The organism is Microbispora sp. NBC_01389, from assembly GCF_045040095.1.
Taxonomy (GTDB): Bacteria; Actinomycetota; Actinomycetes; order Streptosporangiales; family Streptosporangiaceae; genus Microbispora.
The window spans coordinates 6,540,172-6,770,857 of record NZ_CP109552.1 but is presented as its reverse complement, the minus strand read 5'-3'; the positions used below and the strand labels follow the sequence as shown (position 1 = coordinate 6,770,857).

At 72.1% G+C, this 230,686-nt stretch carries 203 protein-coding genes, 8 tRNA genes, 2 pseudogenes and 1 riboswitch (2 of these 214 running past the window's edge); of the genes and pseudogenes, 130 read left to right on the top strand and 83 right to left on the bottom strand.

The genetic code is table 11. The annotated features are described in order from the left end of the window. Positions 1-135, bottom strand: the start of a protein-coding gene (locus OG344_RS29910) for a glycoside hydrolase family 9 protein (protein WP_405085943.1). It extends 2,259 nt beyond the left edge of the window; the window shows 135 of its 2,394 coding nt (coding positions 1-135); its start codon is at positions 133-135; the stop codon falls past the left edge of the window. A 126-nt stretch (positions 136-261) separates the two neighbouring features. Beyond that, positions 262-2,757, bottom strand: coding sequence for a glycoside hydrolase family 48 protein (locus OG344_RS29905; protein WP_405085942.1), 2,496 nt, complete (start codon positions 2,755-2,757; stop codon positions 262-264). Positions 2,758-3,122: 365 nt separating this feature from the next. Between OG344_RS29905 and OG344_RS29900 the strand changes: the two genes are divergently transcribed. The 15 genes from OG344_RS29900 to OG344_RS29830 all read left to right on the top strand — a co-directional run bounded on the left by OG344_RS29900 (position 3,123) and on the right by OG344_RS29830 (position 15,745). Beyond that, positions 3,123-3,521, top strand: coding sequence for a phage holin family protein (locus tag OG344_RS29900; protein WP_117409578.1), 399 nt, complete (start codon positions 3,123-3,125; stop codon positions 3,519-3,521). After that, positions 3,518-4,552, top strand: a complete 1,035-nt coding sequence (locus OG344_RS29895; protein WP_405085941.1) for a DUF3618 domain-containing protein — start codon at positions 3,518-3,520, stop codon at positions 4,550-4,552. Before OG344_RS29900 ends, OG344_RS29895 begins: the two co-directional genes overlap by 4 nt. 651 nt (positions 4,553-5,203) lie before the next feature. Beyond that, a complete protein-coding gene (locus OG344_RS29890) occupies positions 5,204-5,725 on the top strand; it encodes a phospholipase (protein ID WP_405085940.1) in 522 nt (173 codons plus the stop codon). Positions 5,726-5,830: 105 nt separating this feature from the next. Beyond that, the gene (locus tag OG344_RS29885; RefSeq protein WP_405085939.1) at positions 5,831-6,253 is read left to right on the top strand and encodes an HIT family protein; all 423 of its coding nucleotides are present in this window, start codon (positions 5,831-5,833) and stop codon (positions 6,251-6,253) included. Then, positions 6,246-6,851, top strand: coding sequence for a hypothetical protein (locus OG344_RS29880; RefSeq protein ID WP_405085938.1), 606 nt, complete (start codon positions 6,246-6,248; stop codon positions 6,849-6,851). The genes OG344_RS29885 and OG344_RS29880 overlap by 8 nt, the downstream gene beginning before the upstream one ends. 45 nt (positions 6,852-6,896) lie before the next feature. Next, positions 6,897-8,078 carry a sensor histidine kinase gene (locus OG344_RS29875; RefSeq protein ID WP_405085937.1) on the top strand — a complete coding sequence of 394 codons (1,182 nt, stop codon included), beginning with the start codon at positions 6,897-6,899 and terminating at the stop codon, positions 8,076-8,078. 92 nt (positions 8,079-8,170) lie between these two features. Beyond that, on the top strand, positions 8,171-8,524 hold the full coding sequence (locus OG344_RS29870; protein ID WP_405085936.1) for a hypothetical protein: 354 nt from the start codon (positions 8,171-8,173) through the stop codon (positions 8,522-8,524). A gap of 52 nt (positions 8,525-8,576) precedes the next feature. Further along, positions 8,577-9,812 (top strand): RNA-guided endonuclease InsQ/TnpB family protein, encoded by a 1,236-nt coding sequence (locus OG344_RS29865; protein ID WP_405085935.1) that lies wholly within the window; start codon positions 8,577-8,579, stop codon positions 9,810-9,812. A gap of 53 nt (positions 9,813-9,865) precedes the next feature. Then, positions 9,866-10,030: a hypothetical protein gene (locus tag OG344_RS29860; RefSeq protein ID WP_405085934.1), complete on the top strand. Its 165-nt coding sequence runs from the start codon at positions 9,866-9,868 to the stop codon at positions 10,028-10,030. A gap of 110 nt (positions 10,031-10,140) precedes the next feature. Further along, positions 10,141-10,890 carry a LytR/AlgR family response regulator transcription factor gene (locus OG344_RS29855; RefSeq protein ID WP_405089198.1) on the top strand — a complete coding sequence of 250 codons (750 nt, stop codon included), beginning with the start codon at positions 10,141-10,143 and terminating at the stop codon, positions 10,888-10,890. A gap of 17 nt (positions 10,891-10,907) precedes the next feature. Beyond that, a complete protein-coding gene (locus OG344_RS29850; protein WP_405085933.1) occupies positions 10,908-11,258 on the top strand; it encodes a hypothetical protein in 351 nt (116 codons plus the stop codon). Positions 11,259-11,340: 82 nt separating this feature from the next. Beyond that, on the top strand, positions 11,341-12,816 hold the full coding sequence (locus OG344_RS29845) for a cation acetate symporter (RefSeq protein WP_405085932.1): 1,476 nt from the start codon (positions 11,341-11,343) through the stop codon (positions 12,814-12,816). A gap of 178 nt (positions 12,817-12,994) precedes the next feature. Further along, positions 12,995-13,339 (top strand): DUF485 domain-containing protein, encoded by a 345-nt coding sequence (locus OG344_RS29840; protein ID WP_327046551.1) that lies wholly within the window; start codon positions 12,995-12,997, stop codon positions 13,337-13,339. Continuing rightward, on the top strand, positions 13,336-14,934 hold the full coding sequence (locus tag OG344_RS29835) for a cation acetate symporter (protein ID WP_405085931.1): 1,599 nt from the start codon (positions 13,336-13,338) through the stop codon (positions 14,932-14,934). Before OG344_RS29840 ends, OG344_RS29835 begins: the two co-directional genes overlap by 4 nt. A gap of 211 nt (positions 14,935-15,145) precedes the next feature. Next, on the top strand, positions 15,146-15,745 hold the full coding sequence (locus OG344_RS29830; RefSeq protein ID WP_327046549.1) for a helix-turn-helix domain-containing protein: 600 nt from the start codon (positions 15,146-15,148) through the stop codon (positions 15,743-15,745). A 65-nt stretch (positions 15,746-15,810) separates the two neighbouring features. Here OG344_RS29830 and OG344_RS29825 read toward each other — a convergent pair whose 3' ends face one another. Beyond that, a complete protein-coding gene (locus OG344_RS29825; RefSeq protein WP_405085930.1) occupies positions 15,811-17,358 on the bottom strand; it encodes a WS/DGAT/MGAT family O-acyltransferase in 1,548 nt (515 codons plus the stop codon). A 286-nt stretch (positions 17,359-17,644) separates the two neighbouring features. Between OG344_RS29825 and OG344_RS29820 the strand changes: the two genes are divergently transcribed. Further along, entirely contained in the window at positions 17,645-18,550 is a 906-nt protein-coding gene (locus OG344_RS29820) for a helix-turn-helix domain-containing protein (protein ID WP_405085929.1), read from the top strand. A gap of 76 nt (positions 18,551-18,626) precedes the next feature. Here OG344_RS29820 and polX read toward each other — a convergent pair whose 3' ends face one another. The 9 genes from polX to OG344_RS29775 all read right to left on the bottom strand — a co-directional run bounded on the left by polX (position 18,627) and on the right by OG344_RS29775 (position 27,229). Beyond that, the gene (gene polX / locus OG344_RS29815; protein WP_405085928.1) at positions 18,627-20,312 is read right to left on the bottom strand and encodes a DNA polymerase/3'-5' exonuclease PolX; all 1,686 of its coding nucleotides are present in this window, start codon (positions 20,310-20,312) and stop codon (positions 18,627-18,629) included. 5 nt (positions 20,313-20,317) lie between these two features. After that, complete coding sequence (locus tag OG344_RS29810; RefSeq protein WP_405085927.1) at positions 20,318-21,244, bottom strand: alpha/beta hydrolase; 927 nt, start codon at positions 21,242-21,244, stop codon at positions 20,318-20,320. A gap of 10 nt (positions 21,245-21,254) precedes the next feature. Beyond that, complete coding sequence (locus tag OG344_RS29805; RefSeq protein ID WP_405085926.1) at positions 21,255-21,797, bottom strand: GNAT family N-acetyltransferase; 543 nt, start codon at positions 21,795-21,797, stop codon at positions 21,255-21,257. A gap of 82 nt (positions 21,798-21,879) precedes the next feature. Next, positions 21,880-22,854: an aldo/keto reductase gene (locus OG344_RS29800; RefSeq protein WP_405085925.1), complete on the bottom strand. Its 975-nt coding sequence runs from the start codon at positions 22,852-22,854 to the stop codon at positions 21,880-21,882. Positions 22,855-22,863: 9 nt separating this feature from the next. Then, on the bottom strand, positions 22,864-24,201 hold the full coding sequence (locus tag OG344_RS29795; RefSeq protein WP_405085924.1) for a cytochrome P450: 1,338 nt from the start codon (positions 24,199-24,201) through the stop codon (positions 22,864-22,866). Further along, a complete protein-coding gene (locus OG344_RS29790) occupies positions 24,198-24,797 on the bottom strand; it encodes a GTP-binding protein (RefSeq protein WP_405085923.1) in 600 nt (199 codons plus the stop codon). The genes OG344_RS29795 and OG344_RS29790 overlap by 4 nt, the downstream gene beginning before the upstream one ends. Positions 24,798-24,801: 4 nt before the next feature. Then, positions 24,802-25,158, bottom strand: a complete 357-nt coding sequence (locus OG344_RS29785) for a DUF742 domain-containing protein (protein ID WP_405085922.1) — start codon at positions 25,156-25,158, stop codon at positions 24,802-24,804. Continuing rightward, positions 25,155-25,589, bottom strand: a complete 435-nt coding sequence (locus OG344_RS29780; protein WP_405085921.1) for a roadblock/LC7 domain-containing protein — start codon at positions 25,587-25,589, stop codon at positions 25,155-25,157. The genes OG344_RS29785 and OG344_RS29780 overlap by 4 nt, the downstream gene beginning before the upstream one ends. 92 nt (positions 25,590-25,681) lie before the next feature. Continuing rightward, on the bottom strand, positions 25,682-27,229 hold the full coding sequence (locus OG344_RS29775) for a sensor histidine kinase (RefSeq protein ID WP_405085920.1): 1,548 nt from the start codon (positions 27,227-27,229) through the stop codon (positions 25,682-25,684). Positions 27,230-27,712: 483 nt separating this feature from the next. Between OG344_RS29775 and OG344_RS29770 the strand changes: the two genes are divergently transcribed. Next, the gene (locus tag OG344_RS29770) at positions 27,713-29,578 is read left to right on the top strand and encodes a hypothetical protein (RefSeq protein WP_405085919.1); all 1,866 of its coding nucleotides are present in this window, start codon (positions 27,713-27,715) and stop codon (positions 29,576-29,578) included. Here OG344_RS29770 and OG344_RS29765 read toward each other — a convergent pair. Together OG344_RS29765 and OG344_RS29760 are read right to left on the bottom strand one after the other, a co-directional pair. Beyond that, positions 29,566-31,068: a DUF2079 domain-containing protein gene (locus OG344_RS29765; RefSeq protein WP_405085918.1), complete on the bottom strand. Its 1,503-nt coding sequence runs from the start codon at positions 31,066-31,068 to the stop codon at positions 29,566-29,568. The genes OG344_RS29770 and OG344_RS29765 overlap by 13 nt on opposite strands. A 164-nt stretch (positions 31,069-31,232) precedes the next feature. Beyond that, on the bottom strand, positions 31,233-32,807 hold the full coding sequence (locus tag OG344_RS29760) for a PQQ-dependent sugar dehydrogenase (protein WP_405085917.1): 1,575 nt from the start codon (positions 32,805-32,807) through the stop codon (positions 31,233-31,235). A 268-nt stretch (positions 32,808-33,075) separates the two neighbouring features. Between OG344_RS29760 and OG344_RS29755 the strand changes: the two genes are divergently transcribed. The 4 genes and pseudogenes from OG344_RS29755 to OG344_RS29740 all read left to right on the top strand — a co-directional run bounded on the left by OG344_RS29755 (position 33,076) and on the right by OG344_RS29740 (position 36,010). Then, entirely contained in the window at positions 33,076-34,017 is a 942-nt protein-coding gene (locus OG344_RS29755; RefSeq protein ID WP_405085916.1) for a GNAT family N-acetyltransferase, read from the top strand. A gap of 73 nt (positions 34,018-34,090) precedes the next feature. Next, positions 34,091-35,434, top strand: a complete 1,344-nt coding sequence (gene gdhA, locus OG344_RS29750) for an NADP-specific glutamate dehydrogenase (RefSeq protein WP_405085915.1) — start codon at positions 34,091-34,093, stop codon at positions 35,432-35,434. Positions 35,435-35,453: 19 nt separating this feature from the next. Beyond that, positions 35,454-35,613 (top strand): annotated as a pseudogene (locus tag OG344_RS29745) (VOC family protein); the annotation flags it as partial. Between the two features lie 34 nt (positions 35,614-35,647). Then, positions 35,648-36,010, top strand: a complete 363-nt coding sequence (locus OG344_RS29740) for a DUF2203 domain-containing protein (protein ID WP_327046533.1) — start codon at positions 35,648-35,650, stop codon at positions 36,008-36,010. A 52-nt stretch (positions 36,011-36,062) separates the two neighbouring features. On the opposite strand, the gene OG344_RS29735 is transcribed toward OG344_RS29740, so the two are convergent. Then, complete coding sequence (locus OG344_RS29735) at positions 36,063-36,938, bottom strand: hypothetical protein (RefSeq protein ID WP_327046532.1); 876 nt, start codon at positions 36,936-36,938, stop codon at positions 36,063-36,065. A 211-nt stretch (positions 36,939-37,149) separates the two neighbouring features. On the opposite strand from OG344_RS29735, the gene OG344_RS29730 reads away from it, so the two are divergent. The 6 genes from OG344_RS29730 (at position 37,150) to OG344_RS29705 (ending at position 43,940) form a co-directional block, all read left to right on the top strand. Further along, on the top strand, positions 37,150-38,235 hold the full coding sequence (locus tag OG344_RS29730; RefSeq protein ID WP_405085914.1) for a LacI family DNA-binding transcriptional regulator: 1,086 nt from the start codon (positions 37,150-37,152) through the stop codon (positions 38,233-38,235). After that, on the top strand, positions 38,232-39,128 hold the full coding sequence (locus tag OG344_RS29725) for a ribokinase (RefSeq protein ID WP_405085913.1): 897 nt from the start codon (positions 38,232-38,234) through the stop codon (positions 39,126-39,128). Before OG344_RS29730 ends, OG344_RS29725 begins: the two co-directional genes overlap by 4 nt. A 78-nt stretch (positions 39,129-39,206) precedes the next feature. Beyond that, a complete protein-coding gene (locus OG344_RS29720) occupies positions 39,207-39,461 on the top strand; it encodes a hypothetical protein (protein ID WP_327046529.1) in 255 nt (84 codons plus the stop codon). A 171-nt stretch (positions 39,462-39,632) separates the two neighbouring features. Further along, positions 39,633-40,730: a phosphotransferase enzyme family protein gene (locus tag OG344_RS29715; protein ID WP_405085912.1), complete on the top strand. Its 1,098-nt coding sequence runs from the start codon at positions 39,633-39,635 to the stop codon at positions 40,728-40,730. Between the two features lie 109 nt (positions 40,731-40,839). Further along, on the top strand, positions 40,840-43,254 hold the full coding sequence (locus tag OG344_RS29710) for a molybdopterin oxidoreductase family protein (RefSeq protein ID WP_405085911.1): 2,415 nt from the start codon (positions 40,840-40,842) through the stop codon (positions 43,252-43,254). 77 nt (positions 43,255-43,331) lie between these two features. Then, positions 43,332-43,940 (top strand): hypothetical protein, encoded by a 609-nt coding sequence (locus OG344_RS29705; protein ID WP_405085910.1) that lies wholly within the window; start codon positions 43,332-43,334, stop codon positions 43,938-43,940. A 615-nt stretch (positions 43,941-44,555) separates the two neighbouring features. Here the strand turns inward: OG344_RS29705 and OG344_RS29700 are convergent. Next, positions 44,556-44,630: transfer RNA gene (locus tag OG344_RS29700), tRNA-Val, on the bottom strand. A 25-nt stretch (positions 44,631-44,655) separates the two neighbouring features. Next, positions 44,656-44,727 (bottom strand) — tRNA-Gly (locus OG344_RS29695). 273 nt (positions 44,728-45,000) lie between these two features. Here OG344_RS29695 and OG344_RS29690 point away from each other — a divergent pair. After that, positions 45,001-45,564, top strand: coding sequence for a DJ-1/PfpI family protein (locus OG344_RS29690; protein ID WP_405085909.1), 564 nt, complete (start codon positions 45,001-45,003; stop codon positions 45,562-45,564). A gap of 492 nt (positions 45,565-46,056) precedes the next feature. Here the strand turns inward: OG344_RS29690 and OG344_RS29685 are convergent, their stop codons facing one another. Further along, a complete protein-coding gene (locus tag OG344_RS29685; RefSeq protein ID WP_405085908.1) occupies positions 46,057-46,740 on the bottom strand; it encodes a hypothetical protein in 684 nt (227 codons plus the stop codon). A 460-nt stretch (positions 46,741-47,200) separates the two neighbouring features. Further along, the gene (locus tag OG344_RS29680) at positions 47,201-48,382 is read right to left on the bottom strand and encodes an IS701 family transposase (protein ID WP_405085907.1); all 1,182 of its coding nucleotides are present in this window, start codon (positions 48,380-48,382) and stop codon (positions 47,201-47,203) included. Between the two features lie 448 nt (positions 48,383-48,830). Between OG344_RS29680 and OG344_RS29675 the strand changes: the two genes are divergently transcribed. The 6 genes from OG344_RS29675 (at position 48,831) to OG344_RS29650 (ending at position 56,891) form a co-directional block, all read left to right on the top strand. After that, complete coding sequence (locus tag OG344_RS29675) at positions 48,831-49,106, top strand: hypothetical protein (protein ID WP_327046525.1); 276 nt, start codon at positions 48,831-48,833, stop codon at positions 49,104-49,106. A gap of 8 nt (positions 49,107-49,114) precedes the next feature. Further along, positions 49,115-50,932 carry a glutamine--fructose-6-phosphate transaminase (isomerizing) gene (glmS, locus tag OG344_RS29670; RefSeq protein WP_405085906.1) on the top strand — a complete coding sequence of 606 codons (1,818 nt, stop codon included), beginning with the start codon at positions 49,115-49,117 and terminating at the stop codon, positions 50,930-50,932. 409 nt (positions 50,933-51,341) lie between these two features. Then, positions 51,342-52,316 carry a Bug family tripartite tricarboxylate transporter substrate binding protein gene (locus OG344_RS29665; RefSeq protein WP_405085905.1) on the top strand — a complete coding sequence of 325 codons (975 nt, stop codon included), beginning with the start codon at positions 51,342-51,344 and terminating at the stop codon, positions 52,314-52,316. A 45-nt stretch (positions 52,317-52,361) separates the two neighbouring features. Beyond that, a riboswitch (cobalamin riboswitch) is annotated at positions 52,362-52,573 on the top strand. Positions 52,574-52,704: 131 nt separating this feature from the next. Then, positions 52,705-54,948, top strand: a complete 2,244-nt coding sequence (locus tag OG344_RS29660) for a ribonucleoside-diphosphate reductase subunit alpha (protein ID WP_405085904.1) — start codon at positions 52,705-52,707, stop codon at positions 54,946-54,948. Continuing rightward, positions 54,945-55,949, top strand: a complete 1,005-nt coding sequence (locus tag OG344_RS29655) for a ribonucleotide-diphosphate reductase subunit beta (protein WP_225311167.1) — start codon at positions 54,945-54,947, stop codon at positions 55,947-55,949. The genes OG344_RS29660 and OG344_RS29655 overlap by 4 nt, the downstream gene beginning before the upstream one ends. Positions 55,950-55,991: 42 nt before the next feature. Further along, positions 55,992-56,891 carry a mechanosensitive ion channel family protein gene (locus OG344_RS29650; protein ID WP_405085903.1) on the top strand — a complete coding sequence of 300 codons (900 nt, stop codon included), beginning with the start codon at positions 55,992-55,994 and terminating at the stop codon, positions 56,889-56,891. Between the two features lie 6 nt (positions 56,892-56,897). On the opposite strand, the gene OG344_RS29645 is transcribed toward OG344_RS29650, so the two are convergent. Beyond that, a complete protein-coding gene (locus OG344_RS29645) occupies positions 56,898-58,073 on the bottom strand; it encodes a DUF5685 family protein (protein WP_405085902.1) in 1,176 nt (391 codons plus the stop codon). 110 nt (positions 58,074-58,183) lie between these two features. Here OG344_RS29645 and OG344_RS29640 point away from each other — a divergent pair, with 110 nt between their 5' ends. Together OG344_RS29640 and OG344_RS29635 are read left to right on the top strand one after the other, a co-directional pair. Next, complete coding sequence (locus tag OG344_RS29640; RefSeq protein WP_405085901.1) at positions 58,184-58,948, top strand: enoyl-CoA hydratase/isomerase family protein; 765 nt, start codon at positions 58,184-58,186, stop codon at positions 58,946-58,948. Positions 58,949-58,992: 44 nt separating this feature from the next. Further along, positions 58,993-59,583 carry a hypothetical protein gene (locus OG344_RS29635; RefSeq protein ID WP_405085900.1) on the top strand — a complete coding sequence of 197 codons (591 nt, stop codon included), beginning with the start codon at positions 58,993-58,995 and terminating at the stop codon, positions 59,581-59,583. Between the two features lie 69 nt (positions 59,584-59,652). Here OG344_RS29635 and glgC read toward each other — a convergent pair whose 3' ends face one another. Further along, positions 59,653-60,942, bottom strand: a complete 1,290-nt coding sequence (gene glgC / locus OG344_RS29630; protein WP_405085899.1) for a glucose-1-phosphate adenylyltransferase — start codon at positions 60,940-60,942, stop codon at positions 59,653-59,655. Positions 60,943-61,013: 71 nt separating this feature from the next. On the opposite strand from glgC, the gene glgA reads away from it, so the two are divergent. Then, positions 61,014-62,195, top strand: a complete 1,182-nt coding sequence (glgA, locus tag OG344_RS29625) for a glycogen synthase (protein ID WP_405085898.1) — start codon at positions 61,014-61,016, stop codon at positions 62,193-62,195. Here glgA and OG344_RS29620 read toward each other — a convergent pair. Further along, complete coding sequence (locus OG344_RS29620) at positions 62,192-63,244, bottom strand: zinc-dependent alcohol dehydrogenase family protein (RefSeq protein WP_405085897.1); 1,053 nt, start codon at positions 63,242-63,244, stop codon at positions 62,192-62,194. The genes glgA and OG344_RS29620 overlap by 4 nt on opposite strands. Positions 63,245-63,357: 113 nt before the next feature. Here OG344_RS29620 and pgeF point away from each other — a divergent pair, with 113 nt between their 5' ends. The 5 genes from pgeF (at position 63,358) to OG344_RS29595 (ending at position 67,619) form a co-directional block, all read left to right on the top strand. Next, the gene (pgeF, locus tag OG344_RS29615) at positions 63,358-64,056 is read left to right on the top strand and encodes a peptidoglycan editing factor PgeF (RefSeq protein WP_405089197.1); all 699 of its coding nucleotides are present in this window, start codon (positions 63,358-63,360) and stop codon (positions 64,054-64,056) included. Positions 64,057-64,261: 205 nt separating this feature from the next. Next, on the top strand, positions 64,262-64,984 hold the full coding sequence (locus OG344_RS29610) for a hypothetical protein (RefSeq protein ID WP_327046513.1): 723 nt from the start codon (positions 64,262-64,264) through the stop codon (positions 64,982-64,984). A 133-nt stretch (positions 64,985-65,117) separates the two neighbouring features. Then, entirely contained in the window at positions 65,118-66,119 is a 1,002-nt protein-coding gene (locus tag OG344_RS29605) for a YihY/virulence factor BrkB family protein (protein WP_405085896.1), read from the top strand. Continuing rightward, entirely contained in the window at positions 66,116-66,886 is a 771-nt protein-coding gene (locus OG344_RS29600; RefSeq protein ID WP_405085895.1) for a phosphatase PAP2 family protein, read from the top strand. Before OG344_RS29605 ends, OG344_RS29600 begins: the two co-directional genes overlap by 4 nt. Next, complete coding sequence (locus tag OG344_RS29595) at positions 66,870-67,619, top strand: phosphatase PAP2 family protein (RefSeq protein ID WP_405085894.1); 750 nt, start codon at positions 66,870-66,872, stop codon at positions 67,617-67,619. Before OG344_RS29600 ends, OG344_RS29595 begins: the two co-directional genes overlap by 17 nt. A 53-nt stretch (positions 67,620-67,672) precedes the next feature. On the opposite strand, the gene OG344_RS29590 is transcribed toward OG344_RS29595, so the two are convergent. From OG344_RS29590 to OG344_RS29575, 4 genes are all read right to left on the bottom strand, one after another. Next, entirely contained in the window at positions 67,673-68,362 is a 690-nt protein-coding gene (locus OG344_RS29590; RefSeq protein WP_405085893.1) for a hypothetical protein, read from the bottom strand. A gap of 149 nt (positions 68,363-68,511) precedes the next feature. Continuing rightward, positions 68,512-68,582 (bottom strand) — tRNA-Cys (locus OG344_RS29585). A gap of 30 nt (positions 68,583-68,612) precedes the next feature. Next, positions 68,613-68,684: transfer RNA gene (locus tag OG344_RS29580), tRNA-Gly, on the bottom strand. A gap of 54 nt (positions 68,685-68,738) precedes the next feature. Next, the gene (locus OG344_RS29575; RefSeq protein ID WP_405085892.1) at positions 68,739-69,401 is read right to left on the bottom strand and encodes an ACT domain-containing protein; all 663 of its coding nucleotides are present in this window, start codon (positions 69,399-69,401) and stop codon (positions 68,739-68,741) included. Between the two features lie 101 nt (positions 69,402-69,502). Here OG344_RS29575 and dusB point away from each other — a divergent pair, with 101 nt between their 5' ends. Continuing rightward, complete coding sequence (gene dusB / locus OG344_RS29570) at positions 69,503-70,615, top strand: tRNA dihydrouridine synthase DusB (protein WP_405085891.1); 1,113 nt, start codon at positions 69,503-69,505, stop codon at positions 70,613-70,615. A gap of 11 nt (positions 70,616-70,626) precedes the next feature. Here the strand turns inward: dusB and OG344_RS29565 are convergent, their stop codons facing one another. Together OG344_RS29565 and OG344_RS29560 are read right to left on the bottom strand one after the other, a co-directional pair. Continuing rightward, complete coding sequence (locus tag OG344_RS29565) at positions 70,627-71,514, bottom strand: hypothetical protein (protein WP_405085890.1); 888 nt, start codon at positions 71,512-71,514, stop codon at positions 70,627-70,629. A gap of 2 nt (positions 71,515-71,516) precedes the next feature. After that, positions 71,517-74,087, bottom strand: a complete 2,571-nt coding sequence (locus tag OG344_RS29560; RefSeq protein WP_405085889.1) for a DUF6493 family protein — start codon at positions 74,085-74,087, stop codon at positions 71,517-71,519. Between the two features lie 135 nt (positions 74,088-74,222). On the opposite strand from OG344_RS29560, the gene OG344_RS29555 reads away from it, so the two are divergent. After that, entirely contained in the window at positions 74,223-74,405 is a 183-nt protein-coding gene (locus OG344_RS29555; RefSeq protein ID WP_405085888.1) for a hypothetical protein, read from the top strand. Positions 74,406-74,553: 148 nt separating this feature from the next. Here OG344_RS29555 and OG344_RS29550 read toward each other — a convergent pair whose 3' ends face one another. Beyond that, on the bottom strand, positions 74,554-77,046 hold the full coding sequence (locus OG344_RS29550; RefSeq protein ID WP_405089196.1) for a DEAD/DEAH box helicase: 2,493 nt from the start codon (positions 77,044-77,046) through the stop codon (positions 74,554-74,556). 138 nt (positions 77,047-77,184) lie between these two features. Between OG344_RS29550 and OG344_RS29545 the strand changes: the two genes are divergently transcribed. Then, positions 77,185-78,342 carry a sensor histidine kinase gene (locus tag OG344_RS29545; protein WP_405085887.1) on the top strand — a complete coding sequence of 386 codons (1,158 nt, stop codon included), beginning with the start codon at positions 77,185-77,187 and terminating at the stop codon, positions 78,340-78,342. 10 nt (positions 78,343-78,352) lie between these two features. Here the strand turns inward: OG344_RS29545 and OG344_RS29540 are convergent, their stop codons facing one another. After that, a complete protein-coding gene (locus OG344_RS29540) occupies positions 78,353-79,018 on the bottom strand; it encodes a rhomboid family intramembrane serine protease (protein WP_327046501.1) in 666 nt (221 codons plus the stop codon). A 322-nt stretch (positions 79,019-79,340) separates the two neighbouring features. Here OG344_RS29540 and OG344_RS29535 point away from each other — a divergent pair, with 322 nt between their 5' ends. Continuing rightward, the gene (locus tag OG344_RS29535) at positions 79,341-79,517 is read left to right on the top strand and encodes a hypothetical protein (protein ID WP_405085886.1); all 177 of its coding nucleotides are present in this window, start codon (positions 79,341-79,343) and stop codon (positions 79,515-79,517) included. A gap of 28 nt (positions 79,518-79,545) precedes the next feature. Here OG344_RS29535 and OG344_RS29530 read toward each other — a convergent pair whose 3' ends face one another. Beyond that, entirely contained in the window at positions 79,546-80,106 is a 561-nt protein-coding gene (locus OG344_RS29530; protein ID WP_327046499.1) for a helix-turn-helix domain-containing protein, read from the bottom strand. 117 nt (positions 80,107-80,223) lie between these two features. Here OG344_RS29530 and OG344_RS29525 point away from each other — a divergent pair, with 117 nt between their 5' ends. Next, complete coding sequence (locus OG344_RS29525; RefSeq protein WP_405085885.1) at positions 80,224-81,822, top strand: MDR family MFS transporter; 1,599 nt, start codon at positions 80,224-80,226, stop codon at positions 81,820-81,822. Between the two features lie 153 nt (positions 81,823-81,975). Here OG344_RS29525 and gndA read toward each other — a convergent pair whose 3' ends face one another. Next, positions 81,976-83,397: an NADP-dependent phosphogluconate dehydrogenase gene (gndA, locus tag OG344_RS29520; RefSeq protein WP_327046497.1), complete on the bottom strand. Its 1,422-nt coding sequence runs from the start codon at positions 83,395-83,397 to the stop codon at positions 81,976-81,978. 389 nt (positions 83,398-83,786) lie between these two features. On the opposite strand from gndA, the gene OG344_RS29515 reads away from it, so the two are divergent. Continuing rightward, positions 83,787-84,659 (top strand): hypothetical protein, encoded by an 873-nt coding sequence (locus tag OG344_RS29515; protein WP_405085884.1) that lies wholly within the window; start codon positions 83,787-83,789, stop codon positions 84,657-84,659. Here the strand turns inward: OG344_RS29515 and OG344_RS29510 are convergent, their stop codons facing one another. From OG344_RS29510 to OG344_RS29490, 5 genes are all read right to left on the bottom strand, one after another. After that, positions 84,660-85,649, bottom strand: coding sequence for a sulfotransferase family protein (locus OG344_RS29510; RefSeq protein ID WP_405085883.1), 990 nt, complete (start codon positions 85,647-85,649; stop codon positions 84,660-84,662). Positions 85,650-85,733: 84 nt separating this feature from the next. Beyond that, the gene (locus OG344_RS29505) at positions 85,734-86,207 is read right to left on the bottom strand and encodes an ATP-binding protein (protein ID WP_405085882.1); all 474 of its coding nucleotides are present in this window, start codon (positions 86,205-86,207) and stop codon (positions 85,734-85,736) included. A gap of 245 nt (positions 86,208-86,452) precedes the next feature. Further along, positions 86,453-87,703 carry a hypothetical protein gene (locus OG344_RS29500; RefSeq protein ID WP_405085881.1) on the bottom strand — a complete coding sequence of 417 codons (1,251 nt, stop codon included), beginning with the start codon at positions 87,701-87,703 and terminating at the stop codon, positions 86,453-86,455. Between the two features lie 156 nt (positions 87,704-87,859). Further along, positions 87,860-88,849: an adenosine deaminase gene (add, locus tag OG344_RS29495; RefSeq protein ID WP_405085880.1), complete on the bottom strand. Its 990-nt coding sequence runs from the start codon at positions 88,847-88,849 to the stop codon at positions 87,860-87,862. A 49-nt stretch (positions 88,850-88,898) separates the two neighbouring features. Then, positions 88,899-90,434, bottom strand: a complete 1,536-nt coding sequence (locus OG344_RS29490) for an LLM class flavin-dependent oxidoreductase (RefSeq protein ID WP_405085879.1) — start codon at positions 90,432-90,434, stop codon at positions 88,899-88,901. Positions 90,435-90,495: 61 nt separating this feature from the next. Here OG344_RS29490 and OG344_RS29485 point away from each other — a divergent pair, with 61 nt between their 5' ends. The 3 genes from OG344_RS29485 to OG344_RS29475 all read left to right on the top strand — a co-directional run bounded on the left by OG344_RS29485 (position 90,496) and on the right by OG344_RS29475 (position 92,394). Continuing rightward, positions 90,496-91,182, top strand: a complete 687-nt coding sequence (locus OG344_RS29485) for a DNA polymerase beta superfamily protein (protein WP_327046490.1) — start codon at positions 90,496-90,498, stop codon at positions 91,180-91,182. An 82-nt stretch (positions 91,183-91,264) separates the two neighbouring features. After that, on the top strand, positions 91,265-92,020 hold the full coding sequence (locus OG344_RS29480) for a DNA polymerase beta superfamily protein (RefSeq protein ID WP_405085878.1): 756 nt from the start codon (positions 91,265-91,267) through the stop codon (positions 92,018-92,020). A 140-nt stretch (positions 92,021-92,160) separates the two neighbouring features. Then, entirely contained in the window at positions 92,161-92,394 is a 234-nt protein-coding gene (locus OG344_RS29475) for a hypothetical protein (RefSeq protein ID WP_138460151.1), read from the top strand. A gap of 213 nt (positions 92,395-92,607) precedes the next feature. Here the strand turns inward: OG344_RS29475 and OG344_RS29470 are convergent, their stop codons facing one another. Both OG344_RS29470 and OG344_RS29465 read right to left on the bottom strand, forming a co-directional pair. After that, the gene (locus OG344_RS29470; RefSeq protein ID WP_405085877.1) at positions 92,608-93,513 is read right to left on the bottom strand and encodes a phosphotransferase enzyme family protein; all 906 of its coding nucleotides are present in this window, start codon (positions 93,511-93,513) and stop codon (positions 92,608-92,610) included. Continuing rightward, on the bottom strand, positions 93,510-94,727 hold the full coding sequence (locus OG344_RS29465; RefSeq protein ID WP_327046487.1) for a transcriptional regulator: 1,218 nt from the start codon (positions 94,725-94,727) through the stop codon (positions 93,510-93,512). The genes OG344_RS29470 and OG344_RS29465 overlap by 4 nt, the downstream gene beginning before the upstream one ends. A 271-nt stretch (positions 94,728-94,998) precedes the next feature. On the opposite strand from OG344_RS29465, the pseudogene OG344_RS29460 reads away from it, so the two are divergent. Together OG344_RS29460 and OG344_RS29455 are read left to right on the top strand one after the other, a co-directional pair. Next, positions 94,999-96,300: pseudogene (locus OG344_RS29460) on the top strand (RNA-guided endonuclease InsQ/TnpB family protein). Positions 96,301-96,431: 131 nt separating this feature from the next. After that, the gene (locus tag OG344_RS29455; protein ID WP_405085876.1) at positions 96,432-97,148 is read left to right on the top strand and encodes an ATP-binding protein; all 717 of its coding nucleotides are present in this window, start codon (positions 96,432-96,434) and stop codon (positions 97,146-97,148) included. Here the strand turns inward: OG344_RS29455 and OG344_RS29450 are convergent. From OG344_RS29450 to OG344_RS29440, 3 genes are all read right to left on the bottom strand, one after another. Beyond that, positions 97,149-97,223 (bottom strand) — tRNA-Val (locus tag OG344_RS29450). Between the two features lie 14 nt (positions 97,224-97,237). After that, a tRNA-Cys gene (locus OG344_RS29445) sits at positions 97,238-97,308 on the bottom strand. 13 nt (positions 97,309-97,321) lie between these two features. Further along, a tRNA-Gly gene (locus OG344_RS29440) sits at positions 97,322-97,393 on the bottom strand. Positions 97,394-97,624: 231 nt separating this feature from the next. Here OG344_RS29440 and hutH point away from each other — a divergent pair. From hutH to OG344_RS29420, 4 genes are all read left to right on the top strand, one after another. After that, entirely contained in the window at positions 97,625-99,172 is a 1,548-nt protein-coding gene (hutH, locus tag OG344_RS29435; RefSeq protein ID WP_405085875.1) for a histidine ammonia-lyase, read from the top strand. A gap of 173 nt (positions 99,173-99,345) precedes the next feature. Further along, entirely contained in the window at positions 99,346-100,254 is a 909-nt protein-coding gene (locus OG344_RS29430) for a LysR family transcriptional regulator (RefSeq protein WP_405085874.1), read from the top strand. A gap of 44 nt (positions 100,255-100,298) precedes the next feature. Further along, entirely contained in the window at positions 100,299-101,309 is a 1,011-nt protein-coding gene (locus tag OG344_RS29425; protein ID WP_405085873.1) for a chorismate-binding protein, read from the top strand. A gap of 19 nt (positions 101,310-101,328) precedes the next feature. After that, positions 101,329-102,159 (top strand): aminotransferase class IV, encoded by an 831-nt coding sequence (locus OG344_RS29420; RefSeq protein WP_405085872.1) that lies wholly within the window; start codon positions 101,329-101,331, stop codon positions 102,157-102,159. Between the two features lie 11 nt (positions 102,160-102,170). Here OG344_RS29420 and OG344_RS29415 read toward each other — a convergent pair whose 3' ends face one another. Both OG344_RS29415 and OG344_RS29410 read right to left on the bottom strand, forming a co-directional pair. Next, positions 102,171-103,379 (bottom strand): LVIVD repeat-containing protein, encoded by a 1,209-nt coding sequence (locus OG344_RS29415; protein ID WP_405085871.1) that lies wholly within the window; start codon positions 103,377-103,379, stop codon positions 102,171-102,173. Between the two features lie 91 nt (positions 103,380-103,470). Continuing rightward, positions 103,471-103,887 carry an SsgA family sporulation/cell division regulator gene (locus OG344_RS29410; RefSeq protein ID WP_036329836.1) on the bottom strand — a complete coding sequence of 139 codons (417 nt, stop codon included), beginning with the start codon at positions 103,885-103,887 and terminating at the stop codon, positions 103,471-103,473. A gap of 479 nt (positions 103,888-104,366) precedes the next feature. On the opposite strand from OG344_RS29410, the gene OG344_RS29405 reads away from it, so the two are divergent. After that, a tRNA-Val gene (locus OG344_RS29405) sits at positions 104,367-104,441 on the top strand. A gap of 244 nt (positions 104,442-104,685) precedes the next feature. Further along, entirely contained in the window at positions 104,686-104,976 is a 291-nt protein-coding gene (locus OG344_RS29400; protein ID WP_405085870.1) for a DUF6247 family protein, read from the top strand. Here the strand turns inward: OG344_RS29400 and OG344_RS29395 are convergent. Then, on the bottom strand, positions 104,889-105,566 hold the full coding sequence (locus tag OG344_RS29395; protein WP_405085869.1) for a hypothetical protein: 678 nt from the start codon (positions 105,564-105,566) through the stop codon (positions 104,889-104,891). The genes OG344_RS29400 and OG344_RS29395 overlap by 88 nt on opposite strands. Before the next feature lie 21 nt (positions 105,567-105,587). Between OG344_RS29395 and OG344_RS29390 the strand changes: the two genes are divergently transcribed. Then, on the top strand, positions 105,588-105,785 hold the full coding sequence (locus OG344_RS29390; protein ID WP_405085868.1) for a UTRA domain-containing protein: 198 nt from the start codon (positions 105,588-105,590) through the stop codon (positions 105,783-105,785). Positions 105,786-105,795: 10 nt separating this feature from the next. Here OG344_RS29390 and OG344_RS29385 read toward each other — a convergent pair whose 3' ends face one another. The 7 genes from OG344_RS29385 to OG344_RS29355 form a co-directional block, all read right to left on the bottom strand. Continuing rightward, entirely contained in the window at positions 105,796-105,948 is a 153-nt protein-coding gene (locus OG344_RS29385; protein ID WP_405085867.1) for a hypothetical protein, read from the bottom strand. 78 nt (positions 105,949-106,026) lie between these two features. Continuing rightward, positions 106,027-106,773: an AAA family ATPase gene (locus OG344_RS29380; RefSeq protein WP_405085866.1), complete on the bottom strand. Its 747-nt coding sequence runs from the start codon at positions 106,771-106,773 to the stop codon at positions 106,027-106,029. After that, the gene (locus tag OG344_RS29375) at positions 106,767-107,621 is read right to left on the bottom strand and encodes an aminoglycoside phosphotransferase (RefSeq protein ID WP_405085865.1); all 855 of its coding nucleotides are present in this window, start codon (positions 107,619-107,621) and stop codon (positions 106,767-106,769) included. The genes OG344_RS29380 and OG344_RS29375 overlap by 7 nt, the downstream gene beginning before the upstream one ends. 15 nt (positions 107,622-107,636) lie before the next feature. After that, complete coding sequence (locus tag OG344_RS29370) at positions 107,637-108,641, bottom strand: radical SAM protein (RefSeq protein WP_405085864.1); 1,005 nt, start codon at positions 108,639-108,641, stop codon at positions 107,637-107,639. Positions 108,642-108,721: 80 nt separating this feature from the next. Continuing rightward, positions 108,722-109,042, bottom strand: a complete 321-nt coding sequence (locus OG344_RS29365) for a hypothetical protein (RefSeq protein WP_405085863.1) — start codon at positions 109,040-109,042, stop codon at positions 108,722-108,724. Then, positions 109,042-109,323, bottom strand: coding sequence for a hypothetical protein (locus OG344_RS29360; protein WP_405085862.1), 282 nt, complete (start codon positions 109,321-109,323; stop codon positions 109,042-109,044). The genes OG344_RS29365 and OG344_RS29360 overlap by 1 nt, the downstream gene beginning before the upstream one ends. Positions 109,324-109,450: 127 nt before the next feature. Next, positions 109,451-110,647 (bottom strand): multiprotein-bridging factor 1 family protein, encoded by a 1,197-nt coding sequence (locus tag OG344_RS29355; RefSeq protein ID WP_405089195.1) that lies wholly within the window; start codon positions 110,645-110,647, stop codon positions 109,451-109,453. Between the two features lie 476 nt (positions 110,648-111,123). On the opposite strand from OG344_RS29355, the gene OG344_RS29350 reads away from it, so the two are divergent. The 3 genes from OG344_RS29350 to OG344_RS29340 all read left to right on the top strand — a co-directional run bounded on the left by OG344_RS29350 (position 111,124) and on the right by OG344_RS29340 (position 113,646). Then, complete coding sequence (locus OG344_RS29350; RefSeq protein WP_405085861.1) at positions 111,124-111,345, top strand: type II toxin-antitoxin system HicB family antitoxin; 222 nt, start codon at positions 111,124-111,126, stop codon at positions 111,343-111,345. Positions 111,346-111,676: 331 nt separating this feature from the next. Beyond that, positions 111,677-112,315 (top strand): LysE family translocator, encoded by a 639-nt coding sequence (locus tag OG344_RS29345; protein ID WP_405085860.1) that lies wholly within the window; start codon positions 111,677-111,679, stop codon positions 112,313-112,315. A 254-nt stretch (positions 112,316-112,569) separates the two neighbouring features. Then, positions 112,570-113,646, top strand: a complete 1,077-nt coding sequence (locus tag OG344_RS29340; protein WP_405085859.1) for a hypothetical protein — start codon at positions 112,570-112,572, stop codon at positions 113,644-113,646. Positions 113,647-113,832: 186 nt separating this feature from the next. Here the strand turns inward: OG344_RS29340 and OG344_RS29335 are convergent, their stop codons facing one another. Both OG344_RS29335 and OG344_RS29330 read right to left on the bottom strand, forming a co-directional pair. Next, positions 113,833-115,209, bottom strand: a complete 1,377-nt coding sequence (locus OG344_RS29335; RefSeq protein ID WP_405085858.1) for a lectin — start codon at positions 115,207-115,209, stop codon at positions 113,833-113,835. 342 nt (positions 115,210-115,551) lie between these two features. Then, the gene (locus OG344_RS29330) at positions 115,552-117,111 is read right to left on the bottom strand and encodes an arabinofuranosidase catalytic domain-containing protein (protein WP_327046474.1); all 1,560 of its coding nucleotides are present in this window, start codon (positions 117,109-117,111) and stop codon (positions 115,552-115,554) included. 80 nt (positions 117,112-117,191) lie between these two features. On the opposite strand from OG344_RS29330, the gene OG344_RS29325 reads away from it, so the two are divergent. After that, entirely contained in the window at positions 117,192-117,623 is a 432-nt protein-coding gene (locus OG344_RS29325) for a histone H1-like repetitive region-containing protein (protein WP_405085857.1), read from the top strand. Here OG344_RS29325 and OG344_RS29320 read toward each other — a convergent pair. Continuing rightward, the gene (locus OG344_RS29320) at positions 117,581-118,318 is read right to left on the bottom strand and encodes an FCD domain-containing protein (protein ID WP_327046473.1); all 738 of its coding nucleotides are present in this window, start codon (positions 118,316-118,318) and stop codon (positions 117,581-117,583) included. The two genes, OG344_RS29325 and OG344_RS29320, sit on opposite strands and share 43 nt — an antisense overlap. A gap of 383 nt (positions 118,319-118,701) precedes the next feature. Between OG344_RS29320 and OG344_RS29315 the strand changes: the two genes are divergently transcribed. The 10 genes from OG344_RS29315 to OG344_RS29270 all read left to right on the top strand — a co-directional run bounded on the left by OG344_RS29315 (position 118,702) and on the right by OG344_RS29270 (position 136,061). Next, a complete protein-coding gene (locus OG344_RS29315; RefSeq protein WP_405085856.1) occupies positions 118,702-121,140 on the top strand; it encodes a lectin in 2,439 nt (812 codons plus the stop codon). A gap of 106 nt (positions 121,141-121,246) precedes the next feature. After that, on the top strand, positions 121,247-121,366 hold the full coding sequence (locus tag OG344_RS29310) for an RICIN domain-containing protein (protein WP_405089194.1): 120 nt from the start codon (positions 121,247-121,249) through the stop codon (positions 121,364-121,366). 115 nt (positions 121,367-121,481) lie between these two features. Then, positions 121,482-124,358, top strand: a complete 2,877-nt coding sequence (locus OG344_RS29305) for a lectin (RefSeq protein WP_405085855.1) — start codon at positions 121,482-121,484, stop codon at positions 124,356-124,358. Between the two features lie 138 nt (positions 124,359-124,496). Next, the gene (locus OG344_RS29300) at positions 124,497-126,377 is read left to right on the top strand and encodes a lectin (RefSeq protein ID WP_405085854.1); all 1,881 of its coding nucleotides are present in this window, start codon (positions 124,497-124,499) and stop codon (positions 126,375-126,377) included. A 627-nt stretch (positions 126,378-127,004) separates the two neighbouring features. Then, positions 127,005-128,435 (top strand): sugar ABC transporter ATP-binding protein, encoded by a 1,431-nt coding sequence (locus OG344_RS29295; protein WP_405089193.1) that lies wholly within the window; start codon positions 127,005-127,007, stop codon positions 128,433-128,435. Then, positions 128,432-129,433 carry an ABC transporter permease gene (locus tag OG344_RS29290; protein WP_405085853.1) on the top strand — a complete coding sequence of 334 codons (1,002 nt, stop codon included), beginning with the start codon at positions 128,432-128,434 and terminating at the stop codon, positions 129,431-129,433. The genes OG344_RS29295 and OG344_RS29290 overlap by 4 nt, the downstream gene beginning before the upstream one ends. After that, positions 129,430-130,362 carry an ABC transporter permease gene (locus OG344_RS29285; protein ID WP_327046468.1) on the top strand — a complete coding sequence of 311 codons (933 nt, stop codon included), beginning with the start codon at positions 129,430-129,432 and terminating at the stop codon, positions 130,360-130,362. The genes OG344_RS29290 and OG344_RS29285 overlap by 4 nt, the downstream gene beginning before the upstream one ends. A 13-nt stretch (positions 130,363-130,375) precedes the next feature. Continuing rightward, entirely contained in the window at positions 130,376-131,587 is a 1,212-nt protein-coding gene (locus OG344_RS29280; RefSeq protein ID WP_405085852.1) for a substrate-binding domain-containing protein, read from the top strand. Beyond that, positions 131,584-132,417 (top strand): sugar phosphate isomerase/epimerase family protein, encoded by an 834-nt coding sequence (locus tag OG344_RS29275; protein ID WP_405085851.1) that lies wholly within the window; start codon positions 131,584-131,586, stop codon positions 132,415-132,417. The genes OG344_RS29280 and OG344_RS29275 overlap by 4 nt, the downstream gene beginning before the upstream one ends. Positions 132,418-132,497: 80 nt before the next feature. Continuing rightward, positions 132,498-136,061 (top strand): lectin, encoded by a 3,564-nt coding sequence (locus tag OG344_RS29270; RefSeq protein WP_405085850.1) that lies wholly within the window; start codon positions 132,498-132,500, stop codon positions 136,059-136,061. Positions 136,062-136,155: 94 nt separating this feature from the next. On the opposite strand, the gene OG344_RS29265 is transcribed toward OG344_RS29270, so the two are convergent. Both OG344_RS29265 and OG344_RS29260 read right to left on the bottom strand, forming a co-directional pair. Then, complete coding sequence (locus tag OG344_RS29265) at positions 136,156-138,735, bottom strand: LVIVD repeat-containing protein (RefSeq protein WP_405085849.1); 2,580 nt, start codon at positions 138,733-138,735, stop codon at positions 136,156-136,158. A 420-nt stretch (positions 138,736-139,155) separates the two neighbouring features. Further along, positions 139,156-140,154, bottom strand: a complete 999-nt coding sequence (locus OG344_RS29260; RefSeq protein ID WP_405085848.1) for a cellulose binding domain-containing protein — start codon at positions 140,152-140,154, stop codon at positions 139,156-139,158. 336 nt (positions 140,155-140,490) lie between these two features. Between OG344_RS29260 and OG344_RS29255 the strand changes: the two genes are divergently transcribed. The 7 genes from OG344_RS29255 to OG344_RS29225 all read left to right on the top strand — a co-directional run bounded on the left by OG344_RS29255 (position 140,491) and on the right by OG344_RS29225 (position 148,649). After that, positions 140,491-142,746, top strand: coding sequence for a catalase (locus tag OG344_RS29255; RefSeq protein ID WP_405085847.1), 2,256 nt, complete (start codon positions 140,491-140,493; stop codon positions 142,744-142,746). 131 nt (positions 142,747-142,877) lie between these two features. Then, positions 142,878-143,318, top strand: a complete 441-nt coding sequence (locus OG344_RS29250; RefSeq protein WP_327046461.1) for a hypothetical protein — start codon at positions 142,878-142,880, stop codon at positions 143,316-143,318. 213 nt (positions 143,319-143,531) lie between these two features. Further along, on the top strand, positions 143,532-144,038 hold the full coding sequence (locus tag OG344_RS29245) for a flavin reductase family protein (RefSeq protein ID WP_327046460.1): 507 nt from the start codon (positions 143,532-143,534) through the stop codon (positions 144,036-144,038). Between the two features lie 88 nt (positions 144,039-144,126). Continuing rightward, positions 144,127-144,672 (top strand): NADPH-dependent FMN reductase, encoded by a 546-nt coding sequence (locus OG344_RS29240; protein ID WP_405085846.1) that lies wholly within the window; start codon positions 144,127-144,129, stop codon positions 144,670-144,672. A gap of 75 nt (positions 144,673-144,747) precedes the next feature. Beyond that, entirely contained in the window at positions 144,748-146,064 is a 1,317-nt protein-coding gene (locus OG344_RS29235; protein ID WP_405085845.1) for a lanthionine synthetase LanC family protein, read from the top strand. Between the two features lie 37 nt (positions 146,065-146,101). Beyond that, a complete protein-coding gene (locus OG344_RS29230; RefSeq protein ID WP_405085844.1) occupies positions 146,102-147,289 on the top strand; it encodes a molybdopterin-dependent oxidoreductase in 1,188 nt (395 codons plus the stop codon). 124 nt (positions 147,290-147,413) lie between these two features. Next, the gene (locus OG344_RS29225) at positions 147,414-148,649 is read left to right on the top strand and encodes a sensor histidine kinase (protein WP_405085843.1); all 1,236 of its coding nucleotides are present in this window, start codon (positions 147,414-147,416) and stop codon (positions 148,647-148,649) included. A 116-nt stretch (positions 148,650-148,765) separates the two neighbouring features. On the opposite strand, the gene OG344_RS29220 is transcribed toward OG344_RS29225, so the two are convergent. Next, positions 148,766-149,389: a DedA family protein gene (locus OG344_RS29220; protein ID WP_405085842.1), complete on the bottom strand. Its 624-nt coding sequence runs from the start codon at positions 149,387-149,389 to the stop codon at positions 148,766-148,768. Between the two features lie 98 nt (positions 149,390-149,487). After that, a complete protein-coding gene (locus OG344_RS29215; protein WP_405085841.1) occupies positions 149,488-150,192 on the bottom strand; it encodes a GNAT family N-acetyltransferase in 705 nt (234 codons plus the stop codon). 310 nt (positions 150,193-150,502) lie between these two features. Between OG344_RS29215 and OG344_RS29210 the strand changes: the two genes are divergently transcribed. The 13 genes from OG344_RS29210 to OG344_RS29150 all read left to right on the top strand — a co-directional run bounded on the left by OG344_RS29210 (position 150,503) and on the right by OG344_RS29150 (position 165,564). Then, on the top strand, positions 150,503-151,747 hold the full coding sequence (locus OG344_RS29210) for a serine hydrolase domain-containing protein (RefSeq protein WP_405085840.1): 1,245 nt from the start codon (positions 150,503-150,505) through the stop codon (positions 151,745-151,747). A gap of 89 nt (positions 151,748-151,836) precedes the next feature. Beyond that, positions 151,837-152,559 (top strand): VanZ family protein, encoded by a 723-nt coding sequence (locus tag OG344_RS29205; protein WP_405085839.1) that lies wholly within the window; start codon positions 151,837-151,839, stop codon positions 152,557-152,559. 5 nt (positions 152,560-152,564) lie between these two features. Continuing rightward, on the top strand, positions 152,565-153,275 hold the full coding sequence (locus tag OG344_RS29200; protein WP_405085838.1) for a response regulator transcription factor: 711 nt from the start codon (positions 152,565-152,567) through the stop codon (positions 153,273-153,275). Further along, positions 153,268-154,380 carry a sensor histidine kinase gene (locus OG344_RS29195; protein WP_405085837.1) on the top strand — a complete coding sequence of 371 codons (1,113 nt, stop codon included), beginning with the start codon at positions 153,268-153,270 and terminating at the stop codon, positions 154,378-154,380. The genes OG344_RS29200 and OG344_RS29195 overlap by 8 nt, the downstream gene beginning before the upstream one ends. A gap of 201 nt (positions 154,381-154,581) precedes the next feature. Further along, positions 154,582-156,231, top strand: a complete 1,650-nt coding sequence (locus OG344_RS29190; RefSeq protein WP_405085836.1) for an ABC transporter substrate-binding protein — start codon at positions 154,582-154,584, stop codon at positions 156,229-156,231. Next, positions 156,228-157,187 (top strand): ABC transporter permease, encoded by a 960-nt coding sequence (locus tag OG344_RS29185; protein WP_405085835.1) that lies wholly within the window; start codon positions 156,228-156,230, stop codon positions 157,185-157,187. The genes OG344_RS29190 and OG344_RS29185 overlap by 4 nt, the downstream gene beginning before the upstream one ends. After that, positions 157,188-158,051: an ABC transporter permease gene (locus OG344_RS29180; protein WP_405085834.1), complete on the top strand. Its 864-nt coding sequence runs from the start codon at positions 157,188-157,190 to the stop codon at positions 158,049-158,051. It abuts the gene before it with no gap. After that, positions 158,048-159,790, top strand: a complete 1,743-nt coding sequence (locus OG344_RS29175) for a dipeptide ABC transporter ATP-binding protein (protein ID WP_405085833.1) — start codon at positions 158,048-158,050, stop codon at positions 159,788-159,790. The genes OG344_RS29180 and OG344_RS29175 overlap by 4 nt, the downstream gene beginning before the upstream one ends. Then, positions 159,787-160,944: an NAD(P)/FAD-dependent oxidoreductase gene (locus tag OG344_RS29170; protein ID WP_405085832.1), complete on the top strand. Its 1,158-nt coding sequence runs from the start codon at positions 159,787-159,789 to the stop codon at positions 160,942-160,944. Before OG344_RS29175 ends, OG344_RS29170 begins: the two co-directional genes overlap by 4 nt. 54 nt (positions 160,945-160,998) lie before the next feature. Then, positions 160,999-161,991: a glutathione S-transferase C-terminal domain-containing protein gene (locus tag OG344_RS29165; protein WP_405085831.1), complete on the top strand. Its 993-nt coding sequence runs from the start codon at positions 160,999-161,001 to the stop codon at positions 161,989-161,991. Beyond that, on the top strand, positions 161,988-163,067 hold the full coding sequence (locus OG344_RS29160) for an LLM class F420-dependent oxidoreductase (protein WP_405085830.1): 1,080 nt from the start codon (positions 161,988-161,990) through the stop codon (positions 163,065-163,067). Before OG344_RS29165 ends, OG344_RS29160 begins: the two co-directional genes overlap by 4 nt. 178 nt (positions 163,068-163,245) lie before the next feature. Continuing rightward, complete coding sequence (locus OG344_RS29155) at positions 163,246-163,980, top strand: hypothetical protein (RefSeq protein WP_405085829.1); 735 nt, start codon at positions 163,246-163,248, stop codon at positions 163,978-163,980. 153 nt (positions 163,981-164,133) lie between these two features. After that, the gene (locus tag OG344_RS29150) at positions 164,134-165,564 is read left to right on the top strand and encodes a serine hydrolase domain-containing protein (RefSeq protein ID WP_405085828.1); all 1,431 of its coding nucleotides are present in this window, start codon (positions 164,134-164,136) and stop codon (positions 165,562-165,564) included. A 48-nt stretch (positions 165,565-165,612) separates the two neighbouring features. Here OG344_RS29150 and OG344_RS29145 read toward each other — a convergent pair whose 3' ends face one another. The 4 genes from OG344_RS29145 to OG344_RS29130 form a co-directional block, all read right to left on the bottom strand. Continuing rightward, positions 165,613-166,788 carry an LLM class flavin-dependent oxidoreductase gene (locus OG344_RS29145; RefSeq protein ID WP_405085827.1) on the bottom strand — a complete coding sequence of 392 codons (1,176 nt, stop codon included), beginning with the start codon at positions 166,786-166,788 and terminating at the stop codon, positions 165,613-165,615. Beyond that, complete coding sequence (locus OG344_RS29140; protein WP_405085826.1) at positions 166,785-167,825, bottom strand: LLM class flavin-dependent oxidoreductase; 1,041 nt, start codon at positions 167,823-167,825, stop codon at positions 166,785-166,787. The genes OG344_RS29145 and OG344_RS29140 overlap by 4 nt, the downstream gene beginning before the upstream one ends. Before the next feature lie 127 nt (positions 167,826-167,952). Then, entirely contained in the window at positions 167,953-169,140 is a 1,188-nt protein-coding gene (locus tag OG344_RS29135) for an LLM class flavin-dependent oxidoreductase (protein ID WP_405085825.1), read from the bottom strand. Further along, positions 169,137-170,597, bottom strand: a complete 1,461-nt coding sequence (locus tag OG344_RS29130; RefSeq protein ID WP_405085824.1) for an NtaA/DmoA family FMN-dependent monooxygenase — start codon at positions 170,595-170,597, stop codon at positions 169,137-169,139. The genes OG344_RS29135 and OG344_RS29130 overlap by 4 nt, the downstream gene beginning before the upstream one ends. Positions 170,598-170,979: 382 nt before the next feature. Here OG344_RS29130 and OG344_RS29125 point away from each other — a divergent pair, with 382 nt between their 5' ends. From OG344_RS29125 to OG344_RS29110, 4 genes are all read left to right on the top strand, one after another. Next, positions 170,980-175,146 carry a SpoIIE family protein phosphatase gene (locus tag OG344_RS29125; RefSeq protein WP_405085823.1) on the top strand — a complete coding sequence of 1,389 codons (4,167 nt, stop codon included), beginning with the start codon at positions 170,980-170,982 and terminating at the stop codon, positions 175,144-175,146. Next, positions 175,146-175,457, top strand: a complete 312-nt coding sequence (locus OG344_RS29120) for an STAS domain-containing protein (protein WP_405085822.1) — start codon at positions 175,146-175,148, stop codon at positions 175,455-175,457. The genes OG344_RS29125 and OG344_RS29120 overlap by 1 nt, the downstream gene beginning before the upstream one ends. 102 nt (positions 175,458-175,559) lie before the next feature. Further along, entirely contained in the window at positions 175,560-176,558 is a 999-nt protein-coding gene (locus tag OG344_RS29115; RefSeq protein ID WP_405085821.1) for an NAD-dependent epimerase/dehydratase family protein, read from the top strand. Between the two features lie 90 nt (positions 176,559-176,648). Beyond that, positions 176,649-177,017 (top strand): GNAT family N-acetyltransferase, encoded by a 369-nt coding sequence (locus tag OG344_RS29110; protein WP_405089192.1) that lies wholly within the window; start codon positions 176,649-176,651, stop codon positions 177,015-177,017. Positions 177,018-177,039: 22 nt separating this feature from the next. On the opposite strand, the gene OG344_RS29105 is transcribed toward OG344_RS29110, so the two are convergent. From OG344_RS29105 to OG344_RS29085, 5 genes are all read right to left on the bottom strand, one after another. Continuing rightward, the gene (locus tag OG344_RS29105) at positions 177,040-177,852 is read right to left on the bottom strand and encodes an SAM-dependent methyltransferase (protein ID WP_405085820.1); all 813 of its coding nucleotides are present in this window, start codon (positions 177,850-177,852) and stop codon (positions 177,040-177,042) included. Positions 177,853-177,953: 101 nt separating this feature from the next. Then, a complete protein-coding gene (locus OG344_RS29100) occupies positions 177,954-179,054 on the bottom strand; it encodes a methyltransferase domain-containing protein (RefSeq protein WP_405085819.1) in 1,101 nt (366 codons plus the stop codon). Next, entirely contained in the window at positions 179,051-179,185 is a 135-nt protein-coding gene (locus OG344_RS29095) for a hypothetical protein (protein WP_405085818.1), read from the bottom strand. Before OG344_RS29095 ends, OG344_RS29100 begins: the two co-directional genes overlap by 4 nt. A 28-nt stretch (positions 179,186-179,213) precedes the next feature. Beyond that, positions 179,214-179,705 carry a hypothetical protein gene (locus OG344_RS29090; protein ID WP_405085817.1) on the bottom strand — a complete coding sequence of 164 codons (492 nt, stop codon included), beginning with the start codon at positions 179,703-179,705 and terminating at the stop codon, positions 179,214-179,216. Between the two features lie 19 nt (positions 179,706-179,724). Next, complete coding sequence (locus OG344_RS29085) at positions 179,725-181,236, bottom strand: glycoside hydrolase family 43 protein (protein ID WP_405085816.1); 1,512 nt, start codon at positions 181,234-181,236, stop codon at positions 179,725-179,727. Positions 181,237-181,344: 108 nt separating this feature from the next. On the opposite strand from OG344_RS29085, the gene OG344_RS29080 reads away from it, so the two are divergent. Together OG344_RS29080 and OG344_RS29075 are read left to right on the top strand one after the other, a co-directional pair. Continuing rightward, a complete protein-coding gene (locus OG344_RS29080; protein ID WP_405085815.1) occupies positions 181,345-182,619 on the top strand; it encodes an SGNH/GDSL hydrolase family protein in 1,275 nt (424 codons plus the stop codon). A gap of 132 nt (positions 182,620-182,751) precedes the next feature. Continuing rightward, entirely contained in the window at positions 182,752-184,038 is a 1,287-nt protein-coding gene (locus OG344_RS29075) for an MFS transporter (protein WP_405085814.1), read from the top strand. 45 nt (positions 184,039-184,083) lie between these two features. On the opposite strand, the gene OG344_RS29070 is transcribed toward OG344_RS29075, so the two are convergent. Next, a complete protein-coding gene (locus OG344_RS29070; RefSeq protein WP_405085813.1) occupies positions 184,084-184,752 on the bottom strand; it encodes a methyltransferase domain-containing protein in 669 nt (222 codons plus the stop codon). Between the two features lie 147 nt (positions 184,753-184,899). Between OG344_RS29070 and OG344_RS29065 the strand changes: the two genes are divergently transcribed. The 4 genes from OG344_RS29065 (at position 184,900) to OG344_RS29050 (ending at position 189,430) form a co-directional block, all read left to right on the top strand. Next, positions 184,900-185,562: a peroxiredoxin gene (locus OG344_RS29065; protein WP_405085812.1), complete on the top strand. Its 663-nt coding sequence runs from the start codon at positions 184,900-184,902 to the stop codon at positions 185,560-185,562. A 70-nt stretch (positions 185,563-185,632) separates the two neighbouring features. Then, positions 185,633-186,964, top strand: coding sequence for a D-arabinono-1,4-lactone oxidase (locus tag OG344_RS29060; RefSeq protein WP_405085811.1), 1,332 nt, complete (start codon positions 185,633-185,635; stop codon positions 186,962-186,964). A gap of 102 nt (positions 186,965-187,066) precedes the next feature. After that, on the top strand, positions 187,067-188,842 hold the full coding sequence (locus tag OG344_RS29055; protein WP_405085810.1) for a glycoside hydrolase family 15 protein: 1,776 nt from the start codon (positions 187,067-187,069) through the stop codon (positions 188,840-188,842). 120 nt (positions 188,843-188,962) lie between these two features. Continuing rightward, entirely contained in the window at positions 188,963-189,430 is a 468-nt protein-coding gene (locus OG344_RS29050; protein WP_405085809.1) for an SPW repeat protein, read from the top strand. Positions 189,431-189,522: 92 nt separating this feature from the next. Here the strand turns inward: OG344_RS29050 and OG344_RS29045 are convergent, their stop codons facing one another. Next, positions 189,523-190,080 carry a DUF421 domain-containing protein gene (locus OG344_RS29045; protein WP_405085808.1) on the bottom strand — a complete coding sequence of 186 codons (558 nt, stop codon included), beginning with the start codon at positions 190,078-190,080 and terminating at the stop codon, positions 189,523-189,525. 117 nt (positions 190,081-190,197) lie between these two features. Between OG344_RS29045 and OG344_RS29040 the strand changes: the two genes are divergently transcribed. Together OG344_RS29040 and OG344_RS29035 are read left to right on the top strand one after the other, a co-directional pair. Continuing rightward, positions 190,198-190,761, top strand: coding sequence for a hypothetical protein (locus OG344_RS29040; protein ID WP_405085807.1), 564 nt, complete (start codon positions 190,198-190,200; stop codon positions 190,759-190,761). A 224-nt stretch (positions 190,762-190,985) separates the two neighbouring features. Then, a complete protein-coding gene (locus OG344_RS29035) occupies positions 190,986-191,561 on the top strand; it encodes a hypothetical protein (RefSeq protein ID WP_405085806.1) in 576 nt (191 codons plus the stop codon). Positions 191,562-191,577: 16 nt separating this feature from the next. Here OG344_RS29035 and OG344_RS29030 read toward each other — a convergent pair whose 3' ends face one another. Continuing rightward, positions 191,578-192,081, bottom strand: a complete 504-nt coding sequence (locus OG344_RS29030) for a MarR family winged helix-turn-helix transcriptional regulator (protein ID WP_405085805.1) — start codon at positions 192,079-192,081, stop codon at positions 191,578-191,580. Between the two features lie 188 nt (positions 192,082-192,269). Between OG344_RS29030 and OG344_RS29025 the strand changes: the two genes are divergently transcribed. Next, positions 192,270-192,449 carry a DUF4236 domain-containing protein gene (locus tag OG344_RS29025; RefSeq protein WP_327046419.1) on the top strand — a complete coding sequence of 60 codons (180 nt, stop codon included), beginning with the start codon at positions 192,270-192,272 and terminating at the stop codon, positions 192,447-192,449. A gap of 159 nt (positions 192,450-192,608) precedes the next feature. Here the strand turns inward: OG344_RS29025 and OG344_RS29020 are convergent, their stop codons facing one another. Then, positions 192,609-192,836 carry a DUF2945 domain-containing protein gene (locus tag OG344_RS29020; protein WP_150938517.1) on the bottom strand — a complete coding sequence of 76 codons (228 nt, stop codon included), beginning with the start codon at positions 192,834-192,836 and terminating at the stop codon, positions 192,609-192,611. A gap of 298 nt (positions 192,837-193,134) precedes the next feature. Here OG344_RS29020 and OG344_RS29015 point away from each other — a divergent pair, with 298 nt between their 5' ends. The 3 genes from OG344_RS29015 to OG344_RS29005 all read left to right on the top strand — a co-directional run bounded on the left by OG344_RS29015 (position 193,135) and on the right by OG344_RS29005 (position 195,464). Then, positions 193,135-193,722 (top strand): hypothetical protein, encoded by a 588-nt coding sequence (locus tag OG344_RS29015; RefSeq protein WP_405085804.1) that lies wholly within the window; start codon positions 193,135-193,137, stop codon positions 193,720-193,722. A gap of 89 nt (positions 193,723-193,811) precedes the next feature. Then, positions 193,812-194,474: a fasciclin domain-containing protein gene (locus OG344_RS29010; RefSeq protein WP_327046416.1), complete on the top strand. Its 663-nt coding sequence runs from the start codon at positions 193,812-193,814 to the stop codon at positions 194,472-194,474. Positions 194,475-194,675: 201 nt separating this feature from the next. Continuing rightward, on the top strand, positions 194,676-195,464 hold the full coding sequence (locus OG344_RS29005) for a hypothetical protein (RefSeq protein WP_405085803.1): 789 nt from the start codon (positions 194,676-194,678) through the stop codon (positions 195,462-195,464). A 97-nt stretch (positions 195,465-195,561) separates the two neighbouring features. Here the strand turns inward: OG344_RS29005 and OG344_RS29000 are convergent, their stop codons facing one another. Further along, positions 195,562-195,762 (bottom strand): transposase, encoded by a 201-nt coding sequence (locus OG344_RS29000; RefSeq protein ID WP_405085802.1) that lies wholly within the window; start codon positions 195,760-195,762, stop codon positions 195,562-195,564. Positions 195,763-195,985: 223 nt separating this feature from the next. On the opposite strand from OG344_RS29000, the gene OG344_RS28995 reads away from it, so the two are divergent. From OG344_RS28995 to OG344_RS28975, 5 genes are all read left to right on the top strand, one after another. After that, a complete protein-coding gene (locus tag OG344_RS28995) occupies positions 195,986-196,654 on the top strand; it encodes a dienelactone hydrolase family protein (RefSeq protein ID WP_405085801.1) in 669 nt (222 codons plus the stop codon). 24 nt (positions 196,655-196,678) lie between these two features. Continuing rightward, positions 196,679-197,656, top strand: a complete 978-nt coding sequence (locus OG344_RS28990; protein WP_405085800.1) for an aldo/keto reductase — start codon at positions 196,679-196,681, stop codon at positions 197,654-197,656. A 161-nt stretch (positions 197,657-197,817) separates the two neighbouring features. Beyond that, positions 197,818-198,795: a carotenoid biosynthesis protein gene (locus tag OG344_RS28985; RefSeq protein ID WP_405085799.1), complete on the top strand. Its 978-nt coding sequence runs from the start codon at positions 197,818-197,820 to the stop codon at positions 198,793-198,795. Further along, the gene (locus OG344_RS28980; protein ID WP_405085798.1) at positions 198,783-200,351 is read left to right on the top strand and encodes a phytoene desaturase family protein; all 1,569 of its coding nucleotides are present in this window, start codon (positions 198,783-198,785) and stop codon (positions 200,349-200,351) included. Before OG344_RS28985 ends, OG344_RS28980 begins: the two co-directional genes overlap by 13 nt. A 34-nt stretch (positions 200,352-200,385) precedes the next feature. Further along, positions 200,386-201,636 (top strand): glycosyltransferase, encoded by a 1,251-nt coding sequence (locus OG344_RS28975; protein WP_405085797.1) that lies wholly within the window; start codon positions 200,386-200,388, stop codon positions 201,634-201,636. On the opposite strand, the gene OG344_RS28970 is transcribed toward OG344_RS28975, so the two are convergent. Then, a complete protein-coding gene (locus OG344_RS28970) occupies positions 201,587-202,261 on the bottom strand; it encodes a glycerol-3-phosphate acyltransferase (RefSeq protein ID WP_405085796.1) in 675 nt (224 codons plus the stop codon). The two genes, OG344_RS28975 and OG344_RS28970, sit on opposite strands and share 50 nt — an antisense overlap. 43 nt (positions 202,262-202,304) lie before the next feature. Here OG344_RS28970 and OG344_RS28965 point away from each other — a divergent pair, with 43 nt between their 5' ends. Next, positions 202,305-202,970 carry a spheroidene monooxygenase gene (locus OG344_RS28965; protein ID WP_405085795.1) on the top strand — a complete coding sequence of 222 codons (666 nt, stop codon included), beginning with the start codon at positions 202,305-202,307 and terminating at the stop codon, positions 202,968-202,970. A gap of 1 nt (position 202,971) precedes the next feature. Here the strand turns inward: OG344_RS28965 and plsX are convergent, their stop codons facing one another. The 3 genes from plsX to crtI are packed head-to-tail and all read right to left on the bottom strand — an operon-like array spanning position 202,972 to position 206,508. Then, the gene (gene plsX / locus OG344_RS28960) at positions 202,972-203,997 is read right to left on the bottom strand and encodes a phosphate acyltransferase PlsX (protein ID WP_405085794.1); all 1,026 of its coding nucleotides are present in this window, start codon (positions 203,995-203,997) and stop codon (positions 202,972-202,974) included. A gap of 1 nt (position 203,998) precedes the next feature. Beyond that, a complete protein-coding gene (locus OG344_RS28955; RefSeq protein WP_405085793.1) occupies positions 203,999-204,943 on the bottom strand; it encodes a phytoene/squalene synthase family protein in 945 nt (314 codons plus the stop codon). Beyond that, complete coding sequence (crtI, locus tag OG344_RS28950; RefSeq protein WP_405085792.1) at positions 204,940-206,508, bottom strand: phytoene desaturase family protein; 1,569 nt, start codon at positions 206,506-206,508, stop codon at positions 204,940-204,942. Before crtI ends, OG344_RS28955 begins: the two co-directional genes overlap by 4 nt. Before the next feature lie 270 nt (positions 206,509-206,778). On the opposite strand from crtI, the gene OG344_RS28945 reads away from it, so the two are divergent. The 4 genes from OG344_RS28945 to OG344_RS28930 all read left to right on the top strand — a co-directional run bounded on the left by OG344_RS28945 (position 206,779) and on the right by OG344_RS28930 (position 209,775). Continuing rightward, positions 206,779-207,780: a MerR family transcriptional regulator gene (locus tag OG344_RS28945; RefSeq protein ID WP_405085791.1), complete on the top strand. Its 1,002-nt coding sequence runs from the start codon at positions 206,779-206,781 to the stop codon at positions 207,778-207,780. A 111-nt stretch (positions 207,781-207,891) separates the two neighbouring features. Continuing rightward, positions 207,892-208,410 carry an RNA polymerase sigma factor gene (locus tag OG344_RS28940; protein ID WP_405085790.1) on the top strand — a complete coding sequence of 173 codons (519 nt, stop codon included), beginning with the start codon at positions 207,892-207,894 and terminating at the stop codon, positions 208,408-208,410. Further along, positions 208,407-209,411 (top strand): DUF523 and DUF1722 domain-containing protein, encoded by a 1,005-nt coding sequence (locus OG344_RS28935; RefSeq protein WP_405085789.1) that lies wholly within the window; start codon positions 208,407-208,409, stop codon positions 209,409-209,411. Before OG344_RS28940 ends, OG344_RS28935 begins: the two co-directional genes overlap by 4 nt. A 55-nt stretch (positions 209,412-209,466) precedes the next feature. Continuing rightward, positions 209,467-209,775, top strand: coding sequence for a TspO/MBR family protein (locus OG344_RS28930; RefSeq protein ID WP_405085788.1), 309 nt, complete (start codon positions 209,467-209,469; stop codon positions 209,773-209,775). Between the two features lie 50 nt (positions 209,776-209,825). On the opposite strand, the gene OG344_RS28925 is transcribed toward OG344_RS28930, so the two are convergent. Beyond that, entirely contained in the window at positions 209,826-210,335 is a 510-nt protein-coding gene (locus tag OG344_RS28925) for a MarR family winged helix-turn-helix transcriptional regulator (RefSeq protein ID WP_405085787.1), read from the bottom strand. Between the two features lie 86 nt (positions 210,336-210,421). Here OG344_RS28925 and OG344_RS28920 point away from each other — a divergent pair, with 86 nt between their 5' ends. Next, positions 210,422-212,725, top strand: a complete 2,304-nt coding sequence (locus OG344_RS28920; protein WP_405085786.1) for a phosphoketolase — start codon at positions 210,422-210,424, stop codon at positions 212,723-212,725. 74 nt (positions 212,726-212,799) lie between these two features. Here the strand turns inward: OG344_RS28920 and OG344_RS28915 are convergent, their stop codons facing one another. Both OG344_RS28915 and OG344_RS28910 read right to left on the bottom strand, forming a co-directional pair. Then, positions 212,800-213,465 carry a response regulator gene (locus OG344_RS28915; RefSeq protein WP_405085785.1) on the bottom strand — a complete coding sequence of 222 codons (666 nt, stop codon included), beginning with the start codon at positions 213,463-213,465 and terminating at the stop codon, positions 212,800-212,802. After that, positions 213,462-214,607 (bottom strand): sensor histidine kinase, encoded by a 1,146-nt coding sequence (locus tag OG344_RS28910; protein ID WP_405085784.1) that lies wholly within the window; start codon positions 214,605-214,607, stop codon positions 213,462-213,464. The genes OG344_RS28915 and OG344_RS28910 overlap by 4 nt, the downstream gene beginning before the upstream one ends. Positions 214,608-215,102: 495 nt before the next feature. Between OG344_RS28910 and OG344_RS28905 the strand changes: the two genes are divergently transcribed. From OG344_RS28905 to OG344_RS28895, 3 genes are all read left to right on the top strand, one after another. After that, positions 215,103-216,299, top strand: a complete 1,197-nt coding sequence (locus tag OG344_RS28905) for a hypothetical protein (protein ID WP_405085783.1) — start codon at positions 215,103-215,105, stop codon at positions 216,297-216,299. A 127-nt stretch (positions 216,300-216,426) separates the two neighbouring features. Then, complete coding sequence (gene thrS, locus OG344_RS28900) at positions 216,427-218,403, top strand: threonine--tRNA ligase (protein ID WP_405085782.1); 1,977 nt, start codon at positions 216,427-216,429, stop codon at positions 218,401-218,403. A 50-nt stretch (positions 218,404-218,453) separates the two neighbouring features. Then, entirely contained in the window at positions 218,454-219,005 is a 552-nt protein-coding gene (locus OG344_RS28895) for an HIT family protein (protein ID WP_405085781.1), read from the top strand. A gap of 77 nt (positions 219,006-219,082) precedes the next feature. On the opposite strand, the gene OG344_RS28890 is transcribed toward OG344_RS28895, so the two are convergent. From OG344_RS28890 to OG344_RS28880, 3 genes are all read right to left on the bottom strand, one after another. Then, positions 219,083-221,365 (bottom strand): hypothetical protein, encoded by a 2,283-nt coding sequence (locus OG344_RS28890; protein ID WP_405085780.1) that lies wholly within the window; start codon positions 221,363-221,365, stop codon positions 219,083-219,085. A gap of 118 nt (positions 221,366-221,483) precedes the next feature. Beyond that, complete coding sequence (locus OG344_RS28885; RefSeq protein WP_405085779.1) at positions 221,484-223,079, bottom strand: glycoside hydrolase family 10 protein; 1,596 nt, start codon at positions 223,077-223,079, stop codon at positions 221,484-221,486. 389 nt (positions 223,080-223,468) lie between these two features. Continuing rightward, positions 223,469-225,604: an elongation factor G-like protein EF-G2 gene (locus OG344_RS28880; RefSeq protein ID WP_405085778.1), complete on the bottom strand. Its 2,136-nt coding sequence runs from the start codon at positions 225,602-225,604 to the stop codon at positions 223,469-223,471. 268 nt (positions 225,605-225,872) lie between these two features. On the opposite strand from OG344_RS28880, the gene pgsA reads away from it, so the two are divergent. The 6 genes from pgsA to pdxS form a co-directional block, all read left to right on the top strand. Further along, on the top strand, positions 225,873-226,478 hold the full coding sequence (gene pgsA / locus OG344_RS28875) for a phosphatidylinositol phosphate synthase (RefSeq protein WP_405085777.1): 606 nt from the start codon (positions 225,873-225,875) through the stop codon (positions 226,476-226,478). Beyond that, a complete protein-coding gene (locus OG344_RS28870; protein WP_405085776.1) occupies positions 226,475-227,500 on the top strand; it encodes a phosphatidylinositol mannoside acyltransferase in 1,026 nt (341 codons plus the stop codon). The genes pgsA and OG344_RS28870 overlap by 4 nt, the downstream gene beginning before the upstream one ends. Next, positions 227,497-228,630 carry a glycosyltransferase family 4 protein gene (locus OG344_RS28865; RefSeq protein ID WP_405085775.1) on the top strand — a complete coding sequence of 378 codons (1,134 nt, stop codon included), beginning with the start codon at positions 227,497-227,499 and terminating at the stop codon, positions 228,628-228,630. Before OG344_RS28870 ends, OG344_RS28865 begins: the two co-directional genes overlap by 4 nt. Continuing rightward, positions 228,627-229,175: a hypothetical protein gene (locus OG344_RS28860; protein ID WP_405085774.1), complete on the top strand. Its 549-nt coding sequence runs from the start codon at positions 228,627-228,629 to the stop codon at positions 229,173-229,175. Before OG344_RS28865 ends, OG344_RS28860 begins: the two co-directional genes overlap by 4 nt. Positions 229,176-229,306: 131 nt before the next feature. Next, positions 229,307-230,308 carry a DUF3048 domain-containing protein gene (locus tag OG344_RS28855; protein ID WP_405085773.1) on the top strand — a complete coding sequence of 334 codons (1,002 nt, stop codon included), beginning with the start codon at positions 229,307-229,309 and terminating at the stop codon, positions 230,306-230,308. A 177-nt stretch (positions 230,309-230,485) separates the two neighbouring features. Beyond that, positions 230,486-230,686, top strand: partial view of a pyridoxal 5'-phosphate synthase lyase subunit PdxS gene (pdxS, locus tag OG344_RS28850; RefSeq protein WP_405085772.1) — the 5' end (the start) only. It continues 714 nt past the right edge of the window; only the first 201 of its 915 coding nucleotides appear in the window; its start codon is at positions 230,486-230,488; its stop codon lies beyond the right edge, outside the window.

The window sequence follows — 230,686 nt, the reverse complement described above, 5'->3', positions numbered from 1 at the left end:
GTAGAAGAACATCGACTTCTGCAGGGCCTCCGCGTAGTTGTACGCCGGGGCCGCCGCGGCGGTGGAGGGGACGGCGGCTGGGACGACCGCCGAGGAGATGATCAGCGCCGCCAGAGCCGGGAACGTACGCCGCATGGAGATGTGCCTCGCATAGGTGGGGGGATCGGTGGCGCGGCGGCGGGTCAGGCGCCGCCGCGCCCCGGCTTACTGGGGGTGCGGTGAAGGGTCAGGCGACACCGCACCCCGGTCTACACGGCGTGCTCAGCCATTCGGGAAGAGCAGGCCGTACTGTCCGAGCGCGGTGGCCACGTCGGTCTGCGCCCAGAAGCGGTGGTAGCGGAAGACCGGCGCGGAGCCGCCGTTCAGGAACGACTGGACCTTCGACCAGTCCGGGTCGTTCTTGTACCAGGACCGGATGGAGATGAAGGTCGAGCTGCTGTTGATCGGGTCGCCGTTCGGCATCTTGCCGGTCCAGCCGGACGGGACGTAGATCGGGTCGGCGAGGCGGCTGTAGTCGTTCCGGGTCTCCGGAATCGACACGCCCTTGGCGTCCTGGTTGTTCTTCCAGATGCCGTCAAGGATGGCCTTGGCCGCGGCCTTCGCCTGTGCATGGTTCGCCTTGGCCGCGTAGAACATCAGGACCTTGGCATACGAACCGGCCACGCCGATGTCGTCGGTGTAGTCCTGGATGGTCACGTGCAGGCCGGTGTTGGCCGCCGGCATCCCTGTGCCGCTGAAGCTGGAGTCCGGCTGGCCGGTCCACCGCAGCGTCGAGGGGATCCGGTAGGTGCCGTCGGAGTTCACCGTGGTGCCGGACAGCGCCCAGGTGACCCACTTGTCGAGCACCGACTTGGCGTCGGCGTTGCCGGTGGCGTAGTAGAGCTCCGCCACACGCTCCATGCTCCAGGCCTGGAAGCCGAACCACTGGTTGGACGGCGGGTCGTGGTAGACCGGCTCCCAGTCGTAGGCCATGCCGAAGAACTTCGGCAGGCCCGACGGCGGGGCCGCGTAGTGGCCCTCCCAGCTGTTGGTCGCGCCACCGCCGATGGCGCCCTCGGCCGACTGCAGCCACTTGTAGAACTGGAGCTGCCGGGTGAGGCTGGTCGACCAGTCGGTGACCGCGGTCGAGCCCTTGGGCTTCAGCGCGTTAACGCTCGACAGCGCCCAGGCCGCCATCGGGTTCTGGTAGCCGCCGTGGTTGTGGCTGGAGCCGATGCGCCACGCCCAGCCGGCCGACGTGTCGGTCGCGCCGCCCCAGGCGTAGTACCAGGACAGCAGGTAGTTCGACGCGTTCTTGCCGGTGCCCGCCGGGCAGGAAGTGCTGGTGCAGTTCGGCTGCTTGAAGTACTTGTCGTACATCGCGTAGCGCAGGTAGTCGCCCATCTTCGCCGCGTTCGAGACGGAGGTGGAGATCTGCGACTGCTTGCCCTGCTCGGTCGCCCAGGTCAGCGCCCAGTAGGCGGCCTGGACGGCGCGGGCGTCGGCGTCCGGCGCGTTGGTGTACTTCCACTGCTTCGCGTACGACGCGTCACCCGTGAACAGGTCGAGGAACCCGTTCTTGCCGCCGAAGGCGAAGGTGTCGCACGACGGCTGCGGAATGGTCTCGAAGACCGACTCCTCGGGGCCACGCTGGTAGGTGTTGATGTACGCTGGCTTGGTGGTGCCGTCGCCGCAGCGGCCGAAGCCGTAGACGTTGTCGACGTCCAGCAGCCAGTGCATGCCGTAGATGTCGGAGGTGCCGTACGCGCTCTTGAGCTCGTTCGCGATCGGGTCGGAGCCGACGCTGACGCCGCTGTCGAGCTTGGACGGGTACTGGTTGATGTTGTTCCACTCACCCGCGTACGTCGCCGGCTTGCTGGGGTCGTACTTGTCGTTGGTCGGCTGGTCGGTGCGCGCCGGGATGATGTACTTCTCCATCGACTGCCACGCGGTGTTGAACTTCGTCCAGTCGCCGGTGACCTTGCCGTACATCGCCTCCAGCCACAGGTAGTAGCTGTAGGCCTCGGACGTCGTCTCGTGGCCCTGGTCCGGCGCCTCCACGAGCAGCGTCTCGACCGAGTGGTACGGCACGCCCTGCGGCGAGAAGTACCCGTTGGCCGGGTCGTGGATCTTGTTGTACATCGTGAGGAAGTTCTTGACGTACTGGTTGTCCGGCCCGGTGCTGGGGCTCGCCGACGGCGACGCCGACGGGCTCGCGGAGGGGCTCGCGGACGGGCTCGCGGAGGGGCTCGGCGAGGGCGACCGCGAGGGGCTCGCGGACGGACTCGGCGAGGGGGACCGGGACGGCGACGCCGACGGGCTCGGGCTCTGGACCGCCCCGCAGGTCACGCCGTTGATGGAGAACGAGGCGGGCTTGTTGTTGCTGCCGCTCCACGTTCCCTGGAAGCCGACGTTGGTCGTCGCGCCGGTCCCGAGGCTGCCGTTCCAGGACATGCTCGTGCCCGTGACGGTGGTGCCGCTCTGGCTCCAGTTGGCCGACCAGCCGTTGTCGAGCTTCTGCCCGTTGGGGAAGGTGAACTTCAGCGTCCAGCTGCTGATCGGGTCGCCCAGGTTCTTGATGTCGAGGCTGGCGGTGAAACCGCCGGAGCCCGAACCCCAGGAGTTGAGCGCGTATTGGACATCGCAGGCCACGGCGGCGGACGCAGGCGTCTGCGCCAGCCCGACGAGGAGGCCACCGGATACGGTGGCGGCCGCCAGCAGGGCGATCCGTCTCCGCGATCGTGGGAGCGCTCCCGTGCTAAGAGCTCTCGTTCGCATTTGCGGGGGGTCTCCAAAAGGAATAGGGGTGGGAAGCATCGGATGAAGAAACGCCAGGTAGCGGATTCGACAGCCGACGCGGGCAGGGGTGGATCTGAACCGGTACGATGGGAGCGCTCCCACCTCAGGATTGTGGATTAGGCCCCCCGTATGTCAATGACGCGTTGCGGGCGCCTCACGCTGTAACCGTGCGGTGCGGTGAGCCGAGGCCCCTTGCTGGCCTTTTGCCCGCCTGTGACAAAAAACGTGTGCGTGTGGAACTGAAACTTTCATCTGTTCCGGCCTCTCCGTTCACCCCGGGGACGGCGGTGGTTAGGGCTCTTGGCTGCGGGTAGGCGCTTCCCAACCTGGAAGGGAGGCAGGCCATGACCATCCAGAAGGAGTCGCCGTCCACAGGCGATCTCGTCCGCCGGTTGTCCGAGGACGTCTCCCGGCTGATCCGCGACGAACTGCGACTGGCGCGGCTGGAGATGACTCGCAAGGGCAAGCGCGCCGGAATGGGCGCCGGCCTGCTCGGCGCCGCCGGCGTCGTCGCGTTGCTCGGCGGGGGTGCCCTTGTGGCCACGGCGATCCTGGCGCTCGCGTTGATCCTGCCGGCCTGGGCCGCCGCGCTGATCGTGGGCGCCGCGCTGCTGGCGATCGCCGGGCTGCTCGCCCTGGTGGGCAAGGAGCAGATGTCCCGGGCGGCGCCGCCCACTCCCGACGAGGCGATGCGCAGCCTCAAGGCAGACATCGACGTCATGAAGGAGAGTGCGCGCAGATGACCGAGACCGACCCGGGTGCGGCCCGGCCCAACGCCGGGACCATGGGAGTGCACAGACAGGACGTGTCAGAGCCGGTCACCGAGAGCGAGTCGCTCAACGCCGTACGGCAGGCCAGGCCCGGCCCGGAGCCCGTCGCCGCGGCGCGGGACACGGCGTGGGGGGTGTCGGGGCACACGGAGACCGAGACGGGGAAGAGAGGCGGCGAGCACGAGAGGGGCCACGACGAGATCTCGGAGGTGCGCCGGGACATCGAGCGCACCCGTGACGACCTCGGTGACACGATCGAGGCCTTGGCCGCGAAAGCCGACATCAAGGGGCGGGCCCAGGAGCACGTGCACGCGACCATGACCGCGGTGCGGGCCAGGGCCACCGGCGCGGCCGGGCGGGTGCGCGAGGCCGCGCCGCCGCACGTACGCGAGGCGGCCGGCCGGGCCGGGGAGCAGGTCAGGAACCGTCCGGGTCTGCTGGCCGGGGCAGCCGGCGCCGTCGTCGCCGCCGGGGGTGCGGTGCTGCTGCTGCGGCGGGTCACCCGGGGCGGGGGCCGCACGGCGAAGACCACCGGGCTCGGCCTGCCGATCTCCCTGAGCCGGGCGGGCGGGCCGGGCAGGCGGGGTGGGATGGCCAAGCGGAGCCTCTCCGCGAAGGCCGGCCTGCCGGCGCGGATCCGCGTGTACGGCAAGACCCGCATGCGCGGCCGCCCGGCGATGTTCCGCCTGGGGACGCCCGGCATGGGCGTGTTCGGGAAGGGCATGTTCGGCGGCAAGGGCATGTTCGGCCGCAGCGGTGTCTTCGGCGGAAAGGCCATGTTCGGCAAGGGCGCGTCTGGTAAGGGCATGTTCGGTAAGGGCGCGTCCGGTAAGGGCATGTTCGGTAAGGGCGCGTCCGGTAAGGGCATGTTCGGCAAGGGCGCGTCCGGTAAGGGCATGTTCGGTAAGGGCGTGTTCGGCGGGAGCCGTACGACGCGCGGCGTCGGGATGTTCCCGGCCGCGAAGCACAACGGCACGTTCACCCGGAGGTTCGCCCACCGATGACCGGCCCCGAAAACGAGCAGGGGCCGCTGGAGAGGCTGTCGCGACGCGACTGGATCGGGGTCGCCAAGCGCACGGCCAGGGAGTCCAAGGAGGGCTAGAGCCGGACCGCCGTCACGAACACCAACATGGGTGTGGACGCCATGGCGTCCGGTGCGCACGTTGTGGTGCTCCAGCGCGGGCGCGGGATCGCCGACGGGGGTCCCCCGCGGAGCCGTACGTCGATCCCCGGGATCCCCCAAGGAGCCCGCCCCGGGAAGAGGGTTTGAGCGAGTCCCGCACGGGCTGACGACGCGCGTCCGTACAAAGGCCGCCGTCGCCGGGGTGCGACAGGCCGGGATACGGTCGCTCGGCCGGCAGTGGGCGCCGCCGCTCCGCGCGGTGGCGCCCACTGCCGGGCCTGTCCGGCCTGACGTCGGGGAGACGTCCCCCGCTGAGGAGCGCCTTCCCTCGCGCCCCGGCGACGAGGGAAAGGCTCCAATGAAGGCAGGATTCACTTACAAGAACGCGTTATTGCTGTAAAGAGCGATTGTTCACGAACGTGCGCCGTGATCTCGATCTGGTCTGGCGCGAGAATTTCCGAATACATGGGCTCATTGTTGGGCGGTGGCAGATCCCTGCCGTGAGAGCACCCCCCACCCAAAGGCAGAGCCCATGGTCAAACGCGCCCTCACCGCCGCCGCCCTGTCCTTCGCCGCGTTGCTCGCGTCGCCTCTCCCCGCACACGCCGTGAGCCTCGAACAGAAGCTCGCGGCACTGTCCACCTTCACCCAGGCCACGGCCTCAAGCGCCGCCAGTTGGCGCTCGGCCTGGCAGAATCAGCCGGCCTGGGCCGACTACGCCTTCGACTGGTCGACGGACCTGTGCTCCAGCAGCCCCGACCAGCCGCTCGGGTTCGACTTCAGGATGCCCTGCCGCAGGCACGACTTCGGCTACCGCAACTACAAGGCCGTGAACCAGTTCTCCGGCAACAAGTCGCATGTGGACGACGCGTTCTACTTCGACATGAAGCAGGTCTGCGCGGGATACTCCGGCGTCAGCAAGAGCACCTGCGACGGCCTCGCCTGGACCTACTACCAGGCGGTCAAGCAGTTCGGCGCGCTGAACGTCACGCAGGCGCAGATCGAGCGGGTCCGGAAGGACGCCCAGCAGGCCGCGAAGAACGCCCAGGAGTGATTTTCTCGCGGTGCCGGGCATCCGCCGTACGCCGGCCGCGTCGAGACGGCGGCGGATGCCCGGCCTTCGCGCGGCATCCCCCGGAGGTTGATCCAGAATGGTGCCGTGGACGGCTGCGTGTTCTGTGAGATCGTGGCGGGGGAGCGGCCCGCGCGGGTGGTGCTGGACGACGAGGTCGCCGCCGCCTTCCTCGACGCCCGCCCGGTGTTCAAGGGGCACGTGCTCGTCGTCCCGCGCGGCCACGTCGAGACCCTCCCGGACCTGCCGCCGGAGGAGGTCGGGCCGTTCTTCGCCCGGGTCCGGGCCGTCACGCGGGCGGTCGAAGTGGGCACCGGCGCGGCCGGCACGTTCGTCGCGATGAACAACCGGATCAGCCAGAGCGTCCCCCACCTGCACGTTCACGTCGTGCCGCGCAACCGCAAGGACGGCCTGCGCGGCTTCTTCTGGCCCCGGGTGAAGTACGACGGCGACACCGAGATCGCGGACTACGCCGCCCGCATCCGCGCCGCACTGGACGCCGGTGAGTGAGATGTCAGACGGGATGGTGTCCATGCGCGGCCTCGTCCGCCTGATCCTGGCGGCCGTCGTGGTCGTGGTCACGACGACCGGAAGCGTGGCCGACGGCCCACGTCTATATCTGAGCAACTCCCCCTACACCGATGACGAGGTCGCGATCGGCGTCGTGCTTCCCGACGTCGTCGCCCACCGGCCCTATTCGCTGGGCGGCTGGGTCATGTGCGTGGACGGGCCCGGTGCGGCCGTCATCGACAGGATCGACCTGATCAACCCGGCCGGCGGCATCGTTCTGCAGGCGTTCTCGTTCCGGCGGCGAGGTGACCACCCCATGCTCGGCAACTCCGAGCGGCCGCTGACCGAGCTCGGCTTCCCGGCCCGCGGTTCCGCCGTCACCACGATCTGCGCGAAGAACGGGCAGTCCCTCGGCACGGAGCTCGGCCTGCAGTACGGGAAGACCGGTGACGGCACCGCGCACGCCGAAGGCGTTCGCGTCCTCTACACGTCGGCGGGCCGCCGGCGCACCGTCGACTTGGCCCTGGACGTACGGTTGTGCGCCCCCGGTGACATGAGTACGGAGCAGTGCCGGGAGATGTACGAGAGCGCCGAGTAGCCGCGCGAGCGGGCGCCCGGCGGACTGGGGGTAGGCTGCGGCGGCGTGGAACCGGTCGTCACGGCGCTCGTCGTCGCCGTCCTCGTCAGCGTGCCGGCCGTCGTGCTCTGGCGGGTCCTGCGCGGCCGGCGCGACCTCGGCAGCAGCCCCGCGGAGCGGGCGACGTTCGAGACGCTGCACACCGCGTCGCTGGCCGCCCCGCCGCTGCGGGCCGGGCTCACCCAGGCCGGCGCGCTCAAGGCGTCGCGGCACCTGCGCGAGCTGCTCGGCTCCCCGGCCATCGCCATCACCAACGGCGAGGAACTGCTCGTGTACGACGGCGTGGGAGACCACCACGCCGCCGACGCGTTCGAGCACGCCGCGGAGACGCTGAAGGACGGCCGCACCCAGGTGCGGGCGCTCGCCTGCGCGCTGCCCGAGTGTCCCGTCCGGCACGCCGTGGTCGTCCCGCTCACCACCGACGACCGGGTGGTCGGCTCGCTCGCGGCGTACGGCGACCACGCCTCGGCCGGTCTGGTGCGGGCGGCGCAGGAGGTCGCGCGCTGGGTCGACTCCCAGCTTGAGCTGGCCGAGCTCGACCGGTCCCGGACGATGCTGATGGAGGCCGAGGTGCGGGCGCTGCGGGCGCAGATATCCCCGCACTTCATCTACAACTCGCTGACCACGATCGCGTCGTTCGTCCGCAGCGACCCCGAGCAGGCCAGGGAGCTGCTGCTGGAGTTCGCCGACTTCACCCGATACTCCTTCCGGCGGCACGGCGACTTCACGACGCTGGCCGAGGAGCTGCGGTCCATCGACCGCTACCTCACCCTGGAGCGGGCCCGGTTCGGCGACCAGCTCCGGGTGACCTTGCGCATCGCCCCGGAGGTGCTGCCGGTGGCGGTGCCGTTCCTGTGCCTGCAGCCGCTGGTGGAGAACGCCGTACGGCACGGCCTTGAGGCGAAGCCCGGCGCCGGCCGGATCACGATCGTCGCCGAGGACGCCGGCGCCGAGTGCGGCATCACCGTCGAGGACGACGGCGTCGGCATGGACCCCGAGCGGCTGCGGCGCGTGCTGGCCGGGGAGGACCGCTCGGGGGCGGGCGGCATCGGTGTGGCCAACGTCGACGAGCGGCTGCGCCAGGTCTACGGCGACGAGTACGGCCTGGTCGTGGAGACCGGCCCCGGCGCGGGCACCAAGGTCACCGTACGCATCCCCAAATACCACCCCGGCGTCTCCGTCCACTGACACGGCAACTGCGGCGGAGACCGGCGATGACGCCCGCGCCAAGGTCACCGTACGGATCCCGGAACACCACGCCGGGGTCCGCGGGACTGGATTTGATCACCATCGGGCCGGTCGACGTCGACGTCCCGGGCCCGCTGCCGGGCTACCGCAGCCCCGATCTCGTCACCGTGCCGGGCAAGCTGGCCGAGGGTGGCTACGACCTGCTCAAGGGGCACGACATCCTGATCGCCACCGAGATCACGGGTAAGGACGCGATCACGCGCGACGTGATCACCAAGCGCCAGGTCTACCGACCTGTGGGCCAGTGCTCCGGTGTTCACGCCGGGGGTGAAGGCCCACGCGGGAGTGCCCGCCAGGGCGCGAGCGTGCCCTGGCCCTCCGCCCGTGAACAGGTCAGCTCATGGATTGGGGTCACTCAGGGTGTGGATTCCGTCACGGTGGCGTAAACCCGGGGGATGCGATCCGGGTGTGGAGGTGGCCAGGCAGGCGCGTGCGCATGTGGCGCGACTCGATCTCAGCACGGCCCAGGTGGCGGTGCTGGACGATCAGGCGCACACGGCCCGCGCGCTGTGGAACCTACTGCACGAGTACTGCACCTTCCGGCAGGGCCGGTTTCCGACGGTGAAGGAGTGCGACACTGCGATCCGGCAGGCCCGCCGGGAGATCGACTGGATGGGGCGGCTGCCCGCCCAGGCGGCCCAGGCGGTGCTGAGAACCTACCGGCAGGCGTGGGCGAACTTCTTCAACCCCGCCCATCCCGCCGGGCGGCCCACGTTCAAGAGCCGGTCGCGGACCCGGCCGGCGGTGGATGTGCCGCAGGCCCGCGACCTGAACATCACGCGGGTGAACCGGCGGTGGGGTGCGGTCAGCCTGCCCAAGGTCGGGCGGGTGCGGTTCCGCTGGACGATGGATCTTCCCGGCGTCACTAGGGGCGGCCCGGCCGGGCGGATCACCGGAGCCCGGCTGGTCAAAGAAGCCGACGGCTGGCAGATCGTGTTCCGGACCGAACGCCAGGTGCCTGCCCCGGCCGCCCACCCCGGCGGGCGGGTCGGGGTCGACCGGGGGGTCACCGTCGCCCTGGCGTTGTCGGACGGCACGATGCGCGAGCACGGGCCCTGGTTGCGCGACGGCGAGAAGGAACGCCTGCGCCGGCTGGAGAAGACGTCCGCCCGCCAGCGCCGCGCTCGCTCTCCCGGCCGGCCCGCGTCCAGACGGCTGGCCCGCACCTATGACCGGATCGCCCGGCTCCGCGCGACAGCCAAGCGCCGGGCCGTCGACTGGCAGCACCAGACCACCACCGAACTCGCGCGCGCCTTCGGCGTGGTCGTGGTGGAAGACCTGACGATCACGAACATGGTCCGCTCCGCGACCGGCACGATCGAACACCCCGGCCGGAACGTGCGGCAGAAGGCCGGGCTGAACCGCGCCATCACCGGGCAGGCGTGGGGCCGTACGATCACCCTGCTGGAGTACAAGACCCGTGATCGCGGTGGGCTGGTGGTGAAGGTTCCCGCCCCGGGCACGTCACAGACCTGCCACCGGTGCGGGCACCGTGACCCAGCTTCCAGGGACGGCACCCGGTTCTCGTGCGTGAATCCCGCGTGCGGGTGGGCCGGGCACGCCGACACCAACGCCGCGATCAACATACGCAACGCCGCAGGAACCGCGGTGTCAGGACGTGGAGACCTCGGGGCTGCCCGGTCCGCGAAGCGTCAACCCCCGCACGCCGCCTGACCGCGACGTGACGGGAGAATCTCCGGCCTTCAGGCCGGGGAGGAGTTCAATGGGTGGTCCGTCTCGATCAGCCGGAGCCGCGCCTCATCGTCTTCGAGCTCGCCGCGGGCGAATATCGCCAGCGTCACGACGTCCGGATGGGGGAGCCGGTGACGCTCGACGAGCCGTTCCGGGTGACGATCGACCCTGGGGCGCTGCTCCGCCGCCGTCCGGGCTGAGCTCGGACCGCCGCGATTCCAGCCGTGATGCGGTCGTGATGGCGAGAGACGTTGACTACCGACGTGGTGGTCATCAGTCTCTAGGGGATCGGCCGGTGAAAGGGGTGATCGTGAGCGGCCTGCGGGTCCTTGCGGTGGACGACGAGCAGCCCGCGCTGGAGGACGTCGCCTACCTGCTCAGAGCGGACCCCCGCATCGGCGAGGTGCTGACCGCCCGCGACGGCGCCGCGGCGCTCAAGCTGCTCGACCGCGCCATCGCGGACGGCAGGCCGGTGGACGCGGTGTTCCTCGACATCCGCATGCGCGGGCTGGACGGCGTGGTGCTGGGCCGGCTGCTGACCCAGTTCACCCGCCCGCCGAAGATCGTGTTCGTCACGGCGTACGACGACCACGCCGTGGACGCCTTCGAGCTCAAGGCCGAGGACTACCTGCTCAAACCCGTACGGCCGGAGCGGCTCGCGGAGGCGATCCGCCGGGTCTGCGGCAGCCGCGCCGAGCCGGGGGAGGGGCCGCAGGCCGACACCATCCCGGTCGAGCTGGGCGGAGTGACCCGGTTCGTGGCCAGCACCGAGGTGCGGTACGTCGAGGCGCAGGGCGACTACGCGCGGCTGCACACCGCGACCGGCAGCCACCTGGTCCGCATCCCGCTGGCGACGCTGGAGGAGCGCTGGGCGCAGGCCGGGTTCCTGCGGGTGCACCGCAGCCATCTCGTCGCGGTCAGGCACATCGACGAACTGCACATCGACTCGGGCAAGTGCGTGGTGCGCGTGGGGGACACCGAGATCCCGGTGAGCCGGCGGCACACGCGGGAGTTACGCGACCTGCTCGTCCGCCGGGCGCGCAAGGGCCAGGGCCGGTGACGGGCAGGCCTCGCCGGGTGACGGTGACCAGCCCGCGCACGGCGGCGGCCCGGCGCCCCCGCCATCCGCTCACCCGGGAGATCGACGAGCAGACCCACCTGGGTGAGGTCTACATGCGCTCCCTGGTGCGCACGCAGTTCCGGCTGGCGCTGTTCGTGTGCACGGTGCTGGCGTGCGTCGTGGGCGGGCTGCCGCTGCTGTTCCTGCTGGCCCCCGAGCTGCGCGCGGCCGACCTGTTCGGGCTGCCGCTGCCGTGGGTGGTCCTGTCCGGGCTGATCTATCCGGCGCTTGTCGTCGGGGCCTGGCTGTACGTCCGGCAGGCCGAGCGCAACGAACGCGACTTCGCCGACCTCGTGGAGCGCCGGTGAGGACCGTGCGCCGGTGAGGACGGTGCGCGGGTGACGAGCGGTGCGCGGGTGAGGACGGTGCGCGGGTGAGGACGGAGCACGGGTGAGCCAGATCGCCGCCGTCGGCGTGGTGCTGCTGGCGACCGTTCTCATCGGCGCGTTCGGCATCCGGATGTCCCGCACCACCTCGGACTTCTACGTCGCGTCCCGCACCGTCTCACCGCTGTGGAACGCCTCGGCGATCGGCGGGGAGTATCTGTCGGCGGCCTCGTTCCTCGGTGTCGCGGGGCTCATCCTCACGTTCGGCGCGGACATGCTGTGGCTGCCGGTCGGCTGGACCGGCGGTTATCTCGTGCTGCTGGTCCTGGTGTCGGCGCCGCTCCGCCGTTCGGGGGCCTACACGCTGCCCGACTTCGCCGAGGCGCGGCTGGAGTCGATGGCCGTGCGGCGGCTGTCGAGCGTCCTCGTCGTGCTCATCGGCTGGCTCTACCTCATGCCGCAGTTCCAGAGCGCCGGGCTGGTCTTCCGTACGATCACCGGGGCGCCGCCGTGGGCGGGCAGCCTGCTGGTGGCGGCGGTGGTCGCGGCGAACGTGCTGTCGGGCGGCATGCGGTCGATCACCTTCGTGCAGGCGTTCCAGTACTGGCTGAAGCTCACCGCGCTGGCGCTGCCACTGGTGTTCATGCTGATGGCCTGGTGGTCCGGCGGCGCGCCGGGGCTCGCCGCCGGAGACGAGTGGGCGCTGCCGCTGCACGGCCGCGACCACCCGGTGTACGAGACGTACTCGATGATCCTGGCGACCTTCCTCGGGACCATGGGACTGCCCCACGTGCTCGTCCGCTTCTACACCAACCCCGACGGCCGGGCCGCGCGCCGCACCACGCTCGTCGTGCTCACGCTGCTCGGCGCCTTCTACGTGATGCCCGCCGTGTACGGCTACCTCGGCCACGTCTACGGCGTGCCGGCGGGTGACACGGTCGTCCTCACGCTGCCCGGGCGGCTGGTGGGCGGCCCGGTGGGGGAGTTCCTCACGGCGCTGGTGACGGCGGGGGCGTTCGCGGCGTTCCTGTCCACCTCGTCGGGGCTGACGGTGTCGGTCGCCGGGGTGATCGCGCAGGACATCCTGCGCGGCGGGGTGCGCTCGTTCCGCTACGCGACCGTGCTCGCGGTGGTCGTGCCGTTCGCGCTGGCGGGCGCGGCCCGGTCGCTGCCGGTGGCGACCGTGGTGGGGCTGGCGTTCGCCGTGGCCGCCTCGTCGTTCTGCCCGCTGCTCGTGCTCGGCATCTGGTGGCGCAGGCTGACCACGACGGGGGCGTTCGCCGGGCTGCTGGCCGGGGGAGGGCTCGCCTGCACCGCCGTGGTCGCGACGATCAGCGGCGGCCCGCACGCCGGCTGGGCGGGGTCGCTGCTGGCCGAGCCGGCCGCGTGGACGGTGCCCGTGTCGTTCACCGTCATGGTGACGGTGTCGCTGCTGACGCCCTCGCGGGTGCCGCGCGGCGTGGCCCGCACGATGGTCCGCCTGCACACGCCGGAGACGCTGAACGTCGACCGCGGCGACTGGCGTCCCCGGCACATGTGACCGTTTTCCCCGCGCCGTCCGGCCGTTCGGCGCGCGCAACCGACCTTTCGTCGCATCGTCGCGCCATGTGAACGATCCGGCGCTACGGCTGGGCGACGCGGCGCTCCCCGGGGCTCGTCGGCGGGCGCACCACGCTCCTACGTTGTGGTGATTCAGATCACTTGCCCAAGGAGATCTTGTGACCGTCCAGCACGATCCATCGGTCTATGAGCGTATACAGGCGGGTGAGCAGTTCCAGGAGCTGCGCCGCCGCTACCGGTCCTGGGCCTTCCCCATGACCATCGCCTTCCTGGTGTGGTACCTCCTCTATGTGCTTCTGTCCGGCTTCGCCCGGGACTTCATGGGCACCAAGCTCTTCGGCAACATCAACGTCGCCCTCGTCTTCGGCGTGCTGCAGTTCGTCTCGACGTTCCTGATCGCCTGGGCGTACTCGCGGCACGCGGCGGCGAAGCTCGACCCGCTCGCCGGCGAGCTGCGCGCCGAGGCCGGCAACCGCGACGAGGTCGGAGAGGGCGCCAAGTGAGCCACGAGACCCTGTCCACGATCCTCTTCGTGGTCTTCGTAGCCGGCACGCTCGGCATCACGTTCTGGGCGAGCCGCAACACCAAGAGCGCGTCCGACTTCTACGCGGGCGGCCGTTCGTTCACCGGCCTGCAGAACGGCCTGGCGATCGGCGGCGACTACATGTCGGCCGCGTCGTTCCTCGGCATCGCCGGAATCATCGCGCTGTCGGGCTACGACGGCTTCCTCTACTCGATCGGCTTCCTCGTCGCGTGGCTGGTCGCGCTGCTGCTCGTCGCGGAGCTCATGCGCAACTCCGGCAAGTACACGATGGCCGACGTGCTGGCGTTCCGGATGTCCCCCCGCCCGGTCCGTACGGCGGCCGGCGTGTCGACGATCGTCGTCAGCATCTTCTACCTGCTCGCGCAGATGGTCGGCGCGGGCGCCCTGGTCGGGCTGCTGCTGGGCGTCACCTCGCAGGCCGGCAAGATCTGGACGATCATCGCGGTCGGCCTGCTGATGATCGTCTACGTCGTCTTCGGCGGCATGAAGGGCACCACCTGGGTGCAGATCGTCAAGGCCGTCATGCTGATGGTCGGCGCCGCGCTCATCACCCTGCTCGTGCTGGGCAAGTTCGGCTTCAACCTGTCGGGCCTGCTCGGCGACGCCGCGACGGCGAGCGGCAAGGGTGAGGCGTTCCTCACGCCCGGCCTCAAGTACGGCACCGAGGCCCAGGGCATCTGGGGCAAGATCGACCTGATCAGCCTCGGCCTGGCCCTGGTGCTCGGCACCGCCGGTCTGCCGCACGTCCTCATCCGCTTCTACACCGTGCCGACCGCCAGGGACGCCCGCAAGTCGGTCCTGTGGGGCATCGGCATCATCGGCGTGTTCTACCTGCTGACGCTGGTCCTCGGCTTCGGCGCGGCGGCCCTGGTCCACGGCAAGATCGACAAGTCGGGCAACACGGCGGCGCCGCTGCTCGCCCAGGAGATCGGCACACAGGTCTTCGGCGACGTCGGCGGCACGGTGCTGCTCGCGGTCATCGCGGCGGTCGCGTTCGCCACGATCCTCGCCGTGGTCGCCGGGCTCACGCTGGCCTCCTCCTCCAGCTTCGCCCACGACCTCTACGCCCACGTGTTCAAGCGCGGGAACGTCACCGAGCGGCAGGAACTGGTCGTCGCCCGGGTCGCCGCCTTCGTGATCGGCGCGGTCGCGATCGCGCTGAGCATCTTCGCCCAGTCGCTCAACGTGGCCTTCCTCGTCTCACTGGCCTTCGCGGTCGCCGCGTCGGGCAACCTGCCCGCGATCCTCTACAGCCTGTTCTGGAAGAGGTTCAACACGGCGGGCGCGGTCTCGGCCATCTACGGCGGCCTGATCTCCGCCGTGGTGATGGTGATCTTCTCGCCGGTCGTCTCCGGCGCCAAGACGGCGATGTTCCCCGACGTGGACTTCCACCTGATCGCGCTGTCGAACCCCGGCATCTTCTCGATCCCGATCGGCTTCCTGTGCGGCTACCTCGGCACGATCCTGAGCAAGGAGTACAACGCGTCGAAGTACGCCGAGATCGAGGTCCGCTCGCTCACCGGCATCGGCGCCGAGCAGGCCACCGGTCACTGAGGCGAACCACCGAGGCCGGCCACCGAGGCGAGCCGTTGAGGCGAGCCACCGAGAGAACCACCGAGGCCGGCCACTGACCCGGGACGCCGGCCGCACCCCGCCGGCGCCCCCGTACGCCCGGCCGCGGGCCATCCGCCCGCGGCCGGGCGTATGACTGCCCTGTCCCTCGCGTCATGGTGCTGGAGCACCCGCTCTGGTTAGGGTTCGGTCCGTGGACCACCCCCTCCAGACCGCCAGGGCCTGGTCGCGTACCCGGAGAAGGGCGCGCCCGCAGGACGGCGACGCCCGCACCCGCATCCTCGACGCCGCCGAGGAACTGTTCGCGGGCGGCGGCTACGAGGCGACGCCGACGGCGCGGATCGCCGAGCTCGCCGGGGTGCCCAAGGGGCTGGTCTTCCACTACTTCCCGCGCAAGATCGACGTGCTGGTCTCGCTGGTGGACGAGCGCACAGTCGTCACGGAGGAGGAGGTCGAGGCCCTGCCCGGCGACGCGGCGGGCACGCTGTCGCGGCTCGCCCGCCGGCTGCCGCTGCGGGCGTCGCCCGCGATGCGGCGCATCCTGTTCCGGGAGGCCGACACCCACCTGTCCGTACGGGAGCGGCTGGGCCGCCTCAACAGCGAGATCATCCGCAGGGCCGGGTTCGCCCTGGAGCTCGCCCTGCCGGGCGGGCGCGGCGACGCCGCCCGGGTGGAGGCCGCCGCCGCCACCTTCGCCGCGGTCCTGCTCTACCAGGAGAGCATCTGCCTGCTCACCGGCCACCACATCGATCCCGACGCGGTGGCGGAGCTGATCGCCAACGCGCTGCACTGATCAGCCGCTGACCAGCCACTGACCAGCCACTGATCAGCGGCACCGGCCGATCGCACCGGACGCCCTCAGGCGGGCACCTTCTCCTCGCGCCCCGCCATCTGTTCGCGCCCCTCCGGCGACTCCCGCTCACGGTCTCCATGCGGCGGCGCCTCGTCGAGCAGCGCGACGAGCTCGTCCATCGCCTCGCGCAGGTGGCCGGTCACGCTCCACACGTCCGGCACCCGGGTGGGGCACACGACGACGCCGAAGTCCAGCCGGTCGTCGTACGACGCGCAGGTGACACTGATCCCGCCGGTGGCGTCGGTGACCACCGACAGCGGGTGATAGGAGAGCATCCGCGCCCCGCACAGGTAGAGAGGCAGGCGCGAGCCGGGCACGTTCGACACGATGAGGTTCACGCCAGCCCCCGCCACTCCCGCGAGCCGGAACACGAGCGGCGTGGCCAGCGCGGCGAACGCGTTCGGCACCAGCGCGCACACGTCGTCCAGCCAGCTGCGGTGGGAGACGGCGAAGCGCCGCTTGGCGGCGGCCAGCGCGGAGCGTACGGCCATCAGGCGCTCTCCGGGACGGGCGACGTCGGTGGCGAGCGGCGTGATCATCGCCGAGATCCGGTTGCCGACCCGCCCGTCCGCCGGGCCGGGCGACGATCCCGTGGTGCGCAGCGCGACCGGCACGGCGGCGACCAGCGGGCGGTCGGGCAGCGCGTCGTGCGCGAGCAGCCAGCGTCGCAGCGCCGAGGCGCACAGCGTCATGACCACGTCGTTCGGACCCATGCCGAAGGCCCTGGCCACTCTCCTGACCTCCGCGAGCGGCACCGACCCGAAGGCGACCGCACGCGCCCCCGAGATCGGGCCGTTGAACGGTGTGCGCGGCGCGGCCAGCGGCGGCGTCTCCGGCAGCCTGCGCGAGTCTCCCGCGAGCGCGCGGGCGGCCCGGGCCACCAGCCGCGCGTCGGGCAGCGCCGACACCACCGGGATCGTGTCCAGGTCGGCGGCGGCGCGGGCGAGCGAGCACAGCGCCTCCACCGGCTGCACGATCGTGCGGGTGACCGCCCCGGCGAGCATCGCGAGCAGCCCGGGCGGCCGCGACGGCGCGGGGCGCGGTCTCGCGGGCGCCTCCACGAGGCGAGGCTGCGGCGAGGGGTCGAGCAGCGCCGTGAGGATCTCCGACCCGGTCACGCCGTCGATCGCGCAGTGGTGCACCTTGATGTAGAGGGCGACCCGCCCGCCCGCCAGGCCGTGGATGAGGTGCGCCTCCCACAGCGGGCGCGTCCGGTCGAGCCGCCGCGCGTGGACGTCCGCCACGTACGCCGCGAGCTCCCGTTCGCCGCCCGGCGCGGGCAGGGTGGTCTCGCGCACGTGCGCGCAGAGGTCCACGTCCGGGTCGTCGATCCAGTACGGCCGGTCCAGGCCGAAGGGCACGTCGGCCAGTCGCATCCGCAGTGGCGCGGCGAGGTGCAGCCGCTCCCGCAGCAGGGTGAGCAGGGCCTCGCGCGTCAGGCCGCCGGAGGGCGAGGCCGACGGATCGAAGACGGCCACGCCCGCCACATGCGCCGCGGTCGTCGCCGACTCCACGGCCAGGAACTGCGCGTCGAGTGCCGTCAGCTGGCGCATCTCGTCATCCTCCTGGCACCCCTCCCCGGCGCTCGGCGATCGTCCGCCTGCGCACCGTGACCATCATGGCAGCGGCGCGTTACCGCCGCATTTCTCCCCCGTGCCGCCGGGGGATGTCGAGGTGCGGCCGTGACCCGGGCCAGAAGATCGCGGTTGCCCCCGTTCCGTTGCAACCGGTTGCAGCCGCCACCCCACGAACAGTGATCCGATATGGCATGGTGTTCGAAAGCGTGTACAAGCGCACCACTTGGCCACGAACCACGTACGAAGAGAGGAGAGGACAGGAATGATCTCGGCCGGATCGGAGGCTGCGACCTACCCGGGCGGACGGCCGGCGCAGCCGCGGGGCGGACCGACGGTCCTGCGCATGATGCTCGGCGGGCGGTTACGCCGGCTGCGCGAGAGCAGGAACATCAGCCGGGACGAGGCCGGGCGGGCGATCCGCGCCTCCAACTCCAAGATCTGCAGACTGGAACTCGGCCGCATTCCCTTCAAGCAGCAGGACCTGGCCGAACTGCTCACCCTCTACGGCGTCACCGACAGCACCGAGCGGGAGACGATGCAGGCGCTGGCGCGGCAGGCCGGCGTGCCCGGCTGGTGGCACCAGTACAACGACCTGCTGCCCAGCTGGTTCGGGCCCTACGTCGGGCTGGAGGAGGCCGCCTCCACCATCCGCACCTTCGAGGCGCAGTTCGTCCACGACCTGCTGCAGACCGAGGAGTACGCCCGCGCGGTCTTCCGGGTACGCCACAGGAGGGCGTCGATGTACGACATCGACCGCCGGGTCAGCCTCCGCCTGCGGCGCCAGCGGCTGCTCGACCACCCCGACGGACCCCGGCTGTGGTCCGTGGTGGACGAGGCGGCGCTCCGCCGCCCCGTCGGCGGCCGCGCCGTGCAGCGCGGCCAGATCGAGCGTCTGATCGAGGTCGCCGCGCGCCCGGACGTCACCCTGCAGGTCCTGCCGTTCCAGGCCGGTGGTCACGCCGCCGCCGGGGGCTCCTTCTCGATCCTGCGCTTCGCCGAGCCCGACCTCTCCGACGTCGTCTACCTGGAGCAGTTGAGCGGCGCTCTCTATCTCGACAAGCAGGAGGACGTCGACGACTACACCGTCGTGATGAGCGAGCTCAGCGTGCAGGCCGAGCCCGCGGGGAACACCGAGTCCCTGCTCCACGCGATCCTCCGGGAACTGTGAGAGCGTGTTTCGACCCGGCGCGGGGAAGGGCCGGGAAGCCATGCGGCCGAGGAGGTCCTTCAGGGCGTCCACGTGGTCACCGGCCGCCGAGACGGGCCAGCAGCCGGTCGAGCGGCCAGGTGTTGACGACGTCGTCCGGCGTGAGCCAGGCCCGCTGGGCGATCCCCACGCCGAACCTCTGGTGGGCCAGATGCGGGATCGCATGGGAGTCGCTGTCGATGGAGAACGTCACACCGTGGTGGCGCGCGAGCCGCACGAGGTCGGAGGGCAGATCGGCCCGGTCGGGATAGGAGTCGATCTCCATGATCGTGCCGGTCCGGGCGGCGGCGCGGAAGACGGCGTCCCAGTCGGCGTCCACCGGGGGCCGCTTGCCGATCTTGCGGGTCGTGGGGTGGCCGATGACGTGGACGTGCGGGTTCTCGCACGCCGTGACGAAACGGCGGGTCATCTCCTCCCGCGACTGGGTGAAGTGCGAGTGCACCGAGGCCACGCAGACGTCGAACCCGGCCAGCACCTCGGCCGGCCAGTCCACCGAGCCGTCGGGGGCGATGTTCAGCTCGCTGCCGTGCAGCAACCGCATGTCCGGATATTTCGCCTGAATGTCGGCGATGCGGGCCCGCTGGGCGAGGGCCTTGTCGAGCGTCATCCGCTGCATGACCAGGTCGGGCGCGTGGTCGGTGACCGCGTAGTAGGAGTAGCCCCGGGCGGCCGCGGCGGCGACCATGTCCTCCAGCGAGGCGATCCCGTCGGTGAGGTCGGTGTGGGTGTGCAGGTCGCCCCGCAGGTCGCCCAGCTCCACCAGGCGCGGCAGCTCGCCGCGCAGCGCGGCCTCCACCTCGCCGCCGTCCTCACGCAGCGCCGGAGGCACCCACCGCATGCCGAGCGCCTGGTAGATCTCCGCCTCGGTCTCCGACGCGATCAGCCGCTCGCCGTCGAACAGGCCGTACTCCGACAGCTTCCAGCCCTTCCTGACCGCCATCTCCCGGATGCGGACGTTGTGCTCCTTGCTGCCGGTGAAGTAGATCATCGCGGCGCCCCACGACTCGGCGGGGACCAGCCGCAGATCGACCTGCGGGCCGCGGTCGGTCCGCACCGAGGTCTTCCGCTCGCCCTTGGCGACGACCTCGGTGACGTACGGCTGCCGCACGAACAGGTCCATCAGGCCGGGGTCTCCGACGGCGAGGACGTCGACGTCGCCGATCGTCTCGCGCATCCGCCGCAGCGACCCCGCGACGGCGATCCTCTCGGCGGGCAGAGAGGCGACGACCCGCTCGGCGAGGTCCGTCGCGATCCCGAGGTGGACCCGGTCGCCCGACCGCTCCATGTGCTCGATGCCCTTGAGCAGGTTCTCCTCGGTCCTGGCGCCGAAGCCGCGCACGCCGGCGAGGCGGCCGCCCCGGATGGCCTCGGCCAGGGCGGCGGGGGAGTCGATGCCCAGCTCCTGGAACAGGAACAGCGCCTTCTTCGGGCCGAGCGAGGGGATCCGGGTCAGCCCGCGCACCCCTTCCGGCACCCGCGAACGCAGGTCGTCGAGCTGCCGGAAGCTGCCCCGCGCGAGGAACTCCTCGACCTTCCTGGCGATGGCCTCGCCCACCCCGGGGATCGACCGGACGTCGGTCTCGCCGAGGTCTCCGGGGAACCCCGCGATCGACTTGGCCGCCTTCTGATAGCTGCGCACCCGGAACGCGTCCCCGCCGTTCAGCGCGAAAAGCTCGGCGTACTCCTGCAGCGCCGCGGCCGCCTCGTCATTGGCCCGTCCCATGTGTCTCAGGGTAGGAGAAGCGGCAGCGCGCGTTCGAACGAACGTATCCAGTACGGCCAGGTGTGGGTGCCCTTTCCGTAGAAATCCGTCGTCACCTTCACCCCGGCCTTCTCCGCGGCCCTGGCGAAGTTCCGGTTCTGCCGCATGATCGCGGCCTCGGTGCGATCGATCGCCCCGTCGCCCCGGTCCAGCGGACCGGGCTCCCCGTCGCCTGAGGACGCGTAGAGGCGCACACCCTTCAACCGCCCGACCAGGTCGGCGGGATTGTGCTCCGGCCAGGCGCCCGGGTCGCCCCACAGGTCCTCGGTGTCCACGCCGTTGTCCGCCATGAACGCCCGATATCCGGGGACGTCCTCGCGGGTGTCGAGCACCCCGGAGAACGACGCCGCGGCCTCGAACACACCCGGATGCCGGGCCGCGTAGCCGAACGCGCCGAGGCCGCCCATGGAGAAACCGGCGACCGCACGGCGCTTCCCGACGCCGTACCGCGGCTCGACCAGGCGGGGCACCTCGGTCATGTGGAACGTCTCCCAGGCGAGGCCGTCGCGCCAGTCGGCGTACCAGCCCATCGAACCGCCCTCGGGGACGATGACGACGGCGTTGAGCCGGGCGGTCAGCCGAGCCACCTCTCCCGTCCTGAGCCAGTCCCAGCCGCCGCCGGCGCAGCAGCCGTGCAGCAGGTACAACGCGCGCCAGCCGGTGGAACCCGGTTTCCAGGCCGCGGGTTTCAGCACCCACACCGATCGCCGCCCGCCCGTGGCTGGGGAGTCGATCACGAGTTTGTCCGTGCGCCCGTCCACGGCCTCCTGCTCGACGACCTTGGCCGGGTAGCCGGCGGGCGCCGGTGTCGCGGACTCGGCGGTGCTCTGGCAGCCGGTCACCGTGACGACGAGGACGAGCCACGTCAGGATCTTCTTCACGAGGAGCTGCATGTCATACCGATCACCCGCCGTCAACCCTGGAAAAGGGCTCCGCGTAGGTGAAAGGCCCGCGCGGCGCGGACCGCTCGAAGACGCGCACCTGGAAGAAGTCGCCCCAGGAAGGGTCCGGCGCCGCGACGCCGTGGGCCGAGGCGGGCTCGAAGCCGAACCGCCTGTAGTAGGCGGGATCGCCGAGCAGCCCCACCAGCGGCTCGCCGAGCGCCTCCGCCGCCCCGAGCGCGGCGTGCACCAGCGCCGATCCCACTCCCCGCCGCTGGTGGGCGGGATGCACGGACAGCGGGCCGAGGCCGGCCACGGGCACGGTCCCCACGTGGGCCCTGGTGCACAGGACGTGACCCGCGATCCCGCCGTCCGGCGCCGGTGCGACGAGCGACAGCTCCGGCAGCCAGCCCGGGTCCGTACGCAGGTCGTCGAGCAGGACGACCTCGACCGGCGGGACCTGCGGCCGGCCCGGGTGGCGGGCCTCCTGGTGGGGAGCGAAGGCGGCGGCGACCACCGCCCGCACGGCCTCGACGTCGCCGGGGTTCTCACGTCGGATCAGCACCCGTACAGCCTGCCGCCCGCCCCCGGCTCCGGCAACGGATTAAGGTCATGACCCGCGCGGCGGCGGGCTCCGGGGCGACCCGCTAATACTGCGGCGACCTGGCCTGGTACGGCTCCTCCAGGAAGGCGATCTCCTCCTCGGTCAGCGTGAGGTCCACCGCGGCGAGCGCGTCGTCCACATGGTGTTCCCTGGTCGCGCCGATGATGGGGGCGGTCACGCCCGGACGGCTGAGCAGCCACGCGAGGGCGACGGTCGCGGGGGAGACGCCCCTGTCGGCGGCGGTCCGCGCCACCCGGTCCAGGATCGTCTCGACGGCCGGTCCGCCGTACAGCTGCCGCTGCCGGGCGCCGTCGCCGGTCTGCCGCGCGGTGTCGGCCGGCTGTCCGGCGCGGGCGAGCAGGCCGCGGGCGAGCGGGCTCCACGGGATGAGCCCCACGCCCTGGTCGAGGCACTGCGGGATCATCTCCCGCTCCTCCTCGCGGTCCAGGAGGTTATAATGATCTTGCATCGAGACGAAGCGGGTCCAGCCGCGCCTGTCGGCGGTGTGCTGGGCCTTGGCGAACTGCCAGGCCCGCATGCTGGAGGCGCCGATGTAGCGGGCCTTGCCGGCCTTGACTACGTCGTGCAGCGCCTCCATCGTCTCCTCGATCGGCGTCTCGTCGTCCCACCGGTGGATCTGGTAGAGGTCGACGTGGTCGGTGCCCAGGCGGGCGAGGGAGGCGTCGATCGCCGACATGATGTGCTTGCGGGACAGGCCGCGGTCGTTGCCGCCTTCGCCCATCGGGAAGTAGACCTTGGTGGCGAGCACGTAGTCGTCGCGCCGGGTGAAGATCTTGCGCAGCAGCCGCCCGGTGACCTCCTCGCTGACACCGGCGGAGTACATGTCGGCGGTGTCGAAGAACGTCACCCCGCCTTCGGCGGCCCTGCGGACGATGGGCTCGGCGAGATCCTCCTCCAGGGCCCATCCGCCCCACTTGGAGGCCTCCCCGTAGCTCATCATGCCGAGGCAGAGCCTGCTGACCTTCAGACCAGTGGTGCCAAGTCGTCCGTAATCCATGCCAGCACCCTATTCACCCCAACTCCGGAGCGACGGGCCCCGGCCGATCGGCACGGCCGGGCTGAACCGTACGGGCAGGGCCTCCAGGCTGCGAACCCACAGCGAAGGGCGCCACCGCAGCGCGTCCGGTTTCACGGTGAGATAGACGTCGGGCAGCCGGTCGAGGAGGACCTCCACGGCCGTCTTGGCGATGATCCCGCCGAGTTCGGGCGCGGGGAAGGGACAACCGTACTCGCCGTGGCCGAAGGCCAGGTGCGCCCGGTTGGCGCCGGAGCCGGCATGGGCGGCCGGTTGCACCTGCGGATCGGCGTTGGCCGCGGCGACGCCGAGCACCAGCATGTCGCCCCGGCGGATGCGCCGCCCGGCCAGCTCGCAGTCCTGCACGGCCCAGCGTGAGGGCATGTTCGGCGTGGGCGGGTCCTTCCACAGCACATCGTTCAGCGCCTCGCCGACGCTGCTGCGGCCGCCCTGCAGGCTCATCGAGAAGTGGTCGTCCATCAGCATCAGCCGCAGGGTGCTGCCGATCCAGTTGGAGCAGTTGTCATGGGAGGCGATCATCACCATGATCAGGTCTTGGACGATCTCCTCGTCGGTGAGTCCCGAGTGGTGCGCCAGCATGTGTGAGGTGAGGTCCTGGCCCGGCAGGGCGCGCTTGTCGGCGATGAGCCGGCTTACCTTCTCCAGAATCCGGAAGATCGCCGAGGGGGCCTCCTCACCCCCACCCAGCACGTGGTTGACGTCCTCGACCAGCTCCGGCAGGTCGGACTCCGCCAGCCCGAACAGCCGGGTGATGACCTGAGCCGGAATCCGGTCGGCGTACTGGGGGATCAGGTCGGTCTGGCCGTCCCCGGAGAACTCGTCGATCGCGCGGTCGGCGATCCGCTCGCAGATCAGGGCGAGCTCGGTGCGGTCGACGCTGTCCAGCGCGTCGCTGATGGCGCCGATCCGCCGCTGGTGCTCGGCTCCCTCGGAGTACATCACGGACGGTTGCCATGTCACGTACGGGCGCGCCGGCCAGTCAGGGGGGAGGAGGTCCTGCAGGTTCCAGCGCCTGGGGTCGCGTCCGAACAACTGCGGCTGGCTGGTGACATGGTGCAGCTCGCGATAACCGATCACGTACCAGACGGGCATGCCGTCGAGGAGAACCGGGACGACGGGGCCGTGCTCGCGGCGCATCTCCTGGAACAGCGCGGTCGGGTCGTCGCCGATCAGTGACGCGTGCAATCGTACGGCATCGGCGTGGCCGGCGTATCCCTCCAGCGGCTCCCGTCTCCGCTCGGGATGCTGCGATGCGGGCGAGGCGGCGGACGGGTCTGTGGAGTCGGGCAGGGGAGGGGAGTTCGTCACGGCATGCTCTCTCGGGCGGGCAACTGGTCGTAGGTGCGGGTGAGGTGCTCGATGAGCGTGATCAGCACGTGCTTGGACGAGGACCGCTCTCTCGCGTCGCAGTCGATGAGCGGGACCTCGGGCGACAGTGCCAGCGCCTCGCGCACCGAATCCAGGGTGGGCCCGTCGGTGAAGCGGTTGACCGCGACGACGAACGGGGTCCGGTGGTGCTCCAGCCGGTCGATGGAGTACCAGGAATCCTCCAGGCGGCGGGCGTCCACCAGGACGACCGCGCCCAGGCTGCCGGCGAACAACTGGTCCCACACGAACCAGAACCGCTGCTGACCGGGCGCGCCGAAAAGGTAAAGCACCTTGCTCGCGTTCAGCGTGATCCGGCCGAAGTCGAAGGCCACCGTGGTGGTCGACTTGGTCCGTACCCGGCTGGCGTCGTCGATGCCCACGCTCGCCTGGGTCATGACCTCCTCGGTGCTCAGCGGGCGGATCTCGCTCACCGAGCCGACCATGGTCGTCTTGCCCGCCCCGAACCCGCCGACGATCACGATTTTCAGGGCGTCCGCAGCGGTCGTGCGTAGCGGCGTTCGCGTGGGGGCCGCCATCTGGTCAGAGGTTGTGGAGCGCAACGAGCACCTGCCTCAGGATTTCGGGATCCGGTCGTCCGGCCTGTGCGGCGATCGACGGATGACGGACGGTGATGCGACCGGTGTCCAGCAGGTCGCACAGCAGGATCTTCACCACGCTGACCGGCAGTCGCAGTTCCGCTGAGATCTCCACCACCGCCGTCGGCCGCCGGGCCATCCGCAGGATCTTGATGTGCTCGGACTGCATACCGGGGGTGGGGGCGCACTCGCTGACGATGAGGGAGACGGAGTCGAAGGTCTTCTCATCGGCGCTGGTACGCCCACCGGTGACCGTGTAGAGCCGGTCAGGGTCTTCTTGGTCGATGGCTCGCCGTGTCATCCGCGGTCGTCGCTGTTCTCCGTCTGCCGCGGTGCCGCAGTGAGGTACACCCCGATCTGCTCCACCAGTTCGTTCATGTTGTGCGCGATGAGCCCCACGTCGCCGTCATCCTCGGCCACCACGGCCAGGTGGGCGCCGTCCCCGGCCGGCACGATGAGCAGCAGTCCGCCGGCGAACTCCACCATCGCCTGCCCCGCTCCGATGCCGTCCCCGAACTCGGCGGAGGCGCTCAGCGAGAGGCTCTGGATCCCGGCGGCCAGGGCGGAGAGCTGGTCGGCCCCGTCCCGGCCGAGGCCGGAGGTGAAGCTCATCTTCAGGCCGTCCCTGGTCAGCACCAGCACATGCCTGATCCCCGGGGTTTTCTCCTTGAGGTTCTCCAGCAGCCAGTCGAAGTCACGATCGGTGGTGTGCGAAGCGTCGGTTGTGCTCATAGAAACGACGGGGTGCCCCTTCGGCGCGGGAGGGACGGCCCCTGCCTCCTCGTCTGTGAATCCAAAGATGTCCGGTGGTCGGCGGACGCGTGTCAAGAGTCGCCCGGGGCCGGGGGAGGGGCTGAAGAGGAAGTGCGCCCACGGCCGCCGGCCTGGCGGAACGCGGCGAACCTCGCAGCCGAGTCGGGCCCCTCGCGCGCGGGCTTGGCCGGCGGTGCCTGCCGCGCCCTGGTCGCCTCGGCCAGCGTCTGCCCCCGGCGCCGCCTGGGCAGCAGATCTTCGGACTCGTCGGCCGGCCCCTCCTGCGCGGGTACGGCCGGTGCCCGCACGGCGGCCCGCTCGGCGGCCTGCACGGGGTGGCGGACCGACGACTCGGCGTCGGGCGGCACGGTGGCCGGCAGGGGCTGCGTGATCAGCAGGCGCGGGATCAGCATCACGACCCCCACGCCACCGCGGGCGGACGACCGGAAGCTGACCGTCAGGCCGTACTTGTCGACCAGACGGCCCACGACCGCCAGGCCCAGGCGGGTACCGGACAGCGTCCGCAGGTCGAGCGGCTCGGACACGAGCCTGGTGGCGTGCTGCCGCTCGCGCGGGCGCATCCCCAGGCCACTGTCCTCGATCGTGATCACGACGCCGGCGTCCTCCTCGTCCACGTACACGTGGACCTCGGTGCCGTGCGCCGAGAACGTGGCGGCGTTGTCCATCACCTCGGCCAGCGCGTGCATCACGCCCTCGGCCGCGTACCCCGCGACGGCGACGGTGCTGGTGGAGTGCAGCCGGATGCGCCGGTAGGCGCTGATGCGGCCCATCGCGCCGCGCAGGATGCTCTCCATGACGATCGGCCGGGTCCATCGCCGCCCGGAACGGCCGCCGCTCAGCAGCGCGATGTTGTCCGCCAGCCGGCTCATCTGGGAGACGCGGTGGTCCAGGTCCAGCAGGTCGGCGAACACCTCCTCATGCTCGCCGTACTGCTCCTCCAGTTCGCGCAGCCGGGCGAGCAGGCTCGTGGCCTGTGCCTGCACCCGGGCCGCGGCCCCGGCGCACGCCGCCATCACGGCGGTGCCCCTGCGCTCGCTCTCGGAGAGCTGCCGCGCCGTCTCGCGCAGCAGGTCGCGTAGCGGGTCCTGCCCCGGCTGGCGTATCTCGGCCAGTGCGGCGCTCATCGACATCCGGTCCGTCTGGATCCGCCGGAACAGCTCCGGCAGCGTTTCGTCGATCAGCCGGGAGATCTCGCCCTCGGTCGCATCGCGGGACACCTGGGCGACGGCGCGCTCGCGTTCGAGCAGTTCGAGCTCGTGCCCGGCCGCTGAGAGCAGGTGCCGCAGCGGGCCGTCCGGAGGCTGCGGTATCCGGGAGAGCGCGTCGGCGACCGAGGCACCGTCCCGCACCTGACGTCCCAGCGAGGGCAGCGACTCCTCGGCCATTCGCAGCGTTTCCCGCTCCAGCCAGGTGAACCGCGCGCCGGCCCACTCGGCCTGCTCACGCAGCCGGCGACCGGTGCCGGAGTAGTGGACGGCGGCCGCGACGGCGCCGGACAGGAGCACGGCCGAGATCCCGCCGACGAGCGCCATCAGCTCTCTGGCCTCATAAGGGGCGGCGGACATCGCCCACAACCACGCGCAGGCCGTGATGATCATGGTACCGAGAGCGGCGAGGACCACCAGTTCCCTCGGTGAAAACCTTCTCCGTGGCCGGTGGGGTGCATCTACTGACATCGGCGTCCTCGGGGTGGCGGCAGAGTATGACAAGGCCGCGTCGAACCTGCTGTTCTCCCTGTTAGACGGGACGGCCATGCGGTGCCTTTTCACAGCAGAGCGCGAACAGGCGCATACCGTAGCACCACGGCTACGACTAAGAACAGACAGTCACTCTCGAACCATGTGTTTCAGTTTTAACCAACCACGAGTCAACGCATCCGTTGACGAATACTCACTTTTGGGACATTTATGGACTTATGGTGATGATCTTCCTCGGTGGATCGGGGCCGGAGTGCGCGCGCAGGCCGCAGGGGAAGCCCTTCGTGTGACGGAGTTCGGGTGCGCTGACTGGATCTTGTCGTCGGCGGGCGGGGATGGCATCGTGGGAGGCATGAACGAGAGAATCGAGTTCGTCTCCGGCCGGTGAGCCTGGCCCCCGAGCGCAGGGCGCTCGACAACCGGCCGTCCCTTTTCGATCATGCGTCCCGCCTGCACGCGCTGACACCCGGCGCACCCCTTCCCGACGGCGGACGCCCCTATCCCGACGACGCCGGCCACCGGCGTCCCCGGCCCGACAGCGGCTTCTTCTCCGTCGAGCAGGCCAGAGCCGCGGTGGCCGCGGTGCTCCGCGCCCACTTCGACGGCCCCGGTCGCTCCCTCGACGAGCTGCACGAGGACCTCCGCTCCCTGGACGTCCCCTCGTGGGCGATCAGGCCCGACGTCCTGGAGGGCCTGCCGTGGCCCACCACCGAACCCGCCCGCGAGGCGGGCGTCTGGCTGGCCCGGCAGGCGAAGGACCGCCGTCCCGCGCTGGTCGGCCTGTGCCTGCTGGCGGGCAGGGCACGCCCCGAGGACGTCCCCCTGGTCCGTACGCTCGGTCTGCTGCCCTGTCTCGGGCCCGTGGCCGTGGCCGTGCTGGAGTCGATCCCCGGCTCGGCCGGGGCGCTGGTGTGGCTGGCGGAGCGGTCGTCACAGCTCACCCGCAGCCGTGCCATCGAGGCGATGTGCCGGGCGGATGATCCCGTCGCCGTCGCCTGGCTGCTCCGGCACGCCACGGACCAGGACCCCACGGCCGGCGGGCACGCGCAGCGGGTGGCCCAGTCCGTACGCCTCGCGGACGTCCTCGAAGACGGCGAGACCGACGACCAGGCGGTCCTCGTGGCGGGCCGGCTCCTCCAGGCGATGGCCTGGGAGGACTTCTCCGCGCTGCGTGACTATGACGACGCCTGCCGGGCCCTCGCGGCCTTCGCCGTACGAGCGGCGGCCGTGCCCCCGGTGCTGGACTCGCTGGCCCCGGCCGTCGCTCTCGCGGAGGACCTGACCAGCGGTCACGCCGCGTGCCTGCCGTGGCGGCCCGGCGTCCGGGAGACGACGCTGGAGCGGCTGCGCCGCCTGCTCACCTCGGCGCGCGCGGTGGAGACGCTCGCCGGGGCGGCGCGATCGCCCGACCCGATGACCCGCCGCCGGGCGGCTTGGGCACGCCGGGCGATCGCCGCCCTGCCGGTCGTGCCGGGGTTCCCCTCGCGGCCTCCCGAGGATGGGCGGGACCGGCTGGCGGTGCATGTCGTCGTCCCCGATCCGGCGCTGCCGGGCCGGGTGGAGACGAGGCCGCTGGTCAACGGCCTCCCGGTCGTCGCGCGGGCGTTCCGCAAGGGCCGGCCGTACGATCCGGAGCACCTGCTGGGCGGCCTTGCAGCGGCCGAGGAGGCCCGGGAGGCGCGGCTGGCCGAGGCGTACTGCACCGAGGGGTGTTGCGGGGCCCTCTATGTCACGATCGTCCGTGACGGTGACACGGTCGTCTGGCGCGGCTGGCGCGACCCCGATTCGCCGGCGGTCGACCTGGAGCCGTTCCGTTTCGCCGCCGGCTCCTACGACGAGGTCGTCGCCCGGGCCGTGGACGATCACGACTGGGAGTGGCCCGCCCGTACGGTCGCCCGTGGGGTGCGCCGCTCGCTGCGCGAGGATCCCGGCATCCTGGCGGCGTGGGAGTGCGAGGCGGGCGGCACGTACGCGGAGGCCGACCGGCAGCACGAGATCCAGGTCGACTTCTGGCATCCACGGGAGCCGTCGTTCGACGGGGAGGATTGGCCGGAAGACGAGCCCTGGGTGCAGCTCCAATGGACCGTCCCCGTCGACGACGCGGACGCGGGCGGCCAGGCGGCGCGTCTGGTGGACTGGCTGCGCGGCAACGACCCCAAGCCCCACGCCAAGGTCGTCGGCGGCAGCCGGAAGTTCGCGGAGAGGCTCGGTCTCCCCTGGCCGGACTGGGACGACGACTACGAGGAGTGAGTGGCGTCAGGGGCGCACCGGTGGGGGGTCAGGTCGGGTGCGGCGGAGCCCGGCGAGGCGGCATGGAGCACCAGATAGCCGTCACGGTCGTACACCTGCTCGTAGCCGCAGTCGCGGAGCAGCCGTACGTCGGCCAGTTGGGCCATCCGTGACGAGAACATCGGCTGCGGGCCGCCGGTGTCCGCGACCACCCACGGTGCGCGTAACGGCATGTCGCGCCAGATCACGACCTTGGCGCGGGAGGTGAGAGCCGGGCCGAGCTGGTTGGCGGCCTCGACGAGCGCGCCGTCCGGGATCAGGGCGGCCGCCGCGGCGGCCGCCTCCTGGCGAGGGGCCCCGGAGTAGAACGACGGGTCGAACAGGGTGCGGAAGGCGAACTGCGGTATGGACGCGACGGCCGCGATCGCCAGCCACCCGGCCCACGCCCTGGCGACGACGCGATGGTCGAGGCCCGGCCACCGCTTCTCGATCACCAGGGCGATCCGCCTCGCGCCGTCGGCGCCGGCGAGAAGGAGCGGGACGACGATGGCCGAGTTGTAGTGGTAGTGCGTCCCCCACCAGCTCGGCAGATCCGTGGCGAGCAGCCGCGTGAGCAGCATGGGGAGCGCGGCCAGGACGAACGGGGACGCGAGCGAGGTGAAGGCGAAGGGGGCGAGGAGCCACAGCGTGGTCCCCACCTTGGCCGCCGGGATGACCAGCACGGCGAGGGACCCAAGGGGGTCCGCGGCGACGTGCCCGAGCGCGGCGCCGAGGTCCGGCCCCAGACCGCCGTACGCCCAGTAACGGTAGGGGCTCCCGCCGAACGCCGGGATGACCACACGGGTCGCGATCACGGTGCAGGCGAGGCCGCCGGTGACCAGCAGAGCGGCGACGGGTCGCCAGTGCCGTCGGCGCCGCCCCAAGAGCAGGGCGGCCCCGAACCCCGCGACCAGGAGGCCGACGTCCTCCTTCACCGCGAGCAGAAGCACGGCGACCAGGACGACGTGGGAGCGCCGCCCGGCCTGCCACCGCTCGAAGAGCAGCGCGGTGAGCGGCGGCATGAAGGCGAACTCGTGGAACTGGAACGCGGCCGCCTCGGCGATCGGCCAGCTGAGGGCGTAGGCGCACACCATCGCGTAGGCGCAGGTGGTGCCCAGCAGGCGCCGCCCGGCGACCCACAGGACGGGGATCGCGGCGGCGAACAGCACGGCCTGGGCGATGAGCAGCGTCGCGGGCCCGTCGTGTATCCAGTACAGCGGCCCCAGCAGGGCGAGAATCGGCGAGACGTGATCACTGAAAATCGGCAGGGGAATGCCGATGTGGTTCCACTGGCCCTTGACCAGCGAGCCGGGCAGCGTGAATTCCGCGTAGCCGCGCACCACCTGGTCGAAGATCACGAGGTCGTAGACGCCACTCCGGAAGGTGTGCAGCTCGACGAGTCCGAGAGTGGCGTAGACGACCCCTGCGATACCAGAAAGCAGTGCAAGTGCGGCGATGTGACCTTTTGTCACGTTTGAGTTGTCCTCGGTGCCCGGGAACTGGGGAACGCGCCCTTGATCGTTCAGGGCCAGCCCACAGTAGCGGGGTGAGGGACCGTTCACATCGCCGAACAAGGCGAACCATATACGGGTCAGGCTTTTATTCGATTATTAGTAGGACCGATAAGCGTGCCGGGTCACGCGGCGGTGCAGCTGACCGGGGTCGGGACCCGGTTGGCCCCGGACCAGCTCGCGTTGAAGCCGGCCGTCGTCGAGGCGTTCGGGGCCAGCGCGCCGTTGTACGTCTCGTTCGCGACGGTCACCGTGGCGCCCGACTGGGTGAAGCGGCCGCTCCAGGACTGCGTGACGCGCTGGCCGTCGGGGAAGGCGAAGGTGACGGTCCACGAGGTGATGGCCGCCGTCCCGGAGTTGCGCACCGCGAGCTCGCCCTGGAAGCCGCCCTGCCACTGGTTCACGATCCGGTACGCCGCGGAGCACGCGCGGGGGCCGGCCGACGGCGACGGGCTCGCGGAGGGGCTCACAGAAGGGCTCGGCGACGCCGAGGGGCTGCGCGAGGGCGTGGCCGACGGGCTGGGCGAGGCACTGGGCGAGGGGCTGGGCGACGAGCCGCCGGCCGGCGGGACGCGGAGGATCCGGTCGTCGTTGGCGGCGGGGGTCCCCCTGCCGTCACGGTTGCTCGTGCCGACCCAGAGCCAGCCGTCCGGCCCGACGGCCACGGCGCGCAGCCGGCCGTACGTGCCCTGGAACTCGGCCACCGGGGTGCCGGTCCTGCTGCCGCCGCTGACCGGCACCGTCCACAGCCGCTTCCCGGCCAGCGCCCCGGCGAAGAGCGTGCCGTTCGCGTACGCCAGGCCGCTGGGCGAGGACTCGGACGTGCTCCAGGTGACGATGGGGTTGCGGAAGCGCGAGTCGGTGCACACGCCCTCGCAGGTCGGCCAGCCGTAGTTGCCGCCGGGGACGATGTAGTTGAGCTCGTCCCAGGTGTTCTGGCCGAACTCGCTGGCGTACATCCGGCCGCCCTCGTCCCAGGCGAGCCCCTGGACGTTGCGGTGGCCGTAGCTGTACACGCGCGAGCCGTACGGGTTGTCCGGCGGCACGGTGCCGTCGGGCCGCATCCGCAGGATCTTGCCACCCAGGCTGTTCAGGTCCTGCGCGTTGGCGGAGGTGCCGGCGTCGCCTGTGGAGAGGTACAGCATGCCGTCGGGGCCGAACGCGATCCGCCCGCCGTCGTGGAACTGCGCCTTGGGCACGCCGGAGAGGATCACCTGCTGGGTCTGCGGAGCGCTCAGCCTGAACCTGACCAGCCGGTTGTCGGACGCGCTGGTGAAGTAGGCGTAGACCCACTGGTCCTGGGCGTAGGTGGGGGAGACCGCGATGCCGAGCAGGCCGGCCTCTCCGCCGGGCGACACGTTCGGGACGGTCGCCACCCGTACGGGCGACGAACCGGGACTCACCTGCATGATGTTCGCCGTGTCGCGTTCGGAGACGAGAGCGCTGCCGTCCGGGAGGAAGGTCAGCCCCCAGGGCGTCTGCAGGCCCGTGGCGGCGACCTGGGCCCGCGCGAAGTCGAACCCGCCGGTCGCGGCCACCGCCGCCGTCGGGCGGGCCATGGCGAACGCGGCCCCGGCGGCGGCCGCGGCGACGGCGGTCGCGAGCGCCACGGCGGGACGGGCTCTGAGACGCGCCGCGAGACGCGCCGCGAGACTCGGGGTGAGACTCGCGGTGAGACTCGCGGTGAGGTGCTTGGACATCGATGCTCCCGGGACGGCGGGCCGCCGTGCGGCTTGTGAACCCCGCGGCCGCGTGCGACTGCCCGCGACCGCCTGTCACTGCGGGACCATGGAATCCAGACCCTCGCGTCCGGATCAACCGTGACGCGGACGCCTTTCGGTATCGCCCTCTCTGATCAGCGCCTACGATGGGCGCCTCGCCCGCGTGACGCCCGGGGCGCGGGAAACTTTCATGACGACACAAGGCTCCGGCAAGTCCCCCACAAGTCACGACACGTACAAATGCGATGTGAACGACTACGAAATCCGGCGGCCGGTGGTCGCCGACGCGGCGACCGTGCACGAACTGGTCGCCGAGCACGACATCGAGGTGACCGGCGGGCCCGACTGGACGTTCGATGACATCGCCGACACCCTGAAGGAGCTCGACCTGGACCACGACAGCTGGCTGGTCCGCTTGGACGGGCGGCTCGTCGGCTGGGGCTACGCCAGGCGCAACGGCGCCAGCGAGAACGTCGACATCGACGTGCAGGCGCGGGAGCCCGGCGCGGCCGCCCTGCTGTGGGACATGGTGCTCGGCCGGGCCGCCGATCTCGCCCGCGAGGCGGGGCACGACCACGCGGTGGTGGACATCAGCCTCTACGCGCAGGACAAGCCCATGCGCGAGGCCGCCGAGCGGCGCGGCTTCGCCCCTGCCACCAGCTTCCACCGCATGCGGACCGACCACTCCGGCGTACGGCCGGTCTTCGTGCCCGGGGTCGAGGTCGAGGCCGGCTCTCCCGGGCACGACGGCCACGAGCGGGTGCTCCGGGCGGCCCACCGGGTTCAGCAGGAGGGCTTCGCCGAGCACTTCGGGTTCGTGCCGAAGACGTTCGAGGAGTGGACCGCCGAGATGGAGTCGTCCAGCGCGAACGACTGGGGGCAGCTTCTGCTGGCCCGCGTCCACGGCGAACCGGCGGCGATGCTGCTCGGGACCGACCACTTCGTGTCCGACGAGAACTGCGGCTATGTCCGCACGCTCGCGGTGCGGCCCGGCTTCCGTGGCCGCGGCCTCGGGAAGCTGCTGCTCACCAGGGCCTTCGCGGCCGACGAGCGGCGGGGACGGGTGGGGACGATCCTGCACGTCGACTCCAACAACGTCACCCCGGCGCTCGGTCTGTACGAGTCGGTCGGCATGCGGCCGGTCCTGGTCATCGACGTCTGGCGGGCCGTCGTCCGTCCCGGCAGTTGAGACGGTCTTTCTCACAACTTTGACATCGCTAAAGTGAGGCGGGAGGAATCAGGCAGAAGCGAGGAGCGATCGAGTGCTGCACGAGAGGCTTGAGAGCGTTTACGACAACATCTTGCGCCGGAACCCGGGAGAGGCCGAGTTCCACCAGGCCGCGCGCGAGGTGCTGGAGAGCATCGGTCCCGCGCTGGGCAAGCATCCGGAGTACGCGGAGCAGAAGATCATCGAGCGCATCTTCGAGCCCGAGCGGCAGATCATCTTCCGTGTGCCCTGGGAGGACGACCGGGGCGAGGTGCACATCAACCGCGGCTTCCGAGTCGAGTTCAACAGCGCGCTCGGGCCGTACAAGGGCGGGCTGCGTTTCCACCCCTCGGTCTACCTCGGCATCATCAAGTTCCTCGCCGTGGAGCAGATCTTCAAGAACAGCCTGACCGGCCTGCCGATCGGAGCGGGCAAGGGAGGCGCGGACTTCGACCCGAAGGGCCGCTCCGACCGGGAGATCATGCGCTTCTGCCAGAGCTTCATGACCGAGCTGTACCGGCACCTGGGCGAGTACACCGATGTGCCCGCGGGGGACATCGGCGTCGGGCAGCGGGAGGTCGGCTACCTGTTCGGCCAGTACAAGCGCATCACCAACCGGTACGAGTCCGGCGTCATCACCGGCAAGGGGCTGAGCTACGGCGGGGTGCAGGTGCGCACCGAGGCCACGGGCTACGGCTGCGCCTTCTTCGTCGAGGAGATGCTCAAGGCGAAGGGCACGTCGTTCGACGGCAGGCGCGTGGTCGTCTCGGGCTCGGGCAACGTCGCCGTCTACGCGATCGAGAAGGTGGGCGAGATGGGCGGCGTCGTCGTGGCCTGCTCCGACTCCTCCGGCTACGTGGTGGACGAGAAGGGCATCGACCTCGACCTCCTCAAGCAGGTCAAGCAGGTCGAGCGGCACCGCCTCAGCGTCTATGCCGAGCGCCGCGGCGCCGCGGCGACGTACGTGGCCGGGCGCAGCGTCTGGGAGGTGCCCTGCGAGGTGGCACTGCCGTCGGCCACGCAGAACGAGATAACCGGCAAGGACGCCGAGGCGTTGGTGCGGGCCGGATGCATCGCGGTCGGGGAGGGCGCCAACATGCCCACCACGCCCGAGGGCATCCGGGTGTTCCAGGAGGCGCAAGTGGCCTTTGGTCCCGGCAAGGCCGCCAACGCGGGCGGCGTGGCCACCAGCGCCCTGGAGATGCAGCAGAACGCCAGCCGCGACTCGTGGACGTTCGAGTTCTCCGAGCGGCGGCTCCAGGAGATCATGAGCGACATCCACGCCCGCTGCCTGGAGACGGCCGACGCGTACGGCATGCCGGGCGACTACGTGGCCGGCGCCAACATCGACGGCTTCAGGAGGGTGGCGGACGCGATGCTCGCCCTCGGCCTCATCTGAGTTCTCTCCAGAGGCCGACGACGTCGACCCCGCCGACCGCGACCAGGAGGGACGAGCTCGACCGCCCGCTGAAGCCCGGCGCCGCACGGGCCGATGTGGGCCAGACCGGTGAGGAGGGGTGGCACGTGCTCGCCGGCCCGGAGGGCGACGAGTTCTGCCTGCCGCGCCGCCGCCTGTGACCTTCCGGCGGGCCGATGCGGTAGCGTCCGGAGCGTGGCGAGGATCTTCACCCTGGACGAGGCCGGGTCGCTGATGCCGGAGGTGCTGGAGCATGCCCGCGCGTTCGTCGCCGTCCGCGCCGACCTCGCGGAGCTCACCCTCGACCTGCGGCAGGCGGGGGCCTCCGCCCTGGGCGGCCTCGCCGAGGCCAAGGGCCTGGAGGCGCGGATGGACGAGATCCTGAGCTGGTTCGACGCCGAGGAGATCGAGATCAAGGGCGTCGCCCCGTTGCTCGTCGACTTCCCCGCCGTGCTCGGCGGCGTGTCCGTGCGGCTGTGCTGGCTGGAGGGGGAGCCGGCCCTCGGCTGGTATCACCGCAGCGACCTCGGCTTCCCCGGCCGCCGCCCGATCCCCTGACCTGGCCCTGCCCCGCCCCGCCCCGCCCTGATCCGCCGGACGAACCAGGAGGTCAGTCCGACAGGTCGTCGAAGCCGTCGAAACCGCCGAAGGCGGCGCCGTACCGGACGCAGACCATGCGGGCCACCGACTCGTGGGCGCCGAGGGGCTCGGCGCAGCCGGCGCCGATCTCCTCGGCCACCGTCGTGATCCGCTCGCGGTCCGCCTCGGGACCGATGACGTACGGCACCATGGCGAGGCGGTTGGCCCCGATCTTGCGGAGCCGCTCGGCGGCGTCGCGCACCGTCGGCACGCCGTCCAGCGCGGCGGGGACGACGGGAAGCGTCAGACGGGCGGCCAGCAGGACGGCCGTCGCGTCGGCCCCGCGGGCGGCCTCGTCGCCCCCGGCGGTCGCGACGATGATCCCGTCGACGGGCGAGGAGACGTTGAACAGCCGCATGCGGTCGGCGCGGGCCAGGCCCGCCTCGGACAGCCGCACGTGCAGGGCCTCGGCCAGCAGCGGATGCGGGCCGAGCGGCTCGGTGATCCGCACCGCCGCCCCGCTCTGCGTCACGGCGTCCCGTACGGCGCGCCGGACGCGGGGATGGGGTCCGGTGACGAGCGGCACCACCACCGCCGCCGGCCCGCCGGCCGGCCTCTTGGCCGCGATGTCGGCGAACTCCTTGGTCAGGTCGGTGCCGCCGTCGGCCAGCGAGACGATGCGAAGGTCGAGTTGCGGGTTGTCGATCCGGACGATGGAGGCGACCTCGGCGGCCACGTCCGCGCCCTGGCCCGCCGGATCTCCGGCCCTGCCCGGCACGGCCAGGACCAGGGCGGGCGCGTCGGCCGGCAGGTCGGCCGGCAGCGGCCGTCGGTGGCGACCGGTCCCGGGCCGGGAGGATCGCTCCCGGGTGGGGAGCTTGGGCGGGTCCTCGTGACCTTCGTTCACATCGGCGGATTCTAGGGCGAAACCGGTCTAAGAGCAGAACCAACGCGCGGCTTGTTGCGGCTTGGTGATCTAGACGTTTTCCGTCTCGCTTACTTGACGCTGCTGGTGGCCGTCGCTTTGATAAGGGCCGTCCATGCTGAAAACGTTTACAGCTCCCGCGTGCTGCCACGCGTGGACGAGTACACGAGAGTCTCCCCAGAGTGAGGTGGCCGTGACCGAGGGTCCCACGATCACCACGATCGCGCAACGCGCCGGCCTGTCGATCGCCTCGGTGTCCCGGGTGCTCAACGGGCTGCCGACGCGCGAGGACACGGTGCGCCGGGTCATGCGCGCGGCCGACGAACTCGGCTACGTGCCCAACTCGGTGGCCCGTTCGCTGCGCAACCGCCGCACCCACCAGATCGCCTTCGCGCTGTCCGACATCGGCAACCCCGTCTACGTGGCGATGGTGCGGGAGATCCAGGCCGTGCTGAAGGCGGCCGGATACCGCCTGCTGCTCCACTCGACCGCGGGCGACCGGGAGGACGAGCTGGGCGTGCTGCGCGGGCTGCGGGAGCGCTACGTGGACGGCCTCATCATCAGCCCGCTGCGCGGCGTCGGGGCGGAGCACATCGAGGCCGTCACCACGGCGCGGGTCCCCGTGGTCGTCGTCGGCCCGGTGCCGGAGGGCACGCCGGTGGACAACGTGCGGGGCGACTCGCGGACGGGCGTCCTGCTCGCGATGGACCACCTGCACGGCCTCGGCAGGCGGCGGATCGGCCTGCTCAACGGCCCGCTCGGCACGGCGCCCGGCGCGGCCCGCGCCGCCGCCTACCGGGAGGCGCTGGAACTGCTCGGCCTGCCGTACGACGAGGGCCTGGTCGAGGTGGGCGACTTCACGCGCGACCGCGGCGCGCGAGCCGCGCGGGCGCTGCTGGCGCGCGCTCCCGGTCTCGACGCGCTGATGTGCGCCAGCGACCTGATCGCGCTCGGCGCCCTCGACGTGCTGCGGGAGCAGGGCAGGGACGTCCCCGGCGACGTCGCCGTGGTCGGCATGGACGACACCGAGCTCGCGTCGGTCGCCTGGCCGTCGCTGACCAGCGTCTCGCTCGGCTGGGCCGAGCGCGGCAGGGCCGCCGCGAGGCTGCTGCTCGACCGCCTGCGGGACGGTTCGCTGCCGCCGCGCGTGGTGACCGTGGAGCCGGGCCTGATGGTCCGGTGCTCGACCGGAGGCGGGCCGGTGACCGCGTTCGCCACCCGTGCCCGCGCCCGCGCCAGTGCCCGCGCGCTCGCGCTCGCCGGGGGAGACCGGCCGTGATCTCGGTGTTCGGCAGCGCCAACATGGACCTGGTCGCGTACGTGGCGCAGGCCCCCAAGCCGGGGGAGACCATCACGGGCCGGGCCTTCCGCACGATCCCCGGAGGCAAGGGGGCCAACCAGGCGATCGCCGCCGCACGGGCGGGCGGGCGCGTCGCGTTCCTCGGGGCGGTCGGCGACGACGCGTTCGGACCGGGGCTGCGCGCGGCGCTCACCGGGGCGGGCGTCGACACGAGCGGGGTGCGGACGGTCCCCGGCCCGTCCGGTGTCGCCCACATCGTCGTGCAGGACGGCGGCGACAACTCGATCATCGTCGTGCCGGGGGCCAACGGCGCGCTCACCGGCCCCTCGGCGGAGGACGCGGAGACGATCGGGCGGTCCCGCGCCCTGCTCCTGCAACTGGAGCTCCCGATGGAGGCCGTGGTCGCCGCCGCCCGTCTGGCCGGCGCCGTGACTGGCGTGGAGGTGCTCCTCACCCCCGCCCCTGCCGTGCCGCTGCCCGCCGAACTGCTGGACGCGGTCGGCGTCGTCGTGCCGAACGAGCACGAGGCGGCGGTCCTCACCGGACGCGACGACCCCCGCGACGCGCTGGAGGCGCTGCTCGAACGCGTTCCCGAGGCCGTCGTGACGCTCGGCGCCCGGGGCGCGTTGTACGGCTCCCGCGACGGCGTCCGCCTCCACGAGCCCGCGGTCCCGGTGCGGGCGGTGGACACCACGGCGGCGGGGGACACCTTCGCCGGCGCGCTCGCCGTGGCCAGGACCGAGGTGCTCGGCCCCGGGGAGGCGCTGCGCTTCGCCTCGGCGGCGGCGGCGCTGTCGGTCCGGCGGGAGGGCGCCAGCACCTCGATGCCGCACCGGCCCGAGATCGACCGGCTCGTACGGGACCGAACGTAAAATCTCTGAATACAGAGAGTGATTGGGGGGTAGCTCTGCGTTGTTCCACGTCATCGCTTCGCAGAGAAGAGGTATCCGTTGATCAGATCACTGGAGCGCGCCGGGATCGCGGCGCTCGTGACCGCCGCCCTGTTCGCGGCCCCGGCGGTTCTCGCGGCGCCGGCCGCCCACGCCGCCGCCGGACGCCCGGCCGGAGACGACGTGTACCGCACCTGGTTCACGAGCCACGCGCGCTGTGTGGCGGAGGGCCAGGGCGGGATCGACCGCGGCCACTGGGAGCACTACACCTGCTCCGAGGGCGACTGGTTCTGGCATCTGTGGACCAACCGCTGAGCTGAGACGCGATCCGGCGCCGGCGCTCACCCCGCCGGGGCCGGGCCGCGAGACGGCCGGGCCGGATCACGCGGCGAGATCCGGGGCCGGAGCCCGGGGCCGGATCAAGAGAGCGGAGATCGCAGGGGAGGATGAGGGGCGACCGGCCGACATGATTCGTTAGGAGCGCGCATGCAGGTCCACGACCTGTCCGGCGGCGGAGACGTCCTCACCCGCGTCGAGGGGGTCGCCCGCCGTGCCCTTGAGCGGTACGGGCTGCCCCCGGACGCCGCCGTGACGTTGCTCAACGTGTCGGAGAACGCGACCTTCACCGTGCACACCGGCGGACCGGATGGTGTGCCGGACGGCGGGGCAGAGGGCGGGACGGACGGCGTGCCGGGCGGCGGCATGCGCGGCGCGACGCGCGCGATCCTGCGGGTCCACCGGCTCGGCTACCAGTCGCCGGCCGCCATCGCCAGCGAGCTGGCCTGGCTGGAGGCGTTGCGCGAGGAGGCGGGCGTCGTCACGCCCCGCGTGTTGCCGGCCCGCGACGGGTCCCGTGTCGTCACGGTCGAGGACCCGGGCGCCGAGCCCCGCCACTGCGTGATGTTCGAGTTCCTTCCCGGCGCCGAACCGGCCGAGGACCGACTGGTGGAGGAGTTCGAGCGGCTGGGCGCGCTGACCGCCCGCATGCACCGGCACGCCCGGGGCTGGGCGAGGCCGGCCTCCTTCACCCGCTTCCACTGGGACCTCGACGCCGCCTTCGGGCCCTCGCCCCGCTGGGGCAGATGGCAGGACGGCGTGGGGGTCGACCGTGCGGCGCGCGCCGTGCTCGCCCGCCTGGAGGCCGAGCTGCGCCGCAGGCTGGGGCGTTACGGCACGGGCCCGGACCGGTACGGGCTCATCCACGCCGACCTCCGCCTGGCCAACCTGCTGGTGGACGGCGAGGCGGAGGTCGGCGTCATCGACTTCGACGACTGCGGCCTCGGCTGGTACCTGTACGACCTCGCCGCCGCCGTCAGCTTCATCGAGCACCGGCCCGAGGTGCCGCACATGGCGGAGTCGTGGGTGCGCGGCTACCGGACCGTGCTCGACCTCCCGAAGGAGGACGAGGCCGAGATCTGGACGTTCATCCTGTTCCGCCGCCTCCTCCTCGTCGCCTGGATCGGCTCCCACCCGGCCGCCGCCGGGGCCGCCCGGCTCGGCGCCGGCTACACGCGCGACAGCTGCGAGCTGGCCGAGCGCTATCTGAACGGATCGCTCAACGGATCACTGAGCGGATCACGCTGAGGAAAGCATTCGAAAAGGAACCGGTCAGTTCGGGTGAATCCGGGATCAGAAGGACATTACGCCGGGTACGGGGAGCGTCGTTCACACATCGTCACCGCGGAGGTGCCAGGTGCTGGACCGGATCGCCGATCCCAGGGGGCGGCGCACGCCGTACGGACCTCCCGACGCGGTGGAACGGCTGGCCGCGGCCCTGCCGGGGCGCATGCGCGACGCGCTTCCCCCGGTCATCCGCCTGGGCAGCCCGTGGCCGGTGCGGGTCGACGTGTTCCTGGAGGACGGCGTCACCGAGGACGACGTCGAGTGCTGGGTCCCCGCCGCTTCGGCGGCCGGTTCCCACGGGGACGCCGTCGACCTGGCGGTGCGCGGCGGGCGGGTGGTGGGCGTACGCGGCCGGGCCGGTGACCGGGTCAACCACGGCAGGCTGGATCCGCGCGAGTGGCCCGCCTGGCAGCCACGCCCGGGACGGCTGACCCGGCCCCTCGTACGCGAGGGCCGGCGCCTGGTCGAGTCGACGTGGGACATCGCGATGGACCGCGTCGTCACCCGGTCGAGGCGGCTGCTCGCGGCGCCCGGCGGCTGGGGCCGGATCGCCTTCCACACGGGCCCCCGGCTGTTCCTGGAGGAGCACTACACGCTCGCCGTGATCGGCAAGGCGGGCATCGGCACCCCGCACATGGACGGCGACACCCGCGGGTGCGCGGCGGCGGCGGCGACCGCCCTCGCGGCGAGCTTCGGCACCGACGGCCAGCCCGGTTCGTACACCGACGTGGACCACTGCGACGCGCTCGCGCTGTGGGGCCACGACTGCGCGGCCTGCCACCCCGTGCTGTGGGAGCGGATGCTCGACCGGAGGCTCGGCCCCGGGCCACCCGCGATGATCGTGGCCGATCCCGACCGAACGCCCGCCGCGAGGGAGGCCGACGTCCACCTCGCCGTGCGCCGCGGCACCAACGTGGCCCTGCTCAACGGCCTGCTGCACGAGCTCCTCGCGAACGGCTGGCACGACGCGGCCTACGTCGCCGCGCACACCGTGGGCGTCGAACGGCTGTGGCGGACCGTCGAGGCGTACCCGGCCAAGCGGGCGGCGGAGATCTGCGGGGTGCCGGTCGCGCGGATCGAGCAGGCCGCCGAGATCCTGGGCGCCGCCGAACGGCTGGTGTCGACCGTCGGCCCGGCCCTCCTCGGCTCCAACCAGGCGACGGCCGCGGCCTGCCAGGTCGACAACCTCCACCTGCTGCTCGGCATGCTGGGCAGGCCCGGGGCCGGGCTGTTCCAGCTCGGCGGGCCGGGCTGCGACGCCCTGGAGACGGGCTCGGCCGGGGACCTGCCCGGCCTGCGCAACTGGGCCGACCCGGGACACGTGCGCGAACTGGCCGCGCTCTGGAACGTCGACCCCGCCGTCATCCCGCACTGGGGGCCGGCCACCCACGCGGCCCAGATCTTCAGGTACGCGGAGGAGGGCTCCGTCGGGCTGCTGTGGATCACCGCGTCCGACCCCGTGAGCACGACTCCCGGGCTGGAACAGGTCCTCGCCCGCGAGGACCTGTTCGTCGTCGTCCAGGATCCGTACCTCACCGAGACCGCGCTGCTCGCCGACGTCGTGCTCCCCGCGGCCGCCTGGGGCGAGAAGACCGGGACGGTGACCGGCGCCGACCGGACGGTGCACCTGTGCGAGAAGGCGATGGAACCCCCGGGGGAGGCGAGGGCGGACCTCGCCGTCCTGCTCGACTACGCGCGGCGGATGGACCTGCGCGACCGCGACGGCCTGCCGCTCGTCGGCTGGACCGACGCCGAGTCGGCGTTCGAGGCGTGGAAGGCCTGCTCCGGAGGCCGCCCCTGCGACCACACCGGCATCGCCTACGACCGGCTGCGGGCCGGCGGCGTGCAGTGGCCCTGCACGCCGGCCGGCTCCTACGGCGCGGAACGCCTGTACGCCGGGGGGAGGTTCGCCACCGAGCCGGGGCGCTGCCAGACGTTCGGGGCCGACCTGGCCACGGGCGCGGAGTACGGCGAGGAGCGGTACCGCGCCGACGACCCCGGAGGGCGGGCGTTCCTCCACGCCGCCGACTACGAGCCGTCTCCCGAGGTGGCCGACGACGAGCATCCGCTGGTTCTCCTCGTCTGCCGGGCGCCGCGCCTGTCTCCCGCCCCGCCGTACCTGGAGGTCCATCCGGGTGACGCCGCGGCGTACGGCGTGGAGGAGGGCGACCTCGTGCGGGCCGAGTCGCCCCGGGGCGCGCTGGAGGCCGTCGCCCGGCTGTCGGGCGTCCGCCCCGGAGCCGTGGTCCTGCGGCTCGGCGGCCGGTCCGAGGCCGAGGCCCGGGCGGCGGCGGAGCTCACGCTCACCTCGTGGGACCCGGTGTCGCGGCAGCCGCTGCGCACCGCGGCGGCGGTGCGCCTGGTGCGGGCCGCCCCCGGGCCGGATGAGCCCGGGGAGGAGCTCACGCCCGCGGAGGGCGTCTGCCCTGTCGTCACGCCCCTCGGGCACGGCGTCGCCGTACGCGAGCGGTACGAGGAGGTCTGACGTCCGCGATCACCGGAGAGGGGTGGGGTCATGGACACCGACACCGCGCGTACGGCCGGCGGGGAGGCCGCCCCCGGGTGGGCCGATCGGTGACCGTCCACCTGGCGGACTACCTGGCGCTCCTGGTGCGGACGGAGCAGGAGCTGTCCGGCGGGTTCCACGCGCTGTGGCGCGGTCATCCCCGGGAGCCCGACCTGTGCGGCGTGTGCGAGCGCCTGGCCGCGCAGTGCCGGGCGCACGCGGAGCGGCTTGAGCCGTACCAGCGGCGGTACCGGGCACCTCAACAGGGCGAGCGACAGACGGAGCATCGGATGGAGCCGTGGGTGCCGGATCCGGTCATCCTCGACGCGACGCGGGCGGAGCTCCAGCGGGCGGGCCCCGAGGGGGTGGGTCTCGTGATGCCGGCGCGCCCGAGGCCGACGCCCGCACGCGCCACCGGGAACGGTGGTGACGGCGGGGCCGGCGGCGGCCTGGTGCTGCTGCGCGAGCTGCACAGGTTGTACCTTCTCGCGACCGAATGCGATCTTTCCTGGAGCCTGGTCGCACTGGTCGCCCGCGGGCTGAAGGACGACGAGCTCATCGACCTGGCCGGCCGGTGCGCCCCCGAGACGGCCATGCAGTTGCTCTGGCTGCGGACCCGGATGCGGCGGGCCGCGCCGCAGGCCCTCGTCGTCACGTCCTGGTGAGGTTCGCATATCGCGCGGATTCATACAAACGCGGAGAAGAATCGTCCAGAGGACGCGGCCTCGTTCTCGTCTGTCGTCATTGTCGCAATTCACGGCAGGACTGAGACAGGGCTGATTCGCCGACAAATGTCGCCATGTAGACAATATTGAGATCATGTCGCGGGATCGTTGCAGAAATTAGATTGTGCTCGGATGGCGATAATTGATAGAAAATGATTACGACGAGGGATGGGTGCGCCCATCGACGACGCCGGTGCTCATGGCGGGGGCCGTACCGGCGGTGCGGAACGCCGGGAAAACGGGTCCGGCACCGTGGGTCGTTTCATATATATCGGTGCCGACGCCTGCCGCGGCCGGCGTCGGCACCACCGATTTCCGCACCGTGAGCACAGTTTCCGCACCGTGAGCGGCGTCAGCACGGCACCCCTGCCGTCTGCCCGGCGCAGCCACCCGTGCCACTGCGCGCGCCTGCGGCTGTGTACGGGCGTCGCCGCGTGGATGTCACGGTTGGGAAGGCGCTGTGCGGATGCCGCTGCCCGAGATTGGGCTACCTGTGAGGAGGAACGACAGCACGCGCGGCCGATGAGGCACCACTGCATGGGTGCCGGGATGGGGTGGTGGGCGATACTGGGATTGAACCAGTGACCTCTTCCGTGTCAGGGAAGCGCTCTCCCGCTGAGCTAATCGCCCGTGCCCGGATGTCGTCCGGGCTCCGAGCGGAAGACGGGATTCGAACCCGCGACCCTCACCTTGGCAAGGTGATGCTCTACCACTGAGCCACTTCCGCAGCCATCGCTCGGGATTCCCCGGCGACGCGTGCTCAACTCTAGCGGATCCCCGGGGGTGCCGGTGCCATCTGTTCCCACCCGGAGAGCGATCGGAGAGCGCGGGCCGCCGCGCCCGGCCGTGCTGGGGGCCGCCGCCGGGCGGGCCGGCCTCCCGCCGGGCCCGCGGCGCCGTACGGGCGACCCCGGGCGTGACCGCACACCGGGAGGCGTTGACCTGCGGGGGAGGCCGTGCGCACGACGAGGCGCAACCGTACGCAGAGGGGATTACCGCCATGGCGAAAGTGCTCATCATCACGGGCGACGCGGCCGAGGACCTGGAGGTGATGTACCCGTACCAGCGGCTCCTGGAGGAGGGCTACGAGGCGTGCATCGCGGCGCCGTCCGCTAAGCGGCTGCAGTTCGTCGTGCACGACTTCGTCGAGGGCTTCGACACCTACACCGAGAAGCCGGGCCACACCTGGGCGGCCGACGTCGCCTTCGCCGACGTGGACCCCGGAGAGTACGCCGCGCTGGTGATCCCCGGCGGGCGCGCGCCCGAGTATCTCCGGGGCGACCGCCACGTCCAGGAGATCGTGCGGCACTTCGCCGGTGCGGGCAAGCCGATCGCCGCGCTGTGCCACGGTCCGCTGGTGCTGGCGGCCGCCGGGGTCCTGAAGGGCCGAGAGTGCAGCGCGTACCCCGCCTGCGCTCCGGACGTGGAGAACGGCGGCGGCACATGGGTCGACAGCGAGGCGCACGTCGACCAGAACCTCGTGACCGGGCGGGCCTGGCCGGACCACCCCGCGTGGATGCGCGAGTTCATGAGGGTCCTGCGGGCCGCCGCCCCCGCGACCTGATCCCCGCGTGCCCGGCGGGTGTCCAGAAGGGTCTCGGGCCGGCACGGCCCGCGCGGCGTTCTCGGCATCCACCGCGTCGCTCTTGCCGCGCCGGCGCTGCCGGCGCGGCCGGCTCGGTTCCCTTCGATCACGTGCAGTCCGGGAGGCGGGGCCTGGACAGACCCTCGTCGCGCGGGGCCTTGGTAGCAACGAGCACACGCTGCACAACTGGGTGCAGATGGACCGGCACGCCGGCGGCAGCGGCTGAGGCGGGACGCTGGAGGAGTCCGAGCGCGAGTAGCTGGAGCGGCTGCGGCGGGAGAAGGCCGAGCTGGTCAAGCAGCACGCCCGCGAGAAGGGCTGTATGAGAGAAGGAACGCGCTGAGCTGGAGGTTTCCCGCTGCAGCGGCCACGGCAACGCTGAGACACCGCAGGTTGGAGATCTCGGGCCGGGCATCCGGGCCGGCACCAGTCTGATGTGGCGGGGCGGGAAGACGCATTCAGCGCCAACCTTCATGGGATCGGCCTGCGGAGCTGAACTCCCACCAAGTACGCGGCCCGGACATCGGAACTCCCGATCAACTTCAGGGCACCCTCTGGAAGCGTCAGATCATACATCAGACCGGCCACTTTCCCTTCCCGGAGCACACTCTCGAGATGGCCTGCGTCGATACCCTTCTTAAGGAGCAAATCGCGGTCGGCGGGGGTCAGTTTCGCCAGCCAGGAACGAAACTGCTTGACAGGCCCTCCATGGTCACATTCAGGCAAGGAAAGCTGGTCGCAGTTCGAACTTGCCCACGTCGCGGGAAGCCCACTGTCCAGGATCGCGGGAAAGAGAGCCTTCTGCGCATCGCTGAGGTTTTTCCTCTCCAATTCCTCGTCGGACATCTCATGCCTCAGCTCGACGATGACGCTGACCGCGAAATGGTCGTCATCCAGACCCTTCAGCACCCGTGCTACCTGCCGCTTCGCCTGTTCGCTCCGTCCTGCACCCGCCATGTACTCCTTCAACGCGTCGGTGGCATCGTCCTTTTCCAGGCGGGGGAATATGAGAGTTCCTTCGGTATCCGTTCGGACGATGAAAGGGGTTCTGGCGATAGCCCCAGAAGTGTCATAGCCGGCCTGAGGGACACGCTCTATTGCGATCGCAACACCATTCTCCCCCGTCGGCACGTTGTGGACGGATTCGGCGTCCAAGTCGACCGCATAGTCTGGCCTGATTATAGACAGTGCTACTCCATATAATTCTCGCAGATGCTGTGCCGGCCGGGCTTCCAATTTTGCAGAGGTTTCTTCCGCTGTGCATGCAGCCGCTAATGACAGAAGCGCTACCGCCGCTACAGCGGCCTTAGTTGAAACACGCATGCGTTGACCCATCTTCGGATAAGAACATGGACGTTGCCCGGCGACTTCATCATCAAAAGGCGCCGGGCAACTCTGGACTCCACTAGCGACTGCTACCAGTACTACATTCGTAGATCTTGAGGTGGTGGGTCTCCTCGCCGTCGGTAATGACTGATCAACGCCCGTGTCTGGTGGATGAGCCGGAACCTGGACCAGGCGAGAACATGCTCGACGAGCCGGGTCGCGGGGAGGAAGAGCCGGGCCAGGACGCGGCGGATCTCGGCTACTGATGGGCGGATCAGCCGCGGTGGGATCAGTGTGGTCGCTCCGGGAGTCGTCTGGCTTTTCCCTGGTCGGTGTCGGTTTCACTGTCGGGGAGGTTGGCGCGGGTGACGGCGAGAAAGGCCAGCGCGAGCATCGCGGTGGTGACGTGCCGGTGCCACGGCGTCCACTTGCGGACCTGGTACTGAGTCAACCCGAGCAGGTCTTTTCCCTGCTCGTTGTTCTCCTCGATCTTCCAGCGCGTCCCGGCGATGCGGATGAGTTCGCTGATCGGGGTGCCCATCCGGGCGTGTGCCAGGAAGAATTCGATGTCATCGGGGTCGGCGACACTGCGCCGGATCAGCAGCGTGTGCCCGTACCCCGGGGCGGGGGCCTGGTCTTTGACATGCACCGCGACGGCGGCCCAGTCATACAGGCGCACCCCCTTGGTGCCCTGCCCGCATGAGCGGCGCTCCCACAACCCGACATCGCCCAGCGCGAGCAGCCGATCCAGCACGTGCCCGGCCGGCTCGCCGTCCCCGGTCACGGTGACCAGGGGCAGGTCGACCGGGACAGCCATCACGTAGGCGATCGGACGCTCAGGGCGGTGACACAACGCCCGCAGCTCGGGGTCACGCCCGTAGCCGGCATCGGCTGCCAGGTACGCAAACGGGGTCCCCGCATCCACCTCCTGCGCAAGCATGTCCATCACCAAGCGCGGCTTGGTGGCGAAGGTGACCTCCTCGGGCACCCCAGCAGCCGCCCGCCGCCGCCCGTCATGTGCCCAGGACTCCGGCAGGTACAACCGGCGGTTGATGAACGCGTGCCCGGCCGCCGAGGCGTAGGTGAGCATCGGCATGACCTGGCAGTTCTCCACCTGCCCGGTGGCGCCGCAGTACTGGCGGGCTACCCCGACCGACCGGTCGCCCTTCTTGATCGCCTGAGTGTCGTCGGCGATCAGGACCGCGTCCGCGCTGCCCAGATGCTCCACCACATAGTCACGCACCTGCTCCCGCAGCGCCTCGACATCCCACTTCGCACGGTCCAGCAGGTGCTCAAACCGGTTGGCGGTGGAGTGCCCGACATGGTCGGACAGTTGCCAGGAGTTCTTGCGCGGCACGTCGGCCAGAAGACCACGCACCAGATCGGCGAAGTTCGCCCGCGGCTCAGGCCGCACGAACAGCGTGCGCCCGATTCGTTCGGTCAGGGCCGTCAGTTCGGCGTCCCAGGACATGACCAGATCGTAGGAGAGAGGTAACGACAAGACCATGCCGTATCCGGCACCTCGGCGCTCTCCAAACACTCAAACCGATCTACGGATGTAGTACGGGTCAGGCCCAGGCCGGTCTTCAGTACGCGGTAGCCGTGCTCGATCCGTCGGCGATCTTCGCCGGGTGGACCAGGTCCGCGGCCCCGTGTCGGTGGGCAGGACGGACGACGGCCTCGGTGGGCTCGCTCTCGCCGGGCGGGCTCAGGCCAGAGTGGAACCGGGCAGGCCGGAACCGTCGGCGTGGACGCGCGAGTCTGGCAGGTGGAGGTAACTGCGCGCCGTGGTCCGGCGGCTTGAGCCGGGAGGGAGGCCCTTCGTATTCCCTCTTCTCAGCGATCCTCAGTCTGATCCTGCCCGAAAACGGGCAAGAAACTTGTTAGTCGGCATCCGCGCTGCGTTAGGGTCCTGCTCTGTGTCCACGGCACGGCATCCCTTCGAGGATCTGATCGGCCATCTCACCCGGACCACCTCGCTGGGCCCGGGTGAGGCGGCCCGCGTGGTCGCCGACGTCCTGGCGTACTTCGGCGAGCCCGCGGAAGAGTACGTGCGGCGCCGCCACGGCGAACTCAAGTCGAGGGGGCTGACCAACGACCAGATCTTCCCCAGGATCTCCACCGAGCTCGCGGGAAGGCGTGTCGCGGCACCGGAGCTGACCCTGCGCCAGCTCCGGAGGATCGTTTACGGATAGGAGCGGTTATGTGCGGAATCGTCGCTTACGTCGGGCCTCAGGATGCGGCGCCCATCCTGCTCGAAGGTCTCCAGCGGCTGGAGTACCGGGGCTACGACTCGGCCGGCCTCGCCGTCGTGAACTCCAGGAGCCTCAAGACGCGCAAGGTCAAGGGCCGGGTCGCCGACCTGGCGGCGGTGGTGCCCGCGAAGTTCAGGGGCACGATCGGGATCGGGCACACCCGGTGGGCCACGCACGGCGCGCCCAGTGACGTGAACGCGCACCCGCACCTCGACCAGGAGCAGCGGATCGCCGTCGTGCACAACGGCATCATCGAGAACGCCGACGAGCTGCGCCGCCGCCTGGAGGGCGAGGGCGTGACGTTCGAGAGCGAGACCGACAGCGAGGTGCTCTCCCACCTCGTCGGGCGGATGGTCAAGGAGACCGACTCGCTGCGGGAGGCCGTGCAGCGGGCGCTGAAGAGCGTGGTCGGCACGTACGGCATCGCCGTCGTCGACGCGCAGCGTCCCGGCGAGATCGTGGTCGCCCGCAACGGCAGCCCGATCGTCCTCGGCCTCGGCGAGAAGGAGATGTTCGCCGCCTCCGACGTCGCCGCGCTCATCCGCTACACCCGGCAGGTCGTCCACCTGGAGGACGGCGAGCTGGCGGTCATCAAGGCCGACGGGTTCAACACCTTCACCGGCGACGCCCGGGAGACCGCCAAGGAGCCGTTCACGGTCGACTGGGACGCCGGTCACTACGACAACGGCGGCTACGAGCACTACCTGCTCAAGGAGATCTCCGAGCAGCCCGACACGGTCGCCCGCACCCTGCGCGGGCGCATCGACGACCGGTTCCACATCGCCCACCTCGGCGGCCTCAACATGGACGCCCGCGAGACCCGGTCCTTCCGCCGCGTGAAGATCATCGGCTGCGGGTCCGCGTACTACTCCGGGCAGATCGGCGCGCAGCTCATCGAGGAGCTGGCCCGCATCCCCGCCGACGCCGAGCCGGCCTCGGAGTTCCGCTACCGCAGCCCGGTCGTCGAGCCCGACACGCTGTACGTCGCCATCAGCCAGTCGGGCGAGACGTACGACACGCTCGCCGCCGTGCAGGAGCTCAAGCGCAAGGGCGGCCGGGTGCTCGGCATCGTCAACACCGTCGGCAGCGCCATCGCCCGGGAGACCGACGGCGGCATCTACCTGCACGCCGGGCCCGAGGTCTCGGTGGCCTCCACCAAGGCGTTCACCTCCACCGCCGTGGCGTTCGCGCTGCTCGCCCTGCACCTCGGCCGCGTACGGGACCTGTCGCCGGCCGACGGCCGCAGGATCTGCGACGGCCTGCGGCGGCTGCCCGAGCAGATCAAGGAGATCCTCACCCTGGAGGACCGGATCAGGGAGCTGGCCAAGAAGTACGCCGACGCTCCGGGCATGATGTTCGTCGGGCGGGTCCGGGGCTACCCGGTGGCCCGCGAGGGCGCCCAGAAGCTCAAGGAGATCTCCTACGTCCACGCGGAGGCGTACCCGGCGAGCGAGCTCAAGCACGGCCCGCTGGCGCTGATCAGCCCCGAGCTGCCGACCGTCGCGGTCGTGCCGGACGACGAACTGCTGGACAAGAACCTCACCACGCTCGGCGAGATCCGGGCCAGGCACGGCCGCATCCTCATGGTCGGCCACCGCACCTCGGAGGCGGCCGACGACTGCATCGTGGTGCCCAGGAACGAGGTGGAGCTGGACCCCATCCTGCTCACGATCCCGCTCCAGCTGTTCGCCTACCACGCCGCCGTCGCCCTCGGCCGCGACGTCGACCGCCCCCGCAACCTCGCCAAGAGCGTGACGGTCGAGTAAGCCCATCGGCACCCACGGCTCGCGTCCCAGCGACGCGAGCCGTGCTCGTGCTAGGCGTCGAGGAGGGCGTGCACCTCCCCCAGTAGCCCGCCTCGGCCTGCCCCTCCGGCAGGTCCATGTCGCGCAGCCCCACCTGCCATCGCTGGATCTCGGCATCACGGAACGCGTCGAGCACCGGTCCCGCGTCCCCGGGGGACCAGGGGCGCAGGAGCAGGTCGCCGGCGGGCAGGGACGGCTGCGGCAGCCGCCGCATGGCGCCGGGGGCGACCACGGGAGAGATCGTCGAACCCATGGCGATCACGATAACGCCGGCATCGATTGCCGCATCCGTAACGTCCGTTATGTCATGACATGGGGTCGTTTCTCATAGTGTGTCCGCATAAGGGGCCTTCGGGGGGAGGGTGCCGGCATGCGACGCCGTACGGTTCTCGCACTGGGGGTCCTGGCCCTGGCGGGCGGGTGCGGCGCTCCGGCGCCTTCGTACCGCGGGGAGATCTCCCTCCTCGTCCCCGGCCCGCCGGAGTGCTGGGGGGACGGCGTCGCCCGGAGCCTGAAGTCCCTCATCGAGGCCCGCCGCTGGGCCCGGAGGGTGCTGATCACGCGGGACGCCCAGGGCGGCGGCGCGTCGGCCCTCGGCCGCTTCGCAGCGGGACGGGCGGACCGGCTGATGGTCGCCGACCCCCTCCTGCTCGCCGACTGCGCACTCGGTGACGCGCCCGGTGACGCGCCCGGTGACGTGGGGTCGTTCGCCGCCCGGACCGTGCCGCTGGCCAGGCTGGCGGGGGAGTGGCAGGTGCTGGTGGCCTCCCCCGGCTCGGGCTACCGCACGTTCGAGCAGGTCGCGGCGGCCCTGCTGCACACCCCGGAGCGGGTGAAGGTGGCGGGCGGGCCCGACCGCGGGCCCGGCCACCTGCTGCTCGGCCTGACCGCCCGGGGCCTCGGGGCCGACCCGCGCCTGGCGGCGTACGAGGCCTTCGACAGCTCCGCCCGGGCCGTCGCGGCGGTGGCCGAGGGGACGACCGCGCTCGCCTTCGGCGGGCGCGGCGACGTCGCCGCCCAGGTCAGGGCCGGGCGGCTGCGGCCACTCGCCGTCTCGTCGCCCGAGCGCCTGCCCGGCCTGGACGCGCCCACGCTGGCCGAGTCGGGGGTGCGCGTGGCGTACGCGAACTGGACTGGCCTGCTCGCCCCTCTCGGGGTGACCGCCCGCGAGCGCGACGCGCTGACCGATCTGTGCCGGGCCGTCGTGGACTCGCCCGCCTGGCTCCGCTTGTGCGAGCGCAACGGCTGGACGCCGATGTGGCTCGCCGGTGCGGAGTTCCGGCAGTGGCTGACGGGCGAGGCGCGTCGTACGGCCCTGCTCCTCGACGATCTCGGAATCCGGTGAGCAACACAACTTGTAGGGCTGCTTGCGTGATCGCCCACTAGATGTAGGATCCATCGCGTCGCTGGTTCACCTCGGTGAGGCAAGAGGGAACCCGGTGTGAATCCGGGGCTGCCCCGCAGCGGTGAGCGGGAACGACCGCCGTCATTGGAGCACTGGTGCGCGAGCGCGCCGGGAAGCGACGGCCAGTAGGTCCGGCGGGCGTGTGTCCCGTCGGTCGCCCGCGAGCCCGAAGACCTGCCCGCGACCGCGCGCGGATCCACCGTGCGCGCCCGCGCCGTGCCCCGAGGGAGGGCCCGCCGCCCGTACGCCGTGCCGTCGCAGGCGTACGCCGCGGTGTGCCCTCCCCTCCGGCCGGCCGGGTCAGGAGACGAGGAGGAGAGGGCGACCGATGACGATCACCGACCCGGTCTCCGCGCCCGCGCGCCCCGGCGCCGGGGCGCGCGGCGCGGAGACGGCCGCGGATGTCTGGCGGGCCATCGAGGAGGCGGCGGCGGGGGTCGTCGCCGACCCGGAGAACTCCCGGCGGGCGGCGCGGCTGCTCGCGCGGGTCATCGAGGAGGAGACGGCGGGCCAGGGGGTGCGCGCCTTCTCCGAGTCGGTCGCGGCGGCCCACGCCGCCGGACTGCTGGGCGACGCCGTCGCCGCGTTCGTGGCCGACGAGGCCGCGGCGCTGGACGCGCTCATCGACCCGGCGGCCGACGACCGGTTCGAGTACTTCGGGCTGCGCACGGTCTACGACCGCTACCTGCTGCGGCACCCGGTCACGCGGCGGGTGCTCGAACGCCCGCAGCACTTCCTGCTGCGGGTGGCCTGCGGCCTGTCGGCGAGCGTCGGCGAGGCGGCCGAGCTGTACCGGCTGATGTCCGCGCTCGCCTACCTGCCCAGCTCGCCGACGCTGTTCAACTCCGGGGCGCTCCGCCCGCAGCTGTCGTCGTGCTTCCTGCTCGACTCGCCGCGCGACGAGCTGGAGAGCATCTACGAGCGGTACGGCCAGGTGGCCCGGCTGTCGAAGTACTCCGGCGGGATCGGCGTCGCCTGGACCCGGGTGCGCTCGCGCGGGTCGCTGATCCGGGGCACCAACGGCCTGTCCAACGGCATCGTGCCCTGGCTGCGCACGCTCGACGCGTCGGTGGCGGCGGTCAACCAGGGCGGCAGGCGGAAGGGAGCCGCCTGCGTCTACCTGGAGACCTGGCACGCCGACATCGAGGAGTTCCTGGAGCTCCGCGACAACACGGGCGAGGAGTCGCGCCGCACCCACAACCTGAACCTGGCCAACTGGGTGCCCGACGAGTTCATGCGCCGGGTCGAGGCGGACGGCGTGTGGTCGCTGTTCGACCCCAAGGACACTCCCGAGCTGACCGACCTGTGGGGCGAGGCGTTCGACGCCCGCTACCGGGAGCTGGAGGCGGCCGGGCGGTACGTCCGGCAGGTGCCCGCGCGCACCCTCTACGCCCGCATGATGCGCACCCTCGCCCAGACCGGCAACGGCTGGATGACCTTCAAGGACGCCGCCAACCGCGCCTCCAACCAGACCGCGCTGCCGCGCAACGTCATCCACCTGTCGAACCTGTGCACCGAGATCCTGGAGGTCACCAGCGACGGCGAGACCGCCGTGTGCAACCTCGGCTCGGTCAACCTCGCCGCCCACCTCACCCCCGAGGGGGACGCCGTCGACTTCGGCCGGCTGCGCGCCACGGTCCGCACCGCCGTACGGTTCCTCGACCGCACGATCGACCTCGGCTTCTACCCGACGCCCGAGGCGGAGGCGGCCAACCAGCGGTGGCGGCCGGTGGGCCTCGGCGTCATGGGCCTCGCCGACGTCTTCTTCGCGCTGCGCCTGCCGTTCGACTCGCCGGAGGCGCTGGCTCTCTCCACCCGGATCGCCGAGGAGATCGCGCTCGCGGCGTACGGCACCTCGGCCGACCTGGCGGCCGAACGCGGGCGCCACCCGGCGTACGAGGAGACGCGGGCGGCGGGCGGCGTCCTGCACCCCGACCACTACCCGTGCGCCCCGGCGCACCCGGAGGAGTGGGCGGCGCTGCGCGCGAGGATCGCGGAGACCGGGCTGCGCAACTCCCTGCTGGTCGCGATCGCGCCGACGGCCACGATCGCCTCGATCGCGGGCTGCTACGAGTGCGTCGAGCCGCAGGTGTCCAACGTCTTCAAGCGCGAGACGCTGTCGGGGGAGTTCCTCCAGGTCAACCGGTATCTCGTCCGCGATCTTCAGGCCCTCGGGCTGTGGACGCGGGCGACCCGCGACGCGATCAAGCTCCACGACGGCTCGATCCAGGACATCCCCACGATCCCCGGCGAGCTCAAGACGCTCTACCGCACCGCCTGGGAGCTGCCGCAGAAGGCGCTCGTCGACCTCGCCGCCGCGCGGCAGCCGTACGTCGACCAGTCGCAGTCGCTCAACCTCTTCATGGCCGCGCCCACCATCGGCAAGCTCTCGTCGATGTACGCCTACGCCTGGCGGTCGGGCCTGAAGACCACCTACTACCTGCGCTCCCGCCCGGCGACCAGGATCGCCCAGACGACCGTGCCGGCCGTCACTCCCGACACGGCGGTCACCCCCGACACCGCGGTCGCCTGCTCCCTTGAGAACCCCGAGATCTGCGAGGCGTGCCAATGAGAACGATGCTGCTCGACCCGGGCATGGACCTGACCCTCCGCCCGATGCGCTACCCCGGGTTCTACGAGAGGTACCGCGCGGCGATCCGGAACACCTGGACGGTCGAGGAGGTCGACCTCGCCTCCGACCTCGCCGACCTGGCGACGCTGGAGCCGGGGGAGCGGCATCTGATCAACCGCCTGGTGGCGTTCTTCGCGACCGGCGACTCCATCGTGGCCAACAACCTCGTGCTGAACCTCTACCAGCACGTCAACGCGCCCGAGGCGCGCCTCTATCTGAGCCGCCAGCTGTTCGAGGAGGCCGTGCACGTCCAGTTCTACCTGACCTTGCTGGACACCTACCTGCCCGACCACGACGAGCGGGTGAAGGCGTTCGCCGCCGTGGAGCACATCCCCTCGATCCGCGACAAGGCCGAGTTCTGCTTCCGCTGGATCGACTCGATCAGCGAGCTGTCGCGGCTGGAGACGCGGGCGGACCGGCGGGCCTTCCTGCTCAACCTCGTCTGCTTCGCCGCCTGCATCGAGGGATTGTTCTTCTACGGCGCCTTCGCCTACGTCTACTGGTTCCGTTCCCGAGGGCTGCTGGGCGGCCTCGCCACCGGCACCAACTGGGTGTTCCGCGATGAGTCCATGCACATGGAGTTCGCCTTCGAGGTGGTGGACACCGTACGCCGGGAGGAGCCGGACCTGTTCGACGACGAGCTGGCCGGCCAGGTCGTGCGGATGATGGAGGAGGCCGTCGCCGCCGAGCTGGCCTTCGCCCGCGACCTGTGCGGCGACGGCGCCGGCGGGATGACCGCGGAGAACATGCGGCGCTACCTGGAGTACGTCGCCGACCGCCGGCTCGCCCGGCTCGGCCTGCCCGCGCGGTACGGCACGGCCAACCCCTTCCCGTTCATGGAGTTCCAGGACGTGCAGGAGCTGGCGAACTTCTTCGAACGCCGGGTCTCGGCCTACCAGGTGGCGGTCGAGGGAGAGGTCGCCTTCGACGAAGCCTTCTGATCCTTGTTTAAGAGGGTTCCACTACCGGGCAAAGGGAACCCCATGACGACGAACGGGGGCGCCGTCACAGCGGCAGCGTGGAACTGGGCGACATTGGCGATCGCGGTGGCGGCGGCGATCGTGGCGGTGGAACTGGTCCGGCGGGTGCTGTCGCTGCTGCTGATCGCCTGCGTGACCTGGCTGCTGATCCAGGCGGCGTACGCGGTGACGGACGTGGTGCTCGACCGGCTCACCCGGATCGAGGGCGAGCGCAACCGCCGCGCCCGGCGCATCCGCACCCAGATCGCGCTGGTGCGCCGGGTGTCGGCGGCGGTCGTCGTCGTGATCGCGCTGGGCGCGATGCTGTTCACCTTCCCGCAGGTGCGGGCGCTGGGCGCGGGGCTGCTGGCCTCCGCCGGGATCGCCGGCGTGGTGGGCGGTATCGCGGCCCAGTCCACGCTCGGCAACATGCTGGCCGGGCTGCAACTCGCCTTCAGCGACGCACTGCGGCTCGACGACGTGGTCGTGGTGGAGGACGAGTGGGGCCGCATCGAGGAGCTGACCCTCACCTACGTGGCGCTGCGCCTGTGGGACGAGCGGAGGCTGATCCTGCCGGTGTCCCACTTCACCAGCAATCCCTTCCAGAACTGGACCCGGCACGAGAGCCGCATCCTCGGCAGCGTGTACCTCCGGGTGGACTGGTCGGTGCCGGTGGAGGAGGTGCGGGCCGAGCTGTACCGGGCGCTGCGCGACAACCCGCTGTGGGACCAGAAGGACTGGACGCTCCAGGTCACCGACGTCACCGCGAACGGGCTGGTCGAGCTGCGCGCGCTGATGAGCGCGGCCGACTCGGCCAGTGCCTGGGACCTGCGGTGCGACATCCGCGAGCACCTCGTGACGTTCATCCGCGAGAAGCACCCCGAGAGCCTGCCGCGCCTGCGCGTCGACGCCCCGGCTCCCTGACCGGCGTCAGGAGCCGCAGTCGCAGGAGCATCCGTCGCAGCAGCAGCCGTCACCGCAGCAGCACCCGTCCCCGCTACAGCACCCGTCCCCGCCGCAGCAGTCGCCCGAGCAGCAGTCGCAGCATCCCGAGCAGTCGGGGCAGTCGCAGCCGTCGCAGAAGCAGCGGTCGGTCCACGGCGCCTGCCGGTAGGGGCTCCACGGCGGCCGGTAGAGCCCGCACGTGACGAAGGTCGCCACCCCGGCCACCGCCGTGAAGGCGACGCACGGCGGCTCGCCGTGCTCCCCGGCGGGCCCCGCGAGGTGGTGCGGGCGGGTGGCCGACGGGGGAGTTCCGAAGGCGCGGGCGACGGCGCGGCGGGTCTCGCCGCACAGCAGCGCCTCGACGAGGTGGCGCTCCTCCAGGTCGAGGTCGGCCACGGCGAGGCGCAGCCCGTGCAGCGCCTCCTCGCACACCCGCCGCGCCTCGGCCGGGGAGGTGCCGGTCGCGTCGAGCGGGTTGAACGCCCCGCGGGCCCGGTCCTCGGCGAGGTCCTCCACCGCGTCGAGCACGTGCGCGAGGCGGCCGAAGAGACGACCGGCCTCACGCAGGCTCTCGGCGTTGCCCGGCCGCCCCGCGAGGACGGCCGTGTGCGCGAAGGCCGCCGCGGCGGCGGTCTCGGTGGGCTCGGTGAGGCCGAGCAGCGTACGGCCGGCGGACGCCTCCAGCAGCGCCTGGCGGCCGGAGACCTCGGTCAGGACGGCGGTGTCGAAGCCGATCGCCTCCCCGCCGCGGCGCGCGGCCGAGGTCCACGATGCGGCGGCCGCGCGCAGCGGGGCGCCGCGCACGCGCCGACCGGCGATCCCGTCCCCGTCGGCCGCGTGGTCGCGGATCTTCTCCGCGGCGAGGGCCAGGGAGACCACCGCGGCCAGGCGGGCGCCCCGGTCGGCCGAGGGCACCACCTCCGCCGGCCGGAAGCCGCGCAGGGCGCAGGGCCCGGCGGTCCGCCGGCTCGCCCCGGGGCGCACGCCTGCCTGCGCCTCGGTCAGGACGGACAGGACGAGACCGTCGTAGTTGGTGGCCGTCCGGGCGAGCTGCCCATGGTGGTCCCGCAGCGTCAGGCACAGCCCGCACAGGTGCGCGCGCCACGCCTCGTGGACCGACGGGCAGGAGTGCCGGGCACATGGCCGCAGGATCCCGAACACCCACACTCCCTGAGATCGCGCGTACGGGATCATCCCGTCGCGCCGTGATTATGCCATCAGGGGGCAGGCCCCGATGGCGGGCGGAAGGGGGTGAGCCGCACAATCGAGGAGTGGACGGTACCGACGGGTACGAACTGGGTCTCGACGCGCACGTGGCCACCCTGACGATCAACCGGCCGGAGAAGCGCAACGCCCTGAGCGCCGCGATGTGGCGGGCGCTTCCGGCCATCCTGGCGGACCTGGCGGCCGATCCGAAAGTGCGGGTCCTCATCCTTACCGGCGCGGGTAAAACTTTCTGCTCCGGTGCCGACATCTCGGAAATAAATGAGCTCGGAGATAAAGGAGATGACACAGGTCTGACCATCCTCGCGGAAGGCGCGCTATGCGCCTTTCCGAAACCCGCGATCGCGATGATCGAGGGCTACTGCGTCGGCGGCGGATGCCAGCTCGCGCTCGCCTGCGATCTGCGCATCGCCTCGGCCGGGGCCCGCTTCGGCGTCACCCCCGCCCGGCTCGGGGTCGTCTATCCGTTCAGCTCCACCCGGCGGCTGGCGGAGATCGCCGGACCGTCCACCGCGAAGCTGCTGCTCTTCTCCGCCGAGCTCATCGGCGCGGACCAGGCGCTGCGTACGGGCCTCGTGGACGAGGTCTGCCCGCCCGGCGGGCTGCGCGAGCGCGTGTACGGCCTGGCGGCCACCATTGCGGCCCGGTCCCGGTTGACGCTGACGGCGGCCAAGCGGGTCGTCGACGGCCGGGCGGACGAGGCGGAGGTGCTCGCCTGGCAGCGGGAGGCTCGCGAGAGCGGCGAATTGGCCGAAGGTCTCCGGGCATATCGGGAGGGGCGTTCCCCTGGATTCTCTTGGGATGCAAAATAGGCATAAACGGGACTCACAGTGGTAATGACCCTGTGAGGTGTGAGATGTCGCAGAATCCATTCGCCAAGTTCGCCCGTTGGCTGGGCCTCGACAGGAATCCGCTCCGACGCCGGTGCGACCGGGTCGAAGCGGTGGTCCGGCTCGCCGCGGTGCTGGGCGTCGTGGCCGCGGTCGTGTTCGGCGTGCTGCTGGGCGTCCGCGAGTACGGCGACGGGCTGAAGACCGAGGCCCGGCAGGCGCACGACCGGTATCAGGTGGTGGCCACGCTGAGCGGTGACGTGGCGACGCCCCGGCTGTCGGTGGCCGGAGCGGCGGTGGGCCACGCCCAGGCGGTGTGGCGGGCGCCCGACGGCACGCCCAGGTCCGGAGTGATCGAGGTCTCGCCGAGCGGCCGGGCGGGCGAGCCCGTGCGCATCTGGACCGACGCCAAGGGGGTGATCACCCCCCGGCCGCAGGACAGGGAGACCACGGTGGTCGCCGCGATGACCGTCGGCACGGGGGTGCCGCTGGCCGCCGCGGCGTTCCTCGCGTTGCTGGTGACCTGCACCCGCGTGGTCAACCAGAGGCGGGCCCGCCGGGTGTGGGAGGCCCAGTGGACCGTCGTCGAGCCCATGTGGCGCATCAACGGCCGCTGACCGGCCCCGCCCGGCCGGGCGCGTGACCGGGCAGCCGGACCGGGCAGCCGAGCGCGTGACCAGGCGCGGTCAGCGGTCGACGATCTCGTTCTTGCCGATCACCACCACGCCCTCGCCGGTCACCGCGAAGCGCTGGCGGTCGTACTCGGGGTCGAACCCGATGCGCGCGCCGTCGGGGATGACGACGTTCTTGTCGATGATGGCCTTGCGGACGATCGCGCCCCTGCCGACCTTGACGCAGCCCATCAGCACCGAGTCCTCGACGTGCGAGTGGGAGTGCAGGACCACGCCGGGCGAGAGGATCGAGCGCAGCGCCGTGCCGCCCGAGACGATGACCCCGGGCGACACCAGCGAGTCCAGCGCGTGCCCCACCCGGTCGCCCTCGTTGTGCACGAACTTCGCCGGCGGCAGCGGGTCGTGGCCCGAGTAGATCGGCCACCGGTCGTTGTAGAGGTTGAAGACCGGCTGGACCGAGACGAGGTCCATGCTGGCCTCGTAGTAGGCGTCGAGCGTCCCGACGTCACGCCAGTAGCCGCGGTCGCGCTCGGTGGACCCGGGCACCACGTTGTGCGCGAAGTCGTACACCTCGGCGCCGCCGCTCTTGACGAACATCGGGATGATGTTGCCGCCGAGGTCGTGCTTGCTGCCGGCGTCGAGCGCGTCCTCGCGCAGCGCCTCGATCAGCGACTGGGTTCTGAAGACGTAGTTGCCCATCGAGGCGAAGATCTGGTCGGGCGCGTCGGGCAGGCCCACCGCGTCCTTCGGCTTCTCGCGGAACGCCACGATCCGGCGGCCCGAGGGGTCGGCCTCGACGACCCCGAACTGGTCGGCCAGTTCGAGAGGCTGGCGGATCGCGGCCACGGTCACGTCCGCGCCCGAGTCGATGTGCTGCTCGACCATCTGGCGCGGGTCCATCCGGTAGATGTGGTCCGCGCCGAAGACGATCACATGGTCCGGCAGCTCGTCGTAGATCAGGTTGAGGTTCTGGAACAGCGCGTCGGCCGACCCGGAGAACCAGTGCGGCCCGAGCCGCTGCTGCGCGGGGACCGGCGTGACGTAGTTGCCGAGCATCGACGAGAGCCGCCAGGTGCGGGAGACGTGCCGGTCGAGACTGTGGTTCTTGTACTGGGTGAGCACCACGATCTGCAGATAGTTGGCGTTCGCCAGGTTCGACAGCACGAAGTCAACGAGGCGGTACATCCCGGCGAAGGGTACCGCGGGCTTGGCCCTGTCCGCGGTAAGCGGCATCAGCCGCTTCCCCTCACCACCCGCAAGTACGATCGCCAGGACCTTCATAGGCAGGACCTTAACCCGCCGAACGCCCAACAAACACCATGCGCACCGGCAAATAGTGAACATTTCGGTCGTGACCGGGCGTCGTGTGACCTCCCGGGCGCCCTGCCCGGCCACGCCCGGCCTAAGCTCCTCGTATGCGTGTCGATCTGCTGAGCCGTGAGTATCCGCCCGAGGTGTACGGCGGTGCCGGAGTCCATGTCGAGTACCTCGCGCGGGAGCTCCGCCGGCTGGCCGACGTCCGGGTGCGGTGCTTCGGCGCGCCGCGCGAGGAGCCGGGTGTCCGGGCGTACGCGGTGCCCGGCGGCCTGACCGGCGCGAACGCCGCTCTCCAGGTGCTCGGCGTCGACGTCGAGATGGCGGCCGGCTGCGAGGGTGCCGACGTCGTGCACAGCCACACCTGGTACGCCAACTTCGCGGGTCACGTCGCGAAGATGCTGTACGGCGTGCCGCACGTGGTCACCACGCACAGCCTGGAGCCGCTGCGCCCGTGGAAGGCCGAGCAGCTCGGCGGCGGCTACACGCTGTCGTCGTGGGCGGAGCGGACCGCGCTGCACGCCGCCGACGCGATCATCGCGGTCTCCGAGGGCATGCGCCGCGACGTGCTGACGGCCTACCCCGACGTCCCCGCGGACCGCGTGCAGGTGATCCACAACGGCATCGACACCGAGGAGTACGCGCCGTCGCGCGGCACCGGGGCGCTGATCCGGCACGGTATCGACCCGGCCGTGCCGTACGTCGTCTTCGTCGGCCGGATCACCCGGCAGAAGGGCCTGGTCCACCTGCTCCACGCGGCCCGGTCGTTCGCCCCCGAGGCGCAGATCGTGCTGTGCGCGGGCGCGCCGGACACCCCGGAGATCGCCGAGGAGGTCAGCGGGCTGGTCCGCGAGCTGTCGGCCTCCCGCAAGGGCGTGGTGTGGATCTCTGAGATGCTGCCCCGGCCCGAGGTGATCCAGATCCTGACCCACGCCGCCGTGTTCGTCTGCCCCTCGGTGTACGAGCCGATGGGCATCGTGAACCTGGAGGCGATGGCGTGCGAGACCGCCGTCGTCGCGACCGCGACGGGCGGCATCCCCGAAGTCGTCGCCGACGGCGAGACGGGCCTGCTCGTCCCGATCGACCAGGGGCGGGACGGCGAGCCGCGCGACCCCGAGGTGTTCGCCGCGGCGCTGGCCGAGCGGGTGAACGCGCTGCTCGGCGATCCCGGCCGCGCGGCCTCGATGGGCGAAGCCGGCCGCGTGCGCGCGGTCGAGCACTTCTCCTGGGCCCGCATCGCCGAGCGGACCCAGGCCCTCTACGCCGGGCTGACCGCGCTCTAGGCCGCCCTGGCGGGTTGCGGGAGGATCACCGTCACGCCGGCGGACGTCCCGGGCCGGGTCAGCACCTCCGGGGCGTCCTCCAGGCCGATCGTCCGGGTCACGAGCAGGTCGGGCCGGAGCACGCCCTCCGTGATCAGCTCCAGCATCGGGGGATAGGCGTGGGCGGCCATGCCGTGGCTGCCCGTGATCTCCAGCTCGTGCGCGATCACCCGGCCCATCGGCAGCGCGGTCTCCCCGGGCAGCAGGCCCACCTGCACGTGGCGGCCCCTCCGGCGCAGGCCCGCGATCGACGCGGCGCACGTCGCGGCGTCGCCCAGGGCGTCGACGGAGACCGCGGCCCCGCCGCCGGTCGCCACCCTGACCAGGGACGCCGACTCCTCCGGAGTGGAGCCGCCGGGGAGCAGGACGCACTCGGCCGCGCCGAACCGACGGGCCAGATCGAGCGCGGCGGGGGAGACGTCCACGGCGACGACGCGCGCCCCCACGGCGGCGCCGATCATCACGGCGGAGAGCCCGACCCCGCCGCAGCCGTGTACGGCGAGCCACTGGTCGGCCCGCACCCCGCCCCGCTCCACGACGGCCCGGAACGCGGTGGCGAACCGGCAGCCCAGGCTCGCCGCGGTGGCGAAGGACATGCCGGCGGGCAACGGGACGAGGTTCACGTCGGCGTGGTCGATCGCCACCAGTTCGGCGAACGATCCCCAGTGGGTGAAACCGGGCTGGGTCTGGCGCTCGCACACCTGCTGGTTGCCGCTCAGGCACTCGCGGCAGCGTCCGCAGGCGCAGATGAACGGCACCATCACCCGGTCGCCCGGCCGCCAGCCGGTCACCTCCGGGCCCGCCGTCTCCACCACCCCGGCCAGTTCGTGCCCCGGCACGTGCGGCAGCACGGTGATGTCCGCGTCGTGCCCCATCCACCCGTGCCAGTCGCTGCGGCACATCCCGGTCGCCTCGACCCTGATCACCACGCCGTGCGGCGGCGCGACCGGGTCCGCCACCCGGCGCACCTCGGGCCGCCCGCCGAACTCCTCGTACACCACCGCGCGCACTCCCCACTCCTTCCGTCGGCCGCAAACGTACTGCCACGTTCCGAGATCCCTACCGGCGAGTCTCCCGGCGCCGGCCGTACGCTGAAGCCGTGATTGCGATCGACGGGGTCGAGATGGCCTTCACCGACCGGCACGGCGGCGTGAGCACCGGGCCGTACGGCACGCGCAACCTCGGCGGGGCGGTGGGGGACGACCCGGCGGCGGTCGCCGAGAACCGCGCGAAGACCGCCGCCGAGCTCGGGCTCGACCGGGTGGTGTTCATGCGCCAGGTCCACGGGACGGACGTCGCCTACGCCGGCGCGCCGTTCGGGGCGGACCCGCCGGCCCTGGACGGGATCCTCACCGACCGGCCCGGGCTCGGGCTGGCGGTGCTGGTCGCCGACTGCGCGCCCGTGCTCCTGGCCGACCCGGTGGCCGGCCTGGTGGGCGGCGCGCACTCGGGACGGCCCGGCACCGAGGCGGGGGTGGTGCCCGCCCTGGTCGAGGCGATGGCGGCCCGGGGCGCCGAGCCGGCGCGGATGGTCGCCGTGATCGGGCCCTCGGCCTGCGGGCTGTGCTACGAGGTGCCGGAGGACCTGCGCGAGCGGGTGGCCGCCCGGGTGCCGGAGACGTGGTCGCGCACCCGGCGCGGCACGCCCGCGCTCGACATCCGGGCCGGGATCGCGGCCCAGCTCGCCCGCGCCGGGGTCGCCGACGTGCGGCACGACCCCCGGTGCACGATCGAGACGGCCGATCTCTACTCCTACCGCCGCGAGCGGGTCACCGGCCGCTTCGCCGGATACGTCTGGCTCACCGGTTCCTTCAGTCGATAGCCGGGCGCACAACTACTGAGCGTCCGCGGGGGCGCTCCCGGGGGCTTGCGGGACGCTTGCGGCGACTTGCGGCCGCTTCCCGCAAGCGGGTGTCAAGAGACGTGCAGGCGGGCGCGCCTATCAATAAGACGCATCCTCCCGGCGGCGACGGCCGGATCGGGAGATCCGAACAGCACCCGCACCCCGGACACCTCAGGAGATCGTCATGAAGCGCACCCTGCTCGGTCTGGCCGCCGCCACGATCGCCGGTCTGGCCGTCACCGCCCCCGTCACGCTCATGGCCGGCCCGGCCGCCGCGACCGGCGACTTCGGCCCGGACACCTGCCTCCAGGGCTACGTGTGGCGCGAGGCCCGCACCGGCGACGTCGTCTGCGTCACCTCGGCGACCCGGACCCAGACCCAGGCCGACAACGCCGCGAAGGCCTCCCGCTGGACCTCCGGCGCGTACGGCCCGCACACCTGCACGACCGGCTACGTCTGGCGCGAGGCCTTCACCGGCGACGACGTCTGCGTCACCCCGGCCGTCCGGTCGCAGGCCGCCGCCGACAACGGCAGGGCCGCCGACCGCAGGGTCTCGGCGCGGCTCTGGATCAGCCGCTACACCGTTCCGCCGGTGGACAACGGCGACGGCACCTCCACCAGCACCTCCGTCGACGACATCCCGCGCCTCAAGATCAACGGTGACCACTACAACCTCGGCCAGGTGCGCCTCTACATCCGGTACACCACCGGCAGGCTCTACTGGAGCGGCACGGTGAACGCGAGCGCCCACAGCGGCTACGCCGGCGGCAGCTTCGGCAAGAAGACCGGCGTGTTCGACTGCGCCGGGGCCGGCCGTCCGGCCAACGCCTACGCCCAGGCGCAGGACGTGATCTCCGGCCGCTGGTCGCCCCGGATCGCCGTCCGGGTCGGGTGCGCCGTCCTGTGACGGTACGCCCGCCGCGGCGGATGATGTTCCGAGCGCCGTGATCGGGGTAGTCGGTGGGCCTGCGGGGACCGCCGGAGGCCGGCCCGCGACCCGGCCCCCGGTGGTCCTCACCCCTGACGACGTGAGGACTCACATGGGAACCGCGACCCCGGTACCGGAGACCCGGAGCATGGGCGGCGAGGAGTTGTCGGCCGACGACGCCTACGTCGCGATGCGGCACTACGGCGGCTGGCACCTGATCCGCGACTCGTTCGTGCGCTTCAGGTACGGCGACGGCACGAGCAACGCCCGCGCGCTGGCGTTCCAGGTCTGCCTTGCGATCATCCCCGGCGCCATCGCGATCGTGGGGCTGAGCTCGGTCGTCCACCAGGAACAGCTGGGACGGCTGCTCGAGCTCACCCTGCGGCGGCTGACCCCGGGTGCCGGCTCGCAGGTGATCCGGGAGACGCTCGACCAGAGCCACCACGCCTCGGGTGCCGGGGGAAAGCTCGCGCTGTGGTTCGGTCTGCTGACCGCGCTGGTGGCGCTGACCACGGCCATGGGCCAGTTCGAGCGGGGGGCGAACCGCATCTACGGCATGGAGCGCGACCGGCCGTTCAAGGCGAAGTACGGCCGGGCGCTGCTGATGGCGGTCACGGCGGGCGTCTTCATGAGCGTCGGGTTCGTCATCCTGGTCGGCGGCGGGGCGGTCGGCGACGCGGCGGCCCAGGTGTACCACTGGAGCGACACGACGCAGCGCCTGTGGGGCTGGCTGCGCTGGCCGATCGGCTTCCTGCTCGCCGTGCTGTCGATCTCGGTCCTCTTCGGCTCCTCGCCCCGGCGCAAGCAGCCCGGCCACACCTGGCTGGCGGTCGGGGCGACGGTCGCGGTGCTGCTGTGGACCCTCTTCACCTGGCTGCTGGCCCTCTACACCGCGAGCAGCGGCACCTTCGGCGCGACGTACGGCCCGCTCACGGCGGTCATGGCACTGCTGCTGTGGTCGTTCCTGAGCTCGGTGGCCCTCTTCCTCGGCCTCGCCTTCAGCGCGCAGCTGGAGGCCTGCCGGGTGGGCTGCGGCGAGCCGGCCGCACCCGACCCCGGCACCACCGACCGGGTCCCGGAGCGGGAGCGGCAGCCGGTGGGGAGTGGCCGATGAACTGGTTGCGCAGGCGGTTCGATCCCCAGAGCAGGCTGGGCCTGCGGCTCACGGTGGCGGTCGCGGCACTGGCGCTGATCGGGGTGCCGTTCACGGTGCTTCTCGTCTTCGTGAAGACCTCCTTCGGGCCGCTCACCCGGATCGACGAGGGCGCGGCGCACAACCTGCACGCCTACGCGTACGCGAACCCGGGTTTCGCCCAGTTCATGCGGCTGGTCAGCGACGTCTTCCAGCCGTGGACCTGGCGCGTCGCCGTGGGCGCCGCGGTCGCGTGGCTTGTCTGGCGCCGCGCCTACAGCCTGGCTCTGTGGGCGGGCACCACGATCATCGTCGGCGGGCTGCTCGGCCTCGCGCTGAAGGTCGTGGTCGCGCGGGCCAGGCCGCACCTGCCCGACCCCGTCGCCATCGCCCCCGGCGCGTCGTTCCCCTCGGGGCACACGGTCAACGCCACGCTCGGGGCCGGGATCCTGCTGCTGCTCGTCCTGCCGCTCGTACGGCGACGCGGGCGCGTGGTCGCGTGGACGCTCGCGGTGCTGATCCCGCTGCTGGTCGGCTTCAGCCGGATCGCGCTCGGCGTCCACTGGTTCAGCGACGTCGTGGGCGGGCTGGTGGTCGGCGTGGCCGTGGTCGCGGTCACCTGCGCCGCCTTCGAGACCTGGCGAAGAGAGGTCGGACGCCGGCCCGCCCAGCCCTTACGGGAAGGCGTCGGGCCGGAGACGAAGAGGCAGATCACCCCCCAAGGAGGACGAGTTGGTCACCGTTCGTGAACGCCGCCCCGCCGCTGACACGCCGTCGTCCTCGACGGCGGCCGAGGTGGCCCGGCGCATCCTGCTTCCGCTCACGCTCATGGCCCTGGTCACCCTGGGGCTGGGCCTGCTGCTCACCAGGGTCCTGGAGCACTCGTCGCTCATCGCCCAGGACGAGGCGGTCAGCCGTGAGATCGCCCAGGAGCGCACGCCGTTCTGGAACACGATCACCCACTACGGCTCGATGCTGTCCGACACCCCGGTGATCATCGTGGTGACGACGATCATGGCCGTCCTCTTCCGGCTGGTCTACGGGCGCTGGAGGGAGTCGGTCTTCCTGGTGGCGGCCGTCTGCGCGCAGTCGGCGATCTTCCTGCTCGCCACCGTGTTCGCGCAGCGGGCCCGGCCGCACGTGCAGCACCTCGACCCCGCGCCGCCGACGTCCAGCTACCCCTCCGGTCACACCAGCGCGGCGGTGGCGTTCTACTGCGGGGTCGCCCTCGTGCTGACCCTGCACACGCACCGGCACACCATCCTGAAGGCGCTGTGGTGGCTGCTCGGCGCGGGGGCCGCCCTCACGGTCGGCCTTTCCCGGCTCTATCGGGGCATGCACCACCTGACCGACGTGAGCTGGGGCTGGGTGCTCGGGATCTTCTGCGTGTTCGTGCTCGCCCAGGCCCTGCTGATCCGGCCGGTCATGGCGTCGCGGCGGGCCTCGTCGAAGCGGACCGCCCACGACGCCGCCCCGGCCTGAGCCGATCAGCCGGGCCGGTCAGTAGGGCCGGAGTCGTGCCGGGGTCGTGCGGGTCAGGCGGACAGGCCGGTGAGGCGGCAGGCGTCCGCCCAGCGGGCCGGGTCGACCCCCGGCCCGGCGACCGGCCCGGCCGGCTCGGCGCCGCCGTGCAGCAGCGCCCGGCAGTCCTCGATCGCGCCGGCCAGCAGGTCGCGCAGCAGCGTGTCGGGGTCGGGCACGCACGCCTGCGCGACGCCCCTGACCGCGAGCTGCACCGTGTTCGGCGCGGCGTACCTGCGGAAGCCCTTGGGCGAGACGCGGACTCCGCGCCCGAAGTCGCGGGCCCAGCGGGCGGCCTCGGGCACCTGCGCCAGCGCCTCCCTGCTGCGCGGGTCGAGGTCGCGGGGCGACCGGCCCTCCACCTCGGCGAGCACGTGCTCGGCCGAGAAGATCGAGACGGCCATCGCGAGCTGACGCTCGTGCGCGACGACGGGCAGCGCGGCCGTGGCGGCGCACAGCGCGATCCGCGCGTCGAGGCGCGGATCGTCGCCCGTCAGGCCGATGACGGACGGGATCAGCCCGGCCAGCCGCGGCCGGGCGGCGTCCGAGGTGTGGTCGTTGACGAGGCGGGCGAGCCCGGCGAGCAGCGGATGCGTGCACGTCGGGTGGTCGCTCCACCGTTCACCGGCGAGGTAGGACGCGAACTCCATGAAGCAGGCGCCCTTGCTGGGATTGCGATGCTTGCCACGAGACAACATGGGCATCGCTGCGGGCATGTCACCGTGCACGGCTACTCCACCGAAATCGCCTGTCGTGTCTCTTTCAGTGTGCGCCCGGCGCCGTGCGTTGAGAAGAACCCTTGCCCGGACTTGTCTCGATGGATCAGAGCCCGGGTGGGTCAGGTCGGAACCAGAGGTGGAGACGGGATTTGAACCCGTGTAGACGGCTTTGCAGGCCGTTGCCTCGCCTCTCGGCCACTCCACCAGAGTGAGGCCCGGAAGTGCGGCCCCTCGGAGCGGAAGACGGGATTCGAACCCGCGACCCTCACCTTGGCAAGGTGATGCTCTACCACTGAGCCACTTCCGCGCCCGCCTTGCGGCGACGTCGCTACTGTACCGGGTTTTCCGCTCGTGTGCGTACTCAGAACGGCCGTGCCGCCGGTCTGCGGAACGCGCGGTCGGCTCCGCGCTCGATCGCGGGGAGGGTCAGGAAGATCTCCACGATCCGGGTGAACCGGTGCACCTCGTTGCGGTGGAAGGCCGGTCCCTCGGCCCTGGCGAGCATCAGGGTGAGCGCCAGCGGAGGCAGCGGCGCGACGATCACATGCAGGCCGGACGGGAGCGTCGAGGCCGCCGGGCGGGACGGCGTCTCCTCGGGGAAGGGCACCTCCTCCGGCGCCCGCCAGCTGGAGTAGACGGTGACGCGCGGGTCCTTCTCGGTCGCCGCGGCGGCCCAGTCGGCGCTGAACAGGACCGGCATGGAGTCGATCAGAGTCGCCAGCGCGCGGTCGCCCGCGGTGCTGAGGAACTTGAGGATCTCCAGCTCCGGATAGGTGCCGGGGGCCTCCCGCGTGCTCCAGACCCCCTCGATCCGGACTCCCTCCACGTCGTCGAGGGCCCGTACGAGGTCGTCCCGGGGCGCGGCGTCCGGCCAGTAGACGGTGAAGTCGTCGAGCGCGCGGCCGTCGCCCCGGTCGAGAACGGTCACCTGGGTGATGTCGGCGCCCGCGGCGCCGAGGGCCCCGGTCACCTGGCCCAGCGCGCCAGGCCGGTCCGGCAGGGCGATTCTCAGGCGCAGCAGCATGACGACCTCCCCACGATTGGTCCAGGTCAGATTAACCGGGACAAAAGCCCTCCGTCCACGATCTTGTACGGCTCACGGCCGGCGGCGGGGAGAATGTATGGGTGAGAATCGGCGCGCTCGAGGTCTGGCCTCCCGTGGTGCTCGCTCCCATGGCGGGCATCACGAACATCGGTTTCCGCACCCTGTGCCGGGAGCAGGGTGGCGGCCTGTTCGTGTCCGAGATGATCACCTCGCGGGCGCTGGTCGAGCGGGTGCCGCTGACGTTCCAGATGATCCGGTTCGGCCCGCACGAGTCGCCCCGCAGCATCCAGCTCTACGGCGTCGATCCCGCGATCATCGGCAAGGCCGCGCGGATGATCGCCGAAGAGGATCTGGCGGACCACATCGACCTGAACTTCGGCTGCCCGGTGCCCAAGGTCACCCGCAGGGGCGGGGGCTCCGCCCTGCCGTACAAGCGGAACCTGCTGCGCGCCATCCTGCGGGAGGCGGTGGCCGGCGCCGGGCCGCTGCCGGTGACCATGAAGATGCGCATGGGCATCGACGAGGACCATCTGACGTACGTTGAGGCGGGCCGGATCGCGGTGGAGGAGGGCCTCGCCGCCGTCGCCCTGCACGCCCGCACGGCCCGCCAGCACTACGGCGGCACCGCGCACTGGGACGCGATCAAGCGGCTGAAGGACGCGGTGCCGGAGGTCCCGGTGCTCGGCAACGGCGACATCTGGAGCGCCGACGACGCGGTGCGGATGGTCGCCGAGACCGGCTGCGACGGCGTGGTGATCGGCCGGGGCTGCCTGGGGCGGCCCTGGCTGTTCCGCGACCTCGACCTGGCCTTCGAGGGGTCGCCGGAGCGGACCCGGCCCGCCCTGGGCGAGGTCGGCGCGATGATGCTGCGCCACGCCGAGCTGCTCTGCGAGGTCATCGGCAGCGAGCGGCACGGCCTGGCCGACTTCCGCAAGCACGTCGGCTGGTATCTCAAGGGCTTCGTGGTCGGCGCCGAGACCCGCCGTGCCCTCACCTCGGTCGACACCCTGCCCGAGATGGCCGAGCGGGTCGCCGAACTGGACGCCGGCCAGCCGTGGCCGGACCAGGCCGACGGCCCGCGCGGCAAGAGCGGCGAGAGGTCCAAGGTGTCGCTGCCGCACAACTGGCTCGACGACCCCGACGACATGACGATCCCCGGCGCCGGCGCGGAGGACCCCACCTCCGGCGGCTGAGCCGCACCGGTTCAGAAGCCGGACAGGTCCGGCGCCCCGGTGACGGGCCCCAGCATGCGGGGGAGTACGGCGCGCAACTCGGCGGCCGTCTCCGGCGGCAGGTCGAGGCGGACCTCGAACACCGTCTCGGTCCCCATCAGGTCGGCGGCCTCCGGCGTGAGCTCCAGCCGGAGCGCGGAGCCGTCCAGCGTGACGGACAGCAGGCCCTCACCGGTCCCGCGCATGCCGTCGCGGCCGACGTACCAGGTGTCCCGGGAGGTCGAGACCATCAGGAACGGGGAGTCCGGATCGCCGTCCCGCTCCGCGAGAAAGACCAGCTGACCGCCGGGCTCCCGGCTGCAGGCCATGACGTGGGCGGTCATGGTCGTGTCCGGCACGTAGTCCAGCGCTCCGCTGATCGGCAGCGGCTGTAGCCTGCGGTGCTCGCCGGGGTCGTGGCGCCATCCCTCGTACCGTTCGCCGTAGGTGAAGGGGAGGGGGAGGGGCGGGGCGGTCGGCAGCGCGGCGAGCAGCCAGCCGGGCGGCGTCTCGCGGGAGAACGTGGTCAGCTCCGCCAGCGCCGCCGTCGCGGGCACGTCCGCGAACGGCTGCGCCGAGGAGTCGACCCGGCCGGCGTACCGCCTGCTGCGGGGTTCGAACGCCAGTTCGCAGGTGAACCAGGTGCCGGCGCCGGCCCGGTAGGACAGCTCACGCAGGCGCCGGAAGGGCTCCCGCATGCCCTCGGCGGGGATCTCGCGGCCGTCGCGCAGCAGGGTGGTCACGGCGTGCGAGCCCACCTCGGCATGCCGTACGACCAGTCGTGACCAGCCCGGAGCGGCGGCGGCACGGGCGAGATCGCCGATCGCCACGCGCATGGCGTGGCCCTCGTCGTGGCGGGTGAGCCAGTTGCCGGTTCTCATGGTCATCCTTCCTGGCCGGTGCCGCCGGTGAGCTGGGAGTGGAGCCGGCGGACCTCCCGCAGTAGGCCGCTGTGCCCCTTGCGGGCGGCCGTGTCGCGCACCTCGGGGATCTCGCCGCGGGCGCCACACCATTCGGCCGCCATCCTCGCGAGTGTGACGAACCCGGTCAGGCCACCCCGCGGGCGCTCGCCCGGCGCGGGCAGCAGCGCGGGCAGCGCCGCGGCGGCGATCCGCCACACCTGATCGTGCCCGCCCCGCCTGGCCACCTCGTCGAGCGCGGCGACCATGTCGATCATCCTGACCTCGCCGCTGACCAGCAGCAGGCCCGTCTGGCGGCCGATCTCGGCCGTGGGCAGTTCGCCACGCGCGGCGACCTCCAGCAGCACGTCGACCGGCTCCTGCGTGTTCCGGTCGCCCAGGGCGCGGGCGAGCACCGTGGCGAACGCCGGCCCCGCCGGTCCCTCGGCCCGGGCGAGAGGGCGGGCCTGCGCGCGGACGGCGGGCCCGTGCCAGTAGCGCTGCAGCAGGTGCGGCGTGAGGTACGCGGCGGCGACCTCGCGGTGTGAGGGCAGCATCGAGGGCCACCAATGGACGTGCTCGGACTCGGACCAGTGGCTCGGCACGCTCAGCACCAGGTCGATCAGCGGCAGGCCGGTGGGCGCGGCGACGGCCGCGGGGACCAGGCGGACTTCGTGCGTGTGGCTCTGGTCGCGCCAGTCGAGGGGGCACTGGTTGCCCCGTGTGCAGGTCCAGTCCACCGTGACGTGGGCCTCCGGGCAGGTCCACCCGGCGACGATCCCGCCCGCCGCGGACGTCAGGCGGGCCGCGCGCTCCGCCGCCTCGGGGTCGGGGGTGCGGGGCAGGCGCAGCAGCGCCTGCTGGAGGTCGGCGGCCAGCGGCTTGGCGCCGGCCGCTTCGATCACCTCCAGCCGCCGGACCAGCTCGGCCGCGGCCACGTGGCCGGTGTCGTGCGTGGGCGTGGCCAGCAGCAGCGGGGGCAACGTGTCCTCCTCGACGGCCCGCAGGATCTCGGCCGCGCGGTGCAGCAGGAGCAGGTCAGGGGCGGCCAGGCCTCTGCCGGGCAGGAAACGCCGCCAGGCGTGCCGGGTCAGGGTGCTTCCGGTCAGGGCGGTGGCGGCGCCCCGCAGCCACTGCTCGCCCCGGGGCCAGGTCTCCTGTGAGTAGGTCCAGATGTGCTCGTCGGTCAGCCGGTCACGCGTCGCGGCCACCAGCCCCGGCCGGTCGCGGCCGGCGAGCAGGACGAACCCGGCGAGCAGCCGCTCCCACGCCTGCCAGGAGTCCGTCCATCCCGCGATCGACTGACTGAGCTCCTCCGCCGACTCGATCGGGGGCTCGACGGCGCTGGCGCGTTCGGGCGCGGGCGGCAGCGACGGCGGCGTGAACACGGGCTCGGCCTCGGCCACCGCGCCACCCGCGAACGCCGCGGCGGCCCGCCTGCCGAGCGCGGGCGGGAGGAAGGCGATCGCCGCACGGATGGCGGCCCGGCCCTCCTCGCCCATGCCGTCCGCGTGCGCCACGGCCAGCTCGACGGCCGTCTCCTGCAGCTCCGCGGAGTCGGCGGCGAACGCGCGGGCCAGCGGTGCGGCGATCACCCCGGCCAGTGCCGGAGTGCGCTTCACGGAACGGGTGAGCCACGACAGCCCGGCCCGCACCAGCGTGCGCTCGGGCCGGAACAGCAGGCCGTCCCACGCTTCGGCGAGGTCGTCGGCGGGCAGATCGGCGCAGGACCGCAGGCGCTTCACGGCCAGTTCGGCGACCGGCCCGGGCGCCGCGGGCAGCAGATGCAGGTAATCGCGGACGTGGCAGGAGGCCTCGGCGGGCGAGGGGTCGAGTGCCTCGTGCAGGCGGACGAAGAACCGCAGGTCGGCCGGGGTGCCGCCGCGGAGGAAGCGGCGCACGCAGCCGTCGATGAGCGCCTCGCGCTTAACCCGGCCGGCCTCGGCCAGATCCGTCAGCGCGCCCAGCCAGCCCCTCCCCGGCTCCCTGTCCCACTGCAGCGTCCGGCCGACGCCCTCGGCCTCGAACAGACGCGGCAGCAGGTGATCGAGCAGCGGGTCCTCGCCCAGGCGCGCCGGGCCCCGATCCGCCCATCCGGCCACCAGCGGATCATGCGGGGGCGGTTCGATCCCGGTCTCGCGGAGCAGGGCCAGCGCGAGCTCCACGCCGCGGTCGTCGGCGGCGCGCAGGCGGAGCACCAGCCGCTCGGCCAGATCCGCCCGCCAGGCGGCGGGCCGGTCGGCGAGCACCGCCAGGATGAGATCGACGTCGTTGTCGGCGCCGCCCCACCGGGGCGCGAGGTCACGCCGGTACAACCAGGACGCCACGGCCGCCGCGCCGCCGAGGCAGCCGGCGCCCGCCACCCGCAGGCCGACCCGGTAGCCGGACAGGCCGTCGTCCCACCGATCGACGCCGCGCAGTTCCTTCAGCAGCTCCGGCAGCCTGGCCGCGACCTCCTTGCGGCCCTCGTCGCCGAGCGTCCTGACCCTCTCGGCCAGCCGGTCGGCGCGCCTCGTCACGATCAGTTTCCTGATCTCGCCCCAGTGATCATCCATGCCTGGGGACACTAGACAGTCGTACCGACAAATCCCGGGCCCGGCCTCCGAACCGCTCGGAGAGTTCCCCGCCGACTCCCGCGCTGTTCGGGGAGTCGCTCACCCGAACAGGATCACTCCGATCTTCTGCTTGTGATGGCCATCCGCAGGTCCGGTGCGCTGTCAAGGAACATCACGATCGAGTGGCGGTCCTCGTACCAGGAACCGCTCCTCTGGGCGGCCGATGCCGTCGTCGGCGCCACGACATGGTGGCTGGACGGGCACGCGGCATGCTTCGATCTGCTGCACGAGAAGATCAGCGTCATCGACCTCGACTGAGGGTGGAAAGCGCGAAGGCCGGACGCCCGATTCCATCGGGAGGCCCGGCCTCACTTCCGACGCCCACCGGGGGCGCGGCATCACCAGTATTGCATCACCGAGCGTGACCGGGCAAGCAGTTCTCGGTGACGCGTCACGCGGGGGGCCGTCAGAGGCGGGTGAGGCCGGTGACGTGGAGGACGGCGTGGCCCTCCTCGTCGGAGGCGGCGAGGTCGACCTCCGCGCCGACGCCCCAGTCGTGGTTCCCGGCCGGGTCGTCGACGATCTGGCGCACCCGCCACAGCTCCTTCTCCTCCTCGATCAGCAGGAGGGCAGGGCCCCGGGCGGCCGGGCCGGTGAGGATCTCGTCGTGCTCCTCGTAGTAGGCGTCCAGGCCCGCGCCCCAGTCGACGTCCGGATAGAGCTCGGCCAGCTCCTCCTCGCGGTCGAGCGCGGCCAGCTCCACCAGGCGGAACATCGCGTTGCGCACCAGCACCCGGAAGGCGCGTGCGTTGGCGGTGACCGGGCGGGTCCGCGTCTCCAGCTGCTCCTGCCCGGCGGTGAGGGCCTCGGCCGGGTTGGCCAGCTTCTCCCACTCGTCGATGAGGCTGGAGTCGACCTGGCGCACCAGCTCGCCCAGCCATTCGATGAGGTCCACGAGGTCGTCGGTCTTCAGGTGCTCGGGCACGGTCTTCGACAGCGTGCGGTACGCGTCGGCCAGGTAGCGCAGCACCGTGCCCTCGGAGCGGGCCAGCTCGTAGAACTGGATGTAGTCGGTGAAGGTCATCGCCCGCTCGTACATGTCGCGCACGATCGTCTTGGGGCTCACGACATGGTCGCCGACCCAGGGGTGCCCGCGCCGGTAGGTCTCGTACGCGCCGAAGAGCAGGTCGGCCAGCGGCATCGGGTGGGTGATCTCCGCGAGACGCTCCATCCGCTCCTCGTACTCGATGCCGTCGGCCTTCATCTGCGCGACCGCCTCGGCCCTGGCCTTGTTGAGCTGGGCGTGCAGGATCTGCCGCGGATCGTCCAGCGTCGACTCGACGATGGAGACGAGGTCCAGGGCGTACGTGGGGGAGGCGCGGTCGAGCAGGTCGAAGCTCGCCAGCGCGAACGTGGCCAGCGCCTGGTTGAGCGCGAAGTCCTCCCGCAGGTCCACGGTGAGCCGGGCCATGCGGCCGTGCTCGTCGGGCTCGGCGAGCGTCTCGACGATGCCGCCCGCCAGTAGCGACCGGTAGATCGCGATGGCGTGGCTGATGTGGCGGCGCTGGGCCTTGCGGTCCTCGTGGTTGTCGGTCAGCAGCCGCTTCATCGCCTGGAAGCAGTCGCCGGGGCGGTTGATGATCGACAGCAGCATGGCGTTGCTGACCTTGAAGCGGGAGGTCAGCGGTTCGGGCTCGGCCGTCTGGAGCTTCTCGAACGTGTCCTCGCTCCAGCCGACGAACCCCTCCGGGGGCTTCTTGCGGGCGTAGCCGCGGCGCCGCTTGGGGTCGTCGCCGATCTTCGCCAGCGCCCGCTCGTTCTCGATCACGTAGTCGGGGGCCTGGCAGACGACGTAGCCGACCGTGTCGAAGCCCGCCCGGCCGGCCCGGCCGGCGATCTGGTGGAACTCCCGCGCCCGCAGCCGCCGCACCTTCGTGCCGTCGAACTTCGACAGCGCGGTGAACAGCACGGTCCGGATCGGGACGTTCACCCCCACGCCGAGGGTGTCGGTGCCGCAGATGACCTTCAGCAGCCCCGCCTGGGCGAGGCGCTCCACCAGGCGGCGGTACTTCGGCAGCATCCCCGCGTGGTGCACGCCGATTCCGTGCCGTACGAGCCGGGACAGGGCCCGGCCGAACCGGGTGGTGAACCGGAAGTTCCCGATCAGGGCGGCGATCCGTTCCTTCTCCGCCTTGCTGCACATGTTGATGCTCATGAGCGCCTGGGCGCGCTCCATCGCCGCCGCCTGGGTGAAGTGGACGACGTACACGGGGGCCTGCTGGGTGGACAGCAGCTCCTCCAGCGTCTCGTGCAGCGGGGTGGTCCGGTAGGAGTAGATGAGCGGCACCGGCCGCTCGGCGTTCTTCACGACGGCGGTGTCGCGCCCGGTGCGGCGGGCGAGGTCGGTCTTGAAGCGCTCGACGTCGCCCAGGGTGGCCGACATCAGCACGAACTGCGCCTGCGGCAACTCCAGCAGCGGCACCTGCCACGCCCAGCCGCGGTCGGGCTCGGCGTAGAAGTGGAACTCGTCCATGATCACCGTGCCGACGTCGGCGTCCGCGCCGTCGCGCAGCGCGATCTGGGCCAGGATCTCGGCGGTGCAGCAGATGATCGGCGCGTCGGCGTTCACCGTGGCGTCGCCGGTCATCATCCCGACGTTCTCGGTGCCGAACAACGCGCACAGGTCGAAGAACTTCTCCGACACCAGCGCCTTGATCGGCGCGGTGTAGAAGCTGATCTCGTCTCGGGCGATCGCGGCGAAGTGCGCTCCGGCGGCGATCAGGCTCTTGCCCGAGCCGGTCGGGGTCGACACGATCACGTTGTTTCCGGAGACGACCTCGATGAGGGCCTCCTCCTGCGCGGGATACAGCGTGAGACCCCGCTCCGCGTTCCACGACGCGAACGCGTCGAACAACGCGTCGGGGTCGGAGCCGGAGGGCAGGCGGCGAAGGAGGCTCATGCTTTCGGTCACGCCTCTTATCCTGCCCAAGCCGCGCGACTGTTTCGACCGGCAGGTGGTACGGCAAGCTGTGGCACAACTACGTCAAAGGGGTGTGGCGCTGCCAGAATCCGCAGGTCAAACCCACAAACTGGCCGCGTGGGGGAGAATTGGGCCAGGCTCGTGGAGCGGCGCCGGGACACACTCGGCGACGTGCTGCTCGCGCTCGGCGTGCTCGCCTTCGCCGTTCCCGCGATCCTCACCGGCCGTTCCTTCTCCCTGATGCCCGTGCCGGAGACCGTACGGCTGGCCGTGTCGTCGGCCGCGGCGGCGGCCATGCTGGTGCGGCGCCGCACGCCGTGGCCCCTGGTCACCGGCACGGCCGCGTGCGCGCTGTTCGCGGGCCAGCTTGTGCCGCTGACGCTCGCGGCGTACGCGCTGACGGCCGAACGCGGGGGACGCCACCGGCTCGGGGCGGTCGCCGCGCTGGCCGGGGCGTACGTCGTGGTCGACCGCGTCAGCCCCTACACCGATCACGCGCCTCTCCTGGCGGTCATCTGGGCGGCGGCGCTGGTCTGCCTGCCCGCGCTGGTGGGCCACTGGGTGTGGCGCTACCGCGCCATGATCCGGGAGCTGCGGGAACGCGGCCGGGCGGACCAGGAGCAGGCGGCGGCGCTGGAGCGCCGCCGCATCGCGCGGGAACTGCACGACACGGTCACGCACGCCGTCACCGTGATGGTGCTCAACGCGGGCCTCATCCAGGACACCGACGACCTCGGGGAGATCCGCAAGCTGGCCCGGGCCATCGAGGACAAGGGCGTGCGGGCGCTGACCGAGCTGCGCGAGCTGCTCACGGCGCTGCGCAGCAGCGACCTGCCGCCCTCGGCGGAGAGCGTGGAGGGGATCCCGCGGCTGGTCGAGGAGGGCCGGGCCACCGGCCTGCGCGTCGCGCTGCACTACGAGGTCGCGGAGGAGGCGCTCTCCCGGCAGGCCGGGCACGCCTGCTATCGGGTGGTCCAGGAGGGGCTCAACAACGTGCGCAGGCACGCCCCCGGTACGGACGTGCAGGTGGTCTGCGAGACGCGCGGCGAGACGCTCAACGTGTCGGTGGTCAACAGCGGAGAGTCCGGCGGCGGCGGGGGACGGGCGGCGCCGGCCCGGGTGCCCGCTCACGAGGGGTCGGGCTACGGGCTGACGGGCCTGAGCGAGCGGGTGGAGCTGCAGGGCGGGCGGCTCACGTACGGGCCCACCGCCGACGGCGGGTTCGCTATCCACGCGGTCATCCCCTACCGCCCGCCCGAGCGGCCGGCGCGCTGAGCCGGGAGGCCTACAGGCCCAGATCCTCGATCTCCTTGAGCAGGGCAGGCCGGGAGCCGCCGGCGGGGGTGTCACCGGGGGCCTTGTCCACGCTCCGCGCGCCGCGGTCGCGGAACAGGTAGCCGCCGAGGATGCCGCCCGCGAACCCGAAGACGTGGGCCTGCCAGCCGATGCCCTCGGCCGGCAGCAGACCGGCGAACTGGTAGGCGAAGCACAGGCCCATCACCAGGCCGATGACGATGTCGATCAGGTGCCGGTCGAAGGCGCCGCGGACGAGCACGTACCCGAAGTAGCCGAAGACCAGGCCGCTCGCGCCGGCGCCCACGGTGGCGGCGTCGGCGGTGAACCACGAGCCGAGCCCGCTGGCGACGGCGATCAGCCCGGTGACGCCGAGGAAGCGCCGCACGCCCCGGTAGGCCGCGAGGAACCCGAAGATGAACAGCGGCCCGGAGTTGCCCTCGATGTGCGCCCAGCTCCAGTGCAGGAGCGGCGCGGAGACGATGCCGGGCAGCCGCTCGACGTCCCACGGCCGGATGCCGAGGCTGTAGCTCAGCGAGTAGCCGGAGGCCCAGTTGGCCACCTGCACGGCCCAGATCAGGGCCAGGAAGCCGACCATGACCCAGAACGCCTTCCGGGCCTCGGCGACCATGATCTCCGCGGTACGGCCGTCGCTCACGGAACCCTCCCTCTGCCGGGGATCCCGGTGTCGGCGATCACGGTGTCGGCGATCACGGTGCCCGGGGATCACGGTGCTGGCGATCACTGTGCTGGCGATCACGGGAAACATACCGCCGACGGCCGTGCGAGTCACCGGGTGCCGGGCATCTGGTGCCGGTTCATCGGGGCCCGTGCCCTCGGTGGTACGCCGGGCAAGCGGTATGCCCAACCGCTCTATTTCCTTTGGTCACCCAGCGTGGTCGGGTAATCACGAACTGTCAGGCCCTCTTCTTCCCCAGCATGGAGCAATGGTGGACCAATCAACACTCATCATATTTTCCGTGGGTGGTCTCGGCGTCTGGGCCGCTGCCAGCTACATCCGCCACTACCTGTCGCAATGCTCCAAGTGCAAGGGCACCGGCAAGGTCTACTCGGGGTTCTGGTCGCGCCAGTACCGTCCCTGCCCGCGCTGCAAGCGCAAGGGTGAGGTCAGCCACGGCTTCGGCCCGAAGGGGTAGCGTGTCCGAGGTTCCCGCTGGACCGGGGTCAGACGCCGGAGGCGTCCGCCAGGTCCAGCGCGACCTCCAGGCCCGCCCCGGCCCGCTGCTCGTCGGTCGTCGACTCCTCGCGGATGAAGAACCACGCCGCGTGCATCGCGAACAGCGCCATGGAGCGCTTGAGCCGCACCGGCAGGGGATCGTCCGGTCCGTACAGGGACTGCATCAGCGCGCCCATGCGGTCGCGCATCAGGTCGACCTTGACGTGCCCCTGCAAGGCTGTCTTGTTGCGGTCCATGAACTGCATGACCTCGTGGTGGCGCCCTCGGGTCAACTGCGCCGAGTAGCGCAGGATCAGCTCCCGGCGGGTCTCCGCCGAGGCGGGCCGCCCGCCCGCCCACGCGATCAGCTCGTCCAGCGCGGCGATGCGATCCTCGATCAGGCTGGCGACGATGTCCTCTTTTGTGCGGAAGTGGTAGTACAGTGCCGCCTTGGTCACGCCGAGGGCCTCGGCTATCTCCCGGAGTGACGTCGCCTCGTATCCCTGCTCGGTGAAGAGCCCGATCGCGACCTCCTGGATGCGGCTGCGTGTGTCGGTCTGAGCACCCATGTCCTGCTGACCCCTAATTAACTTGACGGCCGGCAAGTAAGGACCATACCTTAAGTCCGCACTAGCCTGTCGGCAAGTAAGTAACCTCTTTCAAACCTTTACTCAGGGGGCACCACGATGACCGAGGCTCCGCCCGCGCCGGGGCGGTCCAAAGAAGTGATGGCCGTACTTCCCGGCCTGATGCTGGCGATCATGCTGGCCATGCTCGACAACATGATCGTCGGCACCGCGATGCCGAGGATCGTCGGCGAACTGAACGGCCTGGAGTACTTCACCTGGGTCATCACGGCCTACGTCCTGGGCACCACGGTGTCCACGCCGATCTGGGGCAAGCTCGGCGACCTCTACGGCCGCAAGAACATCTTCCTCGGGTCCATCGTGCTGTTCCTGGTCGGCTCCGCGCTCTGCGGCATGGCCGGATCGTCGATGTTCGGGGGCGCCGAGCACGGCATGGCCGAGCTCATCGCCTTCCGCGCGTTGCAGGGCCTCGGGGCCGGGGGCCTCATGGTCAACGTGATGGCGATCATCGGTGACCTCGTCCCGCCCCGCGAGCGGGGCCAGTACCAGGGCATCATGGCCGCGATCATGTCGCTCGCGATGATCGCCGGGCCGCTCGTCGGCGGTTTCATCACCGACCACCTCGACTGGCGCTGGGCGTTCTACGTGAACCTGCCCCTCGGCGGTATCGCCCTGGTCTGGCTGTTCTTCCGGCTGCACCTGCCGAAGCACCGCACCGAGCACCGCATCGACTGGCTCGGCGCGACCGTCCTCACCATCGGCATCACCGCGATCGTGCTGATCACCTCGTGGGGTGGGCAGGCGCACGGCTACCCGTGGGGCTCCTGGCAGATCCTGTCGCTGGCGGCGCTCGCGGTGGTCGCGCTCGCGCTCTTCATCCCGATCGAGCGGCGCGCGGCCGAGCCGATCATGCCGCTGCACGTGTTCGCCAACCGCAACTTCTCGCTCATCTCGGCGCTCGGCTTCCTGCTGGGCTTCGCGATGTTCGGCGCGATCAGCTTCATCCCGCTGTTCCAGCAGATCGTGCAGGGCTCCACGGCCACCAACTCCGGCCTGCTCCTGCTGCCGATGATGATCACGTCGATGATCGTGTCGCTGTTCGTCGGCAAGGCGATCACCCAGACCGGGCAGTACCGGATCTACCCGATCATCGGCGGGGCGATCATGGCGGTCGGCATGTGGCTGCTGTCGCTGCAGGACGTCAACACGCCGTCCTGGCAGACCGGCGCGTTCATCGCCGTCTTCGGCCTCGGCATGGGCTTCCTGATGCAGACGACGATGCTCATCGCGCAGAACAGCGTCGAGCAGAAGGACCTCGGCGTGGCCAGCAGCGCCTCCACGTTCTTCCGGTCCATCGGCGGCTCGTTCGGCGTCGCGATGTTCGGCGCGATCTTCAACAACCGGCTCACCGACACCCTGAGCGACAAGCTCGGCCCGGCGGCGGCCAAGCAGGTCGGCGGTGGCGGCGCGGGCATCACCCCCAAGGCCCTGGAGCAGTTGCCCCCGCAGGTCAAGGGATTCTTCCTGGACGCCCTGGCCACGGCCATCGGGTCGGTCTTCCTCTGGGCGGCCGTGGTCGCCGTGCTCGTCCCGGTGCTCGCCGCCTTCGTCAGGCACGTCCCGCTGCGCACCGGTGCTCCGAGCGCCGCCGCCCCCGGCGGCGAGAAGGCCGAGCCGCTGACCGCCGCCTTCGAGTGAACCGGCCGGCCGCCGGCCTGGTCCCGAGCTTGGGACCGGGCTTGAGGCTGGGCCCGAGATCGGGCTGAGATCGGGCCCGAGAGTGAGCTGAGACCCGGCCGGTACGGCCCTCGCCCCCGCGTGGGCGGGGGCCGTACCAGGTTCCGGGGCCGCTCAGGCGGAGCGCTCGGCGCGGTCCGCCGACCAGTCGGTGTGGAATACGCCGTCCCGGTCGGTGCGACGGTAGGTGTGCGCGCCGAAGAAGTCGCGCAGCCCCTGCAGCAGCGCCGCCGGCAGCCGGTCACGGCGCAGCCCGTCGTAGTAGGCGAGCGCCGAGGAGAAGCCCGGGGTGGGCACCCCGATCGTCGCCGCCGTGGCCACGACCCGCCGCCACGACTCCTGGGCCTCGTCCAGCGCCTGCGCGAAGGTGGGGTCGACCAGCAGCGTCGGCAGGCCCGGGTCCGCGTCGTAGGCGGCCCTGATCCGGTCGAGGAAGCGCGCCCGGATGATGCAGCCCCCGCGCCAGATGGTGGCCATGTCGCCGAGCCTCAGGTTCCAGCCGTACTCCGCGCTCGCCGCGGCCATCTGGTCGAACCCCTGGGCGTACGCGACCACCTTGGAGGCGTACAGGGCCCGGCGCACGTCCTCGACGAGGCCGGAGTCGCCGGCGGTGCCGGACGGGCCGGTGAGCGAGCGGGCCGCGGCCCGCTGCTCCGGGTGGCCCGACAGCGCCCGGGCGAAGACCGCCTCGGCGATGCCCGTCACCGGGACGCCGAGGTCGAGGGCGCTCTGCACGGTCCAGCGGCCGGTGCCCTTCTGCTCGGCCTGGTCGACCACCACGTCCACGAACGGCTTCCCGGTCGCGGCGTCGACGTGGCCGAGCACCTCGGCGGTGATCTCGATGAGGTACGACTCCAGGTCGCCCTGGTTCCACTCGCGGAAGACGTCCGAGAGCTCCTTGGGGTTCAGCCCGAGGGCCTGCCGCAGCAGGTCGTACGACTCCGCGATGAGCTGCATGTCGGCGTACTCGATGCCGTTGTGCACCATCTTCACGAAGTGGCCGGCGCCGTCGGGGCCGATGTGCACGCAGCACGACACGCCGTCCACCTTGGCCGCGATGTCCTCCAGCAGCGGGCCGAGCGTCGCGTACGCCTCGGGGTCCCCGCCGGGCATGATGCTGGGGCCGTTCAGGGCCCCTTCCTCGCCACCGGAGATGCCGGTGCCGACGAAGTGGATGCCCCGCTCGCGCAGCGCGGCCTCCCGGCGGCGGGTGTCCAGGTAGTGGGCGTTGCCGCCGTCGATGATCATGTCGCCCGGCTCCATGACGGCGGCGAGCTCCTCGATCACCGCGTCCGTGGGGGCGCCGGCCTTGACCATGATGATCGCCTTGCGGGGCCGTTCGAGCGCGGCGACGAACTCCTCGACCGTGCCCGCCGGCACGAACGCGCCCTCGTCCTTGTGGTCCTCCATGAAACGGGTGGTACGGCTTTCCGTGCGGTTGTGGACCGCGACGACATGACCGTGGTGCGCGAAGTTCCGGGCGAGGTTGCGGCCCATGACCGCGAGGCCCGTGACTCCGATATCTGCCTTGTTCATGGCTAAAGTCATACCGCTCCCGGGTGGGGGTGCTCGGCTGCGGGGTGGCGTGTCCGCGGCCGGGCGTCGTGAGCTGGGCTTTTGTCCGCTTCTCCGTAGCCGTAGCCACTCGCGGGGCCGTTCCCGTGGTGATGCGAGGGCGAGGGCGCGTTGAGCGGGCCGCGGGCCGTACCGGGTTCGGTCCCTTTTCCGTCGCAGGTGGGGGCGCGCGCATCGGTGTCTCTGGCCTATCCTGACAAAACCCGCAAACTAAGCGGGTTTTGTATAGAGATGGCCGTCCGATGGCGAGGACACTTGGCCTCCTCGTCGGGCCGCTGGTAATTGAGGACAGCAAGGAAGGGACGGCGTCCGAGCCGCCCACCGTCGTCGCGCACCCACGGAGAAGAGACGTGTTCGCACCGAAGCCGGAACGGTCAGTCGTCGCGATTCCGCCACCCGGAGACGGGCCCGGCTACTGGGCGGGCGCGCCCAGCGCCGTGAGCCGGGACGGGTGGATCTATCTGGCCTACCGGCTGCGCCGCCCGATCGGCTCCGGCCGCGGCTATGCCGTGGAGATCGCCCGGTCGGCCGACGGCGAGCGGTTCGAGCGGATCCTCACGATCACCAAGGACGATATGAAGACCGAGTCGCTGGAGCGGCCCACGCTCGTGGCGACGCCCGACGGGTCGTGGCGGCTCTACCTGAGCTGCGCGACGTACGGCACCAAGCACTGGCGGGTCGAGATGATCGAGGCCGCCGACCCGGCCGAGTTCGACCCCGCCAACGCGCGGGTGGTGCTCCCGGGCGACCTCAAGACCGGCGTCAAGGACCCGGTCATCCTGCACCACGGCGGCGTGTGGCACCTGTGGGCGTCCTGCCACCCGCTGGAGGACCCCGACGAGGCCGACCAGATGGTCACCGACTACGCCACCAGCGCGGACGGGATCGCCTGGACCTGGCAGGGGACCGCGCTCGACCGGCGGCCCGGCCAGTGGGACTCGCGTGGCGTGCGGGTGAGCGCGGTCACCTTCAGCGGGGAGACCGTCATCGCCTACTACGACGGCCGCGCGTCGGCGGAGGAGAACTACGAGGAGCGCACGGGCGTGGCGATCGGGCCCGGCCCGTCCACCCTCACCGCGACCGGGACCGCGCCCGTCGCCCAGTCGGAGCACGGCGCGGGCCTGCGCTACCTGTCGGTCGTGCCCGTGCCCGGCGGCCATCGGCTGTACTACGAGCTGACCCGCGCCGACGGGGGCCACGAGCTGCGTACCGAGCTGCGCTGATCACGGCCTGGTGGGCGGGCCGTCCGCGCCTCTGACGCGGCCGTTGCGGGCCTGCCGCTGGCCGTCCGGCCGGACGCCCACCAGGCCGCCCGACCGCTCCCGGGGGCGCAGCCAGTCACCGAAGTCCTCTTCCAGCAGGTCGCGCAGCAGCGCGATGTCGGCGGCGAAGTAGGCCAGCAGCTCGTGACGCTGCTCCCAGGTGAGCGGCCGCCGGGGCTGCGCGTCGCGCTGCAGCATCCGTTCCAGCGGACTGGTCAGCCGCTGCCCCAGGAAGGGGTCTCCGAGCCGGGCGATCCGGGCGAGGACGCGGTGCCTGCGGCTCTGCCGGGGATGGGCGGTGACGTTCTCCCTCGGCACCTCGCCGATGATCCCCTGTTCCACCCCGAGGAAGGCGCAGATGCGATCGAGCGTGTCGGCGGGCCGGTCCACCAGATCGCGGTAGCGGAAGACCAGCACCTGCTCGCGGGGGAACAGCGTGAAGAGGTGCGCGAGCTGCTCGCCGTACCGGCCGAGGCCCACATAGTGCCAGAACGGCGACCAGCCGTCGGCGACGCGCCGCTTCTCGGCGGCGCACGCCTCGATGACGTCGCCGATCGGCTCCAGGCCGGCCGACCACAGGTGCGTCCAGTTGGAGTGCGCCCGTTCCACCGGGTCGCGCAGCGACACGATGAGCTTCGCGTCGGGGACGGTCTCCCTGATCCGCCGCTGGGCGTCCAGGTCGTACAGGTAGAAGGGGGTGGACTCGCCGCCGAGCGTCCCGGGCGCCGCGTCCGCGAAGAGCGCCTCGTAGTCGGCGCGCCGCCACACGTGCTCGCGGTAGGTCTCCGCGTCGCCCGGCCCGCCCTTGGCGGGCGGCGGGCCGTCGGTGAGGAAGAACTTCGGTTCCTTGACGGGTGACATGAACAGCCGCGGGTGGCGGGCGAGCGCCGCGTGCAGGGCGGTGGTGCCGGCTTTGGGTACACCGATGACCAGGAAGTCGGGCAGAGCCATGGAAAGTCCTCCTACTTTCCCGATTAGTTTAGTTGGTTTTTGCCCCTTCCTTGGGTGAAATCACCACAAGTGGGTCTACCCCGGTCAGCCGGCGACGAGCCGGATGCGGGTGGACATCCATCTGCGCCGCAGGGCGGCCGGGCGCCGCCCGCCGGCATACCAGATCTCGAACCACACCTCGTTGCGCCCGCCCTCCCGGACCAGGCCCCACCGGTCGGAGAGCAGGTCGAGCAGCGGCATGCCGCGCCCGCCCTGGCTCGACGCGTTCGGCAGCGGGTGGCCGGCGCAGGGCGGCCCGGCGGAGCCGTCGTCCTGCACGCCGATGCGCACCCGGTCGGGCAGGCACGACACCGTGAGCGTGAACGTGCCGCCGTTCCCCGAGCGGGAGTGGACGACGGCGTTGGTCGCGATCTCGCTCGTCAGCAGGACGCAGTCGTCGTGCCGGGGATGGCCGCGCCCCAGGGCGGCCGACACGAGCCTGCGCGCCCGCCCCACCTGGTCCCGTCCGCCCGCGAGCCGCGCCACGCGGTTCCCCGCGCCGTCCCCCGAGATCTCCATCAGCACTCCTTCAGCGTGGGAGCCGAGTCAGTCGCCGCAGAGTTGACGTTCGCGCGGGCGCCCGCGATGTCACGGGAAAGTAGGAGTGTCCTTGCCCGAATGGCCGGAAAGTGTCCGGTAACGGTGGGCGGTAAGCACCCGGGAAAGCGACCCGGAAAGACGCCGGCCCGGAAAGACGCCGGCCCGGAAAGACGCAGGGGCGGCGGGACCGGTTCCCCGGCCCGCCGCCCCTTCGACGCGTATGGTCAGGAGGCGTCGTGCGCCGCTCCGGCGGAGCCGTTGACGACGAGCACGCGCTCCTGCTCGGGCACCTCGATGGCCGGGAACGTGCCGGTGTCGACGATCCCGTGCTCCCGGTACGCCGCCTCGATCAGCGCGTACGCCTGGGGCTCGAGCTTCCACAGCGCCCGCCACTCCTTCGCCACGAGGGTCGGGATGCCGACCTCCTTGACGATGTCGGCGGCCCGGGGGACGTACCTGCGGGCGATCTGCTGGTCCCAGTACTGCCGCGCGGCGCGCATCTGGGTCGCGCGCTGGGCGGTGTCGACGACGGGCGCCGGCTCGGCCGGGAGGTCCTCCTCCTCGTCGTCGATCAGCTCCGCGAGCCTCGCGGCGGGCAGCGCCACCGGGGCGGGCGCCTCGGGCTCCGGCCCCCACGGCACCGGCGGGGCGAGGTCGATCAGCGCCGAGGTGTTGTAGAGCGCGCCGATCTGCGACAGCAGCGCCTCCTGCCGCTTCTCGTCCACGGCCAGCCCGGTGTACTCGACGGCCTGGTCCATCGCCTTGTCGAGCCGCGCCATCGCGGCGCGCATCTTGCGGTCCGGCGCCCCGGCCTCGCGCAGCGCCCGGACCCGCTTGGCGGCCAGCGCCACCCGGGTGAGCCTGCGGTGCGCGTCGACCTCGCTCGCCGTACGGTCGCTCACCTCGGCGAGGCCGACCCGGACCAGGATCCGCTCGGGGGTCAGCCGCCAGTTGATGCGGCCGCGGCCGGTGATGCGGACCCGCTCGATCGCCATGCCGCGTTCCCACAGCCAGGCGGCCACGAGCGGGGCGGCGAGCCGGAACACGGCCTCGGCGACGCTGCGGGCGTCCATGCTCGACAGGACCGCGGACAGGCAGGTGAGCGCCCAGACGGCGATGCCGTCGATGCCGGCGGAGTAGTTCTCCCGCATGTTGCGCCGGGCCCGTACGGCGCTGGTGATGACGGCGACCTCGATGAAGGCGAACAGCAGGAACCGCAGCGGGCCGTCGAAGCCGAGCACGTCGCCGGAGAAGCGCCACATGCCCTGCGCGGACACGCCGGTGGCGATGCTGGCGGCGACGATGGTGAGGACGTCCTCGGTGGGACGGCCGGTCGCCCAGCGGCGGTACAGGCGGATGAGGGCGCGGAGCGCGAAGAAGGCCAGGACCAGCAAGACCAGGGCGATGACGCTGATGATGACTGTTTCGACCGGATGGGCCGATACGAAGGCGGTGAATTGGTCAATGGGGGGCATCAGTCACGGTCTCTCGATGTCCGATGGTTTTTCCCGAGATCATCCCAGAAGGGCATGCCTCCGTGGGGGGAAACACGCCTGACTCCCGCCACTTCGCTCCCGGCTCGTCACAAATACGCCTTTATTTACCTTCGGCTGCCACGTGTCACCGGACACTCAGGAGGCGGGACCGGCGAGCCAGGCGTCGATGTCGCGGCGCAGCGCCCATTTCGTCTCCTCCGGTGCGAAGGACGCGTCGGCCGAGGCGCGGGCGAGCCCGGCCAGCTCCGCGTCGTCGTAGCCGAAGACCTCACGGACCCTGGCGTACTCGTCCGTCAGGGTGGTCCCGGTGACGGACGGGATGTCGGTGTTCAGCGTGACGGCCAGCCCCGCCTCGCGCAGCCGGGGGAACGGATGGGCGGCGAGGCCGTCCACCAGGCCGAGCGCGACGTTGGACGACGGGCACACCTCCAGGGGAATGCCCCGCTCGCGCACCTCGGCGGTCAGGTCCGGGTCCTCCAGCACCCGGACGCCGTGGCCGAGCCGCTCGGCCCGCCCTGCCGTGATCGCCTCGCGGACGCTGCCGGGGCCCTCGCTCTCGCCCGCGTGGTGCACGACGTGCAGGCCCGCGTCCGCCGCGGCGGCGAAGACCTCGGCGAACGGCGCCAGCGGATAGGATTCCTCCCCGGCCACTCCGACGCCGAGCACGCCGTCTCCGGCGTACCGGGTGGCGAGCCGCACCGTGCGCCGGGCCCGGTCGACCGGCCGCCGCCGCGAGTGGTCGAGCAGCACCCCGCACTCCATGCCGTATGCCGCGCGCCCCTCGGCGAGACCGGCGAGCACGGCCTCCAGCGGCATCTCCGGGGCGCCGAGCCGTTCACCGTGGGAGGCGGCGGTGAAGGTCACCTCCGCCCATCGGGTGCCCTGCGCCGCCTCGTCCGCGCAGAACTCCACGGCGATCCGGTGGAAGTCCTCCGGCCGGACCAGACACTCCCGTACGAGCGAACCGTGGTCGGCGAAGTCGCGGAAGCCGGCGAAGGGCCCGGTGGGGCGGGCGGGCGCGGGCAGGCCCCCCGCCGCCGCGATCTCGGCCAGCGTCTCCGGACGGATCATGCTCTCCAGGTGGACGTGCAGGTGGGCCTTGGGCAGCAGGGCGAGATCGCGCACGGCGGCAGCCTAGGCGCGCCTGCCCGGCCGCCGCACCCGGTTTCCGGCCTCAGATGTCGAGGCCGAGGCGGGAGATGGGCTCGACGAGCTCCTCCTCCTCGTAGCGCAGATGCGACAGCAGCACGTCCGACAGCCGGTCGACCTGCGCGCGGACGCCGTCGAGCCGGTCCGGTTCCTCGATCATCGCCACGAGAGCGGCGTCCAGGCCGGTCAGCACCTCGGCGATCACCTTGTGCTCCTGCTCCAGTCGCTCGACCACCGGCGCCAGCGACGCCTGCGCCGCCGCCAGCATCGGGAACATGTGCTCGTCCTCGATCGTGTGGTGGGTGGTCAGCAGGCGGCAGTACGACGCGCAGAACGTGCCCAGCGTCCAGTAGTTCTGCCGCATGGTGAGCTCGTTGATCAAGGAGCGGAGCGCGGCGGCGTCGGAGCGGCCCGCGGCGACCTGCTCCAGCGCGTCCCTGACCTGGGTCAGCTCCCGGCGCAGGTGGTCGTGGATGAGTACGAGCCGCTGCCCGGCCGCCCGCTGCCGCGGCGTCAGCGCTGCGGGGTCCCGTTTGGGCAGCCGCGGCCGGGTGGCCTCGTCCAGGACGGCCGGAGTCCCCGTCGTACGTGAGGCCGCGGCCGGGTGGTCGGCGGGGGCCACCGCGTCCCCGTCCGCCTGGTCCGCCTGGTCCGCCCGGTCGGCGCGGTCGGTTCGGCCGCGCTCCCGCGCCACGGCCTCGCGTACGGCGGGGGCGACCTCCTCGGCGAAGACCTTGAGGTCCCTGTCGTCGTCCACGGCGAGCACGAAGACGCTCATGCCGTGGTCCCGAACGAGGCCGGTGAGTTGTTCGGCCCACACGGCGGGCGGCCCGTTCAGGAACCCCTCCCCGGCCGCGCCGGAGAACCGGCCCTCGATGTTGTAGACGCGGCGGATCCCGGCGGGGTCGCGCCCGGCCCGTTCGGCGGCCGCGTCCAGGATCGCCGTCATCGCGCCCAGCTCGCCCGGCGCGGCGTACCCGGACGAGGGCACCCAGCCGTCGCCGAGCCGCCCCGTCAGCTCCAGCATGCGCCGCTTGTACGCGCCGATCCACAGCCCGATCGGATGCGGGGGGAACGGCCCGGGCCGCGCGCCCTCCAACCGGTAGTGCCGGCCGTCGAGCCGTACGCCCTCGCCGGGCGTCCACAGAGCGCGCAGCACCGCGACGGCCTCCTCCAGCGCCTCGACCGCGTCGCCGGGGTCGCGGCGCGGGCCGCCCATGGCCGCGACGCCGTCCCAGAACGCCCCGGCCCCGAGCCCCAGCTCCACCCGGCCGCCGCTGAGGATGTCGAGCGACGCGGCGGCCCTGGCCAGCACCGCGGGCGGCCGCAGCGGGAGGTTCGCCACGTCGGGGAAGAGCCGCACCCGCTCGGTGCGGGCCGCGAGCACCGACAGCAGCGTCCAGGTGTCCAGGAACGACGGCTGGTACGGGTGGTCCTGGACGCCGATGACGTCGAGCCCCAGCTCGTCGGCCAGCACGGCCTGCCGGACGATCCGGTGGTGGCCCGCCGCGTCCGGCCTGAGGAAGGCCCCGAACCACAGGTCATGCACAAAATCGGCCATTAATTCGCTACCTTTCCGCGTCCCGACCCGGGAGCCTACCTTTGTGACAAGATCCGGCGACATGACCCCGGCGGTCCCCGCCGGCAGCATCCTGTCCGTCGTCGCCGGCTCACGCGCGTACGGGCTGGAGACGGGGGAGTCGGACGTCGACCGGCGCGGCGTGTTCGTGACGCCGACGGCGGGGTTCTGGCGGCTCGACAAGCCGCCCGACCATGTGGAGGGGCCGCTGCCCGAGCAGTTCTCCTGGGAGGTCGAACGGTTCTGCGTGCTCGGGCTGGACGGCAACCCCGCCGCGCTGGAGTGCCTGTGGTCACCGCTCGTCGAACTGGTCACCCCGCCGGGGGAGCGACTGCTGGCGATCCGCCGCGCGTTCCTGTCGCGCCGGGCGGAGCGGGCCTTCGCGGGCTCCGCCGACCGGCAGTTCCGCCGTATCCGCCCGGACGACCCGCCGCGGCCGTACGGCGACGCGAGGCGGTGGAAGATGGCGATGCACATGATCCGGCTGCTGCTCGGCGCCTCCCTTCTGGCCCGGCACGGGGAGCCGCTGGTCCGGGTCGGCGCCCATCGCGACCGGCTGCTGGCCGTACGGCGAGGGGAGACGCCCTGGCCCGAGGTGCTGGAGTGGCGCGGGCGCCTGCTGGCCGAGTTGGACGAGGTGGCCGAGCGGGCCGGGAGCGCGCTGCCGGCCCGGCCGGACCGTGCGGCCGTCGAGGAGTTCCTGATCGAGGTGCGGAGGTCGGCCCTGTGAGCCTGCCCAAGGTGATCGTGCTCAAGGTGAGCGTTTCCGGGGTGAGCGTTTCCAGGGTGAGGGTGGCGAGAGGGGAGGCGCGGTGACCGCCGTCCTGCCGTCCTGGCTGCCCGAGGTGGCCGCGGGCGAGCGGCATCCGCTCGCCTTCGCCACCGTGAGCGGCGCGCACCTGTACGGATTCCCCTCGGTGGACTCCGACGTCGACCTGCGGGGCGTGCACGTGCTGCCCGTCGAGGAGGTCGCCGGCCTGCGCACGGGCGAGGAGACCGTGATCAGGTCATGGGTTCGGGAGGGCGTGGAGGTCGACCTCGTGACCCACGACCTGGCCAAGTTCTGCCGCCTGCTGCTGGGCCGCAACGGATATGTGCTGGAACAGCTCCTGTCGCCGCTGGTCGTGCGCACGTCCCCGCTGCACGAGGAGATGCGCGCCCTCGCGCCGGGCTGCCTCACCCGCCACCACGCCCATCACTACCTCGGCTTCGCCCGCACGCAGCGGCGACTGTTCGACCGCACGGGAGAGCTGAAACCGCTGCTGTACGCGTTCCGGGTGCTGCTGACGGGCATCCGCCTCATGCGCGGCGGCGGACTCGTCGCCGACCTGACCCTGCTCCTCGACGGCGCGCCGCCCTACCTGGCCGGTCTGGTCGAGGCCAAGCGCGCGGCCGAGCACGGCGCGCTACCGGACGACGCGCCCGGCCCGGAACGCCTTCGGGCCGACCTCGACGCGCTCACCGCGGCCCTGGAGGACGCCGGGGCCTCCTCCGCGCTGCCGGACGCGTCCTCGGCCCACGACGCCCTGCACGATCTCGTCGTACGGACCCGTCTCGGCGGGCGGTGAGGAGGGCCCCGGGAAGGCCGGGAAAGCAGGAAAAAGGCGGCCGAAACGGGAGGGGACACGCGAACAATGCGGGGTGCCGCCCCGCGTCGCGGACCCATCGCGGATAATGGGTCAAGCCGCCATCACACCAGGAGAACGCTTTGACCACCCAGACCGGCAAAGACAACCTCGACCTGGCCGCGAGCGCGGAGGCACTGGCCGACAGCGCGCCCACCGGGTCGCTGCGCCACGCGGCCGCCAAATCGGTCGCGATCACCTTCGCCACGACCCGCGACGCCGCCCAGGCGCGCGACACCTTGAACGGCCTCGCTCCCGACGACGTACGGCGGGCCGCGCTGGAGCTCTTCGACGAGCTCTTCGCCCGGGCCGACTGACCCGCGCGACCTCGGAGCGGCCGTCCGGGCCAGGCCGGTCGTCCCCCTGTGGCCTCCGGCTGACCTTGCGCGGCCTTCCGAATGCCTTCCGGCTGCCGGGGGCCGCGCATGGACGACCGGATCGTCGCGGGCCGGTCGGCGCCGGAGCGCACCGCCGGGAGTGGGCCGGCCGGTGAGGGAGCCGGCCATGGGGTGCGAGGAGGGCCACGTCCTTCACCTGTACGTCTGCCACCTGACGTTCAGGTCGCCGGCCTTGAAGCTGCGCATGCGGTGCTCCCATTGCGGACGGATCGCCGGATTGCTTCGCAGGATGGGCAACACGCTGGTGACCAGCTTGAGCTCACGAAGCCGCCGCAGGACCGGAAAGCCCTCCCATCGGGTCACGTCGAAGCCGTACTCCTCGGACAGCGGGCCCTGTTCGTCCTCCGGATAGTCCATGCGCAGGCTGCCGACTGCCACGGGGACCAGGTCCCATTCGCGTGGGCCGATCGTCGTGCCGTCGAAGTCGCACAGCACGGGCCCGTGCGGTCCCGCGATGACGTTCCCGAGGAACGCGTCCCCGTGGACGACCCCGGGCGTGAGCACATAGCTGAGCTTGGCGAGCTGTCCTTCGACCTCGTCGCACTCGTACCGGAGGAAGGCGTGGTCGTCGGCGGACAGGTCTTCCGGCTCGTCGAGGCGCTGGCGTACTTCCGTCATCGGCCGCCACTCGAGCAGGTCCGGCGGCGGATCGGTCAGGGCGTGCAGGCGTCGCAGCAGAGCCCCGAGATCCCTGCCGTCCGGGCGCGGGCCGACCTCCGGCAGGTACTCCCACAGAGTGATCACATGGCCGTCCACGTGCAGGGGCTGCTCCACGCCGGGCAGGAGCCGGACCGCCGGGAAGTCGTGCCGCGCCAGCCAGCGGGCGACCCGGACCACCGTCGGCACGCGGGTGCGGGCAGCCGTGGACCCGGCTATGCGCACGACGACGGACGCCTGACGAAGGCGGAAGACCGCGTTGTTGGTGAACTTGACGAGCTCGGCGTCCCGCGAGGAGAGCCCCGCACGGTCGCAGACGGACTCCAGCAGCCCGTTGAGCCTTTCGCGCGTGAGCGCACCGGCGGCGGAGGTCGTTGTCATGCCGCCCGCAGGACCGAGATGCGCTGCGCGAGGTCACGGGCGTCGGAGTGGTGCGCGGCCCGGCTCATGGCGGCCTCCTGCAGGGGCGCGAGGCGGTCGATGACCCGCGTCGACCGGATCTCCGTCGCCAGCGTGACGGCCTGGTGGCCGGTGTCGACTCCGCAGGTCATCTCTCCTGCCTTCAGATACACGGTGGCGAGGGCGGTCAGCTCGAACGTACGACTGCGCGTCATGCTCATGTCGCGGCCCGCGAGCGCTCGGGTGAGGTGCTCCACGGCGGTCTCCAGGTGCGCGGTGCCCAGGCCGGCGTGCAGCATGCCGGCGCTGGCGGCGAGATCGGCGTAGCCGAAGAAGTTCACCCAGGAGGGCGCGGGACGCTCCTGGGCGCGATCAAGCTCGTCGCGGGCCCGGGTCATCGATTTGAGCGCCAGTTCGGCGTTGCCGAGCAGGGCGTAGGCGCAGGCTTCGTTCGCGCAGAGCATCGCCACCGTACGTTCGCAGTTGGCGTCCTGTGCGCAGAGTTGTCCCAGCTGGAAGAACCGCAAGGTCTCCTGGACGCGTCCGCGATGCAACTGGACGCGCCCCATCCGGTAGAGGATGTTGGCCATCAGCGAGGGATCGTTCGCGTGTTTGGCCTGTTCCAGAGCGCGGGCCAGGTGGTCTATGGCGGAGCCGTACAAGCCGACGTCGAAGGACGTCCACCCCGCGAGGTTGTGCTGGTCGGCCAGCGCCCTGTGCAGGCGCCGCGCGACATCGGGCGAGCAGGAGGTGTGGAGCAGTCGCTGTGACCAGGCCAGTTGCGCCACCACCGCGTCGCGGCAGACTCCGCCTCCCTGCTGGTAGTCCAGGGCGCGCAGGGCGCGGGTCACCGACTCCGCCTGGACGACGTCGGCCATCCCGATCCGCCCGGGCAGCGGGGTGGCGACGCCCGGCAGGGGCTCGGCCCACCGCTTCACGTCGCCTTCGATCGCGCCGACGGTCACCTGCGCGGCGTGCGCCAGCAGACGACGCGCCTGTTCGTCCTCGTCGCCCTTCAGCGCGGCGGGCGCGGCGGGACGCGCCGAGGAGACGTCGAAGGCCAGGCCCATGTACCCGCGCGGAATGCCGAGGCCGTCGGCGATGCGGCTGAGCACGTCGTAGGCCATGACCTGCCGGCCGTTGGCGACGATCTCGGACACCTCCGACTGCGACTGCCCGGTACGTGCCGCGATCACGCGCTGGGACAATCCCCGCTGACCCAGAAGCCGGAAAACGGTAGAAATATCTCTGACAGCAAGCACCTGTCGCATTGTGGGCTGTTCCCAGACACCGGGGTCGATATTCTGTCCGCTTTGGGGATTGACGTTCATCAAGATCCTCCGGGGAAACCCCCCTTCAGGCGGGGGCGGAATCGGACCCCCTGCGGAGCAGGGCAGGGGCAGGCGGTTCGCCGCCAGGCGAACCGCTGTACGAATTCACGCGATCGGCGACTGATCGGGTGGCATGATGTGCGGCGTGGCGCAGACGGTGAAGCGGGCCTACAAGTACCGCTTCTATCCCACCCCCGAGCAGGCGTCCGAGCTTGCCCGGACGTTCGGGTGCGTGCGCCTGGTCTACAACAAGGCGCTGGAGGAACGCACCCGCGCCTACACCCGGGAGGGCGCCCGGGTCTCCTACGCGGAGTCTTCCGCCTTGCTGACGGCGTGGAAGCAGACCGAAGAGCTGGCTTTTCTGGCTGAGGTGTCGTCCGTGCCGTTGCAGCAGGCGTTGCGGCACCTGCAGGCGGCCTTCGCCCACTTTTTCGCCAAGCGGGCCAGATATCCGGTGTTCAAGTCGCGGAAGAAGTCGCGGGCGTCGGCCGAGTACACCCGCTCGGCGTTCCGCTACCGCGACGGCCGGCTCACGCTGGCGAAGATGGACGCCCCGCTGGACATCGTGTGGTCGCGGCCACTCCCGCAAGGAGCGGAGCCGTCCACGGTGACGGTGAGCAGGGACGCGGCCGGTCGGTGGTTCGTGTCCCTCCTGGTGGAGGAGACGATCCGCCCCCTCGACCCCAGCGGGGACGTGGTCGGGGTGGACGCGGGGATCGCCAGCCTGGTGGCCCTGTCCCGCCCGATCCCCGGGGTGACCGACGAGGACGGCAAGGTCGCCAACCCCCGGCATGAGCGGGCCGACCGGCGCAGGCTGGCCAAGGCCCAGCGCTCGCTGGCCCGCAAACCCAAGGGCAGCACGAACCGGGCCAAGGCCCGGCTCAAGGTCGCCCGCGCCCACGCCCGGATCGCCGACCGGCGCCGGGACTTCCTGCACAAGCTGACCACCTCGCTCGTCCGCGATAACCAAGTGGTCGTGATCGAGGACCTGACCGTCCGTGCCATGGTCAAGAACCACTCCCTCGCCCGCGCCATCTCCGACGCCTCCTGGCGGGAACTCCGCTCGATGCTGGAATACAAGACGGCCTGGTACGGGCGGGAACTGGTCGTGATCGACCGGTGGTTTCCCAGCTCGAAGCTGTGCTCGGCCTGCGGGACCCTGGCCGAGGAGATGCCGTTGCACGTCCGGGAATGGGAGTGCGCCTGCGGCGCGGTCCATGACCGGGACGTCAACGCCGCCAAGAACATCCTCGCCGCCGGGCTGGCGGAGAGGTGAAACGCCTGTGGAGCTGGTGTAAGACCTCAACGGAGTCCTCCGAGCGGGCGACCGGCGGCGAAGCAGGAAGACCAACCTGTGAGGGTTGGAATCCCCTCCCTTCAGGGAGGGGAGGATGTCAACGGCGACCTTTCCCAGCCACATGCTTTTCGGTCACCTTAACCGCGCACATGACTCGGTGAAGAGGCATCGCCCGAGCTGATCGGTCAAGCTGATCGGCCGCGCCGATCGGCCCGTGAACTGGCAAGGGTATCGGGGCCGCGACTCGCGGTCGGGCCGTCTGACCGTTCACCATGACAGGCACGTCAGTACGCCTTGGCCCGCCGGCTCCTCACCCCCTGCCAGCTGAGCGGTCACCTTTCCATCGATCCGCTCCGGAATCAGGTCCCATCATGCGATCACCTTTCAGCCCGGCTTCTGGCCGCGTTTCCGAGGAGCTGCCGCTTGCCGCGCGTCCCGCGGTGATTTCCCGGGCTCGCCATTTCGTCCGGTCGATCGTGACCAGGTGGCAGCTTTCGGATATGGCGGACGACGTGGAACTGCTCACATCGGAAGTCGTCACCAATGCGGTCCAGGCGACAGAGGCCGCCGCGGCATCCGGCCACCGCTCGCACCTTGTCGTCCTGCGTGCCCGGCTGACCCGGGAGCACCTGTACGTGGAGGTGTGGGACGGCGTCGGCATAGTCTGGCCAACCTCAAGCGCGCCCGGCGGCGCCCTGCCCGGTGAAGAGGACGACATCGCGGAGTGCGGCCGCGGGCTGGTGCTGGTCGAGTCGCTCAGCCATGCGTGGGGCGTCCTCCCCGGACGTCCCGATGGCAAGGTCGTCTGGTTCTCCATCGCCCTGCCGCGCGCCCGCCGGCCCGTTCCACTCCCCACGGCGACCACTCCCGCGGTCGCCCGCCGAGCGCCCGGTGGGCATGGAGGCGCGCACCGCGGCGAGGCGGCGAGATCGTCTGGTGTGGGGGCCGGACAGGCCGATGGCCTCCTCGATCGAGGAGGCCATCGATGATGGTGGGCGATACTGGGATTGAACCAGTGACCTCTTCCGTGTCAGGGAAGCGCTCTCCCGCTGAGCTAATCGCCCTTGGACGAACCAAGAGGTGGAGACGGGATTTGAACCCGTGTACGCGGCTTTGCAGGCCGCTGCCTCGCCTCTCGGCCACTCCACCGTGTCGATCTCCGAGCGGAAGACGGGATTCGAACCCGCGACCCTCACCTTGGCAAGGTGATGCTCTACCACTGAGCCACTTCCGCGTCCCGGCTCTCGGCCGGACTCACGCGAAGCACTTTATCCAATCTCCGGCGACTCCCCAAATCAGCGGCGTTCGCCCTGCTCACGCCGTGAGTCCGGGTGACCCTTCCGGCGTCGGGGGAGCGGAACCCCGGCGGGCGGGGCCGGGACGCGAGGGGACGGAGGGATCCATGGATGTAAGGACCTACTTTAGGATACGGTGGTTACCAATGGGATGGTGAAGGGGTGGGACGATGCACGACGACGAGGTCGTGGCCGTCGGTCCCGGGCCGCTCGCCTTCGCCGACGTGGTCCGCGTCGCGAGGGACGGAGCCCGGGTGCGGCTGACGGACGACGCGATCGCCGAGATGGCCGCGTCGCGGGGGAGGATCGAGGAACTGGCCGAGGCCGACGCCCCGGCCTACGGCGTCTCCACTGGCTTCGGCGCGCTCGCCACCCTGCATATCGATCCCTCGCTGCGCGCCCGGCTCCAGCGCAGCCTCGTCCGCTCACACGCGGCCGGCTCCGGGCCCGAGGTGGAGGCCGAGGTCGTCCGGGCCATGATGCTGCTGCGCCTGCGCACGCTCGCCACCGGGCACACCGGCGTACGCCCGGTCACGGCCCGGGGGCTGGAGTCGCTGCTGAACGCGCGGCTCACCCCGGTCGTCCACGAGTACGGCAGCCTCGGCTGCTCGGGGGATCTCGCGCCGCTCTCCCACGTCGCCCTGACGATCATGGGCGAAGGGGTCGTGCGGGACGCCGGGGGCCGCCTGCGGCCCGCCGCCGAGGCGCTCAAGGAACACGGCGCCGAGCCCGTCGAGCTGGCCGCCAAGGAGGGGCTGGCGCTGATCAACGGCACCGACGGCATGCTCGGCATGCTCGTGCTGGCGCTGCACGACCTGTCCGCGCTCCTCACCACCGCCGACATCGGCGCGGCCATGAGCGTGGAGGCGCTGCTCGGCACCGACCACGTGTTCGCGGCCGAACTCCAGGCGCTGCGGCCCCACCCCGGCCAGGCCCTGGCCGCGGCCAACATGCGGGCGCTGCTCGCCGGGTCGGGCGTGATGGCCTCGCACCGCGACGGTTCCTGCACCCGCGTCCAGGACGCCTACTCGCTGCGCTGCGCGCCGCAGGTCGCCGGGGCCGCCCGGGACACCCTCGCCCACGCCTCGGCCGTCGCCGCCCGGGAGTTGGCGAGCGCGATCGACAATCCGGTGGTGCTCGCCGACGGCCGGGTGGAGTCCAACGGCAACTTCCACGGCGCTCCCGTGGCGTACGCGCTGGACTTCCTGGCGATCGTGGCGGCCGACCTCGCCTCGATCTCCGAGCGGCGCACCGACCGCATGCTCGACGTGGCGCGCAGCCACGGCCTTCCGGCGTTCCTCGCCGACGATCCGGGCGTCGACTCCGGCCACATGATCGCGCAGTACACCCAGGCGGCGATCGTGTCCGAGCTCAAGCGGCTGGCGGTCCCGGCGAGCGTGGACTCGATCCCGAGCTCCGCCATGCAGGAGGACCACGTCTCGATGGGCTGGTCGGCGGGGCGCAAGCTGCGCCGCGCCGTCGACGGGCTCACCCGCGTGCTCGCGATCGAGGTGCTCACCGCCGCGCGGGCGCTCGACCTGCGCCGGCCGTACGAACCGGCGCCGGGGACGGGCGCGGTCGTCGCGGCGCTGCGCGAGGCGGTGGCCGGGCCCGGGCAGGACCGCTTCCTGGCGCCGGAGATCGAGGCGGTCGTCCGGCTCGTCGCGAGCGGAGCCGTGGTCGCCGCCGCCGAGTCCGCCGTCGGCCTGCTCGCCTGACGCCCGCTCGCCTGACGCCTGCTCGCCTGACGGCCCGCTCTCCGCGATCCGGGAGCCGGCCCGCGGCGGACGCCGTCCGCCCGAAGAGGGACCCGGGAGCAAGAAGCCATACCTGCGGCAAGTAGGTTGCATGGCATTCATTCCCCCCACGGACCGCCCAGCACGGATGGAGCATGTTCGACACCGACGCGCTTGTGCTGCTCGACGTCGTGGCCCGCACCGGGTCGTTCACCGCGGCCGCCCTGCAGCTCAACTACACCCAGTCAGCCGTGTCCCGGCGCATCGCGACCCTGGAGGCCCAGGCGGGCGGCCCGCTGTTCGCGCGGCTGCCCCGGGGGGTACGGCTGACGCCCGCGGGCCGGACACTGCACCGCTACGCCCGTGAGGTGCTCGAACGGCTCGGCCGGGCGGGGGAGGAGCTCGCCGCGATCCACCAGGGCACCGGCGGGCGGCTGCGCGTCGGGGCCTTCGCCACCGCGAACGCCGTGCTGGTGCCCGCCGCGCTGCGGGAACTGCGCGCGGCCCGGCCGGAGGTCGCCGTCAGCATGGTGGAGGGCCTCAGCACCCACCTCATGGACGGCCTGGGCCGCGCCGAGATCGACATCGCGGTGGTCAGCGACCACCCCTCCGGCCTGGGGGCCGGGCCGGAGGTCGAGGTCACCCGCCTGATGGAGGACGAACTGCTCGTCGCCCTCCCCGGCGGCCACCCACTGGCCGGCCGGGCCAGGGTCGACCTGCGCGACCTGCGCGACGAGAGCTGGATCGAGGGCGCCCCTCCCGGCACGGCGACCATGCTCGGCGCCGCCTGCGCCCGGGCGGGCTTCGCGCCGAGAATCGACCTGCGGATCGCGGAGTGGACCGGCAAGCTCGGCTACGTGGCGGCCGGGCTCGGGGTGACGCTCGTCCCGGCCATGGCCGCGCCCGCCGTACGGCCCGACGTGGCGCTGCGCTCGCTCGGCGAGCTCGCCCCCCGGCGGACGGTCTACGCGGCCCTGCCGCGCACCGCGGCCCTGCCCGCCGCGTCCGCGCTGCTGGGCCTGCTGGGCGCCGGCGCCGGCCTGCCGGCGGCGGGACGCTCCTGACGGACCCGTGGAGGGGCGGGGCGGGGGATTGCGACAATGGAGACGTGCACGACCCCTTCGCCTATATCGGGGGACGCCTCGCCACCGGCCTGCGTGAGGTGACCACCGACCTGGCCGCCCTCGACGGCTCCGGCTGGTGGGCGGTGGTGGTGTCGTACGAGGGGAAGGTCGTCTGCGCGCGGTTCGACTCCGTGCGGCCCGCCCCGCTCCCGGCGCCGGACCGGCCCTGGCGCGGCCCCGCCCGCGACGCCTGGACCACCTCGCTCGACCGGGAGGGCTACGAGCGCGGCGTGCGGCGGATCAGGGACCACATCGAGCGCGGGGAGGTCTACCAGGCCAACCTGTGCCGCGTCCTGTCCGCGCCGCTGCCCGTCCCGGGCGCCGACCCCCTGGCTCTCGCCGTACGGCTGGCCGAGGGCAACCCCGCGCCCTACGCGGCGGTGGTCGACGTGCCGGGCCTCACGGTGGTCTCGGCCTCGCCGGAGCTCTACCTGTCCCGGCGCGGCCCGGTGATCGAGTCCCGGCCGATCAAGGGGACCGGGGTGACGGCGGACGACCTGCTCGAGAAGGACTACGCCGAGAACCTCATGATCGTCGACCTGGTCCGCAACGACCTCGGCCGGGTGGCCGAGGTAGGCTCTGTGACCGTGCCCTCGCTGTACGCGGTCGAGGAGCACCCCGGGCTCGTCCACCTGGTCTCCACGGTGCGGGCGCGGCTGACCGGCGGCGCCGGCTGGCCCGACCTGTTCGCCGCGACCTTCCCGCCCGGCTCGGTGACCGGCGCGCCGAAGTCCTCCGCCCTGCGGATCATCGGTGAGCTCGAACCAGAGCCCCGGGGGCCGTACTGTGGGGCCGTGGGCTGGGTCGACGCCGACCGGCGCGAGGGGGCGCTGGCGGTCGGCATCCGCACCTTCTGGGCGGAGCACGAGACGATCCGGTTCGGCACGGGGGCGGGCATCACCTGGGGCTCCGACCCACGGCGGGAATGGCACGAGACGGAGCTGAAGGCCGCACGGCTCATCGGACTCGCCTCGGATGACGGCGACAGCGGATAGGAACGAACGGAGCGGGGAGATGGCTGTACCGATCTGGGTGAACGGGGACCTGTACGAGCCCGACAAGGCCGTGGTCTCGGTCTTCGACCACGGGCTGATGGTCGGCGACGGCGTGTTCGAGACGATCAAGGCGGTGAACGGCGAGTCCTTCGCGCTCACCCGGCACCTCGACCGGCTCGCGCTGTCGGCCAAGCGGATGGACCTGCCCGAGCCCGACCTGACCGCGATCGCCGACGGGGTGCGCCGCGTCCTCGCGGCCGCGCCGAAGTGGGCGCTGGCCCGGATCAGGATCACCTACACCAGCGGGCCGGGACCGCTCGGCTCCGACCGCGGAACCGCCGGGACCAACGCGATCGTCATCGCGGGCGAGCAGGCGCCGTTCCCCGCCACCGCCGACGTCACCGTCGTGCCGTGGCCCCGCAACGAGCGCGGCGCGCTGGCCGGGGTCAAGAGCACGTCGTACGGCGACAACGCCAAGGCCCTGGCGTACGCCAAGGAGCGCGGCGGCGCCGAGGCGATCTTCGAGAATCTCGCCGGGAACCTGTGCGAGGGCACCGGGAGCAACATCTTCGCCGTCATCGGCGGCCGCCTGGTCACCCCGACGCTCGCCTCCGGCTGCCTGGCCGGGGTCACCCGCGCGCTCACGCTCGAATGGTGCGGCGGCGAGGAGGCCGATCTTCCGATCTCGGCGCTGCAGGAGGCGGAGGAGGCGTTCCTCACCTCCACGACCCGCGACATCCAGCCGATCAGGGCCGTGGACGGCAGAGCGCTGCCGCAGGCGCCCGGGCCGGTCACGCTGGAGGCCATGAAGGTCTTCGCCGAGCGCGCGGCGGGCGACCTCGACCCGTGACCGCGTGACGGTCAGTAGGACCGCTGGCTCTGGGCGTTGAACTCGGTGAACCGTACCTTCCTGGCGGGATCGGTCAGCGGGTCGTCGAGGCGCAGGACGTCGAGCCCCTTGGTGATGTCGCTGGAGTAGACGTAGCCGTTGTAGTAGTAGGCCGACCACGACCCGCCGAGCTGGAGGTCCGGCGCCAGCGGGCCGCGCTCGAAGTAGGCGATCTCCCTCGGCCGGGCGGCGTCGGTGAAGTCCCAGACCGACACGCCGCCCATATACCACGCCTGGACCATCACGTCCCGGCCCGGCACGGGCACCAGCGCGCCGTTGTGGGCCACGCAGTTCTCCTTCGCGCCCTGCATCCGGGGGATCTTGAAGTAGCCCCGGCGGACGAGCCTGCGGTCCGGCGTCAGCGTGTAGACCGCGTCCGCGCCCCGGGTGGGGCTCACGGAGGACAGGCAGGTGGGGGCCGCGCCGCCGCCCATCTCGTCGCTGAAGACGACCTTGGTCCCCGTGTTGTCGAAGGTGGCCGAGTGCCAGATGGAGAAGTTCGCCTCGTCCCGTACGGTCTGGAGCACCTTGGGGCGTACGGGGTCGGAGATGTCGAGCAGCACGCCGTCGCCGAAGCAGGCCCCGGCGGCGAGGCCCTTCTCCGGGTAGGCCGTGATGTCGTGGCAGCCGCCGGCGAGGTCGTCGTCCCCGCCGCCGGGCTCGCGGCCTGCGAACAGCTCGGGCGTGGCCACGACCCGAGCCTTGCCGGGGTCGTCGACGGGCACCTTCACGATCGAGATGTTCTGGTGCGGCGGCGGGCAGTTGACCGAACCCGGCTCGGGGCCGGGAGAGGAGACGTAGAGGTACAGCGTGCGGGCGTCCCGGCCCGGCACGATCGTGTGCGTGTGCGACCCGCACTCGGTGCGTACGGCCTTCAGGTATCGTGGGTGGGCCTTGTCGGAGATGTCGAAGACGCGGATGCCCTCCCACTCGTCCTCGGCGAACGGGTCGCCGGCCTCGCTCTCGCAGGTGTCGTCCGTACGGGCCTGGTCGACGGACAGGAAGAGCAGGTCACCGGAGACGGAGATGTCGTTCTGCCCGCCGGGACACACGACCCGGGCGACCACCCTGGGATGCGCCGGATCGCCGATGTCGTGCACCGTGAAGCCCCGGTAGTTGCCCACGAAGGCGTACCGGCGCGACGCCCGTACGGTGCCCCGGAACCCGCGGTAGATCTCCACGTATGGACGCTATGTCGTACGCGCGGCCCGTGCGGACCGGTTCGGTAACGGTTGGGGTGAGTCAGGGGGCCTCGCGTGCCCCGGGGGTGGTTCAGGAGCTCCAGAGCATGTTGGTGAGCTCCTCGTCCAGGTCCATGAAGTCGGTCTCACGGCCGGCGGGGACGAGTTCGTAGGTGCGGTGCAGGAACTCGGTGAGGGGGGCCAGGGGCACCTCGAAGAGGGCCTGTCCGAAGGGCGAGGTGAGGCTGATGTTGAGCGTGCGCTCGCCGTCCGACCGGGCCGGCCACACCTGGACGTCCCCGTCTCCGACGCGCCGCACGATGCCCACGGTCAGCAGCTCGCGGGCGAAGATCCACTCGACCGGCTCGTCATTCCCCACATGGAAGGCCATCCGGATGGCGTACGGATCTTCAGCCGTATAGCTAAGGCCGGCGAGCAGGGGGACGGTCGTACGGTCGGGGACCACAAGCCGAAGGCCCAGCTCGGCAGAGACGGTGGTGCTGTTCATCGTCAGCCAAACCTTTTCGTCGTCGGGTCCCCTGTCAAGGGGCTATCACTACGTCTCACTGTTGATGCCGGGCCTCGCCGCGCGCTCGCGCTACGAGGACGAACGGAGAGACCCGTAGGAAAGATTCCGCCTCCAGGCACTTCTGTAACGCACATCACAGCTTGACATTCGGTCATCTACCAGCGCAAACATCACCAACAGGCTCGTCCTTACCTCTGGTTTGCTTGTCGGCGGGGTCCCGGGGGTGATGCCGTTGCGGGTGATTGATCTCAGGTCGTGCGTATGGGTCGAGCATGGAGCATCACGATGCTATGACACCACACCCCCACGCTGGGGATGGTCTGGGGAACCTTTCGAAGGTGTTGACGAAGGCGGGACGATCCGGCCCGCCCGGGGCCCGGCCGTCCCGTCCCTTCGCCATCACCCCCTCGGGTGCGGTATGGTTTTCCCCGTCGGCGCCGCGAGGCGCGGACCATCCCGGGCGATTAGCTCAGCGGGAGAGCGCTTCGTTCACACCGAAGAGGTCACTGGTTCGATCCCAGTATCGCCCACCAACATCACACCAGGTCAGAGCCCGGATGGCGACACAGCCGCCGGGCTTTTTCCTTGCCCGTGCGTTAATCGTGCGTGATTGTGCCCGGCGCGGTCCGGCTCGTCCGGCGCTTGCACGGAGCCGAGCGCGAGACGCCGCAGCTGGAATGGCCATGGCGAGGTGGAAGAAGGCGCTCACTGGCCCGCCCGCCGAGCCGTCTGCGGACATCACGGGAGACAGGCGACGCCACAGAGTACCCTGATGGCATGACAGCCGAGCCGGTGCATCACGCCGAGGACGACCCTGCGGAGATCTTGCGCATGCTGCCGGAGCGGTGGCACGAGCAGTTCCTCAGCGAGTACCACAGCGCGTTGGATGCGGCTCACGAGGTATGGCGGTTCCAGCAACTTCGCGAGTTGCGGCGCGTGTGGCGGCTGCATGCGGCCGCGGTGTCCAATCCAGACTTCGCTCATGCCGAGCAAGCGGTTCGTGAGAATCGGCGCGATGAGTTCGTTTCGATGGAGGTCGCTTTTCCTGGTTGGGCCGACCGCCGATGAGCTACCGCGTGGAGCTCCACGTGGCGGCGTTGTCTCAGATGAAGGGCCTCCCAGTAGAAGCGCTTGATGCTCTGATTTCGCGCACGACCGATCTTGTGGAAGAGCCCTGGGATGCGCGCGCCCACTACAAGGACGAGCCCGAATTCCGCATGACCACCTTTGGGGCACCACATACAGCGAACCCCGGCCTGCACCAGCCACGAGGCCGCCGTGTGCCGCATCAGATGCGGCGAGAACCGGGGAATCATGTACGACGGGGCGTCGCACCACTCCGCCCCGCACTCCCCGTCCAGGACCGGCTGCACCTCGGGCGAGGCCACCGCGGCGAGCCGGTCGCAGACCCGGGCACGCTCGACGGCCGGGTACCAGACCCGGCCCCGCCACACGGAGTCGCCCATGTTCAGGCACACCGTGAACAGGCCGGTGAGCCAACGCAGCACGACCGGCCAGCCGCCGCCACTGCCCCCCAGCCGTGACACCACCGAGTCGAGCCGGATCACGATGACCACGGCCGCGTCCACCACCAGCGGCAGGATTGGCGCCGTCCAGTCCCACCCGTCGGGAGTGACGCGCTTGACGAGCGGGGTCACCGTCAGGCGCTCGGCATCGAGGTGGACCGGCGCATCCCAGAGACCGTGGCGACACGGATGCCGACTCCGGAGGAGGCGCGGCTGCTGCGGATCGGCCCGGGCGTGCCGGTCTTCGCGATCACGCGACGGATGCTCTCCGAAGGGCGCGTGGTCGAGGTGGCTGACCCGATCGTCATCCCCGGCGACCGCGCCGCCCTGGACTACGACATCCCGCTGTAGGGCGGCCCGGTCAGAGCGGGAGCCTGTCCACGAGCCGGTAGGCACGCGGCCCGACCCGGACCTCGCCATCGTGGCGGAACCGGTACCGGAACCACCCACGCACCTCCACATGGACCTCCGCCCCGGTCGGGACCTCCACCAGGCGCCCGTCGAGGTCAGCCACGTCGCCGTACAGCCCGCGACCCCGAAGTGCTGAGCCTGATCTGCTGCGTCTCGCCCATCCGCCCTCCCTGCACCCGCTTCATCCCGCAGGCGGTGTCGCGTCGCTGTCGAGCACGTGCCGCAGGTACGCCTCAGGCGCCTCCAGGAACCGCCGCCAGTGATCCACCAGGTGCAGCTCCTTCCACGCGACACGCCGGATCCCGTCGTCGCCCAGCTCCAGGATCTGCGCACCCGGGAGGCTCGCCAGAACCGGCGAATGCGTCGCGCAAATGATCTGCCCGCCCTCACGCGCCACCCGATCCATCAACGCGACCAGACGCAGGCACGAGGAGAACGACAACGCCGCCTCCGGCTCATCCATCAGATACAGGCCGGGCCCGGCGACCATGCGGTCCAGCACCGTGAAGAACCCCTCGCCGTGCGACTGCTCGACCAGGTCCTCCTCCCAGAACCCGTGCAGGCCGGACACGTTCTGCCCGAGGTTGAACAGCGTCTCGGCCCGGAAGAAGAACGCTCTCCGCCGCGTGCGGGGCCCGCGGACCAGCCGCAGCCCCGCGGTGGTGAACTCCGCGCGCAGCACCTGGCCGAGCGGCGTCAGCTCCCCGGTCGAGGCGTACCGGGTGCCGGCCTTGCCGCCTTCGGCGTTGATGCCGCATACGTCGGCGACGGCCTCGACGAGCGTGGACTTGCCCGACCCGTTCTCCCCGACGAGGAACGTCACCGGGGCGGTGAGGTCCAGCCCTTCCGCGAGATGCGTCACGGCGGGCAGGGTGAACGGCCACCCGGCCGGCTGAGGCGGCGGCACGACCAGGCGGGTGATCAGCACGCCCCGCTCCGCGACGCCGCCGCCAGGAGCCGGTGCGCGTGCTCCCGCACCGGGCGCCGCAGGTCGGGGTAGTCGCCCGTGCGGTGCGCGCGGTCGAGGATGTGGGCGGCGGCGGCGAGCTGGGCCACACGACCGGACGGGGTATCGAGCACGTCGGCGAACACTTGCTGCACGCGGTCGGCCGTGGCGGGGACGAGCAGGGCGTGGCAGTACAGCAGCGCCGGGCCGTACCCGGCGGGCGCCCGGCCCCAGTACTCCCAATCCAGCAGATAGGGGCGAGGCTGGGTGAGGTTGGCCCAGTGCAGGTCGGTGTGCTCGGTGCGCAGCTCAGGCGCCGGGAGGTCAAGCGCGCGGCCGTAGAGGCGTTCCAGGTCCCGCAGGTAGCTGGCGGGGTCGCCGGTTCCGCGGGTGGTCGGGTGCGCGGCGACCGCGGCGAGCGCGGCGTGCAGGCCCGCCCACCAGGCGTCGGGCAGAGCGAGCTCGGCGGTCAGCTCCGGCGTCGGCGAGCACGCCGCATCAGGCACGTAGCCGAGGAGTTCGGCGTACACCACGACCGGCGGCTCCTCCCATTCCACGCGGGCGACCAGCTCAGGCTTGGGCACACCCGCGATCTCGGCGGCGTCCGCGTTGCCCGTCCACGCCTCGCCATGGGCCGAGTCGTGGTGTTCCGCGGTGGCGCGGACCCAGAACAGGCCGCCACCCGCCATGGCGGCCGTCCCGATCGTGCGGTCACGCCAGCCGAACCGGGCGTCACCGACCGGGGCGGCGCCGAGCCGCCGCGCACCCTCGGCCAGGACGCGGCGCAAGAACGCGTGCTGACCGGAGCACGCCTGTCCGTGGCTGGTCATGACGGATGTGACCTCCTAGGAGGTGGGCCTGCACTTGTTCGGCTGACAGTCCCTATCAGGGTTGCACAGCCGCTTGTCAGGGTTGCAGGACCCGTAGGCGGGGCTGCACGTGCTGGTTGGGCGGCAGTTGTTCTGCGGGGCGCAGGCGGGGCTGCAGGACGGGCCGCACTTGGGGTTGCACTGCTCCGGTGCGCACCGGTCCGGTTCGCACCGTTTGCCCGACCGGCCGAACGCCTCGCGCAGGCCGCCCACAACGTCGCGGAACGCGGCACCGGTGACGATCTCGGCGAGGGACGCCTCCAGCACGCTCCCCGCGGGCATCCAGCGGGCGAACACATACGGCCAGACCTGCCCGGTCGGGGAGATCGCGGCCTTCCGGTCGCCGCACCGCCCGCACAACTGCGCGACGCCGGGGCCGGTGTTCCGGACGCCACGCCCGACCTGCCGAAGGTCGTCATACCCGATGTCGGCGACCCCCGCCCGCTCCAGGACGGTGATGCCGCCGGCCGTGCGCTGCTGGTCCAGGACGCCGACGACGCCCGCGCGCAAGGGGATGCCGAACTCGGCGGCGCGGCGGATATTGGCCAGGGTCCGCTCATGGGTGGGCCTTCGGGTGATCTGCTCGTGCTCGGCGGGCAGCTCGCTGTACCAGGAGGTGGCCAGGCGGACGCCGGGGAGGCGGAACAGGTCCCACAGGGCCGGGGTGACGTGGACGAGGTTGGTGTAGATCTCGACCTCGATCCCGGCGCCCAGGGCGTGCTCGGCGAGGGAGGGCAGGGCGGGGTGCAGCGTCGGCTCCCCGCCGATGAACTGCACCATGGTCGCACCGAGGCGGGCGGCGTCGTCGATCACGGCCTGCCAGTGCGCGGAGGTCATCGTGCCGTGGGTGCCTGCGGGGCCACTGGAGGCGTAGCAGCGGGCGCAGTTGAGCTGACAGCGGCCGGTGATCTCCAGCCAGAGGAACCCGATCTGGGCTGTCTCGGCTGCGGGTGTGGCGCCTGGGAGTGTGCGGGTTGGCACGGCGGTGCTCCCTTGCTCGTGGGGGTGGGGTGGTGCCGGCCTCGCGACGCACCGCTCCTGGTCGCGCCGCGAGGCCGGGCTCATGGGTGCGGCGGGGCGATGACGTCCGGCTGCCAGGCCTCGGAGAGGAGCTGGGCGTACCGCTCGGCGTACATCAGGGCGAGGTCCCGCCGCCCGACCGGCGTGGCCGAATCCTCCGTGACGAGCCCGTCCACCGTGGCCGTCTCCAGCATCCGGTCGGAGTCAGCGAAGATGACCCGTACCATGCGCTCGCCGTGCGGGCCGGTCTTGGCGAAGCAGTGGTGACCGGTGACGTCCGGCTCGCGCTGCGGGGGCACCGAGCCGAAGGCGATGGCACGCAGCACCGGGAAACGCCCGAAGACGGCCAGCAGGTTCACCATCAGCTCGCCCTGCCGTAGGGCGGCTGGTAGCCGAGCAGCTGCCGGTAGCGGGCCGCGACGAGGTCGGCGGCCTGCTCGGGCTCGCCGGCGGGGGCCTTGGCGATGACCGGCTGGTTGCGCTCGTCCCGGCCGAGCGACCAGGTGAACCGCTCGCCCTGGTGGCACCAGACGGTGAGGGTGTTGAGCACCAGGACGGCGGTCCCGCGGTTCGCGGTGATCCTGCCGCCGGGGATGCGGTGCCGTACGCCCAAATCGTGCCGGAGCCCTTCCAGGGCGCGCACGGCCGCATCAGTCGATGAAGTAGTCGGATCGTCACGCACGGTTGAAGTCAACGCCCGGTACGGCCCTCCTACAGGTAACCGCAACCCCCGCACCGCAGGGGGTACAGTCCGTACCCCCTGCCCAGGGTCAGGCCGCGCCCGCCAGGCGCAGCCGCCGGCCGAGATCCCGCGCGTCCTCCCGCACCGTCGACCCGCCGCTCGTCATCAACTCCTGCACCACCGACCTGGTGAACAGGTTGTAGCTGATCGTGTCCGGGCTCACCTCGAACGCCTTCCGCAGCAGATGCACCGTCGCGATCGGCTCCCGCTTCAAGTGGTACGCGCGCGCGGTCTCGATCAGGTGGAAGCTCCGCCGCGTCGCCGACGGCACCGCCTGCACGTCGATACGGTTGGCCTGCCTCGCCGCCTCATGCCCGTCGGTGAGATCGGCGTAGATCGTCACCGCGTAGGCATCGACCGTGTTCTGCCCGAACAGCAGCCACGGGTGGTCGCCGTCGAGGGAGCGGGCCGCCCGGTCCGCCTCGTCCCAATGCCGTTCCGCGTCCCCCTTACGCCCGATCCGGGCGTACGACAACGCCATGGCCAGCTGCAGCAGGCCCCACAGGCTGCGGTCGGCCTCCCCGCGGTCCGGCACCAGCAGCGAGCACGCCTGGTGCGCCAGCTCGATCCGGGCCTCGGCCTGCTCCCCGGCATCCCGGTAGACGTGGTTGAGGTACCAGGCGGCGGCGGCGATGGCGTGCGGGTCGTCGGCGTCCTGCGCGGCGGCCATCGCGCGGTCCCCGGTCAGCAGCACCAGCGTCGGCAACGGCTGAAACGACAGGTACAGCTGCGCGAGGTGGTAGACCTGCGCCAGCGACGCCAGCGCCGACCGGCGCTCGCCGCCCTCCAGCAGGCGCACGGCGTGCCGGGCGTCGTCGAGCAGGCGGGGCAGGACCGCGGCGATGGCGTCCCGCTGGGTCGCCGACCCGTGCCACACCCGCCACGCCTGGGCGACGCTCGCCGCGAGCGCGGCGGCGGGCACCGGCTCGCGGTCCCCGGTGACGATGGGGTAGGTGGCCAGACAGCGGGCGATCTCATCCGCCCTCGGGTGCCGCATCTTCGAGTACATGGTCGTCGCCAGTTTCTGTTCTCCGGTGAGCTCGGCCAGGTCGTGGACGCCGAGCAACTCGGCGAGGCGGATCAGAGCGGGGATGCGCGGCATGAGCAGGCGGCCGGTTTCGATGGCCTTCACCCACTCTTCGGATCGCCCGCAGAGCTCCCCGAGGACTTTCCGGGACATTCCGGCGCGGTTCCGGTAGAAACGGACCCTCTCGGCGAAGGCCATTGGCGTGGTAGCGTCGTCCATAACGGCCCTGCCCTCTCCTGGTGACCTCGACAGTCCTCAGGTTTGCGCGCAGGGCTTACTCATGTCCAGGGGTCCGGCGGATCCCGCCTCCCGTCGTGGTCAACGGCACCGGCCGGATGCGGCTACTTTGTCCGCACCCGCAGACAACGAGCGAGGGGGCATGGTGATCCGATACGTGGGCGTGGCCGGGGTCGCAGCCTGGTTCGGGGTGTCGCCGCAGACGGTGACGAAGTGGCTGACCCGGTACGCCGAGACGCACCCGTGCCCGGCACCGGACGCGGAGACGGGCGAAGGCTCGGCCGCGGTGAAGGGGTGGCTGCCGGAGCGGGCGACGGAGTGGCGCACGTGGGCTGCGGGCCGGCCGACGCAGGGGGCATCGCCCGCCCGCGAGATCATGAGGGGCGGCTTGGCCCTACTGGCGGCTCGGGCGAAGCGTGCTGGCGTACGCTGACGGCATGAGCCAGGCCGTCTCCTTGACCGCCACCGTCACCCCCGACGAAGAGGGTTGGTACGTCGCGCGCTGCCTCCAGGTTGAGGTGGCCAGTCAGGGCCGGACGGTTGACGAGGCCCTGGCCAGCCTCCGCGACGCCCTGGAGCTCTACTTCGAGGACGAGCCCCTTCCTGAGACCCCGCAGCAGCCGATCGTGGCGCCGATCGAGATCCGCCGTTCGGCATGAGCCCGCGTCAGTTTCCGAAGAATCTTGCCGTGCGAGGTTCACGCCCGGCCATCACCGACAGCGCTGACCGTCGTTCACGCCCTGTTACTGGTCCTATCAAGTGACGTGGCCGTGCGCATGAAGGTAGGTCCTTTGGCGGCGGAGCAGGTGTCGCGGCGGTGCCTTCGCCAGAATCACTACGTTCGCGGCCGAAGGTATCGGCCCGCGCGAATTCGCTGATTATGCGTACGGCCTGTCCTCGGCGCGTTGACAGCTATCAGGAACCGCAGGTACTTCTTTGTGGTTTGGGCCTGGGAAAACACACGAAATCGGAGGGACGCGTGGTGAAGCCATGATCGGGGTGGATCGCCTCGCCGCATTCCTGGCCGTCGTCGTGGTGCTGACCGCGGTGCCGGGGCCCAGCGTCGTGTTCATGGTGAGCCGGGGGGTCGCGCTGGGGCGGCGGGCGGCCCTGCCCACCGCGCTGGGCAACGAGGCCGGGCTCATGGTGCAGCTCGTCCTGGTCGCCCTCGGCCTGGGCAGCATCGTGGAGCGCTCGCAGGTCGTCCTCTCACTCGTGAAGTTCGCCGGCGCCCTCTATCTCGTCTATCTGGGCGTCCAGACATGGCGGCACCGCAGGAACCTGGCCGGGGAGTTGAACGGCGGGCGGCACACGCCGGCCGGCGCCGGCCGCATCTTCCGCGACGGCTTCCTGGTCGGCGTGAGTAACCCGAAGGGGCTGCTCATCTTCACGGCGATCCTGCCGCAGTTCGTCGACGCCGCCTCTGGCGACATCCCGCTCCAGTTGCTGGTGCTCGGAATGATCTGCGTCGGCGTCGCTCTGGTCTCTGACGTCTCCTGGGGGCTGTTCGCGGGGAGCGCGCGGACCTGGCTGGGAAAGTCGGAGCGGCGCCTGGAGATCATGGGTGGGGCTTCGGGCGCCATCATGATCGGTCTAGGTGCCGAGCTGGCGCTCAGCAGTGACGGCTGACCGGCGGGAGAAGGACAGCGAGCCGACGGTCACCTGGTGGAGGTCATCGGTGAAATATTCATCGGGAGTGAGCCGATGGTGAAGGGGGCGGAGGCGGGATTGTCAGCCGCTACCGCATCGAATCACGGAGCGTGAGGGAATAAAGGCGATCCCTCTATGGCCGGGGGTGCGTCCACTTGTGTCGCGCCGTTGCCGTGCGGCCGGTGCGGCCGGACGTTGTGCGCATGCTGAGTACTTTATCGAGGCGGTGGGGTGTGGCCGGTGCCGCGGCCGCGCTCGCGATCGTGGCGAGTACGGGGTGGCCGGGCGGCTCCGCCACGGCCAGGGCCGCGGCCGGACTCGCCGCCAGTCCAACACCCACCGCCAGTCCGACGCCGTACCCCACCGGAGGCCCGGAACTGGTCTATGTGGCGAACGCCCATGGGCCGGTGACGGCCTATTCGACCGGTAGTACGGGCGCCGTGTCTCCAGTACGGCAACTGGCCGACCCGGGCGACCCCAACACCTACTGGGGGCCGTGGGGGATCGCCTTCGACATCAGCGGGAACGCGTACACGCAGAGCTTCCTGTCGGATGCGACCACCTTCGTCTACTCACCGGGCGCCACGACGCCAGGCAGGATCTTCCGCGTCGCGGGGCCGGACTCCCGGGCGGTGGCCGTGGACACCGCGGGGTACGCGTACGTGACGACCGGTCAGGCCGAGGCGGTGATCGCGGTGGCCGCGCCGGGCGCGAGGGGCACGGGCGCGAACCTCTACACGGTGCCCGCGGTACGCCAGATCCCGCTGGACGAGACGTTCCACCCGTGGCCGGGCGTACTGACCACGGACACGTCCGGACATGTGATCGCCGCGGTGGTGCGTTCGACCGGCAACGCGGTGGAGTTCTTCGCCGGCGGCCCGTCCGGCAGCGCCACACCGGTGCGGGTCATCGCCGGGCCGCACACCGGCCTGGGCAGCTGCTCCAGCACCTGCGACCAGATCGCTGTCGCCTACTCCGCCTTCACCGGCCGGCTCTACGTGGCCGTCAGCCAGGGCCAGCAGACCCGCGTCAACGTGTACGCCGGCAATGCGAGCGGGGACGCCGCCCCGGTGCGCGTGATCTCCGGCCCGGCGACCGGCCTGGCCGGAAAGGTGGTCACCGGCATCGCCGGCAGCCAGGTCGACGGCACCATCTACCTGCTCACCAAAGCGGCCGCGTTCAACAGCCCCGGCAGCGTCCTGGCCTTCGACCGGCTGGCCGACGGCAACACGCCGCCGCGGCGTACCTTCACCGACAGCGGCACCGGACTGCTCGACGGACTCGGCATCGCGGTGTCCTTCGTTCACTGACCCCGACCCGACCCGACCCGATCCGATCCGGCCCGGCGTACGTCGGAGCGGGTCACCCGGGGGAGCGCCGGTGCGCCCGGACGCGCGAACCCGCCCGGACCCGAAGATCAGAAGGCCGGTCCGTGGTGAGGCGGACCGGCCTTCTTCAGTCGGATGACGTCATCGGCACCCGATCGGGCGATGGACTCAGACGCGGGTCCACTTCTGGTTGTTGGCGCCGGTGCAGGACCAGATCTGGACCTTGGTGCCGTTGGCGGTGCCGTTGCCGGACACGTCCAGGCACTTGTTGGCCCCGACGGCGGTGATGGTGCCGTCGGAGTTGAGGCGCCACTTCTGGTTGTTCTGGCCGTTGCAGTCCCAGATGATGACCGCGGTGCCGTCCGCGGTGCCGCCGCCGTTCACGTCGAGGCACTTGTTGCCGTAGACGCGCAGCTCAGACGCGCTGGTGGAGGTCCACTTCTGGTTGTTACCGCCGTTGCAGTCCCAGATCAACACCGTCGCGCCGTTCGACTGCGAGGCGCCGTTGACGTCCAGGCAGCGGTTCGACGCCACACCCCGGAGGGAGTTGGTGCCGCCGGGGGGCGGAGTGTTCGTGGGGGTCGAGGTGGGGGTGGAGGTGGGCGTCGCCGAGGGCGACGACGTGCCGCCGCTGAACTGCGTGAAGAAGTTCCACGTCACCGCCCGGGTCCAGGAGTTCTCGCCCGGCTCGTAGTCGCCGGACTTCCCGTCCACCGGGTTGGGCGTGTGGCCCGCGTCGAACGCGGCCCACGCGACCGGATAGCCGGCCCGGCACCCCTGGTAATAGGTGACGATATGCGTCAGGCTGCCCTGCGCCGGCTCCGGCGGGTTCTGGGCGGTGCAGCCGTTGTTCCTGACGAACCTGTCCCGCAGCGACCTGCCCTGGGAGATGTTGAGCACCGGGTCGCGGAGACCGTGGAAACCGAGGTACGCGATGGGGTCGTTGCCGCCGCTGCACCCGCTGAGCTGCCCGCCGGAGTAGACCGCCACCGCGCGGAAGACGTTCGCCCGGGAGCAGGCGAGCGAGTAGCTCATGCCGCCGCCGTAGCTGAAGCCCATGGCGAAGCGCTGGGTGGTGTCGATGCAGAGGTCTGCCTCGAGCTTCCGGATCATGTCGTCGACGAAGGTGACGTCCTCGCCGCCCGAGTTGGCCCAGCCGTTGTTGAAGCCCTGGGGCGCGACGAAGATCGCGGTGTTGTTCGACAGCGCCCTGGTCCCGTAGTAGGACCAGACGTACCCGCTGGTGCCGCCCGAGTCGACGTCGTTGGCGGTGCCGCCGTTCCAGTGGAACCCGAAGACCAGCCGGTACGGGTTGGTGTTGTTGTAGTTGTCGGGGATCCGCAGGATGAAGCTGCGGTTCTTCCCGCTGGTCGTGATCGACTGGGTGCCGCTTCTCAGCGTCGGAGCCTTGCCGCATCCGGCCGTCGTGGCGGCGGCGACGGCGCTGTTGCTGGACGACGAGGTGCCGCCGAGCGCCACACCCGCCGTTCCCAGGGTGAGAAGCGCCGCCGCGGTGACCGCGGTGAAGATGGATTTGTACCTCAAGTCACGCAACTTTCTGTGCTGTGTCGAGTGTGGATGAGGTGTCCCGGAGCCTCAGGCACATTACGGTCTCAGTCGACAGATCAGTCAAGAGCATAAGAATGCTTTTCTCGGCGCCGACAGCACCGGATCTTCGGGCATGGGAGGCCGTAAGTCTTCGCTTATCAGCTGGTTGAGCTGGGAATTCGCCACAGGCGTGCGATTCTGCCGTGGTCGCGATGAATGCTACTCATCTATCCGAGAAAGATGATCGTCCGGTGAAACTAAGTCGTACTCTTTCAGGCCGCTCCGAGGACGGCCCGCCGTGGCCCGGGGCCGGGCCACGGCGGGACGGGGGACCGGGGGTCAGCGGTAGTCGGCGGTCACGATCTCGGCCTGGACGGCGTTCTCGGTGGCGTCGGAGGGATAGCCGGCGACCATGGCCCCTTCGTAGAAGGTGCCCGCGCTGAGGTTGGCGCCGCCGTCGGGCTTGCAGCAGTCGCCGCCGCTGCCGAGGATGATCGCGCCCTGCTTCTTCATCGGGTTGTAGCCGCCGGGGAGCGAGCCGTCGTACAGCGTGTAGAGGCTGCCGGACTGGGCGTTGCTGCCCTTCATCGCGAACCGGGACGTGCCGTTGTTCTTCAGCGTGGCGGTGACGAACTTGCTGGTGAAGGCCCGCTGGTTGGCGTTCCACGACTGGCTGCCGCCGGGGAACAGGCCCCATTCGAGGTCGGCCTGGACCCACGGGCCGCTACCGGAGCAGCCGCCGAACCAGCACTGCTTGCTGAAGTTGATGGCGTCCATGGCGCCGGCGGCGTCGGCCTTGCGGGTGGTCTCGCTGTTGCCGTAGTCGAAGCAGCAGCCGCTGTTGACATGGGTGCCGCTGGTCACCATGTACATGCCCTCGGGCGCGCTGCCCGTGGGGACGCCGGTCAGGTGGCCGTCCCTCCAGTAGCTGTTGCCGGGGTTGATGTAGAGCGAGTAGGCCTTGTTGCCTCCGACGGTGAGCGACTCGGTGGTCGCGACCGCGGGCTTGCTCTGGGGGGAGCCGGGGACCACGCTGGAGCCCTGGTACCACAGGTCGTTGCCCCGCCCGGACTGGTCGTACACGACGGTGACGACGCAGGTGGTGCCGGTGCAGAACGAGTCCTGCGCCGCGGCGTTGGCGACGCCGCCCGCGGTCAGGACGGCGATGTTCCGGGTCGTGTTGTCCGAGGAACGCCGCACCTGGTACAGGTTGCCGTTGTACGAGCCGTACAGCGCCCGCGTCGTGCTGTGCGCGGCCACGCACGGCGTGCCGCCCGAGGCGTAGATGTCGCACGGCCGCGCGCCGGGCGGCGGCGGTGTGGGCGAGGTGGTGGGGGACGCGCTGGGCGATGCGCTGGGTGACGTGGTCGGCTGCGCCCCGGTGGTCCACTTCTGGTTGTTGGCGCCGGTGCAGGACCAGATCTGGACCTTGGTGCCGTTGGCGGTGCCGTTGCCGGACACGTCGAGGCACTTGTTCGCGCCGACGGCGGTGATGGTGCCGTCGGAGTTGAGGCGCCACTTCTGGTTGTTCTGTCCGTTGCAGTCCCAGATGATGACCGCGGTGCCGTCGGCGGTGCCGGCGCCGTTGACGTCGAGGCACTTGTTGCCGTAGACGCGCAGCTCGCTCGCGCTGGTGGTCGTCCACTGCTGGTTGCTCTGCCCGTTGCAGTCCCAGATCAGCAGCGTCGCGCCGTTCGACTGGGAGGCGCCGTTGACGTCGAGGCACCGGCCCGACCCCACGCCCACCAGCGGCGTGGTCGCCGCCGAGGCGGGCGCCGACCAGCTCAGGGCGGTGGCCAGGAGAGTCGTCAGCACCGCCACGGCAGACGCGACGACGGCCGCCCGGGAGCGCCGTCCACGTGGCGCGCGGTCCGGTAAGGGAACGGATGTGGGTTCCATTGGAGACTCCTTGGGGGGATGGGACCGATGCGGCCCCGCGCTCGGAGAACCGCGGGGCCGCACCGGAGACCGCGTGAGCAGTGAGCAGGAAAGCAGTGAGCAGGAAAGCAGTGAGCAGGAAAGCAGTGAGCAGGAAAGCAGTGAGCAGGAAAGCAGTGAGCAGGAAAGCAGTGAGCAGGAAAGCAGTGAGCAGGAAAGCAGTGAGCAGGAAAGCAGTGAGCAGGAAAGCAGTGAGCAGGAAAGCAGTGAGCAGGAAAGCAGTGAGCAGGAAAGCAGTGAACGGGAAGCACGGAAGCAGGGTGGGATCCGCTCGCAAGCCGTCGGCGTCACGACGGATGCGAATCGGCGGATGCGAATCGATTCGCCATCGCACCGGGTCCGCTGGAAGGTGGTGCGGTGTACAGCGAAGCACACACGACACACGGACCGCCTGTCAAGGCTGTCCCGGGCGGCTCACGGACTGCCGGGGTCAGTCGGAGGAGAAGAGGCGCTGCTGGATTTCCCTGCGGTAGTCGTCCAGGGTGTTGTCGATGTGCGTGGCCGCGGCGTGGGCCGCCGCCTCCGCGTCGCCGGCGCGAATCGCCTGGTAGATGGCGTCGTGTTCCTCGACGGCCTTGGCGGCGTGCCCGCCGACCGAGCCGCGCAGCCCGATGAGGCTCGACTGGGCCTGGAGCCGTCTCGCCTCGCGTACGGCGATCTGGAGGAACATGTTGTGCGAGGCCGTGGCGATGGCGGTGTGGAAGGCGTCGTCGCCCTCGTCGAACAGGTCCTGGCGCCCGGTCTCGAAGCCGTGGCGGCACACGGCGGCCGCCTCCTCGACGGCTCTGAGCTCGGCGGGGGTGGCACGGCGGGCGGCCAGCCGGCTGGTCTCCATCTCCTGGGCCCGGCGGAACTCGAAAAGCATGTAGACGTGGTCGAGGTCGGTGGGCAGGAAGAACGACGCCAGCCGCCCGGCGCCGAGCATCCCCTCGTCGTCGGCGACGTACAGGCCCCGGCCCTTCTGGGCGCGCACCCGGCCGAGCGCGGACAGGATCTTCACCGCCTCGCGCACGACGGTGCGGCTGGTGCCCAGCTGCCCGGCCAGGTCGTTCTCCGTCGGCATGCGGTCGCCCGGACGCAGGCCCAGCCGGGCGATCAACTCCAGCACCTGCTCCGCGGCCACCTCGTAGCCCGGCCGGTATCCGCCCTCACGCGGGGTGTCGGTCACCGCGCCTCCTCCTCGCCATCCCCAGAGCAGTATGACCGATCGGAGGGCCCTCCCGGCCCCTTCGAGCGGGACCCCGATCAGTACGACACATGTGAACGGTTCATTTGTGTCAGTCACGTGCGGAGCGTAGGCATCGGGGCGTCGCCGCAGGTGAGCGGTAAAAAATGGTTCACCGTGCCCCGGTCCTGAATGTGCGCTGTGTGAAATGAGTGGGCTTAAGGTCTTGACGGGGTCGCGATGCTCCGATCGTAATGGGTCCGGATCCGCACAACCGGCCGTCGTCGTACACCTCCGCGTCCGACGACGGTCTCCTCCTCAGGAGGGCGTCACCTGCCGGAGGAGGGCGTGACCTGACCGCACCCCTACCCCCCAGAGGAACCACCGTGCAACGATCTTCGCCCGTCACGGCGCTGAGGCCGGTCCTGACCGGCATCGTCGCCGCGGCGCTGGCTGCGGCGTTCGCCCTCGTCGCCCCGGCCACCTCGGCCTTCGCGGCCACCACGACCCTGTACGCGTCCCCTTCGGGCACCGGCACCGCCTGCACCTCCGCCCAGCCGTGCTCGCTGCCCGCGGCGCAGACGGCGGTGCGGTCGCTGAACGGCTCGATGTCCGGCGACATCGTCGTCGAGCTGGCCGACGGGGTGTACCGGCTCTCCTCCCCGCTCCGGCTGACCGCCGCCGACTCCGGGAACAACGGCTACACCGTCAGGTGGCAGGCCGCGGCGGGCGCACGTCCCGCCGTCAGCGGGGCCCGGGCGGTCACCGGCTGGACGCAGGCCGACGCCGGGAAGAACATCTGGCGCGCCAACGTCGGCACCGGGATCGACACGCGGCAGCTGTACGTCAACGGCGCCCTCGCCACGCGCGCCCGCACCCAGGTGAACCGGAACGACTTCACCGCGACCACCACCGGCCTGAGGTTCAGCAGCAGCGCGCTGAGCTACCTGAACAATCTCGCCAACCAGAACCGGGTCGAGATGGAGAGCGTCGGCTCGTTCACCGACCGGTACGTGACGGTGCAGGGCATCAGCGGCAACTTCATCACGATGCAGCAGCCCGGCTGGAACAACAACACCTTCGGGTACGACACCTTCAGCCAGCCACACCGGGCTGGCGCGCTCTACCTGGAGAACGCGTACGAGTTCCTGGACTCGCCGGGTGAGTGGTACATCAACCCCGGGACCGGTGTCCTCTACTACATCCCGGCGTCCGGGCAGAACATCAACAACGTCAGCGTCGAGCTGCCGGTGCTGCAGTCGCTGGTCGACGTCGGGGGCACCTACGACTCGCCCGCGCACCACATCACCTTCAGCGGCATCACGTTCACCGGCACGACGTGGCTCGGGCCCAGCGGCAATCAGGGCTTCGTGGACCAGCAGACCGGCGCCTACATCGCGGGCAACTACAACTGGCCCGGCGACCGGCTGACCTCCTGCCAGGAGGGCTGCCAGGCCTTCGAGTCCACGCGGCCGAACTGGTACCAGATGCCCGCCGCGGTCCAGGTCTCCGCCGCCAACAACATCACCTTCACCGACTCGCAGTTCGTCAACCTGGGCCAGACGGCGATCGGCATCGGCAACGACGCGAACGCGCACGCCAGCGGTGTGGGCCTGGGCGCCAGCGACATCACGGTCACCCGGTCCGAGATCGCCCGCAACTCGGCCGGCGGCGTCGTGGCCGGCGGGGTGCGCGCCGACGCGCACCACCCGAGCGACCAGCGGATGGTCAACCGGAACATCACGGTCAGCAACAACCGGATCCACGACCTCGGCCTCGACTACCGGGGCATCGTCTCGGTCCTGACGACCTACGTCGCCACCTCGAACGTGTCGCACAACGAGGTCTACAACCTGCCGTACACCGGCATGTCGATCGGTTATGGCTGGGGCGCCAACGAGCCCGGCGGCAACACCAGCTACACCAACCGCGGGCTGTACAACTACCAGCCGCGGTACACCACCGCCACCACCGCGTCCGGCAACAAGCTCGTCGGCAACTACGTGCACGACGTCATGCAGCAGATGACGGACGGCGGGTGCATCTACACGTTGTCCTGGAACCCCAACGCGGTGATCAGTGACAACTACTGCCTGCGGACCAACGGCTGGTTCGGCGTCTACTTCGACGAGGGCTCGAAGTACTACACGGTCAGGAACAACGTCCTGTCGAACACCGGCACCTGGGCCACGGCCAACTACTGGGGCGGTGAGAACATGGGCAACTTCACCGTCACCGGCAACTGGTCGACCAACAACAGCACCAACATCACGAACGGCGACCGCGGCAACGTCGTCAACAACAACGTCGTGGTCTCCAACAACAACTGGCCGTCCGGTGCGCAGGCCGTGATGGCGGCCGCAGGGCCCCAGAGCGGCGGCACGCCGTCGGCCTCGCCGTCCGCGTCTCCGTCGGCGTCGCCCACTCCGCCCGCCGGGAGCACGAGCGCGCTCCGGGGCGTGGCGTCGAACCGCTGCCTGGACGTCAACGGCGCCTCGCAGACCAACGGTGCCACGGTGCTGATCTGGGACTGCAACGGCGGCAACAACCAGAAGTGGACCTCCACCAGCGCGAGCGAGCTGCGCGTCTACGGCAACAAGTGCCTCGACGTGAACGGCGCGGGCACGGCGGACGGCACCGCGGTGCTGATCTGGGACTGCAACGGCCAGAACAACCAGAAGTGGCGCCTGAACTCCGACGGCACGATCACCGCGGTCGGGGCGAACAAGTGCCTCGACGTGTCCGGGAACGGCACCGCCAACGGTACGAAGGTCCAGATCTGGTCGTGCACCGGCGCCAACAACCAGAAGTGGACCCGGGTCTGACACCCCGCGACACTGCCTGACGCCTTCCGGCGCACCTGACCGCCGTGCTCCGCCGGGGTGACGACCCCTCACCCCGGCGGAGCACGGCACGGCATCCGACGGCACCATCACCGCGGTCGGGGCGAACAAGTGCCTCGACGTGTCCGGCAACGGCACGGCCAACGGCACCAAGGTCCAGATCTGGTTCTGCACCGGCGGCACGAACCAGCGCTGGACCCGCGTCTGACCACGAACCGAACGGGAGGCGGCACCCCTTCCGGAACTTCGTCCACCGGCAACGGCGCGGCGGCGCGCGCCTCTGCCCTGACTGTAATTCCTCGTGTAAGGAAGGAACCCCTCTTATGTCCCGACGTCCGTGGCCGGTGATGCTGGCCACGCTGGCGCTGCTGGCTCCTGTGCCGATGGCGCTCAATGTTCCGGCGGCGAACGCGCTGACGATCCCGGCGTCCGACTACCAGCAGGTCGCGATGGCGACCGGTGGCGGGAACCTGGGTGAGGCGATGTCGCTGGCGGTGTTGCCGAACCGGTCGGTGCTGCACACCGCGCGCGACGGCACGCTGCGGATCACCTCTCCTACTGGTGGGACGAAGGTGGCCGCCAAGCTGAATGTCTACACCCATGACGAGGAGGGGTTGCAGGGGGTCGCGGTCGACCCGAACTTCGCGTCCAACCGCTACGTCTGGCTGTACTACTCGCCGCGGCTGAGCACCCCGTCCGGCGACGCCCCCGCCAACGGCACCCAGTCGCAGTTCGACCAGTGGAAGGGGCACCTGAACCTCTCCCGCTTCACGCTGAAGTCGGACGACACGCTGGATCTGAACAGTGAGAAGGTCGTGCTGGAGGTGGCCAACGACCGGGGCATGTGCTGCCACGTGGGCGGTGACATCGACTTCGACGCGGCCGGGAACCTGTACCTGACGACGGGCGATGACAGCAACCCGTTCGAGTCGGCGGGGTACTCGCCGGTGGACGAGCGCACCGACCGCAACCCGCAGTACGACGCGCAGCGCACCGCGGCCAACACCAACGACCTGCGGGGCAAGCTGCTGCGGATCACGCCGCAGCCGGACGGGTCGTACACGATCCCGAGCGGGAACCTGTTCCCGCCGGGGACGGCCAAGACCCGGCCGGAGATCTACGGAATGGGGTTGCGCAACCCGTTCCGGATGAGCGTGGACAAGGCCACCGGGGTGGTCTACCTGGGCGACTACGGCCCGGACGCGGGGTCGACCAACTCCAACCGCGGGCCGAACGGGCAGGTGGAGTTCAACCGGATCACCAGCGCGGGGTTCTACGGATGGCCGTACTGCACCGGGTCCAACAGCTCGAACGAGACCTACAACAGGTGGAACTTCGCCAGCAACAGCACCGGCCCGAAGTTCAACTGCTCGGGCGGGGCGACCAACGCCTCATTCCGCAACACGGGGCTGTCCACGCTGCCGGTGGCCAAGCCGGCGTGGATCCGGTACGGCGGGGACGCGGGGTCGCCGCCGGAGTTCGGTAGCGGGTCCGAATCGCCGATGGGCGGGCCGGTCTACCGGTATGACCCGAACCTGAACTCGTCGGTGAAGTTCCCCCAGGCGCTGGACGGGCGGTTCTTCGCCGGGGAGTACGGCCGTAAGTGGATCAAGGCGATCGAGGTCCGCTCCGACGGCGGGTACGGCGAGATCAGCGCGTTCCCGTGGTCGGGGACGCAGGTGATGGACATGGCCTTCGGCCCCGACGGCGCGCTGTACGTCCTCGACTACGGCACAGGCAGCAACAACCAGGCGTTGTACCGGATCGAGTACGTCGGCAAGGCCAACCGCAACCCGATCGCCAAGGCCGCGGCCGACAAGACCTCCGGGGCGGCGCCGCTGACGGTGAACTTCTCCTCGGCGGGCAGTTCCGACCCCGAGGGCGGCGCGCTGAGCTATTCGTGGGCGTTCGGGGACGGGACCACCTCCACGGCGGCCAACCCGAGCAAGACCTACACCACCAACGGCACCTACACCGCGACGCTGACGGTGCGTGACCCCCAGGGGCTGGCCGGGACGGCGAGTGTGACGGTGAACGTGGGCAACACCGCGCCGTCGGTGGCGTTCACCTCGCCGGTGGAGGGGCAGCTCTTCTCCTTCGGCGACACGGTGCCCTTCCAGGTGAACGTGTCCGACCCTGAGGACGGGACGATCGACTGCTCCACGGTGACGGTCACCTACTTCCTCGGGCACGACAGCCACGCCCACCAGATCACCTCCCGCAACGGGTGTTCGGGATCGATCGCGGTGCCGATCGACGGAGAGCACGACTCGGCGGCCAACATCTACGGGGTGCTGCAGGCGTCCTACACCGACAAGGGCGGCCTGACCACCACCGTCGTCCGGACGCTGCAGCCGCGGCACCGCCAGGCCGAGCACTTCGGCGCCCAGCAGGGCGTGCAGGTCGCCGACCACACCACCGCCGAGGGCGGCAAGACCGTCGGCTTCACCGACGACGGCGACTGGATCTCCTTCACGCCCTACAACGTGAGCAACGCCACGCGGATCACCGCGCGGGTGTCGTCCGGTGGTGTGGGCGGCCGGTTGGAGGTGCGGGCGGGGTCGGCGACCGGCACGCTGCTGGGCACGGTGACCGTGGCGCCCACCGGCGGCTGGGAGACCTTCACCGATGTGTCGGCGAACCTCAGCGGCGCGCCGGCGGGCACGACCACCCTGTATCTGGTGTTCCGCGGGGCGACCGGGCAAGGGTATCTGTTCGATCTGGACGCCTTCACTCTCGCCACCGGCACCTCCACCTCGCCCTCGCCCTCCCCGTCCGCTTCTCCGTCTCCGTCCCCGTCTCCGTCCGCGGGTGGGACGAGCTCGCTGAAGGGCGTGGCCTCGGGCCGGTGCCTGGACGTGAACGGCGCGTCGCAGACCAACGGCGCGACGGTGCTGATCTGGGACTGCAACGGCGGCACCAACCAGAAGTGGACCTCCACCAGCGCGACCGAGCTTCGCGTCTACGGCAACAAGTGCCTCGACGTGAACGGCGGCGGCACCGCGGACGGCACCGCGGTCATCATCTGGGACTGCAACGGGCAGAACAACCAGAAGTGGCGCCTCAACTCCGACGGCACCATCACCGCGGTCGGCGCGAACAAGTGCCTGGACGTCGCGAGCAGCGGCACCGCCAACGGCACCAAGGTGCAGATCTGGTCGTGCACCGGCGCCAGCAACCAGAAGTGGACCCGCGTCTGAGGCTCCACCCACCCCCGATCCCCACCACACGACGACCGACCCCCTGATGCGACGCCCGGCACGGCCCCGCCCTCGACGAAGAGCCAGAGACGACGAGACAACGGGAACCGCGCCGGGCGCCGCGACGAAAGGACATCCATGCTTCGACATCTGATCCCCGCCGCGCCCGGGCGCGGCGCGGGGCGCGACCGGAGGACGTCGGTGCTCCGACGCCTGTCGTCGGCCGCGGTGGCGTTCACCGCCGCCGCCGCGACGATGGTGGTCCCCGCCACCCACGCACAGGCCGCCGCCTTCAAGGTGCTGGTGTTCTCCAAGACGGCCGCGTTCCGGCACGACTCCATCCCCGCCGGCATCCAGGCCATCCGCGCGCTCGGCTCCGCCAACGACTTCACCGTGGACGCCACGGAGGACGCGAACGCGTTCACGACGGGCAACCTCGCGCAGTACAAGGCCGTGGTGTTCCTCAGCACCACCGGCGACGTGCTGAACAACACCCAGCAGACCGCCTTCCAGTCGTACGTGGACGGCGGGGGCGGTTACGTGGGCGTGCACGCGGCGGCCGACACCGAGTACGACTGGCCCTACTACGGGCAGCTGATGGGCGCCTGGTTCAACAGCCACCCGGCGATCCAGCAGGCCACCCTGCGCGAGGAGGACCGCGCGCACGCGGCCACGGCCCATCTAGGCCAGACCTGGACGCGCACCGACGAGTGGTACAACTACCGCACCAACCCGCGCGCCAACGTGCACGTGCTGCAGAGCCTGAACGAGAGCAGCTACAGCGGCGGGACCATGGGCGACCACCCGATCACCTGGTGTCACCCGCAGGCGTCCGGCCGGTCGTTCTACACCGGTCTCGGGCACTCCCAGGAGTCGTACTCCGATTCCAACTTCCGCACCCTGCTCCTCGGCGGCATCCGCTACGCGGCCAAGGCCACGAACGCAGACTGCCGCCCCGAGACCGGCTACACGACCCTGTACAACGGGTCGACGACCGGCTGGACGCAGGCCGGTCCCGGCTCGTTCGGCAACAGCGACGCCACGCTGACCTCCCAGGGCGGCATGGGCATGCTGTGGTACAACGCCAAGGAGTTCGGCTCCTACTCCCTGAAGCTCGACTGGAGGATGACCGGCGACTCCAACTCCGGCGTGGTCGTCGGCTTCCCGGCCACCACCGACCCCCAGAGGGCACTCGACACCGGGTACGAGGTCCAGATCGACGCCACCGACACCGCGGACAAGACGACCGGGGCGGTCTACGGCTTCAAGTCGGCCGACATCGCCGCACGGGACGCGGCGCTGAACCCGCCGGGTCAGTGGAACACCTACGAACTGCTCGTCGAGGGCGAGCGGCTGCAGGTGTTCCTCAACGGCACAAAGATCAACGACTTCACCAACGCGGACCCGGTGCGGTCCCTGCAGCAGGGCTACATCGGCATCCAGAACCACGGGTCCGGTGACGTGGTGGCCTTCCGGAACATCCGCGTCAAGGAACTGAGCGGCCCGCCGCCGTCGTCGCCCTCCCCGTCCCCCTCCCCGTCGGCGTCGCCGTCCGCTTCTCCGTCTCCCTCGCCGTCTCCGTCTCGGTCTCCGTCGCCGTCTCCGTCGGCGTCGCCGACCCCGCCCGCGGGTGGGACGAGCTCGTTGCGGGGTGTGGCGTCGAACCGCTGCCTGGACGTGAACGGCGCCTCGCAGTCGAACGGCGCGACGGTGTTGATCTGGGACTGCAACGGCGGCACCAACCAGAAGTGGACCTCCACCAGCGCGACCGAGCTTCGCGTCTACGGCAACAAGTGCCTCGACGTGAACGGCGGCGGCACCGCGGACGGCGCCGCGGTCATCATCTGGGACTGCAACGGGCAGAACAACCAGAAGTGGCGCCTCAACTCCGACGGCACGATCACCGCGGTCGGGGCGAACAAGTGCCTGGACGTGTCCGGCAACGGCACCGCCAACGGCACCAAGGTGCAGATCTGGTCCTGCACCGGCGCCAACAACCAGAAGTGGACCCGCGTCTGAGTCCATCCGTCCCATCCGGGAGCGGCGAGGTGTCCGGAGTCCCACTCCGCCTCGCCGTACCCGGCGCGACTTCCGGCGCGGCCCTGATCGGGGCCGCGCCGGTTTTTTGGTGAGTGCGAAAAGGAGCCGGCGCGGCCCCGGCATGAGTGTGAAAGTTTCATACTCATTTCGTCCAAACCCCTGGGCGCATTGCCTCCGGTCGCCGTGGGGCTGAGGGTCTCGGATCGCCAGGGCAGGGTCATTGTCCTGTGAGAGGGCAACTTCCGCAGGAGGGTGGCGAAACTCCGATGAAGTCCAGGAGAAGAAGTATCCGCGGCAGGAAAATAAGCATGCTTGACAACAGAAGTTGGGTAGACCTATTTTCGTCCCGAATCGATTCGCTCGCTCCCGCGTGACCAGGCTGAATCCCTTCCGAGTCACCCGCCGTCCACTGGCGGCGGAACGCGCGCCGGCCGGCCGCCAGGTCCTCCTCCCCGGTGGCCGGCCGGGTGAACCGTGCGCCCGCCCGGCACGACTCCCACCCCCCGTTTAGGAGATCCCCGTGCATGACTCCCCACCCCCTACGGCGCGGGGGCTCGTCCCGGCCGCTCCGGCGCCACGTCCCGGAGGGCGGGCCGCGTGCTGAGGATGACCGGCATCGGCAAGAGCTTCCTGGGCGTCCGGGTGCTCGGCGGCGTCGACCTGGAGGTGTCCGCCGGCGAGGTGCACGCGGTGGTGGGGGAGAATGGGGCGGGCAAGTCGACGCTGATGAAGATCCTCGCCGGCGTGCACGCTCCGGACGAGGGGACGATCGAGATCGACGGCCGGAGCGTGGCGTTCGGGCACCCGGTCGAGGCGCAGCGGGCCGGGGTGGCGATCATCTACCAGGAGCTCACCCTGCTGCCGGAGCGGACGGTCGCCGAGAACGTCTTCCTCGGCCGGGAACCCGTCCGGCGGGGGCTGGTCGACCGGGCGGCGATGGAGACGGCGACCGGTGAGCTGCTGAAGTCGCTCGGCGAGGAGTCGTTCGGGCCGCGTGACCCCGTCCGGCGGCTCTCGGTCGCGCGGCAGCAGGTCGTCGAGATCGCCAAGGCGCTCTCGCTGAACGCCCGGATCGTGGTGATGGACGAGCCGACCGCCCCCCTCGCCGACCACGAGGTGGAACTGCTCTACACGCTGGTGCGGCGGCTGACCGCGCGCGGCATCGCGGTCCTGTACGTCTCCCACCGGCTTCGCGAGATCTTCGACCTCGCCGACCGGATCACCGTGCTCAAGGACGGCGCCCGGGTCACCACGACGGAGGCGTCGAGCCTGGACACCGCGGGCCTGGTCCGGCTGATGGTCGGCCGGGAGCTCGACTCGTACTACCCGCCCCGCGCGGCCGATCCACCCGGAGACGTGCTGCTGAGCGTGCGCGGCGGCGGCAACGCCCGGCTGCACGACATCGATCTCGACCTGCGCGCGGGCGAGATCGTGGGGGTGGCCGGGCTGCAGGGCTCGGGCCGCACCGAGCTGGCCAAGGCGCTGTTCGGCGCCGAGCCCTTCACCACCGGCGAGATGACGCCCCGCCGCCCCCGCTCGGTCCGCGAGGCCATCGCCGCGGGGATCGGCCTGGTCACCGAGGACCGCAAGGCCGAGGGGCTCCTGCTCAACCAGCGGGTGCGCGACAACGCCCTGCTCGTCGCCCGGGCCACGGGGGCGCCCCAGCCCCGCACCGGGGTCGAGCGGTTGCTCGAACGCGTACGGCTCAGCCCGCCCCGGCCGGCCCAGGAGGTCAAGCTGCTGTCCGGGGGCAACCAGCAGAAGGTCGTGCTGGCCAAGTGGATGACGGTGGCGCCGCGCGTGCTGCTGTTCGACGAGCCCACCCGCGGTGTCGACGTCGGCGCCAAGGCCGCCATCCACGACCTGATGCGCGAGCTCGCCCGGGACGGCACGGCCGTCCTGATGATCTCCTCCGAGCTGCCCGAGCTCATCGGCATGAGCGACCGCATCGTGGTGCTGCGGGACGGCCGCCTCGCCGGAGAGCTGCCCGCGGGCTCCACCGAGGAGGCCGTGATGAGCCTGGCGGCCGCGTCATGACCCAGCAGCTCAAACTCGGGCGCGTGCCCGCCGGAGGCGCGTTGCTCCGCAGGATCTCGGCCGACCGGCCCGCGCGGCCCGTCTACGTCGCGCTGGTCCTGCTCGTCGTGCTCGGCTGGCTGGTCTTCGCCCTGGACGGCGGGACGTTCCTCGGCCAGGAGAACATCGTCGGCATCCAGCAGCGGTCGGCGGCGCTGGGCATCGTCGCGGTCGGCCAGACGCTGGTGATCCTGGCGGGCAGCCTGGACCTCTCCGTGGCCTACCTGATCAGCCTGACCTCGCTGGTCACGGCCGAGATCATGGCGGGCGCCGACGCCGGCGTGCCGGCCGCGGTCGCCGCGGCGCTGGCGGTGAGCGCGCTGATCGGGCTGGCGAACGGCCTGATCGTCACCCGGCTCCGGGTGCACGCCTTCATCGCCACCCTCGGGGTCGCGCTGGTCGTCAGGGGCGCGCTGGACGCGCGGTACGACGGACCGGCCGGCAGCGTGCCCGAGTCCTTCCAGCATCTCGGGTACGACCGGATCGGGCCGCTGCCGGTGTCGGCGCTGCTGTGGGCCGCGGTGGCGGTGTGCGCGTGGCTCCTGCTCAGCCGGACCCGGCTGGGCTACCGGATCTACGCCGTGGGCGGGGACGCCGAGGTGGCGCGCCTCTCGGGGGTGCGCACCGAGCGGACCGTGGTCGTCGCCCACGTGCTCTGCTCGGTCTGCGCCGGGATCGCCGGGCTGCTGCTCGCCTCCCGGCTCGGAGCCGGCGCGCCGACGGTCGGCACCGACGGCGGGTACGACCTGGAGTCGATCGCGGCGGTGGTGCTCGGCGGGACCGCGCTGGCCGGAGGCCGCGGCGGGGTGGCCGGGACCGTCGGCGGAGTCCTGCTCCTCGCCGTCCTCGACAGCATCTTCAACCAGCTTGAGGTCAACTCCTTCGCCAAGGACGTCGTACGGGGCGTGATCCTGGTGGCCGCCCTGGCGATCTACGCCCGCGGAAGGCGGACCAGATGAGACGAGCGCTGCCGATCTTCGTGGTGCTGGCCGGGCTGCTGGTCGCGATCGCGGTCGTGAACCCGTACTTCCTGGAGCCGGCCGCCTTCCTCGCCTTCGTCAAACGGGCCGCGCCGCTGGTGATCCTCGCGGCCGGGCAGTACTTCGTCATCGTGTCCGGCGAGTTCGACCTGTCGGTCGGCTCCCTCGTCACCGCCGAGGTGGTGATCGCCGCCCGGCTCATCGACGGCTCGGCGGAGGCGACCTGGCCCGTGCTGGCCCTGATGATCGCGTTCGGGCTGATCGTCGGGCTGGTCAACGGGGCCGTCACCACCCTGCTCCGCGTCCCGTCGTTCATCACGACCCTCGGCATGCTGCTGATCCTGTCGGGGGCGGTCTTCCTCTGGACGGGCGGGTCCCCCCGGGGCGCGCTGTCCGAGCAGTTCCGCCAGCTGGGCCGGGGGAGCCTCGGCCCGGTGCCCTGGGCGGTCCTGATCCTCGTCGTGGTGGCGGCGGCCGCCGTCTGGGCGACGCGCGCCCGGTTCGGCCACACGCTGGTCGCGGCCGGGGACAACGACCGCGCCGCGGCGCTGTCCGGGGTCCGGGTGGCCCGGGTCCGGACGGTGGCGTTCATGATCTCCGGGCTGTCCGCGGCGGTCGCCGCGATCCTGCTCGGCGGCTTCGCGGGAGTGTCCGCGCAGGTCGGCAAGGGCCTGGAGCTCCAGGCCATCACCGCTGTGGTGCTCGGTGGCGTGGCCCTCGGAGGCGGCCGCGGCTCCGTGGCCGCCGCGATGGCGGGCGCCTTCACTCTGGAGGCGCTGTTCACCCTGCTCAACCTGTACGGCATCTCGGGGGCGCTGGAGCCGGCCGTACAGGGCGTGATCATCATCGCCGCGGTGGCGCTGGGAGCCGTGCGCTTCCCACGCGCGAGGGCCGCGGCTGCCTCATAAGGGAAGGAAGACGATGCTTTCATATTCGCGGCGGTTCCTCGCCGCCGCCGCGCTCGCCGTGCTGACGCTGCCGGTGGCGGCGTGCACCAGCGACAAACCCGCGCCCTCCGCCTCCGGGGCGCCTGCCGGGTCCGCCGCACCGGCGGACAAGGGCACCGGGGAGCAGTCGAAGTTCTTCGTGCAGGCCGACTACGACGCCCAGATGGCGATGCGCAAGGCCCAGCCGACCGGCCCGTCCGACAAGCCGTGGGAACAGACCATCGATCCCCAGCTCGTCGACACCGCCGAGCACAAGAAGGCGGGGCCGTACCACCTGTGCTTCTCCAACGCCGCGGTCGACAATCCGTGGCGGCAGGTCGGCTGGAAGACCATGCAGGCGGAGGTCGCCCTGCACAAGGAGATCACGAAGTTCACCGCCCTGGACGCCGAGGGCAAGGACGACAAGCAGATCTCCGACATCGCGGAACTGACGGGGAAGGGCTGCGACGCGCTGATCGTCTCGCCCAACACCACGGCCACGCTGACCCCCGCGATCTCGGGGGCCTGCCCGAAGGTGCCGGTCATCGTGTTCGACCGGGGCGTCCAGACCGACTGCCCGGTGACCTTCATCAAGCCGATCGGCGGCTACGCCTTCGGCGCCGCGGCGGCCGAGTTCCTCGTCGACAAGGTGCCGGCCGGCGGGAAGATCCTGGCCCTGCGCATCCTGCCCGGCGTGGACGTGCTGGAGACCCGGTGGTCGGCGGCGAAGGTGGCGTTCGACCAGAGCGACCTGCAGGTCGTCGGCGTGGAGTTCACCGACGGCGACGCCGCGAAGACCAAGAGCGTGGTCAGCGACTACATCCAGCGGTACGGCAAGCTCGACGGCGTCTGGATGGACGCCGGCGCCACCGCCGTCGCGGCCGTCGAGGCGTTCGAGGACGCCGGCCAGCCCGTGCCGCCGATCAACGGCGAGGACCAGCAGGACTTCCTGAAGAAGTGGAGCGACGCGAAGCTGACCGCGATCGCGCCGACCTACCCGACGTACCAGTGGCGCACCCCCGTCATCGCGGCGCTCAGGATCCTCAAGGGCGAGCAGGTGCCGAAGGTCTGGAACCTGCCGCAGCCGGCGATCACCGAGGAGAACCTCGCCACCTATCTCAAGCCCGGCATGCCGCCGCTGCACTACGCCCTCTGCGGCTGTGAGGACCTTCCCGGCTACCCCGAGAAGTGGGGCGGCACGTCGTGATCGGGGTGAACACCTGGGTCTGGGTCTCGCCGCTCACCGACGAGACCCTGGCCCGCCTCGCGCCGCGGATCGCGGACTGGGGGTTCGACGTCGTCGAGCTGCCGGTCGAGCATCCCGGCGACTGGGACCCCGGGCGGGCGGCGGCCCTCCTGGACGGGCTCGGGCTCGGCGCGTCGGTCGTGCTCACGATGCCGCCGGGACGCGAGCTCGTCGACGCCTCGTCGCAGGTCGTCCGGGACACCCAGGACTACCTGCGGCACTGCGTGGACGTGGCGGTGACCGTGGGCGCGCCGGCGGTCAGCGGGCCCGCGTACGCCTCGGTCGGCCGGGCCTGGCGGATGACCCCGGACGAGCGGCGCGCGGTCTACGGCGAGCTGCGGGAGAACCTGAAACCGGTCGTCGCGTACGCGGCCGAACGCGGGATCAGGATCGGCGTCGAACCGCTCAACCGGTACGAGACCAGCGTCCTCAACACGGTGGAGCAGGCGCTCGACGCGCTCCCCGAGGAGTGCGGGCTCGCGCTCGACACCTACCACCTGAACATCGAGGAGAAGGACCCGCTCCGGGCCGTACGGCTGGCGGGCGACAGGATCGCGCACCTCCAGGTGTGCGGGACCGACCGCGGCGCCCCGGGCGCCGACCACTTCGACTGGCCGGGCTTCGCCGCGGCCGTCCGCGACGTGGGCTACACCGGCCCGCTCGTGATCGAGTCCTTCACCGCCGACAACAAGACCATCGCCACCGCGGCGTCCGTCTGGCGTCCCCTCGCACCCAGCCAGGACGCACTCGCCACCGACGGCCTCGCCTTCCTCCGCACCCTCACGACCTGACCGGAGAACCGACTGGAGAATCCCACGACCCCCCGCAACTCCGACCCCTTCCGGTAACCCCCTCCCCCAGGAGATCCTTCATGCGAAGATCACGCCTGCTCCCCGCACTGGCCGCGGCCCTGCTGGGGCTGCTGCTGTCCGCGATGCCACTGGTGGCGCACGCGGCGGCGCCACAGTTCAAGGTGCTGCTGTTCAGCAAGACCGCGGGCGGCGCCTACCGGCACGACTCCATCCCCGCCGGCATCGCGATGTTCCAGCAGATGGCGGCCGACAACAACTTCCAGCTGGACCGCAGTGAGGACTCCGCCGTCTTCACCACGTCGAACCTCAACACCTACGACGCGGTGATCATGCTCCAGACGTCGGGCATGGTGTGGGACAACGACGCGCAGCGTCAGGCCATGCAGGCCTACGTGCGCAGCGGCCGCGGCGTTGTGGCGATCCACAACGCCGTCGACATGAACATCGAGTCGCAGTTCCCCTGGTGGGACCAGACCGTGCTGGCCGGCGCGCACATGACGCAGCACTCGTCGATCGTGCAGGGCACCGCCAAGGTCGCCGACAAGGTCCACCCCTCGACCAAGGGCCTGCCGGACCGGTGGACCCGTACCGAGGAGTGGTACAACTTCGACAAGAACATGCGCGGCTCGGTGCACGTGCTGGTGACCGCGGACGAGACCACCTATGACGCGGGCCCGAACAAGATGGGCGCCGACCACCCGATCTCCTGGTGTCACAACCCGGAGGGCGGCCGGGTGTGGGCCACCGCCATGGGCCACAACGCGTCCTCCTACTCCGAGCCGCTGTTCAAGCAGCACCTGCTCGGCGCGGTGAAGTGGGCGGCGGGCACGGAGCCCGGCGACTGCGGCGGCACGATCACGGCCCGCTTCCAGAAGGTGACCCTCGACGGCGCGCCGGACCAGCCGATGGAGCTGGACGTGGCGGCCGACGGCCGGGTCTTCTACATCTCGCGCTCGGGCAAGGTCAACCTGATCCCCGCGGGCGGCGGCAGCACGCGCGTCATCGGCACCCTGTCCGTGTACGACGGCGGCGAGGACGGCGGGGTCGGGATCGCGCTCGACCCGAACTTCGCCAACAACGGCTGGATCTACATCAACTACTCGCCTCTCAACGGCGGCGAGTTCAACCGGGTGTCCCGGTTCACCTTCAACGGCACCAGCCTTGACCTGAGCAGCGAGAAGAAGCTCATCGAGGTTCCGGCGTTCCGCAACGTCGACGAGCCGGGCCACACCGGCGGCTACATCACGTTCGGCCCGGGCGGCAACCTCTACATCGCCCCGGGTGACGACACCAACCCCAACGCCTCCAGCGGCTACACCCCGATCGACGAGCGGCCGGGCCGGGAGCACTACGACGCCCAGCGGTCCGCGGCCAACACCAACGACCTGCGCGGCAAGATCCTGCGCATCCACCCCGAGTCCGACGGCACGTACACGATCCCGTCCGGCAACATGTTCGCTCCGGGCACGGCCAAGACGCGGCCGGAGATCTACGCGATGGGCTTCCGCAACGCGTTCCGCTTCTCGGTCGACAAGGTCACCGGCTGGATCTCCATGGGCGACTACGGGCCGGACGCGGGCAGCGCCAACGCGAACCGCGGCCCCGAGGGCACGGTCGAGTGGAACCTGATCAAGCAGCCCGGGTTCTACGGCTGGCCGTACTGCACCGGCAACAACACGCCGTTCAACGACTTCAACTTCTCCACCAACACCTCCGGGGCGAAGTTCAACTGTTCGGCGCCGGTCAACGACTCGCCCAACAACACCGGCCTGACCAACCTGCCGGCCGCCAAGCCCGCGACCGTCTGGTACAACTACCACGCCTCGGCCGAGTTCCCCGAGATCAACTGCTGCGGCGGCGCGGGCCCCATGGGCGGCCCGTTCTACCGCTACGACGCGGCCAGCGCCTCCGACCGCAAGTTCCCCGAGTACTTCGACGGCGCGACCTTCCTGTACGAGTGGAGCCGCAACTTCGTCAAGGAGATGCGCCTCGACTCCTCCGGCAACCTCCTGAAGATCAGCCCGTTCGTGGCGAACATCGCCCCGCACGCGCCGATCGACATGAAGTTCGGCCCCGACGGCGCGCTCTACATGGCCGACTGGGGCAACGGATTCGGCCACGCGAACACCGATGACAGCATCTACCGGATCGACTACGTGGTCGGGAACCGCGCCCCCGTCGCCAAGGCGAGCGCCAGCCCCGACTCCGGCGCCGCGCCGCTGACCGTGGCGTTCTCCTCGGCCGGCTCGTCCGACCCCGACGGCGACCCGATCACCTACAGCTGGGACTTCGGCGACGGCACCACCTCCACCGCGGCCAACCCGACGAAGACCTACAACGCCAACGGCACCTACACCGCCAAGCTGACCGTACGGGACTCGGGCGGGAAGACGGGCAGCATCACGCTGACCATCGCCGTCGGCAACACCCGTCCCAAGGTCGTCTTCTCGGCGCCGCCGGACGGCGGGTTCATCGGCTTCGGCGACCGGGTGTCCTACACGGTCAACGTCACCGACCCCGAGGACGGCACCGTCGACTGCTCCAAGGTCAACGTGTTCACCGCGCTCGGCCACGACCAGCACGCCCACGACACCGGCCAGTTCACCGGGTGCTCCGGGACGGTCACGACGACCGCCTCGGGCCACGACGAGGCGGCCAACGTCTACTACGTCCTGGGCGCGTCCTACACCGACAAGGGCGGCCTGAAGGGCGACGCCGGAATCACCCTGCAGCCCAAGCACAAGCAGGCCGAGCACTTCAACGGCTCCAACGGCATCCGGGTCGTCGACGAGGCCGGAGCCGAGGGCGGCAGGCGGGTCGGCGACATCTCCAACGGCGACTGGATCTCCTACACGCCGGTCAACCTGTCGGGGATCGACACGGTGTCCTTCCGCGTGTCGGCGCCGTCCAGCACCGGGGCGACCATCGAGCTGCACGCCGGCTCGCCGACCGGGACGCTCGTCGCCTCCAGTTCGGTGCCGTCGACCGGGGGATGGAACAACTACGTGTCCCTCCCCGCGGTGCGGGTCACCAACCCCGGCGGAACCACCGACCTCTACGTCGTGTTCAAGGGGTCGACGGCGAACGCGTTCGACTTCGACTCGCTGACCTTCAACGGCAAGGGCGTCGCCCAGGACGGGGGCACCTCCTCGCCCTCTCCGTCGCCCTCTCCGTCGGTGTCGCCGTCCGCTTCTCCGTCTCCGTCGCCGTCTCCCTCTCCGTCTCCGTCGGCGGGTGGGACGAGCTCGCTGCGCGGTGTGGCGTCGGGCCGGTGCCTGGACGTGAACGGCGCGTCGCAGACCAACGGCGCGACGGTGCTGATCTGGGACTGTAACGGCGGCACCAACCAGAAGTGGACCTCCACCAGTGCGACCGAGCTTCGCGTCTACGGCAACAAGTGCCTCGATGTGAACGGCGGTGGCACGGCGGACGGCACCGCGGTCATCATCTGGGACTGCAACGGCCAGAACAACCAGAAGTGGCGCCTCAACTCCGACGGCACCATCACCGCGGTCGGGGCGAACAAGTGCCTGGACGTCGCGAGCAACGGCACCGCCAACGGCACGAAGGTGCAGATATGGTCGTGCACCGGCGGCAACAACCAGAAGTGGACCCGCGTCTGATCGCGGAGTGACCTTCGCACCCTGACAGGAGCGGGGCCGGCCGATTCGGCCGGCCCCGCTTCTTTCTATCTGCCGGGGGTCACCACGGGTGCGGTCAGGCGCAGCTGATCGCGTTGTAGGCGACCTCGTACGAGGTGGTGCCCTGCTTGCCGCCGATCACGGCGGTCCCGGTGACGGTCACCGTGCCCGCCGCGAGCTGCCCGGTCCGCGTGTTGAAGGACTGGTAGGCCTGCTTGGCCGGGGCCACGCCGTCGACGGTCTTGGCGCCGAACGGGGTCGTCAGGGAGACGTTCGCCGGCACCGCGGCGTCGTTGACGGCCGTGACCGCCACGTGCGCCGACGTCCCCACGCAGCGGGAGGAGGCGGTCACGGTCAGCGGGACGCGCGGAGCGGGCGTGGCGATGGTCAGCTTGACCGACTTGGCCTCCTCCACGTTGCCGGCCTTGTCGGCCGAGCGGTACCGCAGCACGTGCTCACCCGGGCCGGAGACGGTGACCGGGCCGGCGTACGGCGTCCAGTCGCCGGCGTCCAGCGCGTACTCGGTGCGCGCCAGGCCGGACGTCTCGTCCGTCGCGGACAGGGTCACCTGCACATCGCCGTCGTGCTCGCCGTCGCCGTTCGCCGGCGGGACCGTCGGGGTCGTGACCGGCGCCGTGGCGTCGATCTTGGCCGTGACGGTCCCGATGTCCTCGACGTTGCCCGCCTTGTCGGCCGAGCGGTACGCCAGCGCGTGCGCGCCGTCGCCGGACAGGACGACCGGAGCGGTGTACCGCGTCCAGGCGCCGCCGTCCAGCCTGTACTCGGTGTGGTCGACCCCGCTGCCCTTCGCCTCGTCGGCGGCGGTCAGCGTGACCTTGACCTGACCGGTGAACCAGCCGCCGGCCGGCCGCGCCGGGTCGGTCGTCGCGCTCGTCACCGGCGCGGTCCTGTCGGCCGGTTGCGTCGCGGTCAGCGCCGCGGCGAGGTCCTTGAGCGCCTCGATCAGAGCGGCCTGCTCCTTGTCCGACTCCTTGAGCGGCGGCTTGGCGGCGCTCAGCAGAAGCGCAGAGGCGGCCTGCCGCTGGCCCTGCTGGCTGAGCTGCTCGGCCTTGTCGATCGACACCTTCACCGACGTGGCGCCGCCCGTGGACATCTTGCCCGTACGCACCGCCTGCACGTAGCGCGCCCGGACCAGGTCGAAGCTCGGCTCCCAGGTCAGCCTCGGCTGGGCCTGCGTGTTGAACCTGCCGAGCCGCACGCTCGCCGCCGCGTTGATCTCGGCCTGGTCGAGGAACCGGCTCGGCATCAGCTTCAAGGCGTCGAAGCCGCGGGCGATCTCGTTGCCGTAGATGTGGCCGTTGTACCAGTACGCCGACCAGTATCCGCCGAGCACCAGCGACGTGGCGCTGACCGGGCCGCGGTCGAAGTAGGCGATCTCCTTGGGGTTGCGGGAGTCGGTGAAGTCGAACGCCGACAGCCCGCCCTGGTACCAGGCCTGGACCATGATGTCGCGCCCGGGGACCGGGACCAGCGAGCCGTTGTGCGCGACGCAGTTCTCCGTGGTCGTCTGCGGCGCGGGGAGCTTGTAGTAGCTGCGGAACTGCAGCTTGCCGCCGACGACGTCGTAGATGGCGTTGGCGCCCCACGACGGCTCGTCGGTGACCCGGCACCGCGCGGCGGAACCGCCGCCCCACTCGTCGGTGAAGACGACCTTGGTGCCGTCGTTGTTGAAGGTCGCGGAGTGCCAGTAGGCGTAGTTCGGGTCGGAGACCGCGTCCAGCCGCTTGGGGTTCGACGGGTCGGAGATGTCGATCAGGATGCCGTTGCCCGCGCAGGCTCCGGCGGCGAGACCGATCTCGGGGTACGCCGTGATGTCGTGGCAGTGGTTGGTGACCGGCTGCGGCGACCAGTTGGTGCCCGACGGGTGCTGCTGGGTGGGCGGGGTGTTCTGCAGCCCGTTGACCGCCCCGGTGGACGGGTCGGCGAGCAGCCGGGGCTGGCTGACGACCGCCGCGTTCTGCGGGGCGGCCAGCGGCACCCGGATGACGTCGATCCTCCACAGCGACGTGCCGGGGTCGGTCGCCGCGGTGTTGGCGCAGCCCGCGAGCTCCTGGCCCGAGCGCACCCCGGCCGTGCCGGAGACGTAGACGTAGACGTTCTCCGGCTCGTTCTTGCTGGTCACCAGCGAGTGGGTGTGCGAGCCGCGGCAGGTCTGCACCGCCGCGACCTGCACCGGCCGGCTGATGTCGCTGATGTCGAAGACGCGCACGCCGCGGAACCGGTCGGGGTTGACCGTGCCGCTCGCGCCCTGCGTGCCGCAGTCGATCCGGCCGCGGGTCTCCTCGACCGACATGAACAGCAGGTTCCCGTAGACCGACAGGTCACCCTGCCCGCCGGGGCAGATCACCGACGTCTTCAGCACGGGGCTGCCGCCGTTGGAGATGTCGTAGATGTTGAAACCCTGGTAGTTGCCGGAGAAGGCGTAGTTGCCGGCGAAGGCCAGGTCGGAGTTGGCGTAGGCGGAGTTCCCCGGATTGGAAGGCTGGACGAACCCTTCCGGTTTGTCCAGGTGAGCCAGCAGTTGCACGTTGCTGGCGGCCTCCTGGGCGTCCAGCCAGCCCGCGCCGAGCCCGACGCGGGGGTCGGTGTCGGCCGAGGCCGCCGTCGTGGTGGTGGACGCCAGTCCGAGGAGCATCGCTCCCATAGTGGTGATGATTCCCAGCCTGCGTAGTCGAGCGCGTCCCCCACGCGCCAAACGGCTACTCGTCACGGGGCGTTCCCTTTCTTTACGGCACCTTCCCCCCGGGCCGGCACGAGGCCGGTGGGCGACCAGGGACCTGGCGCCGCCTCCGTACGAGGCCGGCCTGGGGGGAAGATCCCAATGGTGGTTCCCGCGAACTGTAACGGAAAGGATTTTGATGTTCCATAGGGCGACATATCTGATTAATACGGACAGGCGGCTCATGGGATTTGAAAGCGGTTACCGTAATGGATTCGTTGCGTAAGTTGCGATACCTGACCATGCCTGTGGGGGCATCGGCGGGATGTGCCACCGATGCCCCCACAGGCGAGGTGAGAGGGGCGAGAGCAGGAGGACGAGATCAGGAGGGCGGGATCATGAGGCGGTGCAGGCCACGCTGCCCGGCGTGTTGCCGGAGCCGGTCCCGTTGGCGATGAACCCGAAGGTCGTCGAGCCGCCGGCCGCGAGCGCGCCGTTGTACGGCGCGTTCCTGACGACCACGCGCGAGCCGCTCGACGCGCTCGCGTCGCCGTTCCAGACCTGGTTCACGGTGGCGCCGCCGGGGAACGTCCAGGACACGGTCCAGCCGTTGACCGCGGCCCGTCCGGTGTTGCGTACGGTGACCTGCCCCTGGAACTGCCCCGGCCAGTCGCCGGTCAGCTGATAGACGGCGGCGCATCCGCCCGCCCCGGCGCTCGGCGACGGGCTGGCGCTGGGGCTGGGGGTCCTGCTCGGGGAGGCGCTCGGGCTGGGGCTGGGGGTCCTGCTCGGGGAGGCGCTGGGGCTGGGGCTGGCGGAGGGGATCGCGACGCGGTCCGCGTTGATCACGTACGGATCGCCGAGCAGACTCGCGGCGTTCTGGTTGGCGATCAGGGACAGGTGCGCGGTCTCGGTCGCCGACAGGGTGTAGTCGTGCCAGGAGACCCAGTACGCGACGGCGGGGTAGTCCTGCCGCAGCCGCGTGGCGTACCGCCTGACGTCGAGGCTGCCCGCCGTGACTTGCGAGCCGAACAGGTCCGGGCCGTACTCCGCCTCGCCGACGACCTTCGGGATGCGCAGGTAGTCCTGGTAGTTCGGGATGGACTCCTGCATCGGGCGCCACAGCACCACGACCCCCGCGTCGCGCAGCTGGGTCAGCGCGTCGGCGACGCGGGCGAGCTTGCGCTGCCACACCCTCCCGGCGGGGGTGTTCTGGTCCAGGAGGTCGGCGAGCCGCACGCCGTCGAGCTGGCCGTTGTCGGTGCGGGTGTTGGTCCAGACGCCCGGGTTCCCGGTGATGTCCGACTCGTCGTTGAGCCACGGGCTCTGCGGCGAGAAGTTGACGGTGACCAGGCCGCCACGCCGGGCGTGTCCGGCGAGCACCTGGTTGGCCACGGTCAGCTGCTGCGGAGTGAAGATCTGGTCGTGCTCGTCGTCGAGGCCCCCCGTACGGGCTCGCGGCGCGGCGGGTCGGCCCGGCCGTGCTCGGCTCCGATCACCGGTACCTCGTGATCGCGCCGCGACCGTAACCACCGGTCTCGGCGGAAGTCAACGGACGGTCGCCGGGCCCTCGCCGGGCAGGCCGGTTCACCTCCCCTTATGCCGATCGGCTGGATTCGGCCGCCTGAAACGCTTTCATCGGGGGCGAGTCGCGGCTGGAGGTTTCCCGCCCTCACCTGCGGGTATGCGCGCGGATTCTGCTCATCGCCGCTCGCGTAAGGAATTCGCCGAATGGATGCCAGCAAGCCCGCCAAGGTCGTCAAGGACGTCGTGGAGAACGCCGCCGAGAAGGCGGCCGAGTTCCTGACGCCGGACGTTCCCGGGTCACCGGGCAGCGCCCCCGCGACCCTGGAGGAGCCGACGACGCCGCACGACCCGCTGCCGCCGAAGACGGAGCAGGGCGCTCCCGCGACCGTCACGCCGACCGGGGCGGAGACCGGCGCGCCCGCCGCCGCGAAGGGCCAGCAGGGCGCCTACCTCACCACCGCGCAGGGAGCGCGGCTGCGCGACACCGACCACTCGCTGAAGGCGGGGGAGCGCGGCCCGACCCTGCTGCAGGACCACCACCTGCGCGAGAAGATCACCCACTTCGACCACGAACGCATTCCCGAGCGCGTCGTCCACGCCCGGGGCGCCGGAGCCCACGGAGTGTTCGAGGCGTACGGCACCGCCGAGACGGTGACAAAGGCCGGTTTCCTCAAGAAGGGCAGGAAGACCGACGTCTTCGTGCGGTTCTCCACCGTCCTCGGCTCGCGCGGATCGGCCGACACGGTCCGCGACACCCGGGGGTTCGCGACGAAGTTCTACACCGACGAGGGCACCTTCGACCTCGTCGGCAACAACATCCCGGTCTTCTTCATCCAGGACGGGATCAAGTTCCCCGACGTCATCCACGCGGCCAAGCCGCACCCGGACCGGGAGATCCCCCAGGCGCAGAGCGCGCACGACACGTTCTGGGACTTCGTCTCCCTGCACACCGAGGCACAGCACCACACCATGTGGAACATGTCCGACCGCGCGATCCCGCGCTCCTTCCGGACGATGGAGGGTTTCGGCGTCCACACCTTCCGGCTGGTCAACGAGACGGGGGAGACGGCGCTGGCCAAGTTCCACTGGAAGCCGAAGCTCGGCGTGCACTCCCTGACCTGGGAGGAGGCGCAGATGCTCGGCGGGATGGACCCCGACTTCCACCGCCGCGACCTCTACGACGCGATCGAGGCCGGCGCCCTCCCCGAGTGGGAGCTCGGCATCCAGGTCTTCCCGGACACACCGGACGAGACCTTCGAGGGCATCGACCTGCTCGACCCGACCAAGATCGTGCCCGAGGAGCTCGCGCCGGTGCAGGCGATCGGGAGGATGACGCTCAACCGGACGCCCACGAACTTCTTCGCCGAGGTCGAGCAGGTGGCCTTCCACCCCGGCCACCTGCCGCCGGGCATCGACGTGACCAACGACCCGTTGCTGCAGGCGCGGCTGTTCTCCTACCTCGACACCCAGATCACCCGGCTCGGCGGGCCGAACTTCGCGCAGATCCCGGTCAACCGCCCGCGGTGCCCGGTCAACGACATGCTCCGGGACGGCTTCCACCAGCACGCCGTCCACGCCGGGGTCGCGCCGTACCGGCCGAACTCCCTCGACGGCGGGAACCCGTCCGTCGCGGGCGACGCGGAGAACGCGTTCGTCGACACGCCGGTCCAGGTCGCCCAGGCGCGGAAGGTCCGGGCCAACCCCGCGTCCTTCGGCGACCACTACAGCCAGGTGCGCCTGTTCTGGCTGAGCATGTCGCCGGTGGAGAAGGAGCACATCATCCGCGCCTACACCTTCGAGCTGGGCAAGTGCTACGAGCAGGCGATCAAGGAGCGCCAGCTCCGGTGCCTGGCGAACATCGACCCGGTGCTCTGCCGGGAGGTCGCCACCGGGCTGGGCCTGCCCGCGCCGGAGCCCGCGCTGCCGCTCGCCGACCCTGCGCCCAGCGCCGCTCTGTCGCAGGTGGGCAAGGAGTGGCCGGCCGACGGCCGCGTGGTCGGCATCGTCGCCGCCGACGGCGCCGACCTGGGCGCCGTACGCGAACTCCGGACGGCCGTGTTCGCGGCGGGCATGGTGCCGCTGGTGATCGCCCCGCACGGCGGCATGCTGGACGACGTCCCCGTGCAGCGGACCTTCGCCACCGCCCGGTCGATCGAGTTCGACGCGCTGCTGCTGGCGACGGCCCCCGCGCCCGACGCCCTGCCCGCGCGTGACGCCAAGGCGGGCGCGGCCGACTCCGCCGGGGTGGACCCGCGGGTGACGCTCCTGGTCGACGAGTGCTGGCGGCACGCCAAGGCGATCGGCGCCTGGGGCGCCGGCGCGACCGTGCTCGCGCGGGCCGGGATCACCGGCGCGCCGGGGGTGGTGACCGGCGACTCCGCCACGGAGGTCCTCTCCGGCGTGCGGCGGTCGATGGCCACGCACCGGGTCTGGGAACGGTTCCCCGCCTCGGTCGCCTGACGCCTCGCGGGTGATCGCACCCCGCCGACGCACCCCGCCGACGCACCCCGCCGGCGCACCGGGCCCGGCGCGCCGGCGGGCACTCGGGACGACGAGGCATGTCCGGTCGCCCCGGGGGCACTCAGCGTTGCATGAACGTCGCAGCAGACCCCGTCCTGCAGGCCCTGGTGTTCGCCGTCGACACGACCAGGGGACAGATGAGCGTCACCCTCGCCGTGAACGGCGCGGTCATCACCGGCGTCCTCGTCTCCGCCGAGGAGTACGCCGCCGTGGTCGTCGCGCAGATCCGCCGATCACGCGCCGGGAACGGCGAGGGGAAGGGACTCGAGGACTTCTTCACACCCGTCGGCGAGCAGGCGAGGGAGCGCCGTGAGCGCCATGCCGCCGCCTCCCTCGCCGGCGGGAGCGCTCCGGAGCCGGAACTCCCGGCCTACCTGCACCTCGTCGACGCCTTCACGGTGACCGGAGACCATCTGCCGCAGGGCCCGGGAGCGACCTGGCGCATCCGGGCCGACGACGTCAGCGGATGGAGCGTCAACCCGATCAGCGCCCCCGGCCGGCACGACTCCTGACCCCCGGATCTCCCTCCTCCAGCTCTCCCTACGACCGGCGCCGGGCCACGCGTACTCGCGTGGCCCGGCGCCGGTCGGCTGTCCGGCCCCACCTGCCACGGCGTGACGGCACTTCCCAAAACCGAGTAAACAGACTAATTTAGTAGGAAATGCCGCTGCTCCGCCCACGCGACGGGGGGTTCCTGGGCAGCGGTGGACACGCACGGAGGTCCCATGACGGAGACTCTGCCCGGCCCCGCTCTGAACGCCGACGGCTTCAGGAGCGCGCTCGCGGTGCACGCCGCGGGCGTCGTAGTGATCACAGCGCAGAGCGGGGGAGTTCCGGTGGGCCTGACCGCCACCTCGTTCTCCTCGGTGAGCCTGGACCCGCCCCTCGTCTCCTTCTATGTGGACCGGGCGTCCACCACCTGGCCCTCGCTGCGCGAGGCGGACCACTTCGCGGTGAACGTGCTGACCAGCGACCAGGCCGAGGTCGCCGCCCGGTTCGCCCGGAAGGGCGCCGACCGTTTCGCCGAGCCGACCCGGTGGCGTGCCGGGCCGCTCGGGGCGCCGCTGCTGGAGGACGTCTCCGCGCACCTGATCTGCCTGCCGTACGAACGGGTCGGGATGGGCGACCACATCCTCGTCGTCGGCCTGGTCACCCAGGCCGATCTGCACGGGCCGCGGCGTCCTCTCCTCTATCACCAGGGCCGCTTCGGCCGGTTCGTCGAGCACTCGTGATCGCCTCGGGGCTCCGGGCCCCCTTCTTCTCGGGAGGATCACCCATGATCTACGGCAACTCGCGTCCGGACGCCCGCGGAGCGGCGTCATGAGCTCTCTTGTGGCACTGGTCGGCAATCCGCGCGGCGGTTCCCGTACGCGTCTCGCTGCGGTGGCGGCGGCCGAGGCGCTGGGATCGCGGATCGGGCACGCCGCGCCGCCCGAGGTCGTGGACCTGTCCGCGCTCGGCCCGCACCTGTTCACCCCCGGCCCTTCGCCGAGCGTGGAGGTGGCGCTGGAACTGGTCGCGGGATCAAGCGTGCTCGTGGTCGCGAGCCCCACCTACAAGGCCACCTACACCGGGCTGCTCAAGGCGTTCCTCGACCGGCTCCCGGGTGGCGCGCTCACCGGGACGGTGGCCCTGCCGCTGCTGGTCATGGGCGACGCCCGCCACGCGCTGGCGGTCGAGCTGCACCTGCGCCCCGTGCTGGTCGAGCTGGGCGCGCTGGTGCCCACCCCCGGCCTGGCGCTGCGGGAGTCCGAGATCCCCGAACTCGACCGGGTCCTCGGCGGCTGGGCCGACCGGGTCGCCCCGCAGGTGATCGCGCAGGTGACCACACCGGTCCCGGCGGCGCAGGGCAAGGTCACGGCGTGACGAGCCGGGCCGGTGGCCGTGACGATCACCTCAAAAGTTGGTATTACCTACTGGGTTTGTGGGATAGTCAAGCCCATGGGCAGGGACCCGATCCGCTCCCGGGGTGAGCGGGCAGAGACTCCGCTGACGGCGGCCATCATGGCGGGACGGTGGATCCGCGCGGCCGCCGTGGACGACGAGCGCGGAAGGCGGTGGAGGGCCAACCCCGACCCGTACGGCAGGCCGGCGACGGCGGGCGGGCCGGTGTCCCTGCACTCCGGGGCGGCCGGGATCGTGCTGTTCTTCCTGGAGCTCGCCGCCGGAACCGGGCACGAGGCCTACCTGGAGGACGCCCGCGCCGGGGCCCGCTATCTCGCCGCGACGTGTCCCGAGCAGGGGGACATGTCGCTCCACCACGGCCTGGCGGGCGCCGTGCTCGCGCTGACCGAGGCCGGCTGGGCGCTCGGCGAGGAGCGGTTCGAGGCCACAGCGGTCGCGGTCGCCGACCGGATCGTGCGGAGCGCCCGCGCGTTCGACGGCGGCGGGATCGGCTGGTCGGGGGATCCCACCCTGCGGGGCGACGGCGGCGTCGTCCTCGGGCTGCTGCGCGCCGCCACCGCGCTCGGCGTGCCCGCCTACGAGGAGATGGCGGTCGAGGCCGGCCGGCGGATCGCGCGGCTGGCCGGCGCCCGCGAGGAGACCGCGACCTGCCCCGTCCTTCCCGGCGAGGCGGCGGCGCCGGGCTTCCTGACCGGTGCGGCCGGAACGGCCTTCCTGCTCGCCCGCCTGTACGCCGCGACGGGTGACCGGTCGTTCCTCGACGCGGCCCACCGCGGTGCGGGCGTCGTCAGGGCCGCGTGCGTGGCGACGGGGCACGGCGCGGTGATCGGCGACTATCTGGGCTACTGCTCGGGGTCCGCCGGAGTGGCGCGCATGTTCTACGAGCTCTACCGCGTGACCGGCGACAGCGGCGAGCTCGACTGGGTGAGGCGGCTCGCCGCCGGAGTCGGGGAGTCGGGCGCGTCCTTCCGCCAGACGGCGGGCCTGTGGAACGTCGCCTGCCAGTGCTGCGGCACCGCCGGGCTGATCGAGCTGTACGTCGGCCTGTGGGCGGTGACGGGGGAGCAGGAGCACCTGGAGTTCGCCCGCAGGCTCGCCGACCATCTGATCGGCAGGGCTACGGGTTACGACGGCCGGGGATACCGCTGGTACCAGGCGTACCGGCGGCAGCGTCCCGGCGAGGTGTCGGCCGACACGGGCTACCTGACGGGGGCGGCGGGGATCGGGGCGGCGCTGCTGCACCTCGACGCGGCGGGGCAGGCGGACCGGCCGCGCCGGGTCATCCTGCTGCCCGACAACCCGTTTCCGCCCATCCCCCTGCCGGCCGTCGCCCTGCGGAGACCGGCGAGCTAGTGGAGTGTCCGAGGCACCGACAGCGCGGAGGTGGCGTGTGGACCCACGTTTCACGACCACGACCACGACGGACGACCGCGAGACGGGCCGGAAGACGGGCCGCCGGGTGCCCGGAGAGGGGGAGCCGCCCCCACTCCCCGTGTCGCCGCCCGGCATCCGGAAGCCGCTGCCGGCCCGCCTGTTCGCCGTACACGGCACCAACGCGGAGACGCGGTGGGAGGCACTGCGGGGCGAGGGCGACCTGACGCCCGACCGGCTGTTCTTCGTCCGCAACCACACGTCGACGCCCCTGATCGACGCGGGCTCGTGGCGGCTCACCCTCTGGGGGAGCGGGCTGCGCGGCGGCCCGGTCTCGTTCACCTACCGCGACCTGCTCGCCATGCCGGCCGAGGAGGTGACGGCGTTCGTCGAGTGCGCGGGCAACGGCCGGAGCCTGTACGGGGAGCAGCAGGGCGAGGAGGTGTCCGGCACCCCCTGGAGGCTGGGGGCGGTGGGGGTGGCGCGCTGGCGGGGCGTGCCGTTCGCGGCGCTGCTCGGCAGGGCGGGGATGACCGCCCGCGCGGTGGCGCTGATGCCGCGCGGGCTCGACCCCGACTACGTGGAGGGCGGCGAGAACCTCGGCCGGGTGCGCCGCCCGCTGCCTGTGACGAAAGCGCTGGGCGACGTCCTGGTGGCGTACGAGATGAACGGGCGGCCACTGCCGCCCGACCACGGCTTCCCGGCGCGGCTGGCCGTGCCGGGGTGGGCCGGGATCGCCTGGACCAAGTGGCTGGGCGACGTCGAGGTGTCGGCCGAGCCGCTGGAGTCGCCGTGGAGCAGCCGCCTCTACCGCATGCACGGCCCCGGCCACCCGCCCGGGGGAGGTCCCCCGCTGACCCGGATGGGCGTGAAGAGCGCCTTCGAGCTGCCCTGGCCGGCCCGCCTCCGCGCGGGGCACGGCCACCTGCTGCACGGCCGGTCGTGGTCCGGCAACGGCCGCGTGGTCCGGGTGGACGTCAGCGACGACGACGGCGTGTCATGGCGGCCCGCGCACCTGCACGGCGACAGCAGCCCGCGCGGGTGGGTCAGGTGGACCTTCCGCTGGACGCCGCTCGGCGCGGGCGCGGCGGGGCTGCTGGCCCGGGCGGTGGACGAGACGGGCGCCGGGCAGCCGGAGCGGGCCACGTCCAACCGGCTCGGATACGCGTTCGACGCGGTGGTGCGCCACCCGGTCGTCGTGACCTGATCGGCGACGGCGGGCACGGGTCCGCCTGAAGATCTACAAACGACGGGCATAGAGGTCCGCGCAAACGGGCAAATGTGCGCATATGTTGCCAAAGCTGGCAAAGATTCGCACGTCACATGGCGAGGTGCTGGTCGACCTGCTGCTCGCCGCCGCCGTCATCGCGTTCACGATCCCGACGACGGTGATAGGTCACTCCTTCTCGCTGTGGCACGGCGTGTCCCCACCGGTGGAGCTCGGCGTCGGATCGGCCACCGCCGCGACCATGCTGCTGCGGCGTCGCACCCCCTGGCCGGCGATCGTCGCCAGTGTGGTCTGCGCCTGCCTCATCGGCCAGACGGTGCCGATGGTCCTCGCCGTCTTCTCGCTGACGGCGGAGCACCGCACGCGCTCGTGGACGTACGTGGCGCTGGCGCTCATGGCGGTGTACCTCGTGGTCGACTACGAGAACCCCTACACGGACCGGATCTTCTACCTGAGCGTGGTGCGCGCGCTGACGCTCGTCTACCTGCCCGCGCTGGTCGGCACCTGGGTGTACGACCACCGGCGGCGGTTCCGGGAGCTGAAAGCCGGGGTGCGCGAGCGCGAGGAGTCGGCCGTCCTGGAGGAGCGGCGCAGGATCGCCCGGGAGTTGCACGACACCGTGACGCACGCGGTCACCGGCATGGTCCTCAACGCGGGCCTCATCCGCGATCCGGTGGACCCCGCCGACATCCCCGATCTCGCCGAGGGGATCGAGGACAAGGGCGTCGAGGCGCTCGGCGAGCTGCGCCAGCTGCTCACCATGCTCCGCCGGGAGGGCGTGCCGGTGGTGGAGGCGGCCGAGGCGGTCGCCCGCCTGGCCGAGGAGGCGAGGGCCGCCGGGCTGCGGGTCGACGTCCGGCTCGACCTCCCCCCGGGAGTGTTGCCGCCGGAGGTGACGCACGTGTGCTACCGGCTCGTCCAGGAAGGGCTGAACAACGTGCGCAGGCACGCCCCCGATTCCGACGTCCAGATCACCGGCATGATCGAGCGCGACCACGTGCACATCTCCGTGGTCAACACCGCGGGCGGCACCGCGAGCCGCATCGTGAGCCAGACCGCGGGCGGCGCAGTGGGCGGCACGGCGGGCGGCATTGCGGGCGGCGCAGTGGGCGGCACGGCGAGCGCCGCGGATCCCGGCGGGCAGAAGGCGGCCAGGACGCCGCGGCTGCGCGGCGCGGGCTACGGGCTCACCGGCATCAGGGAGCGCGTCGCCCTGCTGGGCGGCAGCCTCACCGCGGGACCGGCACCCGGCGGCGGCTTCGTCCTCGCGGCCCGGCTCCCGCTAGGCGCCTGCGGAAAGGACGCCGCCCTTCCCGCGAAGCGGAGCGTCCGCGGCTGATCGCGCGTGCCGACTCTACGGCCCGGTCACGCGGACGGCCACATGGCCCGGTCGTCACGCTGGGCCGTTCACGGGGCGGGCCTGCCCGCCGAGCCCGCCGTCGTCTCCGGCGGGCTTCACGAGCGAGGGGATCTCCCCGCGGCCTTCCTGTGCGCGCGGACGCGCCACACGACCAGGGCGATCACGACGGCCGCGGCGACGACGGCCGCGGCCACCCCGCCGACGGCCGACTCCACCTGCCGGTACGCCGTCCCGGCGAAGTAGCCCAGGAGGGTGTATCCGACTCCCCAGAGCACCCCGCCCAGCATGTTGAACAGCAGGAACCGCCGATACTCCATTCGCGCGGCCCCGGCCAGGGTCGGTATCAGGGCACGCAGGAACGCCACGAACCGGCCGAGGAACACCGCCTGGGGCCCCCATCGGCGCACCATCTCCCGGGCCCGCTCCACCCGCTCCCGGCGGCTGCGCAGCGGACGCGTGTCCAGGAGGCCGGAGCCGATGCGCCGGCCGATGGCGTAGCCCACGCTGTCGCCCGAGACGGCGGCCAGCACCGCCACGAGCGCGAGCCACCACACCGAGAGCCGGTCCTGGCCGGCCAGCACGCCGCCCAGCACGACGGCCGTCTCACCCGGGATCACGAACCCCACGAAAAGCGCGTCCTCGGCGAAGACCAGAGCGGCCACGACCACGTAGACCACGATGCCCGACAGGCCCGAAAGCCAGTTGACGATCGCATCCACGTGTCCTCCAGGTCCCCCCGGACATCGTCACACGGCGGCGCACCCGGACCGGTCTCCGCCCGTGCCCCGGCGAGGCGCCGCCGCCCGCCGTACGGTTCTCAGCCGACCGGCACGTCGGCGGGCACGCGGACGGCGGTGAAGGTCGTCCGGCGGCGGAGGCGGAAGCCGAGCGTCTCGTAGAGGCGGATGGCGTCGACGTTGCTCTCGGCGGCGTGCAGGAACGGGATCTCGCCGCGGGCGCGGATACCGGCGGCGACGGCCAGCACCAGCCGGGCCGCCAGACTCTGCCGCCGGAAGGCCGGGTCGGTGCAGACCGCGCTGATCTCCGTCCAGCCGGGCGGGTGCAGCCGTTCCCCGGCCATCGCGACCAGCGCGCCGCGCCGGCGGATGCCCAGGTAGACGCCGAGCTCGATGGTGCGCGGCCGGAACGGGCCGGGCTGGGTGCGCTCCACGAGGTCCAGCACGTCCGGCACGTCGGCCGCCCCCAGGCGGACGGCTTCGTCGTCCCACGCCGGGACCACGTCGTCGCCGACCAGCTGCACGCCGGCGCCGTGCGCCACCACCTCCCACCCGTCGGGAGGGGTGACGCCGGTGACCGGGATCGTCGCGCCGGGCCCGGCGAGCACGGCGAGGTCGTTCCAGTCGCCGGGGCCGGGATCGTCGGGCAGGGTGTGGAAGGGGGAGACGTCGGCGGGGTAGCGCAACGCGTTGCCGTGCCGTTCGGCCAGGTGGGCGTGGGGGCCGGTCAGCGACGCCCAGGCAGGGTTGTCGAGGGGGTGCCCGGCGCTCAAAGTGCCTGTCATCGTGCCTCACCCCGCGTCACTCCGCCCCGTCCGGTGCCTGCCGAGCCGTGCTGATGGGGGGACAGGTCTGCCTTCACCATCGGACCTCCCGTCGTCCGTACGTCTGAAGTATAACCAACTAAACATGTAGGTCTTGACGGTATATCCCGCCCAGTGTCGCGTACTCGCGCGGCGGCGCGGGGACGAGGGGGCGTATCGCGAACGTATCGGGAAACGCATACGCCGCCGCAACGGCCTGGCCTCTTCAGTGGGACGCGATCCTCGGCGCTTGCTGTGAGCGCCGGTTCCCGACCGGAAAAGGACCGTGTGCATGGACTCGGATTCGTTACGTGATGTCGGCCGGCGGCAGCTGGTCAAGTGGAGCGGGCTGGCGGCCGCCGGTGTGGTGGCGGCAGGGGGAGCGCCGAGATCGGCCACGCCGCCCCGGCCGGATCGTCCCGGGGGCGACCGGGGCGACCGGATCCCGCCGGACACCCTGCCCGGCGGGGCCTACGACCGGTACGTGGCGCGGCTCGCCGCCGAGGGAAGATTCTCCGGTGTGGTGCTGCTGTCGCACCGGGGCCGGACGGTGCTGTCCCGTAGCCACGGCATGGCCGACCAGAAGCGGAAGATCCGCAACCGGGAGGACACGGCGTTCGCCCTCAGCTCGGCGGGCAAGCCGTTCCACGCGGTGGCCGTCCTGCAGCTCGCCCAGCAGGGCAGGCTGAAGCTGACGGACACGGTGGGCACCCACCTGACGGGCTTCGCCGAGGACATCGCCGACCGGGTGACCATCCACCACCTGCTGTCCGGCACCTCCGGGCTGGACATGCCGAAGGAGGACGTGCAACGCGTCTTCCAGAGCCGGGCCGAGGTGCACGAGTATCACGAGCGACGGGTCCGGCAGGCTCGGCTGACCGGCGTCCCGGGCCTGCCCAGCACCGGCCACCAGGAGGCGGAGGCCACCGTCCCCGCGCTGATCGTGGAGGCGGTGTCCGGCATGACCTACTGGGACTACGTCCAGAAGCACATCTTCCGGCGCTGCGGCATGACCGGCTCGGCGTTCCACACCAGGCCGCAGTGGCTCACCGGCGGGAACATCGCGCACCCGTACATGGAGGTGGCCGGCGGCGGCGTCGTGGACGCCCTCACCAACCTGGACAAGGGCAGCCCATATCCGTACATCCTGGGCAAGAACCCGGGCCGCGCCTTCGTCGACGCCCCCGGCGACGGCGGCTTCGCCACCGCGCCGGATCTGGTCCGGTTCGCGCGGGCGCTGAGCGACGGCACGGTGCTGGACCGGCCCTGGGCCGACGTGCTCACCGCGGCCAAGGCCCCCCACGGGCAGGCGTCGTTCGCCGCGTACGGGATCGCGACCGACATCGTCGAGGGCCAGTGGGCGTACCAGCGCTCCGGCGGCAACCCCGGTGTCGGCGCCAACTGGAGCATCTACCCCGACACCGGCTGGGCCGGCGTCATCCTCACCAACCACGACAGCGCGCCGCTGGTGGACATCATCGGACAGGAACTGCGGGCCGTCACCGGGGCCTCGCCCGGCGGCGGCACGGGCGGCTGAGGCGCCGGACGACGCCGGCGTCCGGCGTATCGCGGGCGTATGCGGAATCGCATACGCCCCCGCAACGGCCCTCCGTCTTCAATGGGGGCATGGACCACCGCGCAGCCCCCTCAGCACCACCCCGCCGCACGCGCCGGATCGTGCTCGCCGGCCTGGCGATCCTCGCCCTGGCGGGCGCCGTGTTCGCCGTGCGGCGGCCGCTCACGATGGCCGCCCCGGCATGCCTGGCCGGGCGGTGGCACGGCTGCCTCGACACGGAGAACGGCGTGCTGCTCATGATGCTGGCAGGGCTGCCGGCGGCCGCCCTGGTGACGTGGGGCCTGACGCTCCCGCGGCGGGCCGCCGGCGTCGCCTCGGCGTGGCGGAGGTCGCTGGCCGAGGTGGGGATGGTCTACGGGACGGCGCCGTTCGTATGGATCACTTTGATGCCGGGCCCAGGGGCCGGCGTCGTCCCCGGCCGGGTGAGCCTGATCCCGCTGCGGGACCTGGTCACGATGGGGCCGATCGGGATCGGCGGCAACCTGCTGATCTTCGCGGCGCTGGGGTTCTTCGCGCCGCTGCGGTTCGCGGCGCTGGCGTCCGTGCCGCGGATCCTGGCGCTCGGCGCGGGCTGCTCGGCCGTGGTCGAGACCCTGCAGTACGTCCTGCGGCTCGACCGGGTGTCGTCGGTGGACGACGTGCTGGTCAACGCCGCCGGCGCCGTGCTCTTCGGGCTGGCGTCGCGCCGCTGGTGGCACGCCGCGGCGGAGGCGCCGCCGGACCGGCCCCGCCCGGTGCCGGTGCCGGCAGGGGTGCGGGCACGGGCAGACTGAGCCACATGCGCGTGCTGATCGTGGAGGACGAGCCCTACCTGGCCGAAGCCGTCCGGGAGGGTCTGCGGCTGGAGGCGATCGCCGCCGACATCGCCGGCGACGGCGATTCGGCCCTGGAACTGCTCGGCGTCAACTCCTACGACATCGCGATCCTCGACCGCGACATTCCCGGCCCCTCCGGCGACGAGGTCGCCCGGCGCATCGTCGCCTCCGGCAGCGGCATCCCGATCCTCATGCTCACCGCCGCCGACCGGATCGACGACAAGGCCTCCGGGTTCGGGCTCGGCGCCGACGACTACCTCACCAAACCGTTCGAGCTCCGGGAGCTCGTCCTGCGGCTGCGGGCGCTCGACCGCAGACGGGCGTACGCCCGGCCCCCGGTTCGCGAGATCGCGGGCCTGCGGCTCGACCCCTTCCGCCGGGAGGTCTTCCGCGGCGAGCGCTACGTCGCGCTCACCCGCAAGCAGTTCGCCGTGCTGGAGGTCCTCGTCGCCGCCGAGGGCGGGATCGTCAGCGCCGAGGAGCTGCTGGAACGGGCCTGGGACGAGAACGCCAACCCCCTCACCAACGCCGTGCGCATCACCGTCTCCGCACTGCGCAAACGGCTCGGCGAACCCTGGGTCATCGCCACGGTGCCCGGTGTCGGCTATCGGATCGACACCGGCATCGGCACCGGCACCGCCACGGGGACGGGGCCCGGCAGCACGCATGGATAGGCGCCCGGGGCTCAGCACCCGGCTGAAACTCACCCTCAGCTACGCCGGGTTCCTCCTGCTCGCCGGCGCTCTCCTGCTGGCCGTGGTGTGGGTGTTCCTGCTGCGTTACGTGCCCGACGGCGCGCTCGGCACCGGGCCGAGGGGCGGCCCGCCCGGGGCGGCGCCGCTGCGGTTCATCCCCAACCGCACCGACCTCCAGCGCGCCTTCGTCCCCCGGGCGGCCGAGGCGCTGGCCTTTCTGCTGGCGTTCGGCCTGCTGGGCGGATGGATCCTGGCCGGCCGGATGCTCGCACCGCTCACCCGGATCACGGACGCGGCCCGGACGACCGCGAACGGGTCGCTGTCCCACCGGATCCGCATGAAGGGCCGCCGGGACGAGTTCCGGGAGCTCTCCGACGCGTTCGACTCGATGCTCGACCGGCTCGAGTCCCACGTCGCCGAGCAGCGGAGGTTCGCCGCGAACGCCTCCCACGAACTGCGCACACCGCTGGCGATCTCGCGTACGCTCCTCGACGTCGCCCGCCGGGACCCGACACGGGACCGGGACGAACTCCTCGACCGCCTGCACACCGTCAACCAGCGGGCGATCGACCTCACCGCGGCCCTCCTGCTGCTCAGCCGCGGCGACCGCGGCGACTTCGCCCGTGAGAGCGTCGACCTCTCCCTCGCCGCCGAGGAGGCCGCCGAAACGCTGCTTCCCCTCGCCGAACACCGCCGGATCACGCTGAACGTCACCGGCGGAGCGGCCCGGACCGACGGCTCCGCCGAGCTCCTGGCCCGGATGGTGACGAATCTCGTCCAGAACGCGATCGTCCACAACCTCCCCGCCGGCGGCACCGTGACGGTCCACACCGAGGCGTACGGCGGCACCAGCCTGCTGCGGGTCGAGAACACGGGCCGCCCGCTCCCGCCGGAGCTGATACCGACCCTCACCGAGCCCTTCCAGCGCGGAACGGAACGCGTCCGCACCGACGAGCACGCCGGCGCCGGTCTCGGCCTGGCCATCGTGCACAGCGTCGTCCGCGCCCACAACGGGACGCTCGATCTCGCCCCCGGCCCGGACGGTGGTCTCCTCGTCACCGTACGGCTTCCCGGCGCGCCGTAGGAGTCGTCGGCGGGTGGGCCGGCGAAGGGCGGAATCCCCGGCGGAAGCGTGTTGACAGATTATCCGAGTTTTCCTACTTTGTTTACAGGTTTTTCCCCGGGGGGGTTTCGGGCGGGCACGGACCGGGACGCGCCGCCTCCCCACTCCGCCGTCCCGTCTGATCCGCCGTCCCGTTCGAAGCACCGAAAGGCTCTCCCCCCGATGTCCACGAACACGCGCTTATCCATCGGCGTCTCGCTCCTGGGGGTCCTCGCCCTCGCCGCCTGCGGCACGACGGGCAAGGACACCGCGGCGGGCAAGGCGCCCGCCGGGCCGGTCAAGGGCGGCACGCTGACGTTCGCCGTCAACACCGAGCCCTCCACCTGCCTCGACCCCCACCAGAGCCCCGCCGACGTGGCCGGACTGTTCACCCGGCCCGCGCTGGACTCGCTCGTGTCCCTGGACGCCGAGGGGAGGATCCACCCCTGGCTGGCCACCAAGTGGACCGTCTCGCCGGACCAGAAGACCTACACGTTCACCCTGCGCGACGGCGTCAGGTTCTCCGACGGCACGGCCTTCGACGCCGAGGCGGTCAAGGCCAACCTGGACCACATCGTCAACCCGGCGACCAAGTCGCAGCTCGCCGCGGGCTACATCGAGCCGTACAAGGGGAGCGAGGTCGTCGACGCGCACACGGTGCGGGTCCACTTCGGCAGGCCGTACTCGCCGTTCCTGTCCGCCCTGGCCACGGCGTACTTCGGCATCGAGTCGCCCAAGTCGCTCAAGCAGCCGCAGGACGCGCTGTGCAAGAAGGTCGTCGGGTCCGGGCCGTTCGTGATCGACGAGTACGTGGTGCAGAAGGGCATCACCTACCACCGCAACCCCGGCTACGACTGGGCGCCGGAGGGCGCCGGGCACACCGGCGAGACCTACCTGGACAAGCTGGAGATCAAGGTCATCACCGAGGACTCGGTCCGGCTCGGCGCGCTCACCAGCGGGCAGGTCGACGGGATCGCCAGCGTGCCGCCGGTGAACGTCAAGCAGGTGCGGGCCGACTCCCGGCTGACCGTCACCACGCGGCAGGCGCCGGGCGGCAACTACAACTACTACCCGAACACGACCTCCGGGCCGTTCGCCGACAAGCGCGTCCGCCAGGCGTTCCGCGACGGCATCGACTTCGCGACGATCGTCCGGAACCTCTACTTCGGAGCGTTCCAGCCCGCCGCGGGCCCCATCTCCCCGTCGACCGACGGGTACGACAAGACGCTCGAAGGAAAGACGACGTACGACCCCGCGGCGGCCGCCCGGCTGCTGGACGAGGCCGGCTGGCCGGGGAAGGACGCCGAGGGTTACCGGACCAAGGACGGCAGGCGGCTGACGATCCGCTGGGCGTTCCTCAAGTCGTTCGCCCGTGAGCAGCGCGACACGCTGGCCGAGCAGATCCAGGCCGAGGCCAAGAAGATCGGCTTCGACGTGCAGTTCGTCTCCGGCACCGTCAACGAATGGCTGGAGAAGTATCCCAAGGGCGACTACGACCTCGTCGACTTCAGCTGGCAGCGCGCCGACGGCGACACCCTGCGCAACCTGTTCGACACCTCCGCCATCCCCACGGCCGCCAAGTTCGGGCAGAACGCCGCCCGCCTGTCCGACAAGGACGTCGACGGCTGGCTGAGCGGGGCGCTGGACACGACCGACCAGGCCAGGCGGGCCGAGCTGTACGCCAAGGTGCAGCAGCGGGTCACCGACGAGGCCGCGGTCTTCCCGGTGTACGTGTTCAACTACCTGCTCGGGGCCGGGAAGAAGGCGCACGGCATCGGCTGGGAGCCGCAGGCGTACCCGACCTTCTACGACGCCTGGGTCGAGCAGGCATGACCGCCGTTGCCGTACCGGCCACCCGGGCCCGCGCCCGGGTGGTCCGCCCGGTGCTGGTGCGGCTGGGCACGTCCGTCCTGGTGCTGTGGGGCGCGGTGACGGTCGCGTTCGCCGGCCTCCACCTCACCCCGGGCAACGTCGTCGACCTGCTCATCGGCAGCAGCACCGTCACGCCCGAGGTCCGCGCCCGGATCATCGCCGACTACGGGCTGGACCGGCCGCTGCCCGCCCAGTACGCCGCCTACCTGGGCCGGGTGCTGCACGGCGACCTGGGCCAGTCGTACCAGCTGCACCAGTCGGTCGCCTCGGCGATCGGGGAGCAGGTCGGGTCGTCCGTCCAGCTCATGCTCGCGTCGTTCGTCCTGGCGGTCGTGGTCTCGGTCACGGTCGCGGTGCTGACGGCGGGCCGCCGGTGGGCGCGGGCGGTGTTCTCCGGCATCGAGCTGGTCGGCATCTCCATCCCGTCGTTCTGGGCCGGGATCCTGCTGCTCACCGTCTTCTCGTTCGGGCTGGGGATCTTCCCCGCCACCGGCGGGGACGGGCCGGAGAGCCTGGTCCTGCCGTCCGTCGCGATGGCGATCCCGGTCGTCGCGACGCTCAGCCAGGTGCTGCGCGAGGGCCTGGAGCTCACGCTGGAGGAGCCGTTCGTGCTCACCGCCCGCTCGCGCGGCATGTCCGATCTGGGCGTGCGGCTGCGGCACGCGCTGCGGCACGCACTGCTGCCCACGGTCACCCTGGCCGGGTGGATGGTCAGCTTCCTGTTCGGCGGGGCCGTGATCATCGAGTCGGTCTTCTCCCGGCAGGGCATCGGGCGGCTGACCCTCGCGGCGGTCGGCAACAAGGACCTGCCGGTCGTGATGGGCGTGGTGCTGATCGCCTCGCTGCTCTACGTCGTCATCAACATCCTGCTCGACCTGCTCTACCTGGCTATCGACCCGCGTCTGCGAGGTGCCTGAGTGACCACGTCCACCCTTGCCGCACCCGCCGTGGTGGTGGGGCGCGGACGGCGGCGGCGGGCGCCGCGGGCCGGCGTCTGGGCCGCCGCGGCGTTTCTGCTGGCCGTGACCGTGGTCGCGGTGGCGCCCGGCCTCGTCGCGCACGGCTCGCCCGACCTCGCCGACGCCGTCGCGGCGCTCCGGCCGCCGGGCGGCGGGCACCCGCTCGGCACCGACGCCAACGGGCGCGACATGTTCACCCGGATCGTGTACGGCACGAGGCCGTCGGTGCTGGCCGGGCTGGCCGCCACCGCCATCGCGGTGACCGGCGGCACCCTCGTCGGGCTGCTGGCCGCGCTCGGCGGCCGGGTGCTCGACGAGGCCGCCATGCGCCTCGTGGACGTCCTGCTCTCGCTGCCGGGACTGCTGCTGGCCCTGCTGGTGATCGCCGTCGTCGGCCCGGGCACGCTCAACGCGGTGTTCGCCATCGCCGCCTACACGCTGCCGGGGTACGCGCGCCTGGTCCGCGCCCAGACCATGGTCATCCGCAGGTCGGGGTACGTCGAGGCGGCCGTATCGCTCGGCCTGACCAGGGCCGGGATCATCACGCGGCACGTGCTGCCCAACGCGTTCGCGCCGCTGCTGGTGGTGGCCACGATCGAGGTGGGCACCGCGCTGGTCGCGGCGTCGTCGCTGAGCTTCCTCGGCCTCGGCCCGAAGCCGCCCGCGCCCGAGTGGGGGGCGATGCTGTCGGCCGGGCGCGACTACTTCTCCGTCGCCTGGTGGGTCGCGGTCTTCCCGGGGCTCGCCATCACGCTCACCGTCCTTTCCGTCACGGTCGTCGGCCGCCACCTGCAGCGGCGCGTCGAAGGGAGACTGTCGTGACCGAACAACGGGTCGCCCCGATCGTCGAGGTGTCCGATCTGCGGGTCTCGTTCGGCCAGGTCCAAGCCGTCCGCTCGATCTCCTTCACCGTGCGCCCGGGCGAGTGCGTCGCCATCGTGGGGGAGTCGGGCTCGGGCAAGAGCGTCACCGCCCGCACGCTGATCGGGCTGACCGGCTCCGGCGCCGAGGTCACCGCCCGGTCGCTCGTCGTGGCCGGCCGCGACGTCACGGCGTACGGCGAACGGCAGTGGCGGGCGGTGCGTGGCGGCGAGGCCGGCTACGTCCTGCAGGACGCGCTGGTCTCGCTCGACCCGCTGCGCCCGGTCGGCAAGGAGATCGCCGAGTCGCTGCGGCTGCACCGGACCGTGCCGCGCGCGGACGTGCGGCGGCGGGTGATCGAACTGCTGCGCGAGGCGGGGGTGCCGGAGCCCGAGCTGCGGGCCGCGCAGTATCCGCACCAGCTGTCCGGCGGGCTGCGGCAGCGGGCGCTGATCGCCTCGGCGGTCGCCTGCGAGCCCCGGCTGCTGATCGCCGACGAGCCGACCACCGCCCTGGACGTCACCGTGCAGGCGCAGATCCTGCGGCTGCTGGCCGGGCGCCGCCGGGCCGGGGCGGGGCTGCTGCTGATCAGCCACGACCTCGCCGTGGTGGCCGAGCTGGCCGACCGGGTGCTGGTGATGAAGGACGGCGTGGTCGTCGAGGAGGGCGCCACCGCGGAGGTGCTGGGCGCCCCCCGGCACGCCTACACCCGGGGGCTGCTGGCCGCGGTGCCCTCCGAGCACGGCCGGGGCACCCGCCTCACCGTGCGCGAGGACGGCTCGGCGCCGCCTCCGTCGCCGGCCGTGCCGCCCGGCGAGGTGGTGGTCAGGGCGACCGGGCTGGCCAGGTCGTTCGCGGGGCCGGACGGGCTGCGCCGGGCGGCCGTCGACGGGGTGTCGTTCGAGCTGCGGGCGGGGGAGACGCTCGGGCTCGTCGGCGAGTCGGGCTCGGGCAAGACCACGACGGCCCGCCTGGTGCTGGGGCTGGTGGAACCCGACGCGGGCGAGGTGGAGATCGACGGGAGGTCCTGGCGGGGCCTCGGCTCCGCCGGGCGCCGCGCGCTGCGGCGGCACATCCAGGTGATCTACCAGGACCCGCTGAGCTCCTTCGACCCCCGCTTCACCGTACGGCGGATCCTCGGCGAGGCGCTCGCCGTCGGCGGCGAGCCGCGCCGCACCCGGCGCGACCGGGCCGTCGAGCTGCTCGCGCAGGTCGGCCTGGACGCGTCGATCCTCGACCGCAGGCCGCTGCGCCTGTCGGGCGGGCAGCGGCAGCGGGTCGCGATCGCCCGGGCGCTGGCCCCCCGGCCCCAGGTGATCGTCTGCGACGAGCCGGTCTCCGCGCTGGACGTGTCGATCCAGGCGCAGGTGCTCGACCTGCTCGCCGACCTGCAGGCCGAGCTCGGCGTGGCCTACCTGTTCATCTCCCACGACCTCGGCGTGATCCACCACGTCAGCGACCGGGTGCTGGTGATGAAGGACGGCCGGGTGGTGGAGTCCGGCGACGTCCGCACGATCTTCACCGAGCCGGCCGCGCCGTACACGCGGGAACTCCTGGCAGCGATCCCCCGGCTGGACCGGACACCCCGGCCGGACCAGCCCCCGCAGCCGGACCAGCCCCCGCAGCCGACCCAGCCCCCGCAGCCGGACCAGGCAGCCCGGCTCGATCATCGGGCGTACGACCGGGAGGCCGTGGCATGACGTACGACATCGCGATCGTCGGGGCGGGCGTGCATGGCGCGGCCGCCGCGTTCCACCTCGCCCGGCGCGGCGTGTCCGTCGCCGTGTTCGACCGGGGCCCGGTCTCGGGCGGCCCCACCGGCCGGTCGGGCGGCATCTGCCGGGCCTACTACACCGACCCGTTCCTGGCGGAGACGGCACGCGACGGCATCGCGTTCCTCGCCGGCTTCGAGGAGCGCACCGGCGGGCACCAGTCGGGGTTCCGCCGGACCGGCGCGTTCTACCTCCACGGGCCCGGCGACGTCGAGGCGGCGGCCGGCACCGCCGCGCGGCTCGGCGAGCTCGGCGTCCGCGGCGAACTGGTCGGCGCGGAGGCGCTGCCCGCCCGGCTGCCCGGCCTGGACCTCGACGGCGTCGCCGTCGCCGTCTGGGAGGCGGACGCCGGGTACGCCGACCCGTACGCGGCGACGGTCGGGCTGGCCGCGGCGGCGCGGCGGCACGGCGCGGTGTTCCACCCGCACCGCCCGGTCGTCGCGCTCGCCGAGGAGAGCCACGGGGCGGCGGTGACCACCTCCGACGGCGAGGTCCACCGGGCCGGGCGGCTCCTCGTGGCCGCCGGGCCGTGGACCGCCGCCCTGCTGCGGCCGCTCGGCGTGGACCTGCCGCTGACCGTGGAGCGGCACGTCGTGGCGGTCTCCGAGCACGACCCCGCCGACGCCGGTGGGCTCGTGCCGCACGTCCTGATCGACCTGCCCGGCGGTTACTACACCACCCCGCAGCCCCGCACGCAGTACCTCACCGGCGGGGTCGTCCCGGCGTCCGCCGCCGGCCCCGACGACGTCCCCGGCCCGCGTTCGGGCGAGCTGGAGGCGCTCGCCGCGGCCTCCGGCGTACGCTCCGCGGCCCGCCGTCGCGCCCGGGTGACCGGCGGCTGGGCCTCGCTGTACGACGTGAGCCCCGACTGGCAGCCGGTCACGGGCCGGGTCGGCGAGCACGTCTACGTCGACGCCGGCACCAGCGGCCACGGCTTCAAGCTCGCGCCCGCCTGGGGCGACCACGTCGCCCGGCTGCTGCTGGGCGACCCCGATCCTCGCCTCGCCGCCTTCGGCCCCGGCCGCTTCGCCACCGGCGCGAAGCTGGCCGCCGGGTTCGGCACGGCCAGGATCCTCGGCTGACGTCCACGGACCGCCCGAGATCGACTGCCCCAGATCGACAAGGAGACAGACCCCATGACCACCCACGCGCCCACCCAGGCACCCGCGTACGCGAGCCCCGCCGACGTCGCCGCCCACGGCCCGTACGGACCGGGCCGGACCGACCGGCCGGGACCTCTCTATCCGTTCCAGGGCCGGATCACCGGAGACGGATCCGGCGAGCATCCGGCCGAGCCCGGCCGTTATCACCTGTACGTCTCCTACACCTGCCCGTGGGCGCAGCGCGCCGCCATCGTGCGCGACCTCGCCGGGCTGCGGGACGTCGTGTCGCTGTCGTACGTGGACGACGACCGGGACGCGCGCGGCTGGGCGTTCCGCGAGCGGCGCGGCCCCGACCCGGTCAGCGGCTTCACGCTCCTGTCCGAGGCCTACGACGCCACCGAGCCCGGATACCCGGGCCACATCTCGGTGCCGGTGGTGTGGGACCGGCGGACGAACCGGATCGTCGGCAACGACTACGCCGTGATCCCCTTCGATCTCGGCACCGCGTTCGCCGAGTGGGCCGGCTCGGGCCTGGACCTCTACCCGGCGGACCTGCGCGACGAGATCGAGGCGCTGGACGAGGAGATCGCCCGGGACGTCAGCCAGGGAGTGAACCTCGTCGCCAGGGCCTCGTCGCAGGAGGAGTACGAGCGGAGGCGCGAGCAGGTGACCGCCGCGCTGGACCGGCTCGACGCCCGCCTGGCCGGCCGGCGGTACCTGTTCGGCGACCGCCTCACCGAGTCCGACGTGCAGCTGTGGGTGGTGCTGGCCCGGTTCGACCTGCTGCACAACCCGCTGGCCGGGATCAGCGAGCGGCCGTTGACCGGCTATCCCAACCTCTGGGCGTACGCCAGGGACCTGTACGGCATCCCGGCGTTCCGCGAGACCACCGACTTCGCCGCGTTCCGGGTCCCCGGCAGGCCCGCCCCCTCCGGTGACGGTCCGGTGCGGATCGAGGTCGCGCCGCACGAGGCGGACTGGCACGAGCCGCACGGCCGCGAGGCGCTCGCCTGGGAGCACGTGTGAGCATCCCCCGTGAGGCGTCCGGGGACGACGACGGCGGGGAGTCCGGAGGCACCGGGGGCACCCCGCCGGCGGGCGCGGTGCGCTGGGGGGTCACGCTGCCGCTGGCGGGGCTCGGGCTGCACCGGCACAGGGAGATCGTCGAGGCGCTGCCCTCCCTGGGCTACGGCGACGTGTGGACCGGGGAGGGCGGCGGTTACGACGGCCTCACCGCGCTGACCGCGGCACTGGCCTGGTCGCCGGGGCTGCGGGCGGGCACGGGGGTGCTGCCGGCCCAGACCCGCGGCCCCGGCGTGCTCGCCCAGACGGCCGCCTCCATGGCCGAGCTGGGCCAGGCCGAGGTGCTGCTCGGCATCGGCTCGTCCGTCCCCGCCCACGTCACGGCGCTGAACGGCCGCCCGCACGGCCGGCCGTACGCGCACGTGCGGGACCTGCTGCGGTTCCTGCGCCGGGCCTTCGACGGGGAGCACGTCGTGGAGACGTACGAGACCTTCTCGATCGACTTCGAGCTCCGGCGGCGTCCCCCGGTGCGGCCGAAGGTCATCGTGGGCGCGTTGCGGCCCGGCATGCTGAAGCTGGCCTTCACCGAGGGGGACGGCGCGATCACCAACGTGCTGGCCGCCCACGAGGTGCCGAGAATCGTCGATGCCGCCGGGCCGCCCGCCGACGGGCAGGAACTGGTCGTCAAGATCTTCGTGACGCCGACGGACGACGCGGCGTACGCCAGGGCGGCCGGACGCGCCTTCCTCGGCTGGATCCTCAACCAGCCACCCTACCGAGCGTTCCACGACTGGCTCGGCCGGGGCGACGCGCTGGCCGCGTCGCGGGCGGCCTGGGACGCGGGGGACCGGCGGGGCGCGGCCGAGGCGCTCCCGGACTCGGTCGTGGACGAGCTGTGGGTGCACGGCTCACCGGAGGAGTGCCGCGCCCACATCGCGCGGTACCTGCACCCCGGCGTCACCGCGGTCGAGCTCCACATCACCCCGACCCCCGAGCTGGACGCGGCCCCCGGCGCGCTGCCGGAGGTGCTGGCCGCCCTGCGCGTCCCGCAGGACCAGGCGGGCCCGGGACGGAGCTGATCCTTCGGACGTCGCGCGCGTGGCCGCTGCCGTTACCTTTCGTCTCCAACCCGCCCCTGCTTGCCTGCCGATCATTCGCCGGCTCCGCCTCAAGGGGTAGTCGTATGAATACACTAGGTAGTCACATGCTGGGTTGGCGCAAACGCCACATCCGTTACGTACGCATACAGGAGAGCGCATGCACACCCCTACCTCCCAACCTGATTCCACCGGAACCGGCCACCTCGTCGGTCGTGCCGGCAGAGGCATCGGGGGCGTCGCAGCGGCGGCCGGACTACTGCTGGCCATGGCCGCCCCCGCCCACGCCCAGACCACGAAGTCCTACAGCACACCAGGCACCTACACCTTCACCGTTCCCCAAGGCGTGTCCGAGATCAGGGTGGTCGTGACCGGGGCCGGGGGCGGTGGCGGCTCCGCCTTCCCCGGAAACGAGACCGAAGGCGCATGGGGGGGCGGCGGTGCAGGCAGCGGCGCCACAGTATCGTGCACCCTGGCCGTCTTCCCCGGCAACACGCTGACCCTCACCGTCGGAGCCGGCGGCGCCGGCGCCGCTTTCGGCGGAAGCACCACCCCCGGAGCGAACTCGTCCATCACCCGCCCCGACGGTGGAGCCGGTGCCGAGGGCGGTCGCGGCGGTGAGCCGGCCAACAAATACGGCGGCGGCACCGGCGGCCCGGGAGGTGACGTATTCGGAGCCTCCGGGTGCAACGGCAGTAACCGCACCCTCACCAACGGCCGGGCCGGCACCTCCAGCACATCGGACCAGGGAGGCGCCGGAGGCGCGGCCTCGGCCGGGGTGTCCAGCGCCTGCCCCGCCGAGACCGGCGCCGGCGGAAGCGGCGGAAGCGGCGGCTTTTACTCCGCCGCTCCCGGCAACCCCGGCCGCAACGGCTGCGTCGTCCTCAGCTACTGACACCCGACGGCACGAGAATCCGATCGGCCCCCGCCGTGGCGGGGGCCCAAGAACTTCGGGGCCGGGGTCACGGCAGGGAGTAGAAACGCCCGCCCGGCGCGTCCGGTCCTTCCGCTCGTACCAGACGCGTTTCGCCTTTGTTAGGGTGCCCGGATGCCCTCTCAGCGCACCCTACTGCCGCGCTCGGCACTGGCCGCCTCGGGGATGTCGTCCCGTTCGATCGCCGCGCTGCTGGACCGGCTCGAAGCACGATCCGTCGAGTGCCACTCCCTCATGGTCGTACGCCACGGTCACGTCGTCGCCGAAGGCTGGTGGGCGCCGTACTCGGCCGGACGCCCCCACCTTCTTTACTCGCTGACCAAGTCGTTCACCTCGGTCGCCGTGGGGCTCGCCATCGCCGACGGGCTGCTCTCGCTGGACGATCGGGTGGTGGACGTGTTACCCGACCACGTTCCGGCCGGCATCTCGGAACAGGGACGCCGCCTCACCGTTCACCACCTGCTGTCCATGACGGCCGGACACCGTACGGACAGCCTCGCCGAGGCCTGGGAACTGGAACCGGGCGACCTGGTGAAGGGCTTCCTGCGTGTGCCGTTTCCCGAGGCCGAGGGAACACGGCACGCCTACGACAATCCGACCACCTTCGTCCTGGCCCGGATGGTGGAACAGGTCATGGGCCGCAGCCTCCCGGACCTGCTCGACGAGCGCCTCTTCGAGCCGATGGGCGTCGACCACGCCGAATGGGACCGGGTGGCGAGCGGCGCCGCCTTCGGGTTCCACGGACTGCACCTCACGACCGAGGCCGTCGCCGCCTTCGGTGAGCTGCTGCTGCGCGGAGGCCTCTGGGGCGACCGGCGGCTCGTCCCGCGCGAGTGGGTGGAGCTCGCGACCCGGCGGCACATCGGCACCCTGCCGTCCGAGGACGGATCAGGGGACGCCGACTACCTGTGCGGTTACGGTTATCAGTTCTGGGTGTCGCGTCACGGTTTCCACGGTGACGGCTCCTTCGGCCAGCAGTGCGTGGTCGTCCCGTCGCACGATCTCGTGGTCGCCGTGACCGGCGCTCATACGCAGGCGCAGACAGTGCTCGACGCGATATGGGAGTGCCTGCTGCCCGGCACGGACCACGCGGGAAGCACCCGCGACGACGAGATCCTCGCCGATCGGCTGCGGCGGCTGTCACTCGCGCCGGTGCCGGGTTCGGCGGCTCCGGGGCGTTCCGTCACGGCGAGGCTCGACGCCTCCGCCGAGGGTTCGGCTCTCCCCGGCGGAACCCCGGTGACCGTCGATCCCGTGCACGGTGGATGGCTCCTGCGACTCGGGTCGTTCCTCGACGTCGAGGCCGGCCACGGCGAATGGCGGGAGAGTTCGCCGCTCGGCCGCCCTGTCGTCGCGACCGGCGCCTGGCAGGGCGGCACCTTCGTCGCCGAGCTCCATGTCGTCACCACCCCGCACCGGGTCCGGCTGGTGGTCGACGCCGGCGCGGGGACGGCGGTGGCGACGTGGAACATCGTGCCCCTGACCAGCCCCGATCTGGTGACGCACCTGCGGTCGCCGCTGATGACACGGCCCGACGTCGCGTAGGCGACGCCGGGCTCCACGTCACCCAGGGCGCGCCAGGCGATCCGGTGCTCAGATTCCGGCGTCCGACCACGCCTCGGCGAGGAGGTCCTGGGAGCGGACGCGGTCGGCGTGGTCGTGCGTGATCGTGGTCACCAGGAGCTCGTCGGCGCCGGTCGCCTCCTTGAGCACGCGCAGCCCCTCCACCACCTTCTCGGGGGTGCCCGCGAACCGGGTGTCCACCCGGTCCGCGACGAGGGCCTGGTCCTCCTCGGTCCACTCGTGCGCGTACGCCTCCTCGGGAGAGGGGTACCGGACGGCGCCCCCGCCGGACCGGATGCTGCGCACCCACAGCCCGTACGGCTCGCCCACGCGGCGGGCCTCCTCCTCGGTGGGCGCGACCAGGACGTCGGCGGACACCATGACGTGCGGCTCGGGGTAGTCCCGGGACGGCTTGAAGGCGTCGCGGTAGGACTCGACCGCCTCCAGCACGGTGGCCGGGCTCACGTGGTAGTTCGCCGCGAAGGGCAGCCCGCGCTCCGCCGCGACCTGCGCGCTCTGGCCGCCGCTGCTGCCGAGGACCCACAGCTCCACCTCGGCGCCCTCCCCGGGCTGGGCGTGCGCCTCGTGCCCCTCGTCGGACCGGTAGCGGCCGGCGAGCAGCGCGATGATCTCGTCGACCTGGACGGCGAAGTCGGGCGTCCGCGCGCCGGGCTGCTGCAGCAGCGCCCCGGCCAGGGCGAAGAGCGGGTGCCTGGCGAGCGAGGCGAACGAGAACGGCGGCGGGATCAGCAGGCCCCTGACCGTCCGCGCCTCCGTGGCGGGCGGGCCCGCGGGCTGGGAGCCGGTGAGTGCGGGGCCGGCAGGCCGGGGGCCGGCCGGCTCGGGCGGGGTGGCGAGCAGCTCCCGGGCGCGCTGGCCGGAGCGGCCGAGTCCGAGGTCGATGCGGCCGGGGTGCAGCGCGTCGAGGGTGCCGAAATGCTCCACCACGGTGAGCGGGGTCTGGTGGCCGAGCTGGACCGCACCGGAGCCGACCCGGATGCGGCGGGTGGCCGCGGCCACGGCGCCGATGAGGACCGCGGGCGCGGAGCTCGCCACGCCGGGAGTGAGGTGGTGCTCGGCCAGCCAGTAGCGGTGGTATCCGGCGTCCTCCGCCCGGCGGGCGAGGTCGACGGTGTTGCGCAGGGCGTCCCGCGCGGTGGCTCCGGAGGAGATCGGAGCGAGGTCGAGAACGGACAGGCGGGTCATGCGGGTCCTCCGGTGGGGAACGGCCTGCTGGGGATCTGCGCGCGCAGGACGGGGGCGATGTCGCTCTGGAACAGTTCGAGCGACGCCCGGTGCTGCGCGCCCGTCAGCCCGTCGGCCTCCGCCTGCACGTGCAGCACCTCGTGGCCGAGCCGCTCGTGATAGCGGTGCGCCTTGTCGATGATCTGCTGGGGGCTGCCGACGAGGATGGAACTGCGCTCGACGGCGTCCTCCAGCGTGTGGAACACCGGGTCGAGCCCCCGCTTCTCCAGGAACGCCACCCGGGCGTCGAAGATCGGCCGGTAGGTCTCGACGGCGTCCTGCGACCGCGGCGTGGCGTAGTAGCCGGCGCTGCCCGCTCCCACCAGCGCGCCGGCCGGGTCGTGGCCGTAGTGCTCCCACCGCTCCCGGTAGTACCGCACCAGTTCCGCGTACGGCTCGACGGGGTTGGTGACGTTGGCGGAGAAGAGGGGGTCGCCGTAGTGGGCGGCGAGGTCCACCGACTCCCTGCTGGTGGCGCTGCCGTGCCAGACCCGCACCGGCCGCTGGAGCGGCCGGGGGAGCACCTCGGCGTCGGCCAGCGGCGGCCGGAAGCGGCCCGACCAGGTCACCCGGTCCTCCCGCCAGAGCCGCCGGAACAGCTCGTAGCCCTCGCGGTTGCGGTCCCACTGGTCCGCGCCGGTGACGTGGAACAGCTCCGCCTGGGCGGTGCCGTTGCCCTTGCCGATCATCAGCTCCAGGCGCCCGCCGGACAGGTGGTCGAGGGTCGAGTAGTCCTCGAACGCCCGGACCGGGTCGAGCAGGCTGAGCGTGGTCACGGCGGTGAACAACCTGATCCGGCGGGTCAGCGCCGCGACGTGGCTCAGCACCACGGGCGGGGACGAGGACAGGAACGGCCGCTCGTGCCGTTCACCGAAGGCGAACCCGTCGAAGCCCAGTTCCTCGGCGAGCACCGCGCTCGCCACGATCTCGCGGAAGCGCTCCGCCGGAGACTTGATCTCGCCGGTCAGCGGATGCGGCAGGTGGAACCCGAGTGTCATGGCCAGGAACTTCACGCCCGGACCACCGCCCCGCCGGCGAGCCGCGCGGCGCCGTCCGGAGCGGTGCCGTCCGGAGCGGTGCCGTCCGGAGCGGTGACGCCGCTGGCGGCGCCGCTCATTACGCGGCTCATGACGCCGTCGCGTAGCGGTTGGCGGGGCGTGGCAGGCCGAGCCGCCCGCGCAGGTCCCCGGTGTCGTACGCCGTGCGGAACGCGCCCGCCGCCCGCAGCTCGGGCACCAGGCCCCGGGTGATCGCCACCAGGTCGCGCGGCAGCTCGCCCGGCCGGAGGCGGAATCCGTCCAGCCCCGCCTCCCGCCAGCTCAGCAGCAGGCCGGCGAGCGCCTCCGGGGTGCCGGTGAAGATGTGGGCGTCCGAGACGAACTCGCCCCCGTCGAGGTCGTCGAGCCGCGCCTTCCGGTCGGCCGCGCCACCGGTCTCCAGGAAGACCACGAGGTCCGCGAAGATCTTCAACGGCGGTCCGGCCCGGCCGGTCGCGGCCTCCGCCGCGCGCACCCGCTCGACGATCGCGGAGGCGTCCTCCCGGTCCCGCGGCGTGACGTACACGACGTCGGAGGCCCGGGCGGCGAACTCGTACGGCTGCCTGTCGTGGGCGAGGGAGGTGACCAGCGGCTGCCCCTGCGGCGGGCGCGGCGTGATCGAGGGACCCTTCACGCTGAACCAGTCACCCTGGAAGTCGATGTAGTGCAGCTTGTCGCGGTCGACGAACCGGCCGGTCGCAACGTCCCTGATCTCGGCGTCGTCCTCCCAGCTGTCCCACAGGCGACGGACCACCTCCACCGCGTCGGCGGCCTCGCCGAGCAGGCCGGCCACATGCCGGGTGAAGGCGGGATCGGCGCGGTCGGAGAAGTCCAGCGGCGGCAGGACCCGGCGGCCGAAGTGCGCGGCGTGGTCGGGGCGGCCCGAGACCTGGGGCCGCCAGCCGGCCCTGCCGCCGCTGACGTGATCGAGGGAGGCGATGCCGATCGCGGCGTGGAACGGCTCGGTGTGGGTCGTGCCGGTGGTCGGCACGAGGCCGATCCGCGAGGTCAGCGGTGCGACGCCGGAGGCGATCAGCACCGCGTCGAGCCGTCCGCGCACCTGGTCGAGCCGCTCGTCGGGTTCGTTCAGGCGGGTCGACTGCAGGCCGAGGGCGTCTTCGAAGGTGACAAAGTCGAGCAGGCCGCGCTCGGCCTCCGCGACGAGGTCCGCCCAGTAGGCGAGGGTGAACAGCCGGTCCGGTCGCGCGCCCTCGGCCCGCCAGGCGGCCGGGTGCCAGCCGGCCCCGTCCAGTGCGACGGCGAGGTGCAGAGTCATCGGTTCTCCTTCGTACGGGGGGCCGGCACGGGGGCGGCCGGGTCGCGGAGGGGCAGGTCGCGGAGGGCGGAGTCACGGGGACCCGGGTCACGGCCGGCGGAGTCACCGGGGGCCGGGGCAGTGAGCGCCGGGTCGCGGGGGGCGAGGCCGAGGTGGTTGCGGAGGGTGGGCCCGGTGTACTCGGTCCGGAAGACGCCCTTCTCCTGCAGCAGCGGTACGACCCTGTCGACCAGGTCGTCCAGCCCGCCCGGGGTCAGGTGGGGCACGAAGATGAAGCCGTCGGCGGCGTCGGTCTGCACGAAGTGGTCGATCTCGTCGGCGACGGCGCGGGGGGTGCCGATGAAGGTCTGCGGCGCGGAGACCTCGATGGCGAGCTCCCGGATCGACAGGTTCTTCTCCTCGGCGAGGGCGCGCCATTTGGCCACCACCTCGCCGCGGTCACGGCGGAAGGCCGCGTGGCCCCTGGTCACGCCTTCCTCCAGGTCCGGCTCGACGCCGGGCAGCGGGCCGTCCGGGTCGTACCCGCTCAGGTCGCGGCCCCAGACGGCCTCCAGGAAGTAGATCGCCTGCTGCGGGCCGACCTGCGCGCGGCGGATCTCGGCGGCCCGTTCGGCGGCCTCGGCCTCGGTGTCGCCGAGCACGTACGTCACCGCGGGGAGGATCTTCAGGTCCTCCGGCCGCCGGCCGTACGCGGCGAGCCGGCGTTTGACGTCCCGGTAGAAGGCGCGGCCCTCCTCCAGCCTGCTGTGCCTGCTGAAGATCACGTCGGCCGAGGACGCGGCGAACTCGCGGCCCTCGTCGGAGTCTCCGGCCTGGATGATCACCGGATGGCCCTGCGGGCCCCTGGGCACGTTGAACAGCCCCGAGATGTCGAAGTGCCGGCCCTGGTGGCGGAAGGCGGTGACGCCGCCGGGCCGCAGGAACCGCCCCGTCTCCGGGTCGGCGGCCACCGCGTCGGGGGCCCAGGAGTCCCACAGCTCCCTGGCGGTCTCCAGGAACTCCTTCGCCCGGCTGTACCGGTCGGACTCATCCAGGAAGCCGCCGCGGCGGAAGTTCTCGCCCGTGAAGGCGTCGAAGCTGGTCACCACGTTCCACGCGGCCCGGCCGCCGCTCAGGTGGTCGAGCGAGGCCAGCCTCCTCGCCACCTCGTACGGTTCGTTGAAGGTGGAGTTCACCGTCGCGGCGAGTCCCAGGTGGGTGGTGACGGCGGCCAGCGCGGCGAGGACGGTCAGGGACTCCGGACGGCCCACGACGTCCAGGTCGTGGATGCGGCCCTTCGCCTCGCGCAGCCGCAGTCCCTCCGCGAGGAAGAAGAAGTCGAACTTACCCCGTTCGGCGGTCCGGGCCAGGTGGCGGAACGACTCGAAGTCGATCTGGCTGCCCGACGCGGGATCGGACCAGACGGTCGTGTTGTTCACACCCGGGAAGTGCGCGGCGAGATGGATCTGCTTGGACATCGGGCGCTCCTGGTGACGGAAACCTAGTAACACAGTAGGGATTAAGGGTTTTTGCGTCAATCGTCACCGTCGAACTGGATCGGAGGCGCGGGCACGCGCCGGCCGCGACCGGTGTCCCGGCCGTCCGGAAAGGGCCCCGGTTGGCCTCTTGACGGGGGGTTGACCTATCCTCTCCGTCACGTCACCGATCTGCTCTAGGGTTGGGCGGGCCATGGGACGCGGTGACGGGCACGGTGACGCGGCGACCGGGACGCGGCGACCGGGACGCGGCGACCGGGACGCGGCGACCGGGACGCGGGCGATCGGGACGCGGGCGATCGGGACGCGGCGACCTGGACCGGGCGGGCAGTGGCCGGGCCGGCGCGAACGAAGGGGTGGCGTAGTGGCGCTCAGTGACGACGCCGGGCCGGTGACGGCGCCCGGCGCCGACGTGTTCACCGCCGACGAGGAGGTCGGCCGGGACCTCGCGAAGGTCGACTGGCGGGCGACCCCCCTCGGGCCGCCGGACGAGTGGCCGCAGAGCCTGCGTACCGCGGTGAGCATCCTGCTGTCGTCCCGGTTCTCCATGTGGATGGCGTGGGGCCCCGAGCTGACCTTCTTCTGCAACGCCGCCTACCGCCGCGACACCCTGGGGCGCAAGTATCCGTGGGCGCTGGGCCGGCCGGCCAGCGAGGTGTGGGCGGAGATCTGGGACGACATCGGTCCCCGGATCGGCACCGTGCTCGCCACGGGACAGGCCACCTGGGACGAGGCGCTGCTGCTGTTCCTCGAACGGTCCGGATACCCGGAGGAGAGCTACCACACGTTCTCCTACAGCCCGCTGCGCGACGACTCCGGCGCGGTGGTCGGCATGTTGTGCGTCGTCAGCGAGGAGACCGAGCGGGTCGTCGGCGAGCGCCGCATGTCGACCCTGCGCGATCTCGGCTCCGACCCCAGTGTGGTCCGCACCGAGCAGGAGATGCTGGCCTTCACCTGCCGCCAGCTCGGCCACAACCGGCGGGACCTCCCGTTCACGCTGACCTATCTCTTCCAGGACGACGGCGGCGCGCGGCTGGCGGGCGTGACCGGCATCCCCGCCGGGCACCCGGCCGCCCCCCTGACCCTGCCGGCCCGCGACCCGGACGGGGCGGTGTGGCCCATGGCGGCGCCGGCCCGGGGGGAGCCGGTGCTCGTGGAGCTCGAGGCCGCCGGGTTCGCCGGGCTGCCGTCCGGTGACTGGCCGGAGCCGCCCGCCCAGGCGCTGCTGGCGCCGCTGCTCCAGCAGGGCAGCGCGCCGTACGGGTTCCTGGTGGCCGCGCTCAACCGGTACCGGCCCCTCGACGAGAGCTACCGCGGGTTCCTGGAACTGGCCGCCGGGCACGTCGCCGCGGGGATCGCGAGCGCCCGCAGCTACCAGGCGCAGCAGCGGCGCGCCGAGGAGCTGGCCGAGCTCGACCGGGCGAAGACCGTCTTCTTCTCCAACATCAGCCACGAGTTCCGCACCCCGCTGACCCTGATCATGGGACCGGTGGAGGAACTGCGGGGCCGCCTGCAGGGGGCCGACCCGCAGGTGCGCGAGGAACTGGAGGCCATCCGCCGCAACGGGTTGCGGCTGGGCAAGCTCGTCAACACCCTGCTCGACTTCTCCCGCATCGAGGCCGGCCGCATGCAGGCCCGCTACGAGCCCGTCGACCTGGCCGCGGTCACCGCCGAGCTGGCCAGCCTCTTCCGCTCCGCCATCGACAAGGCGGGCCTGGACTTCGAGGTCGACTGCCGTCCCCTGGAGGAGCCGGTCTACATCGACCGCGGCATGTGGGAGAAGGTGGTCCTGAACCTGCTCAGCAACGCGCTGAAGTTCACCTTCGAGGGCTCGGTCGGCGTGTCGGTGCGCGGGGAGGACGGCTGTGCCGTGGTGACCGTCACCGACACCGGCATCGGGGTCCCGGCCGACGAGGTGCCGCGGCTGTTCGAGCGGTTCCACCGCATCGAGAACGCCCGCTCGCGCTCCAACGAAGGCAGCGGCATCGGCCTGGCCCTCGTGCAGGAACTCGTCGGCCTGCACGGCGGCACCATCGCCGCCGAGAGCGCGGAGGGCGCGGGCACCCGCTTCACCATCCGCCTGCCGTTCGGCGCCGCGCACCTGCCCGCCGAGGCGATCACGACGGCCGGCGGCGGCAGCGTGGCGTCCGCCACCGCCGACCCCTTCGTCCAGGAGGCCCTGCGCTGGCTGCCCGGGGACGACGCGGCCGTATCCGGTGGGGACGACATGGAGCTGGCCGCCCAGGACCCATCCGCCGCCCGCCCGGCGGGCATCCCGGCGCGGGTGCTGGTGGCCGACGACAACGCCGACATGCGCGGATATCTCGTCAGGCTCCTCACGGGCGCGGGATACCTCGTCGACACCGTCGGCGACGGGCAGGACGCCCTGGACGCCATCCGCGCCGAGGCCCCCGACCTCGTGGTGAGCGACGTGATGATGCCCCGCCTGGACGGCCTGGCGCTGGTCGCGGCGCTGCGGGCCGATCCGCGCACGGCGGCCGTCCCCGTGCTGCTGCTGTCGGCGCGGGCGGGCCAGGAGGCGTCCATCGAGGGCCTGCAGGCCGGCGCCGACGACTACCTCGTGAAGCCGTTCGCCGCCGCGGAGCTGCTCGCGCGGGTGCGGGCCAACATGGAGATGGCGCGGCTGCGCCAGCACCAGGCCCGCTGGCGCACCGCGCTGGTCGACTCGCTGCAGGAGGCGTTCTTCGTCTGCGACGAGAACGGCGCGGTCGTCGAGATCAACAGTGCGTTCGCCGACATGCTCGGGTACGGCCCGGAGGGCCTGCCGTACACGCCGATCCACCCGTGGTGGCCGGACCGCGACGTCGACCCCGCCGCCCACCGGCAGGTCGCCGACGCCTTCGCGGGACTCGTCGGCCCCGGCCAGGGCAGCTACACCATCCCGGTCATCCACCGGGACGGGCACCGGCTGTGGATCAGCGTCACCTTCAACCAGGCGCAGGACCCCGACACCGGGCGCCAGGTGGTCGTCGGCACCTTCCGCGACGTCACGGCCGAGCACTACGCCATCCAGCGGGAGAGCGCCCTCGCCTCCCTCAGCACGTCGCTGTCCCAGGCCGGGAGCCTGACCGAGGCGCTGTCCGGGGCGCTGGGGGAAATGCGGACCCTGTGGCGCGCCCGGCACGTGCTGGCCGCCGTCTTCGAGCACGACGGCGACCCCACCCTGACCGCCACCGACGCCTCGCTCAACTGGCGCGCGCTACCGGCCGAACACCGCGAGGCCCTCACCGACCTGCGTAGGCGGCCCCTGCTGACGCCCGCCGCCGACCGCAGCGGAGTCGGCGTGCTGCTGGAGCATCCCGACGGCCCGATGGCGCTGTGGGTCGAGCTGGGCGACCAGCGGCCGTTCTCCCGGGAGGACGAACTGCTCCTGTCGCTGCTCGCCGGGCACCTCGCCCAGGGGCTCGTCCGCGCGCACCAGATCGACCAGCAACGCGAGACCGCGATCGCGCTGCAGCGCGCCATCCTCGGCCCCGCCGACCTGCCCGAGGGATTCGCCGTCCGCTACGAGCCCGCCACCCGTCCCCTGGAGGTCGGCGGCGACTGGTACGACACCATCGCCCTGCCCGGCGGGAACATCGGCATCGTCGTGGGTGACTGCGTCGGGCGCGGCGTGGAGGCGGCCGCCGTCATGGGGCAACTGCGCAGCGCGTGCCGCGCGCTGCTCCTGCAGGACGCCAGCCCGGCGCGCACGCTCATGGCCCTGGACCACTTCGCCGCCGGCGTTCCGGGCGCGAAGTGCACCACCGTCTTCTGCGGCGTGCTCGACCCGGAGACCGGGGTGCTGACCTACTCCAGCGCCGGGCACCCGCCGGGCATCCTCGCCCACCCCGACGGCACCACCCGCCTGCTCGAAGACGGGCGGTCGATCCCCCTGGCCGTCCGCCCCGGCGCGGAACGCCCGGAGGGCGAGGAGGTCATCCCCGCCCGCGCCACGCTCATGCTCTACACCGACGGCCTGGTCGAGCGCCGCCGCAGCCCGTTGAACGCGGGCATCGACCAGGCCAGCCAGGCCGTGCAGGACGGCCGGGACGCCGCGGTCGACGACCTCGCCACGCAGGTGATGGTGCGGCTGGCGCCCGCCGACGGCTACGACGACGACGTCGCCCTGCTGCTCTACCGCCACCCCGCCCCGCTGGAGATGGCCTTCCCCGCCGAGTCGTCCCAGCTGGCGCCCGTCCGCAGGGCGCTCCGGACCTGGCTCGCCCAGTGCGACCTGCCGGCCCAGACCATCCAGAACGTCCTGGTCGCCGCCGGAGAGGCGTGCGCCAACGCCATCGAGCACGGTCACCGCGACGCCCCCGGCGACATCGTCCGCCTGCGGGCCGAGGCCTTCGTGGACAACCTGCGCCTCGTCGTCGCCGACACCGGCCGCTGGAAGTCCCCCAAGGCAGAGGAGAACACCCACCGCGGGCGCGGTGTCGCCCTCATGCGCGCCATGATGCAGCAGGTCACCATCACGCCCGGCCCGTCCGGCACCATCGTCGACATGCACACGAGGATCGCCTGATGACCACGCCCCTCACCCTCACCTCCAGCCGCCGCGCCGACGGCGCCGCGCTGCTGACGGCCACCGGCGAGATCGACATGAGTAACACCGACGCGCTCGCCGAGGCTCTCGGCAACATCCCGGGCCCCCTCGTGCTGGACCTGACCGCCGTCGAGTACCTCGACAGCGCCGGCCTGAGCGTCCTGTTCGCCCACGCCGACCACATCACCCTCATCGCCAACCCGCTGCTCACCCCCGTCCTGGACATCTCCGGTCTCGCCGGTCTCGCTCCCGTGGAGACCGGCGAGCACGAGGCCCCCGTCTCGTCGTAGCGACCCGCTCCTGACGGCCGGGGCGGGCGGAAGATCTTACGGGTCGCGAACGGCCGCGGCCGGAGCGGTCCCGGCGGGGCGGCGGCGGTCTACCCTCGGCGCGTGAAGGTGCTGCTGACCGGCTCGGCCGGGTTCATCGGAAGTCACGTCGCCGAGGCGCTGACGGCGGCCGGGCACGAGGTGGCCGGCCTCGATGTGCGGGCGGGCGGAGTCGAGCACGGAGACGTGCGTGACGAGACGGTCGCCGGCCGCCTGCTGCCGGGCGTGGACGCGGTGGTCCACCAGGCGGCCAAGGTCGGCCTCGGCGTCGACGTGGCGGACCTGCCCGGCTACGCCTCGGTGAACGTGTACGGCACGGCCGTGCTGCTGGCGGCGATGGCGCGGCACGGCGTCGGCCGCATGGTGCTGGCGTCGTCCATGGTCGTCTACGGGGAGGGCGCGTACGAGTGCCGCGAGCACGGGCCGGTCCGGCCCCGTCCCCGGGCCGCCGGGGACCTCGACCGGGGGATCTTCGAGCCGCGCTGCCCCGGTTGCGCCTCGCCGCTCACGCCGGTGGTGATCGGCGAGGACGCGCCCGCCGATCCCCGCAACGCCTACGCCACCACGAAGCTGGCACAGGAGCATCTCGCGGCCAACTGGGCCAGGGAGACCGGCGGCGTCGCCGTCGCCCTGCGGTATCACAACGTCTACGGTCCGCGGATGCCCAAGGACACGCCGTACTCGGGCGTCGCGGCGATCTTCCGGTCGGCGCTGGAGGCGGGACGCGCCCCGCGCGTCTTCGAGGACGGCGGGCAACGGCGCGACTTCGTCCACGTCCGCGACGTCGCGCGGGCCAATCTGGCGGCGCTCGCCGGGGGCCGGGAGGGCGCCCTGGCCGCGTACAACGTCGCGAGCGGACAGCCGCACACGGTGGGGGAGATGGCCGCGGAACTGGCCGCGCGGCGGGGCGGGCCGCCCCCGGTCGTGACGGGGGAGTACCGCCTCGGCGACGTGCGGCACATCGTCGCCTCGCCGGGCCGGGCGCGGGCGGAGCTGGGCTTCCAGGCACGCGTCGGGTTCGCCGAGGGCATGCGGGAGTTCGCCGTCGCGCCGCTGGGCTGAGCCGGTTACGCGGCGACGGTTACGTGGCGACGGTCCCGCGGCGACGGTCCCGCGGCGACGGTCACGGGGCGATGTCCGTGCGGCCCGGTCATTCTGGGCCGGTCATTCTGGGCCGGCCGTCCGGAGGTCACGTTCTGGTCGGTGATGGACGGCGGCGCCGTGGTGGGCTGCGGGGCGATCAAGAGGCTGGACGAGGCCCACGCCGAACTCAAGTCGATGCGGACGTCGGCGGCCCGCAAACGCGCGGGGATCGCGTCCCTGCTGCGGCACATCCTCGCCGAGGCCGGGCGGATGGGCTTCACCCGGCTGAGCCTCGAAACCGGCTCGGAGGCGCACTTCCTGCCCGCCAGGAAGCTGTACGAGAAGTTCGGGTTCACCTACTGCGAGCCCTTCGGCGACTACCATCCCGATCCGCTCAGCGTGTTCATGACCAGGCGCCTCTGCGGCGGACCGTTCTGAGGCAGACCGTTTCCCATCCCGGTCAGGGGACGACGGCGACGCCGCCCACGATGCCGGCTCCGGGCCTGCTCTCCAGGGGCGTCTCCGGAGGCTCGGGGCGCCACTCCTCCAGCGGCACGACGCCGGGCTCCAGCAGGCGCAGGCCGTCGAACAGGCTCCGCACCTCGGCCGTGGTGCGCGGCACGGCGCCTCCGCTGGTGGTGGCGGTGTAGACGGCCCGGCTTCGCCTGACCGCGTCCTCGTCGAGGTCGCCGGGCGTGCCGTGGGAGAGCACCACATGGCTCCCCGGGGCGAGCGCCTCGCGGAACGTGCCGACGATGCGCGCCGCCTCCGCGTCGTCGACGACGAAGTGGAGGACGGCGAGCATGATCAACGCGATCGGCCGGCCGAAGTCGAGGTGGCGGAGGACCGCCGGGTGGGTGAGTACAGCCTTGGGCTCGCGCATGTCGCCGGGCACCACGATGGACCGGGGGCTGTCGGCGAGCAGGGCACGGGCGTGGACGAGCACGATCGGATCGTTGTCGACGTAGACGACCCGGGAGTCCGGCGCGACGGCCTGTGCCACCTGGTGGACGTTCTCCTGCGTCGGGAGACCGGTGCCGACGTCGAGGAACTGCCGGACGCCCGCGCCCGCGAGGTGCCGTACGGCCCGTACGAGGAAGGCGCGGTTGGCCCGGGCCACGTCGCGGGCGTTCGGCAGGATCTCGATGATCTTCTCGGCCGCCTCGCGGTCGGCGGCGAAGTTGTCCTTGCCGCCGAGGTAGTAGTCGTACATCCGGGCCACGCTCGGCGTGGAGGGGTCGATCACCCAGTCCGGTGCCTGCTCGTCGTACACGCTCTGCCCCCAAGCGTCTCGATCTTCGACCATCATAGGGACGCTCACGGCAGATTTGACCGGCCTGTCAGGTAATCGCGAATACCGGTACCAGCCACCGGTCAGCGGATCACGTTGTCCGGCCTGTCCAGCCAGATGCGCTGGCCATCCGGGGTGACGGTCAGCCCGAACCGGTCCCGGCCCGGGCTTCCCCACTCCACCCAGCGGAAGAAGGCCTCTTCCACCTCGTCCCACAGATTGCGCTCACCGAACTGCCGGACCTCCGATCCGGTGATCCAGGCCCCGGAATGCCCGGCCCACAACCAGATCTCGAACTCCTCGCCCGTGCCGAGACTCGCCGAGACGTCGGGCAGAGATCCCGCGATCGCGACATCGGCGCCCGATCCTGCCCGCAGCACTCGGCGGGGATCCGCCGTCGCCGCGCGCCTGCCGTACCCGCCCTCATGCTCCGGCGGAGCGGGAACGCGCTGAGCCCGCATCATCATGTAGTGCGCGCCCCCTGCGAACCGGCCGGTCGCCGTGCCGTCTCGTCCCACTGTCAGCCACAGCTTGTGGCCCGGCTCGAACCCCGGCATCCAGGGCAGCACGATCGCTCCGCCGGGGCGGGTCTGCTCCACCCACGCGTACGGCACCTCCCGCACGCCACAGGTGACATGGACCCGGTCGTACGGAGCTTGCTCCGCCCAGCCGTCCGCGCCGTCTCCCAGCACCAGACGCGGACCGAAACCGGCCTGCTTGAGGCTGGCAGCCGCCGCCTCATGCACCGCCGGATCGATCTCGACGCTGACCACATTCGCTTCACCCAGGCGATGGGACAGCAGCCCGGCCGTCCACCCGGTTCCCGTGCCGATCTCCAGGACGCGGTCGCCGTCATAGGGGCCCAGCAGTTCGAGGAAGTCCACGACAACCCCCGGAGCCGACAGTGAGGACGAATACACGCCCTCCCCGCCTACCTCAGTCGCTCCGTCGTCGAGCTGAGTGATGATCGGGTGGTCGGCGTACACCGCATCCCACCAGGCGCCCGTATCGGTGTCCCGATCGATACGGTAGCCCGGCCCCGTGTACGGCTCCGCCCAGGCCACCGCCGGGGCGAACAGATGACGCGGCACAGCGTGCAGCGCCGCGCGCCATCCCTCATCGGTCAGCTCGCCATTGGCCGCCAGCGCGTCAGCGAGCGCATCGATACGTTCGTGGAGATTCACTTGCCCCGTGTCCCTCCGCCTTTCCCCTGACCGTCACCGCTTTCCTTCGTCGGCTTCTCCGGGATGAACGGCTTGTCGTGCTTCTGCGGCCCCGCGTGCTTCGGCGGCTTCTTGTCCTCGTCCTTGCCCACGCCTCTCTCTCCTCCCCCTTTTGATCGTTCATGGCCGGCACACCTTCACTGTGCGGCACGTAGTGTCTCCGCGCCACCCGGTCAGCAGATCGCGCACATCGTCGTGCGCATTTGTAGGGTCAACGCGCGCAATTACTTCTGGCTTGCGCGTGGTTGGGCGAAAGCGGCAAAGGGATGAGTTGCGGGTGTCAGATCGGGCCGGTGATGATTGCGACGATCGTGGTGCCGGTGGGAACCTGTGCTTTTCGACCAAGTCGAAGATCCCGTACATCATCTTGCCGGTGTAGAGCCGGTCCGGGCGCAGGCCGTGCCGCTTCTCGAAGTCCTCGATGAAGGACAGCAGTTCCGGCTTCGTCTTCGCGTATCCGCCGAAGTGATAATTCAGATTCTTGCCGGGGATCTCGGGATCGATGAGATCGTCGCGCTTCAGCAGCAGGCGAATGCCCCGCGCTTCGAGGCGGGGGTCGATCAGCTCCTCCACCGGCGAGGGCAGGCGGAACAGGGAGCCGGCGTTCTCCACGGCGGATTCGGCCGGCTCGTCAGGCGACAGGAACGACCGGTTCGTCGTCGGTTCCCTCGTAGTCGAACCAGTCGAAGGCCGCGCTGCCCTCGGTGACGTACATGCCGATCACCCGTCCGGTGAAACCGGTCGCCACCTCCGTGGACAGGTAGCGGCCGTCCAGTTCGGCGAGGAGGACGCCGCCGGCCGAGAAGGCGATCGTGTCCGGCCCGCGGGCGCCCACGCCGACCGGCCCGGCGCCGGCCTCGGCGGAACCGGTCACGGACGGCGGCAGCGGATCGGCCGTACGGCAGCGAACCGTGAGGGTGAGCGGTCCCGGAGCGACCGGGCGCCGCGCCACGACCTGGCGCAACGGGCCGATCCTGGCGATCACGGACGCCTCTCCGCCGGACACCTCGAGGTCGTAGTGGTGGGCCTCGTCGAGCCGTACGGACAGCCCGGCCCGGCCGGGATCGGGGTCGAGGCGGGCGCTGACGCGGCAGTCGTGGTGCTGCTGGCGCCGCCCGAAGAAGGTGTGGCCGGGACGGTCCAGGGTGGGGCCGGTGGCGTGCAGCGTCAGACGCCCGGGGCGCTCGGCCAGCGACCAGGAGTCGTCGGGGCGGGAGCGCACCGAGATCCAGCAGGGCGCGAGGCCGGGTCCGTCGAAGTCGTCGCGGACGGGGGGCGGGGGGAGCGGGTGCCAGGCGACGGGGGCGGGATGACGCTCCTCGACCGGCCCGGCCACCGGCCAGCCGTCCACCCACTCCACCGGAACGAGGAAGGTCTCCCGGCCGAGCACCTGGAACTCGGGGGAGTAGCCGCGGGGCCGGGCGCCGAGCAGGATCATCCACCAGGTGCCGTCGGGCGCGCACACCAGGTCGGCGTGGCCGGTGCTCTGGATCGGGCGGGAGGTGCCGCGGTGAGTCAGGATCGGGTTCACCGGGCCGGGCTCGAACGGCCCGCGCGGGGAGCGGGCGCGGGCGATGGAGACGGCGTGGCCGCGCTCGGTGCCGCCCTCCGACAGCAGGAGATACCACCACCCGCCGACCTGGAACAGATGGGGCGCCTCGGGATACTTGCCGCCGGTGCCCGGCCAGATGTCGACCGGGCCCTCCAGCACCTCGCCGGACGCCGGGTCGATGCGCGCCAGCCGGGGGCCGGAGGTCGTGAGCCAGCAGTCGCCCGCGTCGTCCCAGGCCAGGCTGGGATCGACCCGGGGCAGGTCGATCCAGACCGGGTCCGACCACGGGCCCTCGGGACGCTCCGCGGTCACCAGGAAGTTGCCGCCGTCGCTCACGTTCGTCGTGATCATGTAGAACAGGCCGTCGTGGTGCCGGATGGTCGGGGCGAAGATCCCGCCGGAGGCGACGGCCTCGGGCGGCAGGCGCAGCTGGGACGGCCGGTCGAGCACGTTGCCGATCTGCCGCCAGTGGACCAGGTCACGGCTGTGGAAGATCGGCACACCCGGGAAGTACTCGAAGCTGGAGCAGACCAGGTAGTAGTCCTCACCCACCCGGCAGACGCTCGGGTCGGGATGGAACCCGCCGATCACTGGATTCCGGTACGTCCGCATATGCAGGGTTCGCCCTTCCGTGCTCCGCTGTGCCGGGAGTGTCCGCCGGGGTGGATCGAAGACCTGGCTGGACGGGACCATAGGCGGATGATCCGCAACGCGTCAAGATCCACCCGGCGGCGCGCAGGCCTGGCCGCGCGCGGGCCGGACGGCCACTGGGTCGCCACCTGGACGTCGATGCCGCAGCTCACGGAGCCGGAGAACATGCCGCCCGCGCCGTTCGCCGGGGACGGCCTCGTCTTCGCCGGCAGCACGCTGCGCCAGACCCTGCGCGTCACCCTGGGCGGGCGGCGGATGCGGCTGCGCTTCTCCAACGCCTTCGGCGGCGCCGCCCTGCCTCTCACCAGGGTCGCCGTCGCGCTTCCCGGCGGCGGGCGGGCGGGGACCGGCGAGATCCGGCCGGGGACCTCACGGCGGGTGACCTTCCACGGCCGTCCCTCCGTCGTGATCCCGGCGGGGGCGCAGGCGGTCTCCGACCCGCTGAGCTTCGACCTGGCGCCCAGGTCCGTCCTCACGGTGACGGTCCACCTGGCCGGCGGTCAGCGCTCCTCCGCCGTCACCTCGCACCCGGGCTCCCGGACCACGTCGTACCTGCTCGCCGGGGACCACACCGAGGACGCCGCACTGGCCGGCGCGGCGCCCGCCGACCACTGGTACCTCCTCAGCGGCGTGGAGGTGTGGGCCGGGCCCTCGGCCGCCGCGGCCGTCGTGGTGGGCGACTCGCTGACCGACGGCAGGGGCTCGACCACCAACGGCAACGACCGCTGGCCGGACCGGCTGGCCGACCGCCTGCACGCCCGGCGCGCCACCTCCGGGGTGGCGATCGTCAACCAGGGGGCCGGCGGCAACCGGGTGCTCGACGACGGCCTGGGCCCGAACGTCCTGGCCCGCCTCGACCGCGACGTGCTCGCGCAGAGCGGAGTGCGCTGGCTGGTCCTCTTCGAGGGGGTCAACGACATCGGCACGGCCGGGGCGGCGGAGGCGGCCCAGAGGCGGGTGGCCGAGGACCTGATCGCCGCGTACGGCCAGGTCGTCCGCCGCGCGCACGCCCGGGGCATCCGCGTGTACGGCGCGACGCTGACGCCGTTCGGCGGCAACGACGCCTACGACGACCCGGGCGGACACCGGGAGCGGTCCCGGCAGGCGGTCAACGAGTGGATCAGGACGGGCGGCCGCTTCGACGCCGTGATCGACTTCGACCGCGCCGCCCGCGACCCGGCGGCTCCCCGGCGGCTCCTCCCGGCGTACGACGTGGGCGACGGCCTGCACCTGAACCCGGCCGGTTACCGGGCGCTCGCGGAGGCGGTCCCCGCCCGATTGTTCCGCGACGAGCCGCTGCCCCGTGGTTTCCACTACGACTGAGGTTTCCACTACGACTGAGGTTTCGGCTTCGAGTGACCCCGTCAACCGGCGGCCCACCCCGGAGGGGCCCCATAACACGATCAGGGTAAAGTACGCGAATTGGTCGATTTACCCAGATCGGTGAGGTAAAGGGTGTCGGGGGTTCAGGCAGTTCTGAAGCGCGTCGCACTCGACACCCGGCCCCTGGCCATCCCGGCGTACCGGCGGCTGCTGGTGGGTCAGGGCGTGTCGTTCGTCGGCTTCCAGCTCACCGCGGTGGCCGTGAGCGGTCAGGTCTACAGCATCACCGGGTCGTCGCTGTGGGTGGGCATGCTCGGCCCGGTGAGCCTCGTTCCGCTGGTCGTCTTCGGCCTGTGGGGCGGCGCGGTCGCCGACGCGATGGACCGCCGGCGACTGCTGCTCGCCGGGTCGGTCGTGGCCTGGGTGTCGACCCTCGCCCTGCTGCTGCACGCCTGGTCGGGGCTGGGGAGCGTCCACCTCATCCTCGCGGTGATCGCCCTGCAGTCGATCGGCTTCGCCGTCACCTCGGCGACGCGCGGCGCGATCATCCCCCGGATCGTCCCCACCGAGCGGGTCGCCGCGGCCAACACCCTGAACTTCCTGGTCAGCAGCGTCGGCACGGTGGTGGGGCCGTTGCTGGCCGGGCTGGTGCTCGCCCGGGGCGGCTACGCCCTGGCCTACCTCATCGACGCCGTCCTGTTCGGCGCGGGCTTCTACGCCGCCGTACGGCTGCCGACGCTCGCGCCCCTCGGCGAGATCTCCCGGCCGGGCCTGCGCTCGGTCGCCGACGGGCTCGTCTACGTCGTGAGCCGGCCGGTCGTGCTGATGTCGTTCGTGGTGGACATCATCGCGATGGCCTTCGCGATGCCGCGGGCGCTGTTCCCCGAGATGACGGCGGAGCGCTTCGGCGGGTCGGCCGTGGCGTTCGGCTGGCTGTCGGCGAGCATCGCCATCGGCGCGGTCGCCGCCGGGCTGCTGTCCGGCTGGATCGGCCGCGTACGGCGGCAGGGCGTGGCGCTCACGCTCGTGATCGCCCTGTGGGGGGTCACGGTCTCCGCGGCGGCGCTGGCGCAGCCGCTGTGGCTGGTCGTCGCGCTGCTGGCCGTGGGCGGCGCGATCGACCTCGCCTCCGCCGTGTGGCGGCAGACGATCCTGCAGACGTACGCGCCGGACGAGATGCGCGGGCGGCTGCAGGGCGTGTTCATGGTCGTGGTGGCCGGGGGCCCGCGCCTCGGCGACCTGCGGGCGGGCGCCACGGCGGACGCCTTCGGGCTGGTGCCCTCCTGGGCGGGCGGCGGCCTCGTCTGCGCGCTCCTCGTGCTGGTCGCCGGTTTCGCCGTCCCGGCCTTCCGCCGGTACGAGGCCGGGACCGCGCGGTCCGAGACGGCGGACCGGCAGCCAGAGCCGAGCGCGGACTGACCACACCTCGGACCGGCCGCGCCGGCCCACCGGGACGGGGGCGGCTCAGCGGCGGGCCACGCCCCGTACGCAGAAGGAGATAGGGCCGCAGAGGGAGATCGGGCCGCGGACGCCGCAGGCGAAGACGAACCGGTCCAGTGACTCGATCGTGAAACCCGCCGCCTCGATCGCCGCCACGCTGTCCCGGCCCGTGTGGCAGCCGCCGGTCAGGCGCGGCCACACCGTCGCGTCCAGCAGGTCCTGGGCGCGGGCCCAGCCGGCGCCCCCGGCGCGGACGTGTTCGAGGAAGCGCAGCCGCCCGCCGGGCGCGAGCACCCGGCGGATCTCCCGCAGTCCGGCGCCCGGGTCGGGCAGTGAGCACAGCACGAACGTCACCACCGCCGCGTCGAACCGGCCGCCGGCGGCCGGGAGCCGTTCGGCCAGGCCGCCGCCCACCTCGATCCGCACCGGCGCCGCCTCGGCGGCGCGGCGGGCGGCCGCCCGCAGCCGCGGCTCCGGCTCGACGGCCAGCACACCGGTCACGGACGGCGGATAGTGGCGGAAGTTCAGCCCGTTGCCCGCGCCGACCTCGATCACCCGGCCCGACAGCCCGGCCAGCAGCGCCTCCCGCTGCCCGGCGAGGCCCCGCCGGTCGAGCACCTGGCTGAACCAGGTGTAGAAGCGCGCGAACAGCGGATGGCTGATCTCGGTCGTCACCGGCACGGTCGTCCGCATGGCAGCCCCCCTCGCGAGGTTCATTCCCCGGTGCGGCGGGCTGGCGCGCCGCCGCCGCGGGCGATTACCGAACCGGGGCGAACGGCGCGTCGTCGTGACCGGTCATCGCGGGTACGGGCGCAGTGAGCGGATGGAGAGGAGCACGCCATGACTGCTGCCGCGGAGCCGGCCACCCGGCTACCGCTCATCGGCGACCGGGCCCCCGGCTTCGAGGCCGAGAGCACGCACGGCCCGGTCCGGCTCGCCGACTACGCGGGGCGGTGGCTGGTGCTGTTCAGCCACCCCGCCGACTTCACCCCGGTCTGCACCACCGAGTTCGTCGCCTTCACCGAGCTCGCCGAGGAGTTCGCGGCCCGCGGCGTCGCCCTGCTCGGCATTTCGGTCGACTCCGTCCACAGCCACCTCGCCTGGACCCGGGCGATCGAGGACAGGCTCGGTGTGCGGGTGCCGTTCCCGGTCGTCGCCGACGTCGGCACCCGGATCTCCCGCGCGTACGGCATGCTCCACCCGAACGCGTCGACCACGGCGGCGGTGCGGGCGGTCTTCGTCATCGACCCCGAGTCGGTCGTGCGCGCGATCCTCTACTACCCGATGAACGCGGGGCGCATGGTCCCCGAGATCCTCCGGCTCGTCGAGGCGCTGCAGACGGCCGACCGCGACGGCGTCTCCTGCCCGGCCAACTGGCGGCCGGGAGACGACGTGCTGCTGGGCGCGCCGCGGACCCAGGCCGAGGTGGACGCCAGGCAGGCCGACGAGAGGGTCAAGCTCGTCGACTGGTACCTCGCCAGCCTCCCCGGCCGCCCCGCCTGAGTCGTCCGCCTGAGTCGTCCGGCGCCCCGCCGGGCCCGGCACTCGGGTGATGTCCGGTAAAACTCGTCTGGTGACTCAAGACGTGACGAACTGGGCGGGCAACATCACCTTCCGGGCCGGGCGGATCGACCGGCCGTCCTCGCTGGAGGAACTGCGCGGGCTGGTGGCCCGGAGCGGGAAGGTCCGCGTCCTCGGCAGCGGCCACTCCTTCAACCACATCGCCGACTCGCCGGGCGCGCTCGTCTCGCTGGACGGCCTGCCCCCCGAGATCGACGTCGACTCCGCGGCGGCGGCCGTCCGGGTGGCCGCGAGCGTGCGGTACGGCGAACTCGGGCGGCGCCTGCACGAGAAGGGCCACGCCCTGCCCAACCTCGCGTCCCTGCCGCACATCTCGGTCGCGGGCTCCTGCGCGACCGGCACCCACGGCTCCGGCGACGGCAACGGCGGGCTCGCGACGTCCGTGCGCGCGATCGAGATGGTGACCGCCGGCGGCGACCTCGTCACGCTGAGCCGGGACGCGGACGGCGACCGGTTCGCGGGCGCCGTCGTGTCGCTCGGCGCGCTCGGCGCCGTCGTCGCCCTGACGCTCGATCTCCTCCCGGCCTTTGACGTCCGGCAGCGAGTGTACGAGGGTCTCCCGGCGGAGGTGCTCGACGACCGGTTCGACGCCGTCATGTCCGCCGCCTACAGCGTGAGCCTGTTCACCGACTGGCGGACCTCCCGCGTCAACCAGGTCTGGGTCAAGGAACGCCTCGCCCCCGCCTCCTTCTCCGAAGGGGCGACCGGCTCAGGAGGGGCGCCCGATGCCGGGGGAGTGGCAGGGGCCGGCCCCGGGCCCGGCGGCGGCTTCTTCGGGGCGGCCCCGGCCGGCGGTCCGCGCCACCCCGTGCCCGGCGTGTCCCCGGTGCACTGCACGACCCAGATGGGGACGCCGGGCCCCTGGTTCGAGCGCCTGCCGCACTTCCGCCCCGACTTCACCCCGAGCAGCGGCGAGGAGCTTCAGTCGGAGTACATGGTGCCCCGGCGGCACGCGGCCGAGGCGTTCCGCGCGCTCGGCGCGCTCGGCGACCGCATCGCCCCGGTTCTGCAGATCTCCGAGATCCGCAGCATCGCCGCCGACGACCTGTGGCTGAGCCCGAGCCAGGGACGCGACACCGTGGCCTTCCACTTCACCTGGGTCAAGGACCCGGCGGCCGTGACGCCGGTGCTGACCGCGATCGAGGAGCGCCTGGCGCCGTTCGGGGCGCGGCCCCACTGGGGGAAGATCTTCACCCTCCCGCCGGACGTCCTGCGCTCCCGCTACGAGCGCATGGACGACTTCGCCGCCCTGGCGCGGCACCACGACCCCCGGGGCGTCTTCGCCAACGACTACGTCGAGCGGTACGTCTTCGGGCGGCGATGAGCCCGATTCGCGGCGATATGCCGGGGTAGGTGTGTGCCGCGGCCGCGTCCCCGGCGTACGGGCCCGCCCCCGGCCCCGGCCGTACGGGTGAGGGGGAGGGCCATGCGGATCGAGGACTACGCGATCGTCGGCGACATGCACACCGCCGCCCTGGTGGGCCGGGACGGCTCGGTCGACTGGCTGTGCCTGCCCCGCTTCGACTCCGGCGCCTGCTTCGCGGCCCTGCTGGGCGGGCACCGGGCCGGCCGCTGGCTGCTGGCGCCCGCCGCGGGCGGGATGTGCGCCGGGCGCCGCTACCGCGACGGCACGCTGGTGCTGGAGACGACCTGGGACGCGCCCGGCGGGCGGGTGCGGGTCCTCGACTTCATGCCGCCGCGCGAGGAGGCGCCCGACGTCGTCCGGATCGTGGAGGGCGTGCGCGGCCGGGTGGAGATGCGTACGGAACTGCTCCTGCGCTTCGACTACGGCGAGGTGGTGCCGTGGACGCGCGGGCGCGGCGGCGAACTGGCCGTGATCGCCGGTCCGGACGCCGCGTGGCTCCAGTCTCCCGTGCCGCTGACGCAGGAGTCCCGGCGAAGTGCCGCCACCGCCTCGTTCACCGTCGCGGCGGGGGAGCGGGTGCCGTTCGTGCTCACCTGGCAGGAGTCGTGGCGGAGCCGCCCGCGCCGGCTGGAGGCCGCCGAGGAACTGGCGACCACCGAACGCGTGTGGCGGGAGTGGCTCGGCCGGTGCCGGCACCGGGGAGACTACGCCGAGGCGGTGTCCGGCAGCCTCGTCACGCTCAAGGCCCTCACCTACGCCCCGACCGGCGGAATCGTCGCGGCGCCGACGACGTCCCTGCCGGAGCGGATCGGGGGCTCCCGCAACTGGGACTACCGCTACAGCTGGCTGCGGGACGCCGCGTTCACCCTGCGGGCGCTCATGGAGGCGGGGTACGCCGAGGAGGCGACCGCCTGGCGCGACTGGCTGCTGCGGGCCGTCGCCGGCGACCCCGCCGACCTGCAGATCATGTACACGATCGACGGCGGCCGCCGGATGCCCGAGCGGACCCTCGACCGGCTGCCGGGATACGAGGGGTCCCGGCCGGTGCGGGTCGGCAACTCCGCCGCCCGGCAGTTCCAGCTCGACGTGTACGGCGAGGTGATCGACTGCCTCTACCAGGCCAGGGAGGCGGGGCTCGGGCCGGAGGAGGACGCCTGGGACCTGCAGCGCGCGTTCATGGACTATCTGGAGGGCGCGTGGCGGGAGCCCGGCAACGGGCTCTGGGAGGTGCGCGGGCCGCGCCGTCCGTTCGTCCACGCGAAGGTCCTCGCGTGGGTGGCCGCCGACCGGATGGTCGCCTCGGTGGAGCGGCAGGGGCTCGACGGGCCGGTGGACCGCTGGCGCGCGCTGCGCGAGGAGATCCACCGGGACGTGTGCGCCCACGGCTACGACCCCGGCCGCAACACCTTCACCCAGTTCTACGGCTCCAGAGGGCTGGACGCCGCGCTGCTGCTGATCCCCCGGCTCGGCTTCCTGCCGCTCGACGACCCCCGCGTGGCGGGAACGGTCGACGCCGTGTGCCGCGAACTGACGGAGGGCGGATTCGTGCTGCGCTACCGGCCGGAGGCCGACAAGGTGGACCGGCTGCCGGGCGGGGAGGGCGTCTTCGTCCCCTGCTCCTTCTGGCTCGCCCACGCGCTCGCCCTGCTGGGCCGGCGCAGGCGGGCGCGGACGCTGTTCGAGCGGCTGCTGTCCCTGCGCAACGACGTCGGCCTGCTGGCGGAGGAGTACGACCCCGGCCGCCGCCGTCAGGTGGGCAACTTCCCCCAGGCCTACAGCCACGTCTCGATCGTCAACACGGCGGCGGCCCTGGCGGCGCCGGAGCGATCTGCCTGACAGATGTACTTCATCTGCATTCGGCGCGTCTCGCGGTCTCCCCTCGGCGGCGCTCCCGGTTGCATGATGCAAGAGAAGGGGTCTCGGGCCCCCGCTACCTGGGAGAAGAGGTGACACATCATGGTGCGACCAGGTCTGGCTCGACGCCCGGATGTGACGGAGCTGCGCCAGACGTACGACCGGGCGGGATCCACCGCCCCCGCGCAGGTGATGGACGCGGTGACGCTCCTCGCCGGGCTCTATCTCGCCGTCTCGCCGTGGATCGTGGGATTCACCGGATTCGGCGGCCTGACGGTCAACAACCTGATCGTCGGGCTTGTCGTCACGGCGCTGGCGCTGGGCTGCGCCTCCGCGTTCGGCCGGACGTACGGCGTGAGCTGGGTGACACCGGTGCTCGGCGTCTGGGCGATCATCGCGCCGTGGGTGATCAGTGGCCGGCCGGCGACCACCGCGACCATCTGGAACAACGTGGTCACCGGGGCGATCATCTTCCTGTTCGGCCTCGGCGCGCTGGCCTTCGCGGCCAACTACCGGCAGCACGAGCACGGCCGGCGCGGAGAAGCCGGCGCATCCGGCGGCGAGTGGTAGCCGCCGGCGGCGCCGCGCCCCAGCCGCGCGCGTGCCGTACGGCGGACGGCCGGCGGAGATCGTCCTCCGCCGGTCTCGTCGTGTTCCGGCCGTCACGCGGGTGGCGCCTGCCGCAGCCCGTGGTGGGTGACGTCGCCCACCGGATGGTCCCTCGTCACCACGCTCACCGCCCCCTTCGACTCGAAGATCACGTAACGTACCGAGGAGAGCGAGGCGACGCCGTGCTGGCGGAGGATCACGTACAGATCGGGCTCGGTGAGCCCGCACCTCCGTAGCTGCCGCCGCTGGATCTCACCCTCGGCCACCAGGACACGGGGCGTGTGGTCGAACCAGTGCGGTGACGGGGACCGCAACCGCACCTGCGTCACGACGGCGTGGACGGCGATCACCGTGAGGAGCGCGGCGGCCCCGGTGAGATACGAGGTGTCGGACGCCGTCGCCGTGCGGCCGACGATCGCGCCGACCGCGACCGCCGCGACGAAGTCGAACGGCGACAGTTCGGCGATCATGCGGCGCTTGGTGACGCGGAGCCCGGCGACGGCGGTCGCGTACAGCAGCAGCGTCTTGACGGCCACCCAGCCCAGCCCGGCGACCTGCCCGAACAGCAGGAACCCATCGAGCGGCGGCGACACTCCGGACAGCGGGGACATGGCTTCCCTCCAGCCTGGAGGCGCGACGGCGGATCTCGTCGCGCCGTCCTCACGCTGGCCTTCCCCGCCTTCCCGCCGCCGTCACTCTGTCGGGGACGAGCGGTAACGTGTCGGCTCGTGTCGCGAAGATCGCGTCGGTGGTGGGCCGCCGCCCTGGCGGTGTCGTCGGCAGGGCTGGCCTACAGCCTGACCCTGGCCCAGCACGGCTTCGCCTGGTTCTCGTTTGGGTACTGCCCCGCGCGCGATCTCTACGACTCCGCCACCGGCGTGTGGTGGCCCGCCCGTGCGTACTTCCCTCTGGCCTGGTATTCGGGCCTCCCCGGCATCGTTGCCGGGTTCGTCGCGCACTGGGCGGCCACCAGAACGGGGCGTTCCCGGGCCGGGCGGGTGCTCGCCCGCGTCGTGGCGGCGCCGCTGCTCGTCCTGTTCGGCCTCGCCCCGCTCGCGTTCGCGCTGGACCTCGCGAGGGACACAGGCTGTCTGGACAGGTGGGGCGGAGCTCTGGGGATCAGGCTGGTTCTCCTTCCGGACGTCGTCGCCGCCGTGGCCGCCCTGTGCGGGCTCGCGGCGGTGCGCGGGCCCCCGGCGGCACCGGCTCCGGCGGGTGCTACGCCCGGCGATCCTCAGGTGGCCGCGCAGGTCGGCGCCTGTGCTCGCCGTGCCGCCGTACGGCGCGGGTGAGCGGGGTTCCTCTGCGACGCACGCGAGAGCGGCCGGTTCGCGGACGTCTCGGACCTGGACCTGCTCGCCTACGGGCACGCCGGAGAGATGCCTGGGAACATTCTGGGAGTTTGAGATCGTTTGCGGGTGTCTGTGAAATTCGGTGACTCGCGCGGCTAGGGTGGGCAGCCACCCGCGGAAGCCGTGGAGCTTTCCCCCGATACGACCGCTGGGAGTTGTCTCACATGTACGGGCGCGTCCCCTCACAGACGAGCCAGGATGAACAGTTCCGGCAGGAGGTCCTCTCCAGCCAGGACGAACCCTCCGGCACGAAGAGCAGGAAGCCCCTCGTCGTCGTCGCCGTGATCCTGGTCGCCGTGCTCGCGGCGGCGGGCGCGGGTTTCGCGTTGCGCGGCGCCACGGACGCCGGCGGTCCCTCCGCGGGCAACGCCGGGCAGCCGGCGGCCCCGGCGCAGGAGAACGGCGCCGGCGACCCCGCCGACTCCGGGACCGGCTCTGAGGCCGACTCCGGGAACGGCTCCGGACCGGACTCCGGCACCGGCGCCGAGGGCGGTGGCGCGGACGGAGGCTCCGCACAGGCGCCCGCCGGAGGCGCCGCGGGCCCAGGCTCCGGCGCGGGCGGGTCCGGCGACCGGGCGGTCGGAGGCACCGGCCAGGCGAAGACCGCGCCCGCCGGAAAGGCGGGCGGCGGCACGAAAGGCGGAACGGGGACCGGGTCGAGCCAGGACGACGGCGCGCCTTCGGCGCCCGACGACCCCGGCGGCCTCATCCCCGGTGAATGCGCCGCATCCGGGTGCTGACGCGTAGGGCGCGGGGTCAGGAGGACGGGTCGGGCCAGCCGAGCGGGAACGAGGCGGTCGTGGGTGGTTCGCCGGCCGCGTCGGTGAACTCGCGCATGGCGGTGATCAGGGCCTGACGCCGGGGGGCGGGCATCCGGGCGAGTATCGCCGCGATCTCCGCCTTGCGCCGGGCCGTGACCTCGTCCACGATGCGCCGGCCGATGCCGGTCAGCCGCAGCAGCGTCTCACGCCGGTTGTGCGGGTTCACCTCACGCTTCAGCAGTCCGGCGGCGGCGAGGCGGTCCGCCATCCGCATCGCGGTCGAGGGGTTCACGCCGAGCCTCTCGGCCAGTGTCACCAGTTTGGTCTCGCCCTGCCCGACCACCAGCAGCATCCGGAACTGCGGCAGCGTGACCCTGTCCTCCGCGGCGGCGAGGGAACGTGCGGAGATCGCGACGAGCACTCGCGACGCGGTGAGCACCGCGGACGTGACGGCCTCCAGGTCATCCGCGATCGGCTCCTCGTCCCCATCCTTAGCCATAGCCATCGTTTTTACACGGTCCCCATCGCCGTCGCGTCATTGCATCGGACAAAGGTTCCCACCCTGTGACCAGGGGTTGTACGGCGACGACGGCGGCGATGCGTCCTGACATGCCCCTCCGCGCGAACGCGTGTGCTGATCGCTTCTGTGGGTAGTCGCGGGGGCACGGAAAACACGGAGGGATAACGATGGGCTGGAGCTACCGTAAGTCAGTCAAGATGGGGCCTTTCAGGCTCAACCTGTCGCGCGGCGGTGTGGGCCACAGCTACGGCGGCCGCGCCTTCCGCGTGACCAAGACGGCGGACGGGCGCCGCACCCTCACGGTGAACCTGCCCGGCGGCTTCCACTGGAAGAAGACGCTCAGCTAGAGCGGGTGCGCGCCGCGCCGGGCGTGGCCTCCGGCCCGCCCGGCGCCGGACCTCCCGACGGCACCACTTCTCCGGGCGCCTCTCAGAGGGCGCCTCTCCAGAGGGCGCTTCGCGGGCTCGCTTCCCGGGCCGCACCTTCTTGGGCCGCGCTTCGTGGGCTCACTTCTTGGGGTGCAGGGCCGAGGGCTTGTGCACCGCCGAGCCTCCGCTCTTCTCGCTGCGCACCTTGTACTGCGGCTCCTCCGGGGACGCGGCCACGGTACGGCCCGCCTCCTCGGTCCGTTCGGTGATCTTCTTCTCGACCTTACCTTCGGCGGTCCCGCCGTGGCTCTTCCAGGTCACCTCGTCGCCGACCTTCGGTTCCTCGGATTCGCGCTTGTCACTCATGGGCCCGCGCATACCCCCTCGTCCCGCCGCCACTCGGGATGAATTCCAGGAAAAGGGCGATTCCTTGGCCGCTTGATCTCCGTACCGTTTCCCCGATGTTATCCCGGGCCGCGAACTCCCGATGATTCGCACCGCCGCACCGCGCGCCAGGCGGGCCTCTTGCGGGCGCGACGGGATCTTTTCGGGTGAAGCGCCCGATCACCATGCTTGACCGGACATTGGCCGTGGGATGCGTGATCACTCACTGGTGTGGCGCTTACCGTCGTGCTCGTACCATCCATGACCTCGGGGGAGTCTCATGCCTCTCTGCACAGCCGTACTGGCCGCCGCCCTCCTCTCAGGGCCGGCCGTCGTGCCGCCGGACCCCGCTCCGACCGGGACGACGGCCACCTCGGACACGAACGACGCCACGCCGTCGTGGCGGCCGGCGGGACCACTCGCTCTCACCCCCGGCGGGGCGCCGCAGGCCGGGGAGTTTCCGTTCATGCTTCCCCAGGCGCCGCCGTGGACGGCGCCTGAGGGAACGGCGGGCGGGCGCGGCGCGGGCCCCGCTCCGGAGAGCGCCCCGGACCTGCCGGATGCTCCAGGCGTGCACGTCAAGCCGGCCACGAACGGCGGCGCCGTCCGGCCGGGAGAGACGGCCGGTGGCGTGGCGCACATCCAGCCGGCCGCGTCGGAGCCGGGCACCTCGGTCATCCCGCTGATCGATCCGAGGACGCGCGACGTCGTGATCCAGCCGGTGTCCGGCAAGCCGGGCGAGGCGCCGAAGCCGTTCACCCTCCACTCCGTGCAGGGCGTGCAGAAGGCCAGGTCGTTCCCGGCGGTCCAGGTGCGGAAGAAGGTGATCCAGCGCCCCCGGCAGCAGCAGTGGCCGCGCGGCTGGTGAACCACTCGCCCGAGACGGCCTGACGGACAGGCCCGTGTGCCCGCCCCGCCACCCAGCAACGACCTTTCCATGAAAAAGGAAACACGATCATGAATACCCGTCTGCTCGCCTTTGCCGCGCTGACCGCGGCGCTGTCGATGTCCGCGGCGTGCGGTAGCCAGGGCGGCAACTCCGCGGCCCCGGTCGCCGTCAACGAGACCGCCACCGACATGACCACCGAGACTCCCAGCACCGGCGCCGAGCCGAGCGAGGGCGCCTCCGCGACGCCCTCGGCCGCGGTGTCCGCGTCGCCGGTCGGGCCCGCCTGCGCCTCGCTCCCGGCCTCGGGCAAGGGCAGTCCCGCCGAGCTGGCCAAGGTGCCGGTGGGCGCCGCGATCTCCGACATTCCGTCGCTCTCCACACTGGCCCGCGTGGTGAAGAAGGCCGGGCTCGCGGAGACGCTCAACTCCGCCCAGGACATCACCGTGTTCGCGCCCACCAACGAGGCGTTCGGCAAGATCCCGAAGAACCAGCTCGACCAGTTGCTGACCAACCGCAAGTCGCTCCGGGCGCTGCTGGCCTATCACGTGGTCAAGGGACGGAAGGCGCCCGCGGACCTGCACGGCGAGCTGACCAGCCTGGAAGGCCGCAAGCTCACCGTCTCGGGCGCGGCGCCCAGCTTCAAGGTCAACGACGCGGCCGTGACCTGCGGGAACCTCGCCACCTCCAACGCGACCGTCTACCTGGTCGACAAGGTCCTCATGCCGAAGTGACCGGCCGCCGTCCAATGACGGCGTCTTCCGGGGGTGTGCCGCCTGCGGCACGCCCCCCTTTTTTTGTTTTTCGGTGGCCTATGTCCTGAAGCGGCCGATTCTCTTATTTGACCGGACACTGGGTGTCGGGTCCGTGAACGCCCGGCATCAGGCGCTTACCGTCGTTCTTGTACCGTCCACCAATATTCGGGGGAATTACTCATGCCTATAGCTACTGCCATTCTGGCTGCGGCGCTCCTCTCGGGGCCGGCGCCCGCCGACCAGAGCCCGATGGCCGCCAAGGAGCCGCTGTCGCCCGGCAAGCAGATCGCCGCGATGGCGATGAACCACCCGGAGGAGCCCGACGTCGTCGCGTCCAAGGCTCTGGAGATCCTGGACAAGGGCACGAAGGTCGGCCCGTACTTCTCGCCGGACGACGCGTCCGACGCCCAGGGCGGCCCCGCGGCCGGAGGGCCACAGAACATGGGTCCGGCCGTCAACGGCCCGGCGAACGCCGGCCAGGCCGGCGCGGCGCCGCAGGACGCGGGCCAGGCCCCGGAGGGTCAGGACGCCGACGGCCAGGCGGTCGGCGACCAGGCGGCCGGGGCGCCGCAGGGCGCGGGCCAGGCGGGCGACAACCAGGGGGCCGCCGGCCAGGAGCCCGGCGAGACGAGCGGATTCATGCCGCTGGGCAACGGCGGCATGTTCACCATGCCGGCGAAGAGCAACAGCAGCGACGACAACAGTGGTGACAACAGCGGCGGCAACGCCCAGAACGCACCGCGGGACATCTTCCTCCACCCCTCCGCGCAGAAGCCCACGTACACGAAGCTGTCCGGCGCCGACCTGACCGGCGCGCCCGCCGGCCGGCAGAAGAAGGATGACGACGAGGCGGCGGACGCCTGGCTCCGGCCGGCGAAGGCGACCACCGGGGCCAAGAGCGTGATCAGGGCCAGGGGCAAGGCCAGGCCGAAGAGCGCCGATCCCTTCTCGATGCCGGGCTGGGGCTGATCCGCACCGCCCCGCCGGCGGCAGTGAGACGACCGAGGGGGAGCAGACAGAGGGGTGAACCGACAGAGGGGTGAGCCGGCCGGGACCGGCTCACCCCTCATCGCCGTGCGCGCCCGCGCCCGGGCCGTCGCAGGTCGACGACCTCGACCAGGTCGGCCAGGTCCACGTGGGCGGCCACCTCCTCGACGGTGGCGCAGAAGCCGACGTGATACCCCAGATGGCGCACCCGCAGGAGCCGCCGGCCCTCGATGACGACGGAGTCCACCTCGTGCCCCTCCGCACTCACCCACCTGCGCATGACGGCAGACTAGAAAACCCCAGGTCATGAGCGGACAAAACGACAGGACCCCGCCGCGCCCGATGGCGTGGCGCGCTGCCGAAGGCGCACGGACCCCGGGGCGGCAGGGTGACCGTCGCCGTCCCGCAGGACGAGATGATCTCCGGCGCGCCGTGCCGTTTTGTCGCAATTGGCCGGGGGTATGGCCCCCGATCGCGGGGGCGCGGCGTAGGGGAGGGCTGCGATGGGCGAGGTCGAGCTCAGTGTGCGGATCCCGGTCGGCGAGGTCGTCCTCGACGCGGACGTGGCCGTACCGCGGGACGCGCGGGGTGTGGTGCTGTTCGCCCACGGCAGCGGCAGCGGCCGGCACAGCCCGCGCAACCGCTACGTGGCGGGGGAACTGCAGCGGGCCGGTCTGGCCACCGTCCTCGCCGACCTGCTCACCGCCGAGGAGGAACGGGCCGACGCCTTCACCGGGCACCTGCGGTTCGACATCGGCCTGCTCGCCGCCCGGGTGGGGGCGCTGGCCGACCGGCTGCCCGGCGACGACCTCACCCGGGGCCTGCCCGTCGGGCTGTTCGGGGCCAGCACGGGCGCCGCGGCCGCGCTCGTGGCCGCCGCCACCCGGCCGGGCGTCGTGCGGGCGGTGGTCTCCCGCGGCGGCAGGCCGGACCTGGCGGGGAACGCACTGCGCGCGGTGCGCCAGCCGACGCTGCTGATCGTGGGCGAGCGCGACCCCATCGTGATCGACCTCAACCGGGAGGCGATGGAGTCGCTCACCGCGCACGTCCGCATGGAGGTCGTGCCCCACGCCACGCACCTGTTCGAGGAGCCCGGCGCCCTGGAGACGGTCGCGCGGCTCGCCCGCGACTGGTTCGTACGCCACCTTCAGGCCATGCCGCCTGCTCCCTGAGCTGCCCCGCTACGATCTGACGTCATGGAGCAGCGCGTTTTGGGCAGGACAGGCAGGCAGGTGGGCGTGGTCGGGCTGGGCGCCTGGCAGCTCGGAGCCGACTGGGGCGAGGTGAGCGAGGCCGACGCACTGGCCACGCTCGGCGCCGCGGTCGAGGCCGGGACCACCTTCATCGACACGGCCGACGTGTACGGCGACGGCCGCAGTGAGAAGATCATCGGAAAGCTGATCAAAGAACGGCCCGGCCTGACGGTGGCCACCAAGATGGGCCGCAGGGTGCAGCAGACCCCCGACGTCTACACCCTGGACAACTTCCGCGCCTGGACCGACCGCTCCCGGGAGAACCTGGGCGTCGACACGCTGGACCTGGTGCAGTTGCACTGCCCGCCGAGCACGGTCTTCGACACCGACGAGGTCTTCGACGGGCTCGACACGCTGGTGGCCGAGGGCCGGATCGCCGCGTACGGCGTCAGCGTGGAGACGGTCGCCGAGGCGCTGACCGCGATCGCGCGGCCGGGGGTGGCCACCGTGCAGATCATCCTCAACGCCATCCGGCTCAAGCCGCTCGAAGACGTCCTGCCCGCCGCGGAGAAGGCCGGAGTCGGCATCATCGCCCGGGTCCCGCTGGCCAGCGGCCTCCTGTCGGGCAAGTACGGCCCGCAGACGGTCTTCGCCGAGAACGACCACCGCAACTTCAACCGCCAGGGTGCGGCGTTCGACGTCGGCGAGACCTTCTCCGGCGTGGAGTACGGCGTGGGACTCCAAGCGGTCGACCGGCTGCGCGGACTCGTGCCCGAGGGCATGACCCTGGCGCAGTTCGCGCTGCGCTGGATCATCGACCAGCCGGGGGTGAGCGTCGTGATCCCCGGCGCCCGCAACCCCCAGCAGGCCCAGGCCAACGCCGCCGCGGCGCAGTTCCCGCACCTCACGGCCGAGGCGCAGGACGAGGTCCGCAGCATCTACGACGACCTCATCCGCCCCCAGGTCCACCACCGCTGGTGACCACCGCACTGTGACCACCGCACTGTGACCACCACTCTCCGGGGCCCGGGGGTCCGCCGGGACGGTCCGGCCGCCTGACCCGCCCGAACCGATGGCTCTCGATTCACTTCCGCCCCGGCGATGACGCATCCGGTCGCCGGGGTCCGTCCGAATGACCGTACGTGGAGAGATGGGAGACCGCTGAGAAGCGGGCGGCCGAGGCGGACGGAACGCTCCCCGCGCGGCCCGCCCGGCCACCCTCGGGACGGCCCGGCGGGGCCCGCCCGCGCGGGTGGTGGCCGGACGCCACCGGCGCCGCGCTGCTGGGCGTCATGGTGGCCGCGCAGATCGCGACCGGGCTGCGGCCTGACGACCCGCGCCTGACCACCGTGGTCGTGGTGCTGATCGCGGCGAGCGCGCTCGCCTTCGCCTCCGCGGCCACCACCCCGCGCAGGGCGGCGGGCGCGTTCGGGGCGGCGGTGGCGGCGGGCTACGCCGCCGAGTGGATCGGCACGAGGACGGGCCTGCCCTTCGGCGACTACCACTACACCGACGTGCTGTGGCCGCGGCCCGGCGGCGTCCCGCTGATCGTCGCGCTCGCGTGGGGCGGCATGGGCCTGGCCGCCCACGCCGTCGCCGCCCGTGCCGTCCCCGGACGCGCTGTCCCGGCCCGTGCCGTCCCCGCCCACGCCCACGCCGCAGCCGCCCGTGCCGCAGCCGGTCGTGCTGTCGCCGGCCGTGCCGTGCCGTACGGCACGGTGGGCCGGGTCTGCCTCGGGGCCGTCGCGCTCACCGCGTGGGACCTCTTCCTCGACCCGCAGATGCTCCGGCTCGGGCTGTGGGTCTGGGCCGAGCCCGGGCCGTACCGCGGTGTGCCGCTCGGCAACCTCGCCGGGTGGCTGCTGGTCTCGCTCCTGGTCATGACGCTGATCGAACGCATCGCACACCACCCCGCCCCGGCCCCGGCCCCGGCGGCGCCGGGGACGGCGGGCCGGGCGGGGGCGACCGGGCTGGTGGCCCTCTACACGGTGATGGCGGTGATGGAGACCATCGGCTTCGCCGTGGTCTTCCGGCCGCCCGACCCGCTGGTGGCCGCCGCCGGAGGGATCGCGATGGGCACCTGCGCGCTGCTCGCCTGGAGGGGCACATGGCGGAAGTGATCGTGGTCGGTGGCGGAGTCGGCGGCATGGTGGCCGCTCTGCTGCTCGCCCGGGACGGGCACGAAGTGCGGATCTACGAGCGGCTGCCCCGGCTCGGCGGCAAGCTGGCCGAGCACCGGCGCGACGGCTTCACGTTCTCGATCGGACCCTCGCTGCTCACGCTGCCCGGCCTCTTCCTGGACCTCGGCGTCCCGCTCGACCTGCTCGAACTCGACGAGCTGTGCCGGTACCGCTTCGCGGACGGCTCGGTGCTGTCCACGTACCGCGACCCGGGCCGTACGGCCGGCGAGGTGGACCGGCTCGCGCCGGGCGAGGGCCGCAACTGGCGGGCGTACCACCACTGGGCCGAGCGCTGCCTGGACGCCGCGATGCGCACCTTCTTCGCGGGACCGCTGACCGGGCCCGTCGTCGAGCCGCCGGCCCCCTGGCGGGGCGGCGCCGCGCCTGGGCGGCCGGGTGGCGTCGGAGGCGACGGCTCGCGGACCGGCGGTGCGCGGGGCGGCGGGCAGGTCCCCCGGGCCCGGCTGGGCGACCTGTTCGCGGTCGCGCCCGGCCGCACCCTGGACGCGCTGGCGGGCGGTTTCTTCCGGGACGCTCGCCTGCGCCAGTACGTGGACCGCTACGCGACCTACGCGGGATCGAATCCCTACCGCGCGCCCGCCGCCCTCGGCTGCGTCCCCGCGATCGAGCACGGCGACGGCGGGTGGTACGTCCGGGGCGGCCTGCCCCGCATCGCCGACGCGCTGGCCGCAGCGCTCGACAAGGCGGGCGTGGAGGTCCGTACGGAGACCGAGGTCACCGAGGTGATCGCGGGCGCGGACCGGGTCCACGGCGTCCGTACGGCCGGAGGCGAGGTGACACTCGCCGACGTCGTGGTCGTCAACGCCGACGCGGCCTCCCTCTACGGGCGGCTGCTGCCCGACCGCGCCCGGCTGCGGCGGATCGCCGGGCTGGGCCTGTCCTCGTCCGCCTTCCTGATGCTCGCCGCCGTCGAGGGCCGCACGGAGGGCATACCCCACCACTCGATCGTGTTCTCCGGCGACTACCGTCGGGAGTTCGGCGACATCTTCGACCGGCGGCGGCCACCGGAGGACCCCACGGTCTACATCGGCTGCCCGTCCGTACACGACGCCACGATGGCGCCCGCCGGCGCGGAAAGCTGGAGCATGCTGGTGAACGTCCCGGCCGGCGACCCGGCCCGGTGGCCGATGCCGCCCGAGGCGTACGCGGAACTCGTCCTGGAGCGCCTGGCGAGCCGGGGGCACGACCTGGCCGGGCGGCTGCGCTACCTCGACCTGCTGACCCCGGCCGACCTGCGGGACCGGTACGGCGCCTGGGGCGGGGCGATCTACGGCGGCGCGTACGGAGGCCCGCTCGCCCCCTTCCGCCGTCCTGGCAACCGGGGGCCCCGGCGCGGCCTCTACCTCGTCGGCGGGTCCGCGCACCCCGGGGGCGGCCTGCCGCTGGTGGCGATGGGCGGGCGCATCGTGGCCGAACTCGTGGCCCGCGACCTCTCCGCCTCCGGACGGCAACGGGGAAGGGCGGCGAGACCGTGATGTCCGGACGGCGGGGAAGGGCGGCGACACCGTGATGTCCGGACGGCGGATGCTCGGGGCCGCCCAGGCGGCCGCCGCCCTGGTGGTGCTGGCGCGGCTCGCCCGCGGACGCCGGCGCCTGCCCCCGCTCAGCCCGCCCGCCGCACGTACGGAAACGGCGAGCCCCGGCGGGCGGGAAGCCGCCGGTCCGGGAGTGGCCGCCCGTGACACGACACCGGGCAGCGGGGCACCGCGTCGCGGGGTGCCGGGCGGTGAGGGCCAGGGGATATCGGTGGTGATCCCGGCACGGAACGAGGAGCACCGCCTCGGGCCCTGCCTGCGCGCGGTGCTGGCCGATCCCGCCGTCACCGAGGTGATCGTGGTGGACGACGAGTCCTCCGACGGCACGGCCCGGCTCGCCGCCGCGCTCGGTGCCCGCGTGGTGCCGGGACGGCCGCTGCCGGACGGCTGGGTGGGCAAGCAGTGGGCGCTGCACCAGGGGCTGCGGGAGGCGCGCGGCGAGATCGTCTCGACCCTCGACGCCGACACGCGGCCCCGCCCCGGCCTGTGCGCGGCGCTGGCCGCCGCGCTGGACGACCACGACCTGGTCAGCGCCGGTCCGCGCTTCGTCTGCGACGGACTCGCCGAGCAGGCGCTGCACGCCTCGTTCCTCGCCACGCTGGTGTACCGGTTCGGCCCGATCGGTCCTCCGGTCCCGCCGCCTCCGCACCGGGTGATGGCCAACGGCCAGTGCCTGGCCTTCCGCCGTGCGGCGATGCTCCGGGCCGACGGCTTCGCCCGGGTGCGGCGGCACATGACCGACGACGTCGCCCTGGCCAGGGCGCTCGCGGCGGACGGCTGGAGGGTCGGCTTCCTCGACGCCCGGGATCTGCTGGAGGTCGACATGCACGAGTCGGCCGCCGAGGTGTGGCGGGAATGGGGACGGTCGCTGCCGCTGGGCGACGTCACCCGCCCCGCCTGGCAGGCCGCCGACCTCGCCGTCGTCTGGCTAACCGCCGCGCTGCCGGTGCTCCGCCTGGCCGCCGGACGGCCGACCCGGCTGGATCTCGGGCTGCTCGCCGTGCGACTGCTGCTCACGACGGCCCTGCGGCCGGCCTACGCCCGGCCGGGGGCGGGGGTGGCGCTGTCGTTGCTGCTCGACCCGGCGACCGCCGTACGGCTGACGCAGGCGACCCTGCGGCCGGTGCGCACCTGGCGCGACCGCGCCTACCCCGCCATGCCGGTCAGGTCGCCGGTCAGGGACGGCGGGCGGCCAGCGCCGCCTGCCCGAAGCGGAGACCGATGAGGCACATCAGCGCGCCTGTCGCGGCGACGTGCCCGATGGGCGCGAAGGCCAGTTGGAGCACCGGGATCGCGAACACCCCGGCCCTGGCCGCGAGTGCGAACGACCCGGTGGCCAGCCGCGTCACCGCCAGGACGGCGAGCGCGAGCGCGAACGCGGGCGGGCAGATCACGGCCATCCCCCCGGCGAAGGTCAGCACCGACCGCCCGCCACGGAACCCGGCGAAGACCGGCCACGCGTGGCCGAGCATCGCCGCTCCCACCGCGAGGTACGCCAGGGGAACGCTCGGCCCGGCGACCACTCCCAGTGCCGTCGTGTGGGCGCCCCCGGCCACCAGGCCGAGCAGCCCGGCGGCCACGCCCTTCGCCATGTCTCCGGCGAAGACGGGCGCCGCCGCCCGCGCGCCGAGCCGTTCGCGCACGTTCCAGAAGCCGGGGTTGCGGTCGCCCTCCTCACGGGGATCGACGCCGCGCCGCCCGGCGACCAGCACCGCCACCGGGATCGAGCCGAGAAGGTAGCCGCCGATGACCGCGACGAGCAGCGGAACGAGCGAGGAACCGAGCGAGAGAACGAACGAGGGGCCCGGCGGGGAACCGGCCGGGGGGACGAGCAGCGGGAGCGTCGTCACGTTCCACCTCCACAGGTACGCGGATCGGGGGGCGATGCGCCACATGGCCTTCGACCGTCCGGTGCTGCGCCGGACACCGGGACTGCTGTTCTGGCGGCTGCTCGGCACGGGCCGGGGGCCGTCCACGACGCTCGGCGCCGACCTGCGCCGCTGGGCGCTGCTGGCCGTGTGGCGGGACGAGCAGGCGCTGGAGGAGTTCCTGGAGCGCTCGCCGATCCCGGCGCGCTGGCGGCGCGAGGCCGTCGAGACCTGGCACGTACGGCTCGCACCGATCTCCTCGCGCGGCCGCTGGAACGGCGTCGAGCCCTTCACCCCCGCGCCGCTCACCCCCGCGCCCGGGCCGGTGGCGGTGCTGACCCGGGCGTCGATCAGGCCGTCGCGGCTCCTGGCGTTCTACCGGTCCGTCCCCTCCGTCGACCGGCTCCTGCGCGGGCAGGAGGGCTGCCTCGCCTCGGCCGGCCTGGGGGAGTGGCCGCTGGCGCGGCAGGCCACCTTCTCCCTGTGGCGTGACGCCGCCGCCGTAGGCGCGTTCGCCTACGCGGGCCGCGCGCACCGCGAGGTGATCGAGCGCGTCCGCGCGCACGACTGGTACTCCGAGGAGCTGTTCGCCCGGTTCGTGCCGTACGCGAGCGCGGGCACCTGGGACGGGACCGATCCCCTCGCCGGTCTCGGCCCCGGTTCGCCCCGGTTCGCCCCGTCCCACCGCTGACTCAGCGGGCGGGGCGGACGGCGGGACGATCGCCGAGGCGGGCCACGACCTCGCCCCGGGCCAGATCGCGGGCCACGACGCAGGCCCGCGCGATGGTCCGGGCCCGCGAGGAGCCGTGGGCGACCACGACGGTGCCGGTCAGGCCCAGCAGCGCCGCGCCGCCGTGCGTCTCCGGGTCGTAGCGGCCGGCCACCCGCCGGAGCGCCTCGGCGCCGGCGCCCGCCCCAGCGCCCGCATCTGTGCCCGCTCCTCTGCCCACCTCTGTGGCCAGCAGGGCGAGCGTGGCCCGTACGGTGCCCTCGACGTTCTTCAGCACGACGTTGCCGGTGAAGCCGTCGGTCACGATCACGTCGGCCACCCCGGTGAGCACGTCGCCGCCCTCGACCGGGCCGTGGAAACGCAGCGGCAGGCCGCGCAGCAGGATCTCGGCCCGGCGGGTCAGCCGGTTCCCCTTGCCGGGCTCGGCGCCGATCGACAGCAGCCCGACGCGGGGATCGGCCACGCCCAGCACGAGCCGCGCGTACGACGCGCCGAGCAGGGCGAACTGGGCGAGCATCTCGGGCGTGGGGTCCACGGTGGCGCCCGCGTCGATCAGCACGGTGGCCCCGCCCGCCGTCGTCGGCAGCGCCACGGCCAGCGCGGGGCGCAGCACGGCGGGCGCGGTGCCCAGCCGGTCGGTCGCGCAGGCGGCGACGGCTCCCGTGGACCCTGCCGACACGAAGGCCGCGCCGGCTCCGTCCCGGACGAGGCCGAGCCCGACCGCCAGGCTGGAGCGGGCCATGCGGACCGCCCCCGCGCCGCGCTCGGTCATCGGGACGACGTCGTCGGCGTGCGCCACGTCGATCTCGCCCACCGCCCCGAGCCGGGCCAGTTCCGCGCGCACGACACCAGCCCGGCCGGCGAGCACGACCGGCACGCCGTGCTCCCGCCGGGCCTGGACCACCCCCCGCACGATCTCGGCGGGCCCGTGGTCTCCGCCCATGGCGTCCACCACCACCGGCGGGGAGTCGGCCGCCACGTCCCGCATGTCAGGCCACCCCCACCCGGCGCTCGGCCTGCGCGGCCGCGCGGGCGGCGAGCAGGTTCCGGGTGAAGATCGCGAGCCTGCGCCCGCGCGGCACCGTGGCCCGCCGCGCCAGCACGTCGTGGCCGGCCGCCGTGATCTCGTCCAGGATGCCGCCGTACAGCTCGTACGCCGCCCGGATACAGGGCCGCGACGACGGCGCGAGCAGCGCGATCCCCTCCCACGCCCGGCGGTAGTGGTCACGGGCGCGTTCGCAGTTCAGGGCCACCAGGTCGCGTACGGCCGGGGTGGCGCGCGGCGCGGCGAGGTCGGCCGGGGTCACGCCGAACTTGTCGAGGTCGGCCAGCGGCAGGTAGATCCGGCCCCGCGCCAGGTCCTCGCGTACGTCGCGGACGAAGTTGGTGAGCTGGAACCCCAGCCCGAGCTGCCGGGCGGGCTCGCGGGCCCGCCCGTCCTCCCCGGGCAGGGGCTCCAGCACGGGCAGCATCATCGTCCCGATGGCCGCCGCCGAGCCCTCCATGTAACCCAGCAGGTCGTCGTACGTCGCGTACCTGCGCACGGTCAGGTCGGCGCGCATGGACGCCAGGAACGCCCCCACGTCGGCGTGGTCGATCCCGAAGGCCCTGACCGTGTGCGCGAAGGCGGGCAGCACCGGATCGCGGACCGGCTCCCCGCCCAGCGCGGCGGTCAGCCGGGAGGCGAGCCGCTCCAGCGCCCGGGACCGGTCGCCGCTCACCCCGAACGAGTCGACGATCTCGTCGGCGTAACGGGCGAATCCGTACAACGCGTGGACGTGCGGTCGTTTCCAGGCGGGCAGCAGCCGGGTGGCCAGATAGTACGAGCGGCCGTAGCGGGCGTGCAGCCTGCGGCACCGCTCGTACGCCGCCGTCAGCGTGCCGGACGACGGTGCGGACGACGGTGGGGGCGACGGTGGGGGCGACGTTCTCATGGAGAGCTCTCCAGGATGCGTTCGGCGGCCAGGCGGCCGGAGATCAGCACGGGCGGCACCCCGACGCCGGGGGCGGTGTACATGCCCGCGAAGTGGAGGCCGGGGACCCGCCGCGCCGCTCCGGACGGCCGGAACCAGGCCGTCTGGGTGAAACGGGCGTCGAGGGCGAACGGCGTGCCCGCGGAGTGGCCGCGCCGCCGCCAGGCGGGGGGATCGAACACGAGCCGGGGCGCCGCGGACAGGTCGCCGTACCCGAGGCCGGAGAGCCGGTCGAGCATGCGGTCCACCAGACGGGGGGTGAGGGCGGCCCAGTCGGCGCCGCCCTCCAGGTTCGCCGTGGGCTCCAGCACGCTCAGCACGGCGGGCCCCGCGCCGCCGGGCCCGTGATACTCAGGCCCGTGGCTGCCCGGCCCGTGGTTGTCGGGCCCGTGGTTGTCGGGCCCGTGGTTGTCGGCCCCGTGGTTGTCGGCCCCGTGGTTGGCAGCACAGGTCACCAGCAGGCTCGGGTCCGGCTGCGGGGCACCGGCCTCCAGCGCCGCGAACGTCGCCCGCCATTCCCGGCCGAAGTGCAGGGTGTGGTGGGCCTGGCCGTCCGGCCGCCGGTCGAGGGCGAAGTGCGCCACCAGGCACGAGGGGGAGAACCGGGGACGGCGTAGCCGCCAGTCGGCCGCCTCCTCGGGCAGCAGGCCGTCGCCGCCGGCGCCGTGGGCGCCGGCGAGGTCGCACGCCACCACCGCGTGCCGGGCCGCGATCCGCTCGCCGGTGTCGAGCCGTACGGCGGTCACCCCGGCGCCGTCGGTCTCGATCCGGGTGGCCCGCACGCCGTACCGGAAGACCGCCCCGGCCTTCTCCGCGGCGGCGGCCATGGCCCGGGGGACGGCGTGCATGCCGCCCTCGCGGGGGAAGTACACCCCGCCGACGGTGTCCATGTGGGCGATCACCGCGTACACGCCGAGTGCGCGCTGCGGCGACCTGCCGACGTACAGCGACTGGAACGTGTGCGCCCTGATCAGCCGCTCGTCGGTGAGGTGGCGCCGCACGAGGCGGTCCAGCCGGCGGAAGCCGCCGAGCGCGGTCAGCCGGGCCAGCGCGTACGGCCGGGCCAGCGCGCGCAGCCGGGTCATGTCGTTGTCGATGAACGCGTCCCACTCGGCCTCGAACATCTCTCCGAGCAGCACTCGGAACCTGCGGTAGCGCACGGCCTCCGCGGGCCCGCACAGCGCCCGTACCTGGTGCTCCATGGCGTCCGCGCCGGCGACCACGTCGAGCCGCGACCCGTCGTGGAAGGTCAGCCGGTAGTACGGGTCGAGCCGGCGCAGCGGCAGCCAGCGTTCCATGTCCTGCCCGGCCGCGGCGAAGGTGTCGGCCAGCACCCCCGGCATGGTCAGCACCGAGGGGCCGGTGTCGACGCGGTGCCCGCCGAGGGCGGCCGTGCCGCAGCAGCCACCCGGCCCGTCGGAGGCCTCCACGACGATCACCTCACGGCCGGCTCCGGCCAGGCGCATCGCGGCGGCCAGACCGCCGAGGCCCGCGCCGACGACCACGACCGGCCCGCCCGCGGCCATCAGACGGTCCTGCGGGTCGTCGTCATACGCGCTGCTCCTTCGGTCGTTCCGTGATCGGCGGCCGGTCCGGTGATCGGACGCCGGTCCGGTGATCGACGGCCGGTTCGGTGATCGGCGGTGCCGTCAGTAGAGTTTTCGCGCCCTCCCGCTCCGGCGGTTGCATCCGTCCGTTGCATCCGTACCGGGCCTCCCTGTCGAAACAAGGCGAGGGACGACCGGCACGGCGTGTGCCGGAGGGCGGGAGCGGCGGGACGGATACGGGGTGAGCGGGTGAGGCGGGACGGGCAGCCGGAGGCGGGCGGCGACGCCGTCTCCGAGGAGGAGCCGGGCTACGGCATCGGAGCCGTCGCACGCCGGCTCGGCGTGCCCGCGTCCACGCTGCGCACCTGGAACCTCAGGTACGGCATCGGCCCGAGCCGGCGCAGCCCCGGCGGGCACCGCCGTTACGACGAGGCGGACCTGCGCCGGCTCCAGGAAATGAACCGGCTGGTCCGGTCGGGGATGCCGCCGGCCGACGCCGCCGGCCTGGTGCTGCGGCAGAGCCCGCCCGCGTCGGCGCGCGAGGTCACGCCCCAGGTCACGCCCCAGGTCGCGTCCCAGGTCGCGTCCCAGGTCACGCCCAGACTCAGTCCTGTAGCCACGCCCCACCTCCCGGCCGCGGAACCCGGCCTGATGTCCGCGGCCATGCTGGCCCGCGTCGTGACGGCGATGGACGCCCCGGCCGTGAGCATGGCACTGGACGCGGCGCTGGCCGCGCACGGCGTGCTGTGGACGTGGGAGCGGCTCGTGCTGCCGGTGTTCGCGGCGATCAGCCGCAGGCAGCGGGAGACCGGAGCCGGGATCGACATCGAGCACCTGTTCTCCAACCGGCTCCAGGCCGCCCTGGTGCGGTTCTCGGCGCACACGCCCGCGCCCGCCCACCCCCGGCCGGTCCTGCTGGCCGCCGCCGAGGAGGAGCAGCACACGCTGGCGATCCAGGCGCTGGCCGCCGCGCTCGGCGGGCTCGCGGTGGAGACCCGGGTGCTCGGGGCCCGCACGCCGTACTCCGCGCTGGCGGACGCCATGCGCCGCGTCGGCCCGGCGGCGGTGTTCGTCTGGTCGCAGACCCCCGAGACCGGCGATCCGGCCCCGCTCGGCGGCCTGCCGGGGCTCCGCCCCGCCTGCCGGATCATCGCCGGCGGCCCGGGATGGAGCGACGGCATGCCTACGGAAGTCACCCGGGTGACTACGTTTCGTGATGCCATCTCGGCGGTAATGACCACTCTGCGGTGATTCGCCCTCTTTGGCGCAGCCTTGACCTGAGGTCCGGCCGGTTTGGTTGCCACGATGACGCGCGGAGGGCTATGAATAGGTTTTGAATAAGTTTTTGGGCATGGGGGGACCATGGAGACGACGCTGGAGTTCCGCCTCGCCGCGGGAGACACGGGCGCCCTGGGGGAGTGCTACCGCCAGCACTCGCCGGCCGTGCGCTCCTACCTGCGCAAGCTTGTGCCGCCACAAGACGTGGAAGACGTCCTCCAGGTCGTCTTCACCGAGGTCTGGCGGTTCCGGCACCGCTTCGATCCGGGCCGCAGCCTCGCGGCCTGGCTGTTCGGCATCGCGCACAACCGCGCCGTCGACCACCTGAGGGCGCGTACGCCGACGACGGTGCCGCTGGAGGCGGTCCCGGACCCGGCGGGGCACGACGGGCGGCGGGACGGCGACGAGCTCGCCGACCGCGACCGGGTGCTCCGCGCGCTGGCCGCCCTGCCGCAGGTGCAGCGCCAGGCGATCGAGCTGGCGTACTACGGCGACCTGACCCAGCGCGAGATCGCCGAGCACCTGCGGGTCCCGCTCGGCACCGTCAAGGCCCGTACGGCCCGGGGCCTGCACCGGCTGTCCGCACTCCTGGAGGCGGCGTGAGCACGACGGAGAACACGACGGAGATCACAGCGGGAGGCGCGGCGGCGGAGGTCAGGCCCAGAGTGGCGGTGTCGAGCTGCCTGCTCGGCGCTCCGGTGCGGTTCAACGGCGGCCACAGCCGCGACCGGTTCCTCACCGGCGAGCTGGACGGGCACGTCGAATGGGTGCCGATCTGCCCCGAGATGGAGATCGGCCTCGGCGCGCCCCGCGAGACGCTCCGCCTGGAACGCGGCGCGGACGGGCCCCGGCTGCTGACCCGGCGGACGCGCCGCGACCTGACCGCCGAGATGGCCGGCCTCGCCGCCGAGCGGGCGGCGGAGATCGGCGCGGTCGACGGCTACGTGTTCAAGTCGAAGAGCCCGAGCTGCGGGCTGCACGGCGTCCCCGTGTACGGCGGGTCCGCCCCGGGCGCCCCCGGGCGCCGCGGCCCCGGCCTCTTCGCCTCCGCGATCACCGATGCCCACCCGTCGCTGGTCGTCGAGGACGAGGGCCGGTTACACGACCCCGTGCTGCGCGAGGCGTTCGTCGAGCGGATCTTCGCCGCCGCCCGGCTGCGGGCGCTGCTGTCCGGTGACTGGCGTCCCCGTGACCTGGTCGGCTTCCACACGCGGCACAAGATGCAGATCCTCGCCCACTCGCCCGGGGCGTACCGGGTGATCGGGCGGCTCGTCGCCGCCGCGGGCGACCTGCCCCGGGAGACGCTGGCCCGCGAGTACGGCTGGGCCTTCCGCACCGCCCTCCTGGTGCGGGCCACCATCGGGCGTCACGTCAACGTGCTGCACCACTTCCTCGGCAGGATCAGCGCGGACCTCGACCCGGTCCGCCGGGCCGACCTCGCCGAGGTCATCGAGGCGTACCGGGCGCATCGGGTCGCCCTCGCCGTGCCGCTGGCCCTGCTGCGCCACCACGCGAAGGGCGCCGGAGCCGGCCCGGTCCAGGAGCAGACCTACCTGTTCCCGTATCCGGACGCGCTGCGCCTGCGCAACCACGTTCCCGCCTGACGGGCCCGCCGCATCGGCGTGAGTACGACGGGCTGAAAGGGAAGAAAGGCCCCTTATGGGACGCACATCGAAGAAGACGCTGACCGGCACCGCCCTCGCCGTGACCGCCGCAGCCGTGGCCGGCGGCCTCGGCACCGACCCCCGTTCCCCCTGGTACCACCGGCTGCGCAAGCCGTCCTGGCAGCCGCCCCGGCAGGCGTACGGCCTGGTCTGGACGCCGCTGTACGCGACGATCGCCTACGCCTCCGCCCGCACGCTGTCCCTGGGGGACGAGCGCTCCCGGCCGGCCCTGCGCCGGGCGCTCGCGGCGAACCTCGCGCTCAACGCGTCCATCGCCCGCCGGAACCCGCCGGGGAAGGGGTAACGGGCCGCCGTGCGGCGGGTGGCGGCGCGGCGAGTGGTCGCTGGGCGAGGTTACTGCGCGGCGGGGTCGAGCTGGGGGGAGCGCTCGGCCTCGTCCGGCGGCTCCTGGGACTCCAGAGCCGTGAGGATCGTGGTGAGAACCTCCCGGAACCTCCGCACCTGGGTCGTGGTGAGGGGGTCGAACAGCACGCGGCGGACCTCCTCCACGTGGCCCGGCGCGGCCTCCACGAGCGCCGCGAAGCCCTCGTCGGTGAGCTCGGCGACGGTCGTGCGGCGGTCCTCGGGCCGCTTGACCCGCCGTACCCAGCCCTTCTCCTCCAGCCGGGAGACGGCGTGGGAGAGGCGGCTGACGGAGTAGCGGAGCATGGAGGACAACTCGCTCATCGTCATGGTCCGGCCGGGCGACTCGGAGAGCACCACGATGATCATGTAGTAGGCGTGCGGGATGCCCGAGTCACGCTGTAACTGCCGTTCTAGGGCGTCCTGGAGGAGCTGGCTCGTCCTGATGTAGGCGCGCCAGGTGCGCTGCTCCTCATCGTCGAGCCATCGCGTGCCGGACATGCGCCAAAGACTACCGGTCGGTCGGCACAATCTTTGTGGGCCAAAGACCCTGGTTCGATCGTTCCGATGAGGAAAGTCTCAGGGTCATGGACGAAATGGAGCGCATCGACGCCTATTGGCGGGCCGCGAACTACCTGTCCGTCGGTCAGATCTACCTGATGGACAACCCGCTGCTGACGGAACCGCTGAGTGCCGAGCACGTCAAGCCGCGGCTGCTGGGCCACTGGGGCACCACCCCCGGGCTCAACTTCTGCTTCGCCCACCTGAACCGGATCATCCGGGAACGCGACCAGGAGATGATCTACGTCGCCGGTCCCGGGCACGGCGGCCCCGCCGCGGTGGCGCACGCCTGGCTGGAGGGCACCTACACCGAGCGCTACCCCCACATCACCCGGGACGCGACCGGCATGCGCCGGCTGTTCCGCCAGTTCTCCTTCCCCGGCGGCATCCCCAGCCACGTGGCCCCCGAGACCCCCGGCTCCATCCACGAGGGCGGCGAGCTCGGCTACGCCCTGTCCCACGCGTACGGCGCGGCCTTCGACAACCCCCGCCTGGTGGTGGCGTGCGTCGTCGGGGACGGCGAGGCCGAGACCGGCCCGCTGGCCACCGCCTGGCACTCCAACAAGTTCCTGAACCGCGCCGGTGACGGGGTGGTGCTGCCGATCCTGCACCTCAACGGCTACAAGATCGCCAACCCCACCGTGCTGGCCCGCATCCCCGAACCCGAGCTGCTCAAGCTGTTCGAGGGGTACGGCTACCGCCCCCACCTCGTCTCCGGCGACCAGCCGGCCGTGATGCACGAGCTGATGGCGCGGACCCTCGACACGGTGTTCGACGAGATGGCCGACGGCGGCCCGCTGCCGATGATCATCCTGCGTACGCCGAAGGGCTGGACCGGCCCCCGGGAGGTGGACGGGCTGCCGGTGGAGGGCACCTGGCGTGCCCATCAGGTGCCGCTGGCCGACGTGCGCGACCGCCCCGACCGCCTGGAGGCGCTGCGGGAGTGGATGCTCTCCTACCGGCCCGAGGAACTGTTCGACACAGGCGGCCGGCCGGTCGAGGCAATCACGGCCACGGTGCCGGACGGGCCGCTGCGGATGAGCGCCAGCCCGCACGCCAACGGCGGGGAGCTGCTGCGTCCCCTCGTGCTGCCCGACTTCCGCGACTACGCCGTGGAGGTCAAGAGCCCGGCCACCGCCTTCAGCGAGCCGACCCGCGTGCTGGGCGGGTTCCTGCGGGACGTGATCGCCGCCAACCCGGAGAACTTCCGGCTCCTCGGCCCGGACGAGACCGCGTCCAACCGGCTGTCGGCGGTGTTCGAGGTGACCGACAAGGAGTGGGAGGCGGCCCTGCTGCCGACGGACGAGAACCTCGGCCCGGCCGGCCGCGTGATGGAGGTGCTCAGCGAGCACCAGTGCCAGGGCTGGCTGGAGGGCTACCTGCTGACCGGCCGCCACGGGCTGTTCAACTGCTACGAGGCGTTCATCCACATCATCGACGCGATGTTCAACCAGCACGCCAAGTGGCTGGAGTCGTCCCGGAAGATCCCCTGGCGCAGGCCGGTGGCCTCGCTGAACTACCTGCTGTCCTCGCACGTGTGGCGGCAGGACCACAACGGCTTCAGCCACCAGGACCCCGGGTTCCTCGACGTGGTGGTCAACAAGAAGGCCGAGGTGGTGCGGGTCTACCTGCCGCCGGACGCCAACACGCTGCTGTCGACGGCCGACCACTGCCTGCGCTCCCGCGACTACGTCAACGTCGTCGTCGCCGGTAAGCAGCCCGTGCTCGACCTGATGAGCATGGACGAGGCGGCCGTCCACTGCGCGCGCGGGCTGGGCATCCTGGAGTGGGCCTCCACCGACGAGGGCGCCCACCCCGACGTCGTGCTGGCCTGCGCCGGGGACGTGCCGACCCTGGAGACCCTCGCCGCCGCGGCGATGCTGCGCGAGCACCTGCCCGAACTGAAGGTGCGGGTGGTCAACGTGGTCGACCTCATGCGGCTGCAGCCGGCCTCCGAGCACCCGCACGGGCTGCGCGACGTGGAGTTCGACGCGTTGTTCACCACGGACCGGCCGATCATCTTCAACTTCCACGGCTACCCGTGGCTGATCCACCGCCTGACCTACCGGCGTACGGGGCACGAGAACCTGCACGTGCGCGGATACAAGGAGGAGGGCACCACCACCACGCCCTTCGACATGGCGATGCTCAACGACATCGACCGCTACCACCTGGTGATGGACGTGATCGACCGGGTGCCCGGCCTGGGCAGCACGGCCGCCCACCTGCGCCAGCGCATGGCCGACGCCCGGCTGCGCGCCCGCGCCCACACCCGCGAGTACGGCGAGGACCCCGCCGAGATCCGCGACTGGACCTGGCCCGCCTCCTGAAGGCCGTATGCCACTTGCCCTCGTCTCTGCCGACTCCGGGATCCGGTGTCGACGGCTGACCGCCGATCTCGCTGTCACGGGCCGGGGCGTACCAGGCCGCTCTCGTAGGCCAGGATGACCAGCTGGACCCTGTCGCGCACGTCCAGCTTGGCGATGGCCCTGGTGATGTGGGTCTTGGCGGTGAGCGGACTGATGACAAGGCGCTCGGCGATCTCGTGGTTGGAGAGTCCGAGCGCCACGAGCCTGACCGTCTCCAGTTCCCGGGCGGTGAGGACGTCCAGCCGCTGTCCCGTGGCGGGCGTGAGGTCCTGCCGGTGGGCGAACTGCTCGATGACGCGGCGCGTCACCCCCGGAGACAGGAGTGCGTCTCCGTCGGCGACGGCTGCGACCGCCCGGCGAAGTTCGGCTGGTTCGACCTCCTTGGTGAGGAAGCCGCTGGCTCCGGCGCGCAGGGCGGCGAAGACGTGTTCGTCGGTGTCGAACGTGGTGAGGATGATGACGCGGCAACCCTGAGCGGCCGGGCCGGTGACGATGCGCTTCGTGGCGGTGATCCCGTCGGTGCCCGGCATGCGGATGTCCATGAGGATCACATCGGGATGGGTGCTCGCGGCCAGCCGTACGGCTTCGTCGCCGTCCTGGGCTTCGCCGACGACCGTGATGTCCCGGGACCGGGCCAGCAGGCTGCGGAAGCCGGCCCGTACGAGTGCCTGGTCGTCGGCGAGGAGCACCCTGATCGTCATGCGGCCGAGCCTGCCACAGGGATGTCGGCCCGCACGGCGAAGCCGCCGGGGACCGGCCCTGCGGTGAACTCGCCTCCGAGTGCACTCACCCGCTCGCGCATGCCGGTCAGGCCATGGCCTTCGGTGGCATCGGCGCCGCCCGGGGGTCTGCGGCCGTTGTCGGTGATCTTGACGGTGACCGAGCGGGGCCGGTAGCCGATCGTCACTTCGGCCTTGCTCGCCCCCGCGTGCTTGAGCGTGTTGGCGAGGGACTCCTGCACGATGCGGTGGACGGCGATGGCGGTGATGGCGGGGACGGCCGCGCGGTCGCCGTGCTCGTCGAGGGTCACCTCAAGCCCGGCGGCGCGGGTGTCGGCGATGAGAGTGTCCAAGGAGGCCAGATCCGCCTGGGGTGCGGTGCCGGCGAAGTCGTCGCGCAGGACCGTGACGAGGGAGCGGAGGTCGGCCATCGCCTGGTTCCTGACGTTCTTCGCCAGGCGCAGCGCCGCGGCTGCCGCGGCCGGGTCCTCCTCCAGGGCGTCGGCGGCGACGTTGAGCTGGACGCCGACGACGGCCAGAGTATGGGCGATGACGTCGTGAACCTCGTGCGAGACACGCAGCCGTTCCTCGGCGGCGCGGGCACGGCTGTCGGTGTCGCGCAGCCGCTCGCGCCAGCGCATCGCGGCGGCGTACGTGAGACCCGCGGCGACGAGGACCGCCAGGAGCAGTCCTTCCCCCGCGACGTGGATCAGGTAGCGGACCGGGTTACGGTCCAGGATCCAGCGGGCATCGACGGCGGAGTAGACCAGCTGGGCCAGGCCGAGGGCGGGCACCCAGCGCACGCGTGGCGTGGTGGCGGCGGTGAAGTAGGCGACCGCGGCCGGCCAGATCCAACCGGCGGGAGACCAGTGCCCGGTGAGGTGATAGACGGTGATCCCGCCGATCGACAGCAGCAGCACGGTCATCGGCCACCGGCGTCTGACCAGCAGGAGCGCTCCGAGAAACAGACCGAGGGGGATCGGGCCCTGCCAGGGGTCGTACACCCCGGTGGCGAGGGCCACGGCGACGAAGAAGACCAGTGTGAGGGCGGCGAGCGTGAGGTCGGTGATCCGGGCGATGTGCCGGACGGGAGCCGGTTCGCGTCGTGGGGGCAGAGCGGCCATGCGGAGGCCCTTTCTCGAGGGACGACGGATGTGAGACCGGGCCGCGTCGCCCAGACGGTCAACTGGGCGACGCCGTCGGCATGTCCGGCGTCCGCAGCCGCGTGACCGGCGGACTCAAGGACTGCGAACGCTCCGGCTGTCTAGACGAGAAACGCTAGGCCGGGCCGCGGCGGGAGCGCGTCGTCCGTCGATCGTCATCTGGCCTTGCACCGTTCGCCGTACGCGTTACACCGAACGGAGCAGGCATCTCGCCTCGACCGGCCGCACGAGGCCAAGGCTTCGGGGCTTCAGGACCGGTACGTCCAGGCAGCGTCGTCTGTCCCGCACGTGATGCCCACCGGTGCGGCGCCGTCGGCCCGTCGGCCCGGAAGCAAGGCAACTCGTTAACAATGTGCTGAACGCGCCGAGTTGGACGTGCGTCTCGGGCAAGGCGGTCACCTGATGCGGGCTGCCGATCGGCGACAATCCCATCGTGACCTCTCCCGATGTGACCATGTGGCGGGCGGTCCCCGCGGCGCGACCGTGGAGCTGCGACGGCAGGGGTCCCGGGTCAGCGAGCGTCATGGAAGCCGGGCCGAGGTGCAGATCGACGATGTGGACGAGGACGTCGCCGCCGTGCACTTCGAGCTGGCCGTGGACCGATACGTCGCCGGCGGATACTCCCCCCGCACTCAGGAGGCCGCGCGCGGCGTCCTCGGCACCCCGGCGGACGACGCCGGATACGCGTTCGCCTTCGCCGCCAAGGTCGGCGGCGCCCGGGGCGAGCTCATCAGGGCGCAGGCGCTGCGGCTCTGGGAGGACGATCAGGCGGCACGGGACGCCGAGCGGGCGGCGATCGAGGCGATCGACTCCCCGGTGTCCTTCTGCGGCCTGCTGGACGACCATCTCCTCCTGATCCCGGACGGGCCCGCGATCCACGCGTACGTCGACGGGCACGATGTGGTCTCCCTCGTCGACGGGCTGGCCACCGCCAAGGGCATGACACCGGGCCGGCTGGGCTTCGACCCCGGGCGCGAGCCCTGGCGGATCGATCTCATGGGCCGGCACCGGCTCCGGAGCCTGCTCGCCGGCGAGCACATGAGCCGGCTGCGCTCGCTCCGGGTCCGCACCTGGGGCGGCACCGCCCAGCTCGACCCGGTCCTGAGCCCCTACTCCGCCGGTGACCGGCTCAGCCACCTGTGCCTGCCGAGCCAGCGCGACGACCTCGCCGAAGCGCCGGTCGCCGGGCGATACCCCGGCCTGCGCGCACTGGAGTGTCCGGCGTGGCAGGTGGCGGGGCTGCTCCGGGACGGCGCGCCCCGGCTGCACACCCTCGTGGCGTACGGCGACGACGCGCGCACGCCCTCCCTGCTGGACCTGCTGGCCGGCCTCTCTCTGCCCGCCCTCCGCCACCTCGCCCTGTGGGAGGCGCACGTGGATCCCACGACACTGGCCGCCTCTCCGGTCGTTGCGCAGTTGGCCACCCTCGACCTGTGGAAGGTCAACGACGCCCACCGGTTCGACTTCTCCGCCCTGCTGCGGCAGCGGCGGGACCTGGCCCATCTGGAACGGATCGTCGTCCCCGGACACTGCGTTCCCTCCGCCACCGTCGGCCGCTTCGCCGACTGGCCGCAGGTGACCTTCGCCGGCCACGACCGCCGGGAACTGCTCGCGCTCGACCTCGACACCCGGGGGTACCCGCTCGCCATGTGAGCCGGGGAGCCGGGGAGCCGGGGAGCTGGCGCGAGAAATCGGGATGACGGCACCGGTAGCATCGGAGGCATCGGAGCCGCCGCCTCTCCGCGTGCGCGCTACATCGACACTGTCCTAAGGAGCAACCGTGTCCGCCGCCCTTGAGATACGCATCACCCTCGCCGGAGCCGAGCGCGTGGTGGCGGCGGGCACGACGGCCGGGGAGGCGCTCGGCGCCGACGGGCGGTCGGTGATCGCCGCCCGGATCAACGGAGAGCTGCGCGACCTCGCCGCCGAGGTGGCCGAGGGCGACCTGGTCGAGCCGGTCGCGATCGACAGCCCCGACGGCCGGGCGATCCTGCGCCACTCGACCGCGCACGTCATGGCCCAGGCCGTGCAGGAGATCTTCCCCGAGGCGAAGCTCGGCATCGGCCCGCCGGTGGAGAACGGCTTCTACTACGACTTCGACGTCCGCGAGCCGTTCACCCCCGACGACCTCAAGCGCGTCGAGAAGCGCATGCGCGAGATCGTCAAGCAGGGGCAGACCTTCCGCCGGCGCGCGGTCGGCGACGACGAGGCCCGCGAGGAGCTGGCCGGCGAGCCGTACAAGCTGGAGCTGATCGGGCTCAAGGGCGGTGCCGCCGAGTCGGCCGACGGCGCGGACGTCGAGGTGGGCGGCGGGCAGCTGACCATCTACGACAACCTCGACCCCAAGTCGGGCGAGCTGTGCTGGAAGGACCTGTGCCGCGGGCCGCACCTGCCCAGCACCCGGGTCGTCCCGGCGTTCAAGCTCATGCGGTCCGGCGGCGCCTACTGGCGGGGCAGCGAGAAGAACCCGCAGCTCCAGCGCATCTACGGCACCGCCTGGGAGACCCGCGAGAGGCAGGACGAGTACCTGCGCCTGCTGGAGGAGGCCGAGAAGCGCGACCACCGCAAGCTCGGCGCCGAGCTCGACCTGTTCTCGTTCCCCGACGAGCTGGGATCGGGGCTGCCGGTCTTCCACCCCAAGGGCGGGGTGATCCGCCGGGTGATGGAGGACTACTCGCGCCGCCGGCACGAGGAGGCGGGCTACTCCTTCGTCAACACCCCGCACATCACCAAGGACAACCTGTACAAGATCTCCGGGCACCTCGACTGGTACGCCGACGGCATGTTCCCTCCCATGGAGCTGGAGGGGGCGCGTTACTACCTCAAGCCGATGAACTGCCCGATGCACAATCTGATCTTCCGGGCGCGCGGGCGGTCCTACCGTGAGCTGCCGCTGCGGCTGTTCGAGTTCGGCACGGTCTACCGGTACGAGAAGTCGGGCGTGATCCACGGCCTGACCCGCGTACGCGGCCTGACCCAGGACGACGCGCACATCTACTGCACCCAGGAGCAGATGCGCGACGAGCTGAAGTCGCTGCTGCGGTTCGTGCTCGATTTGCTGCGCGACTACGGCCTGGAGGACTTCTACCTGGAGCTGTCCACCAGGAACCCGGAGAAGTCCGTCGGCGACGACGAGACGTGGGAGCAGGCGACCGAGACGCTGCGGGAGGTGGCAGAGTCCGAGAAGCTGGAGCTGGTCCTCGACCCGGCCGGCGCCGCCTTCTACGGCCCGAAGATCTCGGTGCAGGCCCGGGACGCCATCGGCCGGTCGTGGCAGATGTCGACCATCCAGCTCGACTTCAACCTGCCCGAGCTCTTCGGGCTGGAGTATCAGGCCGCCGACGGCACCCGGAAGCGGCCGGTCATGATCCACCGGGCGCTGTTCGGGTCGATCGAGCGGTTCTTCGGCGTGCTGGTCGAGCACTACGCGGGCGCCTTCCCCGCGTGGCTCGCCCCGGTGCAGGTCGTCGGCATCCCGATCGCCGACGCCCACGCGCCGTACCTCCAGGACGTCGCCAAGAGGCTGCGCGAGCAGGGCATCCGGGTCGAGGTCGACGAGAGCGACGACCGTATGCAGAAGAAGATCCGCAACGCGCAGAAGGCCAAGGTGCCGTACATGCTCCTCGCGGGCGACGACGACATCGCGGCCGGCGCGGTCTCCTTCCGCTACCGGAGCGGCGAGCAGAAGAACGGCGTGCCGGTCGACCAGGCGATCGACGAGATCGTCGACGCGGTCCGCCGCCGCGTCCAGGCCTGACGCCGTCGGCGGCGTGGCGGGCAGGACCGGACCGGAGGGAAGCGACGACCGTGGATTCAGAGCCGATCGAGCAGGCCGGCGCCGGGGTTCCCGACGACTTCCAGCGCCTGTGGACTCCGCACCGGATGGCCTACATCAAGGGCGAGAACAAGCCTACGGGGTCCGGCGCGGACGACGGCTGCCCGTTCTGCGAGATCCCCAAGCTCTCCGACGAGGACGGGCTGATCGTGGCCCGGGGATCGGCCGTGTTCGCCGTGCTCAACCTTTACCCGTACAACTCCGGCCACCTGATGGTCTGCCCGTACCGGCACGTGTCGGACTACGCCGACCTCGACGGCCCCGAGACCGCCGAGCTCGCCGAGTTCACCAAGCGCGCCACGCAGGCGCTGCGCAAGGCGAGCGGCGCGCAGGGCTTCAACGTCGGCATGAACCTCGGCGGCGTCGCGGGCGCGGGCATCGCCGCCCACCTTCACCAGCACGTCGTGCCCCGGTGGGGCGGCGACACCAACTTCATGCCGGTGGTCGGGCACACCAGGGTGCTGCCGCAGCTTCTGCGCGACACCCGCGACCTCCTCGCCGGCGCCTGGCCCGCCGCCTCCTGACCACGCCCCGGCCACCGAGCCGCGCGGGCGCGACCGGGGCACCCCGGTCCCGGACCGAGGGTCCCGCCCGACGTCGCTCAGCCCGCCAGGTTCGCCGGGGGGCTCAGCGGGGGGTTCATCGGGGGGCTCGGCGCGGCGGCGGCCGGGGCGGCCTCGCCGTACTGCAGGGCGCGGATCCCCGCGCTGAGCACGAGTGGTACGGCCAGGGCCAGGGCCATGGACAGCACGGCGGCGCCGGAGTCGTTGACGAGCATGCCGACCACCCCGCTCACGAGCGCGCCGAGCAGGCCCGCCTTGAGCGTGGGCGCCCGCTCGAAGGCGATCGGCAGCACTCCGGCGCTGGCCGTGCCGGGCCGCAGCAGCGCGAAGACGAGGAACGCGAAGGCGGCGATCACCACCGGCATCAGGTTGGGGCTGAGCAGCGTGGCGAGCATCGCCCCGAGCTTGCGGGAGATCACCGGCAGGAACGTGCCGTCGGCGACCTGCCCGGCGAACCGCCCGAGATGTGTCTGGCTGGCCGGGGGACGCAGGTAGTCGAGGTAGGCGATCGCCATCACCAGCACGCCGCCCGCCGCGCAGAACGCGCCCAGCTTGACGACCGACACCCGCTTGCCCGCGACGAGCATCGCGGTGACCGCGATGCCGGGGACGAAGGCGATCACGCCGCCGAAGTCGCTGCCCACGCCGGGCCAGCCGTCGAGCAGCATCGCGAAGGCCCCGAGCACGGCGATCAAAGCCACCGCGACGCCCTTGCGGCCCGACCGCACCAGCCGGTCCGCGGCGGCGGTGGTCACGAGCAGCACGGCCGTGGCCAGCAACGCGAAGGGGATGTTGCCCAGGCCGTAGTAACGGGCGCCGACCACTCCCGTGTAGCCCATCAGGCTGTTGAGCTGCAGGGGCGTGCCGGTCAGCAGGTCGCCGAGCAGCACGGCCGCGGTGACCGCCGCGATCACGGTCAGGGGTCCGAGCACGCCGCGCCGCCACGGCCCGGCGAGGGCCGCCAAAGTCAGCGCCGCCGCGATGGCCGTGATCGAGGCGAAGAGCGTGAGCACCGGCTGCGCCGCACGGGCCCACGGGAGGAGGTTGACGAGATAGGTCGAGGCGGGGATCGCCGCCAGCGCCACGGCCGCGGACCGTACGGCCGGCAGCCGTTCGCGGCGGCGCAGCAACAGGAACGCGGTCAGATAGAACAGCACCTGGAGCACGGCGAGGGTGGTGAAGAAGACGCCGGTGGTGTTCCTGATCGTCTGCCCGGCCACGTCGGCGGTCCGCAGGGCCGCCACGCCCTCGGCGAGACTCCCGCCGGTCGCGCCGCTCGTCCCGCTGCTCGTCCCGTGCGTCTCGACCGGGACGCCGACGACGTTCGCGGGAGCGGCGACCCCGGCCAGGGCGAGGACCGTGGCGGTGAGGTCCGGCAGGATGATCATGTCGTCCCGGTGGGTGGACCTGGCGCCGAGCGTGCGTCCCGGCCCGGCCGCGCCCGCGCTGCCCGGGCTGGTCGTGGCAGGGCCGGTCGTGTCCGGGCCGCGCAGCATCGCCACCCGCAGGTGCGGCACCGGCCCGTGGTCCCCGATGCCCGCCACCAGCACCGTCGCCTGCCCCAGGCGGGGCAGGACCGCGCCGAGCTTCGCGTCGGCCGCCCGCGCCGCCGCCCGGCGCACCTGCGGCGCCACGGCCTCCGGCACCTCGCTCAGCCGGTCGGCCGAGACGTAGGGCGCGATGAGGTCGGGGATCTCCACCGCGACGACGTCCGCCCGGGTCCACTCGGCGGCCTGCGCGACGCCGGCCGCGTAGACGTCCACGCGCCCGGCGCGGTCGGCCAGCGCGAGCGCCGCGCCCGGGCCGACGGCCATCGTGGTCCGCCCGGCCGTGTGCAGGGCCTGTCCGAGGGTTCCGGCGTCGTCCTGCTCGCGTACCTCCCACAGCCAGGAGAAATGGGGGACCACCGCGCCCTGGCCGCTCGCCTCGGGCGTGGGCGCCATGCCGCAGCGTCCCCCCACCGCCGATCTCACCCCGGCCGAGACCGTGAGCCATCCGTCGTAGGGGCAGGTGCCGTCCTTGCGCACGGTCCGGGCCGACAGGGAGCCGATGGCGGACTCACCGGCGAGCCGCCACAGGGCGGGCGTGTCCTCCGGCGTGACGTCGCTCCACATCAGACCGGGGATCCCGACCAGCACCACCCGCTCGCCGGCGGATCCCGCGCCGGCCGCCGTACCGCGCTGGTCCGGCCACTGATCCGGCCGCTGATCGGGTGCGGCCGCGAGCCCGGCGAGCCCGGCGGACGCGGCCGCCGCGGGCGCGAGGGACACGACCGACACGCCGAACACGCCGAACACGACGGCGACGAGCGCGCGTCTCACCCACGTGCCACTCACCGGCGACCCCCAGGCCCCTACATGATCTTGGGAAAACTCGCGACCACGCTACCGGACCTCCGGACACCCGCGCAGCGACTCGGCCCGTCCCGGGTGGGCGGGGTCAGGTCGCCGGGGTGGCGGCGCTCTCGTTGCCGAGGCGGTCGAGCGTGGTGACGTAGTAGGCGCCGGAGCCCGCCGCGGCGTACCGCGGCGCGGCGGAGGCCGGCACGACGGCGAGCAGGTTGCGCGCGTCGGCCGTGGCACAGGAGGCGTCCTTGCCGGTCACCCGGTACACCGCGTACGCCTGCGCGCCCGGCTGGGCCTGCCACGTCAGCGTCCCGGAGGCGGCCTTCACCCCGCGCGGCGCTACCGGCGCGGGGGTGGACCCCGCCCTGAGCGCCGGTGGCAGCGCGGGCCGCGTGTAGTGCTCCCGCACGATCCGGTCGAGCACGCCCAGGGGATTGCGCGCGAGCTGGGCGGCGCTGAAGTACACGTCGCCGGAGATCTCCGGGTGCCTGCGGTTCAGCGTGAGGTGCGCGGGCAGCTCACCGGCCTTGGTCCAGGCCGGGGTGTCGGTGGCGCCGACCCGGTAGAGCGCCTGGCCGATGTAGAGATCGACGCCGGTGCCCTTCACCGCGTCGGCCCACCACTTGGCGAGGACGGTGTAGTCGGCGGCGGCGAAGCCCCGGGGCCAGTAGAGCTGGGGCATCACGTAGTCGACGGAGCCCTTCTTGATCCACGCTTTCGCGTCCGCGTAGATCGAGTCGTAGGCCGACATGCCCTTGGTGGCCGAGCCCGCCGGGTCCTCGGCCTTGTTGCGCCAGATGCCGAAGGGGCTGATCCCGAACACGGCGTACGGCCTCGCCGCGTGGACCGCGCCCGAGATCTGGGCGACGAGGTCGTTGACGTTGCGCCGCCGCCAGTCGGCCAGGCTGAGGCCCTTGCCGTACTTCTTGTACGCCGCCTGGTCGGCGAACCTCGTGCCCCGGCCCGGGTAGGGGTAGAAGTAGTCGTCGAAGTGGACGCCGTCGACGTCGTAGCGCTGCACGACGTCCGTCACGACCTTGGTCACCCAGTCGCGCACCTCGGGCAGCCCGGGGTTGTAGTAGAGCTTGCCCTCGTGCTTGACGACCCAGTCGGGGTGCAGCCGCGCCGGGTGCCCTGCGGGCAGCTTCGCGGTGGCCGAGTCGGCCGCACGGTAGGGGTTGAACCACGCGTGGAACTGCAGCCCCCTCTTGTGGGCCTCCTCCACGAGGAACGGCAGCGGGTCCCAGCCCGGGTCCCGGCCGGCCGTGCCGGTCAGCCACTGCGACCAGGGCTCCAGCGACGAGCGGTAGATCGCGTCCGAGGCGGGACGCACCTGGAAGAACACCGCGTTCAGCCGGCGCTCCACCGCGTTGTCGAGGATCCGCAGATACTCGGCCCGCTGCCGGTCGGGCGACAGCCCAGGCTTGGACGGCCAGTCGACGTTGTGCACGGTCGCGATCCAGACACCGCGGAGCTGGCGCTTGGGATATTTCGCGCTGGTCGCGCAGGCGCCCGTCGCCGTCAGCGTCTCCGCCTTCACCACCTGGTTCCGCCCGTCCTGCGCGTTCGCCGTGTTGCCGATCTTCTCGGCCTGGGCCCCGGGGCCGAACGTGTAGGCGGCGCCGATCGCGGCGGCGGCGATGACGGTGGTGGCGATCAACGGGCGGACGACCTGTCTCCGCTCGGTCACGTGGCTGCCCCTCCGATTTGCCGGTAAGTCCGGCGACCAGTCTTACATCGGCATAAGAGCGGTTTAGCCAGAAAAAAAGAAACGCACTTGTGATGCGGATGTGACGCGGGACACGTCGTGAGGCTCCCCGAGGGGCCGTACGGCCAAACCCGGCGGCTCGGATGAGCTGCGCGAACGGCCCGTCCGGCGGGGACGCGGCCCGTCCCGGCCCGGCGAGGGGCCGCCGGGACGCGGGGGAATGGTTCTGAGGCGGATTGGTGACATTCGTACGTCCCCGACCGGTTCGGGCGGGGCGGGAGCCCGGCGGCGGGAGGCGTGCCGCCGGGCGTCCCTATGTGATCTCGTCGGAGCGCCGTCCGGTTGTCGCCGGAGCGCCGTCCGGTACGGGCCTAGTCGTGCTCGCCCGCCCCGGCCACCTTGTCGACCAGGTGCGCGGGCAGCGGCTCGTACCGCAGGAAGGAACGGGTGAACGTGCCCGTCCCGTGGGACAGCGAGCGCAGGTCGACGGCGTACCGGGTGATCTCCAGCTGCGGGGCCTCGGCGCGCACCAGCGTGCGGCCCTTGCCGACCGGCTCGGTGCCGAGCACCCTGCCCCGGCGGGAGGACAGATCGGACATCACGGCGCCGACGTAGTCGTCGGGCACCAGCACCGCGACCTCGTCCACGGGTTCGAGCAGGTGCGTGGCCACCTTGGCCGCGGCCTCCTTGAGCGCGAGCTGGCCGGCGATCTGGAAGGCCATGTCGGAGGAGTCGACCGAGTGGGCCTTGCCGTCGTAGAGCGTGACGCGGATGTCGACCATCGGGTAGCCGGCGACGACCCCGCGTTCCATCTGCGCCCGCACGCCCTTCTCGACCGACGGGATGAACTGCCGCGGGACCACCCCGCCCACGATCTTGTCGACGAACTCGAACCCGCCGCCCGACGGCAGCGGCTCGACCTCGATGTGGCAGACGGCGTACTGCCCGTGGCCGCCGGTCTGCTTGACGTTGCGCCCCATGGCCTGCGCCCGGCCGCCGAACGTCTCGCGCAGCGGCACCCGCAGGCCGACCTTCTCGACCTCCACGCCGTGCCGCTTGGCCAGGCGGTCGAGCAGGACGTCGGAGTGCGCCTCGCCCATGCACCACAGCACGAGCTGGCGGGTCTCCGCGTTGTTCTCCAGCCGCAGCGTCGGGTCCTCGGCGACGAGGCGGCCGAGGGCCTGGCTCAGCTTGTCCTCGTCGGCCTTCGACCTCGCCCGGATCGCGACCGGCAGCAGCGGGTCGGGCATGGTCCACGCCTCGACCAGCAGCGGCTCGTCCTTGCCGGAGAGCGTGTCGCCGGTCTCCGTACGCGACAGCTTGGCGACCGCGCAGACGTCGCCGGCGACGCACTTGCCCACCGTCCGCTGCAGTTTGCCGAGGGGTGAGGACAGCGCGCCCACCCGCTCGTCGACGTCGTGGTCCTCGTGGCCCCGGTCGGCCAGGCCGTGGCCGGAGACGTGGACCGTCATGTCGGGCCGCAGCGTGCCGGAGAAGACCCGGACCAGGCTGATCCGCCCGACGTACGGATCGCTGGTCGTCTTGACGACCTCCGCCACCAGCGGGCCGTCCGGGTCGGCGGTGATCTCCTTGCAGGGCTTGCCGTCGATCCCGGTGACGTGCGGCATCGGGTGCTCCAGGGGCGAGGGGAAGCCCTGCGTGACGATCTCCAGGAGCTCCAGCATGCCGACGCCGGGCGCGGTGGCGAGCACCGGGTAGAAGCTGCCCCGGGCCACCGCCTTCTCCAGGTCGTCGATGAGCACCTTGGTGTCGATCGTCTCCCCGGAGAGGTAGCGGTCCATCAGGGACTCGTCCTCGCTCTCCTGGATGATCCCCTCGATGAGGTCGCCGCGATACTGCTCGACGAGCGCGAGCTGGTCCGGGCCCGGCTCCCGCTCCGTCCTGCGGCCTCCGCCGTAGTCGAACAGCCGCTGCGACAGCAGGCCGAGCAGCCCGGTGCCGTCCACCGGCAGATAAAGCGGCGCCACGCCGTCGCCGAACGCGTCCTGGCAGGTGGCGAGGACCTCGTCGAAGTTGGCCCGCTGGTGGTCGATCTTGCTGATCACCACCGCGCGCGGCATGCCGACGAGCGCGCACTCGTCCCAGATCATCCGGGTGAGCCCGTCGACGCCCTCGACGGCCGACACGACGAACAGCGCGGCGTCCGCGGCGCGCAGCCCGGCCCTCAGGTCGCCGACGAAGTCCGCGTACCCCGGGGTGTCCAACAGGTTGATCTTGATGCCGTCGTGGACGACGGGCGCGACCGACAGGTTCACCGAGCGCTGCTGGCGCACCTCCACCTCGTCGAAGTCGCTGACCGTCGTGCCGTCCTCGACCCGGCCGGGGCGCTGCACCGTGCCCGTCTCCGCGAGCAGCGCCTCGATCAGGGTCGTCTTCCCGGCTCCGGAATGGCCGACCAGCACGACATTGCGCACCATGTCCGGCCGATCGGCCACGGGTGCCCTGCCCGCGGCCCCTGTTGTCGCGCCGGTTGATCTTTCGGCCACATCGCCTCCCAACCTCGGAGCGGCGGGGAGGGGGCGCACGGACGCGCCCCGCGCCGGCCGCTCGTGCCGTCGCTGTCCCGCGCCCGGGGGCCCGCCCTCTCACGACCACACGACCGATCACACGACGGGGTTCACCTCCGCGTCATCTCCGTGCGGTCCTGCGGGCGCGTGCTCTTCACCCTTTACCCATGTGGCGCATATCACAAGACTTTTCGGCGAATGTGCTTGCGGGGTGCGGCGGCCCTCCATGGCCTACGATCGGACGGCGATGTTGAACATCCTGCGCCCCGCCGTCACCCGAGTCATGACCCCCCTGGGACGGGCCCTCGCCCGCCGCGGGATCTCGCCCGATGTGATCACCACGATCGGCACGCTCGGAGTGGTGGCCTCGGCCCTCGTCTTCTACCCGTCCGGGCATCTGTTCCTGGGATCACTCGTCATCACGTTCTTCGTGCTCGCCGACGCCCTCGACGGGGTGCTCGCCCGGATGACGGGCAAGGGGAGCAGGTGGGGCGCCTTCCTCGACTCCACACTCGACCGCCTCGGCGACGCCTCGATCTTCTCCGGGCTGATCCTCTACTTCGTCCTCGAGGACGAGCCCGAGATCGTCCTCGCGGCCGTCGCGCTCTTCTGCCTGGTCGCGGGAGCATTGGTCTCCTACGCCAAGGCCAGGGCCGAGGGGCTCGGCATGACCGCGAACGTCGGCATCGCCGAGCGGGGGGAGCGCCTGGTGGTCGTGCTCGTCGCGGCCGGCCTGTCCGGCCTCGGCGTGCCGTACATCCTGGCGGCCGGGCTCTGGCTGCTCGCCGCGGCCAGCGCCGTCACGGTGGTCCAGCGGATGGTGCACGTCTACAGACAGGCGGTGGACAGTTGAGCGAGACAGGCGGCCCGCCCGGCCCGCCCCCGCGGCCCCCGCGGCCTCCGCGGCCCGGCGGGACGCCGCTCGCCGACCGGGCGGTCGCGGCCGCGTACACCGCCGGCTGGGCGGTGGTGCGCCACGTGCCGGAGCGGGCGGCCGCCTGGTTCTTCCGGGTGCTCGCCGACCGGCTGTGGCGCAGGCGTGGCCGGTCCGTGCGCCGGCTGGAGGCCAACCTGGCCCGGGTCGTCGGCGCGGACCCCGGAGACCCCGCCGTACGGGACCTGAGCCGGGCGGGCATGCGCTCCTACTTCCGGTACTGGATGGAGTCGTTCCGCTTCACCGCCTACACCCGTGAGCGGATCCTCGAGGGCACCCGGTTCATCGGCGCCGAGGGCATCTTCGACAACCTCGCCCGGGGCAGGGGAGTGGTGATCGCGCTGCCCCACATGGGCAACTACGACCTCGGCGGGGCCTGGCTGGTGCACATGGGCCACCCCTTCACCACCGTGGCCGAGCGGCTGAAGCCGGAGTCGCTGTTCGAGCGGTTCGTGGCCTACCGCGAAAGCCTCGGCATGGAGGTGCTGCCGCTCACCGCCAAGGGCGGCGGCAGCGCCATGGCGTTCGGCACGCTCGCCAAGCGCCTGCGCGAGGGCCGCCCCGTCTGCCTGCCCGCCGAGCGCGACCTGACCGAACGCGGGATCGAGGTCGAGTTCTTCGGCGCGCGGACCCGGATGGTCGCCGGGCCCGCGCTGCTGGCCCTCCAGACCGGCGCCGCGCTGCTGCCGGCCGTGCTGTGGTTCGAGGAGGACGGCTGGGGCATCCGGATACACGAGGAGGTCCCGGTGCCGTCCGAGGGGACCCGGCAGGAGAAGGTCGCCGTCATGACCCAGGCCATGGCGGCGGTCTTCGAGAAGGGCATCGCCGAGCACCCGGAGGACTGGCACATGCTCCAGCGCGTCTGGCTCGACGACGTCGAATCACCCGCCGAGCCCCCCGCCGAGCCCCTGGCCGGACCACCCGCCGGGGCCGGGTCGTGAAAATCGGGATCGTCTGCCCGTACACCTGGGAGGTTCCCGGGGGCGTGCAGGCGCACATCAGAGATCTCGCCGAGGCGCTGATCGAGGACGGGCACGAGGTGTCCGTCATCACCCCCGCCGCCGAGGACGCCGAACTGCCGGCGTACGTGACCTCCGCCGGCCGCGCCGTGCCCGTGCCGTACAACGGCTCGGTGGCCCGCCTGGCGTTCGGCTTCCTGTCGGCGAACCGGGTGCGCAAGTGGATCAGGGAGGGCGGGTTCGACGTGCTGCACGTGCACGAGCCCGGCGTGCCGTCGCTCGGGGTGCTCGCCTGCTGGGTGGCCAAGGGGCCGATCGTGGCGACGTTCCACGCCTCCTACGAGCGCTCGCGGGCGATGTCCGTGGCCGCGCCGATGCTGCAGAGCGCGCTGGAGAAGATCACGGGCAGGATCGCGGTCTCCGACGCCGCCCGCAAGACACTGGTCGAGCACCTCGGCGGCGACGCGGTGCTGATCCCGAACGGCGTGACCGTGCGCCGGTACGCCGAGGGCGAGGCACTGCCGGGCTGGGGCCCGGACGGCAACGTGATCGGGTTCCTCGGGCGGATGGACGAGCCGCGCAAGGGCCTGCCCGTGCTGCTGGAGGCGTTCGCCGCGCTCGCCGCCGAACGGCCCGCGCTGCGGCTGCTGGTCGCCGGCCCGGGGGACCCCGGCGACGTGCTCGCTCGGGTGCCCAAGCCGTACCGGGACCGGGTCGGGCTGCTCGGCATGGTCAGCGAGGCCGACAAGGTGCGCGCCTACCACTCCGTCGACGTCTTCTGCGCGCCCAACCTCGGCGGGGAGAGCTTCGGCATCGTGCTCACCGAGGCCATGTCGGCCGGGGCGCCGATCCTCGCGAGCGACATCCCCGCCTTCCGGCGCGTGCTGGGGGAGGGGCAGGCCGGGGCGCTGTTCGCCACCGGCGACTCCGCCGCCCTGGCCCGGGAGGCGGCCCGGCTGCTGGACGACCCCGGGCGCCGGGCCAAGCTCTCCGACGAGGCCCGCCAGGCCGTGTGGAAGTACGACTGGTCGACGGTCGCGCGGGAGGTCTTGCGGGTGTACGAGACGGTCGCCCACGCGGAGGCGGGAGTCGTGGAGGACGCGCTGCCGTGACCTCGACCCTGATCATCGTGGTGGCCGTGGCCCTCGTGGCCGTCGTGCTGTTCGCCGTCTACGTCTCCTGGCGGGCCGGGCGGCTCGACCGGCTGCACATCCGCCTGGAGACCGCGCAGGCCGCCCTCGACGCCGCGCTGCTGCGCCGCGCCGCCGTCTGCCTGGAACTGGCCGGCTCGCGCATCCTCGACCCCGCCACCTCCCTGGTGCTCGCCGCCGCGGCCCACGAGGCCCGTACGGCCGGCCCGGACGAGCGCGAGCACGCCGAGAGCGACCTGTCGCGGGCCCTGCGCGTGGTCGTCGACCAGGAGCGGTTCCGCGAGAAGCTGGCGGAGCACCCCACCGGGGAGGCGCTGCTGGAGGAACTGGACACGGCGGTCGCCAAGGTCGTCTACTCGCGCCGGTTCTACAACAACGCCGCCGCGGTCACCCGTACGGCGCAACGGCGCTGGCTGGCCCGCGCGCTGCACCTCGCCGGGCACACCGACCCGCCCCGGTTCTTCGACATCGACGACGAGCCCCCGGACGCCCTGACGGCCGCGTAAGTCGCTATTTGACGGGCATTAGGGGTATTCCCGGTAAGCTCATGCCGTTTCATTGCCATGCTGGGCGACGGTCCGCGTGCCGGTCGCGTCATGCCCGGTGGCGGGGGCTCTCCACCGGGAGGAGCGGGACGGTGCGGGCAGGGATCGGCTTCACACTGGCCATGGCGGTCGTCTTCACCGGAGCCGCGTGCTCGGGTGACGACAAGCCCACCGCCCAGTCGGAGGGCGCGAGCCCGGTGGCCTCGCCGTCGCCGACCGCGCCTCCGGAACACCCCTTCACCGGGCGCCCGGTCGCCTCCCGCAGACCGGTCCTCGCCGTGAAGATCGAGAACACCCACGCGGGCAAGCCGCAGATGGGCCTGCGCAGCGCCGACGTCGTCTACGTCGAGCAGGTCGAGGGTGGGCTCACCCGGCTCATGGCGATCTTCTCCTCCAAGCTCCCCGCGCAGGTGGGGCCGGTCCGCAGCGCCCGGATCTCCGACCTGCACATCCTGCCGGTGTTCGGCAAGCCCGCCCTCGCCTACTCCGGCGTGCAGACGAAGATGATCCCCTTCGTCCAGCGGGCGTCGCTGTTCGACGTGTCCGACAGCCGCGCGCCCGGCGCGTACGTCCGCGCGCCCGGCCGGGTCGCGCCGTACAACCTGGTCGGCAGCCCCAGGAAACTGCTGGCCAAGGCGCCGGAGGCGACCAAGGCGAAGGACATCGGGTTCGTCTTCTCCGACGAGCCGCCCGCCGGGGGCACGCCGCAGAAGACGGTCAACGTGCGCTACCCCGCCGCGCGCTTCGCCTTCACCTGGTCGGAGGCCCAGAAGCGCTGGCTGGTCACGCAGGACGGCGAGAAGGACATGGCCGCCGAGGGCGGCCAGCAGGGCGCGCCCACGATCGTCGTGCAGTGGGTCAAGACCGACCGCTCGGAGTTCCACGACTTCACCGGGAGCTACACCCCGCTCGTGCACACCGTCGGCAAGGGCACCGGGGTGGTCCTGCGGGACGGTCAGGCGTACCGGGTCAAGTGGTCGCGCGCCTCGGAGAAGGAGGGCACCGTCTACACCATGGCCGACGGGAAGCCGATGCCGTTCGCCCGGGGCCAGGTCTGGGTGGTGCTCGCGTCGCGCAAGCCCGTCGCCCCGTGACCTCGCCCCGTGACCTCGCGGCCGCCGCGCCCGTGAGTTTCGACCTGACGGACAAAGAGTTTGGACCTGACGGACAAACGGCGTGATCGGTTTCGACAGGCGGGCACTGCGGGCTCGGGAGCGGCCAGCACCTACCATGGAGAGGAATCCGTAGGCCCGCCGTCGTGAGGTAGCACCGTGTCCAGCAGCGCCCCCGAAGTCAACGAGACCGCCGCCGTCGGCACCGCCCGCGTGAAGCGGGGCATGGCCGAGATGCTCAAGGGCGGGGTCATCATGGACGTCGTCACCGCCGAGCAGGCCAAGATCGCCGAGGACGCCGGCGCCGTCGCCGTCATGGCGCTGGAGCGCGTCCCCGCCGACATCCGCGCCCAGGGCGGG

What these genes read in the sequence shown, in the direction of transcription:
- OG344_RS29905 (WP_405085942.1), bottom strand. Translation starts at nt 2,757, where the DNA reads ATGCGAACGAGAGCTCTTAGCACGGGAGCGCTCCCACGATCGCGGAGA.
- OG344_RS29900 (WP_117409578.1), top strand. Translation starts at nt 3,123, where the DNA reads ATGACCATCCAGAAGGAGTCGCCGTCCACAGGCGATCTCGTCCGCCGG.
- OG344_RS29895 (WP_405085941.1), top strand. Translation starts at nt 3,518, where the DNA reads ATGACCGAGACCGACCCGGGTGCGGCCCGGCCCAACGCCGGGACCATG.
- OG344_RS29890 (WP_405085940.1), top strand. Translation starts at nt 5,204, where the DNA reads ATGGTCAAACGCGCCCTCACCGCCGCCGCCCTGTCCTTCGCCGCGTTG.
- OG344_RS29825 (WP_405085930.1), bottom strand. Translation starts at nt 17,358, where the DNA reads ATGCGCCAGCTGACGGCACTCGACGCGCAGTTCCTGGCCGTGGAGTCG.
- OG344_RS29820 (WP_405085929.1), top strand. Translation starts at nt 17,645, where the DNA reads ATGATCTCGGCCGGATCGGAGGCTGCGACCTACCCGGGCGGACGGCCG.
- polX (WP_405085928.1), bottom strand. Translation starts at nt 20,312, where the DNA reads ATGGGACGGGCCAATGACGAGGCGGCCGCGGCGCTGCAGGAGTACGCC.
- OG344_RS29810 (WP_405085927.1), bottom strand. Translation starts at nt 21,244, where the DNA reads ATGCAGCTCCTCGTGAAGAAGATCCTGACGTGGCTCGTCCTCGTCGTC.
- OG344_RS29800 (WP_405085925.1), bottom strand. Translation starts at nt 22,854, where the DNA reads ATGGATTACGGACGACTTGGCACCACTGGTCTGAAGGTCAGCAGGCTC.
- OG344_RS29790 (WP_405085923.1), bottom strand. Translation starts at nt 24,797, where the DNA reads ATGGCGGCCCCCACGCGAACGCCGCTACGCACGACCGCTGCGGACGCC.
- OG344_RS29785 (WP_405085922.1), bottom strand. Translation starts at nt 25,158, where the DNA reads ATGACACGGCGAGCCATCGACCAAGAAGACCCTGACCGGCTCTACACG.
- OG344_RS29780 (WP_405085921.1), bottom strand. Translation starts at nt 25,589, where the DNA reads ATGAGCACAACCGACGCTTCGCACACCACCGATCGTGACTTCGACTGG.
- OG344_RS29775 (WP_405085920.1), bottom strand. Translation starts at nt 27,229, where the DNA reads ATGATCATCACGGCCTGCGCGTGGTTGTGGGCGATGTCCGCCGCCCCT.
- OG344_RS29760 (WP_405085917.1), bottom strand. Translation starts at nt 32,807, where the DNA reads ATGTCCAAGCACCTCACCGCGAGTCTCACCGCGAGTCTCACCCCGAGT.
- OG344_RS29715 (WP_405085912.1), top strand. Translation starts at nt 39,633, where the DNA reads ATGCAGGTCCACGACCTGTCCGGCGGCGGAGACGTCCTCACCCGCGTC.
- OG344_RS29690 (WP_405085909.1), top strand. Translation starts at nt 45,001, where the DNA reads ATGGCGAAAGTGCTCATCATCACGGGCGACGCGGCCGAGGACCTGGAG.
- OG344_RS29680 (WP_405085907.1), bottom strand. Translation starts at nt 48,382, where the DNA reads ATGTCCTGGGACGCCGAACTGACGGCCCTGACCGAACGAATCGGGCGC.
- glmS (WP_405085906.1), top strand. Translation starts at nt 49,115, where the DNA reads ATGTGCGGAATCGTCGCTTACGTCGGGCCTCAGGATGCGGCGCCCATC.
- OG344_RS29665 (WP_405085905.1), top strand. Translation starts at nt 51,342, where the DNA reads ATGCGACGCCGTACGGTTCTCGCACTGGGGGTCCTGGCCCTGGCGGGC.
- OG344_RS29660 (WP_405085904.1), top strand. Translation starts at nt 52,705, where the DNA reads ATGACGATCACCGACCCGGTCTCCGCGCCCGCGCGCCCCGGCGCCGGG.
- OG344_RS29655 (WP_225311167.1), top strand. Translation starts at nt 54,945, where the DNA reads ATGAGAACGATGCTGCTCGACCCGGGCATGGACCTGACCCTCCGCCCG.
- OG344_RS29650 (WP_405085903.1), top strand. Translation starts at nt 55,992, where the DNA reads ATGACGACGAACGGGGGCGCCGTCACAGCGGCAGCGTGGAACTGGGCG.
- OG344_RS29635 (WP_405085900.1), top strand. Translation starts at nt 58,993, where the DNA reads ATGTCGCAGAATCCATTCGCCAAGTTCGCCCGTTGGCTGGGCCTCGAC.
- glgC (WP_405085899.1), bottom strand. Translation starts at nt 60,942, where the DNA reads ATGTTCACTATTTGCCGGTGCGCATGGTGTTTGTTGGGCGTTCGGCGG.
- glgA (WP_405085898.1), top strand. Translation starts at nt 61,014, where the DNA reads ATGCGTGTCGATCTGCTGAGCCGTGAGTATCCGCCCGAGGTGTACGGC.
- pgeF (WP_405089197.1), top strand. Translation starts at nt 63,358, where the DNA reads ATGGCCTTCACCGACCGGCACGGCGGCGTGAGCACCGGGCCGTACGGC.
- OG344_RS29610 (WP_327046513.1), top strand. Translation starts at nt 64,262, where the DNA reads ATGAAGCGCACCCTGCTCGGTCTGGCCGCCGCCACGATCGCCGGTCTG.
- OG344_RS29605 (WP_405085896.1), top strand. Translation starts at nt 65,118, where the DNA reads ATGGGAACCGCGACCCCGGTACCGGAGACCCGGAGCATGGGCGGCGAG.
- OG344_RS29600 (WP_405085895.1), top strand. Translation starts at nt 66,116, where the DNA reads ATGAACTGGTTGCGCAGGCGGTTCGATCCCCAGAGCAGGCTGGGCCTG.
- OG344_RS29590 (WP_405085893.1), bottom strand. Translation starts at nt 68,362, where the DNA reads ATGCCCATGTTGTCTCGTGGCAAGCATCGCAATCCCAGCAAGGGCGCC.
- OG344_RS29575 (WP_405085892.1), bottom strand. Translation starts at nt 69,401, where the DNA reads ATGCTGCTGCGCCTGAGAATCGCCCTGCCGGACCGGCCTGGCGCGCTG.
- OG344_RS29565 (WP_405085890.1), bottom strand. Translation starts at nt 71,514, where the DNA reads ATGAGAACCGGCAACTGGCTCACCCGCCACGACGAGGGCCACGCCATG.
- OG344_RS29560 (WP_405085889.1), bottom strand. Translation starts at nt 74,087, where the DNA reads ATGGATGATCACTGGGGCGAGATCAGGAAACTGATCGTGACGAGGCGC.
- OG344_RS29555 (WP_405085888.1), top strand. Translation starts at nt 74,223, where the DNA reads ATGGCCATCCGCAGGTCCGGTGCGCTGTCAAGGAACATCACGATCGAG.
- OG344_RS29550 (WP_405089196.1), bottom strand. Translation starts at nt 77,046, where the DNA reads ATGAGCCTCCTTCGCCGCCTGCCCTCCGGCTCCGACCCCGACGCGTTG.
- OG344_RS29530 (WP_327046499.1), bottom strand. Translation starts at nt 80,106, where the DNA reads ATGGGTGCTCAGACCGACACACGCAGCCGCATCCAGGAGGTCGCGATC.
- OG344_RS29525 (WP_405085885.1), top strand. Translation starts at nt 80,224, where the DNA reads ATGACCGAGGCTCCGCCCGCGCCGGGGCGGTCCAAAGAAGTGATGGCC.
- gndA (WP_327046497.1), bottom strand. Translation starts at nt 83,397, where the DNA reads ATGAACAAGGCAGATATCGGAGTCACGGGCCTCGCGGTCATGGGCCGC.
- OG344_RS29510 (WP_405085883.1), bottom strand. Translation starts at nt 85,649, where the DNA reads ATGGCTCTGCCCGACTTCCTGGTCATCGGTGTACCCAAAGCCGGCACC.
- OG344_RS29505 (WP_405085882.1), bottom strand. Translation starts at nt 86,207, where the DNA reads ATGGAGATCTCGGGGGACGGCGCGGGGAACCGCGTGGCGCGGCTCGCG.
- OG344_RS29500 (WP_405085881.1), bottom strand. Translation starts at nt 87,703, where the DNA reads ATGCCCCCCATTGACCAATTCACCGCCTTCGTATCGGCCCATCCGGTC.
- OG344_RS29490 (WP_405085879.1), bottom strand. Translation starts at nt 90,434, where the DNA reads ATGGCCGATTTTGTGCATGACCTGTGGTTCGGGGCCTTCCTCAGGCCG.
- OG344_RS29485 (WP_327046490.1), top strand. Translation starts at nt 90,496, where the DNA reads ATGACCCCGGCGGTCCCCGCCGGCAGCATCCTGTCCGTCGTCGCCGGC.
- OG344_RS29470 (WP_405085877.1), bottom strand. Translation starts at nt 93,513, where the DNA reads ATGACAACGACCTCCGCCGCCGGTGCGCTCACGCGCGAAAGGCTCAAC.
- OG344_RS29455 (WP_405085876.1), top strand. Translation starts at nt 96,432, where the DNA reads ATGACAGGCACGTCAGTACGCCTTGGCCCGCCGGCTCCTCACCCCCTG.
- hutH (WP_405085875.1), top strand. Translation starts at nt 97,625, where the DNA reads ATGCACGACGACGAGGTCGTGGCCGTCGGTCCCGGGCCGCTCGCCTTC.
- OG344_RS29430 (WP_405085874.1), top strand. Translation starts at nt 99,346, where the DNA reads ATGTTCGACACCGACGCGCTTGTGCTGCTCGACGTCGTGGCCCGCACC.
- OG344_RS29420 (WP_405085872.1), top strand. Translation starts at nt 101,329, where the DNA reads ATGGCTGTACCGATCTGGGTGAACGGGGACCTGTACGAGCCCGACAAG.
- OG344_RS29410 (WP_036329836.1), bottom strand. Translation starts at nt 103,887, where the DNA reads ATGAACAGCACCACCGTCTCTGCCGAGCTGGGCCTTCGGCTTGTGGTC.
- OG344_RS29400 (WP_405085870.1), top strand. Translation starts at nt 104,686, where the DNA reads ATGACAGCCGAGCCGGTGCATCACGCCGAGGACGACCCTGCGGAGATC.
- OG344_RS29375 (WP_405085865.1), bottom strand. Translation starts at nt 107,621, where the DNA reads ATGACCAGCCACGGACAGGCGTGCTCCGGTCAGCACGCGTTCTTGCGC.
- OG344_RS29365 (WP_405085863.1), bottom strand. Translation starts at nt 109,042, where the DNA reads ATGGTGAACCTGCTGGCCGTCTTCGGGCGTTTCCCGGTGCTGCGTGCC.
- OG344_RS29355 (WP_405089195.1), bottom strand. Translation starts at nt 110,647, where the DNA reads ATGGCCTTCGCCGAGAGGGTCCGTTTCTACCGGAACCGCGCCGGAATG.
- OG344_RS29350 (WP_405085861.1), top strand. Translation starts at nt 111,124, where the DNA reads ATGAGCCAGGCCGTCTCCTTGACCGCCACCGTCACCCCCGACGAAGAG.
- OG344_RS29345 (WP_405085860.1), top strand. Translation starts at nt 111,677, where the DNA reads ATGATCGGGGTGGATCGCCTCGCCGCATTCCTGGCCGTCGTCGTGGTG.
- OG344_RS29330 (WP_327046474.1), bottom strand. Translation starts at nt 117,111, where the DNA reads ATGGAACCCACATCCGTTCCCTTACCGGACCGCGCGCCACGTGGACGG.
- OG344_RS29305 (WP_405085855.1), top strand. Translation starts at nt 121,482, where the DNA reads ATGTCCCGACGTCCGTGGCCGGTGATGCTGGCCACGCTGGCGCTGCTG.
- OG344_RS29300 (WP_405085854.1), top strand. Translation starts at nt 124,497, where the DNA reads ATGCTTCGACATCTGATCCCCGCCGCGCCCGGGCGCGGCGCGGGGCGC.
- OG344_RS29295 (WP_405089193.1), top strand. Translation starts at nt 127,005, where the DNA reads ATGACCGGCATCGGCAAGAGCTTCCTGGGCGTCCGGGTGCTCGGCGGC.
- OG344_RS29290 (WP_405085853.1), top strand. Translation starts at nt 128,432, where the DNA reads ATGACCCAGCAGCTCAAACTCGGGCGCGTGCCCGCCGGAGGCGCGTTG.
- OG344_RS29285 (WP_327046468.1), top strand. Translation starts at nt 129,430, where the DNA reads ATGAGACGAGCGCTGCCGATCTTCGTGGTGCTGGCCGGGCTGCTGGTC.
- OG344_RS29280 (WP_405085852.1), top strand. Translation starts at nt 130,376, where the DNA reads ATGCTTTCATATTCGCGGCGGTTCCTCGCCGCCGCCGCGCTCGCCGTG.
- OG344_RS29270 (WP_405085850.1), top strand. Translation starts at nt 132,498, where the DNA reads ATGCGAAGATCACGCCTGCTCCCCGCACTGGCCGCGGCCCTGCTGGGG.
- OG344_RS29265 (WP_405085849.1), bottom strand. Translation starts at nt 138,735, where the DNA reads ATGCTCCTCGGACTGGCGTCCACCACCACGACGGCGGCCTCGGCCGAC.
- OG344_RS29255 (WP_405085847.1), top strand. Translation starts at nt 140,491, where the DNA reads ATGGATGCCAGCAAGCCCGCCAAGGTCGTCAAGGACGTCGTGGAGAAC.
- OG344_RS29250 (WP_327046461.1), top strand. Translation starts at nt 142,878, where the DNA reads ATGAACGTCGCAGCAGACCCCGTCCTGCAGGCCCTGGTGTTCGCCGTC.
- OG344_RS29245 (WP_327046460.1), top strand. Translation starts at nt 143,532, where the DNA reads ATGACGGAGACTCTGCCCGGCCCCGCTCTGAACGCCGACGGCTTCAGG.
- OG344_RS29240 (WP_405085846.1), top strand. Translation starts at nt 144,127, where the DNA reads ATGAGCTCTCTTGTGGCACTGGTCGGCAATCCGCGCGGCGGTTCCCGT.
- OG344_RS29235 (WP_405085845.1), top strand. Translation starts at nt 144,748, where the DNA reads ATGGGCAGGGACCCGATCCGCTCCCGGGGTGAGCGGGCAGAGACTCCG.
- OG344_RS29215 (WP_405085841.1), bottom strand. Translation starts at nt 150,192, where the DNA reads ATGACAGGCACTTTGAGCGCCGGGCACCCCCTCGACAACCCTGCCTGG.
- OG344_RS29210 (WP_405085840.1), top strand. Translation starts at nt 150,503, where the DNA reads ATGGACTCGGATTCGTTACGTGATGTCGGCCGGCGGCAGCTGGTCAAG.
- OG344_RS29205 (WP_405085839.1), top strand. Translation starts at nt 151,837, where the DNA reads ATGGACCACCGCGCAGCCCCCTCAGCACCACCCCGCCGCACGCGCCGG.
- OG344_RS29200 (WP_405085838.1), top strand. Translation starts at nt 152,565, where the DNA reads ATGCGCGTGCTGATCGTGGAGGACGAGCCCTACCTGGCCGAAGCCGTC.
- OG344_RS29195 (WP_405085837.1), top strand. Translation starts at nt 153,268, where the DNA reads ATGGATAGGCGCCCGGGGCTCAGCACCCGGCTGAAACTCACCCTCAGC.
- OG344_RS29190 (WP_405085836.1), top strand. Translation starts at nt 154,582, where the DNA reads ATGTCCACGAACACGCGCTTATCCATCGGCGTCTCGCTCCTGGGGGTC.
- OG344_RS29185 (WP_405085835.1), top strand. Translation starts at nt 156,228, where the DNA reads ATGACCGCCGTTGCCGTACCGGCCACCCGGGCCCGCGCCCGGGTGGTC.
- OG344_RS29170 (WP_405085832.1), top strand. Translation starts at nt 159,787, where the DNA reads ATGACGTACGACATCGCGATCGTCGGGGCGGGCGTGCATGGCGCGGCC.
- OG344_RS29165 (WP_405085831.1), top strand. Translation starts at nt 160,999, where the DNA reads ATGACCACCCACGCGCCCACCCAGGCACCCGCGTACGCGAGCCCCGCC.
- OG344_RS29155 (WP_405085829.1), top strand. Translation starts at nt 163,246, where the DNA reads ATGCACACCCCTACCTCCCAACCTGATTCCACCGGAACCGGCCACCTC.
- OG344_RS29150 (WP_405085828.1), top strand. Translation starts at nt 164,134, where the DNA reads ATGCCCTCTCAGCGCACCCTACTGCCGCGCTCGGCACTGGCCGCCTCG.
- OG344_RS29145 (WP_405085827.1), bottom strand. Translation starts at nt 166,788, where the DNA reads ATGACCCGCCTGTCCGTTCTCGACCTCGCTCCGATCTCCTCCGGAGCC.
- OG344_RS29140 (WP_405085826.1), bottom strand. Translation starts at nt 167,825, where the DNA reads ATGACACTCGGGTTCCACCTGCCGCATCCGCTGACCGGCGAGATCAAG.
- OG344_RS29135 (WP_405085825.1), bottom strand. Translation starts at nt 169,140, where the DNA reads ATGACTCTGCACCTCGCCGTCGCACTGGACGGGGCCGGCTGGCACCCG.
- OG344_RS29130 (WP_405085824.1), bottom strand. Translation starts at nt 170,597, where the DNA reads ATGTCCAAGCAGATCCATCTCGCCGCGCACTTCCCGGGTGTGAACAAC.
- OG344_RS29120 (WP_405085822.1), top strand. Translation starts at nt 175,146, where the DNA reads ATGACCACGCCCCTCACCCTCACCTCCAGCCGCCGCGCCGACGGCGCC.
- OG344_RS29080 (WP_405085815.1), top strand. Translation starts at nt 181,345, where the DNA reads ATGATCCGCAACGCGTCAAGATCCACCCGGCGGCGCGCAGGCCTGGCC.
- OG344_RS29070 (WP_405085813.1), bottom strand. Translation starts at nt 184,752, where the DNA reads ATGCGGACGACCGTGCCGGTGACGACCGAGATCAGCCATCCGCTGTTC.
- OG344_RS29065 (WP_405085812.1), top strand. Translation starts at nt 184,900, where the DNA reads ATGACTGCTGCCGCGGAGCCGGCCACCCGGCTACCGCTCATCGGCGAC.
- OG344_RS29055 (WP_405085810.1), top strand. Translation starts at nt 187,067, where the DNA reads ATGCGGATCGAGGACTACGCGATCGTCGGCGACATGCACACCGCCGCC.
- OG344_RS29050 (WP_405085809.1), top strand. Translation starts at nt 188,963, where the DNA reads ATGGTGCGACCAGGTCTGGCTCGACGCCCGGATGTGACGGAGCTGCGC.
- OG344_RS29045 (WP_405085808.1), bottom strand. Translation starts at nt 190,080, where the DNA reads ATGTCCCCGCTGTCCGGAGTGTCGCCGCCGCTCGATGGGTTCCTGCTG.
- OG344_RS29035 (WP_405085806.1), top strand. Translation starts at nt 190,986, where the DNA reads ATGTACGGGCGCGTCCCCTCACAGACGAGCCAGGATGAACAGTTCCGG.
- OG344_RS29030 (WP_405085805.1), bottom strand. Translation starts at nt 192,081, where the DNA reads ATGGCTAAGGATGGGGACGAGGAGCCGATCGCGGATGACCTGGAGGCC.
- OG344_RS29025 (WP_327046419.1), top strand. Translation starts at nt 192,270, where the DNA reads ATGGGCTGGAGCTACCGTAAGTCAGTCAAGATGGGGCCTTTCAGGCTC.
- OG344_RS29020 (WP_150938517.1), bottom strand. Translation starts at nt 192,836, where the DNA reads ATGAGTGACAAGCGCGAATCCGAGGAACCGAAGGTCGGCGACGAGGTG.
- OG344_RS29015 (WP_405085804.1), top strand. Translation starts at nt 193,135, where the DNA reads ATGCCTCTCTGCACAGCCGTACTGGCCGCCGCCCTCCTCTCAGGGCCG.
- OG344_RS29010 (WP_327046416.1), top strand. Translation starts at nt 193,812, where the DNA reads ATGAATACCCGTCTGCTCGCCTTTGCCGCGCTGACCGCGGCGCTGTCG.
- OG344_RS29005 (WP_405085803.1), top strand. Translation starts at nt 194,676, where the DNA reads ATGCCTATAGCTACTGCCATTCTGGCTGCGGCGCTCCTCTCGGGGCCG.
- OG344_RS29000 (WP_405085802.1), bottom strand. Translation starts at nt 195,762, where the DNA reads ATGCGCAGGTGGGTGAGTGCGGAGGGGCACGAGGTGGACTCCGTCGTC.
- OG344_RS28995 (WP_405085801.1), top strand. Translation starts at nt 195,986, where the DNA reads ATGGGCGAGGTCGAGCTCAGTGTGCGGATCCCGGTCGGCGAGGTCGTC.
- OG344_RS28990 (WP_405085800.1), top strand. Translation starts at nt 196,679, where the DNA reads ATGGAGCAGCGCGTTTTGGGCAGGACAGGCAGGCAGGTGGGCGTGGTC.
- OG344_RS28980 (WP_405085798.1), top strand. Translation starts at nt 198,783, where the DNA reads ATGGCGGAAGTGATCGTGGTCGGTGGCGGAGTCGGCGGCATGGTGGCC.
- OG344_RS28975 (WP_405085797.1), top strand. Translation starts at nt 200,386, where the DNA reads ATGTCCGGACGGCGGATGCTCGGGGCCGCCCAGGCGGCCGCCGCCCTG.
- OG344_RS28965 (WP_405085795.1), top strand. Translation starts at nt 202,305, where the DNA reads ATGGCCTTCGACCGTCCGGTGCTGCGCCGGACACCGGGACTGCTGTTC.
- plsX (WP_405085794.1), bottom strand. Translation starts at nt 203,997, where the DNA reads ATGCGGGACGTGGCGGCCGACTCCCCGCCGGTGGTGGTGGACGCCATG.
- OG344_RS28955 (WP_405085793.1), bottom strand. Translation starts at nt 204,943, where the DNA reads ATGAGAACGTCGCCCCCACCGTCGCCCCCACCGTCGTCCGCACCGTCG.
- crtI (WP_405085792.1), bottom strand. Translation starts at nt 206,508, where the DNA reads ATGGCCGCGGGCGGGCCGGTCGTGGTCGTCGGCGCGGGCCTCGGCGGT.
- OG344_RS28940 (WP_405085790.1), top strand. Translation starts at nt 207,892, where the DNA reads ATGGAGACGACGCTGGAGTTCCGCCTCGCCGCGGGAGACACGGGCGCC.
- OG344_RS28930 (WP_405085788.1), top strand. Translation starts at nt 209,467, where the DNA reads ATGGGACGCACATCGAAGAAGACGCTGACCGGCACCGCCCTCGCCGTG.
- OG344_RS28925 (WP_405085787.1), bottom strand. Translation starts at nt 210,335, where the DNA reads ATGTCCGGCACGCGATGGCTCGACGATGAGGAGCAGCGCACCTGGCGC.
- OG344_RS28920 (WP_405085786.1), top strand. Translation starts at nt 210,422, where the DNA reads ATGGACGAAATGGAGCGCATCGACGCCTATTGGCGGGCCGCGAACTAC.
- OG344_RS28915 (WP_405085785.1), bottom strand. Translation starts at nt 213,465, where the DNA reads ATGACGATCAGGGTGCTCCTCGCCGACGACCAGGCACTCGTACGGGCC.
- OG344_RS28910 (WP_405085784.1), bottom strand. Translation starts at nt 214,607, where the DNA reads ATGGCCGCTCTGCCCCCACGACGCGAACCGGCTCCCGTCCGGCACATC.
- pgsA (WP_405085777.1), top strand. Translation starts at nt 225,873, where the DNA reads ATGTTGAACATCCTGCGCCCCGCCGTCACCCGAGTCATGACCCCCCTG.